This is a genomic window from Pleurocapsa sp. PCC 7327 (assembly GCF_000317025.1).
Lineage (GTDB): Bacteria > Cyanobacteriota > Cyanobacteriia > Cyanobacteriales > Microcystaceae > Hydrococcus.
Window position 1 is genome coordinate 2,601,388 of the sequence record NC_019689.1, and the last position, 230,686, is coordinate 2,832,073.

General features: G+C 45.3%; 198 protein-coding genes, 2 tRNA genes, 1 other RNA gene, 12 pseudogenes and 1 riboswitch (2 of these 214 running past the window's edge). Of the genes and pseudogenes, 97 read left to right on the forward strand and 116 right to left on the reverse strand.

What is annotated here, in order from left to right:
- The 11 genes from PLE7327_RS11570 to PLE7327_RS11625 all read right to left on the reverse strand — a co-directional run.
- A protein-coding gene (locus PLE7327_RS11570; protein WP_015144017.1) for a hybrid sensor histidine kinase/response regulator crosses the window boundary here: on the reverse strand, positions 1–976 show its start. Its footprint begins 2,393 nt before the window's first position; the window shows 976 of its 3,369 coding nt (coding positions 1–976); its start codon is at positions 974–976; the stop codon falls past the left edge of the window.
- 96 nt (positions 977–1,072) lie between these two features.
- Entirely contained in the window at positions 1,073–4,552 is a 3,480-nt protein-coding gene (locus tag PLE7327_RS11575) for a methyl-accepting chemotaxis protein (RefSeq protein WP_015144018.1), read from the reverse strand.
- A gap of 99 nt (positions 4,553–4,651) precedes the next feature.
- On the reverse strand, positions 4,652–7,375 hold the full coding sequence (locus PLE7327_RS11580; RefSeq protein ID WP_015144019.1) for a methyl-accepting chemotaxis protein: 2,724 nt from the start codon (positions 7,373–7,375) through the stop codon (positions 4,652–4,654).
- A gap of 23 nt (positions 7,376–7,398) precedes the next feature.
- A protein-coding gene (locus tag PLE7327_RS11585; RefSeq protein ID WP_144266088.1) for an ISKra4-like element ISPle1 family transposase occupies positions 7,399–8,465 on the reverse strand; the annotation gives its coding sequence in 2 pieces (ribosomal slippage) (positions 7,399–8,309 and positions 8,309–8,465; 1,068 coding nt in all).
- Between the two features lie 19 nt (positions 8,466–8,484).
- On the reverse strand, positions 8,485–9,234 hold the full coding sequence (locus PLE7327_RS11595) for a hypothetical protein (protein WP_015144020.1): 750 nt from the start codon (positions 9,232–9,234) through the stop codon (positions 8,485–8,487).
- 325 nt (positions 9,235–9,559) lie between these two features.
- Entirely contained in the window at positions 9,560–10,105 is a 546-nt protein-coding gene (locus tag PLE7327_RS11600) for a chemotaxis protein CheW (RefSeq protein ID WP_015144021.1), read from the reverse strand.
- 50 nt (positions 10,106–10,155) lie between these two features.
- A complete protein-coding gene (locus PLE7327_RS11605; RefSeq protein WP_015144022.1) occupies positions 10,156–10,521 on the reverse strand; it encodes a response regulator transcription factor in 366 nt (121 codons plus the stop codon).
- 179 nt (positions 10,522–10,700) lie between these two features.
- Positions 10,701–11,912, reverse strand: a complete 1,212-nt coding sequence (locus PLE7327_RS11610; protein WP_015144023.1) for a response regulator — start codon at positions 11,910–11,912, stop codon at positions 10,701–10,703.
- Between the two features lie 190 nt (positions 11,913–12,102).
- A complete protein-coding gene (locus PLE7327_RS11615) occupies positions 12,103–12,498 on the reverse strand; it encodes a pre-16S rRNA-processing nuclease YqgF (protein WP_015144024.1) in 396 nt (131 codons plus the stop codon).
- Positions 12,499–12,577: 79 nt separating this feature from the next.
- Positions 12,578–12,895 (reverse strand): DUF1825 family protein, encoded by a 318-nt coding sequence (locus PLE7327_RS11620; RefSeq protein WP_015144025.1) that lies wholly within the window; start codon positions 12,893–12,895, stop codon positions 12,578–12,580.
- A gap of 387 nt (positions 12,896–13,282) precedes the next feature.
- A complete protein-coding gene (locus PLE7327_RS11625; RefSeq protein ID WP_015144026.1) occupies positions 13,283–14,107 on the reverse strand; it encodes a zinc-dependent peptidase in 825 nt (274 codons plus the stop codon).
- Positions 14,108–14,442: 335 nt separating this feature from the next.
- On the opposite strand from PLE7327_RS11625, the gene leuC reads away from it, so the two are divergent.
- A complete protein-coding gene (leuC, locus tag PLE7327_RS11630; protein ID WP_015144027.1) occupies positions 14,443–15,846 on the forward strand; it encodes a 3-isopropylmalate dehydratase large subunit in 1,404 nt (467 codons plus the stop codon).
- A gap of 1 nt (position 15,847) precedes the next feature.
- Here the strand turns inward: leuC and PLE7327_RS22675 are convergent, their stop codons facing one another.
- Positions 15,848–16,852 carry a pentapeptide repeat-containing protein gene (locus PLE7327_RS22675; RefSeq protein WP_015144028.1) on the reverse strand — a complete coding sequence of 335 codons (1,005 nt, stop codon included), beginning with the start codon at positions 16,850–16,852 and terminating at the stop codon, positions 15,848–15,850.
- A 382-nt stretch (positions 16,853–17,234) separates the two neighbouring features.
- On the opposite strand from PLE7327_RS22675, the gene PLE7327_RS11640 reads away from it, so the two are divergent.
- Positions 17,235–19,541 carry a PhoD-like phosphatase gene (locus PLE7327_RS11640; RefSeq protein ID WP_015144029.1) on the forward strand — a complete coding sequence of 769 codons (2,307 nt, stop codon included), beginning with the start codon at positions 17,235–17,237 and terminating at the stop codon, positions 19,539–19,541.
- Between the two features lie 161 nt (positions 19,542–19,702).
- Here PLE7327_RS11640 and PLE7327_RS11645 read toward each other — a convergent pair whose 3' ends face one another.
- From PLE7327_RS11645 to PLE7327_RS11655, 3 genes and pseudogenes are all read right to left on the reverse strand, one after another.
- Positions 19,703–20,125, reverse strand: coding sequence for a DoxX family protein (locus PLE7327_RS11645; RefSeq protein ID WP_015144030.1), 423 nt, complete (start codon positions 20,123–20,125; stop codon positions 19,703–19,705).
- A gap of 24 nt (positions 20,126–20,149) precedes the next feature.
- Positions 20,150–23,362 carry an efflux RND transporter permease subunit gene (locus PLE7327_RS11650; RefSeq protein ID WP_015144031.1) on the reverse strand — a complete coding sequence of 1,071 codons (3,213 nt, stop codon included), beginning with the start codon at positions 23,360–23,362 and terminating at the stop codon, positions 20,150–20,152.
- 10 nt (positions 23,363–23,372) lie between these two features.
- Positions 23,373–24,725, reverse strand: a pseudogene (locus PLE7327_RS11655) (efflux RND transporter periplasmic adaptor subunit).
- 258 nt (positions 24,726–24,983) lie between these two features.
- On the opposite strand from PLE7327_RS11655, the gene PLE7327_RS11660 reads away from it, so the two are divergent.
- Positions 24,984–25,571 carry a DUF1802 family protein gene (locus PLE7327_RS11660; RefSeq protein WP_015144034.1) on the forward strand — a complete coding sequence of 196 codons (588 nt, stop codon included), beginning with the start codon at positions 24,984–24,986 and terminating at the stop codon, positions 25,569–25,571.
- Positions 25,572–25,585: 14 nt separating this feature from the next.
- Here PLE7327_RS11660 and PLE7327_RS11665 read toward each other — a convergent pair whose 3' ends face one another.
- Entirely contained in the window at positions 25,586–26,227 is a 642-nt protein-coding gene (locus PLE7327_RS11665) for a M23 family metallopeptidase (protein ID WP_015144035.1), read from the reverse strand.
- 158 nt (positions 26,228–26,385) lie between these two features.
- Here PLE7327_RS11665 and PLE7327_RS11670 point away from each other — a divergent pair, with 158 nt between their 5' ends.
- From PLE7327_RS11670 to PLE7327_RS11700, 8 genes are all read left to right on the forward strand, one after another.
- Complete coding sequence (locus tag PLE7327_RS11670; RefSeq protein ID WP_015144036.1) at positions 26,386–26,766, forward strand: hypothetical protein; 381 nt, start codon at positions 26,386–26,388, stop codon at positions 26,764–26,766.
- 168 nt (positions 26,767–26,934) lie between these two features.
- The gene (locus PLE7327_RS11675) at positions 26,935–28,719 is read left to right on the forward strand and encodes an ABC transporter substrate-binding protein (RefSeq protein ID WP_051036424.1); all 1,785 of its coding nucleotides are present in this window, start codon (positions 26,935–26,937) and stop codon (positions 28,717–28,719) included.
- Positions 28,720–28,842: 123 nt separating this feature from the next.
- Positions 28,843–29,082 carry a 2Fe-2S iron-sulfur cluster-binding protein gene (locus tag PLE7327_RS11680; protein ID WP_041393195.1) on the forward strand — a complete coding sequence of 80 codons (240 nt, stop codon included), beginning with the start codon at positions 28,843–28,845 and terminating at the stop codon, positions 29,080–29,082.
- Positions 29,083–29,152: 70 nt separating this feature from the next.
- Positions 29,153–30,340 carry a glycosyltransferase family 4 protein gene (locus tag PLE7327_RS11685; RefSeq protein WP_015144039.1) on the forward strand — a complete coding sequence of 396 codons (1,188 nt, stop codon included), beginning with the start codon at positions 29,153–29,155 and terminating at the stop codon, positions 30,338–30,340.
- Positions 30,341–30,424: 84 nt separating this feature from the next.
- A complete protein-coding gene (locus tag PLE7327_RS26545) occupies positions 30,425–30,664 on the forward strand; it encodes an Ada metal-binding domain-containing protein (protein WP_071880605.1) in 240 nt (79 codons plus the stop codon).
- Between the two features lie 31 nt (positions 30,665–30,695).
- Positions 30,696–30,872, forward strand: a complete 177-nt coding sequence (locus PLE7327_RS26550; protein WP_371265298.1) for a helix-turn-helix domain-containing protein — start codon at positions 30,696–30,698, stop codon at positions 30,870–30,872.
- Positions 30,808–31,002, forward strand: a complete 195-nt coding sequence (locus PLE7327_RS24005; RefSeq protein ID WP_217523095.1) for a hypothetical protein — start codon at positions 30,808–30,810, stop codon at positions 31,000–31,002. The genes PLE7327_RS26550 and PLE7327_RS24005 overlap by 65 nt, the downstream gene beginning before the upstream one ends.
- A gap of 52 nt (positions 31,003–31,054) precedes the next feature.
- Positions 31,055–32,998 carry an FAD-dependent oxidoreductase gene (locus PLE7327_RS11700; RefSeq protein ID WP_015144040.1) on the forward strand — a complete coding sequence of 648 codons (1,944 nt, stop codon included), beginning with the start codon at positions 31,055–31,057 and terminating at the stop codon, positions 32,996–32,998.
- Positions 32,999–33,066: 68 nt separating this feature from the next.
- Here the strand turns inward: PLE7327_RS11700 and PLE7327_RS11705 are convergent, their stop codons facing one another.
- Both PLE7327_RS11705 and PLE7327_RS24845 read right to left on the reverse strand, forming a co-directional pair.
- The gene (locus tag PLE7327_RS11705; RefSeq protein WP_015144041.1) at positions 33,067–33,756 is read right to left on the reverse strand and encodes a PEP-CTERM sorting domain-containing protein; all 690 of its coding nucleotides are present in this window, start codon (positions 33,754–33,756) and stop codon (positions 33,067–33,069) included.
- A 60-nt stretch (positions 33,757–33,816) separates the two neighbouring features.
- Positions 33,817–33,972 carry a hypothetical protein gene (locus PLE7327_RS24845; RefSeq protein WP_015144042.1) on the reverse strand — a complete coding sequence of 52 codons (156 nt, stop codon included), beginning with the start codon at positions 33,970–33,972 and terminating at the stop codon, positions 33,817–33,819.
- Between the two features lie 120 nt (positions 33,973–34,092).
- Here PLE7327_RS24845 and PLE7327_RS11710 point away from each other — a divergent pair, with 120 nt between their 5' ends.
- The 3 genes from PLE7327_RS11710 (at position 34,093) to PLE7327_RS11720 (ending at position 38,072) form a co-directional block, all read left to right on the forward strand.
- Positions 34,093–35,664, forward strand: coding sequence for a YcjF family protein (locus PLE7327_RS11710; RefSeq protein WP_015144043.1), 1,572 nt, complete (start codon positions 34,093–34,095; stop codon positions 35,662–35,664).
- A 164-nt stretch (positions 35,665–35,828) separates the two neighbouring features.
- Positions 35,829–37,127, forward strand: coding sequence for a homoserine dehydrogenase (locus PLE7327_RS11715; RefSeq protein WP_015144044.1), 1,299 nt, complete (start codon positions 35,829–35,831; stop codon positions 37,125–37,127).
- A 42-nt stretch (positions 37,128–37,169) separates the two neighbouring features.
- The gene (locus tag PLE7327_RS11720) at positions 37,170–38,072 is read left to right on the forward strand and encodes a M23 family metallopeptidase (RefSeq protein ID WP_015144045.1); all 903 of its coding nucleotides are present in this window, start codon (positions 37,170–37,172) and stop codon (positions 38,070–38,072) included.
- Between the two features lie 156 nt (positions 38,073–38,228).
- Here the strand turns inward: PLE7327_RS11720 and PLE7327_RS11725 are convergent, their stop codons facing one another.
- The 4 genes from PLE7327_RS11725 to PLE7327_RS11740 form a co-directional block, all read right to left on the reverse strand.
- Entirely contained in the window at positions 38,229–39,056 is an 828-nt protein-coding gene (locus tag PLE7327_RS11725; protein ID WP_015144046.1) for a hypothetical protein, read from the reverse strand.
- A 90-nt stretch (positions 39,057–39,146) separates the two neighbouring features.
- The gene (locus PLE7327_RS11730) at positions 39,147–39,941 is read right to left on the reverse strand and encodes a type 1 glutamine amidotransferase (protein WP_015144047.1); all 795 of its coding nucleotides are present in this window, start codon (positions 39,939–39,941) and stop codon (positions 39,147–39,149) included.
- A gap of 163 nt (positions 39,942–40,104) precedes the next feature.
- Positions 40,105–40,488, reverse strand: coding sequence for a DUF6056 family protein (locus tag PLE7327_RS11735; protein ID WP_015144048.1), 384 nt, complete (start codon positions 40,486–40,488; stop codon positions 40,105–40,107).
- 93 nt (positions 40,489–40,581) lie between these two features.
- Positions 40,582–41,547 (reverse strand): hypothetical protein, encoded by a 966-nt coding sequence (locus tag PLE7327_RS11740; RefSeq protein ID WP_015144049.1) that lies wholly within the window; start codon positions 41,545–41,547, stop codon positions 40,582–40,584.
- 224 nt (positions 41,548–41,771) lie between these two features.
- Between PLE7327_RS11740 and PLE7327_RS11745 the strand changes: the two genes are divergently transcribed.
- Both PLE7327_RS11745 and dndD read left to right on the forward strand, forming a co-directional pair.
- On the forward strand, positions 41,772–42,833 hold the full coding sequence (locus PLE7327_RS11745; protein WP_015144050.1) for a glucokinase: 1,062 nt from the start codon (positions 41,772–41,774) through the stop codon (positions 42,831–42,833).
- A gap of 80 nt (positions 42,834–42,913) precedes the next feature.
- Positions 42,914–44,896, forward strand: a complete 1,983-nt coding sequence (dndD, locus tag PLE7327_RS11750; protein ID WP_015144051.1) for a DNA sulfur modification protein DndD — start codon at positions 42,914–42,916, stop codon at positions 44,894–44,896.
- Between the two features lie 204 nt (positions 44,897–45,100).
- On the opposite strand, the gene PLE7327_RS11755 is transcribed toward dndD, so the two are convergent.
- On the reverse strand, positions 45,101–45,538 hold the full coding sequence (locus PLE7327_RS11755) for a DUF29 domain-containing protein (protein WP_015144052.1): 438 nt from the start codon (positions 45,536–45,538) through the stop codon (positions 45,101–45,103).
- 266 nt (positions 45,539–45,804) lie between these two features.
- Between PLE7327_RS11755 and dndE the strand changes: the two genes are divergently transcribed.
- Positions 45,805–46,188, forward strand: a complete 384-nt coding sequence (dndE, locus tag PLE7327_RS11760) for a DNA sulfur modification protein DndE (protein WP_015144053.1) — start codon at positions 45,805–45,807, stop codon at positions 46,186–46,188.
- On the opposite strand, the gene accC is transcribed toward dndE, so the two are convergent.
- From accC to PLE7327_RS11780, 4 genes are all read right to left on the reverse strand, one after another.
- Positions 46,189–47,538 carry an acetyl-CoA carboxylase biotin carboxylase subunit gene (accC, locus tag PLE7327_RS11765; RefSeq protein WP_015144054.1) on the reverse strand — a complete coding sequence of 450 codons (1,350 nt, stop codon included), beginning with the start codon at positions 47,536–47,538 and terminating at the stop codon, positions 46,189–46,191.
- A gap of 64 nt (positions 47,539–47,602) precedes the next feature.
- Positions 47,603–47,851 carry a hypothetical protein gene (locus PLE7327_RS11770; protein ID WP_015144055.1) on the reverse strand — a complete coding sequence of 83 codons (249 nt, stop codon included), beginning with the start codon at positions 47,849–47,851 and terminating at the stop codon, positions 47,603–47,605.
- A gap of 137 nt (positions 47,852–47,988) precedes the next feature.
- The gene (locus PLE7327_RS11775; RefSeq protein WP_015144056.1) at positions 47,989–48,783 is read right to left on the reverse strand and encodes an S-adenosyl-l-methionine hydroxide adenosyltransferase family protein; all 795 of its coding nucleotides are present in this window, start codon (positions 48,781–48,783) and stop codon (positions 47,989–47,991) included.
- Between the two features lie 190 nt (positions 48,784–48,973).
- Positions 48,974–49,171: an NblA/ycf18 family protein gene (locus tag PLE7327_RS11780; protein ID WP_015144057.1), complete on the reverse strand. Its 198-nt coding sequence runs from the start codon at positions 49,169–49,171 to the stop codon at positions 48,974–48,976.
- 612 nt (positions 49,172–49,783) lie between these two features.
- Here PLE7327_RS11780 and PLE7327_RS11785 point away from each other — a divergent pair.
- From PLE7327_RS11785 to PLE7327_RS11800, 5 genes and pseudogenes are all read left to right on the forward strand, one after another.
- Positions 49,784–50,278 (forward strand): RNA-binding protein, encoded by a 495-nt coding sequence (locus PLE7327_RS11785; protein WP_015144058.1) that lies wholly within the window; start codon positions 49,784–49,786, stop codon positions 50,276–50,278.
- Positions 50,279–50,409: 131 nt separating this feature from the next.
- Entirely contained in the window at positions 50,410–51,123 is a 714-nt protein-coding gene (rpiA, locus tag PLE7327_RS11790; RefSeq protein ID WP_015144059.1) for a ribose-5-phosphate isomerase RpiA, read from the forward strand.
- A 94-nt stretch (positions 51,124–51,217) separates the two neighbouring features.
- On the forward strand, positions 51,218–52,327 hold the full coding sequence (proB, locus tag PLE7327_RS11795; protein ID WP_015144060.1) for a glutamate 5-kinase: 1,110 nt from the start codon (positions 51,218–51,220) through the stop codon (positions 52,325–52,327).
- A 60-nt stretch (positions 52,328–52,387) separates the two neighbouring features.
- Positions 52,388–52,492: pseudogene (locus tag PLE7327_RS26555) on the forward strand (Rieske (2Fe-2S) protein); the annotation flags it as partial.
- Between the two features lie 77 nt (positions 52,493–52,569).
- Positions 52,570–53,181, forward strand: a complete 612-nt coding sequence (locus PLE7327_RS11800; protein ID WP_015144061.1) for a pseudouridine synthase — start codon at positions 52,570–52,572, stop codon at positions 53,179–53,181.
- A gap of 468 nt (positions 53,182–53,649) precedes the next feature.
- On the opposite strand, the gene PLE7327_RS11805 is transcribed toward PLE7327_RS11800, so the two are convergent.
- The gene (locus PLE7327_RS11805) at positions 53,650–54,075 is read right to left on the reverse strand and encodes a hypothetical protein (protein ID WP_041393196.1); all 426 of its coding nucleotides are present in this window, start codon (positions 54,073–54,075) and stop codon (positions 53,650–53,652) included.
- Between the two features lie 58 nt (positions 54,076–54,133).
- Positions 54,134–54,706, reverse strand: a complete 573-nt coding sequence (gene cobU, locus PLE7327_RS11810; RefSeq protein ID WP_015144063.1) for a bifunctional adenosylcobinamide kinase/adenosylcobinamide-phosphate guanylyltransferase — start codon at positions 54,704–54,706, stop codon at positions 54,134–54,136.
- A gap of 117 nt (positions 54,707–54,823) precedes the next feature.
- On the opposite strand from cobU, the gene PLE7327_RS11815 reads away from it, so the two are divergent.
- The 3 genes from PLE7327_RS11815 (at position 54,824) to PLE7327_RS11825 (ending at position 57,198) form a co-directional block, all read left to right on the forward strand.
- The gene (locus PLE7327_RS11815; RefSeq protein ID WP_015144064.1) at positions 54,824–55,774 is read left to right on the forward strand and encodes a glycosyltransferase family 2 protein; all 951 of its coding nucleotides are present in this window, start codon (positions 54,824–54,826) and stop codon (positions 55,772–55,774) included.
- Positions 55,774–56,370, forward strand: coding sequence for a hormogonium polysaccharide biosynthesis acetyltransferase HpsU (gene hpsU, locus PLE7327_RS11820; RefSeq protein ID WP_015144065.1), 597 nt, complete (start codon positions 55,774–55,776; stop codon positions 56,368–56,370). Before PLE7327_RS11815 ends, hpsU begins: the two co-directional genes overlap by 1 nt.
- Positions 56,371–56,553: 183 nt before the next feature.
- Positions 56,554–57,198 carry a DUF2301 domain-containing membrane protein gene (locus PLE7327_RS11825; RefSeq protein WP_041393198.1) on the forward strand — a complete coding sequence of 215 codons (645 nt, stop codon included), beginning with the start codon at positions 56,554–56,556 and terminating at the stop codon, positions 57,196–57,198.
- A gap of 97 nt (positions 57,199–57,295) precedes the next feature.
- Here the strand turns inward: PLE7327_RS11825 and PLE7327_RS24850 are convergent, their stop codons facing one another.
- Positions 57,296–57,454 carry a hypothetical protein gene (locus PLE7327_RS24850; protein ID WP_186005316.1) on the reverse strand — a complete coding sequence of 53 codons (159 nt, stop codon included), beginning with the start codon at positions 57,452–57,454 and terminating at the stop codon, positions 57,296–57,298.
- Positions 57,455–57,703: 249 nt separating this feature from the next.
- Between PLE7327_RS24850 and PLE7327_RS11830 the strand changes: the two genes are divergently transcribed.
- The 4 genes and pseudogenes from PLE7327_RS11830 to PLE7327_RS11840 all read left to right on the forward strand — a co-directional run bounded on the left by PLE7327_RS11830 (position 57,704) and on the right by PLE7327_RS11840 (position 61,982).
- Positions 57,704–59,098 carry an AAA-like domain-containing protein gene (locus PLE7327_RS11830; protein WP_015144067.1) on the forward strand — a complete coding sequence of 465 codons (1,395 nt, stop codon included), beginning with the start codon at positions 57,704–57,706 and terminating at the stop codon, positions 59,096–59,098.
- 372 nt (positions 59,099–59,470) lie between these two features.
- A pseudogene (locus PLE7327_RS26560) lies at positions 59,471–60,436 on the forward strand (glycosyltransferase family 2 protein); the annotation flags it as partial.
- Entirely contained in the window at positions 60,410–60,997 is a 588-nt protein-coding gene (locus PLE7327_RS26565) for a serine O-acetyltransferase (protein ID WP_217523434.1), read from the forward strand. The pseudogene PLE7327_RS26560 and the gene PLE7327_RS26565, both read left to right, overlap by 27 nt.
- Positions 60,998–61,049: 52 nt before the next feature.
- Positions 61,050–61,982 carry a sulfotransferase gene (locus PLE7327_RS11840; protein WP_015144069.1) on the forward strand — a complete coding sequence of 311 codons (933 nt, stop codon included), beginning with the start codon at positions 61,050–61,052 and terminating at the stop codon, positions 61,980–61,982.
- A 95-nt stretch (positions 61,983–62,077) separates the two neighbouring features.
- Here PLE7327_RS11840 and PLE7327_RS11845 read toward each other — a convergent pair whose 3' ends face one another.
- Positions 62,078–63,760: a cation:proton antiporter gene (locus PLE7327_RS11845; protein ID WP_015144070.1), complete on the reverse strand. Its 1,683-nt coding sequence runs from the start codon at positions 63,758–63,760 to the stop codon at positions 62,078–62,080.
- A gap of 204 nt (positions 63,761–63,964) precedes the next feature.
- Between PLE7327_RS11845 and PLE7327_RS11850 the strand changes: the two genes are divergently transcribed.
- The 6 genes and pseudogenes from PLE7327_RS11850 (at position 63,965) to PLE7327_RS11875 (ending at position 69,592) form a co-directional block, all read left to right on the forward strand.
- Positions 63,965–65,167 carry an argininosuccinate synthase gene (locus PLE7327_RS11850; RefSeq protein WP_015144071.1) on the forward strand — a complete coding sequence of 401 codons (1,203 nt, stop codon included), beginning with the start codon at positions 63,965–63,967 and terminating at the stop codon, positions 65,165–65,167.
- 59 nt (positions 65,168–65,226) lie between these two features.
- Positions 65,227–65,811, forward strand: coding sequence for a DUF99 family protein (locus tag PLE7327_RS11855; RefSeq protein WP_041392077.1), 585 nt, complete (start codon positions 65,227–65,229; stop codon positions 65,809–65,811).
- Between the two features lie 89 nt (positions 65,812–65,900).
- A complete protein-coding gene (locus PLE7327_RS11860) occupies positions 65,901–66,236 on the forward strand; it encodes a hypothetical protein (RefSeq protein WP_015144073.1) in 336 nt (111 codons plus the stop codon).
- A 56-nt stretch (positions 66,237–66,292) separates the two neighbouring features.
- Positions 66,293–68,233, forward strand: a pseudogene (locus PLE7327_RS11865) (heavy metal translocating P-type ATPase).
- Between the two features lie 178 nt (positions 68,234–68,411).
- Positions 68,412–68,855 (forward strand): NUDIX hydrolase, encoded by a 444-nt coding sequence (locus tag PLE7327_RS11870; RefSeq protein WP_015144074.1) that lies wholly within the window; start codon positions 68,412–68,414, stop codon positions 68,853–68,855.
- Positions 68,856–68,905: 50 nt separating this feature from the next.
- Positions 68,906–69,592 (forward strand): response regulator transcription factor, encoded by a 687-nt coding sequence (locus tag PLE7327_RS11875; protein WP_015144075.1) that lies wholly within the window; start codon positions 68,906–68,908, stop codon positions 69,590–69,592.
- A 2-nt stretch (positions 69,593–69,594) separates the two neighbouring features.
- On the opposite strand, the pseudogene PLE7327_RS24015 reads toward PLE7327_RS11875, so the two are convergent.
- The 10 genes and pseudogenes from PLE7327_RS24015 to psaA form a co-directional block, all read right to left on the reverse strand.
- Positions 69,595–70,700: pseudogene (locus tag PLE7327_RS24015) on the reverse strand (IS630 family transposase).
- 49 nt (positions 70,701–70,749) lie between these two features.
- Positions 70,750–71,595: pseudogene (locus PLE7327_RS23435) on the reverse strand (IS5 family transposase).
- 143 nt (positions 71,596–71,738) lie between these two features.
- Positions 71,739–73,145 carry a serine/threonine-protein kinase gene (locus tag PLE7327_RS24855; RefSeq protein WP_015144076.1) on the reverse strand — a complete coding sequence of 469 codons (1,407 nt, stop codon included), beginning with the start codon at positions 73,143–73,145 and terminating at the stop codon, positions 71,739–71,741.
- 107 nt (positions 73,146–73,252) lie between these two features.
- Positions 73,253–73,783: an esterase family protein gene (locus PLE7327_RS11900; RefSeq protein ID WP_015144077.1), complete on the reverse strand. Its 531-nt coding sequence runs from the start codon at positions 73,781–73,783 to the stop codon at positions 73,253–73,255.
- A 167-nt stretch (positions 73,784–73,950) separates the two neighbouring features.
- Positions 73,951–74,880, reverse strand: coding sequence for a lysylphosphatidylglycerol synthase domain-containing protein (locus PLE7327_RS11905; protein WP_015144078.1), 930 nt, complete (start codon positions 74,878–74,880; stop codon positions 73,951–73,953).
- A gap of 77 nt (positions 74,881–74,957) precedes the next feature.
- Complete coding sequence (locus PLE7327_RS11910; protein ID WP_015144079.1) at positions 74,958–76,628, reverse strand: bifunctional lysylphosphatidylglycerol flippase/synthetase MprF; 1,671 nt, start codon at positions 76,626–76,628, stop codon at positions 74,958–74,960.
- A gap of 87 nt (positions 76,629–76,715) precedes the next feature.
- Positions 76,716–77,273, reverse strand: a pseudogene (locus PLE7327_RS26570) (DUF1003 domain-containing protein).
- Positions 77,270–78,154 (reverse strand): esterase family protein, encoded by an 885-nt coding sequence (locus PLE7327_RS11920; RefSeq protein ID WP_015144080.1) that lies wholly within the window; start codon positions 78,152–78,154, stop codon positions 77,270–77,272. The pseudogene PLE7327_RS26570 and the gene PLE7327_RS11920 overlap by 4 nt, the downstream one beginning before the upstream one ends.
- Before the next feature lie 362 nt (positions 78,155–78,516).
- Entirely contained in the window at positions 78,517–80,745 is a 2,229-nt protein-coding gene (gene psaB, locus PLE7327_RS11925; RefSeq protein WP_015144081.1) for a photosystem I core protein PsaB, read from the reverse strand.
- Between the two features lie 289 nt (positions 80,746–81,034).
- The gene (gene psaA / locus PLE7327_RS11930) at positions 81,035–83,284 is read right to left on the reverse strand and encodes a photosystem I core protein PsaA (RefSeq protein WP_015144082.1); all 2,250 of its coding nucleotides are present in this window, start codon (positions 83,282–83,284) and stop codon (positions 81,035–81,037) included.
- Between the two features lie 483 nt (positions 83,285–83,767).
- Between psaA and PLE7327_RS11935 the strand changes: the two genes are divergently transcribed.
- The 5 genes from PLE7327_RS11935 to PLE7327_RS11955 all read left to right on the forward strand — a co-directional run bounded on the left by PLE7327_RS11935 (position 83,768) and on the right by PLE7327_RS11955 (position 88,806).
- The gene (locus PLE7327_RS11935; protein ID WP_186005317.1) at positions 83,768–85,180 is read left to right on the forward strand and encodes a hypothetical protein; all 1,413 of its coding nucleotides are present in this window, start codon (positions 83,768–83,770) and stop codon (positions 85,178–85,180) included.
- 136 nt (positions 85,181–85,316) lie between these two features.
- Positions 85,317–86,438 (forward strand): RNA-guided endonuclease TnpB family protein, encoded by a 1,122-nt coding sequence (locus PLE7327_RS11940; RefSeq protein ID WP_015144084.1) that lies wholly within the window; start codon positions 85,317–85,319, stop codon positions 86,436–86,438.
- A 256-nt stretch (positions 86,439–86,694) separates the two neighbouring features.
- Positions 86,695–87,129, forward strand: coding sequence for a hypothetical protein (locus PLE7327_RS11945; RefSeq protein ID WP_015144085.1), 435 nt, complete (start codon positions 86,695–86,697; stop codon positions 87,127–87,129).
- A gap of 361 nt (positions 87,130–87,490) precedes the next feature.
- Entirely contained in the window at positions 87,491–88,165 is a 675-nt protein-coding gene (locus PLE7327_RS11950; RefSeq protein ID WP_041392079.1) for a ParA family protein, read from the forward strand.
- Positions 88,162–88,806 carry a hypothetical protein gene (locus PLE7327_RS11955; protein WP_015144087.1) on the forward strand — a complete coding sequence of 215 codons (645 nt, stop codon included), beginning with the start codon at positions 88,162–88,164 and terminating at the stop codon, positions 88,804–88,806. The genes PLE7327_RS11950 and PLE7327_RS11955 overlap by 4 nt, the downstream gene beginning before the upstream one ends.
- A gap of 106 nt (positions 88,807–88,912) precedes the next feature.
- Here the strand turns inward: PLE7327_RS11955 and PLE7327_RS11960 are convergent, their stop codons facing one another.
- A complete protein-coding gene (locus PLE7327_RS11960; protein WP_015144088.1) occupies positions 88,913–89,902 on the reverse strand; it encodes a glycosyltransferase in 990 nt (329 codons plus the stop codon).
- 336 nt (positions 89,903–90,238) lie between these two features.
- On the opposite strand from PLE7327_RS11960, the gene PLE7327_RS11965 reads away from it, so the two are divergent.
- Positions 90,239–91,660, forward strand: a complete 1,422-nt coding sequence (locus PLE7327_RS11965; protein ID WP_015144089.1) for an LCP family protein — start codon at positions 90,239–90,241, stop codon at positions 91,658–91,660.
- A 49-nt stretch (positions 91,661–91,709) separates the two neighbouring features.
- On the opposite strand, the gene PLE7327_RS11970 is transcribed toward PLE7327_RS11965, so the two are convergent.
- Positions 91,710–93,059, reverse strand: coding sequence for an efflux RND transporter periplasmic adaptor subunit (locus PLE7327_RS11970; protein ID WP_015144090.1), 1,350 nt, complete (start codon positions 93,057–93,059; stop codon positions 91,710–91,712).
- A gap of 261 nt (positions 93,060–93,320) precedes the next feature.
- Positions 93,321–95,687 carry an ABC transporter permease gene (locus PLE7327_RS11975; RefSeq protein ID WP_015144091.1) on the reverse strand — a complete coding sequence of 789 codons (2,367 nt, stop codon included), beginning with the start codon at positions 95,685–95,687 and terminating at the stop codon, positions 93,321–93,323.
- 92 nt (positions 95,688–95,779) lie between these two features.
- Between PLE7327_RS11975 and PLE7327_RS11980 the strand changes: the two genes are divergently transcribed.
- Positions 95,780–96,322: a Uma2 family endonuclease gene (locus PLE7327_RS11980; protein WP_015144092.1), complete on the forward strand. Its 543-nt coding sequence runs from the start codon at positions 95,780–95,782 to the stop codon at positions 96,320–96,322.
- Positions 96,323–96,552: 230 nt separating this feature from the next.
- On the opposite strand, the gene PLE7327_RS11985 is transcribed toward PLE7327_RS11980, so the two are convergent.
- Positions 96,553–97,314, reverse strand: coding sequence for an ABC transporter ATP-binding protein (locus tag PLE7327_RS11985; RefSeq protein WP_015144093.1), 762 nt, complete (start codon positions 97,312–97,314; stop codon positions 96,553–96,555).
- Positions 97,315–97,390: 76 nt separating this feature from the next.
- Positions 97,391–97,645 carry a hypothetical protein gene (locus PLE7327_RS11990; protein WP_041392080.1) on the reverse strand — a complete coding sequence of 85 codons (255 nt, stop codon included), beginning with the start codon at positions 97,643–97,645 and terminating at the stop codon, positions 97,391–97,393.
- Positions 97,646–97,964: 319 nt separating this feature from the next.
- Between PLE7327_RS11990 and PLE7327_RS11995 the strand changes: the two genes are divergently transcribed.
- Positions 97,965–100,487 (forward strand): O-antigen ligase, encoded by a 2,523-nt coding sequence (locus tag PLE7327_RS11995; RefSeq protein ID WP_015144095.1) that lies wholly within the window; start codon positions 97,965–97,967, stop codon positions 100,485–100,487.
- Positions 100,488–100,490: 3 nt separating this feature from the next.
- On the opposite strand, the gene cax is transcribed toward PLE7327_RS11995, so the two are convergent.
- Both cax and PLE7327_RS12005 read right to left on the reverse strand, forming a co-directional pair.
- Positions 100,491–101,594 carry a calcium/proton exchanger gene (cax, locus tag PLE7327_RS12000; RefSeq protein WP_015144096.1) on the reverse strand — a complete coding sequence of 368 codons (1,104 nt, stop codon included), beginning with the start codon at positions 101,592–101,594 and terminating at the stop codon, positions 100,491–100,493.
- Between the two features lie 194 nt (positions 101,595–101,788).
- Positions 101,789–102,352, reverse strand: coding sequence for a DUF3172 domain-containing protein (locus PLE7327_RS12005; protein WP_015144097.1), 564 nt, complete (start codon positions 102,350–102,352; stop codon positions 101,789–101,791).
- A 163-nt stretch (positions 102,353–102,515) separates the two neighbouring features.
- Here PLE7327_RS12005 and PLE7327_RS12010 point away from each other — a divergent pair, with 163 nt between their 5' ends.
- Positions 102,516–104,306, forward strand: coding sequence for an SLC13 family permease (locus PLE7327_RS12010; RefSeq protein ID WP_015144098.1), 1,791 nt, complete (start codon positions 102,516–102,518; stop codon positions 104,304–104,306).
- 145 nt (positions 104,307–104,451) lie between these two features.
- A complete protein-coding gene (locus PLE7327_RS12015) occupies positions 104,452–105,336 on the forward strand; it encodes an NAD(P)-dependent oxidoreductase (protein ID WP_041393208.1) in 885 nt (294 codons plus the stop codon).
- Positions 105,337–105,480: 144 nt separating this feature from the next.
- Here the strand turns inward: PLE7327_RS12015 and PLE7327_RS12020 are convergent, their stop codons facing one another.
- On the reverse strand, positions 105,481–105,927 hold the full coding sequence (locus PLE7327_RS12020) for an Hsp20/alpha crystallin family protein (protein WP_015144100.1): 447 nt from the start codon (positions 105,925–105,927) through the stop codon (positions 105,481–105,483).
- 261 nt (positions 105,928–106,188) lie between these two features.
- On the opposite strand from PLE7327_RS12020, the gene PLE7327_RS12025 reads away from it, so the two are divergent.
- The 7 genes from PLE7327_RS12025 to PLE7327_RS12055 all read left to right on the forward strand — a co-directional run bounded on the left by PLE7327_RS12025 (position 106,189) and on the right by PLE7327_RS12055 (position 111,615).
- Entirely contained in the window at positions 106,189–106,416 is a 228-nt protein-coding gene (locus PLE7327_RS12025; RefSeq protein ID WP_015144101.1) for a DNA-directed RNA polymerase subunit omega, read from the forward strand.
- A gap of 44 nt (positions 106,417–106,460) precedes the next feature.
- Positions 106,461–107,087, forward strand: coding sequence for a hypothetical protein (locus PLE7327_RS12030; RefSeq protein WP_015144102.1), 627 nt, complete (start codon positions 106,461–106,463; stop codon positions 107,085–107,087).
- On the forward strand, positions 107,084–107,452 hold the full coding sequence (locus tag PLE7327_RS12035) for a DUF1818 family protein (protein WP_015144103.1): 369 nt from the start codon (positions 107,084–107,086) through the stop codon (positions 107,450–107,452). The genes PLE7327_RS12030 and PLE7327_RS12035 overlap by 4 nt, the downstream gene beginning before the upstream one ends.
- A gap of 60 nt (positions 107,453–107,512) precedes the next feature.
- A tRNA-Pro gene (locus tag PLE7327_RS12040) sits at positions 107,513–107,586 on the forward strand.
- 319 nt (positions 107,587–107,905) lie between these two features.
- Positions 107,906–108,244, forward strand: a complete 339-nt coding sequence (locus tag PLE7327_RS12045; protein WP_015144104.1) for a hypothetical protein — start codon at positions 107,906–107,908, stop codon at positions 108,242–108,244.
- 268 nt (positions 108,245–108,512) lie between these two features.
- On the forward strand, positions 108,513–109,562 hold the full coding sequence (locus PLE7327_RS12050; RefSeq protein WP_015144105.1) for an isocitrate/isopropylmalate dehydrogenase family protein: 1,050 nt from the start codon (positions 108,513–108,515) through the stop codon (positions 109,560–109,562).
- A 337-nt stretch (positions 109,563–109,899) separates the two neighbouring features.
- Entirely contained in the window at positions 109,900–111,615 is a 1,716-nt protein-coding gene (locus tag PLE7327_RS12055) for an aconitase/3-isopropylmalate dehydratase large subunit family protein (protein ID WP_041392084.1), read from the forward strand.
- A 99-nt stretch (positions 111,616–111,714) separates the two neighbouring features.
- Here the strand turns inward: PLE7327_RS12055 and PLE7327_RS12060 are convergent, their stop codons facing one another.
- The 3 genes from PLE7327_RS12060 to ureC all read right to left on the reverse strand — a co-directional run bounded on the left by PLE7327_RS12060 (position 111,715) and on the right by ureC (position 114,828).
- Positions 111,715–112,125 (reverse strand): 4a-hydroxytetrahydrobiopterin dehydratase, encoded by a 411-nt coding sequence (locus tag PLE7327_RS12060; protein ID WP_144266117.1) that lies wholly within the window; start codon positions 112,123–112,125, stop codon positions 111,715–111,717.
- Between the two features lie 156 nt (positions 112,126–112,281).
- The gene (locus PLE7327_RS12065) at positions 112,282–112,482 is read right to left on the reverse strand and encodes a hypothetical protein (RefSeq protein WP_015144108.1); all 201 of its coding nucleotides are present in this window, start codon (positions 112,480–112,482) and stop codon (positions 112,282–112,284) included.
- 636 nt (positions 112,483–113,118) lie between these two features.
- Positions 113,119–114,828, reverse strand: coding sequence for an urease subunit alpha (gene ureC, locus PLE7327_RS12070; protein ID WP_015144109.1), 1,710 nt, complete (start codon positions 114,826–114,828; stop codon positions 113,119–113,121).
- An 84-nt stretch (positions 114,829–114,912) separates the two neighbouring features.
- Here ureC and PLE7327_RS12075 point away from each other — a divergent pair, with 84 nt between their 5' ends.
- Positions 114,913–115,383: a CYTH domain-containing protein gene (locus PLE7327_RS12075; protein ID WP_015144110.1), complete on the forward strand. Its 471-nt coding sequence runs from the start codon at positions 114,913–114,915 to the stop codon at positions 115,381–115,383.
- Positions 115,384–115,657: 274 nt separating this feature from the next.
- Here PLE7327_RS12075 and PLE7327_RS12080 read toward each other — a convergent pair whose 3' ends face one another.
- The 3 genes from PLE7327_RS12080 to pgl form a co-directional block, all read right to left on the reverse strand.
- On the reverse strand, positions 115,658–116,875 hold the full coding sequence (locus PLE7327_RS12080) for a site-2 protease family protein (RefSeq protein ID WP_015144111.1): 1,218 nt from the start codon (positions 116,873–116,875) through the stop codon (positions 115,658–115,660).
- A 58-nt stretch (positions 116,876–116,933) separates the two neighbouring features.
- On the reverse strand, positions 116,934–117,869 hold the full coding sequence (locus tag PLE7327_RS12085) for an FHA domain-containing protein (protein WP_015144112.1): 936 nt from the start codon (positions 117,867–117,869) through the stop codon (positions 116,934–116,936).
- A 90-nt stretch (positions 117,870–117,959) separates the two neighbouring features.
- Positions 117,960–118,697 (reverse strand): 6-phosphogluconolactonase, encoded by a 738-nt coding sequence (pgl, locus tag PLE7327_RS12090; protein ID WP_041392087.1) that lies wholly within the window; start codon positions 118,695–118,697, stop codon positions 117,960–117,962.
- A 401-nt stretch (positions 118,698–119,098) separates the two neighbouring features.
- Between pgl and PLE7327_RS12095 the strand changes: the two genes are divergently transcribed.
- The 8 genes from PLE7327_RS12095 (at position 119,099) to PLE7327_RS12130 (ending at position 128,242) form a co-directional block, all read left to right on the forward strand.
- Complete coding sequence (locus tag PLE7327_RS12095; RefSeq protein WP_015144114.1) at positions 119,099–119,893, forward strand: HpsJ family protein; 795 nt, start codon at positions 119,099–119,101, stop codon at positions 119,891–119,893.
- Positions 119,894–120,200: 307 nt separating this feature from the next.
- Positions 120,201–120,935: a DUF502 domain-containing protein gene (locus PLE7327_RS12100; protein ID WP_041393210.1), complete on the forward strand. Its 735-nt coding sequence runs from the start codon at positions 120,201–120,203 to the stop codon at positions 120,933–120,935.
- A 66-nt stretch (positions 120,936–121,001) separates the two neighbouring features.
- A complete protein-coding gene (nusB, locus tag PLE7327_RS12105) occupies positions 121,002–121,640 on the forward strand; it encodes a transcription antitermination factor NusB (RefSeq protein ID WP_015144116.1) in 639 nt (212 codons plus the stop codon).
- A gap of 80 nt (positions 121,641–121,720) precedes the next feature.
- Positions 121,721–123,223, forward strand: a complete 1,503-nt coding sequence (gene ftsY, locus PLE7327_RS12110) for a signal recognition particle-docking protein FtsY (protein ID WP_015144117.1) — start codon at positions 121,721–121,723, stop codon at positions 123,221–123,223.
- 115 nt (positions 123,224–123,338) lie between these two features.
- Positions 123,339–124,028: a Bax inhibitor-1 family protein gene (locus tag PLE7327_RS12115; protein WP_015144118.1), complete on the forward strand. Its 690-nt coding sequence runs from the start codon at positions 123,339–123,341 to the stop codon at positions 124,026–124,028.
- A 201-nt stretch (positions 124,029–124,229) separates the two neighbouring features.
- A complete protein-coding gene (locus tag PLE7327_RS12120; RefSeq protein ID WP_015144119.1) occupies positions 124,230–125,456 on the forward strand; it encodes a hypothetical protein in 1,227 nt (408 codons plus the stop codon).
- Between the two features lie 162 nt (positions 125,457–125,618).
- Positions 125,619–126,893 (forward strand): pitrilysin family protein, encoded by a 1,275-nt coding sequence (locus tag PLE7327_RS12125; protein ID WP_041392092.1) that lies wholly within the window; start codon positions 125,619–125,621, stop codon positions 126,891–126,893.
- Positions 126,894–126,967: 74 nt separating this feature from the next.
- A complete protein-coding gene (locus PLE7327_RS12130) occupies positions 126,968–128,242 on the forward strand; it encodes a pitrilysin family protein (RefSeq protein WP_015144121.1) in 1,275 nt (424 codons plus the stop codon).
- A gap of 1 nt (position 128,243) precedes the next feature.
- On the opposite strand, the gene PLE7327_RS12135 is transcribed toward PLE7327_RS12130, so the two are convergent.
- The 5 genes and pseudogenes from PLE7327_RS12135 to PLE7327_RS12150 form a co-directional block, all read right to left on the reverse strand.
- Positions 128,244–129,269, reverse strand: coding sequence for a diguanylate cyclase domain-containing protein (locus tag PLE7327_RS12135; protein ID WP_015144122.1), 1,026 nt, complete (start codon positions 129,267–129,269; stop codon positions 128,244–128,246).
- Positions 129,266–129,421 (reverse strand): hypothetical protein, encoded by a 156-nt coding sequence (locus PLE7327_RS24860; RefSeq protein WP_186005318.1) that lies wholly within the window; start codon positions 129,419–129,421, stop codon positions 129,266–129,268. The genes PLE7327_RS12135 and PLE7327_RS24860 overlap by 4 nt, the downstream gene beginning before the upstream one ends.
- Positions 129,422–129,450: 29 nt before the next feature.
- A pseudogene (locus PLE7327_RS26250) lies at positions 129,451–130,890 on the reverse strand (cache domain-containing protein); the annotation flags it as partial.
- Positions 130,891–131,222: 332 nt separating this feature from the next.
- Positions 131,223–133,049: an EAL domain-containing protein gene (locus tag PLE7327_RS12145; RefSeq protein ID WP_015144124.1), complete on the reverse strand. Its 1,827-nt coding sequence runs from the start codon at positions 133,047–133,049 to the stop codon at positions 131,223–131,225.
- 47 nt (positions 133,050–133,096) lie between these two features.
- Positions 133,097–135,214 carry an EAL domain-containing protein gene (locus PLE7327_RS12150; RefSeq protein ID WP_015144125.1) on the reverse strand — a complete coding sequence of 706 codons (2,118 nt, stop codon included), beginning with the start codon at positions 135,212–135,214 and terminating at the stop codon, positions 133,097–133,099.
- A 153-nt stretch (positions 135,215–135,367) separates the two neighbouring features.
- Between PLE7327_RS12150 and PLE7327_RS12155 the strand changes: the two genes are divergently transcribed.
- Positions 135,368–136,282, forward strand: a complete 915-nt coding sequence (locus PLE7327_RS12155) for an ion channel (protein ID WP_015144126.1) — start codon at positions 135,368–135,370, stop codon at positions 136,280–136,282.
- A 60-nt stretch (positions 136,283–136,342) separates the two neighbouring features.
- Here the strand turns inward: PLE7327_RS12155 and PLE7327_RS12160 are convergent, their stop codons facing one another.
- From PLE7327_RS12160 to PLE7327_RS12185, 6 genes are all read right to left on the reverse strand, one after another.
- A complete protein-coding gene (locus PLE7327_RS12160; protein ID WP_015144127.1) occupies positions 136,343–137,275 on the reverse strand; it encodes an Npun_R2821/Npun_R2822 family protein in 933 nt (310 codons plus the stop codon).
- A 10-nt stretch (positions 137,276–137,285) separates the two neighbouring features.
- Positions 137,286–138,281, reverse strand: coding sequence for an Npun_R2821/Npun_R2822 family protein (locus tag PLE7327_RS12165; RefSeq protein ID WP_015144128.1), 996 nt, complete (start codon positions 138,279–138,281; stop codon positions 137,286–137,288).
- Positions 138,282–138,552: 271 nt separating this feature from the next.
- Positions 138,553–138,939 carry a YMGG-like glycine zipper-containing protein gene (locus PLE7327_RS12170; RefSeq protein ID WP_015144129.1) on the reverse strand — a complete coding sequence of 129 codons (387 nt, stop codon included), beginning with the start codon at positions 138,937–138,939 and terminating at the stop codon, positions 138,553–138,555.
- A gap of 222 nt (positions 138,940–139,161) precedes the next feature.
- Entirely contained in the window at positions 139,162–141,267 is a 2,106-nt protein-coding gene (locus PLE7327_RS12175) for a bifunctional diguanylate cyclase/phosphodiesterase (RefSeq protein ID WP_015144130.1), read from the reverse strand.
- 80 nt (positions 141,268–141,347) lie between these two features.
- Entirely contained in the window at positions 141,348–141,800 is a 453-nt protein-coding gene (locus tag PLE7327_RS26575) for a response regulator (RefSeq protein WP_041393218.1), read from the reverse strand.
- Positions 141,801–142,485: 685 nt separating this feature from the next.
- The gene (locus PLE7327_RS12185) at positions 142,486–144,789 is read right to left on the reverse strand and encodes a CHASE4 domain-containing protein (protein WP_144266118.1); all 2,304 of its coding nucleotides are present in this window, start codon (positions 144,787–144,789) and stop codon (positions 142,486–142,488) included.
- Positions 144,790–144,924: 135 nt separating this feature from the next.
- On the opposite strand from PLE7327_RS12185, the gene PLE7327_RS12190 reads away from it, so the two are divergent.
- From PLE7327_RS12190 to PLE7327_RS12200, 3 genes are all read left to right on the forward strand, one after another.
- Positions 144,925–146,589 carry an iron uptake porin gene (locus tag PLE7327_RS12190; RefSeq protein ID WP_015144133.1) on the forward strand — a complete coding sequence of 555 codons (1,665 nt, stop codon included), beginning with the start codon at positions 144,925–144,927 and terminating at the stop codon, positions 146,587–146,589.
- A gap of 147 nt (positions 146,590–146,736) precedes the next feature.
- Entirely contained in the window at positions 146,737–147,468 is a 732-nt protein-coding gene (gene radC / locus PLE7327_RS12195) for a DNA repair protein RadC (RefSeq protein ID WP_015144134.1), read from the forward strand.
- 33 nt (positions 147,469–147,501) lie between these two features.
- Positions 147,502–147,573 (forward strand) — tRNA-Val (locus PLE7327_RS12200).
- A gap of 36 nt (positions 147,574–147,609) precedes the next feature.
- Here PLE7327_RS12200 and PLE7327_RS12205 read toward each other — a convergent pair.
- From PLE7327_RS12205 to PLE7327_RS24385, 10 genes and pseudogenes are all read right to left on the reverse strand, one after another.
- Positions 147,610–149,205, reverse strand: a complete 1,596-nt coding sequence (locus tag PLE7327_RS12205; protein ID WP_015144135.1) for an Hsp70 family protein — start codon at positions 149,203–149,205, stop codon at positions 147,610–147,612.
- A gap of 111 nt (positions 149,206–149,316) precedes the next feature.
- Complete coding sequence (locus PLE7327_RS12210; protein ID WP_015144136.1) at positions 149,317–149,616, reverse strand: hypothetical protein; 300 nt, start codon at positions 149,614–149,616, stop codon at positions 149,317–149,319.
- A gap of 38 nt (positions 149,617–149,654) precedes the next feature.
- Complete coding sequence (gene upp, locus PLE7327_RS12215; protein WP_015144137.1) at positions 149,655–150,305, reverse strand: uracil phosphoribosyltransferase; 651 nt, start codon at positions 150,303–150,305, stop codon at positions 149,655–149,657.
- Positions 150,306–150,430: 125 nt separating this feature from the next.
- Positions 150,431–152,056: a TolC family protein gene (locus PLE7327_RS12220; RefSeq protein ID WP_015144138.1), complete on the reverse strand. Its 1,626-nt coding sequence runs from the start codon at positions 152,054–152,056 to the stop codon at positions 150,431–150,433.
- Positions 152,057–152,484: 428 nt separating this feature from the next.
- The gene (gene ggt / locus PLE7327_RS12225) at positions 152,485–154,035 is read right to left on the reverse strand and encodes a gamma-glutamyltransferase (RefSeq protein WP_015144139.1); all 1,551 of its coding nucleotides are present in this window, start codon (positions 154,033–154,035) and stop codon (positions 152,485–152,487) included.
- A gap of 142 nt (positions 154,036–154,177) precedes the next feature.
- Positions 154,178–154,798 (reverse strand): annotated as a pseudogene (locus PLE7327_RS26580) (hypothetical protein).
- 376 nt (positions 154,799–155,174) lie between these two features.
- Complete coding sequence (locus PLE7327_RS25290) at positions 155,175–156,068, reverse strand: hypothetical protein (protein WP_051036426.1); 894 nt, start codon at positions 156,066–156,068, stop codon at positions 155,175–155,177.
- A 103-nt stretch (positions 156,069–156,171) separates the two neighbouring features.
- Positions 156,172–156,579 carry a hypothetical protein gene (locus PLE7327_RS25295; protein ID WP_051036427.1) on the reverse strand — a complete coding sequence of 136 codons (408 nt, stop codon included), beginning with the start codon at positions 156,577–156,579 and terminating at the stop codon, positions 156,172–156,174.
- A pseudogene (locus tag PLE7327_RS25820) lies at positions 156,545–157,513 on the reverse strand (tubulin-like doman-containing protein). The gene PLE7327_RS25295 and the pseudogene PLE7327_RS25820 overlap by 35 nt, the downstream one beginning before the upstream one ends.
- A gap of 635 nt (positions 157,514–158,148) precedes the next feature.
- Positions 158,149–158,364, reverse strand: a complete 216-nt coding sequence (locus tag PLE7327_RS24385; protein WP_051036430.1) for a hypothetical protein — start codon at positions 158,362–158,364, stop codon at positions 158,149–158,151.
- Between the two features lie 398 nt (positions 158,365–158,762).
- On the opposite strand from PLE7327_RS24385, the gene crtH reads away from it, so the two are divergent.
- The 3 genes from crtH (at position 158,763) to PLE7327_RS12260 (ending at position 163,613) form a co-directional block, all read left to right on the forward strand.
- Positions 158,763–160,301 (forward strand): carotenoid isomerase, encoded by a 1,539-nt coding sequence (gene crtH / locus PLE7327_RS12250; protein WP_015144140.1) that lies wholly within the window; start codon positions 158,763–158,765, stop codon positions 160,299–160,301.
- A gap of 183 nt (positions 160,302–160,484) precedes the next feature.
- Positions 160,485–161,921: a sensor histidine kinase KdpD gene (locus PLE7327_RS12255; RefSeq protein ID WP_015144141.1), complete on the forward strand. Its 1,437-nt coding sequence runs from the start codon at positions 160,485–160,487 to the stop codon at positions 161,919–161,921.
- A gap of 9 nt (positions 161,922–161,930) precedes the next feature.
- Positions 161,931–163,613: an AarF/ABC1/UbiB kinase family protein gene (locus PLE7327_RS12260; protein WP_015144142.1), complete on the forward strand. Its 1,683-nt coding sequence runs from the start codon at positions 161,931–161,933 to the stop codon at positions 163,611–163,613.
- A 101-nt stretch (positions 163,614–163,714) separates the two neighbouring features.
- On the opposite strand, the gene PLE7327_RS12265 is transcribed toward PLE7327_RS12260, so the two are convergent.
- Complete coding sequence (locus PLE7327_RS12265) at positions 163,715–165,463, reverse strand: cellulose-binding protein (RefSeq protein WP_144266119.1); 1,749 nt, start codon at positions 165,461–165,463, stop codon at positions 163,715–163,717.
- Between the two features lie 69 nt (positions 165,464–165,532).
- Positions 165,533–166,252 carry a sugar transferase gene (locus PLE7327_RS12270; RefSeq protein ID WP_015144144.1) on the reverse strand — a complete coding sequence of 240 codons (720 nt, stop codon included), beginning with the start codon at positions 166,250–166,252 and terminating at the stop codon, positions 165,533–165,535.
- Between the two features lie 406 nt (positions 166,253–166,658).
- On the opposite strand from PLE7327_RS12270, the gene PLE7327_RS12275 reads away from it, so the two are divergent.
- A complete protein-coding gene (locus tag PLE7327_RS12275; RefSeq protein WP_015144145.1) occupies positions 166,659–168,803 on the forward strand; it encodes an Ig-like domain-containing protein in 2,145 nt (714 codons plus the stop codon).
- Between the two features lie 53 nt (positions 168,804–168,856).
- Here PLE7327_RS12275 and PLE7327_RS12280 read toward each other — a convergent pair whose 3' ends face one another.
- The 4 genes from PLE7327_RS12280 to PLE7327_RS12295 all read right to left on the reverse strand — a co-directional run bounded on the left by PLE7327_RS12280 (position 168,857) and on the right by PLE7327_RS12295 (position 173,158).
- The gene (locus PLE7327_RS12280) at positions 168,857–169,771 is read right to left on the reverse strand and encodes a sulfotransferase domain-containing protein (protein WP_015144146.1); all 915 of its coding nucleotides are present in this window, start codon (positions 169,769–169,771) and stop codon (positions 168,857–168,859) included.
- Positions 169,761–170,744, reverse strand: coding sequence for a glycosyltransferase family 2 protein (locus PLE7327_RS12285; protein ID WP_015144147.1), 984 nt, complete (start codon positions 170,742–170,744; stop codon positions 169,761–169,763). Before PLE7327_RS12285 ends, PLE7327_RS12280 begins: the two co-directional genes overlap by 11 nt.
- Positions 170,745–170,865: 121 nt before the next feature.
- A complete protein-coding gene (locus PLE7327_RS12290; RefSeq protein ID WP_015144148.1) occupies positions 170,866–172,281 on the reverse strand; it encodes a hypothetical protein in 1,416 nt (471 codons plus the stop codon).
- 31 nt (positions 172,282–172,312) lie between these two features.
- On the reverse strand, positions 172,313–173,158 hold the full coding sequence (locus PLE7327_RS12295) for a 2OG-Fe(II) oxygenase (RefSeq protein WP_015144149.1): 846 nt from the start codon (positions 173,156–173,158) through the stop codon (positions 172,313–172,315).
- A 451-nt stretch (positions 173,159–173,609) separates the two neighbouring features.
- Between PLE7327_RS12295 and PLE7327_RS12305 the strand changes: the two genes are divergently transcribed.
- Both PLE7327_RS12305 and PLE7327_RS12310 read left to right on the forward strand, forming a co-directional pair.
- Positions 173,610–175,829, forward strand: coding sequence for a serine/threonine-protein kinase (locus PLE7327_RS12305; protein WP_015144150.1), 2,220 nt, complete (start codon positions 173,610–173,612; stop codon positions 175,827–175,829).
- Positions 175,830–175,963: 134 nt separating this feature from the next.
- Positions 175,964–178,390 (forward strand): TIM-barrel domain-containing protein, encoded by a 2,427-nt coding sequence (locus PLE7327_RS12310; protein WP_015144151.1) that lies wholly within the window; start codon positions 175,964–175,966, stop codon positions 178,388–178,390.
- 197 nt (positions 178,391–178,587) lie between these two features.
- On the opposite strand, the gene msrB is transcribed toward PLE7327_RS12310, so the two are convergent.
- The 3 genes from msrB to PLE7327_RS12325 form a co-directional block, all read right to left on the reverse strand.
- A complete protein-coding gene (gene msrB, locus PLE7327_RS12315) occupies positions 178,588–179,091 on the reverse strand; it encodes a peptide-methionine (R)-S-oxide reductase MsrB (RefSeq protein WP_071880607.1) in 504 nt (167 codons plus the stop codon).
- A 72-nt stretch (positions 179,092–179,163) separates the two neighbouring features.
- Complete coding sequence (locus PLE7327_RS12320; RefSeq protein WP_015144153.1) at positions 179,164–179,586, reverse strand: VOC family protein; 423 nt, start codon at positions 179,584–179,586, stop codon at positions 179,164–179,166.
- A gap of 180 nt (positions 179,587–179,766) precedes the next feature.
- Positions 179,767–181,410, reverse strand: a complete 1,644-nt coding sequence (locus tag PLE7327_RS12325; RefSeq protein ID WP_015144154.1) for an alpha-keto acid decarboxylase family protein — start codon at positions 181,408–181,410, stop codon at positions 179,767–179,769.
- 204 nt (positions 181,411–181,614) lie between these two features.
- On the opposite strand from PLE7327_RS12325, the gene PLE7327_RS12330 reads away from it, so the two are divergent.
- From PLE7327_RS12330 to sipA, 5 genes are all read left to right on the forward strand, one after another.
- A complete protein-coding gene (locus PLE7327_RS12330; protein WP_015144155.1) occupies positions 181,615–181,914 on the forward strand; it encodes a hypothetical protein in 300 nt (99 codons plus the stop codon).
- Positions 181,915–182,040: 126 nt separating this feature from the next.
- The gene (gene glgB / locus PLE7327_RS12335; protein WP_015144156.1) at positions 182,041–184,347 is read left to right on the forward strand and encodes a 1,4-alpha-glucan branching enzyme; all 2,307 of its coding nucleotides are present in this window, start codon (positions 182,041–182,043) and stop codon (positions 184,345–184,347) included.
- 484 nt (positions 184,348–184,831) lie between these two features.
- Complete coding sequence (locus tag PLE7327_RS12340) at positions 184,832–185,143, forward strand: hypothetical protein (protein WP_015144157.1); 312 nt, start codon at positions 184,832–184,834, stop codon at positions 185,141–185,143.
- Positions 185,144–185,172: 29 nt separating this feature from the next.
- A riboswitch (cobalamin riboswitch) is annotated at positions 185,173–185,332 on the forward strand.
- 32 nt (positions 185,333–185,364) lie between these two features.
- Positions 185,365–186,366: a sirohydrochlorin chelatase gene (locus PLE7327_RS12345; protein WP_041393229.1), complete on the forward strand. Its 1,002-nt coding sequence runs from the start codon at positions 185,365–185,367 to the stop codon at positions 186,364–186,366.
- 120 nt (positions 186,367–186,486) lie between these two features.
- Positions 186,487–186,756: a regulatory protein SipA gene (gene sipA / locus PLE7327_RS12350; protein WP_015144159.1), complete on the forward strand. Its 270-nt coding sequence runs from the start codon at positions 186,487–186,489 to the stop codon at positions 186,754–186,756.
- On the opposite strand, the gene PLE7327_RS12355 is transcribed toward sipA, so the two are convergent.
- Together PLE7327_RS12355 and PLE7327_RS24865 are read right to left on the reverse strand one after the other, a co-directional pair.
- Entirely contained in the window at positions 186,753–187,589 is an 837-nt protein-coding gene (locus tag PLE7327_RS12355; RefSeq protein WP_015144160.1) for a lipopolysaccharide assembly protein LapB, read from the reverse strand. The genes sipA and PLE7327_RS12355 overlap by 4 nt on opposite strands.
- A gap of 61 nt (positions 187,590–187,650) precedes the next feature.
- Entirely contained in the window at positions 187,651–187,800 is a 150-nt protein-coding gene (locus PLE7327_RS24865) for a hypothetical protein (protein ID WP_186005319.1), read from the reverse strand.
- A 61-nt stretch (positions 187,801–187,861) separates the two neighbouring features.
- Here PLE7327_RS24865 and PLE7327_RS12360 point away from each other — a divergent pair, with 61 nt between their 5' ends.
- The 4 genes from PLE7327_RS12360 to PLE7327_RS12370 all read left to right on the forward strand — a co-directional run bounded on the left by PLE7327_RS12360 (position 187,862) and on the right by PLE7327_RS12370 (position 191,677).
- On the forward strand, positions 187,862–188,773 hold the full coding sequence (locus tag PLE7327_RS12360; protein ID WP_015144162.1) for a hypothetical protein: 912 nt from the start codon (positions 187,862–187,864) through the stop codon (positions 188,771–188,773).
- Between the two features lie 18 nt (positions 188,774–188,791).
- Positions 188,792–188,888: signal recognition particle sRNA small type (gene ffs, locus PLE7327_RS22465), an RNA gene on the forward strand.
- Positions 188,889–188,976: 88 nt separating this feature from the next.
- Positions 188,977–189,696: a glutathione S-transferase family protein gene (locus PLE7327_RS12365; RefSeq protein WP_144266120.1), complete on the forward strand. Its 720-nt coding sequence runs from the start codon at positions 188,977–188,979 to the stop codon at positions 189,694–189,696.
- Positions 189,697–190,327: 631 nt separating this feature from the next.
- Positions 190,328–191,677, forward strand: coding sequence for an AAA-like domain-containing protein (locus tag PLE7327_RS12370; RefSeq protein WP_015144164.1), 1,350 nt, complete (start codon positions 190,328–190,330; stop codon positions 191,675–191,677).
- Here the strand turns inward: PLE7327_RS12370 and PLE7327_RS12375 are convergent.
- A complete protein-coding gene (locus tag PLE7327_RS12375; protein WP_254657967.1) occupies positions 191,674–191,925 on the reverse strand; it encodes a hypothetical protein in 252 nt (83 codons plus the stop codon). The two genes, PLE7327_RS12370 and PLE7327_RS12375, sit on opposite strands and share 4 nt — an antisense overlap.
- 275 nt (positions 191,926–192,200) lie before the next feature.
- On the opposite strand from PLE7327_RS12375, the gene PLE7327_RS12380 reads away from it, so the two are divergent.
- Entirely contained in the window at positions 192,201–193,451 is a 1,251-nt protein-coding gene (locus tag PLE7327_RS12380; RefSeq protein WP_041392098.1) for an ABC transporter ATP-binding protein, read from the forward strand.
- A 180-nt stretch (positions 193,452–193,631) separates the two neighbouring features.
- Positions 193,632–196,655: an exonuclease subunit SbcC gene (gene sbcC, locus PLE7327_RS12385; RefSeq protein ID WP_015144167.1), complete on the forward strand. Its 3,024-nt coding sequence runs from the start codon at positions 193,632–193,634 to the stop codon at positions 196,653–196,655.
- 6 nt (positions 196,656–196,661) lie between these two features.
- Here sbcC and PLE7327_RS12390 read toward each other — a convergent pair whose 3' ends face one another.
- Both PLE7327_RS12390 and PLE7327_RS12395 read right to left on the reverse strand, forming a co-directional pair.
- A complete protein-coding gene (locus tag PLE7327_RS12390; protein WP_015144168.1) occupies positions 196,662–196,907 on the reverse strand; it encodes a hypothetical protein in 246 nt (81 codons plus the stop codon).
- Positions 196,908–197,114: 207 nt separating this feature from the next.
- A complete protein-coding gene (locus tag PLE7327_RS12395) occupies positions 197,115–197,648 on the reverse strand; it encodes an ATP-dependent Clp protease proteolytic subunit (protein WP_051036431.1) in 534 nt (177 codons plus the stop codon).
- Between the two features lie 58 nt (positions 197,649–197,706).
- Here PLE7327_RS12395 and PLE7327_RS12400 point away from each other — a divergent pair, with 58 nt between their 5' ends.
- Positions 197,707–198,210 carry a hypothetical protein gene (locus PLE7327_RS12400; RefSeq protein WP_051036432.1) on the forward strand — a complete coding sequence of 168 codons (504 nt, stop codon included), beginning with the start codon at positions 197,707–197,709 and terminating at the stop codon, positions 198,208–198,210.
- Positions 198,211–198,225: 15 nt separating this feature from the next.
- A pseudogene (locus tag PLE7327_RS26585) lies at positions 198,226–198,636 on the forward strand (transposase); the annotation flags it as partial.
- Positions 198,637–198,884: 248 nt separating this feature from the next.
- Here the strand turns inward: PLE7327_RS26585 and PLE7327_RS24030 are convergent.
- The 4 genes from PLE7327_RS24030 to pyrF form a co-directional block, all read right to left on the reverse strand.
- Positions 198,885–199,430 (reverse strand): SRPBCC domain-containing protein, encoded by a 546-nt coding sequence (locus tag PLE7327_RS24030; RefSeq protein WP_015144170.1) that lies wholly within the window; start codon positions 199,428–199,430, stop codon positions 198,885–198,887.
- Entirely contained in the window at positions 199,396–199,719 is a 324-nt protein-coding gene (locus tag PLE7327_RS12415; RefSeq protein ID WP_015144171.1) for a helix-turn-helix transcriptional regulator, read from the reverse strand. Before PLE7327_RS12415 ends, PLE7327_RS24030 begins: the two co-directional genes overlap by 35 nt.
- A gap of 79 nt (positions 199,720–199,798) precedes the next feature.
- Positions 199,799–200,371 (reverse strand): hypothetical protein, encoded by a 573-nt coding sequence (locus PLE7327_RS12420; protein WP_041392100.1) that lies wholly within the window; start codon positions 200,369–200,371, stop codon positions 199,799–199,801.
- Positions 200,332–201,033, reverse strand: coding sequence for an orotidine-5'-phosphate decarboxylase (pyrF, locus tag PLE7327_RS12425; protein ID WP_015144173.1), 702 nt, complete (start codon positions 201,031–201,033; stop codon positions 200,332–200,334). Before pyrF ends, PLE7327_RS12420 begins: the two co-directional genes overlap by 40 nt.
- A 230-nt stretch (positions 201,034–201,263) precedes the next feature.
- Here pyrF and PLE7327_RS12430 point away from each other — a divergent pair, with 230 nt between their 5' ends.
- On the forward strand, positions 201,264–201,560 hold the full coding sequence (locus tag PLE7327_RS12430) for a hypothetical protein (protein WP_041392102.1): 297 nt from the start codon (positions 201,264–201,266) through the stop codon (positions 201,558–201,560).
- A gap of 67 nt (positions 201,561–201,627) precedes the next feature.
- Positions 201,628–202,149 (forward strand): phosphoribosyltransferase, encoded by a 522-nt coding sequence (locus PLE7327_RS12435; protein WP_015144175.1) that lies wholly within the window; start codon positions 201,628–201,630, stop codon positions 202,147–202,149.
- Positions 202,150–202,206: 57 nt separating this feature from the next.
- Here PLE7327_RS12435 and PLE7327_RS12440 read toward each other — a convergent pair whose 3' ends face one another.
- The 3 genes from PLE7327_RS12440 to PLE7327_RS12450 all read right to left on the reverse strand — a co-directional run bounded on the left by PLE7327_RS12440 (position 202,207) and on the right by PLE7327_RS12450 (position 206,127).
- Positions 202,207–203,091: a 3'(2'),5'-bisphosphate nucleotidase CysQ gene (locus PLE7327_RS12440; protein ID WP_015144176.1), complete on the reverse strand. Its 885-nt coding sequence runs from the start codon at positions 203,089–203,091 to the stop codon at positions 202,207–202,209.
- Between the two features lie 180 nt (positions 203,092–203,271).
- Positions 203,272–204,579, reverse strand: a complete 1,308-nt coding sequence (locus PLE7327_RS12445) for a glycosyltransferase family 4 protein (protein WP_015144177.1) — start codon at positions 204,577–204,579, stop codon at positions 203,272–203,274.
- 228 nt (positions 204,580–204,807) lie between these two features.
- A complete protein-coding gene (locus PLE7327_RS12450; RefSeq protein ID WP_015144178.1) occupies positions 204,808–206,127 on the reverse strand; it encodes an aminopeptidase P N-terminal domain-containing protein in 1,320 nt (439 codons plus the stop codon).
- 170 nt (positions 206,128–206,297) lie between these two features.
- Between PLE7327_RS12450 and PLE7327_RS12455 the strand changes: the two genes are divergently transcribed.
- Positions 206,298–207,659 (forward strand): TldD/PmbA family protein, encoded by a 1,362-nt coding sequence (locus tag PLE7327_RS12455; RefSeq protein WP_015144179.1) that lies wholly within the window; start codon positions 206,298–206,300, stop codon positions 207,657–207,659.
- 361 nt (positions 207,660–208,020) lie between these two features.
- On the opposite strand, the gene PLE7327_RS12460 is transcribed toward PLE7327_RS12455, so the two are convergent.
- Positions 208,021–208,782 (reverse strand): pentapeptide repeat-containing protein, encoded by a 762-nt coding sequence (locus PLE7327_RS12460; protein ID WP_015144180.1) that lies wholly within the window; start codon positions 208,780–208,782, stop codon positions 208,021–208,023.
- 251 nt (positions 208,783–209,033) lie between these two features.
- Between PLE7327_RS12460 and PLE7327_RS23440 the strand changes: the two genes are divergently transcribed.
- The gene (locus PLE7327_RS23440) at positions 209,034–209,231 is read left to right on the forward strand and encodes a hypothetical protein (RefSeq protein WP_015144181.1); all 198 of its coding nucleotides are present in this window, start codon (positions 209,034–209,036) and stop codon (positions 209,229–209,231) included.
- Positions 209,232–209,487: 256 nt separating this feature from the next.
- Positions 209,488–210,060, forward strand: coding sequence for a hypothetical protein (locus PLE7327_RS12465; RefSeq protein ID WP_015144182.1), 573 nt, complete (start codon positions 209,488–209,490; stop codon positions 210,058–210,060).
- Here PLE7327_RS12465 and PLE7327_RS12470 read toward each other — a convergent pair.
- The 3 genes from PLE7327_RS12470 to PLE7327_RS12480 form a co-directional block, all read right to left on the reverse strand.
- The gene (locus PLE7327_RS12470) at positions 210,044–211,033 is read right to left on the reverse strand and encodes a glycosyltransferase (protein ID WP_015144183.1); all 990 of its coding nucleotides are present in this window, start codon (positions 211,031–211,033) and stop codon (positions 210,044–210,046) included. The two genes, PLE7327_RS12465 and PLE7327_RS12470, sit on opposite strands and share 17 nt — an antisense overlap.
- 65 nt (positions 211,034–211,098) lie before the next feature.
- The gene (locus PLE7327_RS12475; protein WP_015144184.1) at positions 211,099–211,617 is read right to left on the reverse strand and encodes a YidH family protein; all 519 of its coding nucleotides are present in this window, start codon (positions 211,615–211,617) and stop codon (positions 211,099–211,101) included.
- A 14-nt stretch (positions 211,618–211,631) separates the two neighbouring features.
- Positions 211,632–212,141, reverse strand: a complete 510-nt coding sequence (locus tag PLE7327_RS12480; RefSeq protein WP_015144185.1) for a pyroglutamyl-peptidase I — start codon at positions 212,139–212,141, stop codon at positions 211,632–211,634.
- A 66-nt stretch (positions 212,142–212,207) separates the two neighbouring features.
- Here PLE7327_RS12480 and hisH point away from each other — a divergent pair, with 66 nt between their 5' ends.
- On the forward strand, positions 212,208–212,846 hold the full coding sequence (gene hisH / locus PLE7327_RS12485) for an imidazole glycerol phosphate synthase subunit HisH (RefSeq protein WP_015144186.1): 639 nt from the start codon (positions 212,208–212,210) through the stop codon (positions 212,844–212,846).
- On the opposite strand, the gene rppA is transcribed toward hisH, so the two are convergent.
- Complete coding sequence (rppA, locus tag PLE7327_RS12490; protein ID WP_015144187.1) at positions 212,827–213,543, reverse strand: two-component system response regulator RppA; 717 nt, start codon at positions 213,541–213,543, stop codon at positions 212,827–212,829. The two genes, hisH and rppA, sit on opposite strands and share 20 nt — an antisense overlap.
- 86 nt (positions 213,544–213,629) lie before the next feature.
- Positions 213,630–213,857, reverse strand: coding sequence for a hypothetical protein (locus PLE7327_RS12495; protein ID WP_015144188.1), 228 nt, complete (start codon positions 213,855–213,857; stop codon positions 213,630–213,632).
- Between the two features lie 257 nt (positions 213,858–214,114).
- Here PLE7327_RS12495 and PLE7327_RS12500 point away from each other — a divergent pair, with 257 nt between their 5' ends.
- Entirely contained in the window at positions 214,115–214,585 is a 471-nt protein-coding gene (locus tag PLE7327_RS12500; protein WP_015144189.1) for a response regulator, read from the forward strand.
- 54 nt (positions 214,586–214,639) lie between these two features.
- Here PLE7327_RS12500 and PLE7327_RS12505 read toward each other — a convergent pair whose 3' ends face one another.
- The gene (locus PLE7327_RS12505; protein ID WP_015144190.1) at positions 214,640–215,068 is read right to left on the reverse strand and encodes a DUF2294 domain-containing protein; all 429 of its coding nucleotides are present in this window, start codon (positions 215,066–215,068) and stop codon (positions 214,640–214,642) included.
- Between the two features lie 446 nt (positions 215,069–215,514).
- Positions 215,515–215,700: an NblA/ycf18 family protein gene (locus tag PLE7327_RS12510; RefSeq protein WP_015144191.1), complete on the reverse strand. Its 186-nt coding sequence runs from the start codon at positions 215,698–215,700 to the stop codon at positions 215,515–215,517.
- A 311-nt stretch (positions 215,701–216,011) separates the two neighbouring features.
- Here PLE7327_RS12510 and PLE7327_RS12515 point away from each other — a divergent pair, with 311 nt between their 5' ends.
- Complete coding sequence (locus PLE7327_RS12515; RefSeq protein WP_015144192.1) at positions 216,012–216,287, forward strand: GlsB/YeaQ/YmgE family stress response membrane protein; 276 nt, start codon at positions 216,012–216,014, stop codon at positions 216,285–216,287.
- Between the two features lie 120 nt (positions 216,288–216,407).
- Here PLE7327_RS12515 and speE read toward each other — a convergent pair whose 3' ends face one another.
- The gene (gene speE, locus PLE7327_RS12520) at positions 216,408–217,316 is read right to left on the reverse strand and encodes a polyamine aminopropyltransferase (protein WP_015144193.1); all 909 of its coding nucleotides are present in this window, start codon (positions 217,314–217,316) and stop codon (positions 216,408–216,410) included.
- 408 nt (positions 217,317–217,724) lie between these two features.
- On the opposite strand from speE, the gene PLE7327_RS12525 reads away from it, so the two are divergent.
- A complete protein-coding gene (locus tag PLE7327_RS12525) occupies positions 217,725–219,287 on the forward strand; it encodes an NAD(P)/FAD-dependent oxidoreductase (protein WP_015144194.1) in 1,563 nt (520 codons plus the stop codon).
- Positions 219,288–219,434: 147 nt separating this feature from the next.
- Here the strand turns inward: PLE7327_RS12525 and aroQ are convergent, their stop codons facing one another.
- From aroQ to PLE7327_RS24875, 6 genes are all read right to left on the reverse strand, one after another.
- Positions 219,435–219,908 (reverse strand): type II 3-dehydroquinate dehydratase, encoded by a 474-nt coding sequence (gene aroQ, locus PLE7327_RS12530; protein WP_015144195.1) that lies wholly within the window; start codon positions 219,906–219,908, stop codon positions 219,435–219,437.
- Between the two features lie 8 nt (positions 219,909–219,916).
- Complete coding sequence (locus tag PLE7327_RS24870) at positions 219,917–220,060, reverse strand: hypothetical protein (protein ID WP_015144196.1); 144 nt, start codon at positions 220,058–220,060, stop codon at positions 219,917–219,919.
- A 210-nt stretch (positions 220,061–220,270) separates the two neighbouring features.
- The gene (locus PLE7327_RS12535) at positions 220,271–221,527 is read right to left on the reverse strand and encodes a competence/damage-inducible protein A (protein ID WP_015144197.1); all 1,257 of its coding nucleotides are present in this window, start codon (positions 221,525–221,527) and stop codon (positions 220,271–220,273) included.
- A gap of 72 nt (positions 221,528–221,599) precedes the next feature.
- Positions 221,600–222,655: an MraY family glycosyltransferase gene (locus PLE7327_RS12540; protein WP_041392104.1), complete on the reverse strand. Its 1,056-nt coding sequence runs from the start codon at positions 222,653–222,655 to the stop codon at positions 221,600–221,602.
- A gap of 170 nt (positions 222,656–222,825) precedes the next feature.
- Positions 222,826–224,109 (reverse strand): serine hydroxymethyltransferase, encoded by a 1,284-nt coding sequence (gene glyA / locus PLE7327_RS12545; RefSeq protein ID WP_015144199.1) that lies wholly within the window; start codon positions 224,107–224,109, stop codon positions 222,826–222,828.
- A 33-nt stretch (positions 224,110–224,142) separates the two neighbouring features.
- Complete coding sequence (locus tag PLE7327_RS24875; protein WP_186005320.1) at positions 224,143–224,289, reverse strand: hypothetical protein; 147 nt, start codon at positions 224,287–224,289, stop codon at positions 224,143–224,145.
- 432 nt (positions 224,290–224,721) lie between these two features.
- On the opposite strand from PLE7327_RS24875, the gene PLE7327_RS12550 reads away from it, so the two are divergent.
- Positions 224,722–225,069 (forward strand): hypothetical protein, encoded by a 348-nt coding sequence (locus PLE7327_RS12550; RefSeq protein WP_041392106.1) that lies wholly within the window; start codon positions 224,722–224,724, stop codon positions 225,067–225,069.
- Here the strand turns inward: PLE7327_RS12550 and PLE7327_RS12555 are convergent.
- Together PLE7327_RS12555 and rraA are read right to left on the reverse strand one after the other, a co-directional pair.
- Positions 225,059–225,445: a DUF423 domain-containing protein gene (locus tag PLE7327_RS12555; protein ID WP_041392108.1), complete on the reverse strand. Its 387-nt coding sequence runs from the start codon at positions 225,443–225,445 to the stop codon at positions 225,059–225,061. The two genes, PLE7327_RS12550 and PLE7327_RS12555, sit on opposite strands and share 11 nt — an antisense overlap.
- A gap of 162 nt (positions 225,446–225,607) precedes the next feature.
- Positions 225,608–226,102, reverse strand: a complete 495-nt coding sequence (rraA, locus tag PLE7327_RS12560; protein ID WP_015144202.1) for a ribonuclease E activity regulator RraA — start codon at positions 226,100–226,102, stop codon at positions 225,608–225,610.
- Between the two features lie 215 nt (positions 226,103–226,317).
- Here rraA and PLE7327_RS12565 point away from each other — a divergent pair, with 215 nt between their 5' ends.
- Positions 226,318–227,529, forward strand: a complete 1,212-nt coding sequence (locus tag PLE7327_RS12565; RefSeq protein WP_015144203.1) for a glycoside hydrolase family 10 protein — start codon at positions 226,318–226,320, stop codon at positions 227,527–227,529.
- 78 nt (positions 227,530–227,607) lie between these two features.
- On the opposite strand, the pseudogene PLE7327_RS12570 reads toward PLE7327_RS12565, so the two are convergent.
- Positions 227,608–228,472, reverse strand: a pseudogene (locus PLE7327_RS12570) (IS5 family transposase).
- Positions 228,473–228,858: 386 nt separating this feature from the next.
- Here PLE7327_RS12570 and PLE7327_RS22700 point away from each other — a divergent pair.
- Positions 228,859–229,179: a hypothetical protein gene (locus PLE7327_RS22700; RefSeq protein ID WP_217523109.1), complete on the forward strand. Its 321-nt coding sequence runs from the start codon at positions 228,859–228,861 to the stop codon at positions 229,177–229,179.
- A gap of 137 nt (positions 229,180–229,316) precedes the next feature.
- Positions 229,317–230,165: a methyltransferase domain-containing protein gene (locus PLE7327_RS12580; protein WP_015144205.1), complete on the forward strand. Its 849-nt coding sequence runs from the start codon at positions 229,317–229,319 to the stop codon at positions 230,163–230,165.
- Between the two features lie 54 nt (positions 230,166–230,219).
- Here PLE7327_RS12580 and PLE7327_RS12585 read toward each other — a convergent pair whose 3' ends face one another.
- Positions 230,220–230,686: the final stretch of a pentapeptide repeat-containing protein gene (locus tag PLE7327_RS12585; RefSeq protein WP_015144206.1), read on the reverse strand. The gene runs 526 nt beyond the window's last position; the window shows 467 of its 993 coding nt (coding positions 527–993); its start codon lies beyond the right edge, outside the window; its stop codon occupies positions 230,220–230,222.

Consider the following 230,686-nt stretch of genomic DNA (forward strand, 5'->3'; position numbering starts at 1 on the left):
AGACTTCATCGAGAGAAGGGGTACTAAAATTAATTGGAGCAGTTTCTGGGGCAGGTGTGACGGTTCCAAAGATATCGTCTAGTGCTGGAGGTGCCGTTTCGCCCCAGAAAGCTTCTAGGGATTGAGCGTCAAACTCAGCTTGAGTTTCAACTATTTCGGGATGAACGAGCAGTGCTGCTGTTCCTGCCGAGCCTTGAGCCAGAGCGATGAGAACCTCAGAGGGATTGCCGCCGCGATCGCGATCGCCTGCTAGCACCTGCTCTCTACTTACCTGCCAATCTGCCAGCGCCAGTTGGGTAATCTGTAAAGTTTTATCGGGATGGCGATCGAGGGCTTGCAAAGCGACTTGAGCAATTTCTCCAAATCCAGGCAAACCGAGCAACTCCGCAAATCCAACAAATACTTCTGCTTGCGCCCGCAATTCTCCAGCCACTTCGTAATTTTGAGGGTTGGCAACGACATTGGCAAGACGTTCTAATCCCTGAGCGACATCGACTTCAAAGATCGAGGAGACGATATCGATCCCCAAATCGCTAGAGGAGGGAATGTACCGATCCGCGTTAGCGAGACTATCTCCCAAGCGCTCTTCGAGCTGTTTAAAAATCGGTTCGGCAACTTGCAGCGCCGCGTCTGCATCGAAGCTACCCACTTGGATTTGCTCCATCAAGGGATTTTTGAGACAATCGTAGGCTTTTAGGAGAAGGCTTTCTAGCTCGGTATCGATTTCAACTGTTTCGTTGTAAAGCGCCTTGAAGGCATCTTCCAAGCGATGGGACAGAGTTTTGATGGCGTTCAGTTCCACGCTTGCCGCACCCCCTTTGAGGGAATGGGCAGCTCGCATGATTTCGTGGACTTTCGCCGTACTGCGTTCTTCTCGGAGGGTGAGTAACCCGCTTTCGATGGAATGCAACAGTTCGGGTGCTTCTTCGATGAAAAACTGGTAAGCTTGGTCGCGGATATCGGAGTTTAGTGCCATCTTTCGCTCGTGAGAAGAGGTTGGGGATAAGGAATGAGAAGGAATATCTCAATATTAATGAGTAAATCTCTCAATTCAGACTGCAAAGTCAAAATTTTATTCCACCTTGAACTTACTGACGCTCTCTTGTAGCGTTTGGGCTACTGTCAGCAGTTCTTTGAAAGAGTTGGAAACTTGAGTGGCTTCGGCTGAGGTTTTGGTCGAAATCGCTGCTACTTCATTCATGGTCTGGCTAACCGTTTCAGACGCTTGGGATTGTTCGTTGGCGGTTTTGGCGATCGCTCTAACCAACTGGTCGATCTGAGCGCTCGCCTCAGCAATCTTGGTAAGATTTTGGCGAGTTTCCTCCACTAGCTTCGTCCCCACTGCCACTCGCTCGGTTCCCGACTGCATCGCTGTTGCTACTTCGTTAGTCTCTGTTTGAATGCTGGTTACTAAGTTGCTAATTTCCGCCGTTGCCTCTGCCGATTGCGCGGCTAGGATTCTCACTTCATCGGCAATCACCGCAAAACCTTGTCCTTCATCTCCGGCGCGGGCAGCCTCAATAGAAGCTTTCAGCGCCAACATGTGAGTTTGAGCGGCAAATCGACCGATCAGACCGATGACTTTAGAAATCTTCTGGGTCGATTCTCCAAGGCGCTTGACTTTCTCCGCGGTCTCGACGACCGTTTCCCGAATGGCCAAAATTCCGTCTACAGTTCGGTTCATAGCAACGTCGCCCGTTCGCACTGTCTGAGAGGCTTGTTGAACTACCATTTCTGCTTGCTTGGCATTAGCTGTCACCTCGCGAATCGATTTGGTCATGGATTGAATTCGCGCCAGCGCATCGGCAATTTCTTGAGCCTGACGCACCGCTTCTTCAGATAGGGTTTTTACAGATACTTCATTTTGACTGGTGGTGACGGTCATCTGTTTGGCAGCCATTTTTACTTGCCCTACGATTTTCCGCAAGCTCTCGATGGTGGAGTTGTAGGAGTCCGCTACAGTTCCGATTTCATCTTCGGTGACGGTAGCGCGAATTGTCAAATCTCCTTGACTGACGGGATCTACCTCCTTTAGTAACTCTAGCGCTCGTCGCTGCAAGTTTTCTTTTTCCTGGCGCTGGCGTTCGAGGAGGCTGGCTCTCTCAAGCGACAGTCCGACTTGCGTAGCCAACTGAGCCAAAAAGTCCACTTCTGCCGGCTCCCAGTTGCGGGGAGCCGAACACTGGTGGGCAATCAATAAGCCCAGTAAATCTTCCCCTACCACAATAGGTGCAACCAAGTTAGCTTTGATACCAAAGGCTTCGAGTTGTTTGAGGTGGCATTCGGTCAAGCCAGCCTTGTAAATATCGGGCGTCGGTTGAATTCGACCTTGTTTGTATTTCTGGACGTATTTGTCGGCAAAACAGGGGTCGGCGATCTCTGCTCCTAGCGCTTTGGGGAATTCGTCGGCAACGGATTCGGCAACTACGGTGCCTTTCCAGTTTTTGTCGAACTGATAGATAATGACGCGATCCGAGCGAATCGCTTGGCGGATCTCTGTCACAGCCGTATCAAAGATTTTCTTGGACTCGAGGGACTGAGACATCTTGAGCGTAAGGTCTTTGAGGGCTTGAGCGCGTTCTGCGGCGATCTTGGTCTTCTCGATTAAGTTCGCCCGGTCGATCGCCAAACCGAATTGCGTCGCAATCTGCGTTAGTAGCTCGATTTCACTTGGCTGCCAAACTCTAGATTCCGAACACTGGTTGACAGACAATAAACCCGTTAGAATGCCGCGACTGCCGCACACAATGGGCACCACCAAGTTAGCTCTGATGGCAAACGCCTCTAGCATTTTGATGTGGCAATCCGCCAATCCAGATTCATAAATATTGGCTAGGGCTTGAACGCGACCTCGGCGATACTCCTCTACCATGCGATTGTCAAAACAAGGATCGGTAATTAGAGCGCCTAAAGCGCGAGGCAAGCCTTGGGCTACCGATTCGGCGACGACCTCTCCTGTGAAAGTTTCTTCATCGAAACGATAGAAAAAGGCGCGATCGACGTTCAAGTCGATCCGAAGCTTTTCTAAGGCGATCTCGAAAGCGTTTTTGACTTGAGGGTATTGGCTCAGATCCAAGGTGACTTCTTTGAGAAGTTGTTCGCGAGCCTTTTCTTGACGCAAGGCTGTTAGGTTAGCCTCCATCTTAGTCGCCATGCGATCGAGTTCTTGAGAGAGAACCCCGATTTCATCTCGACGAGCCGTGTCTGCTAACCCAGCGATCTTTTCCCCGTTAGCGATCCCTCTAGCAAAATCTTGCAAGCGCCGTAGCGGACGGGAAAATGTTCCTGCTACCGGAATTGCGATCGCGCCAGCCGCCAGCAAGAACACTAAGCCAATGCCGTAACCGACGATGCGGACGCTATTCACGGCACTATTTAAAGTCTCTGGGGCAGTTCCGACAGCAAGCATTCCGACTGGTTTGGCTTGCTGGGGATTCAAATCCTGTCGATAGTCGTATAGGGGTAGGTAATAGGTCAGATAGGGCTTACCGTCGATCTCTTCACGCCAAGGGAATCTTTGTCCGCCGTCGAGAACGGCTTTCTTGACTGCTTCGGCAGCGCGATCGCCAATGGCTCGATTTTTTCCGTCGGCTGTGGCTATCGTCGTGCTAACTCGCAGATCGCCTGCATATAAACTGGCTTCCGAGCCATAATATTCTCGGAAGGTATCGACTAAGATATTGTTTCGGTTAAGAAGTACTCCCGCGATCGCAATTCCTACTACTTTGCCGTTGACCTCGATCGGTTCGACTGCCATCGCAGTCAGTCCTTTTATCCCTTTGTTAGCATCGGAAGCCTTAAACTGCTCTCCCAATCCCAACTTTTGGATGACCGAGCGATCGAGCAGTTCGATTCCCTTGAGTGGGCGTTTGAGGCGTAGGGATTCTTTAACGATCGCAATATTTCCGAGATCGATTCCTGTGGGTAAAGAGACATTTTCAATTGCCTCGCTGCGATCTTCGGCAGCGGTTCCTAGGGAATAATCTTTGTGAACTCTCAGGAACTGAGCGATCGTTTTTCCCTGCGCGTTAGCGATAATTCTGAAGCTTTTCCATCCGTCAAGTCGCTCTTGTTCGATCTTGGAGGGAACGATCAGACTTTGCAATAGCATTTGGTTGGCTTTGACTTGTGCGGGATTTTGCAAATCTATTTTGCTTGCCCCAAGTACGTCGGCAATTGCCTGAACCTGTCCCGAACTCTCCAGTCGCACCCAGTGAATATAATCTTCTTGGAATCCGCTTGCATTCGATGCGACCGTTTCTTTGAGCGTGTCTTGAGCGGTCTTTTGACTGTACCAAACAATTCCCTGAGTTACGCCGATTGTTGGCAGGGCAGCCCCAACAATTAACAATGTCGACAGTTTCCATCGAAAGCTCAGGTTTTGCCAAAGGTTGGCTTTACCTTCTTTAGGCGCCTCTAATAGCTCGATTTGGCTTGGAGAAGGCACTAGCTGTGGCGATGGAGTCCGCGTCTCTCTTTGAGGAGATTGAGATATTAAACTGCGATCGTTAGCGATTTTTTTGAAATTGGGCTTGGGAGGGGTCTGGGTCATGGTTAGCGGTTAGTAGTTGCTGGACTATTGGTTGGCGAAGGCTAGTTGTCGATGGTTGGACTGAGAAACGACTGCCGACTCACAACTAACCTCTAACAATTAACTAACTTTGAATTTGCCGACGCTTTCTTGCAGGGCTTGCGCGACTGCGAGGAGTTCTTTGAAGGAGGCTGACACGTCGGTCGCAGAGGATGAGGTTTCATTAGCGATCGCGGCAATCCCCGTCATGGATTGGCTGACGACTTCGGACACTTCGGTTTGTTCTTCGGTTGCTTTGGCGATTGCTTCTACTAACTGACCGATCTGTTCGCTGGATGCGGCAATGCGGTTGAGGCTTTGGCGAGTTTCTTCTACCAGTTTTGTCCCCATAACCACCTGTTCGGTGCCTTCTTCCATCGCCGCGACTACATCGTTAGTTTCTGCCTGAATCTCCGCTACGACTTTTTCGATTTCTGCGGTTGCTTCGGCGGACTGCCGCGCTAGGTTCCGCACTTCATCGGCAACCACCGCGAAGCCTCGACCTTGTTCTCCCGCGTGCGCCGCCTCAATCGAAGCGTTCAGCGCGAGCAGGTTGGTTTGGTCGGCGAAGCTACTAATCAGATTGACAACCTTAGAAATTTTCTGGGTCGATTCGCCGAGACGCTTGACTTTTTTCGCTGTTTCTGCTACCGTCTGACGGATTGCCATAATCCCTTCTACGGTGCGGTTCATGGCAGCGTCTCCCTCTTCTACCGTCTGAGCTGCTTGGTCTACCGCTTCTTCGGCTTGCTCGGCGCTAAGGGCAACCGCGCGAATGGAGTTGGTCATCGCCTGGATGCGTTCTAGGGCGGCGGCGATTTCTCCGGTTTGCTGCATGGCACCTTGGGAGAGGGCAGCGACCAAGGCATCGTTATTACTGGTGGTCAGGGCTACTTTTTGAGCGGCTTCTTTCACCTGAGAAACAATTTTGCGCAAGTTTTCGATGGTGGAGTTGTAGGAGTCAGCAATGGTACCAATTTCGTCTTCGGTGACGGTGGCGCGGATGGTCAAGTCTCCCTGGGTGAGCGGATCGACTTGCATGAGTAATTCTAGTGCTCGCTGTTGCAATTTTTCTTTTTCTTTACGCTGTGCTAGCTCGGATAGGCGCTGCTTGTCTAGCAAATTGGTGCGATCGAGCGCCAGACCGATTTGTGTTGCCACCTGAGCCAAGAAGTTAATCTCCGCTTCTTCCCACTGGCGAGTGCCGGAACACTGGTGAGCGATCAACAAGCCCAGCAAGTCGCCGCTCGTCACGATTGGCGTAACCAAATTGGCTTTGACGCTGAAGGGTTCTAGCTGCTTGAGGTGGCATTGGGTCAACCCGGCGTTGTAAATATCGGGCGTTGCCTGGACGTGACCGCGCTTGTATTTTTCTACGTAGTTCTTGGCAAAGCAGGGGTCGGCGATTTGCGCTCCCAAGGCTTTAGGAAATTCCTCGGCTACGGACTCGCCAGTGACCGTTCCTTTCCAGGTTTTATCGAACTGATAGAGGATGACGCGATCGCTCTTGAGGGCATGGCGAACCTTGTCCAGTGGCGGTTGCGCGAGAATTTCCTCCTTCGTCACTTTTTGAGCCAGTTCCAAGGTAATATCTCTAAGAACTCCTGCCCGTTCGGCTTCGATTTGCTGTCGCTGCAAGAGGTTGGTACGCTCGATCGCCGCACCGACCTGGATAGCTGCTTGGGTGAAGAAGTCGATCTCGCCGACTTGCCAATTGCGAGTTCCAGAACATTGGTGAGCTATCAGCAAGCCTAGCAGCTCTCCACTAGCCACGATAGGCGCGACGAGATTGGCTCTGACGCTGAAGGGGGCGAGTTGTGCAAGGTGACAGTCGGTCAACCCGGCATTGTAAATATCGGGCGTTGCCTGAACGCGACCTTTCTTATATTTCTGGACATAGTTTTGGGCAAAACAAGGATCGGCGATTTGCGCGCCTAGCGATTTGGGGAAGCCCGATGCCACCGATTCGGCAACGACCGTGCCTTTCCAGTTTTTGTCGAAGAGATAGACAATAACGCGATCCGATACAATTGCCTTGCGAATTTCTTCTACAGCCGCCCTAAAAATCGTATCGACATCCAGCGCTTGAGAAATTTTAACTGTGATATCTTTGAGGAGCTGAGCTTGTTCGACCGATACGGCTTGTTCCTGCACCAACGTTTCTAGCTGAGCCGCCATGACGTTAATATTGGCTCCCAAAGCCGCTAATTCGTCTTCCCCGGATACCGCCACGCGAGTATCCAATTCGCCGCGACCGATTTTTTCTACGGCTTCAGCTGCCGATATAATCGGTCGAGTGAGGCGATCGGCGAGAAGAAGGGCGATGATACCCACTGCGATCGCAGTCGCTCCCGTTCCCAACAAAGTAGTTAGCAATAACTGTCTTTGGGCAGCAAAAGCCGCCGATGTTGGAGTACTCAATAATATGCGCCAGTCAAAATCCGGTAGGTTGGTTCGTTTTTGTAGGTTTGAGTAAGCTAAAAGAACGTTCGAGTTTCTGCTAGCATCTCGCAGGGTAGTAAAACCCGTTCGATCGGTCAATAGTTTCGGGTCAAATTCGGGGTATTCTTTGTCTAAAGACTGACCCACCAGTTTTTGCTCGCCTTCTGGAGCCAAGAAAACTTTACCAGATTTATCTACCAAATGGATTTTATTGGCTTCATTAGTAAAGGGTTTAATTAAATCTTCGACCACTTTAATCGGAACGAGAGTGCGAATAACACCGATGGTTTGCCCTGTTACCGAGTCTTTGATTGGCGCAGCGAAAAACAAAGCATATTTTCCAGTTACAATTGATGGGAGCATCCACTTTTGGAAGAAACACCCAATCAGACAGCAAGTAAACCATTAAGATAAGCACAACGAACAGAGAGGATGTGATTGACACTTTCAACATTCCACTGTGCGCCAGAAATTTTGATCCTTAAACCAATTTGTTTAATTGCAGATTCAACTGCCCCTGAACCGATAGAACATAATTGTTCAGCCTGATAATAGCTGTAATTGACAATGCGAGGGAGATGTTTTTCCAGATAAGCGATGAAATTTTTAGCTTGTTTACCTCGGCAATGATTAAATAGGGTCTTGGCCGCTTCTACCTGACCTTGCCACAACAGAGTTTCCGCAGCTTTGAGTCGCTTTAAAGAACCACCAACTTTATAAAGATTTTCCTTCAGGTGATACCAATCCAAAATTTCACAGCGAGAAAACTGGTCTTGTCCAAATTCTCTCACCAGATTCCAGACACCATCATGTCCATCTCCCAAGCAAACAAGAGGGTCTAACAACTGTTGGCTATTGACATAATCAATTAATGATTGGTTGTCATCAAAAAATGCACCATAGTAAATCCCTTGCAGACGAACGGTTTTATAGTCTCGCCAGTGGCAGCCTGCTTTCGGTTTACCCCTGAGTCGGACTTTTCCTCCATCTACGCTGACTTCTGAAACTGATTGTTTAGCAAGTGGTAGTTGAAAATCTTGTGACAGCACTAGTTGTTGTTGTGTTGAATGACCAACTTTTACTCCTGTCAATGCCTCAATCTCGATTTCTGCTTTTTGGTATGATTCGTTAGCTGATAACCTCAAACAGCACTTTTGAAGTAATGGACTTAGGCGAGTTCTTGGCTTTAAACCTAGTCTAATAAGCTGTTTGGCTTTTAATTTCAGTTCCCCTACTAGGCTTTTTATTTTCCTAGTTTTACCTACTTTTGTTCCAGTTTTTTGTTCGATAAAAAAAGGGCTATTTCTGGGCTGACTAGTTCTAATACTTGACTGCGAACTGTTTTTTCTATGCCTTCAAGGTCTGTCAGCTTACTTTTGTCTGCTTCTTCATACAGCAGTGTTGACAATTCTTGTAAGCAGGCTTTGATCCGTTCTTGTTTCTCTTGGTTCATTGTCAGCGATCGCACAGGATTATTTCCCTTTACATTTTCCCATAAATGGTAAATCTTCCAAAACTGGATGCTCCCCAATTGATGGACGTTGCGAGTGGGCAGGACGGCCTGTCTTGAGAACTTCCATATAGTAATCGACTTTTTTCTCAAGAAAATTGGCAGGTCTGTCATTCGATCCCGCTTGCACGATGGGATTGCCCTTCATATCTATGACGACAATGCTCTCATAGACTTTATAGCTCTTGATGTACTGTTCTAATCTGGCTTGCTTTTCCTGAAGCGATGTCGTGTTTCTAAGTCGAGGATCTGCCAGAACTGACAAATCAGCCATCACCTGGATATCCCCGTAGCGTTCGGCCAAGAAGTTGGTCAAGACTTGTGAAAGAGCATCGACTTGGGTTTTTTTGGCGGCGAAAACTTGTCGCGTTTCCGATTGTGAGGCGGCGTAGTAGCCGATCGACCCGATCGCTACGGCGGGAATAATTCCGATCGCCAGTGCCAGCACTGCTGCTTTCGTCTTGAGATTCAGCTTTTGTCCCCAACCTGACTTGCGCGGCGTTGCTTGATGTTCCCAAGGCTCGATCGCTGCTTCTTCTGACTCTAGGAGCGGCTCTTTGTCATCGGCGATCGCTTCTGATTCGACGTAAAAGGCTTGAGTTGGCAGCTCATCGCCAGAGGCTGTTTGGTCTGTCAGAAACGCGCGATCGTCTTCTGGCAGACGACTGTTAGCAAAATCTTTAGGATCGGATTTAGGAGGAATCTGAGTCATAAAGTCAACCTTGTCAAAAATTCAGTAAATTAGTCATCTTGCGATCGCAATGGGGAGCCTTGAGCAACTTGGAGAGTTTCACTTAATAGAATTCCCGTATTTTCTGCCGAATTAACATCATCGGCTAAAAAATCTCATTATTTGTTATTTATAATCTGAAAATAATAACCTGAAAATACAAGCCTTAACCTTGTCCTTTCATTGTTGTCGCTCAGGCTCGTCTGAGTCAAAGGCTTGTAGCGCAGTACCATAACAAGAACTTGTCCTTTCATTGTTGTCGCTCAGGCTCGTCTGAGATAGTCATCTATCTGTGTTTAGTGAGAATTTACGATTTGGGCATAGCTGCCATAATCGCCTCTCCTTCGAGAGCGACGAGAATCTCGCCATCGGGTTTTACCCAAAACCCTCGCAGAAAAGGAGCCAATCCTGGCTCGACTGCTGAGGCTGGCGGCGATTGTATTTGTGCTGGGTCGCACCATTCTATATCATCGACTCTACTGATAACTAAACCGAGGGTTTGGCTTTTAGCTGCGGTTTCGGATTTGCCAGCGCTCTTAAGAACAAAGGCTCTGTAAGTCGAGCCTTTGAAAGATTGCTGATGCCAGGGAGTCAGTCCGACCAATTGTCCCAAATCTACCATCCAAAGAATTTCCCCTCGCCAGTTATAAACTCCCATTACCCAAGCGGGCATGTGGGGAATGGGAATAATCTGACCGAGGGGAATGGTAAGTACTTCTGTCAATTGAGCCACTGGTAACATCACTTTCGTATCTGGCTCTAGATAAAATCGCAAAAACTGCTCTTCTCGTCCTCGTCCGCCCGATCCTGAGGCAGTTTGTCCGAGATCCCGCAGGAACGCATCGGACATCATAGTATTTCTCCTTTACTATTTATCGATAGATAGGCTATTCACTTTTAGCGTTATTGCTTAATCAATTGCTTGACGGTTTGCACGAACTCTGCTTGATCGATCGGTTTGGGAATGTAGGCATCTGCTCCCTGCTTCATTCCCCAAAATTTATCCATTTCGCTCCCTTTGGTCGAACAGATGATAATGGGAATGGTGCTAGTAGAGGCTTCGGCTTTAAGTTGGCGGCAGATTTCAAAACCGCTTCGCCCCGGCAGTACCACGTCTAGGACGATAACATCGGGGCGAGTGCTTTTAACTTTCTCTAGGGCTTCTTCTCCGCTAGAGGCGATCAGAACATTGATGCCTTCTTTTTCCAAGCAACTTCTAATAATTTTTTGTTCTGTCAGAGAATCATCAACAACTAGGGCTGTACCCATGACATTTACCTCAATTAACGCGCAAAAGAATCAGAGCAGAGATTGGAAATAATTGCTGCTGTTAGCTAGTCGATTTCAAGAAGAGCTACGTATAGCATTCCCAGAAATTTTATCGGCGTAACAGTTTTTTATAGAATTTAAAATTTAGTCTACCGTTAAATCTTGATTTAGGTAGAGAACTAGGCGGGACTTTCTTGTCTGAGATGTTTGCGAATCGTACCGATCACTATCTCCGGATCGACAGGTTTGCTGATAAAGTCCGTAGATCCAACCATCTTGGCTCTAACGCGATCGACGATTCCATCATTGCCGGTGAGAATGACGATGGGAGTATCTTTGAAAAAGGTCATTCGGCGCAACTGACCGCAAATTTCATAGCCGTTAGCGTTCGGCATGACGAGATCGAGGAAGATCAGATCGGGTTTGCGAGCCAGCAAAATGGCGATCGCTCTGAGCGGATCGTTAATACCGACAAATTGATAGTTAGCAGCCGTGAGGATTTTCTCCATTGTCTGGCACATCAGGGGACTGTCGTCCACGCAGGCAATTAAGGGAGCTTTGCCAGAAGTTATCGGGATTGGCGTACCTCCGCTAGGAGTTGGTGGAGGAGCAACGGGAGAGGCAAGATCGGGAACGCTAACCAATTCCACCAAACCCATTTGGATGTATGGTAGCAGCGAACTAATCACTGGCAAGACATGTCGCTTCATGCGGATTGACAGGTCGCGCAGCGTTTGTTGCCCGTCGAGGAGTTGGCTGAGGGTTTGATAAACTTGGGGGGAGGTTTTTTGTTGCAGCTGTTCGCTTTGGCGAACGATCGGTGCTGAATTGGGAGAGCGATCGGCAATTTTGGCTTCTTGCCAAGCTTGCCAGGACTGCTGGGATTCTGCGATAACTTGCTCGCCATCGATTAAAACCAGTCTGGGAGGAAGCAAGATATTTGGCTTGATTTCGCAAGCTACCGCCATTCCCTGAGTGATATCGAATAGGATCTCGACGATGGAGGCGCGAATCATTTTGGCGGCTTGTTCCCGCGTAATTTTTTGCTGTTCTACCCACAAACACAATAGTTCGTATTCCCAACAAATTTTTAACTTATCGGGGGCGATGTTGGCGAGATCGACCTGCACGATTGAGGGTTGGGAAGCGATTTGGGGAAAATAAGTAATTAGGTTTCGTCTCCAGCGTCTGACGGGGTGAATTCCACCTGTTGCGTAGATAATTCGACTCAAGTAGAAATAGAAGAACCACCTCTCTCCCTTAGGGTTTGTCAGCACCAATTGACCGCTAAATCGATTCTGTTTAAGCTTTTCAAAAAACTCAGCCTGTTTTTCAGCATTAAAATCCCTGATGATTAGGGGACTTTGAGAGGAAGGGTTAGCAGTCGTCATGGCTACGTTTTACTTAAATAAACAAGTTTTAGAAGCTTCAACCTATAGAATTCCCTAAAATCCTATCAAACTAACATCAGGCTCATGCCAAATAGTCACATTGTTCGGGTAGGTGAGTCAAAAGACTGGCGGAATTCCTTGATATTCTTTTATATCCTGTATATCTTGAATTGTGCTTTCCTCTTTAGTTTTATACGTTTTGTAAATATCTTTCAATCAACAGAATTGCAACGATATCGTCAACCGGACGCGGCGGAACTCTCATGCCTTGCGGAATTAAGCGTTGCAATCCCTGCGGCGGATACATTTGCCAGTAGCGATCGCGCGCCTCAAGGGAACTATTTCGCTCGTCTACCATCTTTATTAATACTGAGGAGGGTAAATTTTCTTTTAATTGCTGTCGCCACTGTTTGGCAGTCGTTTGATTTCCTATGACTAGCCGTTCGATAGCGAATTGTTGACATAAAGATTTGATAGTGTCAATGGCTACAGCCGCACTCACTACTTGATGATAAAAAAGTTGACGATCCAATCCTACGATCGCCACGCCACATTTATCTCGCCCTGGATCGAAACCTAGAATCATCTTAAAAATCGGAAATCAGAAATCGGAAATAATCTACCATGTTACTCAAACTTAACTAAATACTAAATTACAATGTCAATTAATCTTTAATCTCGGATTTCATCCGTTCTAGAGTCATGTGCATCTGATCGAACATTTGTTCGGGTGTCACGCCAAATTGACTGAGTTGAGTTTTAAGCTGCTGTACCGTCATTTGCGCCATAAAGTCTTCCGATAGCTCAAAGCGCTTCATAAAGATTCTATAGCGCTCCATAAGCTGCTCCATTTTTTCGATAAAAATTTTTTTCCCTTCTCTGTCAAATTTCCCGTACTCGCTTCCAAGTTGCATCAGGGATTGATAGTCTTCAAATAACTGTTTAGCTTCTTGCTGAACGACTTCTGAATCAAAGAATCCCATATTCCCTAGCCTTTTAAGAACCCGTTTAATTTATATCATGCTACCCCTGACGGAGTTCATTAACTATTTTAGAGGAGTTGAAAGTTCTGTGGAGATACGGTTTTCCGTATTGTCGCGGTTAGGAGCTAGATTTTGACACTGACATCTTTATCGTCAAATTTATTGTCAAACTACTTTGATTTAGATTGCTAACTACAAAACTATGTTTTTCTGAGGCAATCTGAGTAATTGCCTGCAAAAACTGTAAGACTTTTGTGTTATCGTCATAGTTGATGATTTAAAAGGCATTTTTTCAAGCTCTAGCTGCTGCGATCGCCTTTCTAGGATTTTCTAACTCGGATTTAACTCTAATTTTTCTTGGGTTTCTAACTATTATTTTTGTCGTTTCTAAATCCATTCAAGTGGATCTAATTTATAGTAATGTTTTAGTTCGGTATAAAGTCCGGGGTGTTTCCGTTTCATTTGTTTGGGTTTTTCAAAAAAGGTTTCTGTCGCAACTGCAAAAAATTCTGCTGGGTTAGTTGCTCCATATTCATCGATAACTGTTTTCAAACCCAGTTCGACATCGCTGCACAATTGCTTGTATTCTCTTTCAAAAACACGCGCCCAAGTTATATAATCCGATTGGCGATCGAGAAGAGGTACGCCATTTAAACTTCCATCCTCTCCATCTAGCTGATGAGCAAATTCGTGAAAGATAACGTTATGTCCGTCTTGCCAGTTTTTTGTATCGTATTTTATCTGTTCCCAGGAAAGGACAATTCGATCTCTATACCAAGACTCACCGAGTCTAATTTCTTGCTTTTCTTCTACTAAGTAATCGCTAATAGGAGTTGTGGTTTTTACAATATATGCACTTGGATAAACGAGAATTGACTTAAGTTTTGGATAATAATTTCCTTTTTGATTGAGTAAGAGAAGACAAGCTTGAGCAGCAATAGTCAGTTTAATTTCATCAGTTATCTGTAATCCTCCACAGCCTAGAAATTGTTTCTCGGCTAAAAAAACGTTTATGTGTCCATGAAGTTGTTTCTGCAAGGAACGTGGAAGGGTTTGATAGCAAGGAATGTTCTGCTCGATAATTGCTCTCCAATGTAAGGGGAAAGATTTATTTTTTAAGCGATCGCGTCTAATTTCTCTCAAAATAGGTCTGAGCCAAATTAAAGTAACAACGATCGCAACGATTAAAAAGGTAATTATAGCATTCAACATTAATTTGATTTAATTGCATTAATTTCCAAACATTGGATTTTTTTATTAATCTTGCAGTTGATAATTTTAAAATCATAATTGTTATTGAGATTGGGAGTTGCTACAGATATTAACTACCCTGGTAAATAAGCAACTTTATTTGTTACAGTAATTCTTTGGCACTGTCTTCCTGAGTTATATTCTAAGAAAACAAGAGCGCTACTAGCATAACTATAAATAGAAAATTTTTGGTAATAATTAAATTAAAATATTTTTCTCATGCCGCTATTATCCATTAAGAGCTAAGATTGAATATATCTTTAAAGCTTTAACCACTAGCAGTTAAGACCGATTACATGAGTAAAGGAACGTTATTTGATAAGGTTTGGGACGCACACGCCGTTAAAATTTTGCCTTCAGGTCAGACTCAGTTATTTATTGGCTTGCACTTAATCCACGAAGTCACCAGTCCCCAAGCTTTTTCCATGCTGCGCGATCGCGGACTAAAAGTATTGTATCCAGAACGCACCGTCGCTACAGTCGATCATATCGTTCCGACAGAAAGCCAAGCCCGCCCCTTTCTAGACGATCTTGCCGAAGAAATGATGGTGGCGATCGAAAAAAATGCCAAAGACTACGGAATTCGCTTCTATAATATCGGTTCGGGAAATCAAGGGATCGTCCACGTTATAGCACCAGAACAAGGATTGACCCAACCCGGAATGACGATCGCTTGCGGCGACTCTCACACGTCTACTCACGGCGCATTCGGCGCGATCGCGTTTGGGATCGGCACCTCTCAAGTCCGCGATGTCTTGGCTTCCCAAACCCTGGCTCTATCGAAACTAAAAGTTCGTAAAATCGAAGTTAACGGCACTTTAGCGCCTGGCGTTTATGCCAAAGATGTTATCTTGCACATCATTCGCAAGCTAAGAGTGAAAGGCGGAGTCGGCTACGCCTACGAATATGCTGGCACGACTTTCGAGCAGATGTCGATGGAAGAGAGGATGACCGTTTGCAATATGTCCATCGAAGGCGGCGCCAGATGCGGCTATATCAACCCCGATGAAGTGACGTTTGAATATTTAAAGGGAAGAGACTTTGCACCCAAAGGCGCAGACTGGGATAAAGCCGTCGAATGGTGGAAGAGTATTCGCAGCGACGACGATGCGGTTTATGACGATCTCGTTACTTTTGATGCGTCTGAGATCGAACCGACGGTAACTTGGGGAATTACGCCAGGTCAAGGCATTGGGGTCAGCGAATCGATTCCCACTCTTGAAATGTTAGCAGAAAGCGATCGCGCGATCGCTCAAGAAGCCTATAGCTACATGAAATTAACCCCCGGACAGCCAATTAAAGGCACCAAAGTGAATGTCTGCTTCATCGGTAGCTGCACTAACGGACGCATTAGCGATTTGCGCGAAGCGGCTAAATTTGCCAAAGGAAAACATGTGGCAGAAGGCGTGAAAGCGTTTGTCGTACCGGGATCGGAACGAGTGAAAAAGCAGGCGGAAGCGGAAGGATTGGATAAAATCTTCCTCGAAGCAGGGTTTGAATGGCGAGAAGCCGGATGTTCGATGTGTCTGGCGATGAATCCTGACAAACTCCAAGGCGATCAAATCAGTGCTTCCTCATCTAACCGCAATTTTAAAGGTCGTCAGGGTTCGGCAATGGGGCGCACCTTACTGATGAGTCCGGCAATGGTGGTTGCCGCTGCTGTTAAAGGGGAAGTGGCTGACGTGCGAGAGTTGATTTGATTTAATTTTCCCGATTGTCTTGGGACGAGTAAAACTCTAGCTTGCTGCGATCGATGAGATTGGGGAATTCCTGGACGATCGCAGAGCAGGACTCGACGAAGTTATCAACCCATCTATAGCCATACTTTAATTGGACAAAAGTCAGAGGCTCTGCCGTATTGCCAGAAAATGAAATCTGACCGGAAGAACCGACTTGAAACTTTTGGCGGAGCCACTCAAATTCGGGACGAGAAGACTCCCAATATCTCGCTGTCATTTTAGGGCCGATGTAACGAATAGCAGATTCGCTCAGATGCTTGAAAGCGCTTAGGAGTTCTTCGAGAGTCGTCTTTTGGACTTTCCGCAATCCCGCACCAACGGGGTCAAAAGAAGTATCGAAATTCGTTTTATCGGTGTAGTAACCGCCGTGAAAATTGGCTCCCCCCAAGCTGGCTCCACTTAAAAACGCTCCTATCAAGCTAGCTTCTTCTAGATTAGCTTTTTGAATGTTGGCTTGGATCAAGTAAGCGCTATCTAGATAGGCATTGCTGAGATTGGCGTATCTCAAATCGGCTTCATTCAAATGAGCGCTAATTAGATGCACTTCTTTTAAATTAGCCCTACTCATCAACGCCTTAGTCAAAAAAGCTCCTTCGAGGTGTGCTTGCTCTAAAGAGGCTCTAGTTAGATTGGCTTCTTTCAAGTTGGCTTTTCCCAAACGAGCGCCTTGTAAATTAACTCGACTTAAATTTGCTTTGTAAAGATCGGCTCCATCGAGACAAGCATCTCTCAAGTCAGCACTGCTCAAATCTGCTTCTCTGAGATTGACATAACTGAGATCGGCTCCTCTAAGATCGATCTGCGCTAAACTCGCACCTTTGAGATCGACTCTTTTAAGCTGTACCTGTCTAAATTTTCTTTCCCCCGCTGCGTACCTCTCTAGGAGTTGGGTGGCTGTCAGTGACGTTTTGGTTTCAGACTGGTTGCCAAGAGTTAGATGATCTGTTGCGTTTGACTGACTTGTCATGATAAAGCGATCGCTGTTTGGTTTCTTATCGAGATTTCTATTAATCCTAAGCGTTCCCAATTTATGCGCTTAGCGTTACATCTAGGCAATAAAAATTTTCAACTTCTTAGTTAGTGGTTAGTAGGGATTGGTCAGTTGTCATGGGTCATTAGTTCTTTGATTTTGGATGAAAGGATTTTGGATGCAAGGATTGGGGATTAGTTAGTAGTTAGTGGTTGGTGGTTAGTGGTTAATTGTTTCCCCATTTCCCCGTCTCCCCACCCTCCCACACTTCCCACTTCCTCCCACACCCCCGGTTCTCCCCACTTCCGACTTCTTAAAAACTTCCGTGCTTAGAGGTGTTCCCTTGCACTAGACTGAATATCTCATCGACAATAAAACTATGTCCGAGATTTCTTTTCGCGATCGCTTAGAGAGATTGCCTCTGATTCTGGCAGGTCCGATCTTGCACCATACTTCGTCGGAGTCGGTGACGGTTTGGGTTGCCCTTAAAGAACCGCGTTGGGTTGCGATCGAGGTGTACGAAACTGCTGAGAGTGGGAATGTCGTCGGTGCGTTAGTGATAGCTGGAGAGCGAACGACGATTGCCCTCGGTCGGTATCTACACATAGTTGCGGTAACGGCTAAATCGCACAACGGCGATTCCTTGCGATCGGGACAACTCTATGCGTATGATTTAAGTTTTACTCGCACGGAAGGCGATCGACAAACCTTGAAGCAGGCGCTCACTTCTTCCAGTTTGCCTTTAGTTCCGATTAGCTATTTCCCGCATCAACTGCCCACGTTCGCCTTACCGCCTGAAGATTTAGAGCGATTGCAGATCGTGTATGGATCTTGTCGTAAACCTCATGGCAAAGGTTACGATGCGCTGCCCATTTTGGATAGTTTGCTCGAACATAATGCAGCCTTACCCGATTTTAGACCCCATCAACTTTTTCTGACAGGCGATCGGATTTATGGCGACGATGTTGCCGATCTCTTGCTGTATGCGCTGACTGAAGTTGGCGACCTTTTACTCGGTTGGCAGGAACAACTGCCATTACTGCCATCGTCAAAAGTCTCCCATCTAACCCCAAAACAGTTAAAGCCGGGACAGCGCAGTAAAATTGCATGCGAGCAAGCAGGATTTACCGCAGGGATTCGCGACAAAGCAGAATTCGCTAAAAGTCATTTGTTTGGATTGGGAGAGTATTACGCTATTTATCTGTTTGCCTGGTCGCAGGTTTTTTGGTTAGAACCATTTCCTAAAGGGCGCGAGATTTATCAGGATCGGCAAGCAGCCAAGCAATGGGATCGGGAATTGAAAGACTTACAGCAGTTTGCTAGCACGATTTGGAAAGTACGACGGGCGCTTGCAAACGTTCCCAGATACACTATCTTTGACGACCACGATGTCAGCGATGATTGGTATTTGAATCAGGCTTGGTGTCTGCGGGTATTAGGAAAACCGCTAGGACGGCGTGTAGTCCAAAACGCTTTATTGGCTTATGCTGTCTTTCAAGGGTGGGGAAATACGCCAGAGCAATTTCAAGACGGGCAATTGGGAGCCAAACTGCTGGAAGCAGCTAGCGAGTGGTCGGCATCGGCTGGAGGGGATAAGAAAGCAGAGGAGGCGATCGCGCGCTATCTTGGTTTACCCGAATCCAATCCGCTGACGGGTCTTCCCAAAATGCGTTTGGACGGACAGTTTTTGATATTAGACCGCTCGCCAGAAGCCCTTAGATGGCATTATACAGTTAGAGGCGACGGCCATGAAGTTATTGTTCTCGATACTCGTACTCGGCGCGGCTATCCAGCCGATCGCGACCCCATTGCTCCGCCAGCCTTACTCTGTCCGAGTGTCTTCGAGCGGCAACTGCGAGCGGTATTGCAGCAAGTGCGATCGAACATTAAAGCGACCCTAGCGATTTCGCCGACTAATCTATTTACTCTGCAGGCGATCGATCGCATTCAACAGTGGCACCTGAAGCAGGGCAAAGTTTATCATGCTGATGTGGGAGATGGCTGGAATATGAACGCCTCTGGCTTGGCTGCGTTTTTAGCGACGCTTTTTGAAGAGCGCGATCGCGTTATTATTCTTTCTGGCGACATTCACTACAGTGCTACAGCACGTTTGGATTATTGGTCGCGCCGCCCTTCCGATTCAGTCGTCTCAGAATCCGAACAGTCTTTCAAGCCGCATCTTTTAACTCAGTTCACTTCAAGCGCCCTGAAAAATTCTGAGTTGATGACTCAACTCATTCATACTAAAGCGAAGTCAATTTTGATGCCAGAGCGTCGGCGCTTTTGGATTGGCTGGACGAATCCGCCAGAGATGATTGAGGTTAGGCATACAGATCGCTCGTTGCCAGAGTGGAAATGTTCCCTTGAATGGATTCCCCGTCAACCCATACAAATCCCTGAGTGGGGAAAAACCGTTCCCTGGCTTAGGGTGCAACAGAAGCAGAATTGGCTGTGCAACTCAGTTAAGTGGCTATGGCGGAATCGCTGGTTTCAAGAGGGGAAAGAAGTCGTTGGCACGAACAATCTAGGACTCATCCAGTTTGAGCGGTCTGATAATGAAGGCGCAGCCATTCAGGATATTTACTGGTATACTTCCTGGGGCAATACTCGCGTTGGGTTTAGCCGCTTTCAGGCATCGCTGCACCTGCGTCAGTTGCCAAACAAGATCAAATCTGGTGGATTGTGAAAAACCTTTCTGGTTAAGGTTTCAGTATTAATGACGAATGACGAATGACGAATGACAAATGACACTTTCATCCCCTGTCAGGTGGAAGCGGGGGATGAGTTAAGGTTTGGGCTACTTCTTGGGCAGTTCTCATTGGTCTTTTCATTCTATTTCATTGAAGGCTATTCTTTTAATTGTGTAGTCCGTAAATATCCTTTAGATTCGCGAGTTCGCGCATCTAAACTCAACGATCCCGCGCCAAAGGAAACGACCATTAACAAGCCTCCCAATATTGCCAAGTTTTTCATAAAATCGATCGTCTGACTTGGGTCAGCAATTGGATTGTGAAAAACGAGAGTGGCAGGAACTAAGAAAATAAGCAGCAGGATGGCTCCGATTTGAGCTTTGTATCCCAGGATTAGAGATATGCCTCCGACAATTTGGAAGGCGATTGTAAAAATCAAAACGACAAATGGAATTGGGATTCCTGCTTCAGCCATCTGCTGCTGAGTAGCAGCGAAATTAAAGAAGGCTTTATCAAACCCAGAGCGAACGAAGATTACAGCGAGAAATGTTCTGGCTATTAGGGGAATGAATTTTTGCATTTTTGTTCTCTTTCCTTTGATTGGCTAGTTGTCTGCTCGATTAAACGATGCGATCGCTTTGCCATTGCTGTCTGCTATTACGGGTTCGGCGATTTCTCCCTTGTCGGGTTTAGATGGCTGGCGACCGAAAAAATCGCCTAGCAATCCCATCAGTGCGGGAACAACGGTGGGAGTCAGAATCGTCGAAAAGGCAAGACCGCCCGTGAGGACAATGCCCAAGCCTTGGTAGAGTTCCGCCCCTTGTCCCGGAACGACGGCTAGCGGGAGCATTCCTAAGACGCTGGTTCCAGCGGACATAAAGATTGCTCGCAGGCGATCGCGCGTTGCATAATACAAAGAGTCATCGTAATCCTTCCCTTCCTCTTGAAGCTGCAAGGCTCGGTCTACCAATAGAATCGCATTATTGACCACCACGCCCGTTAAAATAACAAATCCCAGAGCGGTAATCATATCCAGAGGGACGATAAGACCGGGAATATGATTGGCAATCACCAGACTCAACATCGCCCCGCTCATCCCCATCGGTACGGTTGCCATGATAACGAAGGGATAGAGGAAAGAGCGGTAGAGCGACACCAGCAATAAGTAGGTAATCAGTACGGAAAGCACGAAAGCAGAAGCGAGTTGAGATACCGTTTTAGAGAAGCGATCGGCAGAACCAGACAGTTCTAAGCGATATCCTGTCGCTAAATTGGCTCGCAATGGGGCTAACACTTTGTTTTCTGTCTGTTCGACCAGAGTTCCCAGCGGCGCGTCTGGCGCTAGCGAAGTCGTTAAGGTAATCGATCGCTCTAAATCGACGTGGTTAATCACATCGGACCCGATCGTCTCGCGTACCTCTGCCACATCAGCCAACTGCACCTGTCCGCGACGGGTATAGAGAGGGAGTTGGCGCAATTGTTCCGGGGTTTGTACGAAGGTGTTTTTTAACTCCACCGAGACATTTAGTTTTTTCTTGCCATCGATGTAGTCCGAGGCAAAGCGACCGCCAAGGGCTGCTTCTACCATTGCTCCTACTTCGGCTTCGGATAGACCAACCTCTGCGAGTCTCTCTCGATTGGGAATTACCTGAAGTTCTCCCGCATCCGAAGTATAATCGGAGCGAACATTTTGCACGCCAGAGAATGCCCGCAATTTATCGGTAATTTGCTTCTCCAACTGACTCAATCTCTCCAAATCTTCGCCTACGATTTGAATTTCAAATTGTTTGCCCGGATCTTGGAAAATCGAGAATCTAGTCGGAAATAGAGTACGATAGCCAGGAAAATTAGTATTCTGCGATCGCATCCGGTCTACCAGATCGGCAAGTCCTTGCGTGGTAGCAAACTCTGGCTTGAGGATGGCGGCAATTCCGCGCCGTCCCGGTCTGTCTACATACATGACGCGATCGACTGCTGGTTGCTCTCTCAAGAATCCTCTGGGATCTTCTGAGAGTCGAATCGCTTCGGGAATGCTAGTTCCCGGTAAAGGATCTGCCACCCAAAATACGAGGTTCCGGTTTCCTTCGGGCAAGTAGTCGGCAGGAGGCAGCAGGAAAAAGCTAGCCAACAAAAGCATGACTGGAACAGACAAAACCAACAATCGGCGTACCATGCGACCTCGCCCAAGCGACCAACTTACTGTAGAAGCGAGGAAATTTTCTAACTTGCCTTGAAACATTCGAAAAACTGCCGAAGTTTTGGCTACCGACCTTTCAAACCAGTTGCCGCCTCGATATTCTCCCCCTTCCAGCATTTGCATCGCTTCCTCCTCTTTGAGGAATAAGCCGGAGAGCATGGGAACTAGAGTTAGTGCGGCAAATAGAGAGAATAAAGAAGAAGCGGAAAGCGCGATCGCCATATCGGTAAATAACTGACCTGCCTCGCCCGTGACGACGACTAGCGGGATAAAAACTACCACGTTAGTGAGAGTCGATCCCAACATGGCTCCCCAAACTTCTTGCGTGCCATCGATCGCCGCTCGAATAGGTCGTTTGCCTTGCTGTAAGTGGCTGAAAACATTCTCGATAACTACGATCGCGTTATCGACCACCATGCCAACGGCAAACGCCAATCCTGCCAGACTAATAATATTGAGCGTCCGCCTCAGGAAGGACATGACGATGAACGCGGTAATCAAGGTCGTCGGGATAGTCAGGGCAACGACCGCTACCGTTCGCATCGAACCGAGGAAAAGGATGAGTACTGCCGTCGCCAGCAATGCGCCAGTCAGTAAGTTTCCTTCTACTAACGCGATCGACTGCTCGACATACTCGTTTTCGTCGTAGTTATAGACAAAGCGAATGCCTTCTCCCTGTCGGTCAAACTGTTGCTGAAACTCCGATATAATTTCGCGTACTCCCCTCGCTACTTCCGGTACGTTTGCCCCGACTTGACGAATAATCCCGATCGCAACCGCAGGTTCTCCATTAAAAATTAGAGCACTATCCTGGATTCTTCGCCCCATCTGTACCTCTGCCACATCTCGCAGAAAGACCGTACCCGACTCATCTCGACGCAGGATAAACCCTTCAATTTGTTCCAATTCTTGCGATCGGCTTACAGTACGAACTCGGTACTCTCGCCTGCCCAATACCAAAGGACCGCCTCGGATATCGCGGTTATTCTCTTGCAGAACTCTAACGACATCGCCAATGGTCAGGTTGCGGTCTGCAATAGCTCTTGGATCGACTCGCACTTCTACTTCCCGTTCCCTTCCGCCAGGAGTAAGGAACTGCCCCACTCCCTCGACTCGGCGCAATCTGGGGACGATGAGGTCTTCTACGAGATCGCGGTAGCGATCTGGATCGCTCTGAACGCCTTCTTTGGGAGCAAGTACCACCCACATCATAGGCGAACTATTGCCGCCTACCAGTTCGACATTGGATTCGTCAGCTTCTTCGGGGAGATCTTCTACCTGTTGCAATTTATTGAGTACGTCTACCAGTCGCTCGTTGACATTGCTGTTCCAAGTAAATTCCAGGGTAATCGTGCTATTTCCGGGACGAGAACTACTGGTGATTTCCTGTACCCCTAAAACTTCTTCCATGCGTTCTTCGATGGGACGGGTAACTAGGTCTTCGACTTCTGTTGGTCCCGCACCTCGATAAGGGGTAGTGATAGTAATCTCTGGGCGATCGCCCCCCGGTTGCAGTTCCAGTGGCATGTTGAATAGCGAAAGAATGCCCAATATAGCTAGCAGGCAGAATAAAACGAATGTTCCGTGTCGCCAGCGAACGGCAGTTTCAATAAAATTCATAATTCAAAATTTATAATTTAGAATTGATTACTCTTACAGATGCTCCATCGGTCAGTCCATCTCCACCTCGTAAAACAATGGGCTGTCCTGTGCGTAATTGTTCGCTGTCGATCGCAACTTCTTGTCCCATATCGGCAATCATTTCCACTTCAATTGGTTTTGCCTTGCCATCGACAACAGTAAAAACGAGCCACTGATTTTGTCTTCTGGTCAGCGCATCGCGAGACACGACAAAACCCGATCGATTGGATGGCAACTCCAGAGTTCCCGTCACTGCCATGCCGGATAATAATCCTGGGGGAGGATTGTCTAAGCGAACCCTCACTCGCTGTCGCCTCGATGCGGAATTGGCTTCTGGCACAACCCCTGTAATTGTGGCGCGTTCTCGCCATTGCGGTAAGGCGCGAGCGCGTAATTCTACGGATAAGCCAGATCTAATCGTGCCGCTCAATTCCTCTGGCAATTCGAGGAAAACATCGAGGCTATCTTCAGCAACTAAAGTTGCGATCGCGCCCGAACTTTCTATATAATCTCCCGGACTAACTTGCCGCTGTTGCACGACTCCAGAGGTCAAGGCGTTCACGCGAGTTCTTTGTAGAGATAATTCGGCTTGATTTAAAGCTGCCACTGCCGCCGCGACATTCGCCCGTTGTGCGGCAATCTCTTCTCGAATCGGACCTGCTACGGCTTCGGCTAAAGCCGCTTCTGCCTCTAATCGTTCCCCTCGTGTGTCATCTACCGCCGCTCTGGCTTCAACTAGATTGCGTTGGGAGAATGCGCCTTCTGCGACGAGGTTAATCAGGCGATCGAGGTTGTCTTGGGTTTCCTGTTCTCGCGCTTTGGTTGATTTCACAGCTGCTTGTCTTTGGGCGATAATTTCTGGTCGCGTTCCTACTTCCAAACGAGCGAGGTTGCTGCGTTCCTGTGCCAGTCTTGCCTTTGCTTCGGCAACGGCTAGCTGTTGGTCGGAGTCGTCGAGGATGGCAATCGTCATCCCAACCGTCACGCGATCGCCTGGTTGTACCAAAATCCGTTGAATCACCCCGTCTGTCTGAGCGCGAATTGTTGCTTGCTCTCTGGATTCTACCTAACCCAATAGTTGTACGCGTCTCGTCCCGTTTCCAGTAGAAAGCGCTACGGTTTCGACGGCTCTGGGCGGTTGTCTCTGCTGCTGGGTTATAGTTGGTGCAGAGGTTGGGTTTTGAGAAGTAAGGATGCGCCAGAGTCCAATTCCACCCGTCGTTAGAGCTAGTATTAGCAGTGCCCAGAACCAGGGTTTCTTAGGCGGTAAAGGTTTGGAATCCAGTTGTTCTATGTTTGACGGTTTATCCGACTTGGTCTGCTGAGATTCGACAGTATTCATGCTAGACAGCTTTTAAAGGGTTGAAAAAAAATATGTTTTGGGTTCTTGAGCGAGCTAAATCTTTAATAAATTCTTTATTTTTAGTATGAGGCGCAAATGTGACATGAGAATGTCAAGCCAATTCGCAAATCGTCTACATAAACTCTCTAGCTAAAGTAAAGCTCAAGAGCGTCGATTGACAACAATTTAGTATGGGATTGTCGTATTATTGCTAATAAAGCCAGCCAACTAAGCTGTCCAAACACTTCGGTAAAGAATATGCCCAGTACCACGCACGCCTTAAAAGAATGGGCAGTTGCTGTCAATGCCTTAGAAGCGGGTAAAACCATCATGCTGCTGCGTAAAGGCGGAATTCGAGAAGTTGGGGCGCGTTTTCAGGTTCGGTACGAGCGAGCGCTGCTTTATCCGACTTACGAGCATCAAAAACCTTATCTACTTAAGCCAGAATACGCCGGACAAGTAACGCCCGTCGCTTCTGGTTGGCACCCACAAACCGTTCGCATTGGCAGTTGGGCAGAGATTAGCAATGTCTTTTGTGTCAGCGAAGCATCAGTTGTCGATCGCCTGCTTCCCTATCATATCTGGAACGAGCGATTGGCGAGCGATCGCTTTAACTGGAAACCTCGCCAACCGCTATACGTTCTCCTGCTGCGAGTTTATCGACTTCCTCAGCCGCAGATGGTTTCCTACTCTCAAGAATACGGCGGCTGTAAATCTTGGATCGAACTGTTACAATCCATTCCTCTGGAAGGAAGCCTTCCAGTTCTTGATGAATCCCAGTACGAGCAACGGGTAGAAGAGATTCGCGAGATAGTAACTCAATCTCCCGAATTCTCGAACTCTTAAACTACTGTGTTCTATCAAGAACGAGCAGCCGAACGTCGGCTATACATTTCCTGAAGCACGAGGGCGGGGTCGATATATTTGTCAGCGTACTTTAACTCCCAATGAAGATGGGGTCCTGTCGTCCGACCCGTCATTCCTACGCGGGCAATTCGGGCACTAGCGGGAACGTCTTGCCCTTGCCCAAGGATAACTCCACCTTCTCGGTCGATCAAATAACGACCTTGGGGTGTTTCTTCAACGTGTCCCATAAGATGACAGTAAATATGTTTCCACTGTCCCGATTGGATGGCAATTCTAGTACCACAGCCCGTATCGTCCGATAGTTCTATTACCTTACCGCCCCACCAATTGCGAACGTAGCTTCCCAAGGGGGCTGCCATATCCAAACCGTAGTGAAATTGAGTCGTTCCATCGACCGGAGAGGTGCGATAGCCAAAGGGAGAGGTGTAAGCCTGAAAATTTTCTACTGGAAAAGAAGCGTATTGCCAAGGATTGTTCCTTATAGCAGCAGGAACGGTTTGGGCTTGGAGAGGCTGTTGTTTAACTCCTCCTATGGCAATGCAGGTTGCCATAACCAGAAGCGTTAAGAGGAGAAAATAATGTTGTCGCAGACGAAGACCTTTTGCTGTTCGTCTTAGGGAGGCAATGAGTTTCATAAGCTCACTTCTCACACCTACAAACTAGATCGATCGGGAGTTTTTTAAAAGATCGTCAAAGCCGATCGCTGTCCGATATCATATCAGCTTATAGGAAGATTTTGTTAAAATCCAGAAACAGTAAGTAAATTGCGCTTGTTTATCGCGTCACTCTGCTTATGCTCGATGCTTTCCTTCCCTTTTCGCTCAAGCTAGATCCGATTGCGATCGCTGGTAGTTGTCTTTGGTCTTTGGCTTTATATTTGGGGCTCTCATCGGCTAGAGAATGGATTATCGAAAAACTCGATCGCTGGTTTAACTTTGCCGAGCGATCGCTGTACACTTCGGTTGAAGAGTTTGAAAAAACTCGTCGGGCAAGAGAATCGCAAAACGCTTTTTATGCTTCTCTGTTTAGCATCGTTCCCTTTCTTACCCTGGGAGGACTCTGTAACTGGGGCGTAGAAATCGGTTTAGGTCGCAGTTGGGCAGTTAGTGTAGGAATTTTAGCTTGTATTGCTGGCGGAGTCTACGAACTCGGACGCCGAGACGGACTTGGTTAGGACGGAAGACGGGGTGTAGGGGTAGGGGGTGTGGGGAGACTGGGAGACAATTAACAACTAACCCCTGTACGGGCGAGTTTATCTAAAAACCCGAAGAGATTTACCTACACTTACTGCCAAAAAAACTGCCCCTACGACTAATCCCCAATGACAATAGATAAAAGACAAATGACCAAACTTTCTAGTTCTATTGCTACAATTTGTCGTCGTGGGATAGCAATTGTCCTAGGGATACTCGTTACAGTCTCTCTGGGGGCTTGCAATCCAGCCAGTTTCAGAAGCCAAGCGGCTCAAGTTCCTCAAGTCGTTTTCTCAATCATAAGCGATCCCAAAACGTTTAATGCCGTTCTCTCGGCAGAGTCGCCGAATGTTTTTGGTTATATCTACGAAGGTCTAATTACCGAAAATCCTATCACGGGAAAAAAAGAACCGGCTTTAGCCGAATCTTGGCAAGTTTCCGAGGATAAACTGAAGTTTGTTTTTACGCTTAGGAAAGGGTTGAAGTGGTCGGACGGACAACCGCTAACTGCGGACGATGTCGTTTTTAGCTACAATGACCTCTATCTCAACCAAAATATTCCTAACAATTACAAAGACAGCCTAAAAATCGGTCTCAGCCAAGCTTTTCCTAAAATTCGCCAACTAGACGACCGAAGAGTAGAATTTATTTTGCCAGAACCCTATGCACCTTTTCTCGATACGGCTGGATTGCCTATTTTACCTGCCCATATCTTACGAAAAACATTAGAAACAAAAGATGCAGAGGGAAGGCTCAAATTTCTCTCTACTTGGGGAGTCGATACGCCCCCCGAACAGATTATTGTTAATGGCCCCTACAAACTCAAAAATTTTGTTACCAGTCAGCGGGTTATCTTCGAGCGCAATCCTTACTATTGGAAAAAGGATAAACAAGGAAATCGATTACCTTATATCGGGCGAGTGATTTTAGCAATTGTAGAATCTCAAGATACTTCTTTATTGCAATTTCGGTCGGGAAGTTTAGATTCTCTGAGCGTTAATCCCGAATATTTTTCCTTGCTCAAACGAGAAGAAGATCGAGGCAAGTTTACTATTTATAATGGAGGTCCTGCTTATGGATCGCAGTTTATTTCTTTTAATCTTAATAAAGGCACAAGAAATGGAAAGCCGTTAGTTAATCCGATTAAATCTCGCTGGTTTAATAATGTTAAATTTAGACAAGCAGTTGCCTATGCGATCGATCGCCAACGAATTATTAATAATATCTATCAGGGTCTAGGAGCGCCGATTAACTCATTAATTTCTATTCAATCTCCTTACTATAATAAAACCCTGAAGGGATATAATTATAATCCAGAAAAAGCAAAGAAATTATTACAAGAAGCCGGGTTTAAATACAATAGCAAAGAACAATTATTGGATTCAGAAGGAAATCGAGTTCGTTTTACTCTAATCACTAATTCTGGTAATAAAAGTCGGGAAGCGATGGGGGCACAAATAAAAAATGACTTGGCCAAAATAGGCATTCAAGTCGATTATACCCCTATTGATTTTAATGTTTTAGTAGACAAATTGAGCAATAGCTTGGATTGGGAATGTTATTTGCTTGGCTTGACAGGCGATAACGAACCTCATATACCTAACGTTTGGCTGACTGATGGTAATTTGCATACTTTTAATCAGAAACCCCAACCGGGACAGAAACCAATAGAGGGCTGGGAAGTATCGGAGTGGGAACAAAAACTGGCTCAATTGACTATCCAAGGAGCTAGAGAATTAGACATAGAAAAACGCAAAGCAATCTATACTGAAATTCAACGGATAGAGCAAGAATATTTGCCCATGATTTATTTAGTTCAACCCTATTCTTTAGGGGCGGTACGCGATCGCTTTGAAGGAATTCAATTTTCTGCACTTGGAGGCGCTTTTTGGAATCTCGATGAAATTAAAATCTCTTCTAAGAAATTGAGGTAAAATTTGCTCCTTTCGTTACTGGGCTACTGCCTTCAGTTTGGGAGCATCTGCAAGGACACATTTTTCTTTCAATTGAGTTAATCTACATAGATGAAAGATGAGATTCATCTATTGAGATTACTGATGACAGTTAACGTTCAATTTCTGCCTGACGATGTTACGATTGACGCGCAACCAGGAGAACCCCTGTTAGAGGTAGCCAAACGGGCAGGAGTTTTTATTCCCACTGGTTGTTTAATGGGGTCTTGTTATGCTTGCGAGGTCGAACTGGGCGATGGAACTCCCATTTGTGCTTGTATTAGTTCCGTTCCAGACGGAAAGCAACATTTAACCATTCATCTATATTCCGATCCAGTGTGGTAAAACGGTTGCCAAAGTTAGAGAAATATGTAAGTTTGGATTGATATTTTTAGAGGATAGAGGTTTGGGGCGCATGAGGATTCTGGTGCTAACATGGGAGTTTCCCCCGCGCATTGTCGGCGGTATCGCGCGCCATGTGGCGGAAATTTATCCAGAACTGGTGAAATTGGGGCATGAGATTCGTTTAATTACAGTGGAGTTCGGTCAAGCTCCCGGTTATGAAGAGGTAGAAGGAGTTCGCGTTCATCGGGTTCCCGTTGCCCCAGCTCATAACTTTTTCCATTGGGTCGTCAACATGAACGACAGTATGGGGTATTACGGGGGCAAGCTGATCGCAGAAGAAGGCCCTTTTGATATTCTCCATGCCCATGATTGGTTGGTATCGGATGCCGCGATCGCGCTCAAGCACCATTTTAAGATTCCTTTAGTTGCTACCTTTCACGCTACGGAATACGGTCGCCACAACGGCATTTACACAGAGGAGCAGCGTTACATCGCCAGCAAAGAAGGAAACCTGGCTTACAATGCATGGCGCATCATCGTCTGTAGCGACTACATGCGTCAAGAACTGCAACGAGCATTGGGAACTCCCTGGGACAAAATAGACGTTGTTTATAATGGCATCCGAGCCGAGAAAAAGCAACGCGATCCTCACTTCGACTACCAGGCGTTTCGCCGTCGCTATGCCGAAGATGGCGAAAAAATTGTTTATTACGTCGGTCGCATGACTTATGAAAAAGGAGTTGCCGTACTGTTAAATGCTGCTCCCAAAGTTATTTGGGAGATGGGCGGCTATGTCAAATTTGTGATTATCGGCGGCGGCAATACCGATAAGCTCAAAGAGCAAGCTTGGAACTTGGGGATCTCGAACAAGTGCTACTTTACAGGTTTCATGTCCGAGGAGGATTTAGATAAGTTCCAAACTATAGCCGATTGTGCCGTCTTCCCCAGTCTTTACGAACCTTTTGGGATCGTTGCCCTAGAAAGCTTTGCCGCCCGCGTTCCCGTTGTAGTATCGGATACAGGCGGATTTCCCGAAGTGGTACGACATACGAGAACGGGAATTGTGACGCATACCAATAATCCCGACTCTCTGGCATGGGGAATTCTAGAAGTTTTGAAAAATCCCGGCTATGCCCAGTGGTTAATCGATAATGCTTATGAAGACCTAGAACGCCGTTTTAGCTGGCCCAAACTAGCACGGCAAACCGAAGCCGTATACGGTCTAGTATTACATCAGCGATCGCAAACCGTTTGGTAGGATTAAAGCGCAAGAAACCGATAGAGTTGCATAGCCAGCGCGGGTTAGTCTCAATCCAAAGAGCATGATTTTGGAGACGACCCGATGCGCGAAGATGAATACTGGCAAGCTGTTGTCGATCGCGATTCCCAATCCGATCGCACCTTCGTCTATGCCGTCCGTTCGACGGGGATTTATTGCCTTCCCCCCTGTCCGTCGCGGCAACCTCGGCGAGAAAACGCGCTGTTTTTTCCCAACCTGACAAAGCAGAACAATCCGGGTTTCCTCCCTGCCAGCGCTGTTATCCCAATCGGATTTTACCCGACGAACCCCACCTCGATCTGATTCGACAAGTCTGTGGAGCGATCGCCGAAGGATTCGCTCCTCCGCCAACGCTTGCCCAACTTACGACTCCTTCAACCTGAGTCCGCATCACCTGCAACGCATCTTCAAACGTATCGTCGGCATAAGTCCCAGACAGTATGCCGATGCTTATCGCCTCGATCGCAAGCAAAAACTACTCGAAGGAAAATCAAAGCCAGTCAAAAGTTAAAAGGAAAAAGGCAAAAAGTATTTTAATTGAATTTCTCGTTCCCTTGTTGGCAATGGGGTGGGGTGCGATCGCGATCGAAGGAAGAATAGGGGGCGATCCGTATGGCGAGCCATCTTGTTACATTTATTAACAATAATTCGCTCGATGACACAATTAAACCCGTAAACGAGTCTGAGGAGTTCATGAATCAGCCATCACAATCTTCTTCTCTCCCATCGATTTCTCGACGAACTGCCCTAAAACTGCTCGGCGTTGGCGCTGTTGGAGGACTGGTGGGATATTCTCGCTTTTGGAAACCCCAGCCATCGGTATTTATTCAAGATAGTTTGGCGCTACCGTACCGACTCGATCGCCAAAAAACCGTCGTTATCGTTGGGGCGGGGTTGGCGGGACTAGCTTGTGCCTACGAGCTGAGTCAGCGAGGCTTTGCCGTTACCTTGTTGGAGCGATCGCCCAATTTGGGCGGTAAAATTGCCAGTTGGAAAATTCAAGTAGGGGAAGAAGAGTTTATGATGGAACATGGCTTTCATGGCTTTTTCCCACAGTACTATAACCTCAACAGCCTCATTAAAGAACTAGAAATTAGCGACAATTTTAAATCGTTAGAATTTTATTCCCTAGTGTTTCGTCAGGGGCAATACGCTCCCGAAATTTTTCGTCCCAGTCACTCGGCTTTTCCCTGGAATATCGTTGACTTGGCGATTTCCTCTCCCAATCGATTTCGCTGGGGAATTAACCTAACCCAACCCTCTCATTGGCAGGTATTTCGCGCGATTACAGGGTTCCAAATTCCCAAAAGCTTCAACCGCCTCGATGGCATTTCCGTAACTGACTGGGCACGGGGAGGCTTTCCTCAAGGATTGTACGATCTCTATTTTCTTCCCTTCGCTAAATCGAGCCTCAACGCGCCCGATGTATTGAGTACGGGAGAATTATTGCAGTTTTTCCACTTCTACTTTTTTGGCAATCCCGAAGGTTTGGCTTTTAACGGCACTAGAGACGATATGGGAACGAGTTTAGTACAACCCATTGCTCGTGCGATCGCGCGCAACGGCGGCAAGATTATTACCGAAGCAACCGTCAGCGAAATTCACTGCCAAAATGGACAAATTGACTATTTAACCTATCAGAAAGGAAACAGCTACACTGACGTTCCGTTTTGGGTAGAACGCAATCCCTTCCTCAAAGAGGAACGATTAGAATATTACGGATCGGGCGATCGCGTTTTTGCCGTCAAACTGGGAGGCGATGAAGCGATTTCCCTCACTTGTACTCACCAGGGCTGTACGGTAGGGCGACAAGCTGATGGCAAGTTTCTCTGTCCCTGCCACGGCGCGTTGTACGACGAGCGAGGAAAAGTAGTGCGAGGTCCTGCCAAACGAGACTTACCGCGTTTTAATATCCTTCAACGGCAAGGCGAGTCGGTGCAGTTAATCGCTGCGTCGCCAATTTTGTCTCCAATTGGAGACAAAATTCAGGCAGATTATTACGTTATCGCCACAGACGTTCCTGGGGTACAGCACTTATTTGGACTAATGACGGGCGAGGTCAATTCAACGGTTAAAGCGCGGGTAGAAAAATTAGCGAGCGCCGATCCCTTTGCCGTAGGGCGTTTCTGGTTCGATCGCGATTTTGAGTGGGAACACAGCAACTTTACCTCCCTTTCCGGTTACCAACTCACCGACAGCATCACCCTCTATCACCGCATTCAGGAGCAATTTATCGACTGGGCAAAGCGTACTGGCGGCAGCGTGGTCGAGTTACATGCCTACTGTTACAAAGAAAAAGACTTTCCCACTCAGGAAGTCCTGTTAGAAACTTTCGAGCAGGAATTGTACGAAATTGTGCCAGAACTGGCACAAGCAACCGTTCTCCATCGAGAATTGGTCAATCAGAAGAATTTTTCTGGCTATCCGCCCAATAGCTATCGCGATCGCCCTCAAACCAGCACCGAAATTCCCAATTTAATGTTTGCCGGAGATTGGGTGAAAATGCCTTTTCCCTGCGGATTGATGGAGAGAGCCGTTAGTAGCGGCTTACTTGCGGCTAATGAAATTCTTCAGCAAGAAGGGGTACGGAGAAGAACGATCTTTTCGGTCAATCCTGAAGGACTGTTGAAAATTTAACTATCGAGCGATCGAAGTAAAGGCGTTGCCGATCTAGCAACGCCCGAAAATTTCTAGCTACAACCTAGCTAGTCTTTCTTGGCCTTGGCTTTTCCTTGGGTTTTTCTACGGAAAAATGCGCCAAATCCTACTGCCATCCCTGCACCAGCGATGGTTAGGGGTTCGGGAACGGCGGCAAAAGATGCGGAGTAGCTAGTCTGAAGACCGCCATTAGCAAGGAGTCCGGGAAGATCGTCTACCGTGCCAGTAAATTGAGAAGTAAAAATTCCTCTCCCGATCAAGGTTGTTCCCGAGCTACCCTTAAACACGCCATCAAAAGAGTACTGAACGAATGTAGTTGGCTGACCGCCAGGGGTTGGACGTGCTACAAATTCAGGCGCATTGATGGAAGCTAGCGTAAAAGTCTCTCCGTTGGCTAAAGATACGAAATCGTCCAACGGTAAAACAGTCCCTTGAGGGTTGAGAGGCGCTGGCGCCAGGGTCAGATCCTTAATCGTAGCCTCAGTGCCGCTAAGCCCGGAATAAATTCCTCTGCCTGTCAGAACGCGAGTTTGATTAAAACTAAACGTAACGTTGTCGTCTTCGGTACCTGCCTTTCCATCCGCACCAAGACTACCAGTAACATTGACTCCACCGCCGAGATCGAAGCCACCTAGATCGGTGCTAAAAGTAGCAGCTTCGGCAGAATTAACAGATAGCGCTAGTCCGGCTGCGGCTAGCGGAGCCACTAAAGCAGCTTTGAGCAATTTTGTTTCCATTCTCTTTACCTCACCTTGGCTAGGTTACTCTGGATAGACTAATCTAACTTTAATAGAGAGTCAACGGTTAGCGATCGCCAGCAGGAATAATTTGCTGGCAATCGCTAGTTTAACCGATGATTTTGACCCATGATCGACTAAAGCAAGAAAAGTCGTGTTTTTTTTACCAATCTGGAATGATTGTCCAGTTTGTTCTGAGTTTAATACAACTTCCATAGGGAAGATTCCTGAAAAAAACTGGGTTAGCTTTCTCTAAGCTAGGCTATAGTTGAAGCGCTAAGCTACGATTTTCGCTCTAGTTAGCCATCTCGAAATATCTCATCGCAACGACGATACATGCCCCTCTCTCGCCTGCTGATTTGGATTCTCGGTCTGAGTTTCATCTTCGGACTAATGATCTGGTTAGTCCATTCGATTTATCGGCTTTACCTTACTATTAGCTGGACGGCTCCTTTGCTGGCCAATTTGTTACTGTTATTACTCGTCGCGTTGTTGGGGCTATTAATTGCTGCTTTTGTTTATTACTTTCAACTCTATCCTGCTAAAAAGTCTCGCCAAAAGGCACAGCAGCGCCGCCCAGTCGCCAAACTGCCCGAACAAAAAACCGAAGCGGCAGAGGAAGCCCTCAAAGCACTCAGAAAACAAGTCAAGCAAGTTCAGGATAGAGTAGCGCAGCAGGCACTATTGAGCCGTTCTCGCGAAATCGAAGCCAATTTGGCGCGCGGAGAACTGCAAGTCGTCGTCTTCGGGACGGGTTCGGCGGGAAAAACTTCCCTCGTCAATGCCATTATCGGACAGATGGTGGGCAACGTTGAAGCGACGATGGGGACGACGCAAGTCGGAGAAACCTATCGTCTTAAGTTGCGGGGCTTGGAGCGAGAAATTCTGATTACCGATACCCCCGGAATTCTAGAACCGGGCATTGCCGGGACGCAACGGGAACAGTTGGCGCGACAGTTAGCAACCCAAGCCGATTTGCTGTTGTTCGTGGTGGATAATGACTTGCGGCAGTCGGAATACGAACCCCTGCAAACTCTAGCAGAAATTGGCAAGCGATCGCTGCTTGTTTTCAACAAAACCGATCTTTATACCGATGAGGAGCGAGAAATAATTTTAACCAAGTTGAGGGCGAGGGTAAGAGATTTTATTAAAGCTGCCGACGTGGTCGCGATCGCAGCTAATCCTCAGCCGTTTCAATTAGAAAGCGGTGCCATTGTCGAACCCGAACCGGAAATTATTCCTTTAATCAAACGCTTAGCCGCCGTTTTGCGAGCAGAGGGAGAAGATTTAATCGCCGATAATATTTTATTGCAATCTCAACGCTTGGGCGAAGAAGCTCGCCAAATTATCGATCGCCAGCGACGACAACAAGCCGATAAAATTATCGAACGCTATCAATGGATAGGCGCGGGCGTTATTGCCGTTACTCCTTTGCCCGTCGTCGATATGCTGGCAACGGCAGCAGTCAATGCCCAAATGGTCGTCGAAATCGGTCGCGTTTACGGTTGCGAACTCAATAGCGATCGCGGTAAGGAATTAGCCTTATCTTTAGGCAAAACTTTGGTCAGTTTGGGCGTAGTCAAAGGGGCGGTCGAATTATTAGCCAGAGCGCTTCAATTTCAGATCGCCACTTATTTAGTCGGCAAAGTAATTCAAGGTGTAACGGCTGCCTATTTAACTCGCATTGCCGGGAAAAGTTTCGTGGAATATTTCCGTCACGATCAAGATTGGGGAGATGGCGGTATTACTGAAGTCGTGCAGCGACAGTTTCAATTAAATCGTAGGGATGAGTTTGTTAAAGCATTCGTCAAAGACGCGATCGCGAGAGTCGTTAAACCGATCGCAGAGACCTTAGAAACAGAAAGGGAAGAAGAATTGGTGGAACTTAGCGAAGATGATTGGCGATAGTGACTTCCTCTAGCTGTGGAGGGGCGCTTGTGGAGAAAACTCAGGAATAATCGAGAATCAAAAAAGTTTCGGTCAACTAGCGGTGGAAGCGTCAAGAAAGGCTTTTTAGATAGTGCAGGAAAGCAGCTAATCTAGATAAGGGTTAGCAATTGAGGATAATAAGAGTGGCTTTTAAGATAGGTTTGCTGGGATTAGGAACGGTAGGAACGGGAACGGCAGAAATCATCCTCAATCCTGCTGGGCGGCATTCCCTGCTCAAAGAGATAGCAATTCATCGGGTAGGGGTGCGATCGCTTGATAAACCGAGAGGCATACAATTGCCCCCCCAAGCAATAACGACGGATTTAGAGGCAATCGTTACCGATCCCGAAATCGATATCGTCGTGGAATTGCTCGGAGGATTAGAACCCGCGCGATCGCTGATTCTCAAAGCCATCTCCGCCGGCAAGCACGTCGTCACTGCTAACAAAGCCGCGATCGCTCGCTACGGCGATGAAATCTATAGTGCCGCTAACGCGGCAGGCGTTTATGTCTTACTAGAAGGGGCTGTTGGCGGCGGCATTCCCGTCATCAAACCCCTCAAGCAATCTCTGGGGGCAAATCGCATCGCTAGCATTATCGGCATTGTCAACGGGACGACGAATTATATTCTCACCCAGATGACCGCAGCGGGGGCTGATTTTGATGAAGTTCTGGCTGAGGCGCAAAAATTAGGCTACGCTGAAGCCGATCCTACGGCTGATGTCGATGGCTTAGATGCCGCCGATAAAATCGCCATTCTTGCTTCTCTAGGATTTGGCGGACGGGTTAAACGAGAAAATGTCTACTGCGAAGGCATCCGTCAAGTCAGCGCCGCCGATATTAATTATGCCGATAAATTGGGGTTTGTGATTAAATTACTGGCGATCGCCAAGGGATCTGGCGGCTACGAATCCGATACCTTACAATTGCGAGTTCATCCTACCCTCATTCCCAAAACTCATCCCCTAGCCGGCATTAATGGAGTCTTCAACGCCATTCTCGTCGAGGGCGATCCCCTGGGACAAGTGATGTTTTTCGGTCCCGGTGCGGGTTCGGGTCCCACTGCGAGCGCCGTCGTATCCGATATTATGAACATTGTCGGCATCCTCAAAAGTAGTGGCAAAACCCAATCCCTCGATCCCCTATTAACCTGTACCCACCAACACTATTGCACCATTACTCCCATCGAAGAGTTAGAAACTCGTTTTTATGCCCGTTTCCTATGCCGAGATATTCCCGGCGTAATCGGTCATTTAGGAACCTGTTTTGGCAACCATCGAGTCAGCTTGGAGTCAGTGGTTCAAATCGGTTTCCAAGGCGAGTTAGCAGAAATTGTCGTCGTGACTCACGACGTTCGCGAGGGGAACTTCCGTCAGGCATTGCAAGAAATTGGCTGTTTGGAGGCAGTTAAAACCATTCCTAGCATTCTCAGAGTGTTGTAGCATTTCTAATAACCGATTGCTAATCATTATTTGACCGATCGCATGTTTTCTTGGCTATTTCCCCTCGCTACGGCAACTCTAATTAATCCGGCAATAATATTCCAGACGAAACACCCCGAACTGGCGATCGTTGCTCAATCTCCAGGCGAAACCGGACAACATTCCCAGGGAATATCCTGTCAGCCACCCTTGCTCTCGCGCTTGCAGCGTCACAAAATTGCTCCAGGCGAAACCGCAGCCACTATCGCCCAAAAATATAATTTACTGCCAGAAACGCTGATTCGACTCAATCCCATTTTGCAAGGAGGTTCTGTGCCTGTGGGAAGCGAAATTCTCATTCCTCCCATGAACGGCGTTCGCTTAGAAGTTCCAGCTGGGGCAACCTGGAAAGACCTAGAAAATGCCTATGGAGTACGTGCAGATGTTTTATTTGAACTTAACGGCTGTCAAAAAACTCCTAAAGTCGTTTTTATTCCTGGGGTAAATTGGACTGCCAGAGACAATGCCAGGAGGAACTACACGGGACTAAAACATTATCCCCTCCCTCAAAATGCTCGCATCGGATTGCCCTACGGCTGGCAAAAAGAGGCTACCGACGGAAAAATGATGTTTCATAGCGGCGTCGATTTCCTAGCCGAATCGGGAACGCCAGTATTGGCAGCAGATGAGGGAACTGTTGCTTTTGTGGGAGAGGAAGGTCCCTACGGATACTTAATCGTTATCTCGCACGGAGAAGAATGGCAAACCCGCTATGCCCATCTAGATAAGGTTCGGGTCAAAATCGGTCAGCAGGTTAAGGCAGGAGAGGTCATCGGAACGGTTGGGACGACTGGGAAACCGGATATAAAAGCGCCTCATTTACATTTTGAAATTCGTTACAAATCGCCTGCGGGTTGGGTAGCGCAAGATCCGAAACTACATCTGCCAGCAGGAACTAGGGAGTAATGAAAAAGAGGGAGAGTGGGGAGATGGGGAGACAATTAACGACTAACCACTAACTATTAACTAATCCCTAATCCTTTCATCCAAAATGGCATGAGAAACTGGGCGGTTTGAACCGCCACAGAATCTAACTTAATCCGAGCAGCGATCGCGCACAAATCACTCATCCATGGGAACAAACATTTGCGTCTCTGGCACGTATTTCCAGGCGATTCCTTCTGGATCTTTGCTTTGACTCCATTCTGGAAAATCGGGGCTGGATTTGCGCCTTGCTACCGTACTGGCATTGATATCGAGACGTTTGGCAAGATCGGCTTGAATTAGGGCTAGTCCCGATTCCTCCCGTTTGGGTGCGCCACTTTCTTCTATTGTCGCTGGTTCGGCAGCAGCTTCTTTCTCAGCAACCGAAGTAGGCTCGATCGCTGCTTGCGCTTGAGTGGTAATTTCTTCTGCTGGCGGCTGAGTCGCTTCTTTTTCTTTTTGGTTGGCTAGTTGAGCGATCGCGCTAAAAGAGGGTTTTTCGGGCGCGCTAATTAATTGAGAAGTTGTTTTTCTCGATGGTAGCGGTTCTTCCTCTTCCTCGTCTGAGATCGTGTCGCTATCATCAAAAATACTTCCCAACGCACTAACGGTAAGAAAGTAATATACCGTGCCTTTCTCTTTGTAATCTTTGCGTTGAGCGCCGTATTCCTCTGCTTTTCTCTCTAAAAAACGTTTAGCTGCTCTTCCAGTTAAATTAGCTTTTAGGGACAAGTCCATTACCGTCAAAGCTCCCTGATTTTCTTTAATCAGTTGAGTAAAGAAGGGATTGACTTGCTTGCACCATTGTTGCCATTGGTAATTGTCCCAAATTTTTAAACCGATGCTGAAGGCTATGAGTAACAACAGTAATGGCCAGGCAGTAAAGATTACTACTAGCGCCACCGCAATGGGAAGAATCAGGACAAGAACGCCCGCCGTACCATTTTCTAATACTTTTCCAGTCATATTTTCTGGTTGCTCTTATCGTTAAATGGCAACTCTTATGCAATTGAGAATTGCCAATCGCGTTGTAAATAAAAATTCTATATCAATAGTTTAGGGTGTCTTGTGCAAGCTGGGTAACTCTAATCGTTTAAACATTGCTTCTCTTGCTCGCCACGCGAGCGAATCATCAAGTTTTGTTAAGACCATCTCGGTTTGATACTTCTGCCGCAGGGCGGTTTGAATCAACCAGTCTGCAATGAAGGGATTTTTTGGCAGGAGAGGTCCGTGAGAATAAGTTGCGATCGCGTTGCGATAGAATGCTCCTTCTTTGCCATCTTCCCCATTGTTGCCATAGCCTTTGATGACCTTGCCCAACGGGGCGATATTGCCCAAATAAGTTCGACCGCCGTGATTTTCAAAGCCAATGACAATCGGCGGTTCTCCTAGCATTGTCCTTAAATCTTGCGCCAAGGGAGAGGCAGTAATTTCAAAAACCACGTTACCGATGCAGCGTTTCGCCTGGGGACCGGGATGTTTGCTGACGAAATCGAGCAATCCTAACCCTTCAATTCTTTGCCCAAACGCAGGTTCGTAGTAATGGCCGAGGAGTTGGGGAGAACCGCAGGTGAACGCTCCCGGCGTGCCCGATTCGAGTTTATCGCGTAGCGCTTCGGCTTTTGCCCCTTTTAAGTCGCGCATGACGATTTCTTGCTGTCGGTCTTGTGCGCCGCCACCGACGATGAGATCGACTTGGTAGAATGCAGTTGCTTGAGTTTGTTGGTCTAGCGGAACGATCGATACTTCAATCCCGCGCCACCGACAGCGGCGTTCTATGCAGATAACGTTCCCGCGATCGCCGTAGGTACTCATGAGAGTTGGATAGAGCCAGCCAATTTTTAGTTCCATTTCTATCGTTTAGGAGTTTGCCCAAAATTTTCCAATAGATGGAGAGATATTCTACATCATCCAATCCTATTGGCTGATTTGCTTATGATGACGGAACCGATCCTTATTCTAGTTTCCGCGATCGGGTCAATTTTAATTTGGTTCCCAGAAAGCTAAAGCTCAATTAACGCTTATTAGTAATAGCTATGGAATCTAAATTAAAAAATTTTGCATAACATTCATTACTCCAATAGGTAGGGTCAAGAGTAATATCGTCAAGATAAATTGTTTTGGGTATACGCTTGTTTAATGCTGGAACTCTAAAACTTTTTTCATTTTCAGTAATATTTTTTGCGATCGATTCGTATCTATTTTGTAATTCGGAATGATAGCGAGGAGCATTAATGAATAAATCATAGGTTGCTTGTCCGAAATGACTATCAAATACGATTCCAACAATCATTACTACCCATGCAGAAATTGCAATATACTTGGGTACAATTATTGTTTCAGTTTGCCGCTCTCCTAAACTATTAATTAAGACGATAATTCCTAAAAACCAGCCCATCAAAAAGATAAGATAGCTTGTGTTTAAAACTCGACCTGGTAAATAACCTGCAGAAACATAAGGCAGGAAAAATGTTATGGCTACTAAAGATGTCTAAATAACAATATATCCAATTCTCAAAAACTTTTTAGTTTCTATAATTTGAGGTATTCTATATAGTTTTGCTAACGAAGTTGATATAGGAATAAAAATGAGACTGACACTTAATAAGACAGGATTTAAAACCCAAGAATTGAGAGTACATATAAATTGAATTGCAATTCCAAAAATCATTTTTAAGGAATAATCAGCCTGCTCTTGCTCTACAGTTACATTATATCGTTGAGAAGTTCCAGGAGACAGGAAAGATAGAGCTATAGAGATTATAGTTACTCCTAAAACAATTCTCCATATTAAAGAACTGTGATGTTTAGTGTAACTTGTTAATAAAACGCCTATAAAAGCTATTGTCAATAAAAATATAGCAAGAATTTCAGAGGAACCTGCAATGGCAGCAGCAAGCAAAGCACAACCTAAACCATAAATAATTTTCTTTGAAAAACTACTAGAATTAAGTATTCGATCTTTTGATAAAAGTAAAGCTAAAAGAAAAAATAATAATATATTACCTAATGTATAGTAAAAAGCTCCATTTAACCAGTAAAATCCTTCTACCGTTGAAGGCATTCCGCACAAATAGATAACAAATCCTAAATAAGTTGCCCAAAATATATTCAAATTAGAGCTTATTTTGCCAGCGATCGCTTTGAAAAAGCAAAACAATGAAATCCAGAACATTCCAAACAGAAATGGAGCGACAAACTTATAAAGTTTCCAAAAATTAGTTGTGTAGTTATCTTCTCCAAATAAACCGACTATAACTGCATACAAACTATTAGCTGCTGTCCCAAAATAACGACCCGACCAATTAAGATACCAAAATATTTGAGCATTCCAAAAGCCTAATTCTAATACTTTATTTGCGTAGCAGAAATCATCGGTAGATGGATGATTGAAATAAGATAGTAATAAAAATGGAATGATAATAACTATTAGAGTTATTTTGAAAAAATTATTCATTGACAAATTTTTTAGCCAAATATTTATCTAATAAATTGGAATTGTTCAATTCGTAGAAATGAGTTTGTTCCAGCTTGGAATTATGTAAATCGAACCAAATTTGTTAGCTAGTTAGGCTGCAAATACCTCACCTATAGTAAGATTTGAGTATCATAAAATAATAAATTATTACTCTCAAATTAATATAAACTAATCGATCGAATACAAAAAAACAACAATTTACTATGGCAATTTTACTAGCTGGAGACATTGGCGGCACAAAAACTATCTTGCGGTTGGTTAAAGCGGAACAAACGGAAACAACGTATAAATTCCCAACCTTAACCACGCTTTACGAGCAAACTTATTCGAGTAAAGAGTTTCCCGACTTAGTGCCAATCGTATGTCGGTTGCTAGAGGCAGCGACAGAACAATTGGGAGAACGACCAATAGTTGAAAAAGCTTGCTTTGGCATTGCCGGACCAGTAACCAACAATACTGCGAAACTGACAAATTTAAGTTGGTCGTTGGAGGGCGATCGCATCGAGAGAGAATTATCTATTTCTCAAGTATCTCTCATTAATGATTTTGCTGCTATTGGTTACGGTGTGTTGGGATTATCCGAGCAAGATTTGTATGCGCTACAGACAGTCGAAAGCGATCGCAATGCTCCGATCGCTATTCTAGGAGCGGGAACAGGATTAGGAGAAGGATTTTTAATTCCTCTCTCAGACGACAGCTATCGCGTCTTTAGCAGCGAAGGAGGTCATGTAGATTTTGCCCCCCATTCTACCCTAGAGTTTCAGTTACTCAATTATATTTTGGAGAAGAATAATTTAGAGCGAGTTTCTGTCGAACGAATCGTATCTGGACAAGGAATCGTCTCAATTTATCAGTTTTTATGGGACAGGGATAGTTCTCAATCCTCTCCTACCTTTGCCAAAATCTATCAAACTTGGTTGCAAGAACTCGGCAAGGAAGAGAAAACCGTCGATTTAGCAGCAGAAATTTCCAAAGCAGCGATCGCGCAAAGCGATCGTCTGTGCCAACAAACCATGAGGCTATTTGTAGAAGCTTATGGAGCAGAAGCAGGAAACCTAGCGCTAAAATTATTGCCCTATGGCGGACTCTACATTGCTGGTGGCATTTCTGCCAAGATTTTATCTCTCTTGAAGCAAGGAGACTTTATGAAAGCTTTCAAAGCTAAAGGAAGAGTCAGTCCCATTCTCAATAAAATTCCCGTCTATGTGGTTCTCAATCCAAAAGTTGGACTGATTGGAGCTGCCTTTCGTGCCGCTCAAATCTAGCGATCGAAGGATAGGTGGTATAATCTATCCTCTTACCAATCTTTTTAGGAAGATATCAATAATTTTATTTTTAAATTTTCATGATTTTTAAAGAGTTAGTCTTACAAAACTTTGGTCCTTATGCCAATCGTCATGTCATTAACTTAAATCCAGAAATTAATGAAAATACTCGTCCAATTATTCTTTTTGGTGGCATGAATGGTGGCGGGAAAACAACTCTTATGGATGCTATTCGTCTTGCTTTATACGGACAACGCGCTCACTGTTCTACTCGCGGTAATTTAGGGTATAGTGAATTTCTGACTCAAGCAGTTAACAACCAAGCTTCATCAATAGAGCAAACCCGTATAGAGCTGGCTTTTGAACATATTATTAATGACCAATGGAAAGAATTTAGAATTGTCCGCAGTTGGACAAAAAATCCTAAAGATGGAAAAGACAACTTAGGCATTTTAGACACGGATTGGCCCGATCCTGCCTTAGCCAATACTTGGGATGAATATATTGAAACGATTCTTCCCTTGGGAATTTCTAATCTCTTTCTTTTTGATGGAGAACAAGTTAAAGAACTGGCGGAACAAGAGACTCCTCCTCAAGCCGTTATTGAAGCCATCCAGTCTCTATTAGGACTCGAATTAGCCGAACGGTTATCTATCGATCTAGATATCCTAGCCAGTCGCAAACGAAAGGCTTTAGCCAGTGCTTCTCAATTGTCAAATTTAGAAGAAATTGAAGCCAGACTTAAGCAATATAACCAAGAGAAAGAACTTGCCCAAGCAGCTTTAGGTACATTACAACAACAGCTCAAAGAAGCACAAAAAAACTATCAAGAAGCAGCCGATAAGTTTCGGACTGAAGGAGGCAGAATTGCTGCCCAAAGAAGTCAGTTAGAAAGCAAGCTCGACGAACTCGCTAAAGCAACAGATAATCAACGCCAAGAAATGTGCGATCTAGCATCCGATCTTTTGCCATTAGGATTGGTGACTCCTCTATTAAAACGAGTAAAATTACAAGCAGAAACAGAAGCAAAGATTCTACAAGCAAAAGTGGCTAGAGATGTTATCCAACAACGAGACGATCGCCTGTTGGAATACCTAGACAAATTATCTTTGACTTCTAAACAATTAGAAAAGATTAAATTATTTCTCCAAGAGGAAAATCGCTCTCTAAATCAAGAACTAGATCTCAATAAAGAGCCGTGGTTGTGTATTGATGAAGAAGGAATTAAACTGCTGGAGAATTTATTAGAACATCAACTTTCCATGCAGATAGATTTAGCTAGCAAACAAATAGAACGATTAAAACAACTCGAAGAAGAATTGGATTCGACTGAGAGACAATTAGCTGTCGCTGCATCGCCAGAAGACTATCAAAAGTTAGACCAGCTTGTTAAAGAAGCGCAAAAAGAATTAATTAAACGCCAAGCAGCTTATGAGGCAGGAAAGCATAAGTATGAAGAGGCGATCAAAGCGATTGACAAAATAAAAAAAGAACTAGAAAAATATAGCGAACAGGCAATCGATCGCGCTAACGACGAACATATCATTAAATCGGTGGCAAAAGTTCAAAAAACGCTCCAGCTTTTTCGAGAACGTTTAACTCTGAAAAAGTTAAATAAATTAGAGGGAGAAGTGACTGAATGTTTCCGCTATCTTTTGCATAAATCGGATTTAGTGCATCGAGTTGCGATCGATACGAATAATTTCAGTCTTTCTCTCTACGATTTGCAAGGTTTGCCCGTTCCCAAACATCGCCTCTCCGCTGGAGAAAAACAATTACTCGCGATCGCGTTTTTATGGGGACTGGCACGAGTTTCTGGTCGCAATCTACCCGTTGCGATCGATACCCCGTTGGGACGTTTAGATTCTTCCCACCGCAGTAATTTAGTCGAACGCTATTTTCCTACTGCATCCCATCAAGTTATCCTACTTTCTACCGATACCGAGATAGGTAAAGTCGAAGTGGAACAGCTACGCGAACAAGGCGCGATCGCGCGGGAATATTTATTAAAATATGACTCTCAAAAGCGTCAAACTGTTGTAAAAACTGGATATTTTTATTAAGTTTTGCTAAAAATTTTTCTTTTTTTAAAAATAGGGCTTGATTTCGCGACTCCTTGACTTTATTATTTAAACAATGGAATATTTTTGTTTATCTATACTCGATTCTATTTCCATTATTTAAAATGTCAATAGCATAATATCACAAAAAAGAGAAATTAGTCAAATTTATAGCGAACGTCATTCTACTAATAAAAAAAGCGATCGCTATGGCAGATAATTTTCATCTAATACCTGCCCAACAGAAAACGGACATTCTTCAGGGAAATAATCTGCATTCAATCCCGTCTCGTCTGAAGCCAACAATCGAGCTTTTTGGTAACATTCATCAAATATGTTATCAAAATAATTCTTAAGACTAGGACTATCAATGAAAGCTTCTGCTATTCTTTGACGATGCTCTCTAATACTACTTCTCCAGTTACTGGTTCGCTTTTCGGATTGATATTTATACTTAAGCAGGTGCATCAACAAGATTTTTAGATTGCTGTAGAGGGCTTTTTTCTCGCTTCTCCCCATACTCAAGATTTCTTCTATTAAATTATCCAAGTCTAACTCTTCCCAATTCCGTTGTTCTAACAATTGAGCAGTAACTATCGTCCATTCGAGAAAATCTTTTTCGTACAAAGATGCTAAATTAGCCATCACCCACGCTCTCCCCCTCAATTCTTTGATCGATTAGTTCAATTTCTCTTTAATAGCCTCTCTCAGAGAATATCTGAAAAGTTAAAACATCATGTTGAGCGAAGCGAAACATCTTAATAGATTTCTTGGAAAAGTCATTAACTTAGCGGAATTCTTTGCGCCTTTGCGCGAGACTATCATCCCATGATTGTGCAACGCCTTTTTTCTATCAAGATTCTATCCTTAAAATTTATATTAACATTATCAGCCAAGAGAGAATTAATTATATGGAATTGCCAATCGAGCGCATTCGCCTTTCACAAACCGCAAAAGATCGACTGGTAAAACTCAAACGCCAGACAAAAATCGACCAATGGAATATTTTATGTCGATGGGCATTTTGTCGTTCTCTCGCCGAACCGAGTATTCCGTCTCCGGTTCCCATTCCTGCCGATAGCAATGTAGAGATAACATGGAAAGTCTTTGGCGGAGATATGGCGGATCTCCTATTAATTGCACTCAAACAACGCTGTCATGAGGATGGTTTAGGAACCGACAAAGAAACCCTCGCCACTCAATTTCGACTGCACCTGCATCGCGGCATTGGTTATCTAGCAGGCGATCCCAACCTTAAAAAGATAGAAAATTTACTTGCCTTAACCTTAAATTGACTAATGATTCATCAAATGCTCTTCGACAAACTTGGTGTAAACATCCCCAGCAACAAAGGCGGGATGAGCAAGAATTTTTTGATGGAAACCGATGGTAGTGGGAACGCCAGTAATAGCACATTCTTTTAAGGCACGTCTCATGCGCTTGATGGCTGTCTCTCGATCCGGTCCCCAAACGATCAGCTTGCCGATTAGAGAATCGTAGAATGGGGGGATTTCATAATCGGTGTAGACGTGAGAATCCATGCGCACGCCGGGACCGCCAGGCGGAAGATAGGCGTTAATTTTGCCGGGATGGGGACGAAAATTGCGATCGGGATCTTCGGCATTAATGCGACATTCGATCGCGTGACCTCGGAAAGTAATATCTTCTTGAGTAAGTTGAAGTTTTTCCCCTTGGGCGATGCGAATTTGTTCGGTAATTAAATCCAGTCCGGTAATCATCTCGGTAACGGGATGCTCGACCTGAATGCGAGTATTCATTTCCATAAAATAGAAATGACCGTCGCGATCGACTAAGAACTCGACCGTTCCAGCACCAACATAATTAATCGATTTAGCGGCGCGAACGGCAGCTTCTCCCATTTCCGAGCGCAATTGGGGCGTGAGGATCGAACTGGGAGCTTCTTCAAGTAACTTCTGGTGTCGCCGTTGAATAGAACATTCCCGTTCTCCCAAATGGATCGCGTTTCCGTAGCTATCGGCTAGGATTTGAAATTCGATATGGCGGGGACGTTCGATAAATTTTTCGATATATACGCCGGGGTTGCCAAAGGCGGCTTCAGCCTCTCCTTGAGCGGCGCTAAACAGGCGAGAGAATTCGCTGTCTTCGCGCACCAGGCGCATTCCCCTGCCGCCGCCGCCAGCCGTCGCCTTAATCATAACCGGATAGCCAATCTCGCGAGCGATCGCCAGCGCTTCCTTCTCACCTGCCACCAATCCCCAGCTTCCGGGAACGGTGGGCACGCCTACCTTCTGCATCGTTTTTTTTGCCGTCGATTTATCCCCCATGGCGCGAATGGCTTCGGGAGAAGGACCGATAAAGGTAATTTGGTGATCGGCGCAAATTTCGGCAAAGCGGGCATTTTCGGCAAGAAATCCATAGCCGGGATGAATCGCGGTCGCGTTGCGAGTTAAAGCTGCGGAGATAATGTTGGGAATATTGAGATAGCTTTTGCTACTCGGCGGAGGACCGATGCAGACACTTTCGTCGGCTAGCTGAACGTGAAGGGCGTGGCGATCTATAGTAGAGTGAACTGCAACGGTAGCAATCCCTAGTTCTTCACAGCTATGGAGAATCCGCAGGGCAATCTCCCCTCGATTAGCAATTAAAATCTTGGAAAATTGCATTAGATAAACGAGCGCCTCAAGTTTTGATACTTAAGTTAGAATATACAGTTTTGAGGACTTAAATTCACTCAACTCGATTGGCTAGCTCGGAGGGAGGGCGATCGCTACTCCAAGACCACCAAACCTGACCGCATTTGCATTGGTAAAATTCCTGCCATTTACGGCGGTAATCCTCTCCTATCACCGGCGCTCGTCGATTGATCCAAACTCGTTGCGCTTTGATAGCAGACGCTCTACAGCGAGGACAGCTAAAATCAAGGGCGTGAACGGCTGTCTCTGTCCAGCCGGGAGGAGTGGGGCTAAAAGCATCCATAGCAGCTAGTTCCTAAATTTTCAATCGCCATCTTTATCTAGAGATAACAAATCATTCCCGCTCCTGGAAGCGAGAAATTTTTGCTCATCCAAAGTCAGAGTAACAAATTATTGGTAAGCACAAGCAAGCGACTGCATTCAAACAGGCTCATAAGTTACTAACTGGTTGACTTTGGGTTTGCCAAAGCGCCGCCACGCGCTGCCACCGCGCAAGAACAACTCCACCCAGCGCACCGACCTTTTCTCTCCCGGCAACGTCCAACCAGAACTCCCCGGCGCAAAGGCAAGCGTTCCTTCTGGCACCCGAAAGCTTCCATCAGAATAGATCGCATCGCTGACCACATCCCCCACGCGCACGACCACTTTAGTTTCGGGTTTTAGGTTAACCGAGTCAGCCAAAATCGTCGTCTTGAGGTTTCCGTAGCCATCTATCCAGGCTACTCTGTCGGTTGGAAAGTCAGGAATTTGTTCGGGCGAAATTTCATCTCCCAATAAACTGCGATCGCCTTGAACGAGGGCAGCGGCAGCAGTCGGAAAAACATCGCGGGAACGAAACTGAGAGCCACCCCGCGAGACGTTAATCATATGAATAGAGGAGGCTGCATTCTTGATAAAAGATAGAGTATAGCCCGCCCAAACTCCAACAACTCTAACTCCATTGGGAAGAAGGGCGTAAGTTAACCCTTCTCCTTCGTTATCGATGCGAGCTTCGGGATTATCTTGTCGAGGAGCGCAGTTGTGATAAATTAGGCGACTTTCTGGCCCCGGATTCAGCCCCAGTTGAGCAATCCAAAAGCCAGTAGCAAGAGTGCTGAATGGCGGGACGGAAAAGCAGTGAATTTGAGCGGTTGGCAGATGTTGCAACAAGCGCTGGCTTACTTCTGCAAAGGCTGGATCGTTAGCACCGTAGTCGGCAATTAGACTAATGAACATTAAGAGAGCTGCAATTTAAACCAGACTCATTGTATTGATAAAGCTCTCAGTCACACCAAAACTAATATATAAATTTAACTCTAAAAACTACTATACAAAATTTGCTGTTGGTTAACGCCCCAGCATCCCCAGCTTTTTTCCGAAAAGGAACCTAGCTAGAGAAGGAGGTCGCCCTTTCCAGCGAGGTTTGCTACTGAGACCAGGAATTAGACTCTAAACCCCATTGATGCTTGATAAAGGATTTGTACATATTCTCGCGCATCAACATTTGTTCGTAGAGTTTGATCAGGAACTCCTGTGCCTGTTCGCGACTCATCCGTTCTACCTGAGTTTGGAAAGAACGAATGCTGAACTGTTGTTCCAAAGAAAGTTCGATTGGTTGAGACATAGTTGGCTTTTACTCCTTTTCTAGAGTTTGTCGCTTGCAAACATTCAGGATATATTTGTATCATCCCTATACTTTTTAGTATAAAGCAATGTAAAAAAAAATTGACAAGATATCTGTCTTATGTATTAGATACATGACAATTTCTTCTTTCTCATGATTTCCTCACACTATCTCAAGTATTCACGCAAGTAGTACGATTAACGGGTAAAATCTTATATAGTAAGGGTTTCGGAGAAAAAACGCTCCATCTAGCCAATAGCCTAAGTATATATACTTAAAAATTTAAGAAAACTTGACCAGCAACCGCACAATAGTTTGACGAATTGCGTAAACATTCTGTAATAATCAAATATGGCAGCCAAATATAGCTGTTGACTCAAGTACTGAACGTCCGCGAGCCAAAGCGCGAATCTTAGTTCTAATCGCAGTTGAAACCTAGAGGAAAAGAGATTTTGACGGCACGAGCCGATATCGATAAGAAAAGCTGGAGAAATCGGGAAATTAATCGCTGGGAAATTTCTTGCCTAGCCCATTTGACATTATTAAAATTATGGCTCGTCAATGTCGCGCCGAAAATTTTTCACGCAAACCCAATATTTGGAGGGATTTTTCATGCCTGTTCGTCTTTATGTAGGTAACTTACCCAAAGAACCTATCGAGCGTCAAGCGCTACAAGAAATGTTTGCCGATGCTAGCGAGGTGCTGTCTACCAAGGTGATCAAAGACCGCAAAACTGGCAAGTGTAGAGGGTTTGCCTTTGTCACCCTACCAACGGATGAAATGGCAGACCAATTTATCGAAAAATATAACGGTCAGTCTTTCATGGACAGCCCTCTCAAAATTGAAAAAGCCCTACCTCGTTCTAAGGGGAAAGGGAAAGAAGAATCCGACTCTCAAGAGCCATCTCAATCCTCTCCTGAGGAAACGACAGCTTCTAGCAGCCCTAATCCTAATCCATCCGGACGCAAGAACAACAAAAAGCGTCCTCGCTCTCAGGGAAATAGTAGCAGCGGCGGCACCGGAGCTGAGGGATTTCAACCCGATCCTCGTTGGGCAGATCAGTTAGCCCAACTTAAGGAAATGCTAGCCGCTCAAAGCAGCAACTAATTCCAGTTACCAGCTGCCAGCTATCAGAAGCTAGCGATTGGCTTTTAAAGGCTGGTTTCTGGTAGCTGTTTGTTGTACGCCAAAGTCAATCATTAATAAATCCTATAGATACCAAAAAGGAGTTTTTTAGTATGACAGTTAACGTCGATCCCCTTGTCATAATGAAACAAGAAGTCGGCAAAGCAGCTGCCAGTCGCGTCAAATCTGACTCGATTGTAGGGTTGGGTACGGGATCGACAACAGCATACGCGATCGAGTACTTGGGAGAACGTCTCAGAAAAGGCGAATTAAAAAATATTGTCGGCATTCCTACCTCCTTTCAGGCGGAAGTATTGGCGAGAAAGCATCGCATTCCTTTGACGAGTTTAGATACCGTCGATCGCATCGACATCGCGATCGATGGGGCTGATGAAGTCGATCCGAACAAAAATTTGATCAAGGGCGGCGGTGCGGCGCATACTCGCGAAAAGGTGGTAGATAGCCTAGCAGATCTGTTCATCGTCGTTGTCGATAGCGGTAAGCTAGTTGACAAGCTTGGTTCGACTTTTTTATTACCTGTAGAAGTTATCCCGATGGCAGTTGCTCCCGTGATGCGATCGCTAGAAAAGTTGGGAGGTAAACCAGAACTGCGCATGGGGGTGAAAAAGGCAGGGCCCGTGGTGACAGATCAAGGTAACTTGGTGATCGATGTTAAATTCGATCGCATCGACGATCCGGCTTGTCTGGAAAAGACGATTAATAATATTCCCGGCGTTTTAGAAAACGGTCTATTTGTAGGAGTTGCCGACATCATTTTGGTCGGTGAAATTAAAGAAGATCGACCTTTGGTTAGAGAAATAATCTGAGATTCTATTTTCCCCAACACCGAAAAGCGATCGCCTAAGATTAGGAAAGCTAAAGAATTTGAGAGACGATCGATAGAGCGATCGCTCGTCCCATATGCCCCAAACTATCGTTGTCAAAATTGGTACTTCCAGTCTCACCCAAGTAGCAACGGGTAAACTAGCCCTCTCTACCATTGCTGCTTTGGTAGAAACCCTCACCCGCCTGCGAACGGCGGGATATCGAGTCGTTTTAGTTTCTTCGGGGGCAGTGGGAGTTGGCTGTGCCAGACTGAATTTAAGCGAGCGACCGCGCAAGATGTCGCTCAAACAAGCAGTAGCTGCTGTCGGTCAGGGACGGTTGATTCGCGTGTATGACGACTTATTCACCAGTCTCGGACAACCAATCGCTCAAGTGTTGTTAACTCGCCGGGAGCTAATGGATCGCAGTTGCTATGTCAATGCTTACAATACCTTCCAGGCGCTTTTCGAATTAGGCGTTATTGCGATTGTCAACGAAAATGATACCGTTGCCGTGGAAGAACTCAAGTTCGGCGATAACGATACGCTCTCAGCCTTAGTTGCTAGCCTCATCGAGGCTGACTGGCTATTTATCCTCACCGACGTAGATCGACTGTATTCTGCCGACCCGCGCCTCGTTCCCGATGCCAAACCGATCGCGCTAGTCAACTCTACAGACTTTGCCCAGTTACAAGTAGAAGCAGGTTCGAGCGGTTCCCGGTGGGGAACGGGGGGAATGGCAACTAAATTATCGGCTGCTCGCATTGCCACCAGTGCTGGCGTAAGAATGGTCATTACTCGCGGCAGACAGCCGGAAAATATCGAAAAAATATTGCGCGGAGAACCAATAGGAACGCAGTTTGAGGCGCAACCGAGAACAGAGAATGCCCGCAAGCGGTGGATTGCCTATGGATTAATTCCGATGGGAAAACTCTATCTCGATCGCGGCGCGGTGGAGGCAATCTGCAAGGGCAGTAAATCTTTGTTAGCAGCGGGAATTACCCGCGTTAAGGGAGATTTTGTCGCTTCCGAAGCCGTACAGTTGTGCGATGCAGGCGGCAAAGAAATTGCTAGAGGAATTGTTAATTACAACAGTGCGGAGATCGAACTGATTAAAGGGCACCACTCAGAGAAGATTCCCGCGATCTTAGGCTATGCTGGTGCCGAAACGGTGGTGCATCGCGATAACCTCGTGCTTTTGGATTGAGAGTCCATTAGGATTGCTCTATTACCTTCTACAGAAATTATTCAAACCTTTATGGATCCCGATACGATCGCGATCGCAAGTTCCTATCCAAGGCAAAACCCGAAAATTCGGCTGCCAAATGAGGAGATTATGTTCTATGCTCAAAAGCTTTATCATGATTGGTAGTCGCGCCGTTTCTCCTGCTCCCAGTCGCACTTGAGAATGCCGTACAGTTCTAAATCTACGGCAGAACATTAAGATGTATGTTTCGCTGCCTTTTGTTTTACAAACCTTACGGAGTATTATGTCAGTTCACCGACAATAGCGATGAAACAGTGACGCGTCAAACTTTAAAAGATTACATCCCTATCCCTGCGGTTTACCCAGTAGGAAGACTCGATCGCGACAGCGAAGGGTTGCTCTTGCTCACCAATAGCGGACGCTTGCAACACCGCCTTTCTCATCGCAAGTTTGCCCATCCCAGAACCTATTTAGTCCAAGTCGAACGCATTCCCGACGAAACTGCCCTCGATCGCCTGCGAGAGGGAATTACCATTCAAGATTACCGCACCTGCAAGGCAATAGTAAGAAGATTGCCTGAAGAACCGGACTTGCCCCCTCGCGATCCCCCCATTCGCTATCGCAAGAACGTTCCTACCTGCTGGTTAGAAATCACGCTCACAGAGGGACGCAACCGACAAGTACGGCGCATGACCGCAGCGATTGGGTTTCCAACCCTGCGACTGGTGCGGGTAGCGATCGAGATTCAACAGGGACGGGAGAAGGTTCGGTTTCATCTCGATGGTTTAGCGCCGGGAGAGTGGCGCGAGGTCACAACCGCCGAACGCAAAGCACTAGAACAGTTGTGTCGATAATAGTTATTCAAAACATCAAAGTTTTGAACTTTGTAGATCGTGGATATCATAAAATGCTAGTAGCTTGGGAGTAATACCTATTCGCAATTGGCAATTATTAGTTCGCAATTAGTCAGCAGATCTCTGAGTAAGGCTTTTTCATTGAGCATCCTGGTTGACTGACAAATCTTTGTCCCCCCATCCCTAAATCCCTTCTCCCACAAGGGGCGAAGGGACTTCAGGCCAAAGTCTTAAGTGGAAAGCCCCTCTCCCGCTCGGGGAGCGGGGTTGGGGTGAGGGCGATTTGAGTTTTGTCACTCAACCAGTTGAGCATCTGTAGCGTTCTTTTTTAGAAATGGTATAAATTCCCAAGATAACAACACAATTCCTCTGAAGAGGACTTTGTTGATTGGCCAAGAAATGAATTTTTTGGCGGGTAAGAGGTTTTTGCAAAAGATTTAACGAGTTTTTGTAACTATTTATGATGCGTCAAAAAACTTCGCTACTTCTGTCCAACCGTTCTCTAATTTTATTTAAATGCGCCAAACTGTCTACTGGCAAACGGGGAGACGGTAAGTCAGAATTGGGCCAAATAGGGAGATCGTGACAGGGACAGATAGGCGATGGAATGCCAAACTCGATCGTGGGAACGGGCATACCGCATCTAGCGCATGGGTTTATATCCCAAGCAGGGGATAGAAGTTGATGAATGCTTTGTTCGGTTCCTTCAAGATAACAACTCCCCGCCTTGCTAGCTAAAATACGCTGCCAGCAGGATTCAAATTCTCTAGAATAGCGATCGCCTTCAAAAATTAATGCGGGCAAGATGGCTTCTTGTCCGTTATCTAGCAAAACTTTCTTTCCCAACTGAAACCAGTAAGCAAGGTACTGTTTTACTTTTTCCTGTGATGCCATAGTCATGTGCTGGCTGGCTGTAAGCTTACTGTTCTATGCTATCGTTTTAACTTCCCTCTCAAGAAAGTTTAGAATCTTTTAAGGGTTTGCCTAAAAGAGTGAGATTGAGAACGTGACCTCCAGCGATCAGATAGACGGAATCAGCAATTACGCCGATCTGACGTACTAAATCGCCCAAACGATCGCGAAATAGCCTGCCCGAAGGATAGGCGGGAACCACTCCCCAACCCGTCTCCTCTGCGACTAAAATAATATCAACTGCGGCTTGTTGTAAGCGATCGAGCAACTCGACGGTGATTTTTTCCCATGTTGCCTCATCGCGATCGAGCAAGTTGGCTACCCAAGTTCCCAGCGAATCTACCAATAAGCATTGAGGAGGCGTGACTGCCTCAAAAGTAGCGGCTAGTTCTATGGGCACTTGTAGCGTTTGCCATTCTGCTGGTCGTCTGAGGCGATGTTTTTCGATCCGCGCTTGCCATTGCGAATCGCTAGGATCTATGGTAGCGGTCGCCACGTAGACGACGGATTTGCTAGTCTCTGTGGCTAGCGTTTCTGCCCATTCGCTTTTGCCCGAACGGGCAGCACCCGTGACGAGAATAATTTGTCTGGATGGGAATTGAGATCGATTCATTATTAGAATAGAAAACAAACTTGTCAGCGTTGCTGTGAAAGGTTATCCTTGTGGCACTTCTCTTGCGATCGCGTCAAGACTTAAACTCATTATTAAATAACTTATCGCTTTTTTAGAATGTCTGCTAAGCCAGAAAAAGTCCCTGTTTCTGTTTTAATTCCAGCCAAGGATGAAGAGCAAAACCTTCCAGCTTGCCTGGAGAGCGTGGCTAGGGCTGACGAAATTATTCTCGTTGATTCTCAGAGTAGCGATCGCACCTGTGAAATTGCCGAAAGCTATGGGGCAAAAGTCGTTCAATTTTACTTTAACGGTCGCTGGCCTAAGAAAAAGAATTGGTCGTTAGACACGCTTCCCTTTCGCAATGATTGGGTATTAATTGTCGATTGTGACGAACGCATTACGCCAGAACTTTGGGACGAAATCGCCCAAGCGATTAAAGATCCGACCTACGCTGGCTACTATCTCAATCGCCGCGTCTTTTTTCTGGGCAAATGGATTCGCTATGGCGGCAAATATCCCGATTGGAATTTGCGATTATTTAAACATAAATTGGGTCGCTATGAAAATCTTAAAACAGAAGACATTCCCAATACTGGCGATAATGAAGTTCACGAACACGTCATTCTAGAAGGCAAGGCAGGCTACCTAAAATATGACATGCTACACATCGACTTTCGGGATATTTATCACTGGTTGGAGAGACACAACCGCTACTCCAACTGGGAAGCCCGCGTCTACTACAATATTCTGACGGATTCAGACGAAAGCGGTACCATCGGCGCAAATTTATTCGGAGATGCAGTGCAGCGCAAGCGCTTTCTCAAGAAAATTTGGGTGCGACTGCCGTTCAAACCCCTGCTACGATTTATCTTGTTTTACGTCATTCGTCTCGGTTTTTTAGATGGCAAGGCAGGCTATATTTATGCTCGCCTGTTGAGTCAGTATGAGTATCAAATTGGCGTAAAGCTGTACGAATTGCAGCAATTTGGAGGTCGCCTGAATATTCCTACTCCCGCTCAAGATTCCCTGTCTCAAACTTCACCCGAACCCGCCGAACTCGCCAATTAATGGAGCCTCCATCCGAATTTTCTCCTAAATTAGATGCCGCGCCCCTGATAGATTTGCGCCTTTACGATCAATCTTGGTTCGATCGCGGAAAACCGGGTTGGTTTATCTTGTTGTGGTGGTTGGTGCAGGCAATTGCTTTTCCTCTAAGCCTTCACAATGCCCATGGATTTCGCTGTTGGTTATTGCGCCTGTTTGGGGCAAAAATCGGTAAGGGGGTGCTAATACGACCGACTGCCCGCTTTACCTACCCCTGGAAAATTGAAATTGGCGACTATAGCTGGATTGGGGACGATGTTGTTTTGTACAGCTTAGATCGCATCACTATCGGTACTCAGTGTGTCATTTCCCAAAAATCCTATCTCTGCACTGGCAGTCACGATTTTCGCGATGTCGCTTTCAATCTAGTCACCGCTCCGATTATTATAGGCAATGGGGTTTGGATAGCGGCAGACTGTTTTATCGGTTGTGGAGTGAAAATTGGCGCCAATGCAGCGATCGGAGCGCGTAGTAGCGTTTTTAGCCATATTCCCGAACAGCAAGTGGCTTGGGGAACGCCTTGCCGTCCTCGCTATCCTAGAGTCATGAAAACGATTTAATATTTACTCTTTGGCTTTGCTGAGGTAGAACTCGTCCTTCTCGCGATCGCGCTAAGTCAGGGAACGAGAGTTAAAATTCTGGGTAGTTGCTCTGCATCCTTGTCTCAATGCCGCCATTTTCAGGAGTGGAAAAAAAGAGCAATTCGAGCGAGGATGAAAAAAAATGGATTTGGATCGATGAAGATGACAACATCAACAGAAGTTTATCAGGGACAGTTTGGCGAATTTACCATCACAGATAGCGATCGCACCGGAGTCATTATTTACCGCGCCGGATTGATAGTAGCAGCTTTAAGCTTTACTATTGGTAGCGTCTTGGTTCTCTGGCAAGGAGCAACGTCAGTCGTCGTGCAAGCATTGACTCCCCTATTTGCCGTTTTTTCTCTCGGTTTAGCCATTAGTTTGGTTACTATTCATATTTATCTCATTCAACTACATCGACTCCTGCAACTTTTTTGGTTAGTCGGAACCTTATCAGCGGTTATTGTAGCTTTGACTCACAGCGAACCCCTCGCTTTAGTCATTTATAATCGTCCCGTAACTTTATTAGGCGTTGGTTTTACTTTCGCTGCTTTGACGGGCATTTTTTTTAAAGAAGCCTTTTGTTTCAACCGCTTTGAAACTAAATTGCTTACTCCAATAATTCCTTTGCTTTTGGTTGGACATTTGGTCGGAATTCTGCCTGTTAATGTAGAGCAAATTTTGTTGGCTATTTGGACAATTTTATTCGTTGTTTTTGCCGTTCGCAAAGCGATACAACCAATCCCTCCAGATATCGGCGATAAATCTGTTTTTGCCTATCTCAAACAACAGCGGGCGAAAGCATAGACTTCTAGATCGCATCTGATTCAACTTTAGCTATGCTAAAAAAAGAGATAACAATTTTCCCGCCTCTCTTCCTTCAATAGACGCACGGCACAAGCGTCTACTCGCAATCATCAGGATCGCCTTTGCATTCTGGTTGGGCTTGGCTGAATCGAGTGAAGTCGTCTGCGCGATCTGCCCACGCATTTCGTATTGCTCCGCTTCCAAGTACCAGGAGCAACGCGATCGCTATGCCAGTCAATAACCTATGTCTCATCATTAATACACCCTTCCTTTATCCCTATCTATACAATTAGCGTTTAATATCTTTAAATGTTCTTCACTCTATGTCTAGAATAACGACTTTACAAAAGCATGTCAGTCCCAACCAACACGGCTAATGCCAGTAGCATCTCGGAGTCAGATGTACTTCCCTAAGTGGAAAATAGTAGAACGAAGTGGAAAATAATAGAATTGGAATTCTACAGAATTTTTCTCAACCAGAAAGCCTTTTAAGTCGCGGGGTCTGATGAAACCAAAAGACTGGGATCGATTTCTCAAACAAATAGCAAGCGATTATGACCTACATGGCAAGTTAAAAGAGATTTTTATAGTCCGATTTGCTTACGAAAATTGGCGCAAACCCGATAAAGAAATTTGGGAACTGGCAGAAGCCGCAAGCCACGAGACCTATAAAAAGCAAATGACGGAAATCTACAGTTATTTTGCTAAAGATAGACCCAATGGTTGCCCGGAATTAGAACCCCACAGCAAAGGACCGGGAAAGTTTCAAATCTTGCGAGAATGGCTCAAAGAAATTAAATATCCAGAGTGGAATCAAACAACGGCGACTCTAGGCGAGCGAAGCAATATTGCGCTAGATTTTTCGGTTCCACTCCCCAGCAATTCTTCCATTCCCATTACGTCAGATTTTCCCATTTATATTCAACGTCCGCCTATCGAATCTGACTGCTGTCAAGAAATTGTTAAGCCAGGTGCTTTAATTCGGATCAAAGCTCCCGAAAAAATGGGAAAAACTTCTTTGCTGAAAGGGATTCTCGCTTATGCAGAAACTTGTGGCTATCGCAAAGTCTATCTAAACTTGCGAGCAGCAGAAGGGGCAATGTTTGCTAGCTTGGATAAATTTTTGCGTTGGTTTTGCGCCAATATTAGTCGAGAATTGGGTCTAAAACCAATGTTAGATGACTATTGGGATGAAGAATTGTTTGGCAGTTTAGTGAGCTGTCAAGCCTATTTTCAAAGCTATTTATTAGAACAACTCAACAGTCCTTTAGCTTTGGGATTGGATAATGTCGATCGCATTTTTGAATATCCTGACATTGCTCGAGATTTTTTACCCATGTTGCGCTATTGGCACGAAGAAGCCAACAATCTTCCTATCTGGCAAAATCTGCGGCTAGTCATCGCCAACTCTACGGAAGTGTATATCAAATTAGATGCCAATCAATCCCCATTTAATGTAGGGCGACAGGTCAAGTTACCGGGGTTTAATTTAGAGCAGGTGCAACTTCTCGCCAAGCATTACGGACTCGATTGGACAGAGGATGTGGAGATGCAAAAGTTTGCTTCTGCCTTGATTGAAATGGTAGACGGACATCCTTATTTAATTCGCTTGGCACTTGATGCCCTGTGCCATCAGAATTTATCTAAAGAGCAGCTATTACAAGAAGCTCCAACTCAGGGAGGAATTTATGGCTCTCATTTGCGCCGCCACTGGGATAACTTACAATCCTCGCCAGAACTTGCCGCCGCAATGAAAGCAGTCGTGACATCCGAGACGGGAGTACAGTTAGAACCGACGCTAGCCTATAAGTTAGAAAGTATGGGATTGGTAATATTGGTCGGCGATGAAGTACAACCGAGTTGCGAGTTGTACCGTCAGTATTTTTGCGATCGCTTGTAACTAAATGTAATTAATGTAACTAGCTTTAATTCGTCGCCCCTGAGGGCAAGCGAAGCACCGCTACTGCTTGCTAACTTGCCCTCGTCTTCTAGCTCGATTTTTCAATCATAATATAATACGATTGAGACTGAATATTAATTGTAGTGCGATACTTTTTTTCAATAGATCGACAGATCGACCTATTTTGAGAGACTGAATGATAATGTAGGGGAAACTTACATGCAAGGCAAAGGGAGAACGCGATCGCGTAGTTTGCCCAAAAAACTATCATTTTTAAACCAATTACAAAAATTTTCAATCCGATATCGCAATTACTTTTATCATTGATTCTCACAAATTAGATTTTTATAAACTTAAGGGTACTATCTTGTTATGTTGCCCCAAAATCATTTAAATAATGAAAAAAAAGTATTAATTGTTATTGTTAACTATCGAACGCCGACTTTAACGATTGATTGTTTGCATTCTTTAGCCAATGAAGTCGAATCTTTACCAAATCTGAGCGCGATCGTCGTTGATAATGATTCGGGCGATGGTTCGATAGAACAAATAGAAACAGCTATTAAAACTCAAGGTCGGAGCCATTGGGCAACCATTTTAGCAGCCGAACGCAATGGCGGCTACGCCTATGGGAATAACCTAGCGATAAGACCCGCTCTCGCATCCTCCCATCCTCCCGATTATATTCTCTTGCTCAATCCAGATACGATCGCGCGTCCGGCAGCCATAAAAACCCTGGTTGACTTCATGGAGCAACATCCCCAAGTTGGAATTGTGGGCAGTCGCCTAGAAGACCCCGACGGCACGCCACAACACTCCGCCTTTCGCTTTCATACTCTCCTGAGCGAGTTAGAGTCCGGTTTGCGCTTAGGAGTCGTTTCTCGGTTACTATCAAAGTGGATAATTGCCCCGTCCGTGTCTGAGGTAGCTTGTCAAACCGATTGGGTAGCGGGTGCCAGCATGATGATTCGTCGCGAGGTATTCGAGTCAATTGGTTTGATGGACGAAGAATACTTTATGTATTACGAAGAAGTCGATTTTTGCTTGCAGGCGAAGAAAGCAGGATGGAGTTGCTGGTATGTTCCCGAAAGTCGAGTCGTGCATCTAGTGGGACAAAGTTCGGGGGTAACGAATACCAAAATTCCCCCTCAACGCCGCCCGCAATATTGGTTCGATTCTCGGCGGCGTTACTTTCTCAAAAACCACGGTTGGATGTATGCTGCTCTAGCCGATTTTCTCTGGTTGTTTGGCTTTATTTTGTGGAGAGTACGCAGAGTAATCCAAAGAAAACCCGATCCCGATCCTCCCTACTTGCTAGAAGATTTTCTGCGCCATGCAACGGGCAAGCAACGAGAGACTGTCGAGCTGGGATTATGGGAGCAAATTAAAGAAGACTGGATCGCCCACGGACGCGATTGGACAAAGCCGGGATTTCGTGCGGTTGCCGTTCATCGGTTTGGCAACTGGAGAATGAAAATCGAACCCAAACTATTACGCGCTCCTTTTAGCGTTTTCTATCGCTTTTTATATCGCACCGTTCGCAATTGTTACGGAATCGATCTCCCTTATACTGTCAAGCTGGGTCGTCGCGTCATTATCGAACATCAACACTGCATCATAATTCACGGAAATTGCGTTATTGGCGACGACTGTATTATTCGTCAAGGCGTGACTCTGGGAAATAGCCATCTCGATCGCCCGCTCGAAGCGCCGAAGTTGGGAGCGAGAGTGAACGTGGGAGCAGGGGCAAAGCTTCTCGGCCACATTATTATTGGCGATGATGTTAATATCGGCGCTAATGCCGTCGTCCTCTCTGACATTCCAGCAGGTAAGACAGCTGTTGGCATTCCAGCTAAAATTGTCAAGTCGAAGTCATCGCAGGCCGAGCTTTTTTATTAATCTTAAGAAGAAAAAAACAACTATTTGGCTTTCTTATTAGTAATTGATTGCGATGGAACAGCACGATACCGTCCGACCAGACTATGCCGTAATCGTTGGACAAGGACGTTCTGGAACGAACTGGTTGCTCGATTTACTCGATCTGAGTCCTCGCACCCATTGTCGCAGTGAAGCCAACGAACTGGCAGCCTCTCCTCTAGCGCAACTGCCCTCGCCGATAGTTCGGAACCATTTGGGGAAGAATTTTGGGGAGCAGTGGGATCGGGCGATCGCCTTATCTGCCTTGAGGTTGGGAGAGCGAGATCGGATCGGCGCTCATCCAAAAGCTTATCTCTACGAGCCACTGCGTTGGTTAGGGGGTACTACCCTTCTTAATAAACGTAAGGTGCGTCAACTTCTCTCGCTGGCGATGCCCGGTTTGGGAGAGTCTGAATGGTTCGTTTCGTGGTGGTTGGCCAGTCAAGACGCGCTCAAAAGGGCGTTCGTCGTTTTGAAGCTCAATCAAGTGCTCGCTTGGGCTGAGTGGCTATTGCTCAACCGTCCGCAAGCTTTGGTCATTCATATCGTCCGACATCCGGGCGGATTTCTCAACTCTTGGCAGAATCGATATTTAACGACTCAAGACCCCGAAGCAGTCAAGAAAGCTAACTACGAACGGCTCCAGCAAATTGCCAACAGCGATTCTCACTGGGCAAAACGCTTTGGCGACTTAGAAACCATGAGTGTAGAGGAATCGGAGTTATGGTATTATTGGTGCTACGCCGCAGAGACAATTCACGGTGCGGGTTGCGATCGCGAAAATTACTTGTATATTGTCTATGAAGAATTGGTCGCCGATCCCCTTGCCGTCACGGAAATGCTTTACAAAAAATGCCATTTGCCCTGGAAGATCGAAATTGAAAGGAAAGTTACTCAGAGTGCTTCTAGCTCGAACGCGATCGCGATCGCTTGGCGCAATAAACATCATCAAAGCATGTCGATCTAGTCGAGCAAATTTTAGCCAATAGTTCGATCGGTCATTGGTGGAAAGATTGATGGCTTTAACCTTCAATTATTCGAGAAGAACGCCTAATGCGTTCGCTAATTGTGAATTGTGAATTGCGAACGGGAGCGAATTGCGAATTGTGCTATGCTATCTGCTGCTTCTTTGGCGGCATCCCGAAAGGGCAACAATACCAGATCTGCCCCGGCACCTTTGAGAATCTCCATTTCCCGATGACTATGGCTGGTCAAGGCAATGCGACCTTGAAAATGGCGGTGTTTTAGCGCCTGTAATAAAGTTAAACCGATCCGTTCGCCGGGAAGGGTACTAACTACCCACTTGGCATGACTCAGAGGAAGCGAGGCAATGAATTCTGGGTCTTCTGCATCGCCATAGAAAGCTAACATTCCCTCTCTGCGCCAGAATTTTACTAACTCCGGATCGAAATCTACCCCTAAGACTGAGAAACCATATTGATGCAAATAGCGGATCGTGCTACCTCCGTATCGTCCCAACCCAAATAAGATTACGTCAACGCGATCGATTTGGGCTTCTGTAAGATCGCCGAGTCGTTTCTTTGGATGGGGAATAATGAGATCGTACCAAGAGAGCCAGGGAGAAAGCCATTCATAAAGATTGTGAGAATAAATAATTGCGTAGGTGGATAAGCCCATGGTAATCAGTCCTACTAGAGCAATCAGTCCCACGATTTCTTCAGAAATTTGACCTAAACTGACACCGAGAGTTGCCAGAATGAAGGAAAATTCGCTAATCTGACCTAGGGAAAAGCTAGTCAGGGCGCTAGTGTACTTTCGATACCCCATCATTCCCACCAAGATCGTTACCATCAATGGTTTGCCCATCAGTACGAATAAGGAGAAAATAAGCGCTGGGACGAATTGAGATCCAAAATGGGAAATATCGAGATTGACTCCTAAATTGATGAAGAAAAATAGTAATAAGAAATCTCGTAGGCTGACTAATCGAGCGCTCAAGATAGCGCGATAATGGGTAGAAGCGATAGTAACTCCCGCGATAAACGCTCCCATTTCTTTGCTCAATCCCAATACGTCTGCAACCGTTGCGAAAGCAATCGCCCAGGAAATGGCAAAAATCAGTAATAATTCAGTGGAACGCGCCAAGGCGTGCAGGAGATTGGGTAAACAATAGCGAGCGATCGTTGCAGCCGCAGCTAATAAAACACTTCCTTTGGCTAGTACCATTAAAGTTGCTCGTCCAAAATCGGCTGGTTGCGAATTGCCATTAAATGCTGTCAGGGCGATCGCCACCAGCACGACGACGAGATCTTGGACAATGAGAATTCCCAAGGCAATGCGACCATGCAGGGCATCGATTTCTCGTTTGTCGGATAGCAATTTAACGACGATGATAGTACTGGAGAAGGTAAGCGCGATCGCTACGTAAAAAGCAGCTACAGTCGTCAGTCCTAATGCGATCGCGATTAGACCTCCCAAACATCCAGTCAAGAGAATTTGAGCGAGTCCTGCAATAATGGCTACAGAACCGACGGCGGAGATTTCTTGAGGATCGAGTCTGAGTCCGACCACAAACAGCAGCAGTGCCACTCCTAACTCGGCAAACAGTTCTACTTGTTCGCTAGAATGTACTAGGTCTAGCCCTGCGGGTCCGACGAGAATTCCCACTGCAATAAATGCCATAATTAAGGGCTGCCGCAACCAAAGGGCTAAAGTCCCCACTGCTGTCGCGATCGCTAAAATGACAGCAATTTCATAAAAAACATTGTTAAAAGAGATCGTCATATCAATTTTTTATTGTTATTTGTGATACAATCTTAAATCTTGGATATTTAAGCTTCTGTATATTTTTATTGCTGCTGCAAGCTTTAAATATAATTGTTAACGACGAGTGAAAAACTCAAGAAAAATAACTACTAACTATTAACGATTAACCCCAGCTAATAAGCTACAATAGCCGATTAGTCATTTTTGGGGGTCAAAAATTCTATGGGTCGCGCCAATAAAGTTGTGTTAGCCTACTCTGGCGGTGTGGATACTTCCGTCTGTATTCCCTATCTTAAAGAAGAATGGGGCGTAAGCGAAGTGATTACCCTGGCAGCCGATTTAGGACAGGGGGATGAACTCGGTCCCATTCAGGAAAAAGCTGTCAAATGCGGGGCTGCCGAATCCTTAGTTGCAGACGCTAAAGAAACGTTTATCAAAGATTATGCTTTTCCGGCTATTCAAGCCAATGCATTGTATGAAAATCGCTATCCCCTATCTACCGCATTGGCTCGTCCCTTGATCGCTAAACTTTTGGTAGAAGCTGCCGAAAAATATGGTGCGGATGCGGTTGCCCACGGGTGTACTGGCAAGGGAAACGATCAGGTACGCTTCGATGTTAGCATTATGGCGCTCAACCCCAAATTGAAAGTCCTGGCACCCGCGCGGGAATGGGGCATGAGTCGGGAAGAAACCATTGCCTATGGAGAACGTTTCGGCATCCAATTTCCTGTAAAAAAATCTTCTCCTTACAGTATCGATCGCAATTTACTCGGTCGCAGTATCGAAGCGGGTCCGTTGGAAGATCCGATGACAGAACCGCCAGAGGAAATTTATGCGATGACTAAAGCGATCGCGGATACCCCTAATGAACCAGAATATCTTGAAATTGGGTTTGAAAAAGGAATTCCCATCAGCTTAAACGGAAAACCTCTCGATTCCGTCAGCTTGATCTCTCAATTAAACGAAATTGCAGGCAATCATGGCGTGGGACGCATCGACATGCTTGAAAATCGCGTCGTCGGGATCAAATCGCGGGAAATTTACGAAGTGCCTGCCTTGCTAGTTCTCATCGACGCGCATCGCGACTTAGAAAGCCTTACCCTAACTGGAGACGTAACGCAGTACAAACGCACCATCGAAGAAACCTACAGTCACTTAATTTATAAAGGACTTTGGTACAGTCCCTTAAAAGAAGCCCTCGATGCCTTCATCCAAAAAACTCAGGAACGAGTTTCTGGAATGGTACGCGTTAAATTCTTTAAAGGCAATGCAACCATAGTCGGTCGCAGATCGGAAAATTCCCTCTATGCAACCGATTTAGCAACCTATGGCGAAGATGATGGCTTCGATCACAAAGCTGCCGAAGGCTTCATCTATATTTGGGGATTGCCTACCAAAGTTTGGTCGGAAAAAACGAGAAGCTAGTAAGGTTATCAGTTATCAGTAGGGGAAGACATACCTTGCCCCTACTATTAGCTGAGATGATGGAACTTGAGGATCTATTAAAACGCGATCGCATCATACGAGTGATTGGCTTTGATGATGCCCCTTTTGTTCGTCATGCAGGCAATCCCGTAGGCGTGGCAGGCGTCGTATGTGCGGGGACTCGTTTTGAAGGCATGGTATGGGGAAAAGTAGCACCAGATGGATGGGACGCAACGGAGATTCTCTGCCAATTATTAATTGGGGGTAAGTTTCTGCCTCAGCTTCATCTCGTTTTATTAGATGGGATTTGTTTGGGAGGATTTAACGTTATCGATTTGCCTTTATTAGCACAAAGGTTAGGACGTCCCTGCGTTGCCGTGATGCGAAAACTGCCTAATTTTATCAAGATCGAAGCTGCACTTAAGCGATTGCCGCACCCAGACAAGCGATTGGAAATTATACGTCGCGCGGGGACGATTTATGAGTATCCGCCTTTTTATTTTCAAGTATGCGGCGCTAATCCAGAAACAATCGCTCAAATATTGACGAAACTGAGCGATCGCGGGAACGTACCGGAGGCTTTACGAATAGCCCATTTAATCGGTGCGGCAATCATTAAAGGCGAAAGCGGAAGTCAAGCTTAAAGAATTTCCTCACAGTTTCCTTATACTGTTTTCTTATTCTAAAAATAGAGCTAAATAGGTCTTGGCGATCGCTTTGAGGAGGAAATCCGATGAAAACCGGAACATTATTGAATTCCACCGCAGAAGTTCCCAGTCGCTTGCGCGAAGAAATTCAAAAACACTTCCCCGGACGGGAAATAAGCGATCTGTCTATTCGCTATTACGAAAGCGTCGAGGATGTCGGTTACGAGTATTTCACACAGAAGGTTTTAAGTGCCTGTCACGATCTCGAAGCTGTGAGATATCTGGAACCGTTCATTTCTTTTGTCTGTTTGGGAGAAGCCCTAATTTTATCTGAGGAAGGAATTGTCGTCTACGACACGGATGAGAACGATAGATGCACCGAAACCGGACCTTTCTGGTTTGTAAAGGCTAAAAAAGCTTGACCTTAACGCCAATGTTAAGGTTTAGGGTAAAAGAGTCGTCAAAAATAACTTGATTGATGGCTCAGCGATCGCTTCTCAACTCTAAACCTTCCCTTTTCCCGCTCGAAATCAAAAATTTTGCTGCTCGACTCCTCAAAGACCATCCAGACGCAGTAGCGGCAGGAATTTGTGCCCTGCTTGTCTTGCTCGGTTGGCTTGCCCTGCATTTTAACTGGGTTGGACTAGCAATCCTCGTTCTCAGTGCAGCTTACGTCATCGGCGGTTAGGAGAGTGCCAAAGAAGGCTTAACGACGTTATTTGAGGAGAAAGAACTCGATGTTGACTTACTGACGATCGTAGCGGCGTTGGGGGCTGCTGGTTTGGGATTCTGGCGAGGAGAATACTACCTCATCTTTGCGATTAGCGGCGCGCTGGAAAGCTATGCCATGAAGCATACTCAGCGCAATATCCGCAGTTTGATGGCCAATGACGCCGGATACGGCGAGAGTCGTGCGACGGGGAAAAGAGGAGATAATTCCCGTCGAACAATTACAGGTAGGCGATCGCGTTATCGTCAAACCGGGCGAACTCATCCCAACTGATGCCATTATCATAGAAGGTTGTAGCGCCCTCAATCAATCTTCCATTACGGGAGAGTCGATGCCCGTCGAAAAAATACCGCCCGATGAGGTGTTTGCAGACACGATCGACGGTAATGGGGCATTGCAGTTAGAGGTTTGCCAACCGCCTGAAAGTAGTTTAATTCAGCGAGTCATCCGCCTAGTTTGGCAAGCGCAAACCGAAGTGCCTCCTTCTCAGCTATTCATCGAGCGCTTTGAGAAAGGTTATGCCAAGATAATTGTTCTTGTCGGTATTTTACTAGCGATCGCACCGCCTTTTCTATTGGGATGGAATTGGGAAAGCACGATCTATCGAGCCTTGATTTTTCTCGTCGTCGCCTCTCCCTGCGCTTTGATGGCATCGATCGTGCCGACTTTACTGTCGGGAATTGCCAACGGGGCAAGACAGGGAATTTTGTTTAAGACGGGGGCACAGTTAGAGTTGATGGGCAAAGTAAGGGCAATTACCTTTGACAAAACTGGCACGCTAATGACGGGTAAACTCCAAGTCGCTCAAATCATTCCCGCACCCGGACAAAGCGAAAATCGAGTGTTGGCGATCGCGGCTGCCCTAAAATCTTTCTCAGAACATCCTATCGGAGAAGCGATCGTGCAAGCTGCCCAACGGCAACGCCTACAATTGCGCACTGCCCAAGACGTTCGCGCAACAGCGGGACAGGGCATTACTGGAGACATCGCCGGAAAACTCGCGATCGCGGAGAAAGTTACTTTTATTGAAGAAATTTTATCGCAATCGGTTGGCGACGCCAATCTACGCCAACGCATCCAGCAACTAGAAGCAGGAGGCAATACCGTTATTTGGGTAGCTTATGCAGAAGAGATGTTAGGCGCGATCGCGGTTGCCGACGCGCTAAGACCTACCGCCGCAACTATTCTCAAACGTCTCAAACAACTCGGCATCGAACAAATTGTCATGCTGACTGGAGATAACCAACGTACCGCCGATAGAGTTGCCCAGCGGTTAGGCGTTGACCGAGTGTATGCCGAACTGTTGCCAGAAGATAAAGTGCGTGTCATTGAGCATCTCCAGAAAGAGTATCAAACAGTGGCAATGGTAGGAGATGGCATTAACGACGCACCCGCCTTGGCGATGGCATCGGTAGGCATTGCCATGGGTGGGGCAGGAACCGATCTTGCCCTGGAAACGGCGGATATCGTTTTAATGGCAGATCGTTTAGAAAAACTAGAAGTAGCAATTCGCCTAGGACGGCGTTCTCAAAGGATTGTCAAGCAAAATATTACCTTTGCTTTGAGTTTTATCGTCGTGCTGCTGATTGCCAACTTTATGGGCAATATGACAATGCCTTTAGGAGTCATCGGACACGAAGGGTCTACAGTTCTCGTTACCTCAGTGGATTGCGACTGTTGCGAGGATAGTGTTTCAGTCGTTCTATGGCTAAAATCGTTCAAATTTTCACAACATTGCCACAGCATAGTCATAGTTTTGACATATGCTTTTCCTACACTTTGCATAACGAATCAGAAATCGGTTGATGCTTCAGCTCGTCCCTACTTCGGTCAGGAAACCTTTTCAGGTTTCTTTTCCTAGCCTGCGATCGCAGGTGCAGTCTTTATTAGGTCTTTTTTTCGCTATCCCATCCCCAGTACTAGCATCGTTCCTCTTTTGCCAGATGGAACAATCGTATTGATTCGACGGCGCGATACGGGACATTGGGCACTGCCAGGAGGCATGGTGGACTGGCGAGAAGATATTTCTAACACGGTTCGACGGGAATTAGCCGAAGAAACTGGATTAAATTTAGTAAAAATTCGGGGTTTGGTTGGGGTTTATTCCTCGCCCGATCGCGATCCGAGAGTTCACTCAATTTGCGTGGTCGTAGCTGCTGATGTCCGAGGCGAATTTAACATTCAAGACAAGCTAGAAATTAGCGAAGTTCGGGCGTTTAGCCCAGACAAGCTACCGAAAGCGGACGAGCTTTCCTACGATAACGGGCAGCAGCTCAAAAACTATTTAGAAGGCGCGATCGCTCTCCATTAGCGCGATCGAGCTAGATTAACTAAATCAGCCTGGGGAAAAATCGCACAACTATGTCCGAGCGGATTTTAATCGTTGAAGACGAACCAGAAATCGCGCGACTCATCGAATTTGCCCTCACAAGAGAAGGCTTTTCTACCTGCCACTGCGCCGATGGATTGTCAGCTTTACAGGTATTTAAAGATCGGCAGCCGGATGTTATCGTGCTGGATTTAATGCTGCCCGGTTTAGATGGATTTGCAGTTTGCGATCGCATTCGTCAGATGTCCAATCTAAAAGACCCCTATATTTTGATGCTGACTGCCAAGGGAGAAAAAATTGACCGAGTAAATGGCTTGTGCGCTGGCGCAGACGATTATTTAATCAAGCCATTTAGCCTACCAGAATTAGTGGCGAGAATTCGCTCCCTGCTGAAGCGCAGCCTCCGCCAGCAGCAAGATTTAGTCTACCGCACCCAACATTTTGAGGTGAATGTCGATCGCTGTACGGCTTCTCAAAATCTCGATTCGGGAATCGGGCGATCGCTGGAATTAACAACGTTAGAATTTAAACTGCTCAGCACTTTGATGAGTCAACCCCAGCGAGTTTGGAATCGCACTCAGCTCATCGATCGACTTTGGGGAAATGATTTTTTTGGCGACGAACGAGTCGTCGATACCCATGTCGCTCGGTTGCGCCAAAAAATTGAGTCAGATCCCACTAACCCAAAATATATTCAGACTAAGCTGCTACGCAGCTAAATTTAATAAATAGCATTTCCTTTATTTTTAATCTTGCGCTCCCATTTAATAATAAGACCTCCTTCATTTAGCAATTTATTTAACAACTCTTCTAGCTGTGAAACTGACTCGAATAATCTATGAGCTATATATTCTTTGGCTGAATGCCAAACCAGTTCGATTAAATTATAATCTGGACGATACGGGGGAAAAATTCCAGGATAATATTTGGCATTTCTGCCTCAATCTTATCTAAAATATCTTTTCTTTGATGGAAACTTGCCTTATCTAAGATAATGACTATTTTCGCCGAACAATCCTTGAAATTTTCAATTGAATTTCCTGGCTCTATCCCTTCTTGCAAGCGGAAATTATTCAAGGATTGAAGCTGCTCATAAAATACATCCGCATTTCCTTTTTTAATGACAAAATTCATTCTCTTCTTATCATGATAACGCCGCCCTCCCATAATATTTACTCTTCCTTTTCTCCTTGGTCCCGTCACTTGATTTCTGTGACCTTTGCGAACCCATGTTTTTCTTCTTATGACTCTTAAACTAAATCCACTCTCATCCCCAAACCATATCTGTAAACTTTCTGGCGTTTCCTTGGTTATTCTTAAATATTCAGAGAATTTTTCTTTGAATGCCTTACGCTTCTCCGGATTTTGTTTGTCTTCCAGGCTGTACTTTGACCAAAGGTAAACGTACTTTTTTCGCTCTAATATTTTCCTAACTTGAGAACCGCTTAATTTAATTCCTGTTACTTTTTCGAGATATGTTGCTAATCTTGCTGCTGTCCATCGACCAAATTCATATCCATATTCTCCTGGCTCTTTTTCAACGACTTCTAATAACAAATCCTCATATTCTTTGGTAACTTTACGAAAGTTACCTTCTCTTCTTCCATCTAATAAACTTTCTAAATTATCTGGCTCGCCGCGAACGGCCCAATAGGCTACTGTTGGATATGAAAGATCTAAAAAATTACTAATCTCTTGGTAAGTTTTTCCCTCATTTATCAACAATAAAATTCAAATTTTCTCTCTTACCTATGGATTTTCATGCTCTTTTAACGTTTTTAGTAGCCGTTCCTTCTGCTCTTGAGAAAGATGGTTTTTTGCTGGCATAGGTGGCTGGCGATCGCGCTCGTTACTCAATAGACCTCCTGCAAAAGTGTTACGCGATCGCATAATTGGAGTGGGAAAGAAGTTCATAATTATAAATGCCAGCAATCAAATTAAATCTCAACCCAAACCGTCTTCTTCGGTTGCGATATCGACTTGAAAGAATTCTGAATATTTTTAGACTGCGATGAATATTTTCAATTACAATCCTTTCACTTGCTAACTTACGATTAAACTTCTTTTGCTCTAGACTTAACTGTTGATTGCGCTTTTTTTTGTTGGGAATTCTACTGTTGGGATGAAGTTTCTGAATTCCTTGATATCCTTTATCAGCCAAACATTCTATCTGTTGTTCGATTCCTATTTTACTATTTTTCCAAATCTTAAAATCATGACTTTTTCCCTTCTCATGAGCAATACAAAGAATTTGTCTCGTTTTTGCGTCAGCTAAAACTTGCGATTTTATCGTGTGACACTTTTGCCGACCACTGTAGTAAGCTTTTTGTTTTTTTTCGGTCTTTCTATTTCATGTTCTGCTACATCTACTACGACAATTTCAATTTCTGTATTTTGGGGTTGAACAGCTTTTTTCCCAGGCAGATTGAAAAGTCCCGATTTCATTAAAATATCTTCTACTTTTCTGGTGATTCGTAAAGCCGTTGTCTCGTTTATTCCCCAGCTAGTTCCGATATGAAAATAGGTGCGATACTCTCGCCAATATTCAAGAGTCATTAAGATTTGGTCTTCTGCGCTTAATTTATTTGGTCGTCCTGTTTTTTTTTTGTAAGACTTTTTCGGCTTCTAGAACTTTTACCATCTCTTTAAACGTCTCTGGATATACTCCACAAAGCCGTTTAAACTCTGTCGGTTTTAAATTTTTTACTTGAGAGTAAGTCATAACTCGAATTGTAATTTGGTTTTATTTTACCTAACTTACTCTGACTTTTGCTGGAGGTCTAATCTTATATTATACAATCAAGCTGCGCAGCAGCTTATTGTTGGAATCGGCTATAAGTTTGAAGATAATCGCTAACTCAAATTCTACTCTGCGTCGGATCGGCGATCGAAGGTCAGTTGACTTTGGTGGATGTAACCCATTGCCCCACAAATGTCGGTTTTGTACCATCCATTCGTTTCTCCGTAGGTATTAATCGTCCTCACGGAACGAACCGGACAAAGAATTTTCCCCGTAGGCGATGGTTCGTCCCTGACTAATGTCCCCGGATTCAACACTGTAGCCACGCTTGTTTCTGGCGTTTCGGAGATTGGGGTTGGTTCGACGGTTGGCGTGGGTGAAGGCTCGTCCGGCACTTGCGCTTCGGGTGTATCGGTGGGAGGGGGGGAAACTGTTACTTCTGGAGTTGGTTCCGGCGTGGGCGTTGGGGAGGGCGTTTCTCTAGGAGTAGGTTCTATCGTCGGTGTAGGAGTTGGGGTGTCGAAAACAGCAGGTGGCGGCGAGGATGAAGGTCGATTGAGTAATATTATTCCTGCGATCGCGCCCGTGGCAAGTCCGCCAATTGCTACTGAAAAGACTATCTTCAGTAGCTTTAATAAGCCTCCGGATTGCTTGGAGGCAACATCGGGAACATAAGCCACCTGCGTTCGTACTTGCGAGAGAGGGGGCGAAAATTCTGTCTCGGACATGAGTGCTTGCAGGGCTTCTGAGGCATCTTGATAGCGCGATCGATAATATTCGTGGGTCATTCGATCTAAAATATTCGCCAAGCGATCGCTGACTTGGGCGCGATCGTGCCATAATAATCTTCCCGTATTAGGATCTTCTGTAAGGCGATCGGGCGATAAGCCAGTTATAGCTTGAATTCCTACCATTCCTACTGCATAGACATCGCTGGCTAGTCTGGGTTTTCCTTGCGCTTGTTCGCTTGGCATATAGCCGGGAGTCCCAATTCCCCGCGTCATCGTCGTTTGTCCGGCGGCAGTTACCGTCAAAGCACCGATTTCTTTAACCGCCCCAAAGTCAATCAGCACCAATTTTTTATCGCGCTTGCGCCGGATGATATTCGATGGCTTGATATCTCGGTGAATGACATTTTCTTTATGGACGACTGCTAAAACTGCGAGAATTTCTCGCAGTAAATTAATGGTACGTTCTTCACTCAATGGTTTGCCTGGAAGGAGTTCTTGAGTGAGTTCCTCTCCCTCGATGAATTCTTGTACTAAATAAAATTCTCCGCCTTGCTCGAAATGCGCGTACAGGCTAGGGATTTGGTCGTGTTTGCCCAGGCGATAAAGATACTCTGCTTCTCGCTCGAATAACGTTTTCGCAACAGCTAAAGCCGACGGAGCGGTATCTTTTGGTTTCAGATGCTTGACGACGCAGGGAGGATGACCTGGCAGGGCTAGGTCTTTTGCTAGATAGGTATCCCCAAAGCCGCCGCTACCCAATTCTCGAATGATTTGATAGCGACTGAGTAAGACATCTGACATGGATAAAAAACCGCCGATCGAAACACACTGGTAATTCCATGCTACAAGGCAAAACCCAATAAAAAGACTATAAAATCGAAAAACGGTCTAGATGGTGCAGTCCGATATTAACAGCGTCCCACGCTCCTGAAGAGAGTCCACCAATCGCCCAAAATTCTGGCATTGGTAAAGCTAATGGCTGTAGAAACCTTACCGTTAGGTCCGTCAATGTATTGGGGATCGCGATAGCGACTGCGACCGCGAAGATCGTTGCCATCGGGGGTAATAATCATACTAGGCAGAAGCTTTTGGTCGCAATAGAGTTGTTGGAGCGTGGATAGGGCATCTCCTTTTTTAAACCAATCCGTCTCGTCCCTACTGCCGCCATGTAATAGAAAAATGACGGGATAGCGTTTTTCGGGCGAGGATTCGCACCCTGGAGGTAGCACTACCCTGTAGGTTCGCGTTTGTCCTAACACTGAGCTATAGTAAGTCTCAAAGCGATCGCGCAATGAAATTGGCTGCGAACTAGCAGCCGTTGCTGGCTGTTGTGATACTTGAGAGCGGGCAAGCGGAGCGCTTGACGCGGACTGACAACTCAAGCTCGTCAGCATCAAACCGAATGCGATCCCTACTATCTTGACTCGATTGTATGGCATGTAAATTTCTCCTTTGCCCATTTTTGGGTTACTTGCGCGAGTTTGCAAGCAATATTTCGTCTTTTTGCGAACTAATAAAAGTTTACAAAAGACAGATATCAGATCTATGTCAGAGGGATGTCAATCCTGTGAAATTTTGGCTTTGGGGCACTCTCAAATTCTAGAGATTAAAATCTTCGTCTAATCTCATACAATCCCAGCAGCAGGGCGGCAAAGCTTAAAGGCAAGAAGTAATAAATACCTCGGTAAGCCAACAATGCCCCAAAAAGCTCTGCCGAAGAGATGGGAGGAGAAAGCAGCAAAAGCATGACGGTTTCAAAGACTCCTAACCCTCCCGGAACATTGCTAATAATTCCGGCAATTTGCGCCAGTAAGTAGATCCCGAAAAAACCTGGATATGATATCGGTACGGATGCAGGCAAGAGGACGTAGAGTACAGCCGCCGCTAGCGCCCAATCAAGAGAAGTAATGGCAATTTGAGCCAGACATAGGTTGATGGGTAAATGAGGTATCGTTAGTCTACCGACTCTCAGAGGCTTTTTACTTAGGATAGAGATAAAAAGATAGCTAATGACGACCAGCGAGAAAATAACACCGATGGGATGGACTGAAGTGATGGGCAAATGCAAAAGTGCGGGAACCTCAACGGGTTCTATGAGAAACAGCACTCCTCCTACAGCAAACAGCCCCAACCAAAAGCTCCAATTGCAAAAAGCGATAATTTGAGCAATTTCAGCGATAGATAAATTCCAGGGTCGATAAAAACGATAGCGGATAGCGCTGCCGCTGAGGAGCGCTAAACCGACGCTATTGCTAATGGCATAGCTAATAAGCGCAACTAGAGCGGTTTTGGGGTAAGGGAGGGGATGACGAATATAGCGGACGGCAAGCGTATCGTACCCAGTCAGCACGATGTAGTTTAAGCCAGTCAATGCCACTGCTAAAAGTAAATGGGATGTGGAGATAGCGGCTAGACTCTTCCAGACTTCTCGGATGTGATATTTTTGTAGTTCCTGAGTAATTGCCCAAATCGAAAGCGCAAAGAGCAATAAACTCAGCAAGGCAGAACCAATATGAGAAAGGCGCTGGCGATTCATAGATATGCCTCCTCATTCATATCTGGGGTAGTCTACTCGCAACTTCCGACTTTTCCCTCCTTTTGCTTTCTGCCTTTTTACGAGCCGGGTTTTAAGTAGTCTAGCAAGCGATCGCCCGAATCAGCCCTTACCAAAGCTACTACGACTTCCGGTAAAACCGCCGCTCCCGGATAAACTAGATATCGCGGTTCCCAACGGGGTTGGAATTTCTCTTTGTAGCTATGCAAACCCTGAAAATTATAAAACCGATTTAAGTGTTCGTATAAATAACGCAACACCTTTTCTAAACCAGGAGATTCTGGGGTTTCTCCTATGCCAGCCAGTGCCGATAATCCCATATTAAACCCGTCGTATCCCCGCTCTTTAAAGTGTTGAAACATCGAAATAAATAAAAAATCCATCGTACCATGCTCTACTTCTGCTCGCCGCCGCATCAAGTCGATGGTAATCTCGTTAATTTGATATTCCGGCACTACATTGGCAAAGGCTGTTATTTCTCCCGTGTTTTTCTGTACGACGGCAATTTCGCACTCTCGCAGATACTTCTCGTCAAACCATCCCAAGGAAAACTTTTTTTCCGCTCCTTGCGTTATCTTGAGCCATTCATCGCTAATCTCTTTCAGTTGCTTGAGCAGTTGATGAGAAATGGGAGGTTGGTAAAATTTGACCTCAAAACCCGACTTAGCCATGCGATTGATGGCGTTTCTTAAGTTTTTTCCGGCTTTCCCTTGCATGGTAAAAGCTTTGAGATCGATAATCGCTTCTTCTCCAATTTTGAGTGCCCCGAAACCTAACGACCGATAGAGGTCGAGATCGTCTGGCAAGGTTTGATAAAAAGCGGGATACCAATCATTGAGCTGACAAAACTGTTGAAAGCCAAGAATGACTTCTCGCCTGTCTTCTTTGGAACCGATAGGATCTCCCAAGGCAACAGCGCCTCTTCCTTTGGGAACGTAGGCAATGACACTGCGCCCTGAAGGACTAAAATAGTAAGCCTTATCGTCTAATAAGGTAAAGCGTGCCAGAGAAGAGCATCCGTATGCCTCAACAATTGCCTTTGCTCGTTGCCTTTGGGCTGCTGTCGCTGGCGCACCTCGCAGCAAAATTGGTCGAGTGAGCATAAATAAGGCATACAAAAACGTCACTGCACCCACGATATAAATCGAATCGGCAAAAAAGCGACCGAAGCGCGTTTGGGGTTGCAAACCCGCATTATCTTCAGTAAAAAACATCGCCAGGGTTTGAGCGATCGCGCCCGGAAGATCGAAGTTAACGTGGTAATGGTAGTCTAGTAAAAAAAAGCCCGCCGTTCCATAGGCGAGGGTAAAGAGTAACGCGCCGATAAGGACTCGAATTCCTTGCGCGATCGAAGGTCTATCGGAGCGAGCAGTAAACGCGCTCCGCATTAAAATCAGTTGAATCAGTAACACGAGGGCTAGCAGACTCTCTTCATAGTCGAGTCCTTTGATTAAATGAGAAATAATGGAAATAATTAGTAAGATAACTGTCAGCAGCCAAGCGACTCGTTTTCGCCGCAATAAGTTAGTTGCCAAGACGAGCAGGAAAAATCCACTTAACGCGGCAAATAAATGTCCGCTCGCTCGGACTTCAAAAGGGAAAATGGCTTTCAACCATTTGACTCGTTCTTCAAGGCTAGGCGTTACCGCCGATAGTAAGTTAACAACGCCGACAATCGCTGTCAGTAAGGCGGCTGTCCAGATCCCAAGTTTGGTTTGTCGTTTAAGCAAAATTTTTCCTCCCTAGCGACCAAAATAGTTCAAAGTTCAAAAAATGGAGACGAGCTTTCAACTTTGAACTCTCAACTTTTGTGCTTGTTAGGCTGAGTTATTAGAGGAATCCTGACTCAAAAATTCACGCGATCGCATCGAGGAGGCAAGTAAATCTTCAAGTCGCCCGATCTGTTGCTGCTGCTCGATCGTGAGGGTTTTGAGTTCGACTAGCTCTTGCTCTCGTAGCAGATTCATCTTATCGTGCAATAGCTCGATTTCCAGTTCCGCTTTCATGTTAACTTCATAGTCGTGTTTTGCTTCCTCGCGATCGATGACCGCTTGACGGTTTTGGCTCATCATAATGATAGGCGCAGCAGAAGCCGCCTGGAATGAAAGCATCAAGTTCAGCAATATGAACGGGTAGGCATCCCAATGTCAGATAAAACCCACGATATTGAGCAAAACCCAAAGAAATAGAAGAATTGATTGAATAATAATGAAATGCCAAGACCCCATCATCGCGGCAAATGCATCGGCAAGACGCTCTCCAGTGGTCAAACGCTTGAGGGGAGGATTTTGAGCTGGTTTGCGCTCTCGCAGGTGTTGCAGCAGTTGGTATTCTTCTGGAGTAACCCGCGCTCGAATCGGTTTTTTGTGACTCATGGTTTTGTTTTTCCTGCTTCTTCGTGTTTTTGTTGTGCTAGAGCAATTTTGAACTGTTCGCCCACATAGCTGAGGGAATTAAACGCATGTTTGTGAACGTAATTCCAGCCGTAATCGGCTCCAGACACCCCATGACCGCCAGGAAAGGCATAAAACACATTGGGAACACCTAATTGATTTAGAGTCTGATGAAACTGTTGAGTAGAAGCCAGAAAATCGGGATCTGCTTTGCCTGCATCCATATAAGCTCGCAAACACTCCAGTTGCGTCTTAGGTATCTTTTGCACGAAGTTTTCGGGACTATTTGCCGCGCCACTGTCATCGGTAAAGTAACCCAGATGACTGAAGAGGACGCAAAAGTTATCGAGGTGGCGCAGTCCGATATTAAATGCACCCCATCCGCCAGAAGAGAGTCCTCCCATCGCCCAAAACTGCGGTTCGTTGAGAGTGCGATAGCGAGACTTGACCACTTGCACTAACTCAGAACCAATAAACGTCCCGACTTTGCCATTGGGACCATCGAAATAATCGGGGTCCCACAAAGGACTAGAGCCTCGGTTATCGTTGCCATCGGGGGTAATTACGATTGAGGGCGGTAGCTTGCCGCTTTGATAGAGTTGGTGCAGAACAGTAATGATGGCATATTTGTCATACCAAGCTCTTGCATCGTCATGTCCGCCGTGTAGGAGGAAAATGACCGGATAGCGGCGATCGCGATTTTTCTCGTAATCTGGCGGCAAAATTAGACCGTATTGCCGTACCTCTCCCATGGTTTTGCTGTTGAAGCACTCCAGTTTAAAGGTTAGATCGCTTCCGGGAACGTTGATTTGAGGCGCGTCTAGTTGGGGTGCGCCTGCAATGAAGACGTACCAGTATCCCATTGCTCCCAATCCAGTCCAGTAAGGATAATGGCACCTATCCCTAACGTTATTTTCCAACTGAGAGTCATGAGTCAAGTCAAAAGTTAGAAGTAACTGCCTTATCGTTCGTTACAATATCTTAGCCAACCAAGTCGCGATCGATCGATTGATGATTTCTGAATACTCAGCTAGCAGTAGATGTCCCGCTTCGGTTTGATACTTTTAATACTACCGCGAACACTACAGCCCGGATATGACAACGCTATGTTTTCTCTGTGTCAATCTCTTGTCGCATTAACTTCTACCGGTTTCCCCAATCCAAAAAATTAATCCCCCGCCCGAAGGCAGAGGATAGCTTAGTTACCTATAAGGCTAGGCGTTCTTTAGCCGAACTTACCAGCAGTCGAGGCAATCAGGAAGGCTGCATAGGTCAGGACATAGCCAACCGTGAAGTGAGCCAGACCGACCAAGCGAGCTTGAACGATAGACAGAGCGACGGGCTTGTCCTTCCAACGAACTAGGTTCGCTAGAGGAGTACGCTCGTGCGCCCAGACAATCGTTTCGATTAACTCTTGCCAGTAGCCGCGCCAAGAGATAAGGAACATGAAACCCGTTGCCCAAACGAGATGTCCGAAGAGGAACATCCAAGCCCAGACAGACAGGTTGTTCACGCCGTAGGGATTGTAACCGTTGATTAGCTGAGCGGAGTTAGCCCAGAGATAGTCGCGGAACCAACCCATCAGGTAAGTCGAGTTTTCGTTGAACTGAGCAACGTTACCTTGCCATACGCACAGATGCTTCCAGTGCCAGTAGAAGGTTAACCAGCCTAGCGTATTGAGCGTCCAGAACAGGGCGAGGTAGAAAGCATCCCAAGCGGAGATATCGCAAGTACCGCCACGACCGGGACCGTCGCAAGGGAAGGAATAACCGAAGTCCTTCTTGTCGGGCATTAGCTTGCTACCGCGAGCATCCAACGCACCTTTGACGAGGATCAGGGTAGTGGTGTGCAGACCAAGCGCGATCGCGTGGTGTACGAGGAAATCTCCAGGTCCGATGGTCAAGAACAGGGAGTTAGTCCCGCTGTTGATCGCATCTAACCAGCCGGGCAGCCAAACGTTGCCGTAGTTGGGATAAGCCGTGTAAGCGATGCTGTCTGGATTGGATAGCAGGGTGTTAAATCCATACAAAGCCTTTCCATGAGCAGCTTGAATCCACTGAGCAAACACGGGTTCGATCAGGATTTGCTTTTCCGGAGTACCAAAAGCAACGACTACGTCGTTGTGGACATACAGACCCAGGGTATGGAAACCGAGGAAGAGCGATACCCAGCTCAAGTGGGAAATAATCGCTTCCTTGTGAGCCAATATCCGCGCCAACACGTTGTTCTTGTTGGCTTCGGGATCGTAGTCGCGTACCCAGAAGATAGCACCGTGAGCGAATGCTCCCGTGATCAAGAAGCCAGCAATGTACTGGTGATGGGTGTACAGAGCAGCCTGGGTAGTGTAATCCTTAGCCAAGAAGGCATAGGGAGGCATCGAGTACATGTGCTGGGCTACCAGGGAGGTAATCGTGCCAAGGCTAGCCAATGCTAAGCCAAGCTGGAAGTGCAAGGAGTTGTTAATGGTGTCGTACAATCCCTTATGCCCTTCGCCCAACAGTCCGCCAAAGGGAGTTCCTGAAGGAGGATTATGAGCGTTCAGGATTTCCTTGATGCTGTGACCGATACCCCAGTTGGTGCGGTACATGTGTCCGGCAATGATAAATATGACCGCGATCGCCAGGTGGTGATGCGCCATATCCGTCAGCCAGAGCGACTCGGTTTGAGGATGGAATCCACCTAAAAAGGTCAGAATTGCCGTTCCTGCCCCCTCAGAAGTCCCAAATACGTGCTTAGCCGTATCCGGGTTCTGAGCGTAGACTCCCCAATTCCCGGTGAAGAAAGGCAGTAAACCTGCTGGGTGGGGCGCGGTAGACAGGAAGTTATCCCAACCGACGTGCTGTCCTCTCGATTCGGGAATCGCAACGTGAACGAGGTGCCCCGTCCAAGCCAAGGAGCTAACGCCAAACAAACCAGCCAGGTGGTGGTTCAGGCGAGACTCAGCATTCTTGAACCAAGATAGGCTCGGACGGAACTTGGGTTGCAAGTGCAGCCAACCAGCGAACAAGAACAGGGCTGATAGGATTAACAGGAATATCGATCCCTGATATAGGTCGCCATTCGTTCTCATCCCGATGGTATAGAACCAGTGATATACCCCAGAGTAAGAGATATCAACTGGGTAGGAAGCACCGCCTTGGGTGAAAGCATCGACGGCTGCTTTACCAAATTGGGGATCCCAAATCGCGTGAGCGATGGGACGGACATTCAGGGGATCTTTGATCCACTGCTCGAAGTTACCTTGCCAGGCTACGTGGAAAATGGTGCCGGAAGTCCACAGAAAGATGATAGCAATGTGACCGAAGTGGGAAGCAAAAATCTTTTGATAAAGATTTTCCTCGGTCATGCCATCGTGACTTTCAAAGTCGTGGGCTGTGGCAATCCCATACCAGATTCGACGGGTCGTCGGGTCTTGTTGTAGATCCTGGCTAAATTTTGGAAATTTAGTTGCCATAGCTTTTTAGGAAATTCTCCTCTCTAAATAATGAGGGCCAGTGCAGAATTGCTGCTCATTTCCTGTTTTAGTTATCTACTGTAACCGAAGTCACGGTAGATGGAAAGTTAAAAACGGTTTCAAAAACGGGCAGTCTAACCCAACCTTCATGCCGTTTTTCTTTATAAATTGAGAGCATTTGCTGGCTACTTGCTTAGTAGCGGAGTGTAAGCTGTCAATCGCTGCGGAAAAGTTTTTTAAGCCCTCCCAACAGGATTGACAAGCTTATTGCAGGGTTGAGCTTATTACATTAGAAAGAAAGGGTTCTGGCGTGGAAGAACGCCCAAGTCGTCACGATTCCACCGAGTAGATAGTGGGCGACTCCAACAGCCCGTCCCTGAATGATGCTCAGAGCGCGAGGCTGAATAGCTGGGGCGACTTTTAGCTTGTTGTGCGCCCAGACGATCGATTCGATTAGCTCTTGCCAGTAGCCGCGTCCGCTGAAGAGGAACATCAAGCTAAAGGCGAAGACGAAGTGACCGGCTAGGAACATGATGCCATAAGCCGAAAGGGCTGAGCCATAAGAGTTGATCACTTGTGCTGCTTGCGCCCACAGGAAGTCGCGCAGCCAGCCGTTGATGGTAATCGCGCTTTGCGCCCAGTTCCCCAAGGTGACGTGAGTGACCGTACCATCTGGCGCAACGGTTCCCCAGACATCCGACTGCATCTTCCAGCTAAAGTGGAAAATCACGATCGACAGGGAATTATACATCCAGAACAAGCCCAGGAACACGTGATCCCAACCCGATACTTGGCAAGTACCGCCACGACCGGGACCGTCGCAGGGAAAGCGGAAGCCCAATTCAGACTTATCGGGAATTAGGCGAGAGCTGCGAGCATAGAGCACGCCCTTGAGCAGGATCAGCACGGTAACGTGGATGGTAAAGGCATGAATGTGATGGACTAGGAAGTCAGCCGTACCCAGTGCGATGGGCATCATCGCCACTTTACCGCCTACCGCGACAACATCCCCGCCAAATGCGTAGCTAGCAGGAGCTAAAGCGTTGGGAGCGGTGTTGCCAGGAGCCAGTGCGTGGATGTTTTGTACCCACTGGGCAAAAATAGGCTGTAGCTGAATTCCCGTATCGGAGAACATATCCTGAGGACGACCGAACGCCCGCATCGTATCGTTGTGGACGTAGAGACCGAAGCTATGGAAGCCCAGGAAGATACATACCCAGTTTAAGTGGGAGATAATAGCATCTCTGTGACGGATGACGCGATCGAGCAGGTTGTCTACGTTCTTGGCAGGGTCGTAATCCCGCACCATGAAGATCGCAGCGTGAGCGCCAGCTCCGACGATCAAGAATCCGCCAATCCATACGTGGTGAGTAAAACAGGCTAATTGAGTAGCGTAGTCGATCGCCATGTAAGGATAGGGAGGCATAGCATACATGTGGTGAGCCACGATGATGCTAAGCGATCCCAGCAGGGCAAGGTTAATGGCTAATTGGGCGTGCCAAGAAGTGGTCAGAATTTCATAGAGACCCTTGTGACCTTCGCCAGTGAATGGACCTTTATGAGCCTCTAGGATTTCCTTCATGCTGTGACCGATCCCCCAGTTGGTGCGGTACATGTGACCGGCAATGATAAACAGCACCGCGATCGCTAAGTGATGGTGCGCCGTATCCGACAGCCACAAGCCACCTGTAACCGGATTCAAACCGCCTTTGAAGGTGAGGAAATCGGAGTAGACTCCCCAGTTCAAGGTAAAGAAAGGTTTGATTCCTTGGGCAAAACTGGGGTATAGCTCCGCCATCTTGCTCGGATCGAGAATAAACTCATGAGGCAAGGGGATATCTTTTGGAGCTACACCAGCATCCAAGAGCTTGTTAATAGGCAGAGAAACGTGGATCTGGTGCCCTGCCCAAGCTAAGGAGCCTAATCCCAGCAAACCAGCTAAGTGGTGGTTCATCATCGACTCTACGTTTTGGAACCACTCCAGTTTTGGCGCTCTCACGTGATAGTGAAACCAACCTGCAAATAGCATTAGAGCAGCCATTACCAAGCCGCCGATAGCCGTGCAGTAAAGCTGGTAGTTATTGGTAAAACCGGCAGCTCTCCAGAGGTAGAAAAATCCAGAAGTAATCTGGATGCCGCTGAAGCCGCCGCCTACATCGGCATTCAAAATTCCTTGACCGACGATGGGCCATACCACTTGAGCGCTAGGCTTAATCGTGGTCGGATCGGTCAGCCAAGCTTCGTAGTTAGAAAAACGAGCGCCATGGAAATACATGCCGCTCAGCCAGACGAAAATCACTGCTAAGTGACCGAAGTGCGCGCTAAAGATTTTCCGCGAAATATCTTCTAGGTCGCTGGTCTGGCTGTCAAAATCATGGGCGTTGGCGTGAAGGTTCCAAATCCAGGTAGTGGTTTTGGGACCTCTAGCCAGAGTACGGTCGAAGTGACCGGGTTTGCCCCACTTCTCGAACGATGTAGGAACCGGATTATTATCGACTCTTACCCTGACTTTCGCCTCTCTCTCCGGACTAATTGTCATGAGGGTTCTCCTCTCTCGACAATGAACTTTAAAGGTTTTCTCTTGATGAATAGTGTAATAGAAGAACAGCAAATGTGGGATTTACTGCTTTTCAATTTTGCTTAAGATGCCTGTTTTAAAAAGCTTCCAGGCAAAAGCATCAATAGATGATGATAAGTCTTTCTACTCTACTGTGTTGGCAAGACTTAACAATAATTAAAATTTGCTCAATTGTCGCTCTCATGATATTTGTCAGCAAAACTCGTCCGACCAAAAGTCAAGGGCATCGGACTTTTTCTTTACAAAAAGCAATAATTTATTAAAGTCGTACTCGATTCCGGAAAATTACCACTAAGAACCGCTCAAAATTCAGCTATATTGCCATACAGATAGCTTCAGTATTCTTAATAAAATAATTAAGTAAGATTAATCGATTCAAGGGTTATTAGGAGGGTTAGCATGTTGGTTTTTATCTATCGATTTTTGCCTATAAAATCCATTTGTTTGTGCGCATTCTTAATTCTACTAAGTTTAGGTTTGGTGAGTTGTGGCGATCGCATCGAAGTTTCACCGCTATCTAGCCCAGAGCCACCTTCTGTGTCGATAAGTGCGGGCAAACTGTCAGAAGTAGCTCCTCCAGCGGTTATTCGGCAGCTAAACCAAACTCTAGAACAATATCAACCACAAGTTGCTATTCTCAGCCCGCCAAGCGATAGTATTTTCCAGGAAACAACCGTCGCAGTTAAACTCCAAGTGCGAGATCTACCCATCTTTAAAGATCCCGAGCTTGAAATGGGACCCCACCTCAAGCTGATTCTCGACAACGAACCCGCGCGAGAAATCTACGACATCGATAAACCCGTTACTTTAGAAAACCTAGCCCCCGGAACCCATACCCTAAGAGTATTTGCCTCTCGTCCCTGGCACGAAAGCTTTAAAAATGAAGGCGCATACGCTCAAACGACTTTCCATATCCTTACAAAAACAGATACCAACGCTCCCGATCCTTCCCTTCCTCTATTGACCTATAGCCGTCCGCAGGGAAGTTACGGTGCCGAGCCTATCCTAGTCGATTTTTACTTAACTAACGCTCCGCTACGTCTAGTAGCAAAAGAAAACTCCGAAATTGCCGACTGGCGGATTCGCGTCACGATTAACGGTCAAAGCTTCGTACTCGATAATTGGCAACCCGTTTACTTAACGGGTTTTGAGAAAGGGAACAACTGGGTTCAGCTAGAATTTCTCGATCGCGCTGGCAATCGAGTTGATAACGCTTTCAACACGACGGTCCGGCTGATCGAATACAATCCGAAAGGTCAAGATCCCCTCTCCAAATTAATGCGCGGAGAGATTGCGACTGAATACGCTCGCAGTATCGTCGATCCTACCTACAAAGCCAAACTAATGCCTACGCCTTCTCCAACGGCAACCCCTACCCCAGCAGAAACGCCTACTGCACAACCAGAAGTTCCCGTCGAACAACCCACTCCAACCCCACAAGAAACGCCTACTCCAATAGAAGAACCGACTCCTCCCCGAGTAGAAGTCACCTCACAGCCGCCAGTAGAGCAGAGTGAGCCTATATTATCCGAACCGGAGAAAACCCCAACCCCAGAATTGGTCGAACCAACTGAAACTGTAGCGCCGCAGGAAGAAACTTCAACGGCAGAACCCCCGGCGGCTCCTTCTGAGAAATCGATTCCAGCTAACACGGAAGCGGCGCCAGCAACAGAAACCCCGTCTGCGAGCCAAGCACCTCGCCTAGAAAAACCTCAATGGTTAGATCGCGTTCTCAGTCGTTTCCAAACAACAAAAACAGCTCCCAGTCTCTCACCTTTGCCAGAGCAATCGCCAACCGCTTCCTCAGAATCCAATATGCAATCTGAATTAGCGCAACCCCAATCGGAGTCTATATAAAAGCGCTTTACCTTGAATGTCGAAAGAAGGCTCACACCGTACCGTAGGTCGGTGTTGAGATGAATTTCGACCAACAAATAAACGCGCGGAGCGCAACCTTATGGTAAAGTAAAACCATAAAGTTAATCAGTTGGTCGTGTTTGTACTCGAAGCCAAACTCAGAGGTTCGACAAAACAGTTGGCCGTCATCGACGAGATGATACGCACGGCTGGCTTTATCAGAAACAGTTGTATTCGACACTGGATTGATAATCGTGGCGTCGGACAATACGACTTGTCTGCTCTGCGTGCAGTTTTGGCTCGTAAGTACGAGTGGGCTAAAAAGCTTAATTCTCAAGCTCGTCAAGCATCTGCCGAACGAGCTTGGCAGTCGATTAAGCGTTTTTATGACAACTGTAAAAACCCAAGCGTCAAGAAAAAAGGTTATCCCAGATTCAAAAAATCGCGCTCTGTTGAGTACAAGACTACTGGCTATAAACTCTCGCCAGATAGACAATCGCTCGCGTTCACTGATGGGTTTAAAGCTGGTAGCTTCCGTATGATTGGAGCTTTCGACCTTAACTACTATCAACCAGAACAAATCAAAAGAGTTCGAGTTGTGCGTAGAGCAGACGGGTATTACGCTCAATTTTGTCTTGCCATTGACCGACTCGAAGCAGTCGAGCCAACCGAGCAAGTAATTGCTCTTGATGTTGGGTTGATGCACTTTTACACCGACAATCGAGGTAACCAAGTTGAAAATCCTCGTCATCTGAAAAAGTCGGAACAGAGCCTTAAGCGCCTGCAAAGAAGAGTAAGTCGCAAGGTAAAAGGCTCTAACAAACGCAAAAAAGCAATTAACAAACTGGGAAGAAAACACCTGAAAGTCTCGCGCCAGCGTCAAGATTTTGCTGTAAAGTTGGCAAGATGCGTGGTCAAATCTAACGATTTGGTGGTGTTTGAGAAACTGATGGTGCGAAACCTGGTCAAGAATCGCCGTCTTGCCAAAAGTATCAGCGATGCTGCTTGGAGACAATTCTTTGAATGGTTGGAGTATTATGGGCAAGTGTTCGGCAAAATTGTGATTGCCGTGCCACCTCAGTACACAAGTCAAGAATGTAGTTCCTGCCATCGCCTTATCAAAAAGTCTTTGTCCGAGAGAACCCACGTTGGCGAGTGTGGTTGTATGCTCGACAGAGACGAAAATGCTAGTCGCAATCTTTTAGCTAAAGGACTGGAAATAATAAGTAGGGGGGCACTCCCAAACTTCGAGTTTTAAACTCGTAAACGCCCAAGGACATTTGAACCTCTGTCAAATAAGTGAAAGCTTGCTTGATAAGTTTGGTGGTTGATTTGGGAACCCCACGCTGTATGCGATCGCATCAGCGTTGGGAAGATGTCAGTCTGGAATCGAGTTGATTTACTGAAAATTAGCAATTCTTAAATCGATCCTGAAAATTTTTGCGGCTACCGCGAAATCTAGCTAAACTTTTAAAGGTTTAAAAACAATTTTTTTAGAATCAAGGGAGGTTATTATGTTACAGCAAAATTCTCACGCATTAACTGGAATACTGATATTAGCCTCTTTATCGGCAGTTGCAGCTACTCCAGCGATCGCCGAACCCACACAAAACCAATCCTCACAAACCCTCATTAGTCAGGCTTTAGGACACGATACTTATGAAGGGGGAGAAGGACAGATGAGCTTCTCCGACTACGTACTCGGTCGCGTTAGAGGAAGAACTGGCAATTACTTATCGATTGAGCTAATGAATATGGAGGGAACTGAAGTAAAAGAGGGAAATGGCAGAGTCATCATGGAAGGTTCGGCTAATCCTGGCGACAACGTTCTCTTGACAGAAGAAGATGGCGAGTACGAGTTTGTTGGTCCCGCTCATCCAGCCTGGATTACAGAATTACAGGAAGACTATAAATGGAATATGTCGGCAGAAATGAAAAAAACTCCCTAAAAAGGTAGCTAGAGAAGAAATTCTCTGTCTAAGATGCTAAAATCCGTCCGATCTAAGATCTTGCATTATTCTCAGGAACTGCCCCTCGATGTTCTATCGCTGTCTCATATTTCAAAGTTGTCTAAAGACGAATAGAGAAGTGTTTTAGTCCATTTTAATGGACTTAGTATGTAAGCCTGGAAATTGGTTTCCAGGAACCTATTGCGAAGAGTGCAAGATCTCAGTTTTTTATGGAAAACTAAAATTGCATAGGGCGTCAAAGTATTACAAGCTATTTATTTGCCAACCAAAAGAGGAATAAACATGGTAAGGTGAGGACTATTGATTCAAGCGCCCAAAAGCAGCAAATGCGATCGTGATCGTGAGAAAAAAGAAAGCGTCTTCAAAATCCTCAGATCCAAAAATCAGAATTTTGGCAGTTGTTAACGGAAAAGGGGGCGTTGGCAAGACAACAACAGCCGTCAATTTAGCCGCGATCTTAGCCGAACAAAAGCAGGTGTTGCTAGTAGATGCAGATCCCCAAGGTTCGGCGACGTGGTGGATAGAACGAAGCGATGCGGAGATAGATTTCGACCTATCCCAAGAAACAGAACCCAAGCTATTAGAAAATTTGCGCCAAATTAGCGATTACGATCTCGTAGTAGTCGATACCCCTCCTGCCCTACGATCTGAGGCATTGAAAGCGGTTATCGCCTCAGCCGATTATTTGGTATTGCCGACCCCACCCGCACCGATGGATTTATCCGTTTTAATCGAAACGGTGCAGAGAGCAGTAATGCCCTTAGCAGTCGCCCATCGGGTTTTGTTGACCAAAGTAGACCCTCGCAGCCTGAAAGAAACCTTAGAAGCGCAAAATACCCTATTAGAGTTGGGAATTCCTGCCTGTCACGCCTTCGTTCGCAACTATAAAGCCCACGAACGGGCAGTTTTAGAGGGAATGCCCGTAACCCAATGGCGGGGAAAAAATGCTCGCGAAGCCGAAGCGGATTATCGTCGCGTGGCAGAAGAACTACAACGAGATTGGAATCAACTATGACCAAAAAACGTTTATCCGACCTGCTACGAGAAGAACTTAACAATACACCTACTGAGTCAGCAACTACTACAAGTTCGCCAAGCGATGCTGAAGGCGCTAATTTAACTTTATCTAACGCTAAAACCTCTAAATCATCCTCTAGCAGCCGATCGCGAGCGAGAAAAACTATTCCAGATCAGTTGGAAGATAAGGTAAAAGAGTTGACGGCTGCCCTAGAATCTGCTAACCAACGCGCTGGTTCTCTTGAGGAGCAAATCGCATCTTTAGAATCGCAATTGGAGACACAAAAAAAATTAGTAGAAACTCTCCAAATTCAATTGGAGAAAACAATTCAAATGGAATTGGAATTAGAAGAGAACAAAAAATTAGTTGAGAAGCTCTACTTTGAATTACAAAAAGCTGAAAGCGTTCAATCGGAATTAGAAGAACAAAAGAAATTAGTACAAGAACTTTCTGCCCAGTTACAACAAGCACAAAACGAACAAGATCTTGAAGCAGCTTCCGATGCCTCTCACTCGACAGAATTACAACTAGCAGCCATTGCCAATTATGCACTTCAACGCCGACCGATTGGACGTTCTATTGCCTCCAATCAACCAACCACTGTTTTGTCTAACGAAGATATCGGTTGGTTTGATTAATCTCAGAACCTAGAGCTTTAGTTCTAGGCTCAAAGCTTAACTCGATTAAAATCGATTGAAATTAATGGTGCAAGATCTCAGTTAATCCTACTTCGACTTATTCAACTTATTCAACGGATTTTCGGACTTTCTCGGTATAATCTTTAGGGCGCAGTTGGCGAAAACTTTGAAAAGCTGTTTGTCGCAAACTGAAAGGTAAATAAGATAAGAATAAACCTAATGTAGCCCGACGAGAACGTCCTAATACTTGATTGGATTGTTGGAGTAATTTTCGTCCCTCTTTAGGGTCTCCATTTTCGATCGCTCTTAACCCTAAATCTAGTTTGGTCTGGGCTAATTTGACAAGGCGCTGTCGTTCTAAGTTTTCATCGGGAAATTGGTAGCTATCGATACAAAATACCTTGGATTTTAAGAAATGAAGGTTTTGTTTTAAGCTAGTTTGTCCGCCATGGAAGCGATATTCCATTAAAAATTCTGGTAAAAAATAGCCTTGTTTTCCAGCGATCGCTAATCTGACTAACAGATCGAAATCTTCGCAACCATCTGCTTCGGGACGCATATAATCGACTTCTTGCAAACAAGCGCGACGAAATAGAGTCGAACCGACTTGCAAGCTTTGATAGTAAAAAGTTTGCCACATCAAATCGGGGATTACTCCCCGTTGTAGTTTATCTTTTCCCCACCTAGCAGAATTTTCCTGAGTAACCGACTCAATTCTTTTGCCATTGCGATCGATAATCCAGTGATTGGTACAAACAAAATCTACCGAAGGTTCTGAATCTAAAATAGCGACAGTTTTCTCTAAAAACTCAGGAGTCAGCCCATCATCATCATCAAACTTGATAAAATACTCTCCCGCAGCCGTATCGAAACCAGAGCGCATATTTCGGCTTCTGCCAACATTTTCAGGTTGCCTGATATAGCGAATTCTCGAATCGCGCCACTGACATACAGTCTCCGACGTATTATCCGAAGAGCCATCATCGCAGATAATCAGTTCAAAATCGGGATAGGTTTGTTGGAGAACGCTATTAACCGAATAAGTCAGAAAGTCGGCGCGATTGTAAGTAGGAATACAGACACTAACTTTAGGCATCAAGCAAATTACACAAAACCATAACCTAGAAAATCATTTTATTCCATTAATGATGGACGCGCTTCCCCATTGATTTCGCTTTCCAAAAACCTAGGGTGAAAAATAGTTTTTTTCAGACTCAGAATGCGATCGCACAAAAATTCAGGAACACAATGCGTCCCAAGAATAGTCTAACTAAACGAGTCAACAATCTATAATGACTTATCCGAAAACCAACCTTTGCATGACTAAGATATTAACAAGCTAATGAGCTGGATTGCCTCAGCCAATGGTTATTAGCTAACTTTTAACCGCATACTAAAAGTAACTATATTTTTTTGAGGTGTGAGATAGCCTGTGTCAGCCCATAATATCGAGCGACCTGTGAGTGTTAATGGAATTAAAAATGCAAGTGGCAAAAAATTTCGAGCAAGTTGGTTATTAATTGGCTTAGGATTAACTGGCGTAGCATTGCTTTCGGCAACTGCTGGGGCAATTCTGGCTGTCTCTTTATCCTCAACGCCTTTAAAACAAAGCAAACTATCGCCAGAAGAAGCCGCCGTTTTCAACCAAGAGAAAACCATTTCCTACAAAAATTTGAACTTGCCGCAACTAAGTCGCCCGGTCAATATTTTAGTGATGGGGACTAAAGTTCTGACTTCCGATCTAGAAGAACACGAAAAGCCGCAGGAAGATTTAGGATATCACGCGCTCGTTAACTCTTTTAAAGGACTTTCCGACACCATGCTTTTGCTGCGATTCGATCCTGAAAACGAGAAATTGACCGTGCTTTCAATTCCTCGCGATACACAAGCGCGGATTGAAGGATACGGAGTGAGAAAAGTTAATGAAGCGAATTATTACGGCGGTCCCGCTTTGGCAGCAGAAACGGTAAGCGAACTCATGGGTGGAGTTTCGATCGATCGCTATGTGAGAGTTAATATCCAAGGGGTAGAAAAACTCATCGATGCTTTGGGAGGAGTGACGGTTTACGTTCCCAAAGATATGAAATATCAAGACGACAGCCAGCATCTCTATATCAATCTGAAAAAAGGAAAGCAGCACCTCAACGGAGAAAAAGCCGTTCAGTTTTTGCGTTTTCGCTACGACCAATTCGGAGATATTTCGCGAGTGCAGCGCCAGCAAACTTTTATGAGAGCGCTTGTCGAACAAGCACTCAAGCCGCAAACGTTGCTGAAGATACCAGACATACTTGGGGTCGTGCAATCCCATATCGATACCAATTTGACTCTAGAGGAACTAGCTGCCCTTGCGGGTTATGCCGCGCAAACAAAGCGCTCGAACGTGCAAATGGTTTTGCTACCCGGTGAGTTTAGCGGAGATGGCAGGAAACAAGTAAGCTACTGGCTGCCCAGCAAACGCCGCATTCAGCAAATCGCTACTCAGTATTTCGACCATACTCCTGAGAATGCTAGCGAGTACGGAGAATCTGAAGAGGTCGATCCGACGTCTTTGAGAATAGCGATTCAAGATAGTACCGATAATCCAGAGGCAGTACGAGCGATAGTTCGCTATCTCAAAGAAGCTGGCTATCGTAGAGTTTACGTCAGCGATCGCTGGCAAGAACCTTTGAAAGTTAGTCGCATCGTTGCTCAAATGGGAGATGATGGCGGTGCCGCAGCCCTTCACGCTCAATTGGGCTTTGGCGAAGTATTAGTGGAAAGTACGGGTTCTCTAGCCTCCGATATCACCATTCAATTGGGAGAAGATTGGCAACAGCTAGAAAATTCTGATTCCGAGCGATCGGGTAGTCGGTAGTGGTTAATAGTTAGTAGTTGGTTTTACTACAGACTAACTACTAACACACTCACTGCGATTCTACTCTTTGTCCCTCCTGAATTTGCTCGGTCGGATGGAGAATGACTTTTTCTCCTACTTGGAGTCCCCGTTTGATTGCTGCCTCAAAGCTACTGCGCTGACTAATTTCTATCTCGCGTTTTCTGGCTCGGTTGTTTTCCACGATAAAAGTACACCAAGCCTTTGAATCCGAGCCATTCTGTTGCCTATCACAGCGAAAAAGTGCGCTTAAAGGAACGATTAGTACGTTTTTTCCTTCCCAAACCACAGTTCGCGTCTCCACTCGGTAACCATCGCTTAGGGGAATGGAAGGATTGACAAAATCGGCTATCACATTCACCCGTTGTTCTTCAACTCCAAGCGCTGAAACCTTCGTAAAAGCAGATGGTTCTACATATCGTACTTTAGCCTTTAAAGCTTGCTCTCCTCCCCAATGTTCGATTAGCATCGTTGCCCCAGGTTTTACATTTACTGCATCGCTAGAGAGCAAATCGACGACGATCTCTAAGTCTTTAGGATTGCCTATTTCCAACAGAGGCGTTCCTGCTTCTACATACCTAGCGCTTTCCTGAAGGACTCGCAGGACATAGCCATCAACAGGAGCGCGAATTTCGGTACGTTTGGCTTCATCGGCTAGCTTCTCTAGTTCGGCGCGAACGCTGGCAATGCGAGCATCGTAGACATCAAGCAAATAATCGGGATCGCGCTGTTCTGCTTGCAGAATGGAGAGTTCTTTTTGGGCGGCTGCGACTTCTGCCGCTGCACTGTCAACTTCTCGTTTCGCTGCTTCCAATTCTTTAGCACGGGAGATTTCTAAAAGTTCTGCGTTTTCAAACTCTTGACGGGAGATTGCGCCTTGAGCGTGTAATTGTTGGGCGCGATCGCGATCGCGTTTTGCCTGCGCCAGTGTCGCTTCAATTTGCCTTACTTTCGCCTCTGCTACTCTTTCGGCTGCCACTGCCGCTCTGATGCGTGCTTGGGCTTGAGCTAGCGCCGCCGCTTTCGGTCGCAAGGTTGCCACTCCCGCGCGTTCTGCCTGCCATTCCCGCAGCCGTGCTTGAGATTCTCTGACTTGAGCCGTTAGAGGCAGGGGATCGATTTGGGCAATTAATGCGCCTTTATTTACTTTATACCCTTCTTTGAGGTTAAGGCGAGCCAGCCGCCCTGCCACGGGCGCAGAAACTACGTAACGGTTGCGAATGCGGGTTTCTCCCTCGCTATCTACTGTTACTTGCAAAGAACCGCGCTTGACTGTTGCCATATCAATCCGAATGGGTGCGGGACGGAACGAGAAAACGACTAAGGTAGCGATACCGAGTCCGGCAATCAGGTAAACAAGCTTTTGAGGTAAGTACTTCATAGTTTTCGGGTGGCACTCCCTCTATACTTCCAGCGTAAGCTTGCCAACTGGTATTGCCAGCCGATGGTTACAGTTTGTTATGGTTAGGTGGCGAGTTGTCTTTACATTTAATATCAAGTCCGGTTGAACGACCACAATAACCCGTAGTGCGACCAACAGGAGTCGCGAGCGGGACGTATGCGCTCACGCGCATGCTACGCGCACCCACTACAGTATTATGATTTGAACTTGTCGATACCTATCTTTAGACTCGATACTTTCCTACTCTTTAGTTTTTAAAACAGCAATTAAATCGAGGCGATCGCTCTGTCTGCGAATAATTAACCCAGAAACAAAAGCCGCTACTATGACGATAATAAAAGTAAAAGCATAGGTAGATTTCGTAATAATTAAAGGCAGACGATAAAGCTCGGAATCATAGGCAAAAGACATTAAAGCAGCCAATCCATATCCCAATCCAAAACCAATGGGAATAGCAAACAACGTGAGAATTGCTTGTTCTCCTAGCAGAATAAAGGCAACCTCAGCGCGAGTAAACCCGATAATGCGCAAACTAGCTAATTCTCGTCCCCGTTCGGAGAGAGCGATTCTTGCCGCGTTGTAGATGACGCTAAAGGTAATAATGCAAGCAAAAATGACCAGAACTGAAGTGAATACGCGCAGATTCCTGCCGCTAATCTCCTCGAAACTTCTAATAATTGCTTCGCGCGTCGAAAAACTTGCGATCGCGGGGATGCGTTTTAGGCGAGAATAAAGCTGGCTCGCAAGGTACGGATCGACGGCTAGATAAGCACCAGAGATAGTTTGTCCTTCTCGCATCAGTCGGTTGAGAGCATCGATATCCATATACGCTTGAACGCCGATAAGTTCGTCCACCAATCCCACCACCGGAACTTGACGCACGGGACGACTTTCTTCTAATACCTCGACGGTTAAAGTATCTCCTGGAGTCACGCCGAGGATTTCTGCCAGTTTCGCAGTCAGTACCACCCCATCGGCAGGCAGATAAACCGAGTACAAATTCTTGTCAATCAAGCTGCGAAATTCCCCTCTTGGATCGATTCCCGTTAAGGCAGTGCGATAGGTGCGATGCTCGAAGCGCAGGCGCACGGGCACCAGGCGAAATGGTTCGGAACGGATAACTCCAGGCAAATGAGCCACTTCGTAACGAGTCCGAGCGGGGCAGGGTTGGTTGAAGACAACGGTTATATCCTCTCGCTGAACAGTGTGGAATTGCACCGCCATCAGATAAGTTATGGCATCTTGGAAATAAAGCCCTGTCACTAGAATCGCCACTGCTACGGCAATCCCTAGCATAGAAAGAAAAGCCTGGATGGGTTTGCGTTCTAGGTTGCGCAGAATAATGCGACTTGCAGGCGAAAAAAGACGCTGTAGTCCTAGCCTTTCAATTATTGTCGGTTTAAATCGAGCCGGGGATTCGGGGCGCATGGCTTCTGCTGGGGGTAAGAAAATTGCCCGCCGTACTGCTACAATTGCACCGATCGCGGCGGCTGTAAAACTGACTAAAATTGCAGTTATGAGTAAATTCGAGCCGACTTCGTAGCGTAAAATGGGAAAGCGGAAAAATTCAGCATAAAGTCGCGTCAGTCCGTTGCCCAACCAAAGACCGACCAATATACCCACAATAGCCCCGACGCTGACAATGGCAAAAACAAATTTTAGATAGTGAATGCCAATGGCGAGATTGCTATAGCCAAAGGCTTTGAGGACGGCAATCTCTTCTCTTTGAGTTCCTACCAGACGAGAGAGGACGACGTGAAGGAGAAAAGCTGCGATCGCTAAAAAAATCGAAGGAACAACAGTGGCGGTGACTTCCAGGCTTCTAATCTCATCAGAAATAATTCTGTTAGACACCTGATCCTTGCGTCCATAAGCCCCCAATCCCCCGTAGCGTTCTAATAAGCGATCCAAGCGATTGATGACCTCAATTTCTCGCGCCCCCGGACTCAAGGAGAGAGTAACATTATTGAATGCCCCATCCAGATCGAAAGCGTTTCCCAATGCTTCTCGTCCCATCCAAATAATTCCGAAACGCTTGTTATCGGGATACAATTCTCCCGCCCCGCGCACCTCGTAAACGTACTCTGGGGAAAGGGCGATCCCGACAATCCGCAACTTTTGCCAGCGACCGTTAATAATGGCACCAATTGTATCGCCTAAGTTCAATTGGTTGGCTTCGGCAAAGGCTTCGCTGACTAGCACCTCATTTCCTCGCCCCCGCTCAATGTAGCGTCCTTGGCGGATAAACAAGTCGTTGAGCATGGAGACGCGGCGTTCTGGAATTGAAATCAGTCTTCCCGTCGCGGGTTCTTCTAAACCTGGAACGTCGAGGGTGACATCTACAACAATGCGCGTTTGAGTTTGAGCAACTCCTGAAATGTCTGTAATTTGCGTTTTGAGCGTTTCTGGGGCGCGTTTAAGGGAGGCAAAAATTTGGGCAAAATGATAGCGATCATAGTAGGTGGCTTGAGTCAATTGTAGGGAATTATAGGCACTCATTGCTAGGACAAAGCTAGCGATCCCACAGGCGACAACCAGAGCTATTGCTATAATCTGACCCCGCAAGTGCCAGAGTTCGCGTAGTAGTTTCAGGTCGAGGGCATACATTACCAAGAAATCATTTCGATTTTTTCTCTTGAATTTTAAAAGTTAAAATTAGATCGATTGCTAGTAAATCGCCGCAAAGTTGGCAAACTACTATGAAAATCCTAGCCAAATGGTCGGTCGAAGATTACCATCGAATGATTGAGGCAGGGGTTTTGCGCGATCGCCGCCTGGAGTTACTAGCTGGTGAGATTATTGAAGTGAGTCCAGAAACGCCCCTTCATTACAATACGGCAAAACGAGGAGCAAGATATCTGGAGGAATTGCTAGCTGGTAGAGCCGAAGTTCGCTTTAATGGACCGATAACTTTGTCCGATTCGGAACCCGAACCAGATATCGCCATTGTTAGACCGCCAGAATCGAGATACGACGCTCGCCATCCTAATCCAGAAGATATTTTTTTTCTCGTTGAGGTAGCTCAGACTAGCCTGAAAAAAGACTTGGAACTTAAGAAATCAATCTATGCTGCTGCTGAGATTCAAGAATATTGGGTTTTGGACTTACAAAGTAGAAAAATTACTGTATTTCGAGAACCACAAGAAGGTGACTATTCGCTCGAACAAGAATTGAGTCGAGGAAACCTTTCACCGATCGCTTTTCCAGATATTAAAGTAACAGTAGAAAGGCTCTTGACTTGACCAGAACAATTGACAATAGAGCTGCTGCTGATTGACTGACAAATCTTTGTCCCCTCATCCCTAAATCCCTTCTCCCACAAGGGGCGAAGGGACTTCAGGCAAAAATCTTAAGTTGAAAGCTCCTCTCCCGCTCGGGGAGAGGGGTTGGGGTGAGGGCGATTTGAGTTTTGTCACTCAACCAGGAGCTGCTGACTAATTGCGAACTGATAATTGCGAATTGTGAATTGGTATTACCACTCTAACTGGGCAGGCGCTTTCTTAGTCTCGTTGCACTGTATTTTAATTATTTCACCGCTGCGCATAGTAATCACTCGATCTGCCATTGCTGCAATCCCGGCATTATGAGTAATGACCGCAGTAGTCGTTCCCAATTCCCGATTGACTTTCTCTAATACTTCTAAGACAAGCTTTCCTGTCTGAAAGTCTAATGCGCCTGTCGGTTCGTCACACAATAAGACTTGCGGACGTTTGACAATGGCACGAGCGATCGCAACTCTTTGCTGTTCTCCCCCTGATAGTTGGGCGGGAAAGTGATTTAGTCTTTCGTCGAGTCCTACTAATCCTAGCGCTTCTCTAGGGCGCATCGGACGAGTCGCAATTTCGGTGACGAGGGCGACGTTCTCTAATGCGGTTAGACTAGGAATTAAATTGTAGAATTGGAAAACAAAACCCACATATTCTCGGCGGTAGTAGGTGAGGGCGCGATCGTCTGCCTTAGTGAGATCCCAGTCGCGGAATTTTACTTGTCCCCCGGAAGGAATGTCGAGTCCTCCGAGAATATTCAACAGAGTTGACTTTCCACTTCCGGAAGGACCGAGTAAGACGACCAATTCTCCTTCATAAAGGTCGAGAGTAACCGATTTAAGTGCCTGAACTTTCACTTCTCCCATTTGATAGGTCTTGCTAACATCGCGCATTTGGAAGATGGGAGATTGGGAAGTGGCGATCGCGCAAGGATTTGCGCTCGATGGCTCGTTGCTGCGATTGCCCATGGTTTCATTTATTCTAGAGCAGCTTATCTACGATTCTATCGAAGCGATCGCCAATTGACTTCGACTAGCGACTAATTTATCGATAAATAGCCCTGTTCGCATAATCGACTAAACCAGCACCGATGAAGTAACCGTAGTTATTTAACCGATCTCGTTGGGCGACTCTAGAAGGATGATTGTAAACTTCTGCTAACCCCAAGCTTAAAAGCGTCACACATCCTAGGACAATGCAGTAGTTGCGAATTACGATAGTTGTTTTGCGATCTCGAAGGGCAAATAACAGTTTGCGCCATCTTATGTTGTTATCTTCTCCAAAAAAGAGATAATTCAATAGCTCTTTCCAAGGTATCGATTGTTCAAATATTCTTTGGGTATGCAACTTTCATATCTCCATCGAGAATTTTACACAATTAGTCAAGAGATTTTTAGAGCGATTTCCTCTCAATTCAATCTAAATGACTTGGCAAATAATCCCAAAAACTAGAGAATTCTTTGGATAAATTTAGCCAAATAATAGCAGAAAAAAGCAATTTTAACGTTAAGTAATTTAAATTTTTCTGGCTTTGCGCTTTAGTTACAAAGAATCGCGCGTATCGTAGCCAAAACTTAGCAAAATAGTAAAAATAGATTTTTGATTTAGGCAGAGCAGCATGTCAGAATCTAGAGCTGAGGGACGGTTGTTAGCCTCACTAACAGCTTGCTTTTATGGACTTTTTACCTTACTGCCAGACAGTCACAGTTTAACGGTCAAATGGCCGTGGGTGGCTATCTGGCAGATCGGATTGCTGTGTCCGGTACTTTGGTTACTGTGGCAGCTTTGGCACTGGAGACGAGTGCGATCGCTGGGCAATGGCTTAGATTGGTGCGTCGGGTTGGGCATAATTGGCTTGCTAATTTCTAGCATTTTCGCCCAATTTCCGAACCAAGCGCGTTGGTATGGGTGGTGGGCGTTATGTTTTCTAGCGGCTTTATACGCTTTAAATAATTATTTAGATAATTCCGATCGCCGCGATCGCGTCCTAGCGACGCTAGGGTATGTGGGTTTGTTCTTTGTCATTATCAGCCTTAGCCTTTGGACGACGCAAACTTTAATGCCGGAATTAGCGCGTCTAGAGTCGCTTAAGCAATATGGCGTTAATTTGCCGTTTGATTTTTCGGTTCTGGAGTTACGCAACTGGGCACCCCTGGGACACCAAAACTATGTGGCTGGCTATTTGATGCTAATCTTACCCTTGTTCGCAGGGTTGAGTATTCTTCGTGTAGGATGGCGGCGCTATTTGTGGCTGGTAGCCATTGGTTTGGGTTTATTAGACCTCTACAGTACCAGTTCTAGGGGTGGATGGTTGGGATTATTTGCCCTTTGTTTGTTTGGTTTAGGGGTTTTATTATTCGGCAGTCGAATTCCCAAACTTTGGCTTGCTACGAGAGGAATGGCAACGATCGCCCTGCTGTTATTGCTTGTCTTTGCCAATAATCGCCTTCGCACCTTAATCGTGGCAATCCTCCAAAATCCAGGCGGAGGAGAACTTGCCTATCGCCTGATTAACGCTGCGCTGGGCTGGCAGATGGGCAGCGATCGCCCTTGGACGGGAATTGGGATAGGCGGCGTTCCTTTTGCCTATCAAAAATACCGTCCCATCTGGGCGGGACGAGAATCGGAGTTGGCTTATCAGTTGCATAGTACCCCGGTTCACCTCTGGGCGGAGTTGGGCATCTGGGGCATTATTCCCGTATTGGGCGCGATCGCGTTGCTCGTTTATTGGCTAGTCAGGCATCAGTTGCGTCAGACTCCCATAGCGCACGGCGATCGTATTCTCCTGTGGAGTCTCTATGGCGGATTACTCGTTTATGGAATGATGAGTCTAACGGATTACCAATTAGATAACGTTGCCATTAGCGGCGCGATCGTCATTTATCTAGCTTGCATTGCCTCGATATTTAAAAGTCAGAAGTCAGATTTAGAGACTCGATATCTCAAATCTCCACAGAAGTCAAAATTTAACTTCCCGTTTTACGTTGGATTTGGCATTCTCCTAACCGCCCTCATTTGGCTAATTCCAATTCATCGTGCCTGGCAACTGTCTAGCCAGGGGTTTCTGGCACTCAGTCAGGAGAAAGTCGAGATATTTGTCGATCGCTTAACTAGGGCACATCAACTGGTGCCCTGGGAACCCTATTACCTCTATCAGTTAGGTTGGAATCTCGGCGATCTTGCCTTGCGAACTAACGATCCTCGGCAACGACAACAGTTATTCAATGAGAGTATCGCTTGGCTGCAAAAAGGAAATACTATCTCGCCCTACCAAGAATTTGGCTATAGCAATCTCGGCTGGTTGTTGCTGCAAAGCGATCCGAAAGCTGCCAGTCAAGCATTTGCCCGTGCCGCACGACTGGTTCCTGCCAAACGCGGCGTGATGTTTGGATTGGGATTGAGTCTATTGGGGCAAAGAAAAGCCGATTTAGCAATAGAAGCCTTTTCTCTAGAAGGACTGCGCGATCCGTTATTTATTACCAGTCCCGTCTGGCGATCGCAAGGATTGCAACCTATCTATTCTCAAGTTCTCGATCGCATGGCAACCCGCTACCAGGAGTTGTTGCAAAAATATTCTCAATCGGAAGAAATGAACGCTTACTTACATCGCAGTCGCGGCGGGTTGTACTGGTGGCAAGGAAATTTAAAAGCTGCTCGCGCCGACTGGGAGGCATATAAAACGCCCCTCAGTCAAACAATCCTGGCGCTTGCCGAGGGAAAATCTCCCCAAGCAATTCTCTCCCAACCCCCTTCCTCTCCAGAAATGATGCTTATTCAAGCTTGGGCAAATCCTTCTCAAAGAGCCAATTTACTCCGACAGGCATGGATTCTTGCTACCAAAACCAAATTGCCTGCCGAGATAGAACGAAACTTGTTGGCGAGTATGGAACGTTCCGATCGTTTTGACCGATGGCTCAAACAAGATGCTCCAGTCTGGCAATATCGTCGCCAGCGATTGGGGTTTGGAGTCTTGAGTCGGCATATCGATGGCTCCATTCCGACTGACTTCTGGATAGTTGCCGATAACATTGCCATGACTACTTGGTTTGCCGAACTGCTGACCTCGCCAGTTTACATGCCAGAGCTAGACTTAGCCTTGCAGCCCTGGCAGGATGCTGTAATCAAAGAAATTTTGCCATAATCTCTAAACTGGATGGAAGTAAAAAGCAAGTCCCAAAACGGTATAGGTTGCCAGTAATAGCGTTCCTTCCAGCCAATTTGACGTACCATCAGAACTAATCGAGTTAGCCGTCAAGACAGCTACCACTACCGCAACCAATTCAAAGGGATTAAAGTCTAAATCCATTGGTTGACCGATCGCCCAACCTGCAATCACTAGCACAGGAGCAACGAATAAGGCAATCTGCAAGCTAGAACCGACTGCAACTGACATCGAAAGATCCATTTTATCTTTCATGGCAACGGTGACTGCTGTTGCATGTTCGGCAGCATTACCGATAATCGGCAGAAATATTACCCCTGTAAACAGTTCCGTCAGCCCCAATTCGGAGGTAGCGACTTCGAGGGACTCTACTAATAATTCTGACTCCACCGCCACGCCGATCGTAACGGCTAGCAAAACGCCGATCCAAAACCAGATATTAATGCCCGATCTTAATTCTTCAATCGTTTCGGGAGTTTCCTTTGTCGATTCTGGTTCTAATTCTGCCACTCCTACATCGTAGAGATAGGAGTGAGTTTTCATAGAAAACAATAGAGTTAGCCCGTAAACTGCAATTAACACCACTGCTACGGCTACAGATAGCTGTTGCAGAATCTTTTCGCCAATGCCGCTAGAAGTGTATTCCACCGCAGTCGGTAAAAGAATGGCAATAACTGCCAAATTCATTGAAGAAGCATTCATTCGGGCGGCTATCGGTTGAAAAGTCTGCTCTTTGAAACGCAATCCTCCCAACAGTATGGCAAACCCCATGACTAGGAGCAAATTACCGATAATCGAGCCTGCAATAGTGGCTTTGACGACATCGATCAATCCTTCTTTGAGGGCGATAAACGCCAGAATTAATTCGGTTGCGTTGCCAAACGTAGCGTTTAGGAGTCCTCCTAAATTGGGACCTAAAACAACAGCAATTTCTTCGGTTGCCGTTCCCATAAAAGCAGCTAAAGGAACGATCGCTAATGCTGCGGTAATAAAAACCAGCGTTTCTCCCCACTCTAGAAAATGAGCAGCAATCGAGATAGGAATAAAGACTAACAAAACAAAAAAGAGAGTATTTTTGTCGAGCATCTAGATATTTCTGCTAAAAAATCAAACGATCGCTAGTTTAGCCTTTCTATTCGCTAGCAACCATATTTCTCTGAAACGAGAGCATAGCAGCGGTTCTACAACCTCAATGAGACCGTTAAATTGTGCAATAAAAAACGATCGCCCCTAGAACTTTGAAGAATTTCTGGGTGCGATCGCTCCGGTGTTATCTTAACTTAAAAATTCTCGGTTTCAGATGGCGACCCCCCTGCACCTGGTTGATTGAGAAAGAGATTTCCTGCCGAATCGTTTTGATAGATACAATCAATTCTGGGTTTGCTTTCCAGGACTCCTGTAAAACCAAAAGTATTCATTCGGTTTTTGCATTCGTTAACTTGTTGGGAATTAACTAATTTTCGTTGCTCTAAAATAGCCCAGTTATTGCGGCGTAAAACGCATCCCGGCTGCATGGTCGGTTGGGTTACGTAGACGCTGAATGGGCTTAAAGTGACGAAAACGCGCATATCTGTAACCATTGCACTAGCCCCGTATTGAACGCACAGTTCGGGGTTAGGAGCACTGCGATCGATAAAATCGCGGGAGGCAACGTTTTCAGGGTTAACCGTTGTCGTCGAACTTAACCCGATGCCAACGCCGATTCCCAAAACAAAAATACCGCCTAAGAGGGCTACTAAAGCGTAGTTAAGCCTTTTAAACAATCCGCCCGATTCCGATGGTTCCGAAGCTGGATATCGAGAAGAGGTAGAACGCGGAGGAGAATAGCGAGGTCTACGTGCCATAGATATTTTTGGGAATCGATAACATTTCTATCCTAGCAAGCCAAACCGCTCGGAATTAGGAATTAAACGCAATCTTTTTAGTAACCTGTAAATGTGATACAATCGCAGCTTAAAGTTAATTATATTCTGAAAGCGATCGAATTAAGGATTTTTTTGAAACTGTATGGAAATTGTTCTCACACTAGGTGTTGTCGCAGCAGCTTTAATTGCATTCGTTTTTGAGTGGTTGCCGATTGATATTACCGCTCTTATCGTTGCGATCGTTTTAGTTTTATTGGGATTGGTTACGCCAGATGAAGCCATTGCTGGTTTTGGCAATTCCGCCACCATTACCGTTATGGCAATGTTTATCCTCAGTGCCGGAATTACGCGCACGGGGGCTATTCAAATCGTTCGCGATTTATTAATGAAATGGGGAGGAAAAAGTCCGACTCAGCAAATCTTTGTTTTGGGAATGATTGTTGGACCGATCACGGCATTTATCAATAACACGGCTGTTGTTGCTGTCTTTCTTCCTATTGTTGAAGATTGGTGCAAAAAACAAAAAATTTCTGTCTCAAAGCTGTTAATTCCCCTATCTTATGCCACTGTTTTAGGAGGAATGATTACAGTGATTGGAACTTCTACCAATATTCTGGCAAGCGGCGTATCTAAAAAATTAGGATATGGAGAATTTAACTTATTTCAGTTTACCGCTCTAGGTCTGATTACTTTTATAGTTGGTTTAGTTTATCTGTCTATAGTTGCCCCTCGACTGCTTCCCGAACGCAAACCAGCTAGCAGCGGTCATTTGAGTGAAGATTACAAGCTTCAAGATTATGTTAGTGAGATTACTATTCCGCCCAATTCTAGTCTAATCGGACAAACTTTAAGAGAAAGCGGAATTCAACGTAAATTCGATCTATCCGTATTAGAAATTATTCACAATGGCAACCATTTTCCTCAACCTTTAGCCGATAAAAAATTATCGGCTGGAGATATTTTATTAGTACGAGGCAGGCGAGAAGAGTTACTCAAAGTTAGAGATGAAAGGGGCGTTGAAATATTAGCTGATGTTAAGTTTGGCAATGGTTCTTTAGAAAGCGAACTCGACACGGGAGAAGAGAAAATTGCTGAAGTTTTGATTCTCTCTAATTCTCGTTTAATTGGAGCTACGCTGAAAGATTTGCGTTTTCGACAGCGTTATAATGCCACGGTTCTTGCTATTCGCCGAGGAGAAGAGTTACTCAGAGAAAGGTTAGGAAAAGTTCCTTTAAGATTTGGAGATTTATTATTAGTACAAGGACCGAAGGAAAGTTTTATTGGTTTGCAAACAACGCGCGAACTCTTGGTTTTAGAAGAAAGAGATGTGGAAAATCTCAGACAAAATAAAGCCTGGATTGCTTTGGCAATTATTTTAGGTGTTGTTATCGTTGCTGCTTTGGATTGGCAACCTATTTTGGTGACGAGTTTAGTTGGCGTTACATTGATGATTATTACGGGGTGTCTCAAACCGGGCGAAATTTATGGTGCCGTTCGTTGGGATATTATTTTTCTCTTAGCTGGATTGATTCCTTTAGGAACGGCAATGGACAAATCGGGTGCAACTGAATGGTTGGCTAATGGCTTGGTATCTATTGGAGGAAATCTTTCTGGATTTTGGATCTTAACCTTTTTCTATTTGGCTACTTCTTTTCTGACAGAAATTCTCTCAAATAATGCTGCGGTCGTGTTGATGATTCCCATAGCGGTTGAAGTAGCAAAAACTCTCAGTCTCAATCCGCTGGCTTTCATGTTTGCCGTCACTTTTGCTGCTTCTAATAGTTATTTAACCCCAATTGGCTATCAGACAAACACGATGGTTTATGGACCGGGTGGCTATAAGTTTTTAGATTTTACTCGTGTGGGATTGCCTCTCAATTTAATCCTGACGATTCTTACGCCATTATCGATCGTCTGGCTTTATGGTTTATAAGGTTGGCAATGAGACATTGCATGCGACGTTTCTACTGCCTGTAAAGGATTTCAATTTACGCTCACTCCGTTTTTCCCGACCTCGATCGCTCGGATTGTCTTGGCAATTAGATAGCGTTTATTGTGGTAGAAAAAGCTTAATTCCCATGAATCTAAAAATTGCCTTTCTCGGTCTCGGCGTTATGGGTGCTCCCATGACAGCCAATCTAGTACGCAAAGGATTTTCCGTTAGTGCTTGGAATCGTACCCCCAATCGTCCTACCATTGCGATCGCAGCTGATGCAGGCGCAACAATTACCGCTTCTATTCAAGAGGCTGTGGAATCCGCCGAGATAATTTTTACCTGCGTCGGCGACGTTCCCGATGTAGAAGCCGTTATTCTGGGCAGTGAAGGAGTCGTTCGTTATGCCCAACCCGGTGCCCTCATTGTAGATATGAGCACTATCGGCAGCAATGCCGCTCGCCAAATCGGTATGGAGGTGCAAAAACATCGCCTGCGCTTCCTTGATGCTCCTGTTTCTGGCGGCGATCTTGGAGCGCATAAAGGAACCCTTACGATTATGGTAGGCGGCGAGCCAAAAGATTTTGAGGAATGCAAGCCAGCCTTTGAAGCGATGGGAAAAACCATTCGCCTCTGCGGACCGATAGGCAGCGGTCAAGCCGTAAAATTATGCAATCAAATTCTAGCAGCCGTGCATATGGTGGCATTATGCGAAGCGCTAGAAATGGCTAAAAGACAAGGCATAGACCCCAACCTAGTTGTAGAAGTTTGCAGTACGGGAGCGGCAGGATCTTGGGCGCTAGCAAATTTGGGTCCGAAAATCATTGCCTCCGATCTCGATCCGGGTTTTGCGATTCGGCACATTCTCAAAGATTTGCGTTTGGTAAAAGAAACGATGCAATTTTGGCAAGGACAATTCCCAGGTGTAGAGTTAGCTAACCATCTGTTCAAAATTGTTAGCGAATTAGATGGGGGCAAAGGTGAAGCATTAGGGACTCAAGCAATGATTCGTGCCTATGAAACTCGATAGCCAACAGACTTCTTGCGGAAGTAGCGCAAAGGGGAGAGAGTGAGTATAAAGGAACCAATCAATCTACACTCGCCTTTCCCCCTTCCCCCGTATTTTGAAGGTCGAAGTTAGAGGAGACGCCGTTATCAAAAAAGCGGAGTATCTCTAACCAATATTAACTTTGACAACTTTTTGCTTTTGTGCTTCCGCTTTTGGTAGCGTTAGATGCAAGATGCCGTTCTTGTAATCAGCCATCACCTTCGTATTTTCTATACGAGTGGGCAAGGCAATTACGCGACGGAATTTCCCATAGCGAAATTCTGTGCGAGTCATGCCTTCTTCTTGAGTCTTGGTTTCGGATTTGCGTTCGCCGCTGATACTGACGGACTCAGCAGTTACTTCGATGTCGATGTCTTTGGCTTCCAAACCCGGAACTTCTACTTTCAGGTGAACTGCATCAGCTGTTTCTGTCATTTCTGCGGCTGGCACGTGAGATAAACTAATTCTTTCACCATTAGGATAAGTCGTAGGAGCTAGCGTATCAAACAAGCGATTCATTTCTCTTTTCAGTGCTTCAACTTCTCGGAAAGGTTCCCAGCGCATAAGCGACATATTTTCCACCTCCAATTCAAAGATTTAAAGACCGACTAAGGTTTTGTTTGATTGTTCGCTCGAACTATCTACCTCTGATAATAAGAATAATGCAGCTAATGAAATTGGCTAATCTAGTTTTGCGTACCTAATATGGAGCGATCGCCGTACTCAACAATAAAATCTTGGCAGCAGCTATACGGAAGCCGTCGCGATCGCATTTCAGCTAAACTGATCTGTAGAAAACACCAAAAAAGCGTCACTTTTTAGTACCGAATCTTTATGCAAAAGCGACACTCGTTTGACTCATCCCAGATCATGTACCGTGCTGAAGAGTTATTAAAGGCTGCCTCTAACCGCTATCGAATCACCGTTCAAGTTGCCAATCGAGCCAAACGTCGTCGGTATGAAGAGTTTGATAATATTGACGATCCGATGATGAAACCTGCTATTCGTGCCATCATCGAAATGTCAGACGAACTCACTCAACCAGAAATCATCGGCGACTAAAACTAGACAAAATGCTCTGGAAAGCGCTACGGAAGCATCAATCTATGCAACGAGCCAAACCAATGCGGCGACGAGTTCTAGCTATTGTGGTCGGGTTAGTATTGGCTCTGGGAGTAGGATACCTCAAACAGAGGGGAATCGCGATCGGGTTTGGCTCGCAGCCAGTCGCGGCTCAAACCATGCGTCCCGAATCCGTTGCTGCTACTGTTTATCAGCGTCTTCCCAACCTCCCTAAAGAAAATCAATACCTTCGTCGGGACACGGGAAAGGTAGACGAACAAAACACCCTAATAACTCGTTTGGTGCGCTATCACCAAGATTTGAAAAAGCGTCAGACTAACTTTCGGCTAGACTGGAAACTCACCTTAGCGGATTATTTAGGGGTTAACGAGCCTATCAAACCCGATCGCTATCCAGGGCAAAGCAGTTTAAAAACTAACCCGATGGAAAACGATGTCAAAGCCATTCGCCATCTCAATCGTCGCCAGAGAGATGAGTTAGTCGATGCCTTAGTTAGCGCCTACAAAGCGAACGAGCCAAACCCGCCAACTCCCAATGTCAATCCAAATTCCAATTCCTCGCCCAAACCCGCTCCTCAATCTCCTTCTGTGCCAAGTTCCTCTAGTCCTTCGATGTCTAAACCGGGCGATTCTCAATTACTCCAGCCATGAGCGATCGCTTGTTGAGAGTGGGAAATGGTTGGCGTATTGGTTGGAATCCCAACGCAGAAATTTACAAAGGGTTAGTAGGCGGCGAGGATTGGGCGATCGAGTTAACCGAAGACGAGTTAAATGATTTTTGTTGCTTGCTCGAGCAACTGACCCAGATGATGACTTGCATGGCTGATGAGTTGATGGATGAGGAGAAAATCGCCTGCGAAGCAGAAAGCGATCGCCTTTGGATGGAAGTAGAAGGTTATCCCCACGCCTATTCTCTGCGCTTGATTCTCAATCAAGGTCGCTGTTGCGAGGGGTATTGGTCGGCAGAAGCTGTGGCAGAGTTAGTACGAGCTGCGCGAACGCTGAAGGGATTTTGAACGCGAGTTGCTTGCTAATTTTCGGTAACAGAGTGTATACTAAAAAATCGTCGCAGGCATCGGGGCGTAGCGCAGCTTGGTAGCGCACCACTTTGGGGTAGTGGGGGTCGTGGGTTCAAATCCCGCCGCTCCGATTTAATGAAAACCTTCTTTAGCATAAGGTTTTCGCGTTTTTAGATAGAGGGGCGATCGCCAGGCTCATTCTCGAAATTTATGAAACTATAGCACTATTGTTTCGATCGCTCTAAATTTTTTGAGCATTGAATTAATCGTCGCTCTCAACCATGACAAAAATCATGGAGACAATTACCTAGTGATGGTTGAAAGTCAGAGAAAACATATCTAGTTCGTCGATACAGAATTCGTGACATTTATCAGATGTTTTTTCCTAGTTGAATCCATAGGATAAATGCAGTTGAAATCAGTTTAATAAAACGCGCTAGGAGAATTTCGATGAATGGGGAAGAAAGGCTAGAAGCGTTACGGATGAAGATCGCGCACAGACAGATGCAATATATCCTGGATTGTAAAAGGCTAGAGGAATTGGTTAAACCAGGACATACGTATACCTACGCCGAACTGATTAAATCGCTCGAACTGGCGAAAAACGTTGCCACCTATATCGCAGTCAAAACAGCCGTTGAAGAGATGACCGAAAAAGTCGTGCAAGAGCTGGCTAAAAGAGTGACAGAAGAAGGCTTTGTGGCTGTCTTTAGTTCCGCCGTCGAACCCCTCATCCTGCGCGAAGCTCAACTAATCTCCCAACGCCAATTGAAACGAACCTCTCAATAGCACGGAAAGCCTTCGTCAAACAATATATGCGATATATGCGATCGCGATGTAGAGATGCGATCTGTTTGGCATCAAAGCCTAGAACTTTAGTTCTAGGCTCAAAGCTCAACTCGATGAAAATCGACTGAAATTCCTATTGGGTCTCTTTTAGAAGACTTTTTCGATCGACCAGGAAATTCATTACAAAAGCGGTTGTTGCCACTGCTGCAAGATCTAAATATAAATAAAAGGAGATCGACGCAATTGAGATTAAGTCTACGAACACTTGATGACTCATCAATATTGCCTAGCAGTACTTCCAGGCGAGGGAATTGGACTAGAAGTCGTAGAAGCTGCACTAAAAATTCTTCAACAGGTTGCTCGACTCAAAGGATTTTCTGTTGAGGTAAATTATGGACTCATTGGAGAACCAGCTTTAGAGACATGTGGAAACTTTTTTCCAGAAGAAACAGCACAACTGTGCGAGAGGTCTGATGGCATTCTGTTTGGTGCAGTATCCAGGGGAGGACTCTTAGAGTTACGAAAACGTTTCGATTTGTTCGTTAATCTTCGTCCCATTCGCACTTTCAACAGTTTGCTCGTCAAATCGCCACTCAAAACCGAACGACTCAAAGGAGTAGATATCCTCTTCGTGCGAGAATTGACAAGCGGGATCTATTTTGGGGCTTCTGGACGCACCGAAGATGAGAGGGGTACTTATGGTTATCACACCATGCGCTACTACGACTGGGAGATAAGACGGATAGCAAGGGTTGCTCTCGAAAAAGCTAGAAGTCGCAAAGGTTTACTGACTGTTGCTCATAAGGAAAATGCATTGCCCCATTTACCGTGGAGTCATCTCGTGAAAGAAGAAGCCGAACATTTTCCTGGCGTAGTCGTAGAACCCATGCTAGTAGACAACTTGGCGATGCAATTAGTCATCAATCCCCAGCGTTTCGATGTGATTTTAGCTGGCAATCTTTTTGGAGATCTTCTTAGCGATCTTGGCGGAGCAATAGTTGGTTCGATTGGATTGCTAGGTTCTGCCAGTCTCAATGCAAATGGCTTTGGAATGTACGAAGCCATTCACGGTACGGCACCGGATATTGCGGGTAAAGGAATTGCTAATCCTCTCGGAACGCTGGCAGGAATTATTTTAATGCTTCAGCAATGGGGTGAAGAGGAATCCGCACAAATGTTGATTCAAGCACAAGACAACCTTTTGGCGAAAGGATACCGAACAGCCGATTTAGCGCCTCAAGGCAAAGAAATTTTAGTCAATACGGAGGAATTAGTCGAGTTATTTGTAAACGAGCTTTCAATTCTACAGCGTTTCTAAATGAATCGTAAAATCATGTTGTAGTGCGACCAACAGGAGTCGCGAGCGAGACGTTTGCGCAAAGCGCAGCGCCCAAAAAGGCGGATCGCACTACTTTTCACAAATCAAATAGACTTGCTAAATCTTCCTTACAGACTTATAACCGGGCTATCGCTAGTTTATCTTGTCTTCTTTTTTGATAAGGTGTTGACTTTGCGATCGCATTTTGAAATCATAGCTCTATAAATATATTTGTAAGTTATTAGCTGGATAATTAATCTATGTTTATTGACAAATTTACTCCGATAAATATGATAATAAAAAAATAAAATGGCTTTTGATTTTTAGGTGAGGAGTGGTGAATATCTCAGAGAAAATTTTAATACTCGGTGATGATATTAACACCGATGATATTATCCCAGCCAAACGCGGCACCAATGCCGATCCCGCCCATTTAGCACGCTATGCCTTCGAACATCTAATAGGAGAAGGGAAGCTGCTAGAATACGATATCATCGAGGCAGGACATAACTTTGGCTGCGGTTCTAGTCGAGAATTTGCTCCAATTGCTATCAAAGTAGCAGGAATTAAAAAAGTTCGCGCTCGTTCTTTTGCAGAAATTTTCTATCGCAATAGTATCAATATCGGTCTATCATTAGAAATTATCGGGGATAGCCAACAGAATCCAGTCGTAGATGCGATCGCGCGGGCAGGCGGTTTAATTACCTTCAACCAAAAACGTCTGAGAGGTGAAGTTTCTGTACCCAAAAGTCTCACGCCAGCGCGATCGATGACGATGGCAGAAAAGATGCTTGCCCGTGCTTCGGGCAATGCTTTCGTCCAACCTGGCGAGGTTATTTTTGCCAAAGTCGATTTGGCAATGTCCCACGATGCCATTGCAGGGCCAGTCGCTCAACTTTTCTACCAGCATTTTGGAGAGAATGCGAAAGTCTGGAATGCAAATAAAGTTGTTTTAGTTGCCGATCATTTCATTCAAATTAACGACATCAGGAAAGATGAAGGCGCAACGAAGATGCATCAACAAATGGTGCAATTTGCACGAGAGCAAGGTTGCCATCTATTAGACGTGGTTTCTCCAGGCGAAGCGGCAGGTATTTGCCACGTTCTCCTACCAGAAAAAGGCTTCATCCGTCCAGGGATGGTTATTGCAGGGACGGATTCTCATAGTTGCACCTATGGGGCATTTGGTTGCTTTTCTACTGGGGTAGGAACGACTGACATGGCGAATCTCTTTGCAACTGGGGATATGTGGATTCGCGTTCCAGGAACGTTGCTGTTTGAATTATCGGGAACGCTTCCCAAACAGATCGGCGCTAAAGATATTATGCTCTTTATCCTGGGTCAAATCGGCTGCAATGGGGCAACTGGAAAGGCGATCGAATTTCGGGGCAGTATTATCGAGCAATTGCCAATCGACGAACGCATGACTCTGGCAAATATGGCGATCGAGTGCGGGGCGATATGCGGTTTAATTGCTTCCGATGAAGTGACGCTTAAGTACGTGCAAAGTCGCACGCAAGAGGAATTTGAAGTAATAACCAGCGATCGCGATGCAGAATACGAAGAAATTTATCGATTCGATCTCAGTAGTCTAGAACCGCAAATTGCCTGTCCGCAAAAACCCGATCGCGTGGTCAGTATTGGGGAATTGGGTGAAGTTCCTATTACGCGGGCGTTTATCGGTTCCTGCACGGGAGGAAAACTCTTCGATCTGGCCCAAGCTGCTGAAGTGCTTAAAGGGCGCAGAGTTGACCCTAGAGTAAGTCTGTTTGTCGTTCCCGCTTCTGGAGAGGTTCGTCAAAAAGCTCAGGAATTGGGCTACTTAGATATCTTAGAACAAGCAGGCGCACAGGTTCTCAAATCTGGCTGCGGTGCTTGCATCAATGCCGGAATTGGAGTTTTAGGCAAAGAAGAGACGGGGATTTATGCCACCAATCGTAACTTTAAGGGACGCAGTGGCGATCCGACGGCTAGAAATTATCTTGCCTCTCCGCGCGTGGTTGCGATTTCAGCAGTAAAGGGGAAAATTAGCGATCGCATCGAGGATAAATGAGCGAGCGCATTTTTTTATTACGGGAGCTAATAGACTTGTTGATAGGGGAATGACGCGAAAAATGATTTATGTATAAAATTCGCTTAATTTAGCGTGCCTCTATCCCAATGATTTGAGCTGAGAAGCCAATTCATCGGCTTTTCGGGCTATTTCGACATCTAGGTCGGTAATCCCTCCAGCCTCTGATGTCGTCAGGTCAACCATAACGCGATCGTAAATATTCGACTCTTGGGGGCGATGCCCCATTGCCTCAGCTACTAACGCCAAGCCAGACATAAATCCCAATGCTTTTTCAAAGCAACTGAAGCGAAACTGACGATGCAATTTTCCCTCTGTTTGGCTCCATCCTCTTAATTCTTGTAAAACTGCCTCTAGCTCTTGGGAAGATAAAAGTCTAAAGGTACCTCCACAAGGGGATTGAGAACTTGAAGAACGAGCCACTCGATTGCCTCGTCTTAGTTGCCTAGCTTTTGATTCTTGATGGCACACTCGTTCCCTCAGCAGTGACATTTGCCTCACCCCTTGAGCATTTTGCAAAACTAATAGATGCGTCCATGCCGAAGTCAGACAATCGAAAAATAAATTTTTTGTCAGCCTAGACTTTTAGGATTCAGACTCCCAAGATCCCATATCTTCCTCCTACTCTGGTGCTGACTGTTATATCATCTAGCTCATAGAAGCATGAGTGCGATCGTAACCCGCACTAAACTCTGAGGGAGTTTTACCTTGAATGTGGCTGTGATAGTGCGTCACGTCAATGTCCACACCAAGCTCGTTGACGATCCGAAGAAGCATTGACTGTTCGCGATTGACGACCGCTCTGTGGTGGCGCATCAGGAGAGCGCGAGCTTGTGTTTCAATAGACATTATCCTGCCTCCTTCTATACACCTTTATCATAAAACTTTCTGTAGCAAAAACTACATATTTTGAAAATATTTACATTTAGTCATAGCCATCTCGCGAGACTATTTCGTCAATATCTCTCAATCACTTCCATAGAATACAGGCAAGCCAAGAGATAGATTCTGTAGAGATGGATTTTCTATTACCAGCCGATTGTCCTAAAAGTATGGAATGTCATGTTGAGCGGAGCGATCGCTCCGCTCAACATCTTATAGCAATTCGCCGATGCTCCTCCACTTCGTGAGAGTCCGCGTCGGTTGGCAATTATCAGTTCGCAATTAGGAAATAGAGATGGATTCTAGCTAGAAATTCAATGTTTTTAGATTTTAATGGCGAATTGCGAATTATCAATTAGTCAGCCGCTCTGGGTGTAAGGCTTTTTCATCAAGCATCTGTAGAGTTCTTTTTTAGAAATGGTATTAGTACATCAACTCCAAACAGAGATTTTTCGTTACATTTTGCTGAACTCAGAATGACAAAATGGACTTTTCAGATGTCCTCTAACTTGGTCTTGACAACACCAGTTCAAATCTTCACCAGATTATGAAAAAAAAATCCCCAGATTTTGCAAAGACAAAAACAAGCTAACTGATTTAGATTTAAAAAAGGAAATAACGCTGTGCCATGGGTAAAACCGTTGCAGGTTCGCAGGTTAACAACTCACCATCTGCTCTCACTTCGTAGGTTTCTGGATCGACTTCTATCCTTGGCAAAGCATCATTTAATTTCATATCTCGCTTACTCAAATTGCGGATATTAGAAACTGCCACGGCAGGTTTTTGCAAGCCAATTTTTTCGGGAATTTTTGCTTTCAACGCCGCTTTAGAAATAAAGGTTAACGAAGTTGCTGCAATCGCGCCGCCAAAACTGCCAAACATGGGACGCATATGTACGGGTTGAGGGGTAGGAATACTAGCATTAGTATCCCCCATTTGCGACCAAGCAATGAACCCTCCTTTAATAACAATTTCTGGTTTCACGCCAAAAAAGGCAGGTCGCCACAAACATAAATCGGCTAATTTTCCTTCTTCAATCGAACCCACATAGTCAGCAATACCGTGGGTAATCGCAGGATTAATTGTATATTTGGCAATATAACGTTTAGCACGAAAATTATCGGTTTCTTTTCCTTCTTCTGTCAGCTTCCCTCGCTGTAGCTTCATTTTATGGGCGGTTTGCCAAGTGCGAATAATCACTTCTCCCACCCTTCCCATCGCCTGCGAGTCGGATGAAATTATGCTAAGCGCACCAAGATCGTGGAGGATATCTTCTGCGGCAATGGTTTCCCGGCGAATGCGAGATTCGGCAAAGGCAACATCTTCGGGAATGCTTTTATCGAGGTGGTGGCACACCATTAACATATCCAGGTGTTCTTCTAGGGTATTGACGGTGTAAGGACGAGTGGGATTTGTAGAGGAAGGAAGTACGTTTGCTTCGCCGCAGACGCGAATAATATCGGGTGCGTGACCTCCTCCTGCGCCTTCGGTATGGTAAGTATGAATAACGCGGTTTTTAAAAGCGGCGATGGTAGTTTCTACAAATCCTGCTTCGTTAAGGGTGTCGGTATGAATGGCGACTTGCACGTCGTATTCATCTGCGACAGACAAGCAAGTATCGATCGCTGCTGGAGTAGTTCCCCAGTCTTCGTGTAGCTTCAATCCTATCGCACCTGCGACGATTTGTTCTGCTAGTCCTTCGGGTTGACTGCTATTGCCTTTCCCCAAAAATCCTAAATTGACAGGAAAAGCATCTGCCGCTTGCAACATCCGGTAAATATTCCATGCGCCAGGAGTACAGGTTGTAGCCTTAGTTCCCGTAGCGGATCCGGTGCCGCCACCTATCATAGTAGTAATACCAGACGCGATCGCAACTTCGATTTGTTGGGGACAGATGAAGTGAATGTGAGCGTCAATGCCTCCCGCCGTGAGAATCATGCCTTCTCCGGCAACGGCTTCGGTAGCGGGTCCGATAATAATATTAACGTTATCCTGAATATAGGGATTGCCTGCTTTCCCTATCTTGTAAATTTTACCGTCTTTGATCCCGACATCGGCTTTAACAATTCCCCACCAGTCGAGAATGAGAGCATTCGTAATCACCATATCGACTGCGCCATCGTCGCGGGAAATCGGAGATTGTCCCATGCCATCGCGGATAACTTTCCCGCCGCCAAATTTGACTTCATCGCCGTAGGTCGTATAATCTTGTTCGACTTCAATAAATAATTCTGTATCTGCTAAACGAACGCGATCGCCTACTGTTGGTCCATAGGTTTCTGCATAGGCACGGCGATCCATTCTATAACTCATGTTTTCTTCTCCTTATTTTCCTATAATTATAGAGGTGAAAAGTTCTCTTTCATCTTTCATAATTCATAATTTATAATTCATTAAATGGCAACTGAAATCGAACGAAAGTTTCTGGTCAAAGGAGATTCTTGGCGTTCTTTAGGCACTGGAAAAGTTTATCGCCAAGGATATATTTCTACAGTTAATGGCATAACCGTTCGCGTGAGAATCGCTGGCGAAAATGGGTATTTGACCATTAAAGGAAAAACGAAAGGGATGGCCAGAGAGGAATTTGAGTATTCTATCCCAGTTGAAGATGCCAAAATGATGCTAGATACGATGTGCGATCGCCCGTTAATTGAAAAGATTAGATATAGAATTAAGCTAGACAATCTAGTCTGGGAAGTAGATGAATTTTTAGGAGAAAATAAAGGATTGATTCTGGCAGAAGTTGAACTAGAAAGCGAATGTCAAATAATTGACTTTCCAGATTGGATTGCTCGCGAAGTAACGGGAGATCTAAGATATTACAATTCCAACTTAGCTAAATATCCATATCAGCAATGGAAAGATTAGGTAAAATGAATTACCATTAATACTGATTTTTTATTTAAAATTTGTAGAGTTTCTTAAACCACACATTAAAGTAAGATTACAAAGCGATCGCTAAGAATTAAAAGTAGTCCTACTCCTATACTTTAGGAATTTGTCAAGTATAGGTAAGAACTTTCTTTCAATTAACAAGTACATTCAATAAAACTTTTAATATCTATAGCGAAACTTCACCCCACCACAAAGGAATGAATTTCCTGATTCGATCGCGGAATTCTTTGCCTATGGGATTAAATGATTACTGATTACTGATTACTGATTTAGCGATCGCAGCTAGTTGCATATAAGCTGGATATGTTCCCTCGGCTTTGATTCGCTTGATTTCTGCATCGGGAATAGGCAGATTTTGCTTAACGGCTATGGCTTTAACGAGATCGCCGCGATCGATAACGCCAGCTACTGCACCCGCCGGAGACAGCACTGTAATCCGCCTGTCCTCTATCTGTTCTAAGCGATTGATGACTTCTACCAAAGAAGTCTTTTCTTGCACCGAAGGGATTTCGGTTAAGGGATGGGCGATATCTGCCAAAGTTTTACTCTCCCATTCGCTGCGTTCTATCGAGTGTAAATCTTTGATCCGAATCAAACCGCGATAGCGTCCCTCAGAAGCAGCGTAGTAAGTGCCAGGAGCAGTTATCTCGGCAAGAATATATTCTTGGGCAAAATCTCGCAGCGTTAGATTGGCGTTAATAACTCGAAACTCGCGATCCATCGCATCGGCTGCCACTAAATTTAACAAACTCTCTTGCAACCCAGTCAGGCGATCGTAAGCGCTGGCATTACGCAAGACGAACCAACCAATCAGAGCAATCCAAGCAGCGCTAATTTCTCCGGTTAGCAAAACGAGCAACAAGCCAGCCGAGATTCCCAAAAATCCCATTAACTTTCCGCTTGCAGAAGCCCAGCGCATACCTGAGAGGCGATCGCCTGTACATTTCCAGACAACAGCTTTTAAAACTTGCCCGCCATCTAGGGGCAGTCCTGGAATTAAGTTGAATAATGCCAAAACTAGATTAATCTCAGCTAAATCAGCAGCAACAAATCCCAACAGGCTAGATTCGCTGCCCAAGCGAGTCAGGCTAAAAAACAATGCAAACAGTATCAAACTGACAACTGGTCCCGCGATCGCCACTAGAAAAGCTTCTCCAGGCGTTTTTGATTCTCGGTCGAGCGAAGCAATGCCCCCGAAAAGAAACAGGGTAATAGAATTGACGGAAATTCCCTGAGAACGGGCTATCAGACTGTGACCCAACTCGTGTAACAACACCGAAGCAAAAAGCAACAGAGCCAGTATCAGTCCAGCAAACCAGCCCAGCAGCGGCGAACTGCCAGACAAACCGCTAGCATTGACATCCCCTGCATTGATAAAAGTAACAAAAGCTAAAATCAAAAACCATGAGGAATCTATATAAAAAGGGATGCCAAATAAAGATCCAATTCGCCAATTCGTTCGCATAGCTCACCCTGAATCGGAGATCGGTAGGAGCAAGAAATACTTTGCCCCTACAGCCATTTCAACTCAATTGGAAGATAAACGTCACTTTATCTCCCTTGCCCAAACCGATGCGATCGCCACTTCTAAGTCGATGGCGATTGCCTGGTAGAAGAGGCGTGTGGTTGATATAGGTTCCATTAGAACTGCCCATATCTTCTATATAGAAAGTATCTCCCTCCACGCGAATATCCGCATGGACGCGAGAGACAATTTCCGAATCTGGAAAACCAGAAACATCGACATCGGGAGGAATCTGCTCGTTAGGCTTACCAATGTGAATCACGGGTAGAGCATAGGAGAGTTCGATCCGAGTTTGCGTTTGAACGTGCAACAAACTCGCCGTTTGAATTTGTAGTCTTGTCGGAGCGCTGCCAGCCATAGGAGTCGAAGGATAGGGGGTGGGAGGCGGAGATGGTGGCGAGCTAACTTTAGGTGCCGATTTCGGTACGGACAATGGCTTGCTAGGCGGCTCTGGCAGTACAAGCGAACCTGCTTCTGGCTCTGGTTTGGTGGCTTTTGGGTTCGCCGAAACAGAAGGAGCGGCTGATGGAGGCGGCACGATTGGCTTGGGTTCGGAGGATGCCGCCACACCTGGCTTAGAAGACGCAGCGTCGGAACCCTTTCCGACGCGAGCGCCATCCGTTGCTGCCACAGCCGAATTAGCTAGGTTTACTGGCTTGGTTTGAATGGATTGCGCCACCGCGATCGCTTCTTCCTTCTCGCTTTCGCTAGCCGAAACTCTGTTGGAACTGACGATTGTCTCTGGAATGTCATCAGCAGAGTCGCCCATCTCCTGTTTCAAACTAAAGCCGCACTGACCGCAAAAAGTTGCGTCCGTCTGTACGGGAGCGCCGCAGTTCGGACAGTTAGTCGTTGTCGGCAAAGGCGTGTAGCAAGCTTCGCACTGAATTGCTTCGTCAGGATTTTGGTGGTTGCAATGAGGGCAGACAATCATAGTCACTCATCAGTTATCGGTTATCAGTTATCAGTTGTTAATTATCAGTTGTCAGTTACCAATTATTAGCTTTAAGAGACTGGTCGCCGGTCACTGGTCACTGGTCGCTGAATTCAGTTCTGCTCCGGCTGCTTTATCTAGCAGCCACCACAGTTCTCCCTTGGGTTGAACTAATCGCGCGGGATATTTCATCTCATCTCCTGAAGAAGCAAAAATTTGCTTTAGAGCAGGTCGTTTGCTTTTGCCCGCGACTAGAAAGATAACGCAACGCGCTTGGTTAATCAGATGGGCAGTAAAGGTTAGACGAGGTTGACCGTCTTTGTTGCCCACTGTCACCAAGCGATCGCTGACTTTAAGTGCCTCGGTACGAGGAAATAAAGATGCCGTATGTCCGTCATCTCCAATGCCCAATAACACGATATCAAAAACGGGAACTTCTCCGCCATGAAGCTTAAACCATTGCTGCAATTCTGTTTCGTAGTTTTGGGCATCGCGGGCGGGATCGCCTGCACTCGTCGGCATGGGGTGAATATTGGTAGCCGGAATGCTAATCCGATCGAGCCAAGCTTGACGAGCCATTCGCTGATTGCTTTCGGGATGCTCTGCCGGAACATAGCGCTCGTCACCCCAAAATACCTGAATCTTTTCCCAAGGTAAAGGTTGCTCCGCCAGGGCTTCGTACAAGGGTTTAGGAGTACTGCCTCCTGATAAAGCTAGCGTACACTGCCCTCGCTCTCGAATGGCGCTCTGCATTTTTTCTAGTACGAGAGTCAGCGATCGCTCTACGAGTGCTTGTTTGTCGGGCAAAATCTCAACTACTTTTTTCATCACTATTCCCTTGTCTGACAAGGTTCTCCTTCTTTTTCAGAATGCTGCTTAAACTCTCAAGCAAACTTCAAAAAAACTTTACATCCCATTGGTTTCGGTTTATCTATATTATATTGAAGTGATATTTACAAAAATTCAGGGATCGAAATTCAGCATATTCTGCAACAAGGACTGCGTTCTAGAGAAAAGAACTGTTACGGAATCAGCATTATTTAACAATAATGGTAGGTCGTTCTCAGGCAACTTTGAGTTTTCAATTCCGACCTCTCTCTGTCAAGATGTAACAGACTCTATTTTTATCTCTAATAATCGATAGTTCGATTTTTATATCAGTCACCCTCATGATAGTTTAGATTTCATTGCCTTAATTCCTAATTTGTAAACAATCGACCATAAAAGCGATGAATAGCTCGACATTTACTTCCTTATCCCTCAAATTAATCGGGGCGATCTTTATTCTCTCCTCATTACTCGACTATGTGACTCTGGGAATTCCTTTTAACTGGCAAAGTGCCCAATGGCAAATTAACTTCGTCACCAGTATCGTCGATCGCGGGATCGTTCCCATGGTAGGTATGGCTCTTATCTTGGTGGGATACTGGATCGATAGCAATAGTGGCAGTCCTGCCAAGGGACCGGGATTGAGGCTGCCTGTATTTATTCTGGCAAGCGTTCTGGGGCTGTTATTCTTGCTGTTAGTGCCCGTTCACTTAAACAATCTCAATCAAGCTAAAACTGCCGCCTTAGAGCAAATCCAGCAGGGAGCCGGACAGGGAGAAGAACAGATCAAAAATCGTTTGGCTCAAATCAATACACTTTCCCAAAATCCTCAACTCATCGACCAAGAACTCGCACGACTCAACCAAGTCATTGAAACGGGTCAAGTTCAAGGAAGACAGGTTAATGCTCAAGTCCTAGAACAAGCGCGTCAAACTAGAGATCAACTACAAGGACTGAGAGACTTAGCGAAAAACCCCCAACAGTTCAAACAACGATTGGAAGAGCTGAAAAACCAATGGCAAACTCAATTGCTTGACATCCGACGCAATGCAGAAAATCAAGCCAAAAGCGAAGCGCTCAAGCAAGGGCTACGAGTTGGGTTGAGTAGCTTAATGCTAGCAATCGGTTACAGCGCGATCGGCTGGCTTGGTTTTAGAGGCTTGGGAAGCATGAAAACCAGCCGCTCCAGAGTTTAAACAACTCTGCTGACTTCCCGCACCAAAATCGGAGCGGGATTTTTTAAATTGTCAACTGTGATACAATTAGTTTGAAAATCTTAATAAACTATTACGTCTTGCTTCAGTTTCAAGCTACATATGCAAATCAAAACCCAAATGTCAATACTTGAAACAATTTTTTGCAAGTCTTAAAAATAATAAATATACTGATAGCTATTAAGAAAAAATTATGAATGTTCCACGCCCTGCTGTATTAGGAACCGTTTGGTTAAAACAGCAGTAGGCTTAATTTCAAAACATCCCTGGTATGAAGAATCTGCCCCCCGTGCTCCAACGCTTCAAGCAGGATCTAAAAAACGACCTTATAGCAGGTCTTCTCGTCGTTATTCCCCTAGCTACGACTATTTGGCTAACGATTACCGTAGCGAGTTGGGTCATCGATTTCCTGACTCAGATTCCCAAACAGCTAAATCCCTTCGACGGTCTCGATCCAATTGTGACCTACCTGCTCAACCTGTTGGTAGGCTTCGCCGTTCCCCTCCTGTGCATTTTGCTGATTGGCTTAATGGCACGCAATATTGCCGGGCGATGGCTGCTGGACTTGGGAGAGCAGATCCTACAGGCAATACCCCTAGCTGGAGCGGTCTACAAAACCCTGCAACAAATTCTCGAAACCCTCTTTAAAGATTCCAAAAGCAAATTTCGCCGCGTCGTCATGATAGAATATCCCCGCCCAGGAGTCTGGAGTATTGGTTTTGTGACTGGGACAGTTAGTCCTATGATTCAGTCTCAGATTTCCAAACCCGTTCTAAGCGTTTTTATTCCCACAACTCCCAACCCAACGTCGGGTTGGTATGCGATAGTACCAGAAGAAGAGGCAATTACCCTTTCGATATCGATCGAAGATGCCTTTAAAATCCTCATTTCTGGCGGCATCGTCAGTGCTGATGCCCCTTCCGCCTCAGTACCGCTTTCTTTACCAAGGTCGTATCAAAAAATGTCCCTAGAAACTCCCTCATCCAACGAAAAACGCCAAGCCGTAACCGATCTTAGCGAATAGCAATCGATCGTCGGTAGTTAGTCGTTAGTAGCTTCCCTTACCTCCCCTTCTCCCCCTCTCTACATTATGCCTCCTCGTCTACAACCTCGCCGCGTTGCCCGCGAAATCGCCCTCTTAAGTCTAAGTCAATTGAAAGGATCTTCAGATAAGCTCGATCGCCTAGAATTAGACGATCTCGTTTTAACCGCTATTAGGACGCTGATCGGCGAGATTCACGAAACGCTAGAAACGTCTGCGGCTGAAGTCACGCGCGGGAACGAACAATTATTAAAGAGCGAAACCCGCGCTACTAGCCTTGAAAGCGCTAAAGCAATGGTCAAAGAAGCGATCGCGCTAACTCAAAGTGCCATTAATCGACTAGCAATTGCCGTAGAGCTACCAGAATTAGTGCAACTGTCGAGCCAGTATGAAGTTCGCGAATACGCGATCGAATTAATTGGAACAGTCAATCGCAGGAGTCGAGAGATCGACCGACAGATTGAAGCCTCGCTTTTGGATTGGCAATTAAATCGCCTGCCGAGGATCGATCGCGATATTTTGCGGATAGCGGTAGCAGAGATGTTATTTCTCGATATTCCCCAAAAAGTTGCCATCAACGAAGCAGTGGAATTAGCCAAGCGCTATTCTGACGAAGATGGCTATCGCTTTATCAACGGCGTGCTAAGGCGAGTGAGCGATCGCCTAAAAGCCGAAGCTAAAAGCTAAAGTCCGGCGATCGATTTGGCAATCCTAATCGTTAAGATCGATTACAGAGAGTTTAGTGTAGTGAATTAACGATCGCTGTTATGTTTAATTGGTTTCGCCGCCAGACGGGAACTCCCTCCCAACCAGAAGAACAAAAGCAAACGCCAGAACAAGCGCCGCCAGAGGCTCAACCCACCGATACCGAATCGACGAAAGAAGAACCAAGTTTGACTCAAGATGAGTATCTCAACTGGGCAAAAACCGCTTTTGCCAATATCCAAAAACGAAAAGCCCAACAAGCCCAGGCACCGTCCGAATCGACAGAAACCGTTGTCGAGGGCGAAACCGTAACAGTGGAATCGGCAGCAAAAACAACCGCTCCCATCGCCACGAGTTCAACGCCAACGGTTGAAATACCAGAAATAGAAGCCGCAGCGCCAGAACCGGAAACTTCCGCCCCAAGTCCCGCGCCCGCTTGGATGCGTAAATCAGATCGGCTAGAAATCCTCAAAGAAACGGCAATTGAAACGCCAGCACCAAAAGCTAAGCAGGAGCCAGTCGCTCCCTTTGTAGCTCCGACAGAAACCGCCGATTTGCCCTTTGATGAAGAGTTTGTTTGGTCGGCTAGAGTTCTAGCTGCTCAAGGACGCAAACCAGAAGATATTTCCTCTGAAGAAATTAGCTGGCTCAAACGGCTGCGCCAAGGACTGGGGAAAACCCGTCGCAGCTTAGTCAACCAACTCAAAGCAATTGTCGGTCAAGGTCCGCTCAACCGAGATGCAGTAATGGAAATCGAGGCGCTGCTTCTCCAAGCAGATGTCGGGCTAGAAGCAACAGATTATATTATCAGCACCCTACAGAATAGATTGCGAGAAGAAGCCTTACCGCCAGAAGACGCAATCGAATACCTCAAAACAATTCTTCGCGACATCCTAGACCGTCCTTTAAAAAATCTTGGCGATCCCGCCTTCGCCCCCGAAAAAGACACCCTCAATATCTGGTTGCTAACCGGAGTTAACGGGGTCGGAAAAACGACCACAATCGGCAAACTAGCGCATCTAGCTCAAAAATCCGGCTATAGCTGCTTGATTGTAGCGGCAGATACGTTTCGCGCTGCGGCAGTAGAGCAAGTAAAAGTCTGGGGAGAGCGCAGCGGAACTTCCGTCATCGCTAATCCAGGCAAAAATACCGACCCAGCGGCAGTCGTTTATGACGGAATTGCAGCAGCTCAATCCCGCAACATAGATTTATTGTTAGTAGACACGGCAGGGCGGTTGCAGAATAAGAAAAATTTGATGGAAGAACTGGCGAAGATTCGCCGCATTATCGACAAAAAAGCCGCCGATGCCAAGGTGGAATCGCTGCTAGTTTTGGATGCCACTTTGGGTCAAAATGGGCTGCGTCAGGCACAAGTATTTGCCGAAGTCGCTAAACTCAGCGGCGTGGTGCTAACCAAATTGGATGGAACGGCTAAAGGCGGTGTCGCGCTTGCCGTTGCCCAACAGCTTAATTTACCCATTCGCTTTATCGGTGCGGGAGAGGGAATAGAGGATTTGCGTCCTTTTTCGAGCTACGAGTTCGTGGAAGCGCTATTGAATGGATAAAAAGCAATCAACAGAAGAGATACCAATCCAAACGTCAGCGATCGCCGTTACAGTCATTTCTAAAAAGCTCTGTTAAGCTCGAAATAAATTCGTTTAGCCTTATCAAAGTCAAAAAATGATTGTTGTCGCACAAGCGCAACCTAACGAACGCGCTAAATTTATCCAGCAAACGTATACGCATCTCGCCGGAGCAGTCGGTGCCTTTATTGCATTAGAATTTCTCTTTTTCCAAACGGGAATTGCCGCCGCCTTTACCAGTTTTGTTCTCGCCAGTCGATTTGCCTGGTTAGGGATTTTGGGAGGCTTTGCGCTCCTCGGTTGGTTGGCGCGATCGCTGAGTGCCCAAGCAGATTCCGTGCAGACTCAGGATATTGGACTGGGAATTTATGTCCTTGGCGAAGCGCTGCTTTTTGCGCCGCTACTCTATATTGCCGCCACTTTCTCGGATGCTAGCGTCATCCCCACGGCAGGAATTCTGACTCTGTTGCTGTTTGCGGGGTTGACAACCGTGGCTTTTACGACTCGTACAGATTTTACTTTTCTGGGCGGGATCTTGACAATTGGTGGCTTTATTGCCTTGGGTTTAATCGTTTGCAGTATTATTTTTGGGTTTACCCTGGGTCTTGTCTTCTCAGTCGTCATGGTCGTCTTTGCATCGGCGGCAATTCTCTATGACACCTCAAAAATTATGCATCATTACGCGCCCCATCAATACGTGGCTGCTTCGCTGGAATTGTTTGCCTCGGTGGCGCTGCTATTCTGGTACGTGCTGCGGATCGTAATGGCACTTTCTTCCCGTCGTTAAGTGAATGTGGGAAAAGTTTAATCCTATTGGGGACGCGATCGCTTTTATTGGCGTCCCTAAAAAAAATTAAAATTTCTATTTTTTGCGGACAGCCTGGGGTGAACTGATGTAGTAATAATTAGCCAACCCAATGTTACAAAGTCGTTTTTCCGGGGAACTCTGTAACTATAGTTGTAGACAATTGTTAGTCAACTCACCGACATGATGACAAAACGATTATCTAGCTGGCTTGGCTTCTTCTGCTGTCTGCTTGCGACCAGTCCCGTCCGGGCAGAACCGTCAGGAGAACACCTCCAGCCGCAAATAGGAGAAATTGTTAGCGAACTTACCGAATCATCGCAATTTCCATCGTGGGATGACTTAAGAACGACGATCGATTTACTTGTAGGTGCTGAGCGCGATCGAGATGTTGGACTCCCCCCGCTCCTCATTTGGAAACTGACACCCTATGCCCCAGAAACCGAGTCGTTTTTCGAGTGGCCCACCTTGTCTGCTAGCAAAAACGAGACGTTCCGGGCAGACACCAATCCTCACAATGCTGTCCCCATTAAATTAAGCTTTCCCGCTACCAACGAACCCAAAATCGAGGAAAACGTTTTTCTCGCTTCGCCAAGCGAATTGCGAAGAAGTAGGAATTATCGCTGGAATGCTTTTGAAGAATTCACCATGGGAGTCAACGTCGTTGACGACAAACCAGTTCCAGCTCAATTAGAAAAAATTTCCCGTCAGGAATCCGATCTTTTTTTACCCCAGATGTCATCGGCGACAAGCGCCAATGAAGTCAATGACTGGAGAGTTAATCTAAACTTTCAGCCATTCTCCCAATTGGGAATTAATTTTGACGGGAACTATCTTTCTTCCCAATTTGGGGTTAATTGGCAGCCCGTTCCTGGCTTAACTTTTACAGGCAGCCGTCACAATCAGAGCGAGACTCTCGCTGGTGGAATCCAATTCTCCCAAAAAAGCGATGATTTTGCTTTCTCTGCCAGAGCGAATCTCGATAGTGAGGATAGATGGCGTTGGGGCGTTAACTCTAATTTGGGCGATCTCCAGCTCAGCTATCAAACCAATGGAGATCCCCATGCACTGGGAATGAATTCACAAGTAGGCTATAGTTTGTTTAAGAACGACAATTCCGGTTCGGCACATTTGCTGAAAGTCGGTTACGAAACTCGCGATTCCGAGGAGCGAGACGATCGCCTCACTACGGTTGGCTGGCGCTATCAGTCGGGGAACGGCTCGAAAGACGATCCGTCTCGCTGGGAATTTGATGTGAGTTATGGCATGGGTTCTCAGGGAACGGGTTGGGTGACTTCCGTCTCAACCACACTAGGTCGGGGGTTAGTGCTGCGGGCGCGCTATCAAGGCGTGTCGCTCACCTCTGATGACGAAACCTTTAAGCTGGAACTGCTGCCCAATTCCAGATAGCGATCGCACTCAAACAACTTGATTTTTCACAAGCGACCAATGACAAACGACCGATGACAAAACTTAGAAATGTCAAGATTTTCGCATATAAATTTTTTAACGGTTCGACATAAAGCGCTAATATAATTAGATAAATCCGATTATTTTTTGCGATTGGTAAGATTGCAACACCTATTAGAGCGCCTCGAAACCGATCGATTTCCCGCCAAAGTCACTCAGTTAAGTCATGGGTTAACGGTAATCCATCAATATCTGCCAGCGACTTCCGTAGTGGTGGCAGACATATGGGTGCGTGCCGGAGCCAGTGCCGAACCCCATGAATGGTCCGGAATGGCACATTTTCTCGAACACATGATCTTTAAAGGCACCAAATACCTGCCGCCGGGAATGTTCGATCGCCTTGTCGAACATAGTGGCGGTATGACCAACGCAGCTACCAGCCACGATTATGCCCATTTTTTCCTGACGGCGGCAGCCCCATACCTAGCCGATACTTTGCCTTACTTAGCAGAGATCCTCTTGCATGCCGAAATTCCAGACGAAGAATTTTATCTAGAGAGAGACGTTGTTTTAGAAGAAATTCGTGCTTCCTATGACGATCCCGATTGGTTGGGATTTCAGACATTGTGCGGGAGTATGTATCAGTGCCATCCCTATGGAAGACCGATCTTAGGCGACGAAGCGCGGCTGATGAAACACACCCCCAATCAAATGCGGTGCTTTCATCGCACTTACTACCAACCGGAGAATATGACGGTATCGATTGTCGGAGGAATTGAAGAAGATCTCGCTCTATCTCTGATCGAGGACTCCTTCGCCAAGTTTAGCGCGCCCTCCGAATGCCCGCCCAGCATCGTAGAAGCGGAACCGCCGTTGATAAGTATTCGCCGCACTCAGATGTATCTACCCAGGCTAGAACAAGCCCGCCTAGTTATGGGTTGGATGGGACCGGGCGTAGAACAGATCCAAGATGCCTTTGGATTGGATTTACTATCCGTCATCTTGGCTGGCAGCCGTTCTTCGCGTTTGGTACGAGAATTGCAACAAGAAAAGCAATTAGTCTTTCATATTGAAAGTACTTTTTCTCTCCAGCGAGATTCGAGTTTATTTACGATCGCAGCATGGCTGAAAGAAGAACATTTAGAAAGCGTCGAGCAAATTATCCGCGATCGCTTGGCGCAGTTGCAAGCGACTCCCATATCAGAAGCAGAATTAGAACGCGCTAAACGCTTGCTGATCGATGACTATACTTTTTCGACAGAAACTCCGGGTCAGTTAGCAGGTTTATATGGCTATTACCAGACTATTGCAACTGCCCAAATGTCAGCGCTCTATCCAATGGCGATCGGTCAATTTCAACCTTTAGAACTTCAGTATCTTGCCCATCGATATCTCTCGCCAGAACGCTATGCTATCACCATAATGCAACCTTGTTAGTTAGTGTTAGTAGTAGTGGGGAAAAATTCAACTAAACTACAAACTCCTAACTTCTAACAGACAAGAAACAACAAATGCAAATGGTAAGATCCACGGGCAACAATCAAACAGTTCGGAAGGTCGTTCTCGATAATGGTATTACTTTAATCTCCATCGAAAATCAAGCCGCCGATTTGATCGCCGGTCGAATTTTTTTAAAAGGTGCGGGATCGAGATGGGAGTCGCGGTCGGTAGCCGGACTATTTCATCTGTTGGCAACAGTTATAACCAAAGGCACGGAAAAATTATCGGCTGTCGAGATTGCCGAACGAGTAGAATCGATTGGGGCAAGTCTCAGTGCCGATGCAGCAGCCGATTACTTCGTGCTGAGTCTCAAGACAGTTTCTCGCGATTTTCCTCAGATGCTGAAGCTAGCTGGGGACATTTTGCGATCGCCCACTTTTCCCGAATTAGAGGTCGAGCGAGAAAAACAGATTACTTGCCAAAATATCCGTTCTCAGTTGGAGCAACCCTTTAATGTTGCTTTCAATCAATTGAGAGAAGCCATGTACCCCAATCATCCCTATGGACTCTCCATCTTAGGCACAGAAGAAACCGTTTCCCGGTTAACCCGACGCGATTTAGAACGATGTCACCAAACCTATTTTCGTCCCGATAATTTAATTGTCAGTTTGTCGGGTCGCCTGACGCTAGAAGAAGGAATCGAACTAATCGAGCAAGTCTTTGGGGATTGGGAAATTCCCAGTACGTCGATAGAGGAGTATCCGATTCCCGAACTGGTGCCTCAACCCCGTTTGGCAATTACGCCGCAAGAAACCCAACAAGCGATCGTTATGTTGGGGTATTTGGGAGCGGCAGTTAAAAATCCCGATTACCCGGTGCTGAAGTTACTGAGTACCTATTTAGGCAATGGTCTTTCCAGTCGCCTCTTTGTAGAATTAAGGGAAAAGCGCGGCTTAGCCTACGACGTGTCGGCATTTTATCCAACTCGTTTAGAGCGATCGCAGTTTGTCCTCTATATGGGAACTTCGCCCAATAATACCGCGATCGCCGTAGAGGGACTGCGGACAGAAGCCGAACGCCTCTGCCATACAGAATTAACATCAGAAGAACTGCAAGCCGCTAAAAATAAACTCTTAGGTCAGTATGCCCTGGGAAAACAGACCAATGCAGAAATGGCGCAGTTATTTGGCTGGTACGAGACTCTGGGACTCGGACTCGAATTTGATACCCAGTTTCAAGAAGCCGTGGCACGAGTGACTGCTGAGATGGCACAAAAAGTAGCTGGGAATTATTTTCTAGAACCTTACGTCTCTCTGGTAGGACCTGCCGCGTCAGTCAACTTTTAACTTAAGTTCCGTACAAATAATACTGATTGCGCCCTCGCTCTTTTGCAGTATAGAGCGCCTTATCTGCCGCAGCAATTAAAGATTCGGGACTGAGTTGACGGTTGGGAATCTGGCTACTTATTCCCAAGCTCAAAGTCACATAGGAACTGACCGTCGAGCGAACGTGGGGAATTTTAAGTCGTCTGATGCCCAAGTGGATGAGTTCGGCGATTTGGATTGCACCCTCAGCCTTTGTATTGGGCAAGATCGCAGCAATTTCTTCGCCGCCATAACGAGCGACTAAATCGCCGGGACGTTCGAGAATTTCAGCGATCGTTTGGGCAACTTGCCTCAAACACTCATCTCCTGCCTGATGTCCGTAGTAGTCGTTATAGCCTTTAAAATAATCGATGTCGCAGAGAATTAAAGATAGGGGCGCTTGCTCTCGCGTCAGCCGTCGCCATTCTTGGTTGAGATGTTCGTCAAAACAGCGACGATTGGCAATCTGAGTTAAGCTATCTACATTAGCAAGGCGTTCTAGTTCTCGGTTGGCAGCTTCGGTAGCTTCCTTAGCTGCTTTGAGTTCGAGGGCTTGTTGTTGCAATTGCTGGTTTTGCTGTTGCAGTTGTTGCGCGAGCGCCTGAATTCGCAAATGAGTCGTAAGGCGGGCTAAGAGTTCTTCTCTTTGTATGGGTTTGGTAACGTAATCGACTGCCCCAAACTTAAATCCTTTGACTTTATCCTCCGTATCTGATAAAGCAGTTAGAAAAATTACGGGGATATCTTTAGTATCGCGATCGCTTTTCAATCGACAACAAGTTTCAAAGCCATCAATTCCTGGCATGAGCACGTCGAGCAAGATCAGGTGTGGGCGAGCGTACTTTGCCAGCTTTAAAGCACTTTCGCCATCTTGAGCGACCAGAACCGTAAAGCCGCTTTCTTCCAAATAATCGACCGCTACGCTTAAATTAGTGGAATTATCGTCAACAATTAAGATAGTAAAGTTTCTCGGATCGAGGTTGACGAGATTGACATCAGTTTCGCTCATTTGGCTCCTTCGAAATTGAGGTATTTTTCTATCAAGGTAACGATCGCTTTTTCTTGAAACCCTTGAGCGAGATCCTTAATTTTATTAGCAAAGGGAAGGTATTTTTCATCGATTTCCTCTAAATAGGCACAGCGATCTCGAATCTTGCGCATACTACCCAGTCTGGCTAATTCATATAATAATTTAAGTTGCGATCGCGCTTGAGAATCTGAGCATAGCCTAAAATGCCATTGAGAGGCGTGCGCAGTTCGTGGCTCATGTTGGAAAGGAATTCGCTTTTGGCTCGGTTGGCTACTTCGGCTCGCTCTTTGGCTTGGGCTAATTGAGCAGTGCGCTCTTTAACTCTTTGCTCTAGAGTCTCAAAAGACTCTTTTAATTGCCCCGTCATGCAGTTAAAGGATTGGGCAAGCAAGCTGAGTTCTTCAATGCCTTCAACTTCCACAGTGCGATCGAGGTTGCCAGAAGCAATTGCTTTGCTTGCCCGAACGAGCTTTAGGATGGGTTTAGCAATCCAACGAGAAGTGTAAACTCCCAGTGCGGTTGCTATTGCCAGCGATGCCAAACACAGCAAAATAGTGGTGCGGGTATTGGCGTTAATCTGTTTCATGAAGTCAGATTCGGGCAATGTCACCACAATCAGCCAATCCAATCCATATTCATCTTGCCAAGGCGTGACTCGCACAAACGTCTTTTCGCCCTCGACGTTCAAGTTAAGTTGCTGGCTTTGCTTAATTTGACTTAAGTCGCCGAAGCGATCGATGAGATGCTGCGTCGTTAGTCTAACCGAGAGATCTTGACTGTCAACTGCTTTGAGTCTTTGCGCTTCGCCATTTGCGTCGATAGTATAAGATTTCTCTTTGCTAGAAGCCGCCACCAGTAGTCCATTGCGCTCCAAAATAAAGGTTTTTGCCGATGGACTGACTTTTAAATTATGCAAGAAATCGCCAATCCCTGTAAGCCGGAAATCAACGCTCAAGACCCCTTTTAGTTTTTTAGCGTAGTCGTAAATCGGATAGCTAACCGAGATCGACAAAATATCTGGAACGTCACTCCAGGGAAAAACTTGACTCCATATCGGTTTGCCTGCCCGAACCGTGTCCGTATACCAAGATTCTGTTAAAGGTTTGTAATCAGAGGTAAAGACTACTTCGGTGCGATTTCCTTGACTATCGGTTGCATAGGTATAGTTTTTCCATTTGGTATCGGCGGAAACTTCATCGATGGTAACACCCTTACCTTCCATCCAGCGTCCCGCGCCTGTATATTCGCCTGTCGTCAGTACGTAACTGATATAACCCACATCTTCAAATGCTTGCATTTGTTTCCAAAAGTAATGCCCGGTTTTTTTGATGTCTCCCAGATTGAGCAGACCCAACCTTACGGCATCCACATTGATTTGATTAAGCGCGCGCGGGGTTTTTAAATAACTATCGAGGTGCTGGTCAACGCGATCGCTCGTTTGCAACTGCAACTGGCTGGCTAGATCGTTAATCGCTTTCTGAGCGTTGCAAAATGAAAGCCATCCCGTCAGTCCGACTGCTGCAAAGATTTGCACAATAAAAGGCACAACCAAAACCAGACGGAGTGGCAACTTTTTAGAAGAGGTTTTTGGATGTAGCACGTTCGTGTTGTTAGCTTGTCTACTCAGCTAACTCAATCGTGCGGCACTTCAGTGAAAAGGACTGTGAGTTGAAAACAAGACAAATGAGATCTTTGTCACAGTCACAGTTAGGGATGTTCTATCGCTGCCTCACATTTGAGTCGTCTTCATGCAACTGCATAAGTGTTTAAGTCGATTTTAATCGACTTAGTATATGAGACGGGGAATTAATTCCCAGGCAATTGCTGAGAATAGTACAAAATCTGAGTTGAAACAGACTTTAGCCTCTTAAACAGAGAATTTTTTCTCTGGCTACTAGAATGAAATCGCCTTGTTATACCCCTACTATTCTTTTATACGATGGGACTCAGGGCTAGAAGTCTAGCAGCTTCTTCGGCTTGAAGCGGTTTGCTGAACCGATAACCCTGCATTTCCTCGCAATGTAAGCTGCGCAGGAGTTCGACTTGCTGCTCGGTCTCTACGCCTTCTGCAACTACTCTTAAATTCAAACTGCGCCCCAGGGTAATTAAAGCCGATAGCAGCGCCGCATCTTGGGAGTCCTCTTTGAGTTCTCGCACGAAAGACTGAGCGATTTTGAGGGTATGGAAGGGAAATTGTTTCAGGTAGCCCAGAGAAGAACAGCCGATCCCAAAATCATCCATCGAGATGCTAACGCCTAGCTGTTGTAGCTCTCGCAGTACTTTCCCGGCTAATTCTAAGTCTTGCATCAGGGCAGCTTCTGTAATTTCTAGCTCCAGCCAATGAGGAGCGAGTCCCGTTTCATCTAAGACTTGTCCCACCATTTTGACGAGATCTGGGTGTTGCAATTGTCGGGGCGAGAGGTTAACTGAGACGGGCATAGCAGACAAGCCGATTTTCTGCCAAGCTTGATTTTGAGTGCAGGCAGTCTTGAGAACCCATTTGCCAATAGGGATAATGAGATCGGTTTCTTCAGCTAGAGGGATAAATTTGCTGGGCGATACTTGTCCGAAGCGAGGATGCTTCCAGCGCAGGAGGGCTTCCATGCCATGAATTTCGCCGCTGCTAATGTTGACTTGCGGTTGATAGTACAGGGAAAATTCTTCTTGTGCCAGCGCTTGAGATAGGACATTCTTCGCCTTAAATAGCTGAGCAGCCTTGGGATCTACCGTCGAACCCTGCGAGGCAGAACCATCTATCTTTCGCTCTTTATTTTGGCGCAGATTGGCTGTCGCTTGTTCTACGAGCGTGTTGACATCTTGCCCGTCTTGAGGATAGAGGGCTACCCCCATTTGGCTTCTTAGCTGAAGTTTCTGACCGGACACTTCAAATGGCTGCTGGAGGATCTCTAAAATTCTTTGACCGATTTTGCTGACATCCTCGATATGACTGATGCGAGGCAGAAGTATCGCAAACTCATCGCCTCCCCAGCGGGCGACGATATCGCCAGAGCGAAAACAGGAGTTGAGACGGTCGGCACAGCATTTTAATAACTGGTCGCCGATAGGATAGCCGAAACCATCGTTAATTTGTTTGAAGCTATCGAGATCGAGCAAAACAACGCCGACTAGATTTTGATTTCTCTTAGCATTGGAGAGGGCGATAGAGAGATACTCGTGAAATAGGGTTCGGTTGGGTAAATCGGTAAGAGGATCGCGAAACGCCTGTTCTTGAATGGTTTCTTTGCTACTCAAATTGTCTTGGCGATCGTCATTCAGGGTCAGAGTTGCACGCAAGGTCGATTTGAATGAGGTCGTCTCTCTAGGCTTCACGGCAGTTACCTCACCTATGGTTCGTTCGTTTAAAGTGCCATTACCATTTCTGAAGCGCTCTATATTGATGAAAGTATCGGCCCCATTAGTCGTACAGTGATAGCTAGCGTTAACGCTACAACCGAAGTTAATTAAATCGCCATTTTTGAGTTCTTTGACAAGGCATTTTTCTCCGTTAACAAATACGCCATTAACGCTCTTATTTCCCTCTAAATCGCCGTCTAAAATCCAGTAGGAGTAACTATTCGTTTTGGTGTTGAGTCTTCTAATTAAAGTGGCGTGTTTGCGAGAGGCTTGCTTGGAGTTGAGCACGATCGCATTGCTCTTATGACGACCCATAGAGTAGGTTGCTTCTTCGAGAGAAATCGTTCTTCTGTATTTTTCGTCTTCGATCACGAGAATATGAGAACCTGCTTGAGAGTTAACCATGTTTGCCTTCCTATTAATAAATAATTTGTGTATTTGTGAATTTAAAATTACCCTGCCATTTTGGTATGACAAGTCAGAAAGTTGACTACCTCTGTGGCAATCAGGGGCTTGCTCAACCAATATCCCTGTATGGCTTCGCATTGTAGATTTCGCAGTAATTCGAGTTGTTGCTGCGTTTCTACGCCTTCGGCAATGACTCGCAGATTGAGTCCGCGTCCTAGAGCAATGACTGCTGAAATAATTGCTGTATCGCGAGAATTTTCTTTAAGATCGCGAACAAAAGATTGGTCAATTTTGAGGGTATGGAAAGGAAATTGTTTGAGATAGCTGAGAGAGGAGTATCCGGTTCCGAAATCATCTAGAGAGATACGAACGCCGATTTGCTGCAATCTCTCCAGCGCTCGACGAGCAAAATTGACATTTTGCATGATGATGGTTTCTGTAATTTCTAATTCCAGCCATTGAGGATCTATTTCTGTCTCTTGTAAGATTTGCGTCACCATCTCTACTAGGTTGGCGTTTTGGAATTGTCGGGCGGAGAGATTGACCGACACCTTGAACGGCTCTATTCCTAGTAATTGCCAAGCTTTAATTTGAGCGCAGGCACTCTTGAGTACCCATTCGCCGATAGGGACGATCAGTCCGTTGTCTTCGGCTAGCGGGATAAATTTGGCTGGCGAGACTAGCCCTAATTCGGGATTGTGCCAGCGCAGAAGCGCCTCCATACCAAAGATCTTTCCACTCTCAATATCGAGTTGAGGTTGGTAGACGAGGAACAATTCCTCATTGGCTAAAGCTTGATGGAGCAGATGCTCTAGTCGCAACCACTCCGAGACTTTAGAAGTCATGGTCGAGCTATAAAACTGATAGCGATCGCGACCTTGTTCTTTACCGCGATAGAGGGCTGCGTCGGCATTTTTGAGCAGCGTTTCGGGATCTTCTCCATCTTGAGGATAGATAGCAATGCCAAGGCTACTCTTGACATACAGTTTGTGTTCGTCGACTTCAAAGGGCTGTTTGATTTCTCCGAGCAGTCTCTCGGCAAGCTTGGCAGCTTCTTCAATATTTTTAATGTGGGGCAGCAGGATCGTAAATTCATCGCCTCCCCAACGCGCGATGGTATCGCCCTCCCTCAAGCAGGCATTCAAGCGTTTGGCAAATAGTTGCAGGATGCGATCGCCGATGCTGTGTCCTAAGGTGTCGTTGATGTTCTTAAAACAGTCGAGATCGAGAAAGATGACTGCCATTTGGGTTTGATTGCGATGGGCATTGGCGATCGCCAGTGCCAACTGTTCGTGGAAGAGGGAGCGGTTGGGCAGCTCGGTAAGCGCATCGTGAAACGCTTGATATTGCAAAATTTCTTCGATTCGTTTCCGTTCGGTAATATCAAAAATGTAGCTTCTAATCAGTTTGCTTTCAGATAAGTAGTGAACGTGTTGTTCAAAGACTTCTTCTTCAACTTTGACTTCTCGAATTAATAAATTGCCATTGCGATGCTGATTTTTTTCTAGTAAATCTTTGAGAATGGGATGCTCTAGCTTGGTTTTATAAATATCGGAAAATTTTAGACTGGCTGCTGAATTTAGATAAGTGATTTGACCTTCCCAATCAATTTCAATAATTGGATTTGGGCTTAATTCGACTAAAGATGCTAATTTGGTTAGCTCGTAATTATTATCCTCTTCGATTTCGTTTTTTATAATAACTTGAGTTTGTTTGAATTGCTCTTTAGAAATATTAAAAGAGGTGGATTTTTCAGGGATTATCTGGCTATCTTTATAGCGATCGACATTAAGCTTATTTGAAGAGTTATTAATAATGTAATAACTCATTCTAATATCATCAGATAGGTTGATTAAATCTCCGTGTTTAAGCTCATGCTCTAGACATTTTCTCCCGTTAACGAAAATGCTATTCTTGCTTTTATTTCCATCTAAATCTCCATCAATAATACAAAATGAATGACCGTTGTCTCGATTTTCATTTTTCCTTAGAATAGTGGCATGTTTGCGAGACAACTTTTGAGAAAAAATAACAATTGAGTTGCTCGTCTGCCGACCAATTGAGTACATAGGCTGTTCAAGAGAAACTGTTCGTCTCAAATTAGGAGCATCAATTACCAAGATGTGGTTAACTTTTTTTAGGTTGTCTACTAGGGTTAACATCTTGTATTGTCCTAAGAGCGGGTATTTAGAGTTTGTTTAATCATTAGCGCCTTAAAATTTGGCTTCTTAATAACAGAATGCCCTCTAAAAACGGTTCCCTCAGCAACAGTTGTCACTCGCCCGTCGTGATTTCGATCGCAATCAAAGGTAATTATGAAACCTCGACAAAAGAGAAATTCCGCAAAAGCTCGTCAGCATGGGTTTCCAGTCGCTAAAATCCAAATCCAAGACGGACGCTTTCAAATAGTCAGTCTTGGCGCTTGGTATTCCTACTGGCGCGATCCCTATCACATGATGCTGACCATTTCTTGGTGGGGATTTATTGCCATCGTCGCGATCGCCTATATTGCCCTCAATGCCCTTTTTGCGCTGTTATATCTGGCAGGCGGGGATTGTCTGGAAGGAGCACGTCCGGGATCTTTTGAGGATACGTTTTTTTTCAGCGTTCATACGCTTGCATCGATTGGCTATGGCGTCATCGCGCCAAAAACTACCTACGCCAATATCATTGTCACGCTATCGGCGATTACGAGTTTATTAACCATCGCTGTCGTCACTGGACTTGCCTTTGCTCGATTTTCCTTGCCTACAGCTCGCGTTCTCTTTAGTCGCGTTGCCGTAATTGCCCCCTACGATGGCGTTCCCACTCTCATGTTTCGGGCGGCTAATCAGCGCCGCAACCTGATTTTAGAAGCACAGTTACAGGTTTATCTCATGCGCGACGAAATTAGTAGCGAAGGGCAATTTATGCGTCGGATCTATGACCTCAAGCTGCTAAGACACCAATCGCCGAGCTTTGCACTGACTTGGGCTGCCATGCACCCGATCGATGAAAATAGCCCTCTCTATGGCGCTACGCCAGACTCTTTATTTGACAATCAAACGACTCTAGTCATCTCGCTCAGCGGAATCGACGAAACTGTCGCTCAGGCGATTCACGCCCGTCACATTTACGCCGCTCAAGACATTCTCTGGAACAATCGATTTGTTGATGTCCTTCGCGACTCTCCCAATGGCGATCGCTACATCGACTACAACCATTTTCACGATATCGTTCCGATAGAGTAAAGAAAAATGGCGTTTTTCAATTTTCAAGAATTTTATTTTGGCTCGATAAGCTATAAACTCTTATTTTCGCTTGCCGATCGCTTTTTTAATGTTTTGTTTAACTTGAGCCACGAATTTTTGCCACTGACTTTCTTGTTGGGTTGGCAAAACAACTTGAGGCGGTTTTGTTTCTCCCAAATAACGGTAGTATTCCCAGAGTTCTCGATAAGCGCCGCCAGGGATCATGGGCGTACCTGCCCAGTGAAGGTATCTCAATCGATTCTCTCCGTCATATAAAACATGCTCTTTTTCTGTAAAATGTTGGGAACCTGCCCAGCTACCGGGTTCTTTATCGGAAATTTTAACCAAATTCAGTCTTTTTTGTGTTGTTTTGAGAACAATATAATTAAGAATTGGTTGATCGGTTGTTTTGTAAGAAAAGTCAAAATATTCTCGATGTTGGGCGCATTCTTGTAATAATTCGTACAGTTGAGATTCTGAAAATATTCCTTTTTTAGATGCCCAAAAGCCGCTATTAAAAACATCTTCTAATTCGCGATCGCTAAAGATTCCTTGCTCTTTAACTACAGAAGAAAAAATATCGGCTAGTTGTCTTTTTTTATGGTGATAATCGCAGCAAACAAACTCATATTCAGATAAATAGTTTAAAATATCGACAATTTTTTCAAAAACTAGGATATCTGTATCGATATAAAGAAATTCATCTAGTGGTCCAAACCACTGAACAAATTTCCGCATTTTGTTAGGGTTGTTTAAGAAATCTCTATCGAAAATTTCTCCAACTTTTTGCGTAAATTTTTCCAGGAAATCTAAATCGGGAAAAATTTCTACATTATGCTTTTGTTTGAGAATATTAGCTACTTTTTTATACTGTTCGTTGAAAGGAATCAAGAAAACGGAAACATCTCGGTCATGATAGCGGATACTATTTAGGAGTGCGATCGCATTCTCGATAACTTTATCATTAGCAACTATATAAATGCCGCGATTCATCTATTTGACCTCAAAATGTCAATCCTAATTTTTTCAAGACTTTTTTAGCCAGATTGGAAGATTGTCGATAAGGTTTCGCTTTCTCATTAAAATTGGGACGTTGTTCTGGTTCGTAAAGATAGCGGTAATACAAGAAAATATCTCGATAGGGAAAGCTAAGATTTTCTCCCGCACAGACTTGAGCAAAGACGCTGGAGCAAATCCCAATATAGTGCAAATAAGTCAAGCGATTGCCTTTATCGTAGAGCAAGTTATCTCTACTTTTAAAATGCCTGGAAGTAATGCTGCACCCCGTTCTTTGATTTTTAGAAAGCTGGAGCGACAAATTATAAATCGAATAACCCGATCGCATCATCATATAGTTAATCAAAGTTTGATCGGGAGCCATAGGATAGAGAATTTCTGCTTCTCCAGATTTGAGGCGATCGAGCAACCAATTTCTTCTCTCTTCGTCAAATAAATCTTTTTTAGAGGCATAAAACCCCGAACAAAAAATTTCAGATTTAATTCTTTGTGTTGGAAAAATTTCTGTTAACTTAGCTGAGGAAAGTTCGTAAACGTGAGTAGGATCTTTATACTGAAAGTCATAAACAATACAATCGTCGAGATCGAGTCGAGCAAAGATCGAGTCAACCGAATCTAAGAGTAAGGTATCGGCATCCATGTAAAGAAAGCGATCGAAAGGAGCATCGAATGCACAATAGCGCCGATGGGTGCCAAAGCGATGATATCCCCTACTTCCTACCTTACCCCAACGCTCTCTTGCAGTCGGATGAGTATCCCAAGCCGACCGAGCAAAATTATCCCATTTTTCGATCGAGTTGCGATCGTCGTACAACTGTACGTTAGGGCGCTTGGCAATCTCAGCCGCAATTTTTTCGGTATTGTCGTCGTAAGGATAAACACAAACGGGAGTTTCCGAATCTGAATTGGCTTCAATGCTATTAAGTAAAGCAATTAGTTGGTCGTAAACTCGGTCGTTAGCTAAGGTACAAATTCCATCCATAAATCTAAATTACAAGCCCCAATTTAGTTTAGCTAATTCAGTCAACTTGAGAAATTGTGACCGAGTTTTGTTGATTTGCCTTTTGAGTTACATGCCAATTGCATTTTAACCAGAATGGGCTAGGATTATGAAAAAAACCTGCCACAACTGCATTAAGTCAGGCAGGCTATCATGCACAAATAAATTCCCAACGGTCTTCAAATTAGCTTTTTAACGATCGACCCCCGTAAGAGGAATTGACTCGTTAGTCACCCTATAAAGAAATTAGAACTTAGTCTTTAGTGATGTTGACAACTACACCAGTGACTGCTCCTTTGATGGCATTATTACCTAGCGAGCTATTGTTGGTAATTTCGCCAGTTACTGCATTAGCTGCTGCCCCAACTGCGGCATCTTGAATGAGACTGGGAAGGGTACCGCTATTGCGATTATGCGTCGCGCTGACTGCTGCGCCCGCTGCCGCCCCTCCTACCGCATTTTTCCAGGTACTGCTTCGTCGATCGAGAATTTCTCCAGCAACGACTCCGGTAGCTGCTCCTACAGCAGTATCCTTAATTAGATCGGCACGAGCAGGTTGAGATGGCAATAAAATAGTTCCTAGGATGCCAGTGGCAACGATCGCCGGAGCGAACAAGGTGATTTTTTGTCCTCTTGTCATTTCTCACTCCTGTTAGTAAAGTTTTTATGAGGCTCTATTAACCTTTTTTAAAGGCTATTGCGATCGCTTGAGGATGTCAGTCCCACTCCAATTGGGAAAATTTCCGATCCCAATTGTGGAAAATAGTAGAAAAAAAGGGAAAATAGTAGAAATTCAAATGGGGACAATCCAATTGGTAATTGGCAATAGTGTCGTAGGGAAATTAATGGTATTGCCCAATTGTTAAGCAAACTTTATCGCGATTTCTGGGAAATTACTAGCTATCCAATCGGTTACAGCTTCTGGTGCCAGCGGTTTAGAAAAGAAATAGCCCTGCGCGCAATCGCATTTGAGGATTTGTAACTGTGCCAGTTGTTCGGCGGTTTCCACGCCTTCTGCGGTCACTTTTATGCCTAAACTGCGTGCTAAAGTAACGATCGCTCGAACGATGTCCATATTCTTGCTAGCAATATGCATATTATTCACGAAGGCGCGATCGAGCTTAAGCGTATCAATGGGAAAAGAATGGATGCAACTGAGCGACGAATATCCCGTCCCAAAATCATCTAGCGATAACTGCACGCCTAATTCTTTGATTTCGGAGAGAATTATCGCTGCCGTTTCCTCGTGTTCGTTCATCAAGCCCGTTTCGGTCACTTCTAGATTCAGACAGCTGGCCGACAAGCCCGTTCCTTTGAGAATGCGATCGATTTGTCCGGCTAAATGGGGTTGAGACAACTGTTTGCGAGATAGGTTGACACTCATCGTCAAAGACCGACAGACTGGGAACTGTTCCTGCCACGCTTTCATCTGGCGACAGGCTTCTTGAAGTATCCACTGACCGAGCGGGATAATTAACCCCGTTTCTTCTGCTACTGGGATAAAGTCGGCTGGAGAGATAATGCCCCGATCTGGATTTCGCCAGCGTACCAGCGCCTCGAAACCAATACCTTTGTTGGTGCTCAGAGAGATAATCGGTTGGTAATTGAGATGAAATTCGTTGCGTTCGAGCGCTTGTCTGAGTGACGTTTCTAGCTGTAATCGCGCCTGCACTTGGGCGTGCATGGTAGTATCGAAAACCTCGTACCTAGCTTTCCCTAGAGCTTTGGCGCGATACATGGCAGTGTCGGCATTGCGAAGCAGGTCTTCCGGTTTCTGGCAATTTTGCGAGTTGAGAGCGATGCCGATGCTTGCCGAAATGTATACCAGATGACCCATGAGGCTAAAGGGTTTCATCAGGTCGTCATTAATTCGCTGGGCTACCCGCGTTGCATCGCTAATATCCCTGATGTTTTCTAGCAAGATAGCGAATTCATCGCCTCCCAGACGAGCGACGACATCTCCTGGTCGCAGGCACTTTAGCAGTCTTTTTGCCACTTGAATCAGCAATCGATCGCCGACCAAATGTCCCAAACTGTCGTTAATTATCTTAAAGTGATCGCAATCTAAAAAGATAACAGCAAATAAATAATCAGGTTGTCGTTTGGTACGCTTGAGGGTACGCTCTAGGTGGTCGATAAAGAGCGTTCGGTTCGACAAACCCGTTAGCTGATCGTAGAGAACGCGGTGATGGCTTAAATCGGTCTGAGAGCCTGCGATGCGATAGGGACGACCGTTAGCAGTGCGAACGGCTAGCCCTCGACTGAGCGCCCAAAGGTAAGTACCGTTGCAATGCCGAATGCGATATTCGCTTTCAAAGTAGGGAGTAATGCCTTTGAGGTGGTTGCGCAACTTCATTTTAAATCGCTCCAAATCTTCGGGATGAATCCGCTGTAACCACTGATTGAAATATTTAAAATTCTCTTTTTCTTGATCGCTTAGACCGATGGTCGCTTTCCAGCGTTCGGAGAAATAAACTTCATTGGTGGTTAAATTCCAGTCCCACAACCCATCATTAGAGCCTTGAGCGGCTAAGGCATATCGTTCTTCACTCTCTTGCAGCGCTTCCAAGGTCTGCTTGCGATTGATGGCATAGCGAATCGATCGCTCTAGTAAAGAAGCACTAATCTCGCCTTTAACCAGATAATCAGCTGCGCCGGCTTGCATGGCTTCGAGGTCATTTTCCCGCTCTCCCTGGCCGGTGAGCATGATAACGGGAACTTTACAACCATTGGCGATCGCCTCTCGCAGGAGTTCTAGCCCATTAGACTCGCCCAAACGGCAGTCAAATAGGTAGATCTCGTGCTGGTTCTTTTGCACCGCTTCTAGTGCGGCTGCGTAATTGCTAACCCACTCCAGTGTAAATTCAGTTCCCTCGATGTCAGACAATAAATCTTTGAGGAGGATAAAATCATCCTCATCGTCTTCCACTAATAGGATTCTTAATTGTTGACTCCTTGTGTTACTCATAATCGTTTATCAGTTTTCAGCGATCGGGGGTTCGCAAGTACGACAATCATCATTAAGTATTCCCGTTTTCTTCTGATTTCTTACGCTTGCGGTGGAAGTTCTACAACTGCGAACCAGTATTTACCTAGCGTTTTCATGACTTCAACCAATCCTTCAAAAGTGACAGGCTTGGTGATGAAAGAGTTAGCGCCCAGATTGTAGCTTTGGCAAATATCCATCTCTGCTTTCGAGGTGGTTAAGACGACGACGGGAATTCCGCGTAGATTGGGATCGACTTTGATTTCTTGCAAGGCTTCGCGACCGTTCTTTTTAGGCATATTCAAGTCGAGCAAAATCAATCCGGGACGGGGAGAAGCACCGGGCGCAGCGTATTTGCCCCGGCGGTATAAATAATCCATCAGTTCTTCGCCATTGCTGACGAAGCTCAGATCGTTGGCGAGTTTGCTCTCTTCTAGAGCCTCTTGGATCGACATGCGATCCTCTTCGTCGTCATCGGCGATCAAAATGGTTGTAAGTTTGTTGGTCGTTTTCATAGTTCGCTTACGGCTGATTCCTGTTGGAAAGGGGGTTGAATGATAAATGATAAAAGTAGATCCTTGCTCTGGAACACTTTTGGCGGTGGCGATTTTGGCGAAAATTGCCAAACCGATATCCGTTCCTTCGCATTCCGCCGCGACCGTGCAGGCGTTGACATACCTGAAAAATGCGATCGCTATATTTTCATCAAACCCGATCCCATTGTCTTTAACTGCGATCTGATACTCATCGGGTTGCGATCTCGATCGCATGTTATCGATCGTGACTAGGGAGGTTTTCCTCCCGGCGATGAAAAAACACTAAGTGTAGAATCAAGACATCCTGGCGGAGGAAAGCCTCCTTCGCTTAACGAGCAACAACTACATCTAGTCAGCCGATTAGTAGAAGAAAATAATGACGCAACTCTCCAACAATTATGCGATCGCCTCGAACAAAGAACTGAGAGCAAAATTAAGGAAAACGAGCTTATGGGAAGCGTCCTTATAATCGGGCAGCAATATACCCCTAATTGGCGCGATCGCCCTCTCAGGTTTATTAGCTCCTTTTACTTTTGAAGGGTGGACAGAGCGAGAAGCTTTCATTACTTATGTCAAGGAAGTTCTAATTCCTCTACTTTCAAAAACCCCCCGTACAGGGGTTAGTCGTTAATTGTTTCCCCATCTCAGAAATCTCCCCATACTCCTAGTCCGCTTCTCTAGCCTGTCGAATGGGTAAGGTAACGATAAAGGTCGCGCCTTGACCTGGAGTACTTTTAGCTTCGATAAAACCGCGATGGCGAGCGACGATTTTGGCACAGATAGCGAGTCCGATCCCCGTTCCTTCGTACTCGTTACGACCGTGCAGGCGTTGAAAAACCTGAAAAATCCGATCGCGATACTTTTCGTCAAAGCCGATGCCGTTGTCACTCACTGAGATCCGACAACGATCGCCTGTTAACCTTTCTCCGAACACTCGAACTATTAGTGGTTCCTCCTGGCGGCGAAATTTTAGGGCATTGCTCAGCAAATTCTGAAACAATTGACGCATCTGTAGCGGATCGGCATCGATAGTAAAGAGTTCGCCAATTTCTATGCGTCCTCTCGTCTGCTGAATTTGCACTTCAAAATCGGAGACGATCTCAGCAATCAGTTTGTTGAGATCGACCGAGACAAATGGTTGAGCTGTAGTGGTCACGCACGAGAAAGTGAGTAGATCCTGGATCAGGATTCGCAGGCGCTGCGCTGACTTTCGTATTCTCTCTAGATAATCTCGACCTCGATCGCCGAGTTGGTCGGTGTAATTGGCTTGCAGGCGATCGCCAAATGCCTCGATTTTCCTGAGGGGTTCTTGTAGGTCGTGGGAGGCGATATAGGCAAACTGTTCGAGTTCGGCATTGGATCGCGCTAATTCTACCGCCTGTTGTGCCAAGGCTCGTTCGGCGAGTTTGCGCTCTGTGATATCGCTCAGCGAGCCTGCCATGCGGTAGGGTTTTCCCTGTTCGTCTCGTACTGCCAGTCCCCGACAAAGTACCCAGCGATACGATCCGTCTTTGTGCCGCATCCGATATTCATATTGAAAGTAAGGAGTCTGACCGTTTAAGTGAATCTCTATGCCCCATTCGATCGACTCGCGCTCTTGGGGATGTACTCGCTCAAACCATTCATTGGGATCTGGATCGATTTCGTTATCTTCGTAGCCGAGAATGGCTTTCCAACGCGGGGAGAAATAAATTTGGTCGGTCAGCAAATCCCAATCCCACATGCCATGATTAGCGCCTTCAACTACCAGAAAATACCGCTCTTCGCTCTCTTTAAGAGCTATCTGAGATTGCTGGAGTTGTTCGAGCGTCGAGTTAAGAGCGCTAGCTAGTTGAGATAATTCATCGTTACCCGCCAATAAAACCCTTGCCGACAAGTTGCCAGTAGCTCCAATCCGATCGATTAGGTGGGTAAGTTGACCCAGACGAGAGAGGATTAGCCTCTCTAGCAGCAGCCAACTCAGACCGCAGAAGACTAAACCGATGACTAGGGTAGTCCAGAAATAGTAGAGAAAACTGCTTTCTGCATGTACATGGGTGTTTCGGTCTATTTCTATGCGCACGATCGAGGCGGGTCGAGCGAAAATATCGCGCAGCAAAACATAGGACGCGATCGCGTTGTTAGTCAGGTTTTTTGCAGCGACTGGCGCATTTTTAAGTAATTGAGATCGCACGGACTGCACGTCTGCTGGCTGTTGGGGATCGCGATCGCGATAAAGGCTTAATTTTACTTGCATAATTTCAGCCAGCCTTTCAATCTCTGCGCGATCGAGAAAGCGCCCCATAATTAACGTTCCGCGAACGGGTTCTTGTTCCTGGCTGGTGAGGATAGACCGAGCGCTCAGAAGCATCAGACCCTCTTGTAGGAGAACAAAACCCTTGATACTTCCGTCCGTTCGAGAATGACGCAGCAGAGGCGATCTGTCTTGAAAAATTAGCGCCATCAAGTCAGCAGGCAATGCTCGTCTTTTTTGGCTCTGTAGGTCGAAACCCTGTCCAAAGACGATTTGTCCGGATTGGTCGACAATCAGAAAAACGTTGAGCTTCAAATTGGTGAATGTTCGGTTTACTAGATTTGAGGCTATATAAGCGGCATTCCCATCTTTAACAAATTGGTAGGTATCGTCCCATTCAGCCCAATCGCCAGCCATCAGATCTAGCTGACAAATCTCGTGGGATAAAACATTCTGGACTTGCTTGGCATTCAAGATAGCCCTTTCTCGATTGAATTTGGCATAGCTGTTGAGCAAAATAATCCGAGCAGCAGTAAATTGACCGACGAAAAGCACTAAAAATGCAATGCCAATCGCGGATACTACTTTACAACGAAGTCCTGACATTTGTTTGGGAATAATAGCTGACATGAGTTTTGGGGAAACTTTTTGCGGTTCGATTCCCGAAACCGGGCGATCGAAAGTCCCCGTTACGCTGAGATGGCCAGCGCTAGACTGACACCTAGAATTCCCCAATCGCGATCGGAAATAGCAACGTTTTGCTGAATATTTTTTGCTTCTGTTGAATTTGGGCAATAATTTTGGGAAATTTAAATTTAGAGTTTCGATTGGATCGATTCTCGAATCATTATTCTTATAAGGTGTGAGGATATGACAAGCTTAAGAAAACTAGGACAATACGGGCTGCTCGGGTTAATGCTGTTGGGTTCGATAGGTCTAACGGCGACCAATGCTCTAGCTGACGCGATCGCTCCTCAAAGTCGCGAAACTCCTGCGGCTAATGCCGATTTCCTCCAACAACTCGATCGCTACAATAATCAGAGCGATTCCCTCGACCAAGTGACTAGCGTCCAAGAATTAAAGGACGTTGCTCCGACAGAGTGGGCATATGAAGCATTGCGGAGTTTGGTGGAACGCTATGGCTGTATCGTCGGCTATCCCGATAGTACTTACCGAGGCAACCGTGCCCTAACCCGTTGGGAGTTCGCCGCTGGTTTGAATTCCTGCATGAATACCATGGAGCGTCTCATTCAGGAAAATGTTGCCGTTCTCAAGGAAGACGTGGATACGCTCAAGCGCTTGGCACAAGAATTTGAAGCCGAACTAGCTGCCCTAGGCGGACGAGTCGATAACTTAGAAGGGCGCGTCGCTTTTTTGGAAGACAATCAATTTTCAACAACTACTAAGCTAACGGGCGAAGTCGTTTTTGCCGTTGCTGCCGCAACTAACAACGGCGGGACGGATAATCAAGCCGTTTTCCAAAATCGGACGCGCTTATATCTAGAAACTAGCTTTACAGGAGAAGATATTCTCTATACTGGACTGGCGGCAGGCAATTCTCCTCGTTTCGACCTTCCTTCTCAAGGAACGGGCGTTCCCACTGGCGAAGGGATCTTTACCTTCCAGGATTATTTCGACAATGATGTCGCGATCGATTTTCTATCCTACTTCACGCCGATTGGCGATTGGGCTGAAGTTTTCGTGACTGCTGCTGCCGGAGCTACTTCAGACTATTTACCTACTGCTGGTAACGATCCCATTGACGATGGCGGCGATGGCGGTTCTGGTGCCCTGACTCTCTTTGGTGCCCACAATCCGATTTACTATATCGGAGGTGGCGCTGGGGCAGGATTTAACCTCAAGTTCGGCGATACATTTACGCTCAGTACGAGTTATCTAGCCGGGCCTGCCGATGCCGCCAGTCCAGCGGAAGGGGCTGGAATTTTTAACGGGGATTACGCAGCTTTAGGGCAGTTGACCATTACGCCCAATGACAGTCTGACGTTTGTCCTGACCTATGTCAATAGCTATCATAGTGCTGGTACGCCCATCTTTAACTATGGCTTTGCTACTTTCCCCGATAGTACAGGAGTTGTCGGGACAAGCTTTGCTAACTTTCCTGGCGGCACTGATGCTAGGGTTAGTGCCAACTCGTTTGGCGTTGGTGCTTCTTATCGGGTTGCGCCGCAATTCGTCGTCAGCGCCTGGGGAGGATACACGATCGCCGATATTCGCAATTTCTCTGAGGACGGAGAAATTTGGAACTACGCGCTGTCTCTTGCCTTTCCTGATTTGTTCGGGGAGGGAAATTTGGGCGGTTTGATCGCAGGCGTTCAGCCCTATTTGGGCAACCCCGCTGAAGTGGGTTTGGTTGGTGCTTCTAACAATATTCCCATACACATAGAAGCTTTCTACCGCTATCAGCTCAACGATAATATTTCCATCACGCCTGGAATTGTTTATCTAAACGCGCCCGATCAGCAGGACGATGAAGATGCGATCTTGGGCGTTGTCAGAACGACTTTTACGTTCTAATAATGCCTAGCTATTAAAGACGGGGGCGCGAGGGAACTTTTATTGCGCCCTCTCAGTTCCTCGTAAGGCTTTCTGAGAATTAATAATCTCTGAGGCCCACAAAACTAAGATATTGCTCCCAGTTAAGTCGTAAAACTGAACTCATTCATGACCTATAGTCTCAGGATTGCCGATATTCCTAGCAGCGAACGACCTCGCGAACGATTGCTTAGTTTGGGAGCCAGACACTTATCAACGGCTGAATTGTTAGCCATTTTACTTGCTACGGGTCAAGGAAAAGGAAAACTCTCTGCGATTGGCTTAGGGCAGTATATTTTACAAGAATTAAGCAAGCACAAGCGCGAACCTTTGGATGTTTTGAGAGATATCAGTCCTCAAGAGTTGATGGCGATTCCAGGAATTGGACCAGCAAAAGCTACAACCATTCTTGCTGCTGTTGAATTGGGCAAACGAGCGTTTCAAATACGACCGATGGAAAAGGTTGTGATAGACAGTCCTGATGCAGCAGCGGCAGCGATTAGTCTGGATTTGATGTGGCAGCAACAAGAGCGATTTGCCGTCATTTTGTTAGATGTCAAGAACCGTTTCATCGGTACTAAAGTGGTAACTATCGGTACTGCCACTGAAACATTAGTTCATCCTCGCGAGATTTTCCGCGAAGTTATCAAACAAGGAGCCACGAAGCTCATCATCGCTCACAATCATCCTTCTGGTAACTTAGAACCGAGTCAAGAAGATATTTCTTTAACGGAGCAGTTATTACAAGGGGCGCAATATTTAAGGATTCCACTTTTGGATCACTTAATCGTCGGCAATGGCGATCGTCAAAGTTTGCGACAGATAACCGATCTGTGGGAGAAATACCCTCAAAACGATTGATAGTTGAGGTTTATGTTAAGCTTGGAGAAAGAAGGGCGATTGGCACAGGGGTAGCGCACTTCCTTCACACGGAAGGGGTCACTGGTTCAAATCCAGTATCGCCCATTTTTACGTTTGATATAACTTTAGGCGATCGCCCGCTCAACTCAACTGTGCCACAATCTGATTTCTCAGTAGTGTTTCTTGCCTAAGTAAATCTTCCACGTTAATTCGCAAGAAACGCTGTTCGTCTACCCAGAATTGCAATTTAATGCGATCGCTTCCCTGACTCCCCGCAGGATTTAGTTGCGCGATCGTTCTTGCCCCATCGCGATCGTTGAGAGGGCGAACCGTGGTTTCGCCACTGCCAACGGAACGAGTTACCAAGCGATCGCCTTCAAAATATACCTCAGTTCCTCCCGTGTCTGCACCCAATTCACCGATAATTAATTCGATGCTGGGTTGATTTTCCACAGAGGCACCCAAGGTCAATTCAACAGGATTGCCCATCGGATAGGGTTGCCCTGCCCTAATAATCGGATGCCAACTATGGGCGTTTTTGCGGCGATTCCAGTAGCGAATTCCGTAACTGTGATAGAGAAAGTCTTTTAATTCAAATCCTTGAGCTAATTGCAATGCGCCCAATGCGATCGCTTCAAAGGGGCGATCGCAGCGAATTTTGGCTTCATCGAAGTATTGTTTGACCCAATTTTGTACGGCAGGAATTTGTACCGTTCCTCCCACTAATAACACGGCATCGATATTGGTTATTTCAATTCCATTGCGCCTTGCTTGCTGCAAGACTTGAGTCATTAATTCGTCTAATTGCTCAAAAAATTGCTGTTGTTTGAGAATTTCTTCAAAGCGATCGCGATCTAATGCTAATTCGTAACTCTCAAAAGTTTCATCATTAAAATAAACTTCAGTTGCTTGTGTTTGAGAAGAGAGTTGAATCTTTAGTCGTTCTGCCAAACGAGTTGTTAAAGGAGATTTTGGCAATCCTTGTGTTTGAGCAAAATAATCGACTAACCAAGAATCGAGATCGGAACCCCCTAAATTCGTGCCTGCTTTGGCTAAAACGCGGGCGAGTTTGGCTTTTTGTCCCGAATTATTGCCAAAGAATTTTTCGCCCCATTTAAGAATAAAGCCCTGCGTTTTTTGTTTGTTATCTAAGTCCAACTGAACTAAAGAAAGGTCGATCGTTCCGCCGCCAAAATCGACGACTAAAAGCAAATTTTCGTCCGTCGTACCGTACCCCAGCGCCGCTGCCGTCGGTTCGTCGAGAATTCTAATTTGTTCGATCGCCCAAGATTGACAGACTTGACTCAACCAACTGCGATAGGTTTCAAAGCTATCGACGGGGACGGTGAGGACGAGAGAGTCGGGAGTTTGGGAGGTTTCTTCTTTGAGTTGGTTAATCAACGTCGTTAAAAACCATTCCCCGACTCGTTCAAAAGTGATGATTTTTTCATCTAATTCTGGCAAAAACCCTTGTATTTGCGCGCCGATTCCCCGTTTGAAGCTACGGAAGAAGCGGGGATCGTTGGCAAGATCCAAACCGCGATCGCGTACTGTCTGTCCCGCGACGATCTTAGCGCGACTGGCATCTTCTACATACACCAAACTGGGAATCAGAGGGGGATTATCTCCCAGTTGTTGGGACAGTCCCGATAGTTTTACGGTTTCGGGCTTTTCGGTTGCTGCGTTCCAACGGGTAATAACGGTGTTACTGGTACCGAAATCGATGGCGTAGGACACTTTTCAGTTATTAGTTGTCAATTATCAGTTATCAGTGTTACATAATTTACCCCCTAGCAGAGCTATGAGTTCGGAGTTGGGAACGATCTTCCTCCAACTCCGAAGTCACCTTTAAGGTAACTCCTCTGGTTGGGATGGACTGCCATTATTTGGATCTAGCTGCTGGCGAACATCGTCGATCGCGCTATTGAGTTGAGCTATTTTATCTTCTAGGCGGCGACGCGCTCTTTCCATGCTTTCTTCTGTCTCGAATTTAGTCCCTTGACCGGGCGAAAGCAAAGACCGCTCATCTTGGCTGGGTTCTTGAGATTGCCGACGAGTGGCTACGACTGCTCCCAGTAAGCCGCCGACTGCGCCGCCGACGATCGCTCCTAAGAAAAATCCTGCGGTAAAACCATCACGCTGACTCATAGTTCTTTTCCCTACTGTATCTACAATAATGCGATCGCTCAGGTTCCGAAGGCGCGATCGCCTGCATCTCCTAACCCCGGTACGATATAACCTTTACTATTTAGTCCTTCATCAATGATAGCGGTATAGATATTCAAGCTAGGATATTTTTCGCTCAATTGTCGCAAAGCGGGCGGTGCAGCCACGACAGAGATAATCCGTATCAGTGCCGGATCTCCTCCCCGACGGGTAATTTCTGCCATTGCCGTCATAATCGAACCTCCCGTCGCCAGCATTGGCTCTAAAATCAACACTCGCGTCTCGGAGGCAAACTGTTCTGGCATTTTGTTTAAATAACAGCTAGGTTGCAAGGTTTCTTCGTTGCGGACTATTCCCAAATGGTAAATTGAAGCCAGAGGAAGCAGCGCCTGCGCTCCATCCAACAAAGCGAGTCCGGCGCGGAGAATGGGAACGACTGCGATGGGAACTTCCGGATCGATCAGCGTAGCCGAACATTCAGCTAATGGGGTTTGTACAGTTGCCTCCAGCGTCGGCAGCCAGTGGCGAGCGGCTTCGTAGGTTAACCAGCGTCCTAATTCCGTCATCGCGGTTTTAAAGAGGACTGAGGGCGTATTTGCATCGCGAGCAACTGCCAACCAGTGTTTAATCAAGGGATGGTCGGGGACGTATACTCGTAATTGTAAAGTCATTCGATTTTAGATGTTAGATTTTGGATGATAAAAGCAAAGGGGAGTCAAAAGTTGACAGTTAAAAGGCAAAATTCATTTTTCCTTTCTCTTGTTTCTTGTTTCCTTATTTGCTCCCCACACCACGATTAACGGAACTCAAATAGCCGATTATCTGGCTGATTGCTAACGAATCGTTGTAGTTGGTTCAACGACTGATTGTAACCGATAATTGCCTGTAGGAACTCGCTGCGAGCTTCGGTCAGATCCCGTTGCGAGTTAATTACGTCTGTTTGGGTGCCGACTCCTGCTTGGAAACGCAAGCGAGCTAGTCGCAGCGATTCTTCAGCCCGTTGAACGTTGAGCCGAGTTGTTTCGATATTTTCTTGATTGGCGATGAGTTCATAGTATGCTGTTTCGACCTGCGTGCGAATTTGGTTGCGCTGTCTGGCGAAGGCATTGTTAGCCAGGTCGATATTTCTTTCCTGCTGCCTCGCTCTGGCAAAAGCTGCCCCGCCATCGAAAAGCGTCCAGCGCATTCTGGCTCCAAAGCTATAGCCGTCGCCAATCCCAAACTCATCATCGAAATTGTCATTGAAATTGTATTGGGCAAAGAAATCAACTTGCGGTTTAATGTCGGCTAGCGCGATCGTTCGATCGCGTTCGCTAATTTCTCTCTGTAGCAGCTGCTGCTCTAATTCTGCTCGATTTTTATAGGCTTGGACGATACTTTCTTCTAAAGACAACGGCCACCTGCCAGCCTCTCTGATTTCATCGGCAGCCGTTAGCTCGACTTGCTGACCTACACTCAAGACTTCTGCCAGATTCCGCCTAGCCGTGCGTTGTGCTGAAATCGCTCTAGTTAACTGTTGGTTTGCCCTAGCTAAGTCTACTTCAGATCGCAACGTATCGAAGCGCGTTCCCAAACCAGCTTGTTCGAGGAGTTGGGCATCTCGCAAACTCTGAGTCGCATCTTCTACGGCTGCTTGAGCGATCGCAACCTGAGCGTCGGCATTTTGCAATAGGTAATATCTATCAGTCGCGTTAAAGCGGGTTTCTTCGGCAAGGCGTTCTACATCTAACTCGCTTTGACGCAAGGCACGTTCCGCTCGTTCGATCTGCGCGCCTCTGCGCCCTCCCGTATATATGTTGTAGCTCAGTTCGAGGTTTCCCTGGAAATTGGTACTTTCCGAAAATCCAAGTCGCGCATCTTGTGCCTGCTGAATAACTTCTCCTGTAAAGGGGTTTCTTTGGGTAGGTGAGGAAGGAATTTGCGTTGTGTTTCCGGTGCGATCGAACTGGACTTGAGTGGACAGGTTGGGTAACAGAGCGGCTTGAGCTTCTTGTAACTCAGCCTGCCGACGTTCTAGGGTAATTCTGGCTTCCCGAAGGTCTTTGTTATTGCGCAGTGCCAGTTCGATCGCTTGATTGAGGGTAATGGGCTGAACGTTTTCGATGTCAACCTCTTCCGGTTTGGTGGGAAATTGTAGCGGATTAGCGCTCGGATCGAGATTTTCTGGGGCTGGCTCATCTTTACGGGTCTCGGCGGGCGCTTGAGAGGGTTGAGCTGGCTCTAATCCGGGAAGCGACTCCCTAGCTGGAGGAGCTGGCTGCTCTTGCCTCTGCGCTACGTTGACGTTCCGATGCTCGACTTGAGATAGCTTCTCGAATTTAGTGCGAGGGGGCGTTACTGTCTGTGCAGTTGCTGATGTTCCCCAAACAAGGGTTAAGACTGCACCGACGCTGGCTGTCATGAGATAACGAATAACTAACATTGGCTCTAGTATAGGTTTCGTTCTTAATAGGTAATTATGCAAGAAAATCCGAAGTCATCTAGCAAGAACGATTAGATTTTGAAACAGACTTCTTGCTAAATAGCTTAAAGCTTATTTAATCGGTAATGAATTGAAAATTCAAGGAAATTGTTCCTTCATCATGAAATCTTGCGCCTTCTCAACAACTGCTGCTGTCATTAATTTCCTGGACGAGCGAAAAAGTCTTCCCAAGAAGACCCGATAGGAATTTCAGTCGATTTTAATTAAGTTGAGCTTTGAGCCTAGAACTTTAGTTCTAGGCGTTGATGCCAAAGGTGCAAGATCTGAGTTCATCCAAACTTTCGTGGCGATCTCCTCCTACTTTCTCCTATGGACGTACAACCATGCCCCCTTGTATCTCTATCTTTGTTATAGGGAGTGAAATGGGATTAAGCGATCGCTACCCCTTCCCGTCGAGGATCGCCGCGTCCTTCCATGCTTCCGTCGGGGTTTTTTCTGACTGCATGAACGCCGCCAAAGAACATATTTTTCTCTTGCCACAAAACAACTTGAGTGGCTTCTGGCAGACGCAATCGTTCGAGAGTTTCTGCCCCAAACATGGGTTCGATACTGAATATATTATTTTCCCAATGCACCCTCGGATTTTCTACAGCTTCTGCGAGCGATAAGTTAAAATCCAATAAATTAGAAATGACTTGTAAAATTGCCGTTCTGATCCGATTGGAACCGCCCGAACCTAAGACTAATTCTGGTTTTCCGTCTCTTAAGAGGATCGTTGGCGACATCATCGAAGAAATGCGGCGATCGCATTCCCAATTATGAAAGCCGAGGGGATTCAAGTCGGCTTCTCCAAGCATGTTATTGAGCATGATTCCCGTTCCTGGGATGACATAGGAAGACCCTTCTCCGTTAGAAACGGTAACGCTTGCAGCATTTCCTTCGCTATCGAGGACGCTGATGTGAGTGGTGTTGCCTAATTTGTTGACGGCAGCATCTAATCGCGATCGATAATGTTCTAAATACCGTTCGTCGAGAAAATGTTGCTCTATATTTTTTTGATAAAGGCGACCATCGTAATTATGTTTTCTCGCTTCATTAGTCAGGCGCATGACTTGAGCTAATATTTCCAAATGTTTGTGACTGCCAAATTCAATTTGATTGAGATCGAATATTTCCAAAAGTTTGAGAGCAAAAGCAATTAACGTTCCGCCCGAACTCGGTGGAGGATTGGTCAGTAATTCCCAGCCGCGATAGTGAATTTTTAGCGGTTTTCTGACAAGAATTCGATAATTTTCAAGATCTTCTAGGGTTAAATATCCCCCGTCTGACAAGTCTTTCACTAATTGATGGGCAATGTCTCCCTCATAAAATATTTTGATTCCAGAGCGAGATATTTCAGTTAAAGTCGCCGCTAAATCTTTCATGTAGCAGATTTGTCCGGCAGTTAATAATTTCCCATCTGGCGCATAAATTTGCCGAGATTCAGGATATCTTGTCAGAATCGGTTCGAGTAATTTAAAGGTAAAACTATTAAAATGATTAACAATCAATCCATTTTTGGCACAATCGATCGCGGGTTGGACGACGACTTCAAAGGGCAATTTACCCAATTTTTGATGAACTTTCCAGATTCCTGCTAAATTTCCAGGCGTGGCGATCGAACCCAGTCCGATATGAAACGTCTGAATTTCGCCGCCAAAGTTAACATGAATGGGATAGAAATCAATTTTTTCTACAGGTTTTTTATGACGGGGAGTTTGACAAAAAAAATCAAATAAAATACTTTGATTATCTTTAGTATGAGCTAGGAGAAAACCGCCGCCAGCCGGAGAGGAAAGAACGGATTCTGCAACAAATGCCGTTAAGACAGCCGCGATCGCAGCATCAAAAGCATTCCCGCCCAAGGCAAACATAGCTTGCCCTGCCTCAGCAGTTTTTTGATGTCCAGCAGCAATAACCCCTCGATTTTTTTGACTCATTTCTCTTCGCTGTTTCTACGTTGGCAATAGCTAGTGATAAATACTTATTATCTCTACCAGGCTTCTATCAGTTTTTGCAACACAACCAGTTTAGTGCGAGAGAAATAATTCTAAACTTCTAAAATCTTTGATTCTGTATTGTTTACTTCTGTTCTCCTGGAGGGATAAAACGTATTTCTATCCTGCGCCTATTTTCATCAGGATTGCGATCGCGCGGAGCTAATTGTCCTGATGCTAAATACAATTGTGCCGCAGAATAGGCTCTAAATTTTATATTTTTTAAACGACTCGTTTTTTCTAATTCTTTTACCACGGCTAAGGCTCGCATTAACCCTAAATCTACATTAGAGCCTGGTTTGAGTTTATTAAAGGCTTGACGACCTTGCGCTATTTCTTCTAGGGTACTATCTAAATTGCTGGTTTTGTTAATTTCTTGACCGTCAGTATGACCGATGACTTGAATAAAATCAATCTCTCGTTCCTTAGCAATCTCTTCAATTTTTGGCGCGATCGCAGTTTAAATATAGCTTGTCAGTTTGGTTGTTAACTCAGCACTTCCCGATTTAAATTTAAATTTCCCTGACTGCTCGTCTATGATGATAGGGGAAGCCGCCTGCAAGCGTTGGTTTAATTCTAAAACTTGCAATAAAACAAGTAACAAGAAAAAACTTATAATCATGAAAGCGTTAGACATTAAATCTGTAAAAGATTGAAAGATATTTACAGATTCATCGTCTTGATCATATAGCGATCGCCTGGTCATTATAGAACTCCTAAGTGATTACTTTTTCTCTCTAAGAATTTTTATGGTTAGTTTGTCCATTGTTTAGTATTTTCTTTCAAAGTGTTGACTAGATTAGTCAAATTAGATTTTGTCTCATTAAGCTCGCTGATATATCGAGCAAATTTATCGGCTAATATTTGAATTTGTTTACTATTATTACCTAACTGTTTCTCAGCATTAGCAACAAAGCGATCGCCTAATTTCTAGAACTAAATTTGTGCTTTTTCTTTACTATTTTTCAAGGCTTTAATTAAATTATTGATTTTGGAATGAACTTGTTTCAAACTATCTTTTTCATTGGTTAGTTTAGTTTCAGTTAAGTTTATTATTCTGGTTGACTGTTGGTTTAAGTCACCTATTCTATTAAATCTACCATTTTTTGAACAGAATTTTGTAGGTTTGTTATGACTACTTCTATAGATTGGGTAGATTGATTCAAAGTCGATGTTGACTGAGCAAACTGATTCTGCATAGTAGCTAAATTGGTCGTAGCTGCTAATAATTTGTCAGCAAACTGACTTTGCTTAATTGTTTCTGATGCTTCAAGAAAACTCATCGCACTATTTTGTAGTTTCGCGGAGGATTCTTGCATTTGACTATAAAGTTTCTCAGCTAATTTACTTGCTTTCTGATTGTTATCAATAAGTTTATACATATTATTTCCAAGAAATTTAGTTGACTGAGAAAATGCTTTTTGAGTTGTGGCTAAATCTGTGATAATAGTTTCTAAATTTTCAGAGAATTTGCTCTTTTCAATCTTTTCAGAAGCTTCTAGAAAAACAAGAATACTATTTTCTAATGTTTGACAAGATTTTTGGAAATGAGGAACAATATCAGCAATACTCTCTACTTGTTTATCTAGGAATGAGGCAGCTTCTTGAAAAGTATTAGCACTCCTAGCTAATGTACCAGAAGATTCAAGGAATCTCTGATAAACTTCTCTAGCTAATGCATTAGATATTCTATTCTCTTTAGCAATTTTATCTGCGGCACGTCCCAAGGTTGACTCCAAGACTTGTCCGACTTTTTCATAAAATCTAGTTAAGAATTCATTCGAGTGTTCTAGATCGTCACTTCTTTTCTCGTAATCAGTTTGTAAGATTTTTAATAAGTTGTCAAAATTGTTAGCTTGGGTAGCGATCGCCTGCACTTCTTGCTGTAAAATTTTGACAATTTTTAGTGCTTCTTGGTTAAGTGCATAGTCAAAATTATGTTTGGTCAGCTTACAAACATCTTGAAGAACTCTCATAGATTCTTCTTGGAACTAACTATTTTTTTGGATATTAATCCCAAAAAAACCTTTTCTTTGTTCGAGATCTTGAATTATTTGACTTGCATCTTGCTATTTTCTTTCAACATCCTTGGCGATCGCTTTGATTTTGACACGCCAAAATTCGTTGTTCTAATTGATTTTTCCAGTTATTGATTGTCTGGATGAAAGTTTTATTATTATCTCGAGCAGCTTCTTCTAGTTTGAGAGTAAAAATATCTCTACTATCTCTGTCAGAACGCCAATTAAGCAAAAAACTTTCTAATAAAGCCTGAGTATCTGGACTTTGCCCTTCACCATTCAGCCAGAAAGATAATAGCTTTAATTTAATATGATTTAAAGAAACTTGAACGGTTAAATCGCGAGGAAAATAAATTTTTGCGAGTCCAAAAGTTAAATAACGCTGCACATTACGGCGAGGATGCTCATCTGTTCTAGAAAGTTTTTCCAGAAAATTATTTTTTTCCTTGAATGATTGGCGATAATTCATCAGCGAAATCTAAATAAATTTTATGAGCAATAATATTAGAAAGCTTGCTTTTTTCAATGATTTTATGATCGTTGGCAGTTTGGTTTGAAACCAAATAAACAAAATCAAAAGGCGGACGAGTTTCATTGACATCAATTAAGTGTTGAGAATCACAACGGGCTTCAAACGTAGTATTCTCAGAAGCATAATAATTCAATTCCTTTAATGCCGCATAAGTATTGGCATTCATACTAGGAGTATTACCATATAACTCTGGGCTGATTATTAAGTAACCAACAATTTGATTTTCTTTATCGCCATAAGCTCATCTGAGACTATAAGCCACATCTAAAAACATGCCGCTTCCCGTTCCTCCACATAGGGAACCAACGACAAAAATATTCAATCCCGGTTCGAGAATAAGCCCTTTTTCAAGGAGTTTTTGGTCATGTCCTCTAGTGCGATTTTCAGCTGTTTCAATGGCTTTTTGAATCTTGCGATAATTGTGAAAAAAGGCTAATCTTCCTACGGGTCTAATCCTGCTTGCTCCATCTTCTATAGCTTTGATATTCTTGAGAAGCTGTGGGACAAACCAGCACCCAATGCGATTGTAAGGTCCCTCTCTTTCATAGATCGAACGACGTTCCAAACCTTGAGCTAAATCGTTAACTTCTTGACTGCTCATTGTCGCTACAACTTTTTCGGCATCGCGGAATAAAATATCTTCGCCATGATAAGTATTCCCCGTCCGCAAGCCAGAGATTTGGCTCGCTCCTCTATCTGCATCAATATGGACAAAACTTACCACTGGGAGTTTGCTTAATTTGCCATAGCGATCGATAATTAATCGGCGAATTTGCATCAAAACATCTCGACCCGTTCCTCCTAAGCCAATACAAAGAGTTTGCTTAATTTGGCAAGATTGCTTTTCATTTTTTAAAGATTTATTCTTCATATTTTTCCTGATTAGATAATTGTTTATTTACTTGAATAATTAAATCGAAATCACGAGATTTATAAGGGCAATTTAGTTTAATGTAATTTCCCTTGAGTTGTTGACGTTGGGTAATCTCTCGACCTTAGTAAGAAATCGGTAAACTTTGGGAGATCGGTTCTAAATAAAGGTTGGTTCCTTCCCGTTTTAAATACCCTCTTACTTCCGAATCAGGACAATCAATATCATCGCCGATCGCAAGGCTTTGTTGATGCCGTAAAAAACGAATTTTCTCCTCTTGACTATCTTCATAGCCAGGTTTTCTTAAGGCTCATTAAATATTTGATGCCTAACCCCCCGAAAACTAAAATCGCAACCAAACTTGAGAAAAACATTAAAGCAGGAAACCATAATTGCAGAAGTTTCAATCCATATATCCAAAGCAATTCCCGGTTCGGTAAACAGAGGTGCATCTGTCAGCCAGACTACCGACTGAGGCTTGATGGGTTTATATTGGACTAGACGACATTGGTTAATTTGTGCGAGTTCTCGATAAATAACTCGGCTAACTGAATATCTGTCCTCTGTTGAGTTGCATTAGATTGAAAAGAAACGGCTTTTAAGATGCGATCGATTTCCTCTTCCTCTGGTTTTCCCTAGAAGGAAATAGCGGTTTCCAGGGAAATAACCGTCGATGCGAGAGGGTTAACCGTTGATGCAAAAGGAACCACATAGACAGAATCTCCTTTTTGCAAGCTATCTTTAATAAGCTGGCGCAGACGAATGCGCCCTTCATCATTCAAACCGATGCTCTCCGTCAGATCGATCGCCAATACAACATCTCGTCCGCGAAAAAGAGCGACTAATTCCAATCCCGCTTTTTGCCAGAAATTAAGATTTTGCTAACTGGGAGCAACTGCTTGACAGGTAGTACTCAAGGCGGTTTTGCTAAAAACTAAAGGCTACTATCATAGAGTTCCCATAGATTTGGCAAAAGTAACAAACAGTATGAGAAGTTAATATAAGCCTTATCCTTTTGCTCCTGCCTCACTCCGACTCTTACTTGTCGCAGAACTAGCAGTTTATTGAAAAAATATTGCAATTATATTGACAAAGTTTCCTAATAAGGCTATATTGATTCTAAAGTGTTCTCCTCTCAAGGATCGGCAGGTGGGACCGCTAAGTCAGTATAAGGGCGGCTCTCCTGTTTTTTTTAGCGATAAACTATAAGCTCAGGGATCTTTTCTATAATGTCTGCATAATCAATTATATGAGTGCCGTATCTCCAGCTCTCCAGCCTAACGAACCAGTAAATTCCTTAGAATACGACGTTATTGTCATAGGGTCTGGTATTGGCGGATTAGTTACCGCTACCCAACTCGCCTCTAAAGGCGCAAAAGTCTTAGTTTTAGAGCGATATCTCATTCCGGGCGGCAGTGCAGGCTACTTCGAGCGAGAAGGCTATCGCTTCGATGTCGGAGCTTCAATGATTTTTGGTTTCGGGACTCAAGGCACCACCAACCTCCTCACCCGTGCCCTTAAAGCTGTCAATATGAGTCTAGAAACCATTCCCGACTTGGTGCAGATTCACTATCACCTGCCCAACGGATTGGAGTTAAAAGTCTATCGCGATTATGAAAAATTTTTGCAAGAGTTAATCTCTCATTTCCCTCACGAACGACAAGGAATTCGCCGTTTCTACGACGAGTGCTGGAAAGTCTTTAACTGTCTTAATGCGATGGAGTTGCTTTCTCTAGAAGAACCTCGGTATCTAATGCGAGTTTTCTTCCAGCACCCCTTCGCCTGCCTGGGATTAATCAAATACCTGCCCCAAAACGCCGGAGATATTGCCCGCCGTTACATTAGCGACCCGCAACTGTTGAAATTTATCGATATGGAATGTTATTGTTGGTCGGTTGTCCCAGCCGATCGCACTCCTGCAATCAATGCCGGGATGGTCTTTTCTGACAGACATTATGGAGGAATTAACTATCCCAAAGGCGGCGTAGGTCAAATCGCTCAGAAGTTAGTCGAAGGATTGGTCAAAGCAGGCAGCGAAATTCAATATGGAGCGAGGGTTACGCAAATTCTCCTTGAGGGTGGCACAGCAGTCGGCGTTAAATTAGCCAACGGCAAACAATATCGGGCAAAGCGGATTGTTTCTAACGCCACTCGTTGGGACACGTTTGAGAAATTGCTGCCGTCCGAGGCGATGCCTGCTTCCGAAAAACGGTGGCAAAAGCGGTATCAGAAGTCGCCTAGTTTTCTAAGTCTGCATTTAGGGGTCAAGTCAGAAGTCCTGCCGTCGGGAACGGACTGCCACCACATTCTATTGGAAGATTGGGAGAAGATGGAGGATGAGGAGGGAACGATTTTTGTCTCGATCCCGACTTTGCTCGACCCAGACTTAGCTCCATCGGGACATCATATCATTCACACGTTTACGCCTAGCTGGATAGAACGATGGCGGGGACTCTCCCCAAAAGAGTATCAACACAAAAAGGAAGAAGCAGCAGAACGTATAATTAAGAGGCTGGAGAAAATTTTTCCCGGTTTGAGCGCTGGACTAGATTATCAGGAGGTGGGAACGCCTCGCACGCATCGCCGCTTCTTGGGTCGCGATGACGGGACATACGGACCGATTCCTCGCGGCAAGTTAGCAGGTTTATTAGGAATGCCCTTTAACCGAACTGCTATTCCCGGACTCTATTGCGTAGGAGATAGTACTTTTCCGGGACAGGGATTGAATGCGGTGGCATTTTCGGGTTTTGCTTGCGGTCATCGTATAGCAGTAGATTTAGGACTTTAGTTGGTTTCTAGTAAGTTATTTTTATGCTGGACTGCCGAATTCCGTAGATTTACGCTTGGGATAAGCATCAGAGAAGCGGATGATTGAGGTATAAAAAATCAGTCTGATGAATTCAGCAAAGACAATCGGAGCGAGCAGTCTGGCCATTTCGCCCTGGTTCAGCAGAAATATTTTGTAACGAAAATGTCTTATCCCGCCGAGTCTAACCAACTAGCCTACCAGCTCATGAAACTCATTCAATCGGGCGTTGGCGCTCGATCGCTCTTTTCGGAAATGGCTCGTACTGTAGGGCAAACATTCGGAGCGGATGTTTGCTTATTCGTAGCGAGTACCAGTGCTAGACCAAAGATTCAGGTAGGTTTCTGGGATAGCAAAGATTCCTCGACACTTCCTTTTGAGATAACCAAACAGTTTTTTTCCCATTCTCCAATCGCAGATATTTTAACCAGAACCGAGCCGTTAGAGATTACCGATCTTCAGGCGACTCTAAATCCGGCGACGGACGGCATGAATATTGCGCCACCTGGGTTTCTTGCTTCTGCGTCGGTACGAGATCGGGAGCGAGCTATGGCAGATTGGTTAGAAAACATGCCACTACGCGCCTTGCTGGGAATAACGACATACTTTCAAGAAAATGCCAATGGACTAATTATGGTCGGATATTTGCAACCCCATCAATGGACGGCAAAAGAGCATCAATGGTTACAAGTAGCTGCTGAAGTTGGAGCGATCGCTTATCATATCTCTCAACTGGAAAAAGTAACAAAAATTAATCTTGCGAAAGACTCTCTATCAGGAACGAGCAAGGTTTTTCCCCTAGAGAGCAACCAATTATTTAAAAAATGGTACGATTTAACTCACCAACAACTCGAACAGCAGCGACATTTAAATCAACTTCAAGACGAAATTATTACCGCTATCAGCGACCGCGCTAGAAATCCCTTGGCGAGCATGAAACTGGCGATGGAAATGCTCAGTAAAGATCGCAGTCAATCCCTGCCGCCAGAATCTGAAGCAAGGTACTGGGATATTCTCAAACAAGAATGGCAGCGACTGAACGATTTGATTAATAACATCGTGACTCTCAAGAAACTGGAGTCCCACGAAGTCGTCTTTAAGCCCGAAGCGGTTGCTCTCAAACCCCCGATCGAAGAATTAGTTCGGTCATTTCAACAGCAGTGGCAAGAAGATAAGCGCAAGCAATTAACGATCGCGATCGCGGAGCAATCGGACTTATCGCTGACTGCCTATACCGATCCCCAGCATCTGCGCAGTATTTTGAGCGAACTGTTGACCAATGCTGGCAAATTTTCCTTACCGGGGACGACAGTATCTCTGAGCGTTAGAGAAGAGGAAGGCCAAGTTGCGATCGCGGCGAGCAACATCAGTCGCGGGATTTCTGCTCAAGAGAGAGTTTATATTTTTGAACCGTTTCGTCGAGGAGAAGACGCGATCGAGCAGTCGATACCTGGAGTTGGATTGGGATTGTCTCTGGTCAAAAAGTTAGTCGAGCTTCTCAATGGTAAGATTGAGGTCGCTAGCCGTCCTACGGATAATTCAGATACTCATGTTACTTCTTTTACTTTTACGCTACCTCAATTTTGCGATCGCCAAACTTAGATAATTGTCATGCTCTTCAGGAGTAGAAAGTCTAAATTCCTGCGTTGGCAACGCCCTCAATATTCCCCCCTCGTGCGTCAGCTTGAAGTTTTTAGTGTCGTTACGCAATTTCTCTTTTACTTGGGATGGGATAAGTTCGCTGGAAATAACGACTCTAGGCGGAGGCATCGCCGTGCTAAGTGGTTAGTCAGACAATTACTCTATTTAGGTCCCACTTTTATTAAAATCGGACAATCGCTCTCTACCCGCGCCGATCTCCTTCCCATAGAGTACGTACAGGAATTACAGCAATTACAAGATCGAGTGCCGCCATTTGAGATTGCAGAAGCGATCGCCGTTATCGAATCCGAATTAGGTAAACCGATCGATTTTCTGTTTCAAGAGTTTGAGTCTACACCGCTAGCATCTGCGAGTTTGGGACAAGTTCATAGAGCGAGACTTCATACGGGAGAAAAAGTTGTCGTCAAAGTTCAGCGTCCGGGATTAGAAGAACTGTTTAATTTAGATTTTGAAGTTCTCCACCAACTGGTCAGAGCGGGAAAACGTTATTTACCAGCTCTAAAAAAGTACGATTTAGAAGCAATTTATGAGGAGTTTTTTGAACTGCTTTTTTTGGAAATCGACTATATTCACGAAGGCAAAAACGCCGATCGCTTCCAAGAAAACTTCAAAAATTATGCTCGCATTAAAGTTCCCAAAGTTTATTGGCAATATACGACAAAAAAGGTACTTACTTTAGAATACCTACCTGGTATCAAAATTGACGATCGCCAAAGTTTAGAAGCAAAAGGAATTAATCTCGACGAAATTATTCAATTAGGAATCTGTTCTTATCTCAAACAGTTATTACAGGATGGCTTTTTTCAATCCGATCCCCATCCCGGCAATATGGCAGTTAGTAGTAGCGGCGACCTAATTTTTTATGATTTTGGCACGATGGCAGAAGTGAAGTCAGTGGCTAAAGACCAAATGATAGAAACATTTTTTGCTGTCCTCAGAAAAGATACTGATAAAGTCGTTGAAACGATGATTTATATGGGGTTAATCGAACCGATGCGAGATCTGACCCCCGTTAAACGAATCGTTGCCTTTCTCTTAGAAGAGTTTCGCAATAAACCCATTGATATTAAAGCTTTCGAGCAAGTGGGAGAAGAAGTTTATTTGATGTTTAAACAGCAACCTTTTCGCCTTCCCGCTCAGATGACTTTTATTATTAAATCAATTACTACCCTCGATGGCATCGCTCGTGCCCTCGATCCCCAATATAATTTATTAGCAGCGAGCCAACCTTTTGTCCGAAGTCTTGCTGTCTCTAATGGTAAAGGAACGCTAGTTAGCGCATTGGCAAAACAAGTTAGAGAATTTATTAAAAATAAATGGCAACAACCTAGCGCTACAGAAAGATATCTGCGACGGTTAGAAGAAAAAATCGAACGGGGAGATTTGCAGTTACGAATTCGATCCTTAGAAAACGAACGAACTCTCAAACGAATTTATATGGCGATTAAAAGTTTAATTTATGCCTGCTTGACCGGGTTGACCTTGCTATCCGCAACAGTCTTGCTGTCAACAGCGTATAGTAAATTTGCCATTATTGCTTTTGGAGGAGCGGGACTGTTTAGTTTATTTTTACTACGTTCTTTAATTGCTTTAGCGCTTCAAGAAAAGCTCGATAAATTGGCGGATAAATAATTAAATCTTAACTGTTCGATCGCTAACAAGTTGTCCCAAAAGTATAGTTTGTTACGTTCTCCTGCACTGAGAATGACAAAATGGACTTTTCCAGATGTCCTCTAAGATTTCTGCTGTTTCGAGCTAGAGAAGCGGTCGAGTAAATCCAAAAAAGCATCGTACTTGGGGGTACTATCTTGCTCGACGTATTCCAATATTCCCCAACTGCCCCATTTACTAGGCTGACCGATGTCGCTGAAGTTAACAAACAATCCGCCACCTAACTCAAACCATTTCTTAATGTACTCCTTATAAATCTTTCCCATACGCGGGTTGCGATTTGCCTGAATAAACAACTCGGTAATGGCATCGTTATTTTCGACTCCATTAACTCCCGCCAAATGCTGACCGCCTTCATAGGCGAGAAGCTGTAAATTTTCTTGTCGGGCTAACTCGGCATGAGTCTCAATCCAGTTATAGGCTTGTTGCAAGGCGCCGCCGGGGGAACCGTCACTCAAGACCCCTCCTTTGGCGATCTCCTCAAAAAGCAAATCGAGTCCGCCATCGGCTTCAAGCGTCCAAATAACTACTTGGTCTTGATGCTTTGGCGAACCTAGATAACCGCCAAAGTAGGGAGCGATCGCGATCGCATCGATGCCGTATTCTTGATGAGATAGCGGGCGATCGCTCCGCGGATAAGAGAGTGCATCCTTAGCTACTTGGGGATTAGCAGCTTGTCCCGCCATGACTCCAATGACTCGATCTTTGTCTTTTCCAAAAACCCGATCCCAGATCTGCGTAATTTCCGTGGTGCGCTTGCCGTACCAACGCATTGCTTTGGTGTAGTCGGAGCCTTGAGTGCCGCTCAAATGCGCTTTTCCCTGCTGCAAAGCCCAACGATTTTGTGGAAATTTTCCATTCCAGACCTCGTTTGAGTACTCTACATAGACTTTGCGTCCCGGTTCGAGATTGTTTTCGACATACTGGGCAAAGTTGGCGATATACTCGTCGCTTGCCATGTGCGGCATAGTAAACCACGGATCGCTATTGGTGCGATTGGAAAGTTCGACCATGAGTTCTACAGGAACGCCCTTGATGGAGTATCTAGCGTCTTGCGGAGTCGGGCGATCGCTCCATTGACGCTGGGTAGAACCGTTGGTTGCCATCCAATCCATGAAACGGAAGACTTTAAAAGCTTTGACTTTCTCGATAAAGTCGGGATTGAAGATTTGACGTTGGTAGCTGTTTTCGTAAGCGATGGGAACGACGCGGATGTTGCGAAGGTAGTTGCCTGTTCTGTTGGGGTCGGTGGCGGTAATTTTTAACCAGATGCCAGCATTGGAGGGAGTGACATCGATAACATCTCGCCCAAAACGAGAGGCAGCTTGATTTTTTTTAGCGTCAAAGCCGTATTCAATCGTACCTTGTCCTTGATAGAGAACGACGTATTGTCCGCCGGGATAACGCCCTTGTAGGTCTCGGAACATGAGGGTACCGACGCTAGTGTATTGAGAACCGCTGCCGGGACGGGGTAGAGATTTGACCCAGCCGTTTTCGTCTAAATCTAACCGATCCGATTCTTTGGTATCCCACACTTTTTCATTTTGCGTTATCCAAGCTCCAGAGGATTTAAATGCATCGAGAAAAGGGTGTTGAGACGACCAGTAGCTGATGCCGCTGAGATTGGTTCCTATAGATGGCTCGCTTTTGACGGTGGGAGTAACTGGGTTTTTAGATTTTGAGATTTGCGGTAATGGAGTCTCAAGTTTTGAGGCAGGCGGGGAATCGAAATTCGAGATGAGATAGGAAACGATTGAGACTGAGATAACGGCGATCGCAAAAATTATCACAAACTTATATTTTCTCATCATCTTATTGGAGTCGAGTACCAAGCCTAACCTCAGTTTTGTTTCGAGCGTGAAATTGACAGGAGTTTCTTCTCAGCAAGCGCCACGCTTGTTGAAGACTACTTCAATCGTTTTGACAATCAAACTGATATCATACAGGAGCGACCATTGACGTTGGTAGTGAAGATCCATTTCAACGATCGACTCGAAATCTTTGATGTTGGATCTGCCTTTGACTTGCCACTCCCCAGTAATTCCCGGTTTGACTTTTAAACGCTCCCAATGATGATTTTCATAGCGCTTGACTTCATCAAGCGTTGGCGGTCGCGTACCGACAAGACTCATGTCTCCCATCAACACGTTCCAAAACTGCGGAAACTCGTCCAAACTGGTGCGGCGCAGAAACCTCCCAACTTTGGTGATGCGCGGGTCGTTTTCATTTTTGAAGATGTGTCCGCTAGCTTCATTTTCGACAAGATGTTTTATTTTGTCAGCGCCGACTACCATCGAGCGAAACTTCCAAATTTGGAAAGGTTTTCCGTTCAAACCGCAACGGATCTGACTATATAGTAGCGGACCGGGGTCGAAAACTGCCATGGCGATCGCAACCGCGATCGCGATCCCCGCGGTCAGTACCAAGCCTGCTATTGCCCCTACAATATCGATTAAGCGCTTCACTTTACTTGTAACTGAGGGATGTACTAAACCGGAATAAAAATCCCAACTGTCACCAACAAGTCCCTCTTGGGATAAATACTTGAGTAATTGAGCGTCAATCTCTGAAATTTCGGAGACTTTAGAGTAAGAAACCATTTTTCAGCGTTTTAACACTCCTTAACACCTTACCTATATCAACGAAGATATAGGAATAACGTTCGCGATCGCGTATACACAGTGTATACAGAGAAGCCAGATTTTGCCTTGCTCGCGTAAAAGATGTTGCTAGCTTTGTTTGTTTAATAATTTTTTTTTATTGTATGGTTAATAACAAAAACCTACAAAAAATCTTAATTTTCTGGTAGAGTATTTTTTCTTTTAAAGTTAGTAAGAGAGAACGGACAAAGCGCGCTGTAAGCGCCGGAGCTAGGCGTGTGTTCTTAAATATTGTCTTTTAAAAAGCAAAAATACCAAGAAAATTTCTAGAAAAAGGCTATAATAGCGACGACAAATTTTCCCTAGGAAACTGTAACAACTTATCTTTTTTGTTTGCGAATTGCTAATGGCAGAAACCAAACTTGACTCTCTGACTCGCAGAAGAATTCCGAGTCGAACTCTTGAAGCAGACTTATCAGAAAGCGGCATAGTTCCCCTTGCTGGCGAAGTATCCGATGACGAACTGCTAAGAGACTCGCCGTCTAACGAGACTTCTAAGATAGAAACGGCAAATGCACAAACAGCTTCAGGCGAACAGAATGAGGCAAACGCTCAGACAACTGATGGAAGTTCCGGGAACACTCCCACTCCACCAAGCGATGGCACTTCTACCCCGCCAAGCGATGGCGCTCCTACAGCCAACGACGACCAGAGTACAACCCTTCCCGATACTCCAGTAACAATTCCAGCTACAGATTTATTGAGAAATGACAGCGACCCCAATGGCGACTCTTTGAAGATAGCGGAAGTGACCAATCCCACCAACGGCGGCGTTGCTTTGGATAATGAGGGGAATGTCGTCTTCACGCCTACAGCGGGTTTTACTGGCGATGCCAGTTTTCAATACACTGTCGATGACGGTAGCGGGGGACGAGATGCTGCGACAGTAACTGTTTCTGTTGCCCCTGCCCAGTCAGGCTCCCTACAGATAGGCACCAATTTGAGCGGGATTGCCTATTATTCGACCCAACAGCCTTTTATTAATGCTTTCAAATCCGCTAAAGCCTGGGTAACTCAGAACGATCGAACTTTTGATACTGGGGAATCGGAGCTTTTGGATCTCGATGAAAACGGTTGGGTTAGATCGCTACCAGCGCCGGAAGCAGCACCTCAATACGATTCTGTCGGTACTATACTCTTTAGAAACCAAGGAGAGTATCTCTATCCCGGCGGGCAGTACATCGTACTTTATGATGGAGAAGGGACTCTCGAATATGGCTTTGATGCCAAGAAAAATCAAGCTGCTTCCACTCCGGGCAGAGACGTGATTGATGTCACCCCTTCTCAAAGTGGTATTTTTCTGAGAATTACCGCTACCGATCCCAATAACAATGGCAATTATATCCGTAACATTCGGGTGATTCCCGCCAATGCCGAAAATACCTATCAAACCGAACCTTTTAACCCAGCCTTTCTAGAAAAAACCCAGCCCTTTGCCGCATTGCGGTTTATGGACTGGATGGACACCAATAATTCCGAGCAAAAGGCGTGGAGCGATCGCCCAACGCCAGACGATGCAAAATACGACGTCAAAGGCGTGCCAGTCGAAACGATGGTCGATCTGGCTAACCGAATTGATAGCGATCCGTGGTTTACCATGCCGCACATGGCAAGCGACGAGTATATCGCTAACTTTGCCCAGTATGTCGAAAACAATCTCGAACCGGGGCGCAAAGTTTATGTGGAACTTTCCAATGAAGTTTGGAATCCCGACTTTGCTCAACATCAATATGCCCTAGAGCAGGCAAAACAGGAATTTCCAAATTCTGGCGAGAACGACTTTAATCTGAGATTGGACTGGTACGGGAAACGTTCCACTGAGGTATTCGGAATTTGGGAGCGGGTGTTTGCGGATAACCCAGACCGTGTCGTTGGCGTAATTGGAGCGCAATCTGCCAACATAGCAACCGCTGAAAGAGTCCTAGAATATGCCTGGGCATCCAATCCTCAGACCAATAAAGAATACGGTGTTGATGCGATCGCGATCGCTCCCTATATTGGATACGAACTGGGCACTCGTAAGAATGCAAGTGAAGTCGAAAGTTGGACGAAAGATCCAGATGGCGGACTCAATAAGCTGTTTGATGAAATTACGCAAGGAGGTGTCCTCAGCAACGGATATAAAGGAGGATCGCTCAAACAAGCCTACGATCGGATAGCAGCTTACTCAGCTCTGACAAGGCGAGAAGGGTTAGAGTTGCTCGGCGCTGAGAGCGGTCAGAGTCTCGTAGGCATACAAGGGGTCGAAAATAATGCAGCGATTACCAACCTGTTTGCTAAGGCTAACCAAGATCCTCGAATAGGAGAAATCTACCGACAGTATTACGATAAATGGAACGAGTTAGGCGGTGGTTTAATAGCCCACTTTAGCGATATCTCTCTTCCCAACAAATTCAATACTTTTGGAGCGCTAGAACACGTCAATCAACCGGGGTCTCCCAAATATGATGCCTTGGTATCTTTAATCAATGCAGCATCAGCGCCAACATAAAGCGTTAGGACAGGAGTAGGGATGGTGGAGAACCGTCCCTACATGTCTGCGCTCTAAACCTTAGGAAGAGATTTCGCGCTGGCGTTGTTAACCCAATTGGAAGAACTTGCTTGCGCTACGGCTTTAAAGTTATCGCAAGACAGCTCTAGCCCTAACCAAGAACCCAGCACGGTCAAATCTTCATCAAAAATAGCTTGCAATCGTTCTATTTGTTCGGGTTGCAGTTCTGGCTTCTTTTTCAACATCCATAAACTTTTTACCCGATTGCGAAAACTTTTAGGCACAAACTGCTTTCGCAAATCGCTCAACAGAGGCGCTTCGACTAGAAAATCGCGCCAATTGCTCTTGCGCATACGTTCGACAGAAACGTTCTGAGCGCTCAATTGAGTGTCCCAAACGGGTTGACCCATGTAACCGATAAACTGGCAAATTCGTTCGAGTTCTTGCTGGGGAAATTTAATCGCTCGCTCGAAAAATACGGGTAGGACTCGCTCTCGACCAAAAGCTTCAAAATAGGGTTCGAGTTGTCTGCTATATCGGCTGTACTCGATGAGTTCTGGATGTTTCGCGATCGCCCGATTAATATCGACGGAAATTACCCGTTGAGTCCACTCGTGAATATACTGAGATACCAAGCGATCGATGGGGTGGCGCATCACATAAATCAGCTTGACATCCGGTCGATGTTGCTTGATGCGTTCGATAGTTTTGGGATAGGTTGGTAGCTTAGTGTAGTGAGTACTCGATTCCCCTCGCAGAGCGCCTACTGGGGCTGACTCGAAATGGGATAAATACCATTCTATGCCTTTAGCATACTGGTCGTCGTCGCTAAAAAAATTAGGTTCTTTCAACTCGGTCATAAAAATGCCCGGTTGTAAGGCTAGTTGTTCGTGAAGCGTGCTAGTCGCACATTTCATCGCGCCTATAATAATAAAGTCAGGAGGCTTGCTCAAGTTATTACCGCTCATTGGTTTCTATTTGACTTTTCTTAACAGAGAGGGATGAAGATTGCAAAGGGTTGCGCCAGTTCGTCCAAATATCTCTAGCTGCTTGCTCGCTGATATGCGACTGTCTGTTGCCTGCCAATTCGCGAACCAGCGAAACGCTGCGACCGGCTAGCCAAAATAGGTTAGCCATCCACAATCCGGGCGCGCCATAAAATTTTCTGTAGTATCGCGATCGCGAAGCATACAGGTAGGCTGGAGGACGCTTGCGAGTTGCGATCGCCGATTTAACCGAGCTACTTCCCCCGCGCAAATGAACGACCCTAGCATAGGGGTAGTGAAGAATTTTCCATCCTGCCCTCCTAACTCGGCGGCAATAGTCGGTATCGTCGAAATACATAAAATACCCTTCATCCATCGAGCCAACCCGTTCGATAACCTCGCGCCGAATTAACACGCAGGCAAAACTGATCCAGTCGGGTTCGATGGGAGCGTCGGCGACGGGGAGAGAAACCTCGTACTTTTCGAGCAGCTTGGTAATCGGTCCGGTTGCCGCTGCATCGATAAATTCGCCGATTGGGGAATGATAGCGAAAGCAACTTCTTTGGGGCGTACCGTCGAGCCATTCCAGGCGAGGACCGATAATGCCGGCTTCTGGATGGTCATCTTTAGCAACCAGAAGCTTGGCGATCGCGCCCGGTCGCACGATCGTATCGCTATTCAATAACAGATAAGCATCGGCTGTCAAGGCTGCGATGCCCAAATTATTTCCGGCGGAAAACCCCCCATTCACTGGAGAAGCGATTACTTTTACCCATTGACTCCAGCCGTTCTCGGCAATTGACCCTTCGATTTGCGCGATCGAGTCGTCAGCCGAGGCGTTATCAACAATCGCCACTGCATCGCGACCGACTTCAATTTCAGTTTGGAGAGAAGCCAAACAGTCGATGACTAGCTTAGGAGTACGATAGTTAATGATAATTATGGCAAGACGCATCAAGGTACTTTAGATTTGAGAGAATAGATTTGAGAGGAAATTTTTGAGAATCGCTTGAAATCGACTATTTTAATAACATTGGGTTTAAATTTAACACGCTTGTAGCAAAAAGACTTCCATTCTAAAACTCTCTTAGTCGAGCTAGAGAACGCTTCGTTTTGAGCGTGCGATTGCGATGGCTCGCGCGGCTGCCTGATGCCACGGACTTGTCTTTTTTACTCAATGCCAATCCCGATAGTCCTCCGCTAATCATTGGATATATCGGCAGAAAATGACCATTAATCAGACAATTTACCATATATAAAACTAAAGCGACTCCCAAGGCTGCGGCGGGGGCGACTTTGGGATTAAACCAAGTTTTTACCGGATAGCCAAACCAGCCAAAACAGATAACTGGGACGAGCATCGAAGCGGTTAAACTCACCAAGCCAACTAGTCCGTTCACCCCAAAGGCAATAATCCATAAACTATCCGTAACGGAGATATCTACCATGTCTCCTTCCCAGTTCTCCTCCAGAACCCGACTGCGACCCCATCCTCCCCAGCCGAAAACCATTCTTTCCATTGCCTTCGCTCTCAAGAGTTCTTCGTTATCAAATCTGAATTGCAAGGACTGAGCACGTTCTGGGCTAAAGAGTTGGGATGCCAAAGAGACGATCCTGTCTCCATCAAAGCTTCCGCTAACTGCCAGATAGAGGTAAAAACAGATCCCCAAAATCAAAAACAACAGTGGCAAGTTCGTGCGACCCCATTTAGCAACAAACAGCACCGTCATTCCGAACATAAGGAATAACAAGGCTCCTGACGATTTGAGCAAAACAAATGTCGCAATGAATGCAATTACCGCATAGTGTAATGGAATCTCCCAGATAGTCTTCGGCTGTTCGGCTTTCCACAACCAAATTGCTATCAAGGTTACTGTCATCATCCACAGAGCGACGACGAGTCCGTGCTCCATGAACACCATAGGTCTCCATCCCCCTTGGCGTATAGCTTGAGAAACTCCCGAACCATGAGCGTAGTAGCCATAGATCGTATTGTGGAGCTGGGGACTCATGCGAATTTCATACAGGCACAGCGGCACATAAAGGAGTCCGCCTTTAACGATGTTGATAGCCAACTCCTTCAATCCAGCCAAATTGCCCAAATAGAGACGACCGATGAAATAGGGCAATCCCCAAGCCGCCGAACGCCCAAGGGTTTCGTTAACGGCATCGTAAGCGCCCAAACCATTTAACAGCGATGAAAAAGCCGGGCAAATACACCATAGTAGCATTGGCAAATCGACCCAGGCTGGCTTAAAGGCTCGCAAGCGCCCGAAATCAAACAAAAAAATTCCCAGCAAGATAGCATAGCAAGTTGCTAGCGCTCCCTGATAATCGGGAATGAGCGGCAATTTAAAACCGGCTTTTTGGGGTAAAAAGAGCAAGCCGCCGATAAAACTGACTATAATTGCCGTCCGAGGTGGAAAACGGACGAAAAAAAACAGAACGATCGGCAACCAAAGGATCATTACTAATTGGGCTTGAGGAGACATCGGCTTGCCCGGTAAAACAATAAACTAACTTTTAGTTTGACTTAAACCTTTTATTATTGCTTAAGGATCGCTTGGCTTCAAGGATGATGGGAGGAACTAGCTTTTTCAGAAACGCTTTTACCGAGGAGGAAGAAGAAGATTTTTCGGTTAAATCTTCTTCCGGTCTGGCTTGAAATAAGGTTGAATGCTGCCCAGAGACTTCTTTGGCAGGTCGCCCGTTACTGTAATAATAGAGTGCCAAAGATTTTCTCGTTCTTCCTTCAGGACAATTTAACGGTTCGGGATGTCCGTGATAGGAAAAATCGGTTGTATTGAAGATGACGCAGCGATTAAAAACTGGCAGAATTTTTTTCTGGCATCTAATCATCTCGGGATCCCACAACTCTAGGTGTCCGCCATATTCCTCTTGCCAGTCTTTATTGAGATAGAGCAGGAGATTTAAGCGACGATCCAAAAGCAATCGATCGTGGCGATTAAAGTCTGCATGGATCTTCAAGTAACCGCCTTTTTCAATTTGGTGGAGTCCTCCGCCAACAAAGTGGGGATCGGGAATAAGTCCTTCAATTCCCGTGAGTTTTTCCAAAAAACTGACAAAGATCGAAGAATTCAATTGATACATGAGCAAACGGGTAATTTCTCCCATTTGTAGCTCGGAAGTAGAAGCCAGTTTTTTTTCGGCAACGTTCTCAAATTTTTTCCAATTAATTGCGCCCGGTTTGGGAAATTCATTAAGAATCCCGTTCAAGACAGTTTCAGGAAGAAATCGATCGATAATGACATGGGGAAAGGGCTGAGCTTGCGCGTAAACTTCCCGATATTTAGTGACTAAATCGTCTAAATAATCTGGATTTAGACAGAACATCGAGGTAGATTGCATAAAATTCTCCGATTTTCTAGCATTACTCAAATGTCCGAGTTTGCTGATGAACAGAGTGGTTCTGAAAATAATAGCGCGAAGACTGTTTATTTCTCGTAAAGATAAAAACAAGCAAAATTAAAGGTAAAGATTGCACATGCCTATCCGTTCTACACTTTCGGTGACAAAAAGCTAATCGATCGATTAAATCTTAAAATGGCAACGGACAAAACACCAGCTAGCACTAAAATATCAATCGTGCGCGAGATAATCGGCACAACAACCAAGCGATTCCTTTGCTGTGGCGACATGTTTGGCGATGACTTCTTTTCTGGTAATGGTAATATAAATCCCTACCAGCTAAAGATTGTGAACGTCGTATCAATTTTCGGAAAATCTAGCATCTCTTCCGAATTTTAGAGACGAAAAGCTACGATCGGATCGATCGCTCTGTGGGGAATGTGAAGGATATATGAACAGTTTTCGCTCTACAAACGTAGCACCCGGTCAAAAATTAAGCGGACGCTACCAAATTCTTTCTCAGCTAGGACAAGGAGGATTTGGTAGGACGCTTTTAGCCAAGGATTTATACTTACCCGGTCAACCCAAGTGCGTCGTCAAGCAGTTGCAACCTTCAGCAACCGACCCTAATTCGTTACAAGTTGCCAGACGTTTATTCGACACGGAAGCGCAAATTTTATATAAACTTGGTATCCATCCCCAAATTCCCCAGTTATTTGCTTATTTTGAAGAAAATCAAGAATTTTATCTGGTTCAGGAATATATTGAAGGAGAAAATCTCGATCGAGAATTACATTCTAAGCAGAGAATAAGCGAAGAGAGCGTCATCGATCTCTTATATGAAATTTTAGAAATTTTAGCTTTCGTTCACCAACAAAATGTTATCCATCGCGATGTCAATCCTTATAATCTTATCCGACGCAAAGAGGATGGAAAATTAGTTTTAATTGATTTTGGTGCGGTCAAGCAAATTACCACTCAAATGGTACAAGCGAGTGAAAAAAATTATACAGTTCCGATTGGAACTCCCGGCTATTTTCCTAGCGAGCAAGCGATGGGTTATCCTAAATTGAGTAGTGATATCTATGCAGTAGGAATCATTGGAATTCAAGCGCTGATAGGTTGCTTGCCCGAACAAATTCCTAGCAATTCCCAGACAGGAGAAATTAACTGGCACAGTTTAATTAAAGTTAATCCTGGATTGACTTATGTTTTAGATATGATGGTTCGCTATGATTTTCGCGATCGTTATACCTCGGCAACAGAAGCATTGGAAGCTGTTAGAAAATTGAGGGCTTCTAATAGCAAAACCATTGGCGGGAAAATGATTGCTGTTTCTAGTAATAAAACTGTTGGAGGAAAAACACTTGTCGTTGGCAACAATAAATCTTTCTCTAATTTTCAAATTGACTTAACAAGAATAAGGGGATGGTTAGCCAAAGGAACGATTTTTATGGGAATTGTGGGAGTAGGGGCAGCTATCTTTGTTGGCATTAATCATTTTCTCGCTGCTAATAATGCCACGGATTTATATCGGCAAGGCAATATATTGTATGAACTGAAAGATTACGATCGCGCTTTAGCTGCCTATGAACAAGCTTTAAAAATTCGCCCAGAATATGGAGAAGCTTGGCAAGGAAAAGGCGATGTTTTTCAAGCTCAAAAACGCTATAAAGAATCTCTGATCGCTTACGAAAAAGCAATTCAAATTCAGCCCAATCGTTGGCAACCTCGCTTAGGTCGCGCTCAAGTACTCGATAAATTAGGAAAAAATCAAGAAGCGATCGAGACTTATAAAAAGGTTATTAAAATTAAACCTAATCTGGCAGAAGCTTGGCTGGGACTCGCTCAAGTCCAGATGGAGTTAAATCAATATTCAGAAGCGATAGCATCCTACGATCGCCTGCTAAAAATGCAACCCGAAAATTCATTAGCTTGGTATCAACAAGGTTGGGCGTGGCAAAATTTACGAGAGTATGAAAAAGCGATAAAATCTTACGATAAGGCAGTAGACATTAAGCCGGATTTATCATCGGCTTGGTATCAGAAAGGCAATGTGTTGATGAATTTAGAAGAATATGAAAAGGCGGTTGAGGCATATGCAAAAGCAGTACAGTTTCAACCCAAACTGCATCAAGCCTGGTACAGTCAAGGAATTGCTTTAAGTAAATTGGGACGCAACGAAGAGGCGATCGCAGCTTATTCTCAAGCCACTCAAGTTAAATCGAATTATGCTCAAGCTTGGTATCAAAAAGGCTGGATGTTACATCAACTCAAGCGTTATGAAGAAGCTATTTCAGCTTACGATACTGTCATTCGCTTGCGACCGAGCGATTACCAAGCATGGTACAACAAAGGCAATGTTTTATATAACTTAGGCAATTACGAAGGGGCGATCGCTGCTTACAAGCAAACCGTTGCGATCGAAAGAGACTACTATCAAGCCTGGAATAGCCAAGGCAATGCCCTACTTCTACTCAAGCGATACGATGAGGCAGTTAATGCCTACGATCGCGCTTTGCGCTACCAACCCGATTATCGACAAGCACAAGAAGGAAAAGCACAAGCCCAATCTTTATTGCGATTGCAACAGCAAAAACTTCAGGAGCAACAAGAGAATGACAACAATGAAGAAAAAGAAAATGAGGGAATAGGAAATATTGAAAACTAAAACTTAAAAAATATAGGGAAGGCTCATAGGCAAAGTCCACTTAAGCGGACTCTTTTGAATTATTCGCAGAATTTTTTGGCATACAAGGAATAATAGAACAGGAAATCAAAGAATAATTCCAGGAGAGCGATCGCTTGGACTATCAGAAAGAGAGTAATTGCGTGATTTGTGGAACGGCGCGTTTTAGTGCTTTGAGCCAAGGGTTAGTTCGCTTGGAATGGTCGGCTGAAGGAAAATTTGAAAATCGCCCCACCGTTCAAGCGATCGCTCGATCCGAACCGATCCCTTTTCAGGAAATTTCCACCGATTCGGAAGGAATTTTACACCTGAAAACCGAACTGATTCATATTGCCTATCAACCAAATTGTGTACCTTTTAATGATGTTAATTTAAAGATTACCTGGCAGTGCGGCGATCGCTGCGGTACTTGGCATCCTTCTACCATTGATTTCCAGAACTTAGGCGGCACTTTTACCAGCCTCGATCTCATCCATCGCAATTGGCTTCCTAAAGGCATTCATCCAGCTTCGGTGGGATTGAGCTATCCCCATGCCCAACAGTGGCTCTACAGGCCTCTCAAATCGATTCATCGGCATCTGCGAGAGCGAGGACAGACAACCCACTTTGAAGAGCCGCCCCTGTGGTATTTGGAGCGCTTTCGCCAGTCAGACTTAACTCCCCAAGATCGAGAACATCTCCAACAGTGGCATCATTTCCCGCCCGGATTGCTCAGCCGCAGCGGCTACAGCGTTCTCAACGACTCTGCCAGCGCTCCAATCGTTGATGGATGGGTAAGCGATCGCGATCGCTTTAACACTCAAGATTGGTATTTTTTCGCCTATGGACTCGATTACAATTACGCTCTAGCGGATTTCGTGGGATTGTGCGGGCGAATTCCCATGTTGCCACGCTGGGCGTTTGGCATCTGGTTCTCTCTCTACGACGAGCTGAGCGAAGAAGATTATCGCCAACTGCTAGAGCAATTTGAAGAATTAAAGCTTCCCCTAGACGTACTAATTCTCGATGTAGATTGGCATCTTTGGGGCTGGTGCGGTTGGGATTGGAATCAAGACTTGTTACCCAATCCCCCTCAGTTCCTGCAATGGGTGCATCAACTCGGACTGCACGTCGGCGCTAACGTTCATCTCGAAGGCTTGCCGCCATCCGACAGCCATTTCTCGGATCTCTGTCGATCGCGAGGACTCGATCCAGAAGCCGTTAAGGCAGGGCGAGTCTTTGCCATAAAAAATCCCACGGCTGATTGGATTTTTGAGCCATGGCATGCCGATGGCATCGGCTCATACAAACCTACGCAAGACGAATTAGAGGAAGGCTGGCTTTTGTTCGATCTCGCTCGACAGTCAGAGGCTCGTCCCTTTATGGAGCAGCTTCACCGTCCGCGCGAGGAAGATGGCATCGATTTTTGGTGGATTGATGGCTCCAATGCCACCCATGCGGGCGTTAATGCCCAACTATGGACGAACCACGTTTACTATACTCACTTAGAAAGTCAGCGCGATCGCCGCGCGATGATCCTCTCTCGCGCTGGCGGCATCGGTTCCCATCGCTATCCCATTCAGTTTTCTGCCGATACTTATTCCCACTGGGAAGTACTTGAGTTTCTCGTCGAGTTTACCGTGCGATCGGGTAATGTGGGAGTTGCTTACTGGTCGCACGATTTAGGCGGATTTTTTAATCAGATTTTAGGCGTTCCCTACATCGACCCAGAATTGTTCGTGCGCTGGGTACAATTTGGCTGCTGGACTCCGATAGTGCGATTGCATTCAGACCACGGGCGGCGAGAGCCTTGGGCTTACGGACGCAAAGTTCTCGAAGCTATCCGTCGAGCCTTTCACAGCCACGTTCAATTCGTTCCCTACTTCTATCACCTCAGCTATATCGCCCATCAAACCGGTCTTCCTTTGTGCCGTCCCCTCTACTTGAACTATCCAGAGGATGAAGAAGCTTACCAAGTACTGACGCAATATATGCTAGGGGATTTCGTTTTAGTCGCACCAGTGGTCGAATCTGGGGGCGATCGCTCTGTTTATCTTCCGGCAGGCAATTGGTGGGAGCGGGAAACGGGAACGCCCTATTCGGGTTCTCAGTATTTAAATCTTTTTGTTCCCATCGAGCGCGTGCCAGTCTTTGTTAAATCTGGATCTATTCTGCCGCTTCAACCCGTTTCGCTTCGAGTTGGCAACGCGCCTCCCAATCTCCTGATTTTAGAGGTTTATGTAGGCGCGTCGGGAGAGTTAGATTTCTATGAAGACGATGGAGAAAGCCTAGACTACCGTACCAAAGGAGGCAGCCAGCGCCTTTTTAGGCTAGACTCCGAGGGAGATTATCATCGCTTGAGTTGCGATCCAGTTCGAGGCAGCTACAGAGGAATGCCTTCGGAACGCGACTTTCAGATTCGCTGGATCGGACTGAAAAAAGTCTATCGAGTTGAGGCTCAAGGTGTTGCGATCGCGTCTCGTCAATGGGTAGGAAATAGATTAGAAATAACTCTGAAAAATGTGCCTCAGACGGCTAAATGGTCTGTCGTCGTAACGACTTAGAGGCTATTTAGAGGGGTTGGATCGCGCTGAAGGGAAACGGGAAAACTGGGAGATGGGGAGACAGGGGGACAAGGAAGAAGACAAACTACTGACTACCAATATCGTTTTTAGAAATTCCTGCTACAAATAACCCTTTTTCCCGCCAACATCTCCCAAACTTCTCACTCTCCCCTCTCTTTTTATCCCGATCGAAAGGCTCAAGATTGCTCTGGAATAAACTTGAGCGCTACTCCATTCATACAATACCGCTGTCCGGTTGGTGCTGGACCATCGTTAAACACGTGACCGAGATGTCCGCCACAGCGACGGCAATGAACCTCGGTTCTAACCATAAAAAGGGATCTATCTACCGAGGTAGCGATCGCATTTTCAAGAGGGGCATAGAAGCTAGGCCATCCAGTTCCGCTATTGTACTTGGTTTCGGATGAAAATAAAGGCAATCCGCACCCAGCACAGACGTATGTCCCCGGTGCATATTGTTTGTCGAGAGGGCTAGTACCAGCGCGTTCGGTTCCGTGTTTTCGCAACACTTGAAACTGTTCTGGGGTTAGAATTTCGCGCCATTGTGCTTCTGTTTTAGTAATCTCGAATTCATTGTTTTTTGAAACTGCCATAAGGCTCGATCTCCAAGGTAGATAACGCCATAACCAGGCAGCACCGACGATTGCAGCGCTAGCCCGGAAAAAATTCCGTCTCTTTATAAATTAACATTAATTAACATTGACGAAGTGCAAGGTACTCCGCCGTTTCACGGCGGAGTACCTTGCACTCGACTAACCCACCATTGCCACCGTAAGGGCAACCTCCTGACCATAAGAGAGTTCGAGCGTATGTCCGTCGGGATCGCTCAAGAAAGCCCAATATCCAACCGGATACCCCGAATCGCATGGCCCCTCCAATAAAATACCTTCGGCTCTTGCCTCGTGGCAAAGGCGATCGACCTCTTCTCGACTCCGGCAACCTACTCCTAAATGGGCGATCGGAGATAGAATGGGGTCTACCTTTGGCATTTGGATGAGAACGACAACAAAAGGTCTTGTCCGATCTGAAATCCAGACGACTTCAGTCGATGTTGTGTCGGTTCGATCGATACGACGGTGGACAACACTCATGCCAGCATACTTTGAGTAGAAAGCGAGGCTGCGTTCTACATTACTTACAGACAAGGCGATGTGGGTTAGTCCAATATCGGTCATCGGTGAAAGTCAAAACTTCAGCTAAGCCAGCGCTGAAGTTGTCTATGATACAAAATTTATCTTTTTCCATCATAGCAACTAGATTTTTAGTGAAACGAAGTGCGATCGTGCCTCCTACTTTCAGTAATGTTTTAACGAGAGATAATTCTCTAGTTAGTATTGATTCATTCCGAATACAGGTTATTGAGATCCAATTCGTTCGCCCAAGGCGCTAGATAATCGCTTGAGAGCAGGCGAAGTATCTTGGGGATCTAAATGTACGTCGAGAATGCAAAAACCTTCAGAATAAGCCTGACTTTGCATCAGTGCAGCTTCCAATTCATCTTCGGTATTAACTTCAAACCCCAAACCCGCACCCAATAACTCTGTAATGCGGCTATATCGCCAATTTAATATATCATTAAAAGCACCATCGCGCATCGGACGCTCGGTTGCGTAACCTTTATTGTTGAGAACGATAACGATGGGATTGAGACCGTAACGAACCACGGTAGACAACTCTATCCCCGTCATTTGGAACGCACCGTCTCCCACCAAAACTAAAGGACGAAGGCTGGGATTGGCAAATTGAGCGCCGATGCTAGCAGGAACGGCAAATCCCACTGAGGCATAATAAGCTGGCGAGACAAATCGAGATTTGTCATGGATAAACAATTCTAAGCCAGCAAATAAAGCATCGCCCACATCTGCGATCGCGATCGTGTTTTTATCGATAAATGAGTTTAATCGCCCAAACAAGCGAGCGATAGTTATCGGTTGACCACTAATCGGAGAAAAGCTCGCAGGAATTTTGAGAGGATTTGTCACTATAGATTCTCGACGACGAATGTCGGCTGCCAGTAAACCTCGGACAAAATCTTGCAGGCGAATTTCTTCGTAATTGTGCCAACGAATCGAAGTTTTTTCGCTAGTAACGTAGATAGAATGTTTCGGATTGAGATCGGCAGTAAAAATTCCCAAATTGATATCCGATAGAAACGTCCCCAGCATAATTAAGCAATCGCTAGACTCGACATATTCGCGAGTGTATTCCTGTCCCATCGCCCCTTGGTACAAACCGATATAGTTGGGATGTAACTCGCTAATTACCGATTTGCCGAGTAGGGTTTGTGCGATGGGCATATTTGTTTTTTCTACCAATTGCAGCAGTTCTTCCTGAAGTCCAAACCGATTCATTTCGACGCCAGCAAGAATTACGGGTTGCCGAGCATTATTAATTAATGTCACTGCCTCATTGAGGGCTTCGTTGAGAACCTCGGCATGACTGGCTTCTGGCTGTTTGACGGCTTGGTAGTTAGGATTTCCAGTCACGAATACCATATCGCGAGGCAATTCGATATAGACTGGGCGCTTGTATTTCAAAGCCGCAGCGATTACGCGATCGATCTCCTGGAAAGCGATGTTAGGATTATCTAAAACGGTAGAAGCGATAGTGAGTTCTTGAAAAACTTTGTATTGCGTATCGAACTCGCGCACCTTGTGGTGCAACAGGGGATTTCTAATCCGTTCGTTCTTTCCAGGCGCTCCGCTAATGACAACAACTGGAGATTTCTCAGCAAAAGCTTGAGCAGTCGTATTGGTGACTTTCAATCCTCCCACGCAATAGGTAATGCAAACCACTCCCAATCCCCGCAAGCGAGCATAGGCATCGGCGGCAAACCCCGCTCCTTGCTCGTCGCAGGTGTTGATAAACTCGATCGCACTCTCTTCGAGCAGTTTGTCAAACCCCAAGACGAAATCGCCGGGAACTCCAAAAGCGTGACGAACGCCGCATTCAAGAAGTTTTTCGATTAAATAATTGCCGATGCTAGTTGAAGGGTTCATATCGCATTTTATTTCGCTGTTGTATTTATTGTGAAAGTTTTTACTGGAAATGCACATTCGATCGCCGAGCAAGTCTCCTTGCGATCGCAAACATGGGTCGGGTAACTTTTAATAAGCGAGTCAAACCCGAAATGGCTAGATTTTACCGATCTTCTTTATAATTAAAATCGCGGCTAGAAGCTGAGACAAAAATAGCAATAATAGATGTATCGAAAATTACTTTCCTTCGGAATCGGCATTAGCTTAGGATTAGCTTCGACGGGAATGCAAGTAACTGTTGCGCTGCCGCCACCAGAGGATATTCCAGAGGAAGTATTGCGCACGGAGATAATTCTCGAAGCGCGATCGCCCCTTGACGGTCAACCTTTATCGGCTGCCGAATATGCCCAATTAGAGGCACAAATAGCCAAAAGTTCCTATCCTCCTCAACTCAGCTCGCAAATACAGCAGTTAATCTTTCTGCTCAACATCCGTAAGTTTTTTACAATCCTCTTTCCCTTTTGAAAAAAATCAAGTTGACACAAAACGCCTAGTGTCATTTACAATTTGTAGAAAAAATTAACAATTAAAGAGAAGACAAAGTCAAACCGCTTTTAAACTCCCGTTTGTAAATAAGAGATTAGTAGTTTAATGTCAACAACGATTTCCCCCGAACAGGTCAGTCAAATAGTCAACAACCTGCATCACGATCCTTTTGAAATATTGGGATGCCACTCCTTAGAGAACAATAACGGTAAAACGAAACAATGGATAGTGAGAGCTTATTTACCCAAAGCGCAAGCAGCATGGGTCATTTGTCCGATAGAACGCCAGGAATATCCCATGCAAGCCGTGCATCATCCTCACTTTTTTGAATGCGCGATCGAACTCCCAGAACTAAAAAACTATCAGTTGCGGATTCGAGAAGGAGAACGCGAACGGGTAATTTACGACCCCTATGCTTTTCATTCGCCAAAACTGACCGATTACGACCTACACCTGTTTGCGGAAGGAAATCACCATCGCATTTACGAAAAATTAGGCGCTCATTTGACCGAAATCGATGGAGTCAAAGGCGTTTATTTTGCCCTCTGGGCGCCCAACGCTCGCAACGTGTCTGTCTTGGGCGATTTCAATAACTGGGATGGCAGGCTTCACCAAATGCGGAAACACAACAACACTGTTTGGGAACTGTTTATTCCTGGAATTGGTGCTGGTGCGAATTATAAATACGAAGTCAAAAACTGGGAAGGACATATCTACGAAAAATCCGATCCCTACGGTTTCCAGCAAGAAGTCAGGCCGAAAACTGCTTCTATCGTCACCGATTTGAGCACCTACCAATGGAACGACGACGAGTGGATGGAAAAACGCCGCCATAGCGATCCCCTCACCCAACCCATTTCCGTCTATGAAGTCCATTTAGGATCCTGGATGCACGCTTCTGCTAGCGAAAAACCCCACTTGCTTGGTAGAAAGGGAGAACCCGTACCAGTATCGGAATGGAACACGGAAGCGCGGTTCCTCACTTACTACGAACTAGCCCACAAGCTGATTCCCTATGTCAAAGAGATGGGATATACCCATATAGAATTATTGCCGATCGCCGAGCATCCTTTCGACGGTTCCTGGGGCTATCAAGTAACCGGGTATTATGCTCCTACCTCCCGTTACGGCACTCCGGAAGACTTTATGTATTTCGTCGATAAGTGCCATGAAAACGGTATTGGGGTGATTGTAGACTGGGTACCCGGACACTTTCCTAAAGACGGACACGGCTTAGCATTCTTTGACGGCACTCACCTTTACGAACACGCCGATCCTCGCAAAGGAGAACATAAAGAATGGGGAACTTTAGTCTTTAACTATAGTCGCAACGAAGTTCGCAACTTCCTAGTTGCCAACGCTCTTTTCTGGTTTGACAAATATCACATCGACGGCATTCGAGTCGATGCAGTTGCTTCCATGCTCTATCTCGATTATTGCCGTAAAGACGGAGAATGGCTTCCCAACGAATATGGGGGTAGAGAAAATCTCGAAGCTGTCGAATTCCTGCGTCAGGTAAATACCGTTCTCTTTCAATACTTCCCAGGCGTACTTTCCATTGCAGAAGAGTCAACTGCATGGGCGATGGTGTCTTGGCCTGCCTATATGGGGGGGTTGGGTTTCAATCTCAAGTGGAACATGGGCTGGATGCACGATATGCTCGATTACTTTAGCATGGATCCCTGGTTCCGCCAGTTCCATCAGAATAATATCACCTTCAGCATGTGGTATCACCACAGCGAAAATTTCATGCTAGCGTTGTCCCACGATGAAATCGTCCACGGCAAAAGTAATATGATAGGCAAAATGCCGGGAGACGAATGGCAGAAATATGCTAACGTTCGTTGTTTGTTTGCCTATATGTTCGCCCACCCCGGCAAAAAGACCATGTTCATGAGCATGGAATTCGGTCAGTGGAGCGAGTGGAATGTTTGGGGCGATCTCGAATGGAATCTTTTGCAATACGAACCCCATCAAAAGCTGAAACAGTTTTTTGCCGACCTCAACGCCCTGTACAAGAGCGAACCCGCGCTCTACACTCGCGATTTCGAGCAAGAAGGATTTCAGTGGATCGATTGTAGCGACAATCGCCATAGCGTTGTTTCCTTTATTCGTCGCGCCAAAAATCCGACCGAGTTTGTCGTGACGGTTTGTAATTTTACGCCACAACCCCACAGTCACTACCGCATTGGCGTTCCCGAACCGGGATTCTACACCGAACTATTTAATAGCGATGCTCGCAAGTACGGCGGGAGCAATATGGGCAATCTAGGCGGTAAATGGACGGATGAATGGACGTTTCATAATTTTCCCTATTCTCTCGATCTATGTTTGCCGCCTTTAGCGGTTTTGGTGCTGAAGTTAGATCGCGCTAAGACAGCAGAGGCGATGAAGCAAGTTCGAGGCGAGTAGTTAGAGCGATAGGACTTACGCACTCACTTGTCATGCCAGGATGCCATTAAAAATACAGAATTCAGAGTCGTTGCCCGGTAATATCAAATCCGTTTGATTAGCCATAAGATAGTACGAGTTGGAAGCTCGCGACTTTTGTTGGCCGCACTCCTTTTTTGTGGTTGTCTAACCGGATTTAATATAACTATGAAAGCGGTAGCTTTCCCAACTTTTCCTGAGATTTAGCGGCGTTTTGCTGGCTATTGGCGCTTTTTTTGCATATGACACTTTGAGCAACTCCCGCTAGCCTGGAATAACCAAACCTTGCATGATAAATTTCCTTGATTTCTATCATTGGTTATGTAATTCCAAAGAAAAAAAGGGAAAACTAAGAGCAGGGCGATCGCGCATCGAGTGACTAATTTTTTATTGCTCGATTCTGCTGACGAGCGATCGACCCTTTTTTCTCATACCCAAGTTTCCCGCTCGTTAGAGAGTTGTGACGATGCAAGAAAATCCTATTGTTGCTTGTTTTATTGGTAAACCAAAAATTAAAATATTTTCTCAGGGAGCGAAGCGCAAGCCCAAAACCCATAATTACACGAAATTAGTTTGGGGAGAAAACTATATTTTTGAATCCATTGATGAAGAAAATGAGGGCTACATGACAGGATCTGGGAAAGGAATCGAATGTGGCGACGAGTTGATTTTGTCGAAGGGAACCAATTCTTGTTGCTATCGGGTTGAGAAAATCGATTACTACTCGAATCCACCAGATATGTGGATAGCTCAACTCAAAAAAGTTATGGATAATTGATGGGCGAATTCCCCCTCCCCTGCATTCCAAGCCAAGGCACGATCGAGTATTATGAATGAGTTTGGGGTAGTATGGGGAAAGTCCAGTGCGATCCTGGCGCTGTGCCGCAACTGTGATTAGAAATTGAATAAAACTGCGTTTTTTTGATTTCTATAAGCCAGAATGCCTATCTGCTCCTTTGTCCACTCTACTTCCTGCGTCGCACGGGAAAAGGATTAAATTTGTTAGAAACTTCTCATTCATCAACGGCACAGATTGACTCAGATACTTTTTCTCTTCAATTACCAGCCTTACCGATCGCTCGTCCATTACTCGCAATCGGTCACGGGACGAGAGATCCGCAAGGAAGACAAGCGTTTCTGGATTTTGTTTCAGCTTATCAAAATTTAGATCCTTCGCGTCCTGTGGTGCCTTGTTTCTTAGAGCTTACCGAACCAACAATTCAACAGGGAGTCGATCTTTGCATAGAGAAGGGATTTACAGAACTTTCAGCCCTTCCAATTCTCTTATTTGCAGCGCGACACAATAAGTTTGACGTTACCAATGAATTAGATCGGGCACGACAGCGCCATCCCCAACTTAAGTTTTACTACGGTCGTCATTTTGGCATTACTCCCAGTATTTTAGAACTGTGGCAAAAGCGTTTAGCGCTCCTGGACGAACCAGAACGCAACCCCAGAAATATTCCTCGTTCGGAAACGGTTTTGCTGTTTGTAGGACGAGGTTCTAGCGATCCCGATGCTAACGGGGATGTTTATAAAATGGCGCGAGTTCTCTGGGAAGGCAGCGGCTATCAAACGGTAGAAACATGTTTTATCGGGATTACTCATCCCCGCTTGGAAGAGGGTTTTCGCCGCGCTCGCCTATACCAGCCGAAGCGAATTATCGTGCTACCCTATTTCTTGTTTACTGGGGCATTGGTAAAAAAGATTTTTGATATTACCAACCAACAGCAAGAAAAATATCCCGACATTGCGATCGCGTGCTTGCCAGAAATGGGAATTCAGACCCAACTGCTGCAACTACTCAGAGAACGAGAAATTGAAACCCAACTGGGACAAGTCCAAATGAACTGCGAAATGTGTAAGTTTCGCCTAGCAGCGCTCAACCACAGTCACAGTCACGGACACGACCACCATCACCATCACCACCACGATAGCCCTACTCCCGATCCCTATGCCAATCTAGAACAATATCACAATAAAATTTGGCAAGCTCCTTAGTTCGGTTATTAGTAGGGGCAGGTTTAATTGTCAGCGCGATCGAGTTCTTTGCTTAGCAATAATCTCAACCCGCCCGTACAGTAATTAATATAAGAACAAATGACCAATGACTAAGAACTCATGACAGAGAAAGACATTACTGTTGGCAGTAAAGTTCGATTGATTGCTCGACCGCCTTATCTAAAGACGGCAGAACCTATGCCGATGCTGCGTCCCTCCGATATCTTGGAAATCGGAGAAGAAGGCACTGTTATAGATCGTCGTCCGGGAGGCTATTGGGGCGTTCGTTTTGCGCGAGGAGCTTTCTTGATGGAGAATCAGTATATCGAGGTTGTATCGGACGATGCCGCTCCGCCGAGTTCATCGGGAGAAAATAGAAAAGACTTTTAATTTGTCTGCGCTTTTTTCTCTGAATCCGATGCTCCTAGAGCCATCTTTTTAATTCGATCTTTGTACTGGACGGGAGCCAAGGCAACTGCTCTGTCAAAGATCGGTTCGGCTTCTGCGTTCTTGCCTTGTTTTTGTAAGATTAACGCCTTAGCTAGCAAGGGACGGAAGTCTTCCCCATTTGATTTTATCGCTTGCTCGTAAACAGCAAGCGCCTCAGAATAGCGCTCCTGCTCGATATAGATTTCTCCCAATAGTAACTGAAGCGAAGTAACATTAACAGCTTCAACAGAATCAGTTTTAGCTGCTCGATCTTTAATTGCCTCAACTAAAGTTTTTTGCACCAGAGAAACGGCTTCCCCCCCGCGATTCTGTGCCAGCAAGAGATCGGTTACTCCTTTTAAAGCCTGGATATCTGTAGGCTGAGAGGCTAAAATATTGCGATAAGCAGCAATGGCTCCTTCATAATCGCCGACCTGCTGTTTTGCCTGAGCAAGCAAGATCGTGTAATCTGTCTGTTGAGGATTGAGCCGAGCTAATTTTTCTAGCGGCTCTATCGCTTTTTTGAGATCGCCTTGTTGAAGTCTCACTTCCAGGAGTCCTTCTAGTGCATTTTGATTGTCTGGCTCGCGTTCCAATACCAACTGATACCCTAAAGCCTTCGTTTCTAAGGCTTTTTCGGCTTGAGTGGATTTTGAAGACGAACCATTCAAAACACGCGCTTCTTGAGCGATGCTGCTGACAAGAGGCAGGATTGAAAACGAAATTAAAGCTAGTAACATCAAGATGACACCGATGTATACCCAGCGAGTCCGCTTTGGTTGAGAAATTTTCATGTTTTTTGGGCTTATCTTGAAAATAGGAGTTAGTTTAGTGAAATTTGCTGATTTATCTTTTTCATTGCTCGTTATTGAGTACAATGAGCAGACAGCCATCTATTCTGGTTTGGGGCTGTACCGATTCTAAGATAATCGATCTTAGAGTTAAGCCTAAAATATTGTAATCGAGCGTTCGATTATTCATCTGAGTTATTGGAACTCGTTTCATTTGTTCCGCTTGTTCCCGTCCTTTGCTCGCTAGAATATGTCTCCGCCGCTAGGAGTGTGATATGAATTCCTCTGAGAATCGATCCTCCGAATCTTTCCGTCCTTCTGGCAAGCCGTCACCAGAAGTTTCTAAGCTATCCGAACGTCCCCTCTATCCATCATCGAAACCAACTTCCGTTCCCGTTCCTGCCAGCGAAGATCCTTCACTGACAGAGCGGCAAGAACCTATTCCTCCTCCCAGTCATCCCAGACAATATCGAGCTATCGGTTTGATTCGAGGTCAGTATCGACGCTCGGAAGAACAAATGACCAGAGGAACCCTGGTAACGTTAGATGGTACCGAGATAGAAGCTGTATTGCTAGGGCGCGTTATCAGTTTGGTGAAAAATCATCTGGATCTCGAACAACCTCATCTGTGGGTTGTCTATCCGCGCACCCGACAAAAAGATAATCATCTACACATTCAAATCGTTGGCGTTTGGGAGCCAGAAACGCTTAGTAAAGATCGCTTCCCAACCTCGGAGCAATCTTCAGAAGAAATTTCTGCTAAGACCGAGAGCGGTTATTTTTCAGTTCGCGGCGAGGTAGTTTATTACTCTCAAGAAAAAGAAACAATTATCGTCAAGATTCGCCAGTCTCCTAAGCGAGAATCTGAAAAACCTAAATTTTTTAAATTAAAACTCCAAGGAACTCTCGGCGAACGAGCGGTAGGTCACTTTTGGGATTTCCAAGCCCGGTTGCAAGCCGATACCTTAATGGTTCGAGAGGCTGAAGATTTGGGTCAACTGTTCCGCAAGAAAAAACCCTTTTCTAGAAAGCCGAGGAGATCTCGCTCCGAACGTCCCGAACGCCCGGACAAACGGAAATTTTCTTCAGGCGATCGCGAAATTCCTAGAGGAAGAGCACCTGAAGGAGATAAGCCTTCAGTCGGTCGCCCTTTTCTTCCTAAGCCAACTCAGAAAAAAGATAATTAGATGTGTTATGCTGGAGTTGACTCGGACTCATGCGATTACAACGCCCAAACCTTGTCAGGACCGGAAGGTAGCAGCAATACGGGATGCTTGTAATAGGCGTGAACTCCGGGTCTTTTTGTTACTGGGTAGATTAAATTTTAAGAGAATATCTATAAAAAAAGATAAAGAAAGTGTCGATCGTTCTACTACCTAGTGCAATGGCTATGTCAAATTCTCTAGATCGAGCACCTGAAACCCTGCATTTTTACTTTAATCGCAATTGTCCTTACGCTCAGCGCAGTTGGATTGCTTTAATCGAGTTGGGGATCGCATACGAACCCATCGAGATCGAATTGGGTAAGGACAATAAGACCGACTGGTTTCGCGCCTTGAACCCCAATGGTACCGTGCCGACTATCAAACACGGCGAAACTGTTGTCTACGAATCATTGGTAGTTAACGAGTATTTGTGCGAAGTTTTTGGCGGCGATTTAATGCCATCGACTCCCGCCAATCGCGCCAGAGCTAGAATATTAATGTCTCGTTGCGATGCAAAATTTGTCAAGCTGGGCTATAGCTATCTTTCCCACAAACGAAGGGAAGATGAGACTAAAGATGACCAATTGCGATCGCAGCTTGAAGAGGAACTGCGTTTTTTAGATAATGCGATCGGCAACTGGGGAGGTTCCTACTTTTTGGGAGACACACTGACGCTAGCAGACATCGCTTTTATTCCCTTTTTCCAGCGCATGAATGTAGCTTTGGCTAGCTTTAAGAATTTTAAGCTCGAAAACCTTAACTTACCCCATCTCAATGCTTGGCTAGAAGCTATATCCCATCGAGATAGCTGTAGCCAAACTCAGATGTCTGCCCAGCAAATCGAGGAAGTGTATGCTCGTTTTCTGAATCTGGATTATTTTAAAAGAATTGGAATTGCTAGTTAATTTTTTAACATGTAATAAGAAGTCTCAGTAAGTTGTGATTTTTGAGTTGAACTTGAAAATCTTTTTTAACATAGTGTTGGGTTAGGAGTTCTCTTGATAGCAATGGATTTTGTAGGGACTAAGCTTTACTCAGTCCCGGTCTGCGATTCATTGATTTTAGATTTCTGACGATTTCTTTTTTGCCAAAATAAAAAGATTTTGTTATGATTATTTAAATATTAGATAAAGCTTCAATGAGCTTGATGAAAGCAAAGAAATGTAAGAGCATTTGACAAAAAATGTAATTCTTATACGTGCTCTTTTGCGATCGCAAGACTATAAAAACTTCAATTAAGTGTGTTGCCAAAATTTTCGTTAACTAGCCTAAATCTAGGCTCTCAAAAAAAATCTGACTTCGATGGTTTGGGCGCGACGAATAATCTATAAAAGATTGAGCGATGGCATCCAAGTTTTAAAAAGAGAAACTTAACAGCATCGAGTCGAAAAAAACGCATTATGCAAAGAAAATTTTTAACTTTGAATTGCAACTATATTGGTTAAGCTTTGGAGCGATTGCTCAGCAAACAATAATTTTCTGGAATAAGACCGGAGGCACTTGAATTTAAATGATAGGGAGAAAGCCTCCCAAACGATGATGAGAGTTATGGCGCAGGGCAAGCAAGGAAGACGCAGACGCAGGCGAGGAGTAATCCTAACTTCTCTGGGACTAAAAAAACTGCAAAAAGCCAAAACTGAAGCAGAATACAAAGAAAATTGCGGTCATCGATATACTCTCGAAGCCTTAAGCGAACGAACTGGATTGGCAGTCGATACGCTGATGAAGGTTTTTGCTAGCGAAGCTGGGGTAGACAAGCAAACATTGAAAGCTTGTTTCAGTGCATTTAATTTGATTTTGGAAGCCAACGATTATTACCGACCCGAACCCCAGAACGAGTTAGTCGAACCAACCGCCCTAGAACGCGAACCAGAGTTACCAGAAGGGCAAGTTCCCCTCGATTCAGCCTTTTATATCGAGCGAGCGCCTATTGAATTTAACTGCTATAAAGCCATTTTACAACCGGGAGCGCTTATCCGCATCAAAGCGCCCAGACAAATGGGCAAAACTTCTCTGATGTCGAGAATTTTGGATTACGCAAGCAAAGAAAGATGCCAAACCGTTCCCATCAACTTTCAGCTGGCTGACAAAGGACTTTTCCAAGACTTAGATAGATTTTTACAGTGGTTTTGTGCTAACGTCAGTCTGGGAGCGCAACTGCCCAATTGTCTGTCTCAATTTTGGGACGAACTGTTTGGCAGTAAAATTAGCTGTAAACTTTACTTCGAGCAATATTTGCTAGCCAAACTCAATCGCCCCCTAGTGCTGGGGTTAGATAATATCGATTGGCTGTTTCAGTACCCAGAATTGGCAGACGATTTCTTCGGACTGCTAAGGGCTTGGCATGAGGAGGCGAAAAATCGCGAAATTTGGAAAAAACTGCGATTGGTGGTGGTGCATTCGACAGAAGTTTATATTCCCCTCAATGTCAATCAATCTCCCTTTAACGTAGGATTGCCGATTGAATTGCCAGAGTTTACGCCCGAAGAGGTATTAGATTTAGCCAAACGGTATGGATTGAATTGGTCAACTCAAGAAGTAGAGCAATTAATGGCGTTGGTGGGAGGGCAACCCTACCTCGTGAGGCTAGCCCTCTATTATCTTGGGCGTAAGGAAGTTGCCCTAGAACAAATCTTGTCTTCCCCAACCAGTATTTACAGCGATCGCTTGCAACGACAACTCTGGAATCTTCAAAGCAAACAGTCAGGACTAGCAGAAGCTTTTGCTAGAGTCGTGATGGCAGGCGAACCAGTAGAGTTAGACCTAATCGATGCCTTCAAGTTGCAGAGTCTGGGATTAGTCCGTTTGCAGGGCGGTCGGGCAACACCCAGTTGCAAGTTGTACGCACAATATTTTCGCGCTTATTTCAATAGTAGTTACCATTAGTACATTAAAAAGTCGAATTCCTCGTCGTCAGCTTCATCGAGGATTTCACAAGCGATATGCAATGCCTCGGCTTGATGCTCCCATTTAGCAGCAGCACGAGTTTCATTGAGAATTTTGGCTAACTCTGCTTGAACGTCTGCATAGCCGTAGAGACAATAGACGATATCTTCTACAGTGTGGCGCTCTAGTAATTCGAGTATGGCATTATCAAGATTTTTGTCAGTCTTGGAAGCCGGTAACATAGTCATCCTCATTGGTTAACTTATAATTTTCATCTTCGGGGATTTTCTTTGCATCTACTGTGAGATAGATGAAGAAAAATCGCGATCTTGATAGCAGATAAACTGTGATATAGATCGCTCGAGATTGGCGATCGCGATCGCTGTAGTGATACCATTTGAGACAAAACAAAGACGGGGAACAGAAAATCGAGAACGAGGTCAAAACCTGTAACCTGTAACTGCGATGGGCGAACGGCGTTTCGCCTCTCTAGCTAACCAAACGCTGTCAACAATTTCCGAAAGTGGCAAAAGTTGTTTTAGAAAACATTTACAAAAGCTTTCCCCAGCGAATGGGGAAACAGGCGGCTGTACCTACATCCGATCGCCAGAAAAAAGATGACAAGTCTGCTTATGTCAGCGTCTTGCGCTCCATCAACCTCGCGATCGAGGACGGGGAATTTATGGTGCTGGTAGGACCATCCGGTTGTGGAAAAAGTACGCTGCTACGCCTGATCGCGGGTTTAGAAGAACCGACCGGGGGAAATATTTGGGTTGGCGATCGCTTGGTCAATCCTTTACCGCCCAAAGAACGCGATATCGCCATGGTTTTCCAAAATTACGCCCTCTATCCCCATTTAAGCGTTTATGATAATATCGCTTTCGGCTTGCGACGCATGGGCAGTAAAGACAAAAAGACTAGCCTGATGGGAGATATCCTAGCAGGAGTGACGAGAAATCTGCCTAGAAAATTGCGCTACATGACCTACAAAGAAAAAGCGATCGACGAACGGGTTAGAAAAGTCGCTCAATTGTTGCAGATCGAGTTACTGTTAGATCGCTTGCCCAGACAGCTATCAGGCGGACAAAAACAACGGGTTGCCTTGGGAAGGGCGATCGCTCGCAATCCCCAGGTGTTTTTGATGGACGAACCGCTATCCAACCTGGATGCCAAGCTGCGGGCAGAAACTCGCACCCAGATCGTCAAACTGCAACGTCAACTCGGCGTAACCACCATCTACGTCACCCACGACCAAACAGAAGCAATGACGATGGGCGATCGCATTGCCGTAATCAATGAGGGAGAGATCCAGCAACTAGCTCGACCGTTAGATATCTACAACCGTCCGGCGAATCGCTTCGTGGCAGAATTTATCGGTTCGCCCCCAATGAATTTCTTCTCGGTGGAGGTAGAAGCGCCCCTCACAGTCGTTCACTCTTGCTTTCGATTGACCTTACCCGATCTCTGGTCGCCATGGCTGCAACCCTATAATGGGCGATCCCTGCTGTTGGGGGTTCGACCGGAGCATTTTAAGCTCAGTTCTCCCGCCCCCGATAGTTTACCCGTGCAAGTCGATTTGGTCGAAGCCCTGGGCAACGATACCTATATCTCCGTCCATCCCGTTGACGATTCCACTCTCTCGCTTATCGCCAGAATTCCTCCAGATGAGCGGGTAGATCTCGGCGATTGCATTTGGCTGACTCCCGTGCCAGAGAGAATACATTTATTCGATCCCCAAACGGAGAAGGCGATTTGGCAAGAAGATTCAAGGTAAGCTTCTTTTAGTTAAGTTATTAAGAATTGCAAAGTTTCCAGCGCCAACGCTGGAATTTTACGCGATCGCATCGATAAACTAGGCAAGAGTACAGAGGTACTCTTAAGAAAATTAATAAAAAAATGTTGTTCGATTTCCAATTGCGCGATCGATAATTACTGACATGACAACTAATCTTGCATGATTCCGCTACAACTGACGCTCAAAAACTTTCTCAGTTACCGGGAAGCAACCCTAGATTTTCGGGGACTACATACTGCCTGCATATGTGGAGCTAATGGCGCGGGAAAATCTTCTTTACTAGAAGCAATTACTTGGGTAATTTGGGGTCAAAGTCGGGCTGCTAGCGATGATGACATCATTCATGCAGGGGCGGAATACGTGCGAGTCGATTTTCAATTTAGTAGCAATAGTCAAATCTATCGCATTATTCGCACTCGCAATCGGGGACGAAATAGTTCCTTAGAGTTTCAGATAGAAAATGGAGGAGATTTCCGTTCTGTCACTGCCAAAAGTTTGCGAGCAACTCAAGAACAAATTATTTCTTATTTAAAACTCGATTATGATACCTTTATTAATTCAGCTTACTTACGTCAGGGACGAGCCGATGAATTTATGTTGCGCCGTCCCAACGAACGCAAGCAAATTTTAGCCGATTTACTCAAACTGGATCGCTATGAAGAATTAGCCGAGCAAGCTAAAGATATATCGAAACAATTTAAGGGGCAAGCGGAACAATTAGAATTAAGTTTACAACCAATAGAAAAACAATTAGAACAGAGAGATACGGTTGTTTCTCAGCTGACTAATTTAGAAAAGGAGTTAATAAAATTTCAACTAGCGCAAGAAAGCGATCGCGAGAAATTACTTCAATTACAAGCAGGAGAACATCAGCGACAAAGTTGGTATCAACAACTTAGTTGGCAACAAACTCAATATCAAAATTTATTGCAAGACTGCGAGCGGCTAAAAACCGAACAAATCGAACTAAAAAATCAGATTGCCGAACTAGAAAGATTTCTCGATCGAGAGCCAGAAATTGTTGCCGAATACCAACAATTACTAAGCTTGCAACAAGAAGAAGAAACCTTGTCTTTAAAGTTTCAAGCCTACCAAGACGCACAACAACACAGACAAGAACTCGAACAACAACTGATTCAACAAACTAACGAACTAAATTTACAAATTCGACAGGGACAAACCCGTTTAGAATCCCTACAACAACAAGAACAAGAACTGCAACAAATTTTATCTCGTTCTGCTGAAATCCAAGCAGGGTTAGAACAACTTCGCCACCATCGCCAACGTCTAAGAGAACTTGACGACTTACAACATCAAGTTTCCCCTTTATTGCAGAGACGCTACACTCTACAAACCGATATCGAACGCGCGCAGGCAAGACTGACAGCACAATTAGAACAACTCCGTTCTTCCGAAGCACAGTATCTAGAAGAATTGGCTAAAGTTCCAGAAATACGTCAAGCTGCGCTAGCAGTAGATGCCAAAATTCAAGAATTAGAAAAAAAACAAGTTTATCAGAAGCGCATTGAAGAAAAAGGACAAGAAAGAAAGAGTTATAAAGAGCGATTGCAAACCAATCAAAAAATTTGTGAAGAACAATTAGAAGAATTAAAAGAAAAGCTAAAGCTCCTGCAAATTCCTAATGCAGTTTGTCCGCTATGCGAACAGGATTTAGACGAACATTATCGTCATAATGTTATTTATAAAACTCAAACTCAACAGCAAGAAATCCAAGAACAAATCTGGAGTTTTCAGGAACAAATTACTGCCTATGAAAGAGAATTACAAAATTTACGAATTGAATATCAACAATTGAAGGAAGAATTAACTCCTTATACTTCTCTACAGCAGCAATTCGGACAGCTAGAAGCACAGTTAGAAGCTATTAGTGAAGTTAATAGTAAGCTTAAGCAAGTTCGAGGAGAAATCGCACGAGTTGAATATTTATTATCAAGCAAACTATATGCTCAAGATTTACAGACAGAATTGCAATTACTCAATCAGGAAATACAACGTCTCAATTATGACGAACAAACCCATGCTCTAGTCAGAGGGGAAGTTGAAAAATGGCGATGGGCAGAAATTAAACAAGCTAAGCTGGATGATGCCAGTCGCCGTCAAAGTGCTATCGATGCAAAAAAACCCAAACTTGTCGCTCAAATAGAGCGCTTGCAAACTCAGTTAGAACAGTTGCGAACCAGTTCCGAAATTCAAAAACAAATTGAGCGATTGGAACGATATCTTACTGAATTGGGTTACGAGCGATCGCGCCATCAAAACCTAATCAATTCTCTGCGCCAAGCGCAACCTTGGCAATTGCGCTATCAAGAATTAAAACAAGCAAAACAACAGTATCCCCAATTGCAAAATCGCCTCCAACAACTAGAACAACTTCTACAAGTAAGATTGGGCGATCGCGTGACGATGAAAGAACAATTAGATAGCCTAATTGCTCAAATGGAAAAAACCACCGATTGTCGAGAAGAAATTCAAGCCCTAGAAGCAAAAATTCAACAGCAACAGCGACAAATTGACGAATTTTTAGCCCAGCAGGGACGTTGGAAACAAACGTTAACTCAATTAGAAAACTTGCAAATTCAATACGAGGAAAACTGCAAACAATTAAAAGAAGTCAAAAAACAATATCGAATCTATCAAGAATTAGCGCAGGCATTTGGGAAAAATGGTATTCAAACGCTAATGATTGAAAATATTTTACCTCAGTTAGAGGCAGAAACCAATCAAATTTTAGCGCGATTGACAGGCAATCAATTGCACGTACAATTTTTAACGCAAAAGGCGGGACGCAGCGTTTCTAAGAGGAAAAATTCTAAATTAATCGATACATTAGATATTTTAATTGCTGATGCTAGAGGAACTCGTGCCTACGAAACCTATTCGGGCGGAGAAGCATTTCGGATTAATTTTTCTATTCGTTTAGCTTTGGCGAGATTATTAGCTCAGCGTGCAGGAACTGCCTTACAAATGTTAATTGTCGATGAAGGTTTTGGGACGCAAGATAGTGAAGGATGCGACCGATTAATTGCTGCAATTAATGCGATCGCTGCCGATTTTGCCTGTATTCTAACCGTCACTCACATGCCTCAATTTAAAGAGGCTTTTCAGCATCGCATCGAAGTTCGCAAAACCGAGCGAGGTTCTCAGTTAATTTTGTCAAATTAAAAAGTTTCAATAAATCAAAAATTCTAAATCGTCTGGGTTAATTTCATCCAAAGTTTGGCAAGCCTTATCTAAAGCTCTAACTCGGTATTCCCATTGCATCGCTAATTCGATTTGCTTTCTTTTCTTGGCTAGCTGGGCTTGAGTATTAGCGTACCAATAAAGAGCATTTATAAGCTCATCTAGACTTGTTGGATTGTCATTTTCCAAACTAAAATTTTTTAGCAATTGGGGTAATTTAGCTTCCATTTTCATTGAGAATACCTAGTGATTTTTCTGTCGAAAGTGAATGATTTGATTTCCATGTTCGTATATTTGTTTTCATTTACTTGTGAGATGAACCTTAAAAAATTATGACTTTACTTGGCATTCGATCCGAGTTAAGACATAAAACTCTATGACTGAGATCGCTCCAAAAAAGTTCGCTTAGGGATATTAGTGCTGGGCATCGCCTAGTACGCCTTAAGAAGACAGCTTATCATTGATGACGCGATCGATTAATCCATAGTCTCTTGCTTCTTCGGCGCTCATGATAAAGTCTCGTTCCGAGTCGCGGTCGATCTGTTCCTTCGATTTCCCAGTATTGGTGGCAAGTATCCCGTTAATCAAATCTCTGAGATAGACAATTTCTCGTGCTGCTACCTCAACATCGCTGGCTTGTCCTTCAGCGTTTCCCGACGGTTGGCGCGGCGTAATCCGAGCATTGGGCAGAGCGTATCTTTTGTTTTTCGCTCCACAACCAAGCAAGAATGCACCCATCGCGGCAGCAGTGCCAATGCAGACAGTGCATACATCCGGGCGAATTTGGTTTATTGTATCGTAAACAGTCATTGCCGCGATCGCCGAACTTCCAGAACTATTAATTAAAAATGTAATGTCTTTCTCTGGATCTTCAGCATCGAGAAACAGCATTTGTGTGAGGATGAGATTAGCTGTTTCTTCTGTCAGTTCTCCTCTCAAAAAAATTACTCGCTCTGCTAGCAAGCGAGAATAAATGTCAAAAGTTTTCGGCTCATGTGTAAAATATGTGCAGGAGAAGTAATGTCAGCATGCTATGGAATTTCCCCTGAACGATTTGCTCAATCGAGACAAATGCAGGCAGTGGATTTTGGAGCATTTTCATCCGGATGGCTTGAGCTGTCCCAACTGTAAAGCTGGGGTGGAACAAGCCCGAAGATTTAGAACCACGCATCGCTCTCAGTTGAGAGTTTATCGCTGTCGTGTGTGCGACCACACTTACAACCTCTACAGTGGCACGTTACTAGCGCAACATCACCTGAGACCTGAACGGGTTGTGTTGTTGTTGCGAGGCATCCTCAAGGGAGAGTCCACTAAAAGCTTGGCAGGAGAATTACAGTCAAATTACAAAACGGTGTTAACCTTACCTCATCAACTGCAAGCTCGTGCCGAGCAGTTACAATCGCAGGAACCCGTACCTGACACTCGAACTGAAACCGATGAGATGTTTCAGAATGCGGGGAAAAAAGGAGAGCAGCATCTTGACCCGTTTGACCCACCTCGACGACGAGGGAACAAACGACGAGGTAAAGGCACCTAGGATCATGACCGACCACCAGTGGTTGGAACGGTTGGACGAAACAGTGGGCAAGTCCGATTGCGAGTAGTGAGGAACACTACAGGTGAAATACTGGTTAATCATGTGCATCAATTCACAGTAATTGAGAGTCAGCTCTTCACTGACGAATCAGCCAGTTATAATCACGTCATTCGTCCTCATGCTACTGTTTGTCATAGTCAGCATGAATGGGCAAGGGATGATGAGGGAGATGGGCTTCGAGAAGTTCATGTCAACACAGTTGAAGGGATGTGGACAGATATGAGGAATTTCTTGAGCTCCTTTAAGGGTGTTCACCAAGAGCGCCTGAGTGGTTATGTTGCTATTTTTGAGTTCAAGGGAAACCTCAAACGCATCTGCCCTGCCTTCATTGCCTCACTGGTTACTCCGCACACTTCTTACTTATGAGCCAAGTTTTCTCTTCTTTATCTGAAGGCAGAATCGCGATTGGAATCTCTGGGCGATCGGGAAGAGTCATAATTCACCATATCCAAAAATTAGAAAACATTTGCTTTTTCCTTGCCAGACTTAGCTTTTAAGCCTTTCTCCAAACTATGTTTGGAGATGGCGATCGCGTTATTGTCATGAAAGTTTTGTCTTTATACTTTGCGAGTAGGTTCAAGGTTTAATGAGAAGTATCGCATTTAATACCCCAGCTAAATGAGCGGGACGGGACAAGTGAGGATAGTAATGAGTATCGGCGGTTGAATGTCAGTTGTTTGATAGAGAGGATGCCCGCAAGAATTTAGCATCATCGCCTGTGGATGCAATCGAGAGATTCCTTGCTCCGCAACTCTCTTAGGAATGGCAATTGGCGCTTTGGGAGAAGTTGCGATCGCTGCTGCGTAACGCGTTTCTAAATGCTTTAATTGCAATTGAGTTCCTCCGTCTACAGCAATCAACGTCCAGATGACTAAAGAAGGTTCGGCAGTGGGTCGCTCTTGCCAGGTGTAGGCGAGACGCTTGGGTTCGTCTAATTCGATTACCCCGCACTGAATCTTCGTTCTCAATCCCGGCAACGAATCGCCGTAAAACTGAAATTTATGCCCCAAACGAGGCTCAAAGTCATTCTCCATCAGCCAAGCTGCTAAGGCGCGGCGGTTGGTCAACACTTTCCAGACTTTTTCGGGCGGGTAGGGATAAAAACATCGATCTTCACAGTTTGAGTCATGGGTTTTCCTCCAAATAGTGACCGAGGGCATCCAGTTTTTCTTCCCAAAACTGCTCGTAACAAGCAACCCAATCAGAAACCTGCTTTAACGGTTCGGGGTTCAGGCGATAGAAGCGCTGTCGTCCCACTCTTCGCTGGGTTACTAAACCTGCTTCTGCAAGCACCTGCAAATGCTGGGAGATGGCTGGTAGGGACATCGAAAATGGCTCGGCTAGATGCTTGACCGATTGTTCGCCCAGCCGTAATCGATCCAAGATGGCTCGTCGGGTGGGATCTGCGAGCGCAATAAAGGTATCGGCACTAGCAGTAGGTCGGCTCATCTAAAAATTAATATTTAAGCAAATACTTAATTTATTTTTATTTTAGTTAAGCACTTGCTTAAATGTCAAATCCTCTTTGTTATCCTTGACTTCTAATCGCACCCGCACGACAATCCCTTAACCAAAGACGAATTGCCTGACCGATTATGCCACTGCTGGTTTCTTGGGGAGGTGTAGGGGGTTTCTCACCCGAAGGAGAACCAAACTGGGTATAAATCAGAACCAATCTCCAACCGTCTTGCGTTTGGGTAAGAAACAACCAGTGATAATTTTGGGCTTCCACAACATGATTGCGATTGTACTGTCGTTCTAAGGTTGTAAAAAATACTTGCTTGGACGTGTCGGGCAAAACGGGTTTATATTGACGACCGTTGAGAGTAAGGGGCTTAAATTCAGGTCTTCCTGCCACGATGACGTAGGTAGATAAATAAGGGGTTCTGTCTGGCTTTCTTGCTCGTTGTATGAGCCGATTAGCATAACTAGGGAGATCTTCGAGGAGGAGATCGGTTAAGGTTTCTAAATCGGCAGGACAGGAGGAACGCTCAATGCTGACGGCTAAACGCTGAATAGTCCACCAACTCGCGGCAGTTAGCACTCCCAGTACCCACAACTTTATCCAACCGTGGCTAATTCTTCGCAAATTCTTTCCCACGCTTCAACTGGATTAGCCGCCGCCGTAATCGGACGACCGATAACCAAATAGTCAGCCCCCGCTTTAATAGCAGCGTGAGGGGTCATTACCCGTCGTTGATCGCCTGCTTGAGACCAACTCGGTCGCACCCCGGGACAAACTAGCAGGAAATCATCCCCACAAACCCGTCGCAGTTGGGCGACTTCTTGAGGAGAACAAACTGCCCCGTCTAAACCTGACTCTTTTGCTAATAGTGCCATCTGTAGTGCATACTCCGGCAGTTCTAAGGGGATTTTTAGGTCAAAAGCTAACTCTCGTGAGTTTAAACTGGTAAGTATGGTAATGGCAAGTAACTTTGGACGGAAATCATCTCCGCCAACGGCTTGTGCAGCAGCTTGGAGAGCTTGGCGACCTGCTGTAGCGTGAAGGGTCAAAAAATCGACGTTGTAGGCTTTTGCCGAACAACAAGCCCCCGCGATGGTGTTAGGAATATCGTGAAATTTTAAGTCTAGGAAAATTCGTTTTTGGCGTTCTTTAAGGATATAGAGAATTTGCGTGCCCGTACTGACGAATAATTCTAATCCAACCTTCCAAAAACTAACTTGAGGGAGTTTGTCTAAGGTTGCGATCGCGTCTTCTAGAGTGGGTACGTCCAAGGGAACGATAATGCGGTCAGATATCATAAGCCTCAATAGCTTCGTGCAAATTTCGTGCAAATAATATTATCTCTTCGGTTGTGGCATCAGTTAGATGAAAACAGTAGTTCCCCTTAAGCAGTTCCTCTTAAGCGATCAAAAGGTACAGTTGTAACTTCGGTAATAACTCCCATGAATTATTAAAAGTAAAAAAGTAAGATAATTAAATAAAAATAAAGAAATTGCTAGCAATGACTGGAAATGAGGGTGAAATGAGAATGCCAATTGACACGCTCGACTTAAAAATTAAAGTATTTGTAACGTTATCTAAAATTCAAAAAAGACTAAAAACCGCTTCTTCAGAAATCTGTCTTCATTACTATGGCGGTGAAAGCTTCAGTATCACAGACAGAATTCCTACTTCTTTTTTTGGCTACGTTGCCAAAGCTGATATTACCAGCCACACCAAACCATCCGAACTCTACGCAATTGTCTGTCAGTTAGTAGAAAAAGTTGTCGGTGAGTATAGCGAATATGAACTCGATCGCTTCTCGCTGGCTCAACAAGCGAGTTGAATTCAAGAAAGTTGACTAATTAAGCGAGCAAGAACTACTTTCTAAGAAATGCGAGTTAACTTGGAAGATGTCAAATTTATACGTTTCCTGGGAACAGTATCATCGAAATATTGAAACTTTAGCCGTCAAAATCTATCGTTCTGGCTGGAATTTCAATCAAATTGTCTGTTTGGCAAAAGGAGGATTGCGCGTCGGAGATATCCTTTGCCGTATATACAAACAGCCTCTGGCGATTCTCTCGGCTTCGTCTTACGGCGGAAAGAACAATCGAATTCAAGGAAAAATTGTTTTCTCAAAGCACCTATCGATGACGACAGAAACATTAGGGAGTCGAGTGCTGTTGGTAGACGATTTAGTTGATTCTGGGATTAGCTTCAAAGAAGCGATTCGCTGGCTAGAAGAACGCTATGGAAGCGAGATCGAACAGATTCGCACGGCTGTCATTTGGTACAAAGCTCGTTCTGCGATCGCGCCAGATTATTATGTGGATTATTTACCAGATAATCCCTGGATTCATCAACCCTTTGAAGAATATGAACTGATAACACCTGCCGAACTCGCTTCGCGTCACGAGCAACTCCTCAGTTAGTAGTTAGTTACAATTTCTACCACCTACTAACTCTTAACCACTAACTATCATCGCCATTTAGCCTTCTGTATCTATCTGTTCTAAGAGTTCTGTTGCTTTCTGGCAGAGCATTTCGTGGCAAAGTCCATTGCTTGCCAATAACCCTCCCCATTGCTTTACGTCTCCCTTGTTGTAGGTGAGGGGATCGCCATTAAAGTGGGTAAACTTTCCGCCGGCTTCCGTGAGAATGAGTTCTGGAGCTGCAAAATCCCAGTCTTTGGGTGCGGATTTGCCAGAGAGGGAGATGTAAATATCTGACTGCTGTTCTAGAATCGTGGCAATTTTACAGCCGACGCTGCCGACGTAGTTGCGTCCTCTGATGGGAAGGCGATCGATCAGTTTTTGAAAGCGTTCGTCTCTATGGGTACGACTGACAACCAGGGATAAATCTTCGATATTATTGCGTTCTGAGACTCGTATTGGCGCAACTTCACCTTGAAGGGTTTCTACACAAGTTCCCTTATCTTTAATAGCAAAATATAGTTTTTCTGCTTCGGGTACTGCTACTATTGCCACGACGGGACGACCTTGATAAGTTAGGGCAATGTGAATGGCATATTCTCCGGTTTTGTCGATAAAGTCCCTGGTGCCATCAAGCGGATCGATAATCCATACCCAAGGGAAGGGAACGGGATCGGTTCCTTGATGGGTTTCTTCACTTAGATAGCCAAAGTTTTGCATTCCAAAACTCGCTTGGAGTTTTTCTAAAATGTAGTGATTAGTGGCAAGATCTGCTGCTGTTACGGGACCATCTTTCTTATTTCCTTCTAGCTCCAGATTTTCTGGATTTTTTTGGCTATGGTAGTATGAACGCAAAATATCGGCAGCACCCCAACCCACGGAACGGGCAATCGCTGCAATTTTTTCTAGATTAGCTGTCCAATCAGTATCCAAAGTCACCATCCGATCTTATTTATTTAGTCTGTGGAATATTCTAGGCGAAAAAGGGGAATGCCGATCGATTGCAATGGTTAATAGCACTGTTTCTAGAAAAGCAATAATCGGGTTATTAAGTATTTTTTTGAATCTTTTTGGATAAAATCGCGATCGCCAGGGATTTCTAAGGTTCATCTTGTAGATTTATTATCTTCCTACTGGTTCTAGAACTTTTTTCTTTTGCTCGACCGTTTCATAATAAATTTTCGCAATTTTTTTCACTTTTTCTCCCCACTCAAATTCTCGCGCTCTTTCAATCGCATTAGCAGACATTTGCTGCCTTAAGCTTTCATTTTTAACTAATAAGATGATTTTTTCAGCTAATTCCTGAGTCAGATATTCTCTAGAGATGGGTTCTATCTTAAACCCTGTTTTTTCAGTTACATATTCGCTAATTCCACCGTTATTAGCCACAATGCAAGGAAGACCGCAAGCCATAGCTTCTAATATAACGGCTCCGCCAAATTCTCGGATAGAAGGAAAACAAAAAATATCTGCTTGCCTATAGTATTTTAGAGTATCTTCCTGGTCGAGCCAACCGACAAAATCTACAAGATGAGTTAACTGTCTCTCTCGTACTTTATTCTCTAAGACGCTTCTCTCCGAACCATCTCCTACAAAAGTCACTCGAACTTTTTCTTTAATTGTTGTTTCTAGAAAACTCACAGCATCCAGAAGTATATCGGCTCCCTTATACGGAACTAATCTGCCAACAAATAATAAATTGACGAAGTTTTTATGTTGTATTTTTGATTTCTTTTCGATTAAGAAATCTTTTGATACCCCATTTTCATAAAACAATTGAAGCCTGCGTTTTGGGAGATTAAATAGTTTTTTTATCAGCTTAAAAGTATAAGTCGAACCTGCCAAAACTCGATCGGCTTTCTGATAAGTTTCTGCATAACCTGGAATTAGCGATCGACCAATTCCCCTTAAAAAATTAAAGTAGGCAAATTCTTGTCTAGCTACTGCTTTAAATCCTGGAGGAAAAGGAACGCCTCCATTGACTGGTCCTAGAATAAAAGGAGTTTCCTGACACAGTTTAACGACTTTCACGGGATATCTAGGCATCATTGGAGTAATGGCATGGACTATATCGTAATCTCCTTTCAAGATCGATTGTTTGAGTTCCCGATAAACTTGGCGATTAAATTCTTCATAAATGGGATAGCACAAGGCATTATACAAAGGCCAATTTTTTCTTCCTTGAAATGTTGTCAATCCTGCTACTAATTGATAGTATCGTTTGCTAAAGTTACTTTCTGAAATATAAATAATTTTGTCGTGGCTTAGTCTTTTTTGAAGAGCTATTTGATTTCGTTCGTGAGTGACCAGCGTGACATCAAATAATTTAGCAATTTCTTTATAAAAATTATATCCGACTAAAGGAACCGACGGGCAGTCCGGATTACATTGTTCGATAATTAATAAAACACGTAGCGGATTGTCGATCATTATTATTTAAATTTTCTTGCTCTAATCTTAAAAGTAGCGATCGCGACAGAATTAGCTTCCTATAATAATAGTCTGCTACCTATGAACTTGAATTGTTTATAAGCAAGCTTTATTTTATAAAAAAATATCAATAAATGAAAATTATAAAAACAAAAATAAAAAGCGATCGCGCACGAATCCAGCTAATAATGATAAGTCTGCTAAATCCAATACGCGATCTAAGAAATACTATCTTTCAATCTCATCGATTGTTTTAGGTACGGCAGCCGTCAGAACCTCCCGTCCATCAGCGGTGACTAAAACATCATCTTCGATGCGAATGCCAATTCCTCGCCATTTTTCGGGAACTTCTGGTTGGCCTTCTGCGGGTTTGATATCTGGGGCAATATAAAGTCCCGGTTCTACCGTTAATACATGACCGGGTTGTAGGGTTTGCCAAGTTTCTTCCCCACACTTGTATAAGCCTACATCATGTACGTCCAACCCCAGCCAATGTCCGGTACGGTGCATGTAAAACGGCTTATATTTCTCCTCTTTGATAATTTCTTCAATGTCTCCTACCAGCAGTCCTAAATCCATCAATCCCTCTACCAGGACGCGCACTGCTGTATCGTGAAAGTTGTTGTAGGGTTTTCCGGGTTGAACGGCTTCAATGGCTTTTAATTGTGCCTCTAGAACGATTTCATATAAAATTCTTTGTTCTGAGGTAAATTTGCCGTTGACGGGGAAAGTTCGAGTAATATCGCCATTGTAATAACCGTAAGAACATCCAGCATCGATGAGCAACAAATCGTTGTCTTGCAGTTGGCAATTATTCTCAATGTAGTGCAAAATGCAGGCATTAGCACCCGATGCAACGATAGAAGGATAAGCCGGACCAATCCCTCCTTCGAGTCGGAAAGTATGCTCGATTTCTGCCTGGATCTGATATTCGTAATGCCCGATTTTGGCAAATTCTCTGGCACGATTGTGTGCGGCGGCAGAAATGGCCGTCGCTTTGCGAAGCATTTCTAATTCGGCAGGACTCTTGATTTGTCGCATGGGATGTAAGATGAGGTTGGTATCTTCGATCGCGACTGGTCCCATTCCCCGTTTGGGATAGGTGGCAATCAATCTCTGCCAGTGGGAGAGGATTTTTTCATTAAAAACGCGATCGCGTCCCAGATGATAATAGATCCGGTCGGCTTTTTCTAAATACTGAGGTAATTTTTCATCGAGTTCGGCAATCGAATACGCTTCATCTGCGCCGAAGATCGCTTTTGCCCCCTCTACACCATAACGATAGCCCGTCCAGGTTTCTAGGGCTGGATCTTTGGGTTGTACGAAGAGAATAAAGCGGTGCTCTGGATGGTGAGGGGCAATGACTGCTACTGCATCTGGTTCGTTAAACCCTGTCAGATAAAAAAAATCGCTATCCTGGCGATAGATGTATTCTACATCGTTGTGCATCACGGCGGTAGGAGCGCTGCGAAAGATTGCTGTACCATTGCCTATCTTCTCCATTAATTGTTCCCGACGCTGACGGTATTCGCTGCGATCGATGCCCATGTTTTAATTGTTATCTTGTGTAGAAGTATTAACAGTTTATTTATCTATCTTAATCTTACTGACCGACAGAGAAGCCGCGATCGCCAAGGAGAAAAAGGGGTAATATCTGATGAGAACGAATCGCTCTTGCTACGATAAGGGATAAATTATCCTCCTCAATCCCAGAACACATGTTTAGCATTCACTCCGAAACTGCCAAAGTTCCGACGCTTTTGAGCGAAGATGAAGCCACTTCCTTAATTGAATCGGTCATCAAACAATCCGAGGCAGAAGGAGTCTTCGTCAGTCTCAGTTCCAGCGAATCTTCCCTCAGCCGCTTCTCAGAAAATCAAATTAGCCAGAATATCGGCAAAAATCGCTTCAGTCTCACTGTAACTAGCTATTTTGGCAAGCGCAGTGCCTCTGCATCTACAACAGAACTCGATGCAGACGCGATCGCACAAACCATTCGGCGTTCTCAAGATCTCGCTCGCATTGCGCCAGAAGACCCAGAATGGATGCCTTTACTAGAACCCCAAACCTACGAAAAGCGTTCTCCTGCTTTCGATCTGGAGACAGCAATCCTTTCTCCTCTGGAGAGGGGAGAAATCGTCAAACAAGTCTGCTCTCTCTGCCGCCAAGCAAATGCAGACAGTTCTGGAACGCTCAGTACAGAGGCATCGGTACGAGCGATCGGTAATTCATTGGGATTGCGGGCCTATAATCGCACAACCGAGGCAGATTTCAGCGTCACGGCGCGTCTGAAGAACGGTTCGAGTTGGGGCAATCAGACAGCCTTTGCGATCGCGCAGTTGCCCATAGAAGACATAACCGAACAAGTCATCCAAAGAGCGATCGCTTCCTGCAATCCTCGCGAAATTCAGCCAGGAGTTTATCCCGTCGTCTTCGATGCGGCGGCTTTTTTCGGCTTACTCCCCTGGGTCATTTGGAATTTGGATGCAAGGGCAGCCGATGAAGGGCGTTCTTTTATGTCTCGTACCGACGAAGCAGGACATCCTATCGGCAATCGCGTTGGCGAAGCGATGTTTAGTCCTCTAGTGCAAGTACAGCGCCATCCCGCTCATCCCTTACTGCAATCCGGGACATTTTTTGACGATGGCTTAAGCAATGGCTATCTAGAAATCGTCAAAGATGGAATTCCTCAAACCCTTGCCTACAGTCGTTACTGGGCGCAGGAAAAAGGAAAGCAGCCCACAGGAGTTATGTCGCCTATCGTCATGACGGGTTCCGAGCAAAGTCTTTCCGATTTAATTTCCCAAACCGAACGAGGAATCTTAGTTAGTCGCTCTTGGTACGTGCGCTACGTCAATCCTCGTACCCTGGAAGTGACGGGAATGACGCGAGACGGGACGTTTTGGATTGAAGACGGTCAAATTGCTTACCCCATCAAAAATCTTCGCTTTAATCAGTGTTTGCCCGATATGCTGCGAGATATCGAAGCCATCAGCAGCGTGCAGCGATTTGATAGTACGGTCGTTCCTGGAGTCAAGGTGAAGGCGTTTAATTTCAGTAGCGTGACCGATAGTGTTTGATGTAGTATAAATGTAGTATTTTAAATTCTTCGCGATCCCCTTCGCGCTTCGCTGAGGGCAACGCTGGGTGCCGGATCGCCAAGACACGAAGCCGTCTTGGTCACGAGCAAGGTGCTTGTACCTCGCTCTAGAGGAGCGTTTCGTGTCTTGAAAAGCGAGCGTCCCGCTCGCACTACATAAATCTCGCACTACATAAATTAAAGAAGACTCGATAGGAATTTCAGTCGATTTTAATCGAGTTGAGCTTTGAGCCTAGAACCTTAGTTCTAGGCGTTGATGCCAAAGGTGCAAGATCTCAGTTCTAAGGCAGTCTCCCGTGAGTTCGGAAGCCGTTCTGTACCGAAGGTCAGCGTCGGGTAGTTCACTCGAATAACGCTCCCTGAAGATTAGCACCTCTTAAATCTGCTTGGTGGAGATTAGCACATCTGAGATCGGCTCCTTGCAGATTAGCACCTCGTAGATTAGCTTTCCGAAGATTAGCTCCGCTTAAGTTAGCTTCTAGCAAATGAGCGCCGCCTAGATTCGCTTTAGTGAGGTGAGCATATCGCAGATCGGTGCGATAGAGATGAGCTTCCCTCAAATCGGCACCAACGAGGTAAACTTTGCTTAAGTGAGCTTCAACAAGTTTAGCTTTATACAAAGTCGCTCGGTAGAGATACGCACCGATCGCTTCGGCTTCGTAGAGATTAGATTGACTGAGATCGGCTTCATTCAAATTTGCATCTACCAAGTTGGCTTCGCTGAGATTGCTTCTGATGAGTTTGGCGGCGCTGAGATCGGCTCTCCTTAGATTGGCTTTTTTCAATACAGTTCCAATTAGATTGGCATGACTCAAATCGGCACCGCTCAAATTGGCTTCGCTCAAATTGGCGGCGATCAAATTAGCATCGCTGAGATCGACTCCGCTGAGATTGACTCCTACTAAATTAGCATTGCTCAGTTCGGCATTTTGAAGATTATTTTGACTCAAGCGATCGCTTGTTAGTTCGATTTCATATAGCTTAGCTCCATTTAAATGAGCCGCTGTTTCAGGATCGAGAGAAATCTTTTGGTTATTATTGCTCCATTCCAGCCATCTCTTTGTATCCTGCTGAATTCGAGAAAGATGCTCTACATTAGCCATTTAACAATTCGCTCGGTTTTGATATTCCCGCCTACTTTTATGTAAAAGCTACAAACGCAGGTTTTTCTAGCTATTCTATCCTAAAAAAATATTCCTCTACTTTTGCGTCTACCTTTTGGTAGAGACTTTAACTAAACCATCGGTTCGATTATTTTTTTGGTAACGATTCTCGTGAGATAATATATATAGTAATTCTTACGGCGAGAAATCTTACAACAATTATAATTACTGTAGGGTTTGGAATCTTTCAAATGTCATCTCCTAATGCTGCTCCTAGCGTTGTTGTTCTCAACCAACAACGGGAGCGAGATATTTCTAAGGTAAATCGATCTGACGACGCTCCAGCCACCCTTTGTAAAAATAAAACTGAGAATTGTACGGTTGTTGAAGATGGCAAGGTTGTGGTTAAGCCAGTTACAGCGTCAGATGAGTCAGATAATCTCAGATGAGTCAGATAATCGCTGTCAGTTAAGCGATTAGCTTTGAATGAATTGTGAAAAATAGTGTGAGCGAGATGCTCAAATACAGTAAGGCGCAAGCAATAGGCGAAGCGCCCCTCCAGATCAAAAAGCCAAGGAGATTTTGCAATCTATTCCATCTTATAAATTATTTAGGATTGTTATATTTTTCTGAAAAAATTAGCTGGCTAAAAGGTTGAGGAAACAGGCGATCGCGTTAATTCAATTCTTTTCTAAAAAATCGCTAATGAAAGCAACTAAACTTGGGAAATATCTAACTTTAGAAGAATTTTGCACTTGTACTAATACTTATAAAAAATATACGGCAAATATCGATCCTTTTCCTAAAAATTTAGAAACAATTGCTGCTATAAAAGACCTCAATCAATTTATTATCGATCCAGTTATCGATTATTTTGGACGGGATCGATTTCAATTAACTTACGGATTTTGTTCGCCCGATCTAAAGCGTTTTTTAGAGAAAAAAGATCCAGTAACGGGAATCAAAAATGGTCGCATAGATCCCGCTAGAGATCAACATGTGAGTCATGAGAGAAATCGTCAGGGAAATTATTACTGTAAGCGATTAGGGGCTGCTTGCGATTTTGCGATCGCAGAGTTTCCTAGCGATTCCCTAGTTGACTGGATTTTATCTCAAAAGTTACCTTTTGATTCTCTATATTTTTATGGTCGAGATAGACCGATTCACATTAGTTATGGCTCGCAACACAAACGAGATATTTGGACATTTACTCCTACAGGACAGCCGACCAAGAAAGGCATTCAAAATTGGATTGAATTAGCTAAATATTCTTCCTGATTTTTGTTAATATCTTTTGCGCCTTCAATTTAAAAATCTGCATCGTTGTCAAATTTGCAATCTGAGAAGAACAGTATTTTTTATAATCGAAAAACTCATTAATTTCCTGCAAAATTATCGTTAAACGCTTAAGAACATTCTCACTTCGATACTCGGCAAGAAACTCTTCAGATAAAGCAGGCAAAACTGGACAATTAATAACTCTTAAGATGCGATCGAAATCGTATTCTTTTGAGTATCCGGCAATTTTATAGCAATTAAAACCAGGGTCTAAATAATCAGACAGTCCGCCGTTGACGCTAGAGAAAACCTGACAACCACAGGCAAGTGCTTCTAGCGGTTGTAAGCCAAATCCTTCGCTGACTCCCTGTAGCGCCCAATATTCAGCAGAGTCGTAAAGATAAACCTTCGCTCGATTAAATAATCCGGGTAAATCTTCTACATAAGAATCAATAACTCGGACGTTACATTGTTTCTGCAATGCAGGAATTAATTCATTAAGTAAATACTCAGAAGATTTTCGAGTTTGCACCAAAACATCGATATCGCGATCGCAATTTAAATTGCTAAATTCATCGGAGATTTGATTGGGTAAATAATAGATCGGAGAATGAGGAGATTTTTGTCCCCAATATCCGAGAGTATTGCGGCTAACGGTAATAATTGGAATGGTAGAAGGCAGGGTAAATCGATAACCCGCACTGTGGGCATGATAGACCACATTACAGTTTTTTAACTTGGCGGCGAGTTTGGCAACGTCAAATCCCCAACTAATCACGAATATGACACGATCTAAATTTTTCTCTTTCAACAAATCGTCAAGAAAAAGGGTATCTTTTTCCCTTTGACGATAAGTAACTGCTTCAGCATCGCAAATTCGTTTCGCCAGATTGAGAATTTTTAATTCTGCCCAAAGACCGCCGCAGGCAAATTTGCCGCCAGTTCCGGGAACTAAGAAGTAAAGCTTTCTCATTACCTATCTCCTAGACTCGAATCGCTTGCGGAATTATTATGAAGGCTCTTAATTTTAAGTCATAGTTATAGAGTCCAGCAATCAAATTTACCAAGCTTGGTCTGCAAAATTATAGATTTTCTCGAACGATATCGTTTGAGAAGCGATCGCGAGTTTTGCAGCTGCAATCGATCCGAGTCAGGTGTAGTCGGTTGCGTCTGGCGATCGCGCCAAAGCAGTAAGGGAAGACTCAACATTCCCAAGAGCGTCACTATTACGGTTATAACCCAGACCATAAAGCGATCGCTTCGGTAGTCACCGCGCTCGATTTGCCAAAAAACTCGATTATAACGCCAAGCTGCCCAAGCGATCGTCACAATTCCCAAGACAACTAAGCTGACTCCTAAAACTTCCGAACTAAATAGCGAACGAGTTGGCGCTTGCTGGCGAGTTACGGCGAGGTTGAGTTGGCGCAAGAAGAGGCCGAATCGGGCAATGGCAAATCCGAATCCAATTAGCGCGATCGAAGTACGCAGCCATGCTAGAAATGTGCGTTCGTTGGCTTGATGTTCTCTTTGGCGATCGATTTTAGAATTTTGACTCATTGAAACTCTAGAATTCAAGCCCCCATCTCTTCGAGAATTAAGCGAAAATCTGCCAAAATTTCAGGCAAATTAATCTCGGTGAGGACGGGAACGTGAATGAAAAGACAGTGACTTTGGGGGCGAAACTGTTTGAGATACCTTAAAACTTGATAGTACAATCCTTCGCAGACAAATTTACCTGCCTCGTGGCTGATTTTTGTATGGGATAATTTGGCAATTAATTGCTCTAGGTTAACGGAAGTGTAAATCTGTTCCTGGCTCCAACTAGCATTAGATTCAATGGTAAGCCGATCGCGAGACTCTGCCATTCCGCAACAAATGACGGCATCCGGTTGTAGGGTTTGAATCGTCGCGATCGCTTTTTGACTGGCGAGGGCAATATCGACGGGTAATTGCCTTAAAAAAGTTAGAGAAGCCAAAAGAAATTCCTCTGCTTGAATCTGTGCCAATAAATCGTCAGAGGAATTAGAAACATGATGGGGAAGCCAAGTTTGAAAGGAAGTAAGTAGGATTTTTTTTGCCATCGCAGCAACTTGGAATAGGATGGATGAAGACGAGGATATTTTCCAATTTAGACCCCAAAATTTTCAATGGCTCTAATTGCTGTAATTGACTACGACATGGGAAACCTGCACTCGGCTTGCAAAGGCTTAGAAAAAGCAGGGGCAACTCCCAAAGTTACCGGTTCTCCCAAAGATATCGAACGAGCAGATGCTTTAGTATTACCCGGAGTAGGGGCATTCGATCCGGCAGTGCAACATTTGCGATCGCGCCATTTGGAAGAACCGATTAAAGCTGCGATCGCCGGCGGAAAGCCATTTTTAGGGATCTGCTTGGGACTGCAAATCCTCTTCGACGGTTCGGAGGAAGGAACAGAATCCGGATTGGGCATTATTGGGGGCATGGTGCGCCGCTTTCGTTCCGAACCCGGATTGACCATTCCCCATATGGGTTGGAATCGCTTGCAATTAACCCAACCCAACCATCCCGTCTGGCAAGGTTTACCCGAAAATCCCTACGTCTATTTCGTCCATTCTTATTACGTCGATCCCATCGATCCCGACGTGCGTGCGGCAATGGTAACCCATGGTTCTCAAACGGTTACGGCTGCGATCGCTCGCGATAATCTAGTAGCAGTGCAGTTTCACCCAGAAAAATCTTCAGATAACGGGCTGAAAATCCTGTCTAATTTTGTCGCACAAGTAACGCCTAACTACGCGATCGCGTAATTTCCTGGCTTGGTTCTCCGAAACGATAGCCTTTGCCATAAACCGTATGAATCAAAGGCGATTCTCCATCCGCTTCAATTTTGCGGCGCAGCAAGCGAATGAGTGCCGCCAAAACATTGCTATTGGGTTGTTCTTTCTCCATCCACAAGTATTGATAAATTTGCTCGTGGGTCAATAATTGACCGGGGTGACACATAAAAAAATGCAGCAGCTTAATTTCTTTTTCTGAAAGATGAATTGCCCGTCCCTGACGGTAAGCAACCTGATTTTCACTATCGAGTTCGAGATCGGCAACTTTGATTCGCGCTTCGGTTTCGGTTACACTCGCATCGAAGGCAGACGAACGGCGCAACAAGGCACGGACTCGCGCTAGCAATTCCCGCAACTCAAAGGGTTTGACGAGATAGTCATCTGCGCCCACGTCTAACCCGATCACGCGATCGTCAACCGTATCTTTGGCAGTGAGAAACAGGACTGGCGTTGTTTTTGTGCGCGATCGCAATTCTCGACAAATCTCTATCCCCGATTTGTAGGGCAACATCCAGTCGAGAACGATTAGATCGTACTCTTTTTGCAGCGCCAACTCCGTCCCCGCTATCCCGTTATCGGCTACATCTACCTCGTAACCTTCGCGGGATAGCACTTGAGTGAGAGGATCGGTCAGTTCCGCCTCGTCATCGACTAAAAGAATTCGCATATCTATTTTCCGCCCAGAATATATTTTCCATTTCGCAAACAACTCCCTTTCATTAACTCGCTTGTGACTCGTTAATGAAACGAGCATTATGTTAAGATTTGTAACGGGCGTGTTGGATTTAACTCCAGAGCAAACCAGTTAATGAAAAACACGCCCTCGTGTTTAATTGTCTCTCTATCTAAAAAGCAGCGATCGCGATCGAAGTAGAATTGCACCGATGCATTGGGCGAGCGATCGCCACCGAAGGAGAAATAGAAATGAAAATTGTATTGACTTTTCAAGTCAGACTCATCCAAGCGGATGAGTTTTTCCATGATTGACAAAATCTTAAATTTTTCTAGAATTAGTGTAGCAAAAAGTGTTTCATCTCCAACTCAAATTGCCTTTTCTTCACGAAGTGGAAGGAGATTCCGCCATCAAAAGGCGAAGTTTCCCCCATCAACAGAGCAAACTGGTAAGGCTTATTGACTTGGAAATAGGGATACGAACCAGCTCTAGCTCAAGTGCCATGTGTTAAGCCACTCAGAGTATGCTTCGTCCGACTCGTTGAATTTTTTTGAGGGGACAGAAGATGGATTTAAACGGTTTTGTGGATCGTTTTGAAGCGAGTGTTGAAAAAACGCCCTTGGTTCTTGCTGTAGATGGGGATGAAGATAACCTGTTGCTAGTTAAGTACGTAGTCGAGCAGTTTAACTGCACCTTATTGAGAGCGACAAGTAGCAGAGAAGCTCTCTCTTTAGCTAGAGAAAACCCGCCCGATCTGATTGTTCTGGAAATGGTTTTACCAAAGTTAGACGGCTTCGAGCTAGTTCGTCTTCTTAAAAATAACGGTTTGACCGCTCGCATTCCCCTCATCGCAGTCACGCAATTAGCTTTGCCGAGAGAACGAGAGAAAATCCTCAATGTCGGTTGCGACGCATATCTCAGCAAACCTTATCTGTTTGAGGATTTAGAAGCAATTCTCAGTCGCTACCTCGATCGACTCCCTGCGATGGCAGTTGCTGCTGAGGCGGAGGAGCGGATGTGTTTGCTTCCGGAGTAGGAGATCCTCCGCCTTTTGATGGCGGAATCTTCTCTTACTTCGTAAAATATGCTCTCATGCAACATCGTTACTTCTGGCAGACGGTCTTCTCGATCTCACTCCAGGAATAGTCTCTGGGTTGCGAACTTGCGGGTTAGCAGCAAGGACAGCAATTATTCCCGTACGACTCGTTTCTAGAGTAGCGTCGCTAAGCAAGTCAATAACTTCAACCTTCATAACCTCTTCGAGCAACTCTTTTATTTGGGGTTTAGTGACCTCATCTAAAGTGGAGTGGATCTGTTCTGCCAATTCTTCTTGACCTTCTTGAGCTAAAAGCTGCTCGGCAGGAGTCAAGGAGTCTTCGATAATGATGACTAATTTCTGCTCGAATAACTGACAGGTTACCTTAGTCGGTTGATGTCCGAGTTGGTTGCGATAGAAGGATTGAATGCGCTGGCTGAGCGTTCTCTCCAGTTGTCCGCGAGTTGGATTAGTTGTTGTCATTGGCGTACCTTTTTATTGATTTAGACTGCAATGACAAGTCAGAGAAAAAACAGATCCTCTAAGTTATCGAAGGCAGTGTAATTTCTTTCCACGGCATTCTGCTTGCCATCGCTTTAATCGTCACCAGTCCGAAAGGTTTGTCGTGACTGGGAACGACAAGAAATAAATCGATCCTCGTAATCTTAAATCTATGATTTTCTATGAAAATTTACATCTTTCTCGCGAAATAATCCTTGATATCGCTTGTGGTTATTGTCAAAAACAATTGCTACAATCAATCAAATAAGTCATGGATTGTAGTAGTTCCAAAAGCAATAGTAGTAGCTACATAAACTCAAAGATTATTAGAGATATAGTTAGAATCTAGCTCGAAGCTAAATCATCCTGTAGATAGATGCTAAGATTTTTAAGAAGAGAATTTAGGCGATCGCTTGCAAAGCCATTAATTAAATAATCTGTTTGACTAGCAATCTAATTGCATTATCTTTCATCATCAACAATCGGGCTGTTTCAAGTAACAGTGAAATTGCTTGTTCGCGGCTCATTTCCTGTGCAGATTGTTCCATAAGTCTCATTTGAAATTGTTGCTCTAAAGTCAGTTCTAGATTTAGTTTGAGTGGATCGGCATTCATCTTTACACCTCTCATTTAACGAGCAAGAATATTGGAAAAAACTTTAGTTAATAACAATACAAATTCATTGCTATCTCCAAAATAATATCCTTTTGATAGGGTAAGCTTCTGTCAGAAGATATAATTCAAATTTTTGCTTTCGATCGCTATGCTCAACACGACATTCTATACTTTTGAGACAACCTGTCACCCTAGAGACAGATAGATTTCATTTTTTTTATCCAATTTGATAGAAGAAAAGAACTCAGCAATTTCGATAAATTTAAAAATGTTAATCCAGAGATAATAACTCAGTTCAAGGAGAAAAAAGGATGAATATTATTGCCTGGTTAGTTTTAGGTCTGATTGCTGGAGCACTAGCAAAACTAATCTACCCCGGACATCAAGGCGGCGGAATTATAGCCACTATCGTGTTAGGAATTTTGGGCGCTCTAGTCGGCGGCTATTTAGGTCAAGTTTTATTGGGAAGTCCTGGCGCTGCCGCCGCCGCAACAGGAACTTTATCGATTGGCGGCATTATTTTTGCCGTTCTTGGAGCGATATTGCTGATTTTCATTTGGGGATTGATTACTCGCCGCGCTGCATAGGCTACTCGAACTTACATCGAGCGCTTATGGGAGAAAGACAAAATGGCTTCAGAAAGACATAAGAGAGCTTCGGTATCCAAGGCAAACTAAAGCAGAGTTTTAGCTCTGCTTTTTTCTGTATTACCCATTTATCATTTTCTGAACATAAGTTGGCAGGCAAAATGCTGCTTTGTGAATATCTGCATTGTAGTAGCGCAGGTCGTGCTCTTTAGCAAATTGTTTGGCTTTGTTGTAATCAAAATTTTCGATTGGATGCGGTCCCTGCTTGGAACAGTAGGTCAAACTCCACATTCCCGTTGGATACATGGGAATAAATACTAAATAACAATGTACGCGATCGCTGCCAAAAACTTGCTTGAGGCATTGATTGAGTTCGATAAATGCTTTGGGATTATAGGATGGCGACTCACTCTGTACCGTTACTACCCCACCAGTACGCAAACAGCGATAGACATCCTCATAAAACGACTTTGTAAAGAGTCCTTCCGATGGTCCTACCGGATCTGAAGAGTCGATTATAACCAAGTCGTAGGAAGCATCAGCAGCTTCTTTGACAAATTTAATCCCGTCGTCAATTAATAAATTCAATTTTGGATGGTTAAACGCAGACGAAATTGTCGGTAAGAATTGTTTGGAAGCTCGCACGACAGCTTCATCGATTTCTACCATTGTCACCCGCTCGATCCCCGGATAGCGAACCAGTTCGCGAATCGTTCCCCCGTCGCCGGCACCAATGACCAGCACGTCCTTAACACTGGGATGAGTTTGCATTGGTACATGAGCAATCATCTCATGATAGGATGCTTCATCTGCTTCGGTGCACATGACCATGCGATCGATGGTCAGCATTTTTCCATTCCCGTAAGTATCGAATACTTCTACCGTTTGGTAGGGGGAGTCTTCTTTAAAAAGGCGATCGCCCTTAATATGAATCGATAGTGCAATACTTTCATTACCATCTATCACCCATTCAGACGGATTGAATTGGGAAAATGCCAGCTCAGAAGCAGGTCGATCGGGATTAGTCATCTTAAGCTGCCTATAGAGTTCCAGGGGATAAGTATACGATGTCAGCGCGATCGGCTCAAGATGGTAGTAAAAGCGATCGCTCGAAAAAAGTGTCTTTTAGATTATTTCCCCCTCAAGCGGGAATTTACTCGCTTAGAGAAGGTAACTTTAGGTTGAGAAATACAAAGATTGTTCAACTTAATTAAATATAGGTTTTGTTACTTGATAAGCTAAATTATATAAGCAAAAAAATCTCGATCGCTTCGACTTAATTAATTCACATCAGTCAATATTCAATTGTCGATCTAACTCTCGATTAAGACTCAATCTTTACTCTCTACTATTCTCCGATCGATCTTTTATAACCTTCACAGCAGAGTTCTCAATTACCAGATTCTTGTATGGACGTGCAGATGGAGGAAATCTGAGATGGAAACCTTTGATTATGTCATTCTGGGCGCGGGATTAGGCGGACTTTCGGCAGCAGCTTGCCTGACTCGGCAGGGACATCGGGTTGTAGTTCTAGAAAAGCATTATCTGCCAGGTGGGTGTTGCCACACTTTCGACTATGGCGAGTATAGCTTTTGTGCGGACGTACACTACATTTCGCAATGCGGTTCCGGTCAGACGATTTCTCAATTTCTCAACTACATCGATCGCGATGTTTCTTTTAGCAGTCTCGCTCCGGACTGCATCGATCGCGTCATTACACCGGAAACCGAGTTTAAGATTCCTCTAGGTTGGGAAAACCTGCGCGATCGTTTGCTAGCTACGTTTCCGGAAGAAGCAGTTGCCATCAATCGCTACTGCGATGAAATCAAGCACCTCCATCAAGAAATGCACGACTTGCAACAGGAAGTTCGCTGGTTCGATCGCAAGTGGACGGATTGGTTAAAGCTGCCAAAATACTGGAATCTCTTTATCAAGAGTCATTGGACATTGCAAGATCTCTACGATCGCGTCGGACTGTCGCCCAAACTGCAAGCCATATTAGCAGGACAGAGTGGCGATTATGGATTGCCCCCCAAAGACATTGCATTAATTACTCATACCTCGCTGGTTTGGGACTATTCCGAAGGGGCTTACTATCCCCAACATCACTTTAAGCACTTTGTTGACACTATTGTAGAAGCGATTGTTGCTGGAGGCAGCGTTGTCAAGCTTTCAACCCCCGTGGAACATATCCAAGTAGAAAATCATCTCGTCCAAAGCGTGACGGCAGGTGGCGAAACTTATCGGGCAAGCAAAGCCTATATCAGCGATCTAGACCCTAAATTGACGGTTCAGCTAATGCATGACAGGGATGCCTTGAGCGTACAAGAGTATCAACGTCTGACCAGTTACCAATATTCAGCCAGCGCATTCAACATTTACCTGGGATTGGACAGCAGTTTTGATCCGCAGCGCTATGGTATCGGGAACTGGAATGTCTGGTACTATCCAAATAGCAACTTGAACGAGGCTTACCAGCGTCAGCTAGAGGGCGACCTCAGTCATCCCTGGATTTTCTTGTCCTGTCCGACTATGAAATCCAGCGAACCCGGCATGGCACCAGAGGGGCATCATGTTCTGGAGATCGTCACCATCTGTTCCTACGAACCCTTTGCACATTTGCACACAACCGATCCCAAGGCATACAAAGCCAAGAAACGGGAAGTTTATAAGCAGACGATGGTCAGCGTGCAGGATTTGATTCCCGATGTGAATGCTCACACCCGCATGAAACTCTATGGCACGCCTACGACTACTGAGTTCTATTTGGGACAACCGCAGGGCAATATTTACGGTGCGAACCTCATTCCCAAACAAGTTGGCTTAAACCGTTTAGGATATAGAACCGAATTGCCGAATCTCTTCTTAGTCGGCGCAAGTGCTGGCTATCCTAGCGTTCCGGGCGTGATTGGCAATGGAATGGATGTAGTAGAGTTGATATCGGGGCGATCGATCCGAAAACCAATCGAAGCATCTCAACCTTTAGTCGGAACGAGATGAGATTGTGCGATCGCTCTTACTCAAAACTAATGTGAGAGCGATCGCATTTTGTCAGCTTTTCTAGGCGACGACGAGATCGACATTAGTGGCAATTTAAATTTGCGCTGAAACCTCGAACCATCGCGATCGTAGCATATTATTATTTTTCTATCCTTCACTCTTTGATTTTCTAATGTAGCGAATCAAAGCTTGCAGTCCGAGACGATAGCTTTCTGCTCCGAATCCACTAATTTGACCGATTGCTACTGGCGCAATGTAAGAATGATGGCGAAAATCTTCGCGCTGATAAATATTGCTCAGATGAACTTCAACCGTAGGAATCTCAACGGCTGAGAGAGCATCTCGAATGGCTATACTCGTATGAGTATAAGCTCCTGCATTAATTAAAATGCCTTCGTGCTTTCCTAAAGCGCGATGGATTTCGTCAACTAAAACGCCTTCGTGGTTTGATTGTAGGCAAGATATTGTGGCTCCTAATACTTTTGCCTCCTCTACCAGAAGACGATTAATATCATCTAGGGTGACGGTTCCATAAAATTTTGGTTCTCTATGCCCTAATAGATTTAGATTAGGACCGTGGAGAACCAAAATACATAGTTGATGCAAACTATCGGAAGACACTAGGAGGATTATCGGTGTTGGCGACGCTGAGGATCGTTAACTGGAATGGGAATCAGCTCTGGTTCTGGTTCGGGTTCGGGACCGAGAAGGGTTTCGATGAGCTTACGCGCCCACTCTTTCAGCTTTTCCAACACTTTGTCCAAATAGTCCATCGAACAGACGGCTCCTCTGATATAGTGGCTTGTTGTTTTTAGCTTGTCAGACCTTGAGCTGTTAGGTTGTTTTTTGCTATCGACGTTAATTATATTGGTTCGACTTGCCAGTTCTTAGAATGACAAACCTAGTTTTTTACTTTTTATAGTTATATTAAGATTAACACAGCTTTTAAAAATGAGTACGGCTTGCACAAAGATTTACAATTTTTAGCTCTTTCTTGTTAACAGCCTGCGCCGCAATAGATCCAAGGCATTAGCAGCTGCGAGCGAGCGAATGGATCCGCGATCACGCATTGCCCCCAGACGATATTCTACACTCTGCGCCGTTCCATCGGGGGCTGCTATACCAATATAAACCAATCCGACTGGCTTAGTTTGGGTGCCGCCGCTAGGACCTGCAATGCCAGTAATGCTCAATCCCCAATTCGTCTTCAGTTGCTTTTGAACGCCTGCTGCCATCTGTTGGGCTACGGGATGACTCACAGCGCCAAATTGTTCTAAATCCTCTCGATTGACTCCCAGTAATGAAATCTTGACGCGATTGTCGTAAGCGATAACGCCCCCGATAAAATAGTCGGAACTGCCTGCAACTGTCGTAAACATAGCTCCCAATCCGCCTCCAGTACAGGATTCGGCGACGCTCACCGTTTCTTTTGCCTCTCGTAACAATCGTCCGACGACTGAGGCGAGTGTATCATCGTCAGACCCATAATAATCTAATCCAGCAAGATCGCGTATTTGTTGGGCGACGGGTTCGATCGACGCGATCGCTTCTGCCTGGGAACTTGCTTTAGTAGACACTCTCAGCCTTACTTCTCCTAGCGAGGCATAAGACGCGACGGTGGGATTGGTTAAATCGAGGAGAGGGGCGACTTTTTCTGCCAAAGCTGACTCGCCTATGCCTCTAAACCTCATCATACGGCTGTAGATGATTTCTTTGCCCCAACCCTGACTTTTGAGGTAAGGAACTGCCGTTTCCTGCCACATCCGCTTCATTTCGCTAGGAACGCCAGGAAAGGTGAGAATTATCAATCCCGGACGCGGTTGCCAAATCATGCCGGGGGCAGTGCCGCCGGGGTTGGGCAAGACTTCCGCCCCTTCGGGGAGTAAAGCTTGCTTGCGGTTGTTAGGAGTCATTTTACGCCCGATACTAGCGAATTTTTGGGCGATATCTACGACGATTTCCGGTCGTTCGACTAAAGGCGTCTTAAAGAAATTTGCGATCGCTTCTGTCGTCAAGTCGTCGGGAGTCGGCCCCAATCCCCCCGTAAAAATGAGGATAGAGGCGCGTTTGCTAGCAATCTCGATAACTTGCTGCAATCGTTCTAGATTGTCGCCAACGGTGCTTTGATAGTAATGGGGGATGCCCAGACTCGCTAGCTGCTGCGCTAAAAACTGAACGTTAGTATTGAGGATATCGCCCAGAAGCAGTTCGGTTCCAACGCAAATAATTTCTGCACTCATCTCTAGAAAGTTTGATTGGTTTGAAGTCCCAGTCAGTTAAATACTTCTGACTTGTGCTTTCTCACTTGTAAATCAATCTTCGTTAATTCGCCGACTATTGCGCCAGACTTGCCAACCCACATAGGATAACAACATTGTTGCCCCGATCGCGTATCCCCAACCGCTAGGAATATTGGAAAACCCCAGGGCTAAGCTGCCCACCCACAGCGTCAGCGCATAAATAAAAACGACGCTCAAGCGCTGGGAAAGTCCTGCTTCTAGCAATCGGTGATGGAGGTGGCTTTTATCTGCCTTAAAGGGCGATCTGCCTTTGCTCAGACGAGAAAAAATGACGGCTGACATATCCAAAATCGGCACGGCTAAAATTAAATATGGGAGTAAAACTGCCGTAACTGCCGTCGTTTTGACCAAACCAATTACGCCGACTGCTGCTAGGGTAAAGCCCATAAAATAAGCCCCGCCATCTCCCATAAAGATTTGTGCTGGGTTGAAGTTGTAGCGCAGAAAGCCTAACGACCCCCCTGCCAAAGCAGCAGCGATCAAGGCGGCGGCTGGTTGTTTCATAAAAAGCGTGACAATCAACATCACTACGGCAGCGATGCCGGAAACTCCCGCCGCCAATCCGTCTACCCCGTCGATCCAGTTAATGGCATTGGCCATGCCTACTAGCCAAATAACTGTAATCGGCAGACTCAACCAGCTAGTATGAACTAAGCCATCGAAAGGAACTGTCAGGAAATCAATGCGAACTCCCATTCCCCAAGCAGCGGCGGCAAAAACTGTTTGCATCACCAATCTCGAACCTGGTGTCAAGTGATATAAGTCATCCGCCAAACCGATTAGGAAGAAGGCAATTCCCCCCAAAATAACGCCGAGGATTTCCCATTCTTTGGGTTGATAAAGTCCTTTAAATCCTCCCAGCCACCAGACAAGGAGGATTGCTGTCAGGGTACCGACAAAGATGGAAACGCCTCCCAGTCGCACCATGGGACGTTCGTGGATTTTTCGGTCGTTGGGTTTATCGATATACCCACTTTTGAGACCGATCGTTCTGACGACTGGCGTACTCCAGAGGACGACAGTCATCGAGAAGAGGAAGGCAATTAGATGATATAGCTCTCCGGGCATGGGTGTGGGAAGAGTAAGCGAACTTGGGTTTTCTGTGGCAGAGTTTACCTCAATCACCTTCCTTGTGTTCGGGAAGTAACCCAAGTTTACGCGATTGGTCATCACTTATGAGTCATTAGTCATTAGTTTAGTTTCTTCTTGGTCTAAAAAATGGTAGAGAACGGTGAAATTTAAGCGAGTGCTGGTACGGGAATTTTGAGATGGGGATAGAGGGGAAAGCGATCGCACAAGCTAGCGACTCGACTCAGACAGTTTTGCTTGACGGCTTCGTCTTCTGGAGCGAGCAGGCGATCGGCAATAATATTGGCAATCTCGGTAAATTCCGCTTCTCTCATGCCTCTGGTGGTTACGGCAGGCGAACCCAAACGCAATCCGCTAGTCACGAATGGGGATTCCGGGTCGAAGGGCACGGTATTCTTGTTAGCAGTGATGTTTACGTCGCCCAGTAATGCATCGGCACGCTTGCCCGTCATACCAATAGAACGGAGATCGACTAGCATGAGATGGTTGTCGGTGCCCCCGGAAACGATCTTGAAGCCGCGATCGATTAATGCTTTTGCCATTGTCTGCGCGTTGGCAATCACTTGACCGCAATAGGTCCTGAATTCTGGCTTGAGAGCTTCGCCGAAGGCTACGGCTTTAGCCGCGATGACGTGTTCTAAGGGTCCTCCTTGGCTGCCTGGGAAGACGGCTTTATCGAATTTTTTGCCCAGCTCGGGGTCGTTAGTTAGAATTAACCCGCCTCTAGGACCGCGCAGCGTTTTGTGGGTAGTTGTGGTGACGACGTGGCAGTGGGGAATGGGGTTGGGATGATGCCCGGTAGCGACTAATCCGGCAATGTGGGCGATATCGGCAAGCAAGTATGCACCTACTTCATCGGCGATCGCGCGGAATTTGTCGAATTCGATGATGCGAGGATAGGCAGAATAGCCACAAATAATCAGTTTGGGACGTTCTTTTCGGGCTAATTCTCTAATTTGGTCGTAATCGAGGCGTTCGGTTTCTTTGTTGACTCCGTACTGGCAAACTTTAAACCATTTGCCAGAGACATTGACGGGCGAACCGTGGGTCAGATGTCCGCCGTGGGACAAGTCCATTCCCATAATTGTATCTCCTGGCTCTAGCAGCGCCAAGAAGATGGCAAAGTTCGCTTGTGCGCCGGAATGGGGCTGAACGTTGGCATGGGCAGCGCCAAAGAGTTCTTTGGCGCGATCGATCGCTAGTTGTTCTACTCGGTCGATATATTCGCAGCCGCCATAATAGCGTTTTCCGGGTAATCCTTCAGCGTATTTGTTGGTTAAGACGGAACCTTGTGCGGCAAGGACGGCAGCAGAGGTAAAGTTTTCGCTAGCGATTAACTCCAAATGATCGCGTTGGCGCTGGAGTTCGTGCTGAATGATTTCGGCAACGACTGGATCGGTTTGAGCCAGAATATCTAAGTTGGTTTGAGACACGTTCGGCGAATTCCTAATTACTAGCTAAATATATTATCTGGGTTTGAGGTTACGAATTGTAACTATCCATAATTTTAGCTTTTTTGCGCCATTCTCTTTCGCTATGGCATGGCGCGATCGCACCCTTCGATCTAACTCCCGCAGTTGCAGCACGACCCAAATTTGAGAATTGAATGACATATTGTCATTCTCATCGTCGTGGCGGTTATTTTGTCTTTATACGATCTTGTTTTTAGAGGTCGATCGAGTTTTTTACAAATCGTTTCTAGATTTTTAAAACAATTTATCAAAGGAGGAATAAGATCTTTCGCTTCGCGATCGCTACGCTCAATATGACATTCTATACTTTTGAGACAATCTATAATATACAATCTATAATTTAATGGTTGAATTGTTTAAAGAAAGCAATATTTTTAGCCCGATCGTCTCTACAGCAATATAATTGCAATATAATTCGAGTTCGAGATCGGCTGAAACTCTTATTCTTGCGCGAATGGGCAACTAAATTGCCTTAACCCGAACTGACGTTAAAATAGATATAGAAATTAGCTTAATAATCAGGTGTATTGAGTATGGAGAGTGCAGCGTAATTATCTCTCGCACTTAACTATTATGTTTAGCTCGCTCGAAAAAACCATTCTAGCGTTGACATCAGTTGTCTCGCTCCTTATTCTTGTGCCTGCTGCCAAAACTCAAACCGTGCCGTCCACCTCGCGAGTTTTGCCGTCCACGCCCAAAACTCAACAAATCATTAATGGATTGAGCTATCCTAACAGTTCGCAACGATTTTTTGAACAAGGACAGCGCAAGTTTGAAACCGAAATCAAAAATCTGCTTGAGCGAAAGTATTCTCCATCAGAATCGCTCCTCAAAATCCCTGATGAGTTACTACAACATGGCTCTTTATCGCCTACCGAAGAGTTGCCAGCAGTGCCTAAAAAAGGGAATGTTACAGGATAGTTTTATAGGCGAAAGCTGCGATCGCAAGCATTCCCCATCCGACTAAAAACGCTACACCTCCCAGAGGAGTAATTGCCCCAAACCATTTAATGCCACTCAAACTCAGGGCATATAAACTTCCAGAAAAAAGCGCGATCCCAACGATAAAAGCATAACCTGCCACCATCAACGGGATGGTAACCGTTTCGGCACGACTTAACAGAATGGCAACCAATAACAAAGCAAGGGCATGATACATTTGATATTTTGCTCCTGTCTCAAAGATTTCTAGGGAGCGTTCTGTTAATTTGGCTTTCAGTGCATGGCTGGCAAATGCTCCCGCTGCAACGGATAAGCCTGCTAAAATTGCCGCGATCGCGATAAAAATTCGACTCATCATCGTTTGACTTCAAGATCGACTCTTTTCATAGTCATCACTACAACCAAGATAAATTATTCCATCAGCGATCGCATAGAATCCGAATCTATTTCCCAAACTAAATTTAACAGCAGAGCAAGTAATTTATTTGGGAAAATCGAGTTAAACGCTTTCTCTTTGTTAGGCAGAAAGGGGAACAGAACTGACGACAATCCCATCTAAGTCAGCATATAGCCATTCCCCCGGAGCAAACGTAACCTCGCCAAAACGCACAGGAATATTTTTGTCGCCCAAACCGCGCTTGAGGCTTTTAAGAGGATAAGTATTGAGTGCCTTAACGCCTAGCGGAAGTTTGGCAATTACAGACGCATCGCGGATTGCACCGTAAATGACCAGTCCAGCCCAACCATTTTTAACGGCTAATTCGCCTAGTCGATCGCCAAGAAGCGCACAGCGTAGCGAACCACCCCCATCTACAACGAGGACACGATCGTTACCCGGTTCTGAGAGCATTTCGCGCACAAGAGAATTATCCTCAAAGATTTTGAGAGTGGCGATCGAACCGCTAAACTCGATGTTGCCCCCGTAGTCGCGAAACATAGGTGCGACAATACGCACTTTACCTTCATCGATGAGCACTTCATTGGCATCGAGTAAATCGGTGGTATTCGGCACAATCCCCTCCAACAAACCAGAGAAATCTTAGCGAATGCAGTAGTTGTGCTGGAATGATTTAAATACCTAATTAAAAATATTTTAGCCTAATAATTAACTAAACCTTTAAGCAAGCAATCTAAATACTTGTAGACTAGAGGCTAGTGAATTCTAGCCGTGGAATGATGCGCTCTACAAGATTGCGTGCCTGGGTAACCAACTCATGACTCATGTCTATGAAATTAAATTTCATTTCTAAAAGTTGGCAACGATTGCTAAAATATCTTCTCCCAATCCTCTGTTCGATCTCATTAATTGCGATATTGCTAGCAGGCAGATCTCCTTGGGCGATCGCGCAGTACCCTCGTCAGGAAATTCGCGGGGTTTGGTTAACTATCAATGACATTGATGTACTCAGCGATCGCGCCAAAGTTCGGGATGCTGTCAGCCAACTAGCGCGACTAAACTTCAACACGATCTATCCGGTAGTATGGAATTCCGGCTATGTAATGTATCCCAGTGCCGTAGCACAACGGATGGGCATCCAACCCTTTGTCTACCAGGGTATACAAGGACAGGATCTGCTCGCCAATCTTATTGTCGAAGCCCATCGTCAAGGCTTGCTAGTGATTCCTTGGTTTGAATTCGGTTTCATGACTCCCCCCACATCAGAACTTGCCTTGAATCATCCTAATTGGATTACGCAACGGCGGGATGGCAGCCAAACTTGGAATAGCGCTGCTGGCGAGGTTGTATCGCTCAATCCTTTCCTTCCGGAAGTGCAGCAGTTTATCACCGATCTCGTCTTGGAAATCGTCAGCCAATATGATGTCGATGGCATTCAGTTCGACGATCACATGAGTTTGCCCAGGGAATTAGGCTACGATCGCTATACGATTGACTTGTATGCCCGCGAGACTAAAAAAAATCCCCATCCCGACTCTCAAAATCCTGAATGGGTGCGCTGGCGTGCCAATAAGATCGCGGCGTTTATGGAACGACTCAACAAAGCTGTAAAAGCTAACAAGCCCCATGCGATTTTCTCAGTTGCTCCTACCTCCTATGACTTTGCCTATAAAGCACACCTGCAAGATTGGCGTGCCTGGGTACAGAAGAATATCGTAGACGAGCTAATCGTGCAAATTTATCTTTCCGATTTACAAAGTTTTCTTGAAAAGATTAACCGTCCAGAAATTCAAGAAGCACAACAAAAGATTCCAACAGGAGTTGGTATTTTAACAGGATTGCGAAATAAACCGATTCCAATGCAACAAGTTCAGTCTCAGGTGTTAGCAGCTCGCGATCGCGGCTTGGGTGTGTGCTTCTTCTTCTACGAAAGTCTCTGGGATTATGCTCCAGAACCCATCGCCGAGCGACAAGCTGGATTTCAATCTCTTTTCCCCGTCCCCGCACGCCGCTTCGCATCTCGCGGTTTCGCGATCGAATAGCAATGTGGTTCCTTTGTATGGATAGTTATACCATTTCTAAAAAAGAACGCTATAGATACTAGACCTCCTGCAAAAGTGTTACGCGATCGCATAATTGGAGTGGGAAAGAAGTTCATAATTATAAATGCCAGCAATCAAATTAAATCTCAACCCAAACCGTCTTCTTCGGTTGCGATATCGACTTGAAAGAATTCTGAATATTTTTAGACTGCGATGAATATTTTCAATTACAATCCTTTCACTTGCTAACTTACGATTAAACTTCTTTTGCTCTAGACTTAACTGTTGATTGCGCTTTTTTTGTTGGGAATTCTACTGTTGGGATGAAGTTTCTGAATTCCTTGATATCCTTTATCAGCCAAACATTCTATCTGTTGTTCGATTCCTATTTTACTATTTTTCCAAATCTTAAAATCATGACTTTTTCCCTTCTCATGAGCAATACAAAGAATTTGTCTCGTTTTTGCGTCAGCTAAAACTTGCGATTTTATCGTGTGACACTTTTGCCGACCACTGTAGTAAGCTTTTTGTTTTTTCGGTCTTTCTATTTCATGTTCTGCTACATCTACTACGACAATTTCAATTTCTGTATTTTGGGGTTGAACAGCTTTTTTCCCAGGCAGATTGAAAAGTCCCGATTTCATTAAAATATCTTCTACTTTTCTGGTGATTCGTAAAGCCGTTGTCTCGTTTATTCCCCAGCTAGTTCCGATATGAAAATAGGTGCGATACTCTCGCCAATATTCAAGAGTCATTAAGATTTGGTCTTCTGCGCTTAATTTATTTGGTCGTCCTGTTTTTTTTGTAAGACTTTTTCGGCTTCTAGAACTTTTACCATCTCTTTAAACGTCTCTGGATATACTCCACAAAGCCGTTTAAACTCTGTCGGTTTTAAATTTTTACTTGAGAGTAAGTCATAACTCGAATTGTAATTTGGTTTTATTTTACCTAACTTACTCTGACTTTTGCTGGAGGTCTACTCAAGGAAAAAGCCTGACACCCAGAGCTGCTAACTAATTGCGAACTGACGCGGACTCCCACGAAGTGAAGGAGCATCGGCGAATTGTCAATTGCGAATTATCTTGACACAAGCTTGCCATATATCTGTCACAATGCCGTCATATCGAGCAGCTAATTTAATAATGTCGGCAATTTGGATTGACCCCAGTGAATGAATCGCTTTCGTTCAATAAAACAATCGCGAACTTTGTTTTAGCTAACTTTGGTTTTAGAGAAAAGAAAATTAATTCGGCACGGGCAAGCGCAGATCGTTGCGCTATTGAAGCAAAAACTGCTTGCGACGCCTCGACGATTAGCAAAAAAGGGAATTTGCATCGGCGTACAGTTGGTGTTTTTCTGCACCATCGCGATGCTAAAGTAGCGCTTGAGGAACTCAGAAAGGCAGGCTTTCCGATGAGTTGGATCGCTCTAGTTGCCCGCCAAGGCAAGCGCTACGATTGGATGCCGGGTTTGACAGTTTGCGATCGCTTTGACGAGGAGGAGTTTTCTGAAGCAGGTTGGCAGTTTTTTCAAAAATATTATAAGCGGGGTAGGTATCTCGTCATCATCAAGGGAACTGAGGATGCAATTGGCTATGCCGAAGCGATTTTGAGCCGCCGTCGGGGACGTTCGGAAGTTTGGCACTTATAAAAAGCGAATTGCTCAAGAACCAAGGGCTTATACCAAAACGTTTATACAGATTCGCTTTCTGTGAGAGCTGTCTTGTAATTTCCTAGTAGATTAACTATAGATTGAGTAATTATTTCTTTGTTAGAAGATGACAGTTTATGACTTCTAGCCTCAATCGGCAAATTCAACAATTCTACGATGCCTCCAGCAGACTGTGGGAAGAAATCTGGGGGGAACACATGCACCACGGTTATTATGGTAGGGCTGGTACCTATAAAATAAATCGCCGTCAGGCACAAATCGATCTGATTGAAGAACTCCTCGACTGGTCAAAGGTACGAACTGCCGAAAATATTCTTGATGTTGGATGCGGCATCGGCGGCAGTACTCTATACTTAGCCAAGAAATTCAACGCCCAAGCGACAGGAATCACCTTATCGCCTGCTCAAGCTGCTAGAGCCACGAAAAGAGCGCAAGAGTTCAATTTAGAAGAAAAAGTACGATTTCAAGTAGCTGATGCCCAAAATATGCCTTTTGAAGATAATAATTTTGACCTAGTGTGGTCGCTAGAAAGTGGCGAACACATGCCAGATAAGACCAAGTTTTTGCAAGAATGCTACCGAGTGCTCAAACCGGGTGGAACGTTGATTTTGGTAACCTGGTGTCATCGTCCCACCAACTCTGTTGCCGGAGAACTCACAAGCGACGAACAACGCCATCTAGAAGAGATTTATTGCGTGTATCGCTTGCCTTATGTCATTTCGCTGCCAGAATACGAAGCGATCGCGCTTTCGTGTGGCTTTAGGGATCTCCGTTCCGACGATTGGTCTATGGCGGTTGCTCCCTTTTGGGATGTAGTCATCGATTCGGTTTTCGAGCCTAAAGCCATTCTCGGTCTTTTGCAAAGCAGTTGGACAACCATTCAAGCTGCCTTCTCCCTTGGGCTGATGAGTCGCGGCTATCAACGCGGATTGATTCGTTTTGGTTTGCTCTGCGCCACCAAGTAGCGAGCCATTTTAGTGTTTCCAGGTTTCTTCCCTTCACCAATTGGGACGTTTGCACTACCCATGAACTTTCCCGTCGGGCATGGTAGCGCCTGTTAACTTGACCGCAGTCAGGTTAGCGCTCATCAGGTCGGCTTGTGTCAGGTTCGCATAACTAAGATTTGCTCCAATCATGTTAGCTCTGGCAAAAAAGGCTCCGATCGATTCTGCTTCGCTCAAATCTGCATCAGCCAAATTTGACCGACTGAGATCGGCTTGATTCATTCTCGTCGCTCGCAAATTTGCCATGGTTAAATTAGCCCGCGTCAATACCACATGAGTCATGTTAGCTCCTTGGCAATTGGCTTCTGGCATCTCTGCTTGTACCATCTGGGCACGCACTAAATTCACATTAGTCAGATTCGCGCCAATCAGTTTAGCCCCGGTTAGATTCGCTTCTGTTAGTACGGCACCTTTAAGATTGGCTCGGCTGAGATCCGCTTGGCGCAAGTCAGCCCCCCGCAGATTGGCTTCTGTTAGGTTAG

Coding starts and splice junctions, on each gene's coding strand:
- PLE7327_RS11575 (WP_015144018.1), bottom strand. CDS start 4,552: ATGACCCAGACCCCTCCCAAGCCCAATTTCAAAAAAATCGCTAACGAT.
- PLE7327_RS11580 (WP_015144019.1), bottom strand. CDS start 7,375: ATGCTCCCATCAATTGTAACTGGAAAATATGCTTTGTTTTTCGCTGCG.
- PLE7327_RS11595 (WP_015144020.1), bottom strand. CDS start 9,234: ATGACTCAGATTCCTCCTAAATCCGATCCTAAAGATTTTGCTAACAGT.
- PLE7327_RS11600 (WP_015144021.1), bottom strand. CDS start 10,105: ATGATGTCCGATGCGTTCCTGCGGGATCTCGGACAAACTGCCTCAGGA.
- PLE7327_RS11605 (WP_015144022.1), bottom strand. CDS start 10,521: ATGGGTACAGCCCTAGTTGTTGATGATTCTCTGACAGAACAAAAAATT.
- PLE7327_RS11610 (WP_015144023.1), bottom strand. CDS start 11,912: ATGACGACTGCTAACCCTTCCTCTCAAAGTCCCCTAATCATCAGGGAT.
- PLE7327_RS11615 (WP_015144024.1), bottom strand. CDS start 12,498: ATGATTCTAGGTTTCGATCCAGGGCGAGATAAATGTGGCGTGGCGATC.
- PLE7327_RS11620 (WP_015144025.1), bottom strand. CDS start 12,895: ATGGGATTCTTTGATTCAGAAGTCGTTCAGCAAGAAGCTAAACAGTTA.
- PLE7327_RS11625 (WP_015144026.1), bottom strand. CDS start 14,107: ATGTTGAATGCTATAATTACCTTTTTAATCGTTGCGATCGTTGTTACT.
- leuC (WP_015144027.1), top strand. CDS start 14,443: ATGAGTAAAGGAACGTTATTTGATAAGGTTTGGGACGCACACGCCGTT.
- PLE7327_RS22675 (WP_015144028.1), bottom strand. CDS start 16,852: ATGACAAGTCAGTCAAACGCAACAGATCATCTAACTCTTGGCAACCAG.
- PLE7327_RS11640 (WP_015144029.1), top strand. CDS start 17,235: ATGTCCGAGATTTCTTTTCGCGATCGCTTAGAGAGATTGCCTCTGATT.
- PLE7327_RS11645 (WP_015144030.1), bottom strand. CDS start 20,125: ATGCAAAAATTCATTCCCCTAATAGCCAGAACATTTCTCGCTGTAATC.
- PLE7327_RS11650 (WP_015144031.1), bottom strand. CDS start 23,362: ATGAATTTTATTGAAACTGCCGTTCGCTGGCGACACGGAACATTCGTT.
- PLE7327_RS11660 (WP_015144034.1), top strand. CDS start 24,984: ATGCCCAGTACCACGCACGCCTTAAAAGAATGGGCAGTTGCTGTCAAT.
- PLE7327_RS11665 (WP_015144035.1), bottom strand. CDS start 26,227: ATGAAACTCATTGCCTCCCTAAGACGAACAGCAAAAGGTCTTCGTCTG.
- PLE7327_RS11670 (WP_015144036.1), top strand. CDS start 26,386: ATGCTCGATGCTTTCCTTCCCTTTTCGCTCAAGCTAGATCCGATTGCG.
- PLE7327_RS11675 (WP_051036424.1), top strand. CDS start 26,935: ATGACCAAACTTTCTAGTTCTATTGCTACAATTTGTCGTCGTGGGATA.
- PLE7327_RS11680 (WP_041393195.1), top strand. CDS start 28,843: ATGACAGTTAACGTTCAATTTCTGCCTGACGATGTTACGATTGACGCG.
- PLE7327_RS11685 (WP_015144039.1), top strand. CDS start 29,153: ATGAGGATTCTGGTGCTAACATGGGAGTTTCCCCCGCGCATTGTCGGC.
- PLE7327_RS26545 (WP_071880605.1), top strand. CDS start 30,425: ATGCGCGAAGATGAATACTGGCAAGCTGTTGTCGATCGCGATTCCCAA.
- PLE7327_RS24005 (WP_217523095.1), top strand. CDS start 30,808: ATGCTTATCGCCTCGATCGCAAGCAAAAACTACTCGAAGGAAAATCAA.
- PLE7327_RS11700 (WP_015144040.1), top strand. CDS start 31,055: ATGAATCAGCCATCACAATCTTCTTCTCTCCCATCGATTTCTCGACGA.
- PLE7327_RS11705 (WP_015144041.1), bottom strand. CDS start 33,756: ATGGAAACAAAATTGCTCAAAGCTGCTTTAGTGGCTCCGCTAGCCGCA.
- PLE7327_RS24845 (WP_015144042.1), bottom strand. CDS start 33,972: ATGGAAGTTGTATTAAACTCAGAACAAACTGGACAATCATTCCAGATT.
- PLE7327_RS11710 (WP_015144043.1), top strand. CDS start 34,093: ATGCCCCTCTCTCGCCTGCTGATTTGGATTCTCGGTCTGAGTTTCATC.
- PLE7327_RS11720 (WP_015144045.1), top strand. CDS start 37,170: ATGTTTTCTTGGCTATTTCCCCTCGCTACGGCAACTCTAATTAATCCG.
- PLE7327_RS11725 (WP_015144046.1), bottom strand. CDS start 39,056: ATGACTGGAAAAGTATTAGAAAATGGTACGGCGGGCGTTCTTGTCCTG.
- PLE7327_RS11730 (WP_015144047.1), bottom strand. CDS start 39,941: ATGGAACTAAAAATTGGCTGGCTCTATCCAACTCTCATGAGTACCTAC.
- PLE7327_RS11735 (WP_015144048.1), bottom strand. CDS start 40,488: ATGGGCTGGTTTTTAGGAATTATCGTCTTAATTAATAGTTTAGGAGAG.
- PLE7327_RS11740 (WP_015144049.1), bottom strand. CDS start 41,547: ATGAATAATTTTTTCAAAATAACTCTAATAGTTATTATCATTCCATTT.
- PLE7327_RS11745 (WP_015144050.1), top strand. CDS start 41,772: ATGGCAATTTTACTAGCTGGAGACATTGGCGGCACAAAAACTATCTTG.
- dndD (WP_015144051.1), top strand. CDS start 42,914: ATGATTTTTAAAGAGTTAGTCTTACAAAACTTTGGTCCTTATGCCAAT.
- PLE7327_RS11755 (WP_015144052.1), bottom strand. CDS start 45,538: ATGGCTAATTTAGCATCTTTGTACGAAAAAGATTTTCTCGAATGGACG.
- dndE (WP_015144053.1), top strand. CDS start 45,805: ATGGAATTGCCAATCGAGCGCATTCGCCTTTCACAAACCGCAAAAGAT.
- accC (WP_015144054.1), bottom strand. CDS start 47,538: ATGCAATTTTCCAAGATTTTAATTGCTAATCGAGGGGAGATTGCCCTG.
- PLE7327_RS11770 (WP_015144055.1), bottom strand. CDS start 47,851: ATGGATGCTTTTAGCCCCACTCCTCCCGGCTGGACAGAGACAGCCGTT.
- PLE7327_RS11775 (WP_015144056.1), bottom strand. CDS start 48,783: ATGTTCATTAGTCTAATTGCCGACTACGGTGCTAACGATCCAGCCTTT.
- PLE7327_RS11780 (WP_015144057.1), bottom strand. CDS start 49,171: ATGTCTCAACCAATCGAACTTTCTTTGGAACAACAGTTCAGCATTCGT.
- PLE7327_RS11785 (WP_015144058.1), top strand. CDS start 49,784: ATGCCTGTTCGTCTTTATGTAGGTAACTTACCCAAAGAACCTATCGAG.
- rpiA (WP_015144059.1), top strand. CDS start 50,410: ATGACAGTTAACGTCGATCCCCTTGTCATAATGAAACAAGAAGTCGGC.
- proB (WP_015144060.1), top strand. CDS start 51,218: ATGCCCCAAACTATCGTTGTCAAAATTGGTACTTCCAGTCTCACCCAA.
- PLE7327_RS11800 (WP_015144061.1), top strand. CDS start 52,570: ATGTTTCGCTGCCTTTTGTTTTACAAACCTTACGGAGTATTATGTCAG.
- PLE7327_RS11805 (WP_041393196.1), bottom strand. CDS start 54,075: ATGGCATCACAGGAAAAAGTAAAACAGTACCTTGCTTACTGGTTTCAG.
- cobU (WP_015144063.1), bottom strand. CDS start 54,706: ATGAATCGATCTCAATTCCCATCCAGACAAATTATTCTCGTCACGGGT.
- PLE7327_RS11815 (WP_015144064.1), top strand. CDS start 54,824: ATGTCTGCTAAGCCAGAAAAAGTCCCTGTTTCTGTTTTAATTCCAGCC.
- hpsU (WP_015144065.1), top strand. CDS start 55,774: ATGGAGCCTCCATCCGAATTTTCTCCTAAATTAGATGCCGCGCCCCTG.
- PLE7327_RS11825 (WP_041393198.1), top strand. CDS start 56,554: ATGACAACATCAACAGAAGTTTATCAGGGACAGTTTGGCGAATTTACC.
- PLE7327_RS24850 (WP_186005316.1), bottom strand. CDS start 57,454: ATGATGAGACATAGGTTATTGACTGGCATAGCGATCGCGTTGCTCCTG.
- PLE7327_RS11830 (WP_015144067.1), top strand. CDS start 57,704: ATGAAACCAAAAGACTGGGATCGATTTCTCAAACAAATAGCAAGCGAT.
- PLE7327_RS11840 (WP_015144069.1), top strand. CDS start 61,050: ATGGAACAGCACGATACCGTCCGACCAGACTATGCCGTAATCGTTGGA.
- PLE7327_RS11845 (WP_015144070.1), bottom strand. CDS start 63,760: ATGACGATCTCTTTTAACAATGTTTTTTATGAAATTGCTGTCATTTTA.
- PLE7327_RS11850 (WP_015144071.1), top strand. CDS start 63,965: ATGGGTCGCGCCAATAAAGTTGTGTTAGCCTACTCTGGCGGTGTGGAT.
- PLE7327_RS11855 (WP_041392077.1), top strand. CDS start 65,227: ATGGAACTTGAGGATCTATTAAAACGCGATCGCATCATACGAGTGATT.
- PLE7327_RS11860 (WP_015144073.1), top strand. CDS start 65,901: ATGAAAACCGGAACATTATTGAATTCCACCGCAGAAGTTCCCAGTCGC.
- PLE7327_RS11875 (WP_015144075.1), top strand. CDS start 68,906: ATGTCCGAGCGGATTTTAATCGTTGAAGACGAACCAGAAATCGCGCGA.
- PLE7327_RS24855 (WP_015144076.1), bottom strand. CDS start 73,145: ATGTCAGATGTCTTACTCAGTCGCTATCAAATCATTCGAGAATTGGGT.
- PLE7327_RS11900 (WP_015144077.1), bottom strand. CDS start 73,783: ATGCCATACAATCGAGTCAAGATAGTAGGGATCGCATTCGGTTTGATG.
- PLE7327_RS11905 (WP_015144078.1), bottom strand. CDS start 74,880: ATGAATCGCCAGCGCCTTTCTCATATTGGTTCTGCCTTGCTGAGTTTA.
- PLE7327_RS11920 (WP_015144080.1), bottom strand. CDS start 78,154: ATGGGATACTGGTACGTCTTCATTGCAGGCGCACCCCAACTAGACGCG.
- psaB (WP_015144081.1), bottom strand. CDS start 80,745: ATGGCAACTAAATTTCCAAAATTTAGCCAGGATCTACAACAAGACCCG.
- psaA (WP_015144082.1), bottom strand. CDS start 83,284: ATGACAATTAGTCCGGAGAGAGAGGCGAAAGTCAGGGTAAGAGTCGAT.
- PLE7327_RS11945 (WP_015144085.1), top strand. CDS start 86,695: ATGTTACAGCAAAATTCTCACGCATTAACTGGAATACTGATATTAGCC.
- PLE7327_RS11955 (WP_015144087.1), top strand. CDS start 88,162: ATGACCAAAAAACGTTTATCCGACCTGCTACGAGAAGAACTTAACAAT.
- PLE7327_RS11960 (WP_015144088.1), bottom strand. CDS start 89,902: ATGCCTAAAGTTAGTGTCTGTATTCCTACTTACAATCGCGCCGACTTT.
- PLE7327_RS11970 (WP_015144090.1), bottom strand. CDS start 93,059: ATGAAGTACTTACCTCAAAAGCTTGTTTACCTGATTGCCGGACTCGGT.
- PLE7327_RS11975 (WP_015144091.1), bottom strand. CDS start 95,687: ATGTATGCCCTCGACCTGAAACTACTACGCGAACTCTGGCACTTGCGG.
- PLE7327_RS11980 (WP_015144092.1), top strand. CDS start 95,780: ATGAAAATCCTAGCCAAATGGTCGGTCGAAGATTACCATCGAATGATT.
- PLE7327_RS11985 (WP_015144093.1), bottom strand. CDS start 97,314: ATGGGCAATCGCAGCAACGAGCCATCGAGCGCAAATCCTTGCGCGATC.
- PLE7327_RS11995 (WP_015144095.1), top strand. CDS start 97,965: ATGTCAGAATCTAGAGCTGAGGGACGGTTGTTAGCCTCACTAACAGCT.
- cax (WP_015144096.1), bottom strand. CDS start 101,594: ATGCTCGACAAAAATACTCTCTTTTTTGTTTTGTTAGTCTTTATTCCT.
- PLE7327_RS12005 (WP_015144097.1), bottom strand. CDS start 102,352: ATGGCACGTAGACCTCGCTATTCTCCTCCGCGTTCTACCTCTTCTCGA.
- PLE7327_RS12010 (WP_015144098.1), top strand. CDS start 102,516: ATGGAAATTGTTCTCACACTAGGTGTTGTCGCAGCAGCTTTAATTGCA.
- PLE7327_RS12015 (WP_041393208.1), top strand. CDS start 104,452: ATGAATCTAAAAATTGCCTTTCTCGGTCTCGGCGTTATGGGTGCTCCC.
- PLE7327_RS12020 (WP_015144100.1), bottom strand. CDS start 105,927: ATGTCGCTTATGCGCTGGGAACCTTTCCGAGAAGTTGAAGCACTGAAA.
- PLE7327_RS12025 (WP_015144101.1), top strand. CDS start 106,189: ATGCAAAAGCGACACTCGTTTGACTCATCCCAGATCATGTACCGTGCT.
- PLE7327_RS12030 (WP_015144102.1), top strand. CDS start 106,461: ATGCAACGAGCCAAACCAATGCGGCGACGAGTTCTAGCTATTGTGGTC.
- PLE7327_RS12035 (WP_015144103.1), top strand. CDS start 107,084: ATGAGCGATCGCTTGTTGAGAGTGGGAAATGGTTGGCGTATTGGTTGG.
- PLE7327_RS12045 (WP_015144104.1), top strand. CDS start 107,906: ATGAATGGGGAAGAAAGGCTAGAAGCGTTACGGATGAAGATCGCGCAC.
- PLE7327_RS12050 (WP_015144105.1), top strand. CDS start 108,513: ATGACTCATCAATATTGCCTAGCAGTACTTCCAGGCGAGGGAATTGGA.
- PLE7327_RS12060 (WP_144266117.1), bottom strand. CDS start 112,125: ATGTCACTGCTGAGGGAACGAGTGTGCCATCAAGAATCAAAAGCTAGG.
- PLE7327_RS12065 (WP_015144108.1), bottom strand. CDS start 112,482: ATGTCTATTGAAACACAAGCTCGCGCTCTCCTGATGCGCCACCACAGA.
- ureC (WP_015144109.1), bottom strand. CDS start 114,828: ATGAGTTATAGAATGGATCGCCGTGCCTATGCAGAAACCTATGGACCA.
- PLE7327_RS12075 (WP_015144110.1), top strand. CDS start 114,913: ATGGCAACTGAAATCGAACGAAAGTTTCTGGTCAAAGGAGATTCTTGG.
- PLE7327_RS12080 (WP_015144111.1), bottom strand. CDS start 116,875: ATGCGAACGAATTGGCGAATTGGATCTTTATTTGGCATCCCTTTTTAT.
- PLE7327_RS12085 (WP_015144112.1), bottom strand. CDS start 117,869: ATGATTGTCTGCCCTCATTGCAACCACCAAAATCCTGACGAAGCAATT.
- pgl (WP_041392087.1), bottom strand. CDS start 118,697: ATGAAAAAAGTAGTTGAGATTTTGCCCGACAAACAAGCACTCGTAGAG.
- PLE7327_RS12095 (WP_015144114.1), top strand. CDS start 119,099: ATGAATAGCTCGACATTTACTTCCTTATCCCTCAAATTAATCGGGGCG.
- nusB (WP_015144116.1), top strand. CDS start 121,002: ATGCCTCCTCGTCTACAACCTCGCCGCGTTGCCCGCGAAATCGCCCTC.
- ftsY (WP_015144117.1), top strand. CDS start 121,721: ATGTTTAATTGGTTTCGCCGCCAGACGGGAACTCCCTCCCAACCAGAA.
- PLE7327_RS12115 (WP_015144118.1), top strand. CDS start 123,339: ATGATTGTTGTCGCACAAGCGCAACCTAACGAACGCGCTAAATTTATC.
- PLE7327_RS12120 (WP_015144119.1), top strand. CDS start 124,230: ATGATGACAAAACGATTATCTAGCTGGCTTGGCTTCTTCTGCTGTCTG.
- PLE7327_RS12130 (WP_015144121.1), top strand. CDS start 126,968: ATGCAAATGGTAAGATCCACGGGCAACAATCAAACAGTTCGGAAGGTC.
- PLE7327_RS12135 (WP_015144122.1), bottom strand. CDS start 129,269: ATGAGCGAAACTGATGTCAATCTCGTCAACCTCGATCCGAGAAACTTT.
- PLE7327_RS24860 (WP_186005318.1), bottom strand. CDS start 129,421: ATGCGCAAGATTCGAGATCGCTGTGCCTATTTAGAGGAAATCGATGAA.
- PLE7327_RS12145 (WP_015144124.1), bottom strand. CDS start 133,049: ATGGTTAACTCTCAAGCAGGTTCTCATATTCTCGTGATCGAAGACGAA.
- PLE7327_RS12150 (WP_015144125.1), bottom strand. CDS start 135,214: ATGTTAACCCTAGTAGACAACCTAAAAAAAGTTAACCACATCTTGGTA.
- PLE7327_RS12155 (WP_015144126.1), top strand. CDS start 135,368: ATGAAACCTCGACAAAAGAGAAATTCCGCAAAAGCTCGTCAGCATGGG.
- PLE7327_RS12160 (WP_015144127.1), bottom strand. CDS start 137,275: ATGAATCGCGGCATTTATATAGTTGCTAATGATAAAGTTATCGAGAAT.
- PLE7327_RS12165 (WP_015144128.1), bottom strand. CDS start 138,281: ATGGATGGAATTTGTACCTTAGCTAACGACCGAGTTTACGACCAACTA.
- PLE7327_RS12170 (WP_015144129.1), bottom strand. CDS start 138,939: ATGACAAGAGGACAAAAAATCACCTTGTTCGCTCCGGCGATCGTTGCC.
- PLE7327_RS12175 (WP_015144130.1), bottom strand. CDS start 141,267: ATGAGTAACACAAGGAGTCAACAATTAAGAATCCTATTAGTGGAAGAC.
- PLE7327_RS26575 (WP_041393218.1), bottom strand. CDS start 141,800: ATGAAAACGACCAACAAACTTACAACCATTTTGATCGCCGATGACGAC.
- PLE7327_RS12190 (WP_015144133.1), top strand. CDS start 144,925: ATGACAAGCTTAAGAAAACTAGGACAATACGGGCTGCTCGGGTTAATG.
- radC (WP_015144134.1), top strand. CDS start 146,737: ATGACCTATAGTCTCAGGATTGCCGATATTCCTAGCAGCGAACGACCT.
- PLE7327_RS12210 (WP_015144136.1), bottom strand. CDS start 149,616: ATGAGTCAGCGTGATGGTTTTACCGCAGGATTTTTCTTAGGAGCGATC.
- upp (WP_015144137.1), bottom strand. CDS start 150,305: ATGACTTTACAATTACGAGTATACGTCCCCGACCATCCCTTGATTAAA.
- PLE7327_RS12220 (WP_015144138.1), bottom strand. CDS start 152,056: ATGTTAGTTATTCGTTATCTCATGACAGCCAGCGTCGGTGCAGTCTTA.
- ggt (WP_015144139.1), bottom strand. CDS start 154,035: ATGAGTCAAAAAAATCGAGGGGTTATTGCTGCTGGACATCAAAAAACT.
- PLE7327_RS25290 (WP_051036426.1), bottom strand. CDS start 156,068: ATGAGAGTTCTTCAAGATGTTTGTAAGCTGACCAAACATAATTTTGAC.
- PLE7327_RS25295 (WP_051036427.1), bottom strand. CDS start 156,579: ATGAATTATCGCCAATCATTCAAGGAAAAAAATAATTTTCTGGAAAAA.
- crtH (WP_015144140.1), top strand. CDS start 158,763: ATGAGTGCCGTATCTCCAGCTCTCCAGCCTAACGAACCAGTAAATTCC.
- PLE7327_RS12255 (WP_015144141.1), top strand. CDS start 160,485: ATGTCTTATCCCGCCGAGTCTAACCAACTAGCCTACCAGCTCATGAAA.
- PLE7327_RS12260 (WP_015144142.1), top strand. CDS start 161,931: ATGCTCTTCAGGAGTAGAAAGTCTAAATTCCTGCGTTGGCAACGCCCT.
- PLE7327_RS12265 (WP_144266119.1), bottom strand. CDS start 165,463: ATGATGAGAAAATATAAGTTTGTGATAATTTTTGCGATCGCCGTTATC.
- PLE7327_RS12270 (WP_015144144.1), bottom strand. CDS start 166,252: ATGGTTTCTTACTCTAAAGTCTCCGAAATTTCAGAGATTGACGCTCAA.
- PLE7327_RS12275 (WP_015144145.1), top strand. CDS start 166,659: ATGGCAGAAACCAAACTTGACTCTCTGACTCGCAGAAGAATTCCGAGT.
- PLE7327_RS12280 (WP_015144146.1), bottom strand. CDS start 169,771: ATGAGCGGTAATAACTTGAGCAAGCCTCCTGACTTTATTATTATAGGC.
- PLE7327_RS12285 (WP_015144147.1), bottom strand. CDS start 170,744: ATGCGTCTTGCCATAATTATCATTAACTATCGTACTCCTAAGCTAGTC.
- PLE7327_RS12290 (WP_015144148.1), bottom strand. CDS start 172,281: ATGTCTCCTCAAGCCCAATTAGTAATGATCCTTTGGTTGCCGATCGTT.
- PLE7327_RS12295 (WP_015144149.1), bottom strand. CDS start 173,158: ATGCAATCTACCTCGATGTTCTGTCTAAATCCAGATTATTTAGACGAT.
- PLE7327_RS12305 (WP_015144150.1), top strand. CDS start 173,610: ATGAACAGTTTTCGCTCTACAAACGTAGCACCCGGTCAAAAATTAAGC.
- PLE7327_RS12320 (WP_015144153.1), bottom strand. CDS start 179,586: ATGACCGATATTGGACTAACCCACATCGCCTTGTCTGTAAGTAATGTA.
- PLE7327_RS12325 (WP_015144154.1), bottom strand. CDS start 181,410: ATGAACCCTTCAACTAGCATCGGCAATTATTTAATCGAAAAACTTCTT.
- PLE7327_RS12330 (WP_015144155.1), top strand. CDS start 181,615: ATGTATCGAAAATTACTTTCCTTCGGAATCGGCATTAGCTTAGGATTA.
- glgB (WP_015144156.1), top strand. CDS start 182,041: ATGTCAACAACGATTTCCCCCGAACAGGTCAGTCAAATAGTCAACAAC.
- PLE7327_RS12340 (WP_015144157.1), top strand. CDS start 184,832: ATGCAAGAAAATCCTATTGTTGCTTGTTTTATTGGTAAACCAAAAATT.
- sipA (WP_015144159.1), top strand. CDS start 186,487: ATGACAGAGAAAGACATTACTGTTGGCAGTAAAGTTCGATTGATTGCT.
- PLE7327_RS12355 (WP_015144160.1), bottom strand. CDS start 187,589: ATGAAAATTTCTCAACCAAAGCGGACTCGCTGGGTATACATCGGTGTC.
- PLE7327_RS24865 (WP_186005319.1), bottom strand. CDS start 187,800: ATGAAACGAGTTCCAATAACTCAGATGAATAATCGAACGCTCGATTAC.
- PLE7327_RS12360 (WP_015144162.1), top strand. CDS start 187,862: ATGAATTCCTCTGAGAATCGATCCTCCGAATCTTTCCGTCCTTCTGGC.
- PLE7327_RS12365 (WP_144266120.1), top strand. CDS start 188,977: ATGTCAAATTCTCTAGATCGAGCACCTGAAACCCTGCATTTTTACTTT.
- PLE7327_RS12370 (WP_015144164.1), top strand. CDS start 190,328: ATGATGAGAGTTATGGCGCAGGGCAAGCAAGGAAGACGCAGACGCAGG.
- PLE7327_RS12375 (WP_254657967.1), bottom strand. CDS start 191,925: ATGACTATGTTACCGGCTTCCAAGACTGACAAAAATCTTGATAATGCC.
- sbcC (WP_015144167.1), top strand. CDS start 193,632: ATGATTCCGCTACAACTGACGCTCAAAAACTTTCTCAGTTACCGGGAA.
- PLE7327_RS12390 (WP_015144168.1), bottom strand. CDS start 196,907: ATGAAAATGGAAGCTAAATTACCCCAATTGCTAAAAAATTTTAGTTTG.
- PLE7327_RS12400 (WP_051036432.1), top strand. CDS start 197,707: ATGGAATTTCCCCTGAACGATTTGCTCAATCGAGACAAATGCAGGCAG.
- PLE7327_RS24030 (WP_015144170.1), bottom strand. CDS start 199,430: ATGCCCTCGGTCACTATTTGGAGGAAAACCCATGACTCAAACTGTGAA.
- PLE7327_RS12415 (WP_015144171.1), bottom strand. CDS start 199,719: ATGAGCCGACCTACTGCTAGTGCCGATACCTTTATTGCGCTCGCAGAT.
- pyrF (WP_015144173.1), bottom strand. CDS start 201,033: ATGATATCTGACCGCATTATCGTTCCCTTGGACGTACCCACTCTAGAA.
- PLE7327_RS12430 (WP_041392102.1), top strand. CDS start 201,264: ATGCCAATTGACACGCTCGACTTAAAAATTAAAGTATTTGTAACGTTA.
- PLE7327_RS12435 (WP_015144175.1), top strand. CDS start 201,628: ATGTCAAATTTATACGTTTCCTGGGAACAGTATCATCGAAATATTGAA.
- PLE7327_RS12440 (WP_015144176.1), bottom strand. CDS start 203,091: ATGGTGACTTTGGATACTGATTGGACAGCTAATCTAGAAAAAATTGCA.
- PLE7327_RS12445 (WP_015144177.1), bottom strand. CDS start 204,579: ATGATCGACAATCCGCTACGTGTTTTATTAATTATCGAACAATGTAAT.
- PLE7327_RS12450 (WP_015144178.1), bottom strand. CDS start 206,127: ATGGGCATCGATCGCAGCGAATACCGTCAGCGTCGGGAACAATTAATG.
- PLE7327_RS12455 (WP_015144179.1), top strand. CDS start 206,298: ATGTTTAGCATTCACTCCGAAACTGCCAAAGTTCCGACGCTTTTGAGC.
- PLE7327_RS12460 (WP_015144180.1), bottom strand. CDS start 208,782: ATGGCTAATGTAGAGCATCTTTCTCGAATTCAGCAGGATACAAAGAGA.
- PLE7327_RS23440 (WP_015144181.1), top strand. CDS start 209,034: ATGTCATCTCCTAATGCTGCTCCTAGCGTTGTTGTTCTCAACCAACAA.
- PLE7327_RS12465 (WP_015144182.1), top strand. CDS start 209,488: ATGAAAGCAACTAAACTTGGGAAATATCTAACTTTAGAAGAATTTTGC.
- PLE7327_RS12470 (WP_015144183.1), bottom strand. CDS start 211,033: ATGAGAAAGCTTTACTTCTTAGTTCCCGGAACTGGCGGCAAATTTGCC.
- PLE7327_RS12475 (WP_015144184.1), bottom strand. CDS start 211,617: ATGAGTCAAAATTCTAAAATCGATCGCCAAAGAGAACATCAAGCCAAC.
- PLE7327_RS12480 (WP_015144185.1), bottom strand. CDS start 212,141: ATGGCAAAAAAAATCCTACTTACTTCCTTTCAAACTTGGCTTCCCCAT.
- hisH (WP_015144186.1), top strand. CDS start 212,208: ATGGCTCTAATTGCTGTAATTGACTACGACATGGGAAACCTGCACTCG.
- rppA (WP_015144187.1), bottom strand. CDS start 213,543: ATGCGAATTCTTTTAGTCGATGACGAGGCGGAACTGACCGATCCTCTC.
- PLE7327_RS12495 (WP_015144188.1), bottom strand. CDS start 213,857: ATGGAAAAACTCATCCGCTTGGATGAGTCTGACTTGAAAAGTCAATAC.
- PLE7327_RS12500 (WP_015144189.1), top strand. CDS start 214,115: ATGGATTTAAACGGTTTTGTGGATCGTTTTGAAGCGAGTGTTGAAAAA.
- PLE7327_RS12505 (WP_015144190.1), bottom strand. CDS start 215,068: ATGACAACAACTAATCCAACTCGCGGACAACTGGAGAGAACGCTCAGC.
- PLE7327_RS12510 (WP_015144191.1), bottom strand. CDS start 215,700: ATGAATGCCGATCCACTCAAACTAAATCTAGAACTGACTTTAGAGCAA.
- PLE7327_RS12515 (WP_015144192.1), top strand. CDS start 216,012: ATGAATATTATTGCCTGGTTAGTTTTAGGTCTGATTGCTGGAGCACTA.
- speE (WP_015144193.1), bottom strand. CDS start 217,316: ATGACTAATCCCGATCGACCTGCTTCTGAGCTGGCATTTTCCCAATTC.
- PLE7327_RS12525 (WP_015144194.1), top strand. CDS start 217,725: ATGGAAACCTTTGATTATGTCATTCTGGGCGCGGGATTAGGCGGACTT.
- PLE7327_RS24870 (WP_015144196.1), bottom strand. CDS start 220,060: ATGGACTATTTGGACAAAGTGTTGGAAAAGCTGAAAGAGTGGGCGCGT.
- PLE7327_RS12535 (WP_015144197.1), bottom strand. CDS start 221,527: ATGAGTGCAGAAATTATTTGCGTTGGAACCGAACTGCTTCTGGGCGAT.
- PLE7327_RS12540 (WP_041392104.1), bottom strand. CDS start 222,655: ATGCCCGGAGAGCTATATCATCTAATTGCCTTCCTCTTCTCGATGACT.
- PLE7327_RS24875 (WP_186005320.1), bottom strand. CDS start 224,289: ATGTCATTCAATTCTCAAATTTGGGTCGTGCTGCAACTGCGGGAGTTA.
- PLE7327_RS12550 (WP_041392106.1), top strand. CDS start 224,722: ATGTTTAGCTCGCTCGAAAAAACCATTCTAGCGTTGACATCAGTTGTC.
- PLE7327_RS12555 (WP_041392108.1), bottom strand. CDS start 225,445: ATGAGTCGAATTTTTATCGCGATCGCGGCAATTTTAGCAGGCTTATCC.
- PLE7327_RS12565 (WP_015144203.1), top strand. CDS start 226,318: ATGAAATTAAATTTCATTTCTAAAAGTTGGCAACGATTGCTAAAATAT.
- PLE7327_RS12580 (WP_015144205.1), top strand. CDS start 229,317: ATGACTTCTAGCCTCAATCGGCAAATTCAACAATTCTACGATGCCTCC.